The organism is Pseudomonas allii (assembly GCF_055380095.1).
The window spans coordinates 4218816-4446598 of the sequence record NZ_AP039450.1 but is presented as its reverse complement, the minus strand read 5'-3'; the positions used below and the strand labels follow the sequence as shown (position 1 = coordinate 4446598).

204 protein-coding genes, 5 tRNA genes and 6 pseudogenes (2 of these 215 cut by a window edge) are annotated in these 227783 nt (G+C 62.0%); 128 read left to right on the top strand and 87 right to left on the bottom strand.

Features of this window, described 5'->3' with window-relative positions; translation table 11 throughout:
• The 7 genes in view from ACZ445_RS20220 to ACZ445_RS20190 are tightly spaced (at most 57 nt apart) and all read left to right on the top strand, a layout consistent with a single transcriptional unit that may run on beyond the window.
• Positions 1–96 carry the 3' end of a sugar ABC transporter substrate-binding protein gene (locus ACZ445_RS20220; protein WP_058426260.1) on the top strand. It extends 861 nt beyond the left edge of the window, so only the last 96 of its 957 coding nucleotides appear in the window; its start codon lies beyond the left edge, outside the window; it ends in the stop codon at positions 94–96.
• 57 nt (positions 97–153) lie between these two features.
• Positions 154–1707 (top strand): sugar ABC transporter ATP-binding protein, encoded by a 1554-nt coding sequence (locus ACZ445_RS20215; RefSeq protein ID WP_058426259.1) that lies wholly within the window; start codon positions 154–156, stop codon positions 1705–1707.
• On the top strand, positions 1704–2681 hold the full coding sequence (locus ACZ445_RS20210; RefSeq protein WP_010209107.1) for an ABC transporter permease: 978 nt from the start codon (positions 1704–1706) through the stop codon (positions 2679–2681). Before ACZ445_RS20215 ends, ACZ445_RS20210 begins: the two co-directional genes overlap by 4 nt.
• Before the next feature lie 3 nt (positions 2682–2684).
• Positions 2685–3707, top strand: coding sequence for a LacI family DNA-binding transcriptional regulator (locus tag ACZ445_RS20205; protein WP_058426258.1), 1023 nt, complete (start codon positions 2685–2687; stop codon positions 3705–3707).
• Positions 3708–3730: 23 nt separating this feature from the next.
• Entirely contained in the window at positions 3731–4648 is a 918-nt protein-coding gene (gene rbsK, locus ACZ445_RS20200) for a ribokinase (protein ID WP_058426257.1), read from the top strand.
• Positions 4645–5049 carry a D-ribose pyranase gene (gene rbsD / locus ACZ445_RS20195; RefSeq protein WP_058426256.1) on the top strand — a complete coding sequence of 135 codons (405 nt, stop codon included), beginning with the start codon at positions 4645–4647 and terminating at the stop codon, positions 5047–5049. Before rbsK ends, rbsD begins: the two co-directional genes overlap by 4 nt.
• Positions 5050–5074: 25 nt before the next feature.
• Positions 5075–6103, top strand: a complete 1029-nt coding sequence (locus tag ACZ445_RS20190; protein ID WP_310864201.1) for a nucleoside hydrolase — start codon at positions 5075–5077, stop codon at positions 6101–6103.
• Positions 6104–6136: 33 nt separating this feature from the next.
• Here ACZ445_RS20190 and ACZ445_RS20185 read toward each other — a convergent pair whose 3' ends face one another.
• Positions 6137–6349: a hypothetical protein gene (locus ACZ445_RS20185; RefSeq protein ID WP_010209115.1), complete on the bottom strand. Its 213-nt coding sequence runs from the start codon at positions 6347–6349 to the stop codon at positions 6137–6139.
• A gap of 170 nt (positions 6350–6519) precedes the next feature.
• On the opposite strand from ACZ445_RS20185, the gene ACZ445_RS20180 reads away from it, so the two are divergent.
• Both ACZ445_RS20180 and ACZ445_RS20175 read left to right on the top strand, forming a co-directional pair.
• Positions 6520–6828 carry a hypothetical protein gene (locus ACZ445_RS20180; protein WP_058426279.1) on the top strand — a complete coding sequence of 103 codons (309 nt, stop codon included), beginning with the start codon at positions 6520–6522 and terminating at the stop codon, positions 6826–6828.
• Positions 6829–6972: 144 nt separating this feature from the next.
• A complete protein-coding gene (locus tag ACZ445_RS20175; RefSeq protein ID WP_310864202.1) occupies positions 6973–7293 on the top strand; it encodes an I78 family peptidase inhibitor in 321 nt (106 codons plus the stop codon).
• Between the two features lie 73 nt (positions 7294–7366).
• On the opposite strand, the gene ACZ445_RS20170 is transcribed toward ACZ445_RS20175, so the two are convergent.
• A complete protein-coding gene (locus tag ACZ445_RS20170; protein WP_003234260.1) occupies positions 7367–7579 on the bottom strand; it encodes a cold-shock protein in 213 nt (70 codons plus the stop codon).
• 289 nt (positions 7580–7868) lie between these two features.
• The gene (locus tag ACZ445_RS20165) at positions 7869–8183 is read right to left on the bottom strand and encodes a hypothetical protein (RefSeq protein ID WP_081049314.1); all 315 of its coding nucleotides are present in this window, start codon (positions 8181–8183) and stop codon (positions 7869–7871) included.
• Between the two features lie 367 nt (positions 8184–8550).
• Here ACZ445_RS20165 and thrS point away from each other — a divergent pair, with 367 nt between their 5' ends.
• The 36 genes from thrS to ACZ445_RS19985 all read left to right on the top strand — a co-directional run bounded on the left by thrS (position 8551) and on the right by ACZ445_RS19985 (position 46584).
• Positions 8551–10473, top strand: coding sequence for a threonine--tRNA ligase (gene thrS, locus ACZ445_RS20160; protein ID WP_058426253.1), 1923 nt, complete (start codon positions 8551–8553; stop codon positions 10471–10473).
• Positions 10473–11024 carry a translation initiation factor IF-3 gene (gene infC, locus ACZ445_RS20155; protein ID WP_169850653.1) on the top strand — a complete coding sequence of 184 codons (552 nt, stop codon included), beginning with the start codon at positions 10473–10475 and terminating at the stop codon, positions 11022–11024. The genes thrS and infC overlap by 1 nt, the downstream gene beginning before the upstream one ends.
• Positions 11025–11084: 60 nt before the next feature.
• On the top strand, positions 11085–11279 hold the full coding sequence (gene rpmI, locus ACZ445_RS20150; protein ID WP_002553160.1) for a 50S ribosomal protein L35: 195 nt from the start codon (positions 11085–11087) through the stop codon (positions 11277–11279).
• Positions 11280–11309: 30 nt separating this feature from the next.
• Entirely contained in the window at positions 11310–11666 is a 357-nt protein-coding gene (gene rplT, locus ACZ445_RS20145) for a 50S ribosomal protein L20 (RefSeq protein ID WP_002553161.1), read from the top strand.
• A 108-nt stretch (positions 11667–11774) separates the two neighbouring features.
• On the top strand, positions 11775–12791 hold the full coding sequence (pheS, locus tag ACZ445_RS20140) for a phenylalanine--tRNA ligase subunit alpha (RefSeq protein WP_003192486.1): 1017 nt from the start codon (positions 11775–11777) through the stop codon (positions 12789–12791).
• Positions 12792–12818: 27 nt separating this feature from the next.
• Positions 12819–15197: a phenylalanine--tRNA ligase subunit beta gene (gene pheT / locus ACZ445_RS20135; protein ID WP_058426252.1), complete on the top strand. Its 2379-nt coding sequence runs from the start codon at positions 12819–12821 to the stop codon at positions 15195–15197.
• A 3-nt stretch (positions 15198–15200) separates the two neighbouring features.
• Positions 15201–15503, top strand: coding sequence for an integration host factor subunit alpha (gene ihfA / locus ACZ445_RS20130; RefSeq protein WP_002553164.1), 303 nt, complete (start codon positions 15201–15203; stop codon positions 15501–15503).
• Positions 15484–15840 (top strand): MerR family transcriptional regulator, encoded by a 357-nt coding sequence (locus ACZ445_RS20125; protein WP_310864203.1) that lies wholly within the window; start codon positions 15484–15486, stop codon positions 15838–15840. The genes ihfA and ACZ445_RS20125 overlap by 20 nt, the downstream gene beginning before the upstream one ends.
• Before the next feature lie 90 nt (positions 15841–15930).
• Positions 15931–16007, top strand: a tRNA-Pro gene (locus ACZ445_RS20120).
• Between the two features lie 499 nt (positions 16008–16506).
• Complete coding sequence (locus ACZ445_RS20115) at positions 16507–17181, top strand: GntR family transcriptional regulator (RefSeq protein ID WP_179029780.1); 675 nt, start codon at positions 16507–16509, stop codon at positions 17179–17181.
• Between the two features lie 65 nt (positions 17182–17246).
• Positions 17247–18053, top strand: coding sequence for an ABC transporter substrate-binding protein (locus ACZ445_RS20110; RefSeq protein WP_179029779.1), 807 nt, complete (start codon positions 17247–17249; stop codon positions 18051–18053).
• Positions 18054–18065: 12 nt separating this feature from the next.
• Positions 18066–18842, top strand: a complete 777-nt coding sequence (locus ACZ445_RS20105) for an amino acid ABC transporter permease (protein WP_058426249.1) — start codon at positions 18066–18068, stop codon at positions 18840–18842.
• 2 nt (positions 18843–18844) lie between these two features.
• Positions 18845–19624 (top strand): amino acid ABC transporter ATP-binding protein, encoded by a 780-nt coding sequence (locus tag ACZ445_RS20100; protein WP_310864204.1) that lies wholly within the window; start codon positions 18845–18847, stop codon positions 19622–19624.
• Between the two features lie 30 nt (positions 19625–19654).
• Positions 19655–21265, top strand: a complete 1611-nt coding sequence (locus ACZ445_RS20095) for a gamma-glutamyltransferase family protein (RefSeq protein WP_179040597.1) — start codon at positions 19655–19657, stop codon at positions 21263–21265.
• An 85-nt stretch (positions 21266–21350) separates the two neighbouring features.
• Positions 21351–23741: a TonB-dependent receptor gene (locus tag ACZ445_RS20090; RefSeq protein ID WP_310864205.1), complete on the top strand. Its 2391-nt coding sequence runs from the start codon at positions 21351–21353 to the stop codon at positions 23739–23741.
• A 352-nt stretch (positions 23742–24093) separates the two neighbouring features.
• Complete coding sequence (locus ACZ445_RS20085; protein ID WP_375166150.1) at positions 24094–25008, top strand: Fe(3+) dicitrate ABC transporter substrate-binding protein FecB; 915 nt, start codon at positions 24094–24096, stop codon at positions 25006–25008.
• Positions 25009–25010: 2 nt separating this feature from the next.
• Positions 25011–26000, top strand: coding sequence for an iron-dicitrate ABC transporter permease FecC (fecC, locus tag ACZ445_RS20080; protein WP_464704069.1), 990 nt, complete (start codon positions 25011–25013; stop codon positions 25998–26000).
• Positions 25997–26965, top strand: coding sequence for an iron chelate uptake ABC transporter family permease subunit (locus tag ACZ445_RS20075; RefSeq protein WP_058426243.1), 969 nt, complete (start codon positions 25997–25999; stop codon positions 26963–26965). Before fecC ends, ACZ445_RS20075 begins: the two co-directional genes overlap by 4 nt.
• Before the next feature lie 4 nt (positions 26966–26969).
• Positions 26970–27761 carry a Fe(3+) dicitrate ABC transporter ATP-binding protein FecE gene (gene fecE, locus ACZ445_RS20070; protein WP_464707502.1) on the top strand — a complete coding sequence of 264 codons (792 nt, stop codon included), beginning with the start codon at positions 26970–26972 and terminating at the stop codon, positions 27759–27761.
• 839 nt (positions 27762–28600) lie between these two features.
• Positions 28601–30292, top strand: coding sequence for a type II secretion system ATPase GspE (gene gspE / locus ACZ445_RS20065; RefSeq protein ID WP_464707501.1), 1692 nt, complete (start codon positions 28601–28603; stop codon positions 30290–30292).
• A complete protein-coding gene (gene gspF, locus ACZ445_RS20060) occupies positions 30289–31485 on the top strand; it encodes a type II secretion system inner membrane protein GspF (RefSeq protein WP_464707499.1) in 1197 nt (398 codons plus the stop codon). The genes gspE and gspF overlap by 4 nt, the downstream gene beginning before the upstream one ends.
• A gap of 13 nt (positions 31486–31498) precedes the next feature.
• A complete protein-coding gene (locus tag ACZ445_RS20055) occupies positions 31499–31888 on the top strand; it encodes a type II secretion system protein GspG (RefSeq protein WP_010209194.1) in 390 nt (129 codons plus the stop codon).
• A gap of 7 nt (positions 31889–31895) precedes the next feature.
• Entirely contained in the window at positions 31896–32321 is a 426-nt protein-coding gene (locus ACZ445_RS20050; protein WP_058427616.1) for a GspH/FimT family pseudopilin, read from the top strand.
• Positions 32318–32650, top strand: coding sequence for a type II secretion system protein (locus ACZ445_RS20045; RefSeq protein WP_058427615.1), 333 nt, complete (start codon positions 32318–32320; stop codon positions 32648–32650). The genes ACZ445_RS20050 and ACZ445_RS20045 overlap by 4 nt, the downstream gene beginning before the upstream one ends.
• On the top strand, positions 32647–33216 hold the full coding sequence (locus tag ACZ445_RS20040; protein ID WP_058427614.1) for a prepilin-type N-terminal cleavage/methylation domain-containing protein: 570 nt from the start codon (positions 32647–32649) through the stop codon (positions 33214–33216). The genes ACZ445_RS20045 and ACZ445_RS20040 overlap by 4 nt, the downstream gene beginning before the upstream one ends.
• Positions 33213–33914, top strand: coding sequence for a Cdc6/Cdc18 family protein (locus tag ACZ445_RS20035; RefSeq protein ID WP_058427613.1), 702 nt, complete (start codon positions 33213–33215; stop codon positions 33912–33914). Before ACZ445_RS20040 ends, ACZ445_RS20035 begins: the two co-directional genes overlap by 4 nt.
• Complete coding sequence (locus ACZ445_RS20030) at positions 33911–34900, top strand: type II secretion system protein GspL (RefSeq protein WP_464707498.1); 990 nt, start codon at positions 33911–33913, stop codon at positions 34898–34900. The genes ACZ445_RS20035 and ACZ445_RS20030 overlap by 4 nt, the downstream gene beginning before the upstream one ends.
• A complete protein-coding gene (gene gspM / locus ACZ445_RS20025; protein WP_464707497.1) occupies positions 34875–35477 on the top strand; it encodes a type II secretion system protein GspM in 603 nt (200 codons plus the stop codon). Before ACZ445_RS20030 ends, gspM begins: the two co-directional genes overlap by 26 nt.
• On the top strand, positions 35474–35992 hold the full coding sequence (locus ACZ445_RS20020; RefSeq protein ID WP_464707496.1) for a hypothetical protein: 519 nt from the start codon (positions 35474–35476) through the stop codon (positions 35990–35992). The genes gspM and ACZ445_RS20020 overlap by 4 nt, the downstream gene beginning before the upstream one ends.
• Positions 35993–35997: 5 nt before the next feature.
• Complete coding sequence (gene gspD, locus ACZ445_RS20015; protein ID WP_464708633.1) at positions 35998–38109, top strand: type II secretion system secretin GspD; 2112 nt, start codon at positions 35998–36000, stop codon at positions 38107–38109.
• 1170 nt (positions 38110–39279) lie between these two features.
• Positions 39280–41673, top strand: a complete 2394-nt coding sequence (locus ACZ445_RS20010) for a TonB-dependent receptor plug domain-containing protein (protein ID WP_464707495.1) — start codon at positions 39280–39282, stop codon at positions 41671–41673.
• A gap of 16 nt (positions 41674–41689) precedes the next feature.
• A complete protein-coding gene (locus tag ACZ445_RS20005; RefSeq protein WP_310864021.1) occupies positions 41690–42655 on the top strand; it encodes an amino acid ABC transporter permease in 966 nt (321 codons plus the stop codon).
• A complete protein-coding gene (locus ACZ445_RS20000) occupies positions 42648–43421 on the top strand; it encodes an amino acid ABC transporter ATP-binding protein (RefSeq protein ID WP_058426128.1) in 774 nt (257 codons plus the stop codon). The genes ACZ445_RS20005 and ACZ445_RS20000 overlap by 8 nt, the downstream gene beginning before the upstream one ends.
• An 18-nt stretch (positions 43422–43439) precedes the next feature.
• Positions 43440–44363 carry an ABC transporter substrate-binding protein gene (locus ACZ445_RS19995; protein ID WP_179030427.1) on the top strand — a complete coding sequence of 308 codons (924 nt, stop codon included), beginning with the start codon at positions 43440–43442 and terminating at the stop codon, positions 44361–44363.
• A 12-nt stretch (positions 44364–44375) separates the two neighbouring features.
• Positions 44376–45947 carry a flavin monoamine oxidase family protein gene (locus ACZ445_RS19990; RefSeq protein WP_464707494.1) on the top strand — a complete coding sequence of 524 codons (1572 nt, stop codon included), beginning with the start codon at positions 44376–44378 and terminating at the stop codon, positions 45945–45947.
• A gap of 202 nt (positions 45948–46149) precedes the next feature.
• Positions 46150–46584: a RidA family protein gene (locus tag ACZ445_RS19985; protein ID WP_179029450.1), complete on the top strand. Its 435-nt coding sequence runs from the start codon at positions 46150–46152 to the stop codon at positions 46582–46584.
• A gap of 3 nt (positions 46585–46587) precedes the next feature.
• Here ACZ445_RS19985 and ACZ445_RS19980 read toward each other — a convergent pair whose 3' ends face one another.
• From ACZ445_RS19980 to ACZ445_RS19960, 5 genes are all read right to left on the bottom strand, one after another.
• Entirely contained in the window at positions 46588–46965 is a 378-nt protein-coding gene (locus ACZ445_RS19980; protein WP_081049311.1) for a c-type cytochrome, read from the bottom strand.
• 72 nt (positions 46966–47037) lie between these two features.
• Complete coding sequence (locus ACZ445_RS19975) at positions 47038–47862, bottom strand: 5'-nucleotidase, lipoprotein e(P4) family (protein ID WP_464707493.1); 825 nt, start codon at positions 47860–47862, stop codon at positions 47038–47040.
• Between the two features lie 46 nt (positions 47863–47908).
• Positions 47909–49105, bottom strand: coding sequence for a DUF1835 domain-containing protein (locus ACZ445_RS19970; RefSeq protein WP_464707492.1), 1197 nt, complete (start codon positions 49103–49105; stop codon positions 47909–47911).
• A 150-nt stretch (positions 49106–49255) separates the two neighbouring features.
• A complete protein-coding gene (locus tag ACZ445_RS19965) occupies positions 49256–49498 on the bottom strand; it encodes a hypothetical protein (RefSeq protein WP_058426121.1) in 243 nt (80 codons plus the stop codon).
• Between the two features lie 59 nt (positions 49499–49557).
• Positions 49558–50634, bottom strand: a complete 1077-nt coding sequence (locus ACZ445_RS19960) for an aldo/keto reductase (protein WP_058426120.1) — start codon at positions 50632–50634, stop codon at positions 49558–49560.
• A gap of 131 nt (positions 50635–50765) precedes the next feature.
• On the opposite strand from ACZ445_RS19960, the gene ACZ445_RS19955 reads away from it, so the two are divergent.
• The 8 genes from ACZ445_RS19955 to ACZ445_RS19920 all read left to right on the top strand — a co-directional run bounded on the left by ACZ445_RS19955 (position 50766) and on the right by ACZ445_RS19920 (position 58185).
• Positions 50766–51443 (top strand): ABC transporter ATP-binding protein, encoded by a 678-nt coding sequence (locus ACZ445_RS19955; RefSeq protein WP_058426119.1) that lies wholly within the window; start codon positions 50766–50768, stop codon positions 51441–51443.
• Positions 51440–52231: an ABC transporter permease gene (locus ACZ445_RS19950; protein WP_058426118.1), complete on the top strand. Its 792-nt coding sequence runs from the start codon at positions 51440–51442 to the stop codon at positions 52229–52231. The genes ACZ445_RS19955 and ACZ445_RS19950 overlap by 4 nt, the downstream gene beginning before the upstream one ends.
• Positions 52232–52343: 112 nt before the next feature.
• A complete protein-coding gene (locus tag ACZ445_RS19945; protein WP_058426117.1) occupies positions 52344–52964 on the top strand; it encodes a glutathione S-transferase family protein in 621 nt (206 codons plus the stop codon).
• A 203-nt stretch (positions 52965–53167) separates the two neighbouring features.
• Positions 53168–54088, top strand: coding sequence for a LysR family transcriptional regulator (locus ACZ445_RS19940; protein WP_058426116.1), 921 nt, complete (start codon positions 53168–53170; stop codon positions 54086–54088).
• Complete coding sequence (locus ACZ445_RS19935; RefSeq protein ID WP_464707490.1) at positions 54088–54972, top strand: LysR family transcriptional regulator; 885 nt, start codon at positions 54088–54090, stop codon at positions 54970–54972. Before ACZ445_RS19940 ends, ACZ445_RS19935 begins: the two co-directional genes overlap by 1 nt.
• 79 nt (positions 54973–55051) lie before the next feature.
• The gene (locus tag ACZ445_RS19930; RefSeq protein ID WP_058426114.1) at positions 55052–55984 is read left to right on the top strand and encodes a pyridoxamine 5'-phosphate oxidase family protein; all 933 of its coding nucleotides are present in this window, start codon (positions 55052–55054) and stop codon (positions 55982–55984) included.
• Positions 55985–56333: 349 nt separating this feature from the next.
• Entirely contained in the window at positions 56334–57674 is a 1341-nt protein-coding gene (locus tag ACZ445_RS19925; RefSeq protein ID WP_464707489.1) for a PQQ-dependent sugar dehydrogenase, read from the top strand.
• 88 nt (positions 57675–57762) lie between these two features.
• Entirely contained in the window at positions 57763–58185 is a 423-nt protein-coding gene (locus ACZ445_RS19920; protein WP_464707488.1) for a RidA family protein, read from the top strand.
• Here the strand turns inward: ACZ445_RS19920 and ACZ445_RS19915 are convergent.
• Complete coding sequence (locus tag ACZ445_RS19915) at positions 58160–59647, bottom strand: aldehyde dehydrogenase family protein (RefSeq protein WP_464707487.1); 1488 nt, start codon at positions 59645–59647, stop codon at positions 58160–58162. The two genes, ACZ445_RS19920 and ACZ445_RS19915, sit on opposite strands and share 26 nt — an antisense overlap.
• 236 nt (positions 59648–59883) lie before the next feature.
• Here ACZ445_RS19915 and ACZ445_RS19910 point away from each other — a divergent pair, with 236 nt between their 5' ends.
• Together ACZ445_RS19910 and ACZ445_RS19905 are read left to right on the top strand one after the other, a co-directional pair.
• Positions 59884–61053, top strand: a complete 1170-nt coding sequence (locus ACZ445_RS19910) for a p-hydroxyphenylacetate 3-hydroxylase oxygenase component (RefSeq protein ID WP_464707486.1) — start codon at positions 59884–59886, stop codon at positions 61051–61053.
• 57 nt (positions 61054–61110) lie between these two features.
• Positions 61111–61590: pseudogene (locus ACZ445_RS19905) on the top strand (flavin reductase family protein); the annotation flags it as partial.
• A gap of 32 nt (positions 61591–61622) precedes the next feature.
• Here the strand turns inward: ACZ445_RS19905 and ACZ445_RS19900 are convergent.
• Positions 61623–62945 carry an alginate export family protein gene (locus tag ACZ445_RS19900; protein ID WP_464707485.1) on the bottom strand — a complete coding sequence of 441 codons (1323 nt, stop codon included), beginning with the start codon at positions 62943–62945 and terminating at the stop codon, positions 61623–61625.
• 218 nt (positions 62946–63163) lie between these two features.
• Between ACZ445_RS19900 and ACZ445_RS19895 the strand changes: the two genes are divergently transcribed.
• The 3 genes from ACZ445_RS19895 to feaR all read left to right on the top strand — a co-directional run bounded on the left by ACZ445_RS19895 (position 63164) and on the right by feaR (position 66247).
• Positions 63164–64663, top strand: a complete 1500-nt coding sequence (locus tag ACZ445_RS19895) for an APC family permease (RefSeq protein ID WP_058426107.1) — start codon at positions 63164–63166, stop codon at positions 64661–64663.
• Positions 64626–65192, top strand: coding sequence for a DUF3156 family protein (locus ACZ445_RS19890; RefSeq protein WP_058426106.1), 567 nt, complete (start codon positions 64626–64628; stop codon positions 65190–65192). Before ACZ445_RS19895 ends, ACZ445_RS19890 begins: the two co-directional genes overlap by 38 nt.
• Positions 65193–65305: 113 nt before the next feature.
• The gene (gene feaR / locus ACZ445_RS19885) at positions 65306–66247 is read left to right on the top strand and encodes a transcriptional regulator FeaR (RefSeq protein WP_464707484.1); all 942 of its coding nucleotides are present in this window, start codon (positions 65306–65308) and stop codon (positions 66245–66247) included.
• Positions 66248–66382: 135 nt separating this feature from the next.
• Here the strand turns inward: feaR and ACZ445_RS19880 are convergent, their stop codons facing one another.
• The 3 genes from ACZ445_RS19880 to ACZ445_RS19870 are packed head-to-tail and all read right to left on the bottom strand — an operon-like array spanning position 66383 to position 68911.
• The gene (locus tag ACZ445_RS19880; RefSeq protein ID WP_464707483.1) at positions 66383–67204 is read right to left on the bottom strand and encodes a molybdenum cofactor biosynthesis F family protein; all 822 of its coding nucleotides are present in this window, start codon (positions 67202–67204) and stop codon (positions 66383–66385) included.
• Between the two features lie 12 nt (positions 67205–67216).
• On the bottom strand, positions 67217–67582 hold the full coding sequence (locus tag ACZ445_RS19875) for a cupin domain-containing protein (RefSeq protein WP_058426103.1): 366 nt from the start codon (positions 67580–67582) through the stop codon (positions 67217–67219).
• Between the two features lie 30 nt (positions 67583–67612).
• Positions 67613–68911 (bottom strand): NAD(P)/FAD-dependent oxidoreductase, encoded by a 1299-nt coding sequence (locus ACZ445_RS19870; RefSeq protein WP_464707482.1) that lies wholly within the window; start codon positions 68909–68911, stop codon positions 67613–67615.
• 206 nt (positions 68912–69117) lie between these two features.
• On the opposite strand from ACZ445_RS19870, the gene hpaR reads away from it, so the two are divergent.
• Positions 69118–69540, top strand: a complete 423-nt coding sequence (gene hpaR, locus ACZ445_RS19865; RefSeq protein WP_058426101.1) for a homoprotocatechuate degradation operon regulator HpaR — start codon at positions 69118–69120, stop codon at positions 69538–69540.
• 125 nt (positions 69541–69665) lie between these two features.
• On the opposite strand, the gene hpaI is transcribed toward hpaR, so the two are convergent.
• Genes hpaI through ACZ445_RS19825 form a run of 8 tightly spaced genes read right to left on the bottom strand, consistent with a single transcriptional unit; the run spans position 69666 to position 76859 of the window.
• Positions 69666–70466 carry a 4-hydroxy-2-oxoheptanedioate aldolase gene (hpaI, locus tag ACZ445_RS19860; RefSeq protein WP_058426100.1) on the bottom strand — a complete coding sequence of 267 codons (801 nt, stop codon included), beginning with the start codon at positions 70464–70466 and terminating at the stop codon, positions 69666–69668.
• 16 nt (positions 70467–70482) lie between these two features.
• Positions 70483–71286 carry a 2-oxo-hept-4-ene-1,7-dioate hydratase gene (hpaH, locus tag ACZ445_RS19855; protein WP_058426099.1) on the bottom strand — a complete coding sequence of 268 codons (804 nt, stop codon included), beginning with the start codon at positions 71284–71286 and terminating at the stop codon, positions 70483–70485.
• A gap of 11 nt (positions 71287–71297) precedes the next feature.
• The gene (locus tag ACZ445_RS19850; protein WP_179040889.1) at positions 71298–72602 is read right to left on the bottom strand and encodes an MFS transporter; all 1305 of its coding nucleotides are present in this window, start codon (positions 72600–72602) and stop codon (positions 71298–71300) included.
• Between the two features lie 45 nt (positions 72603–72647).
• Positions 72648–73040: a 5-carboxymethyl-2-hydroxymuconate Delta-isomerase gene (locus ACZ445_RS19845; RefSeq protein WP_179029706.1), complete on the bottom strand. Its 393-nt coding sequence runs from the start codon at positions 73038–73040 to the stop codon at positions 72648–72650.
• Between the two features lie 15 nt (positions 73041–73055).
• Positions 73056–73913 (bottom strand): 3,4-dihydroxyphenylacetate 2,3-dioxygenase, encoded by an 858-nt coding sequence (gene hpaD, locus ACZ445_RS19840; protein ID WP_179029705.1) that lies wholly within the window; start codon positions 73911–73913, stop codon positions 73056–73058.
• A 47-nt stretch (positions 73914–73960) separates the two neighbouring features.
• Positions 73961–75421 (bottom strand): 5-carboxymethyl-2-hydroxymuconate semialdehyde dehydrogenase, encoded by a 1461-nt coding sequence (gene hpaE, locus ACZ445_RS19835; protein WP_310864063.1) that lies wholly within the window; start codon positions 75419–75421, stop codon positions 73961–73963.
• Positions 75422–75426: 5 nt separating this feature from the next.
• On the bottom strand, positions 75427–76197 hold the full coding sequence (locus ACZ445_RS19830; protein WP_310864037.1) for a fumarylacetoacetate hydrolase family protein: 771 nt from the start codon (positions 76195–76197) through the stop codon (positions 75427–75429).
• The gene (locus ACZ445_RS19825) at positions 76194–76859 is read right to left on the bottom strand and encodes a fumarylacetoacetate hydrolase family protein (protein WP_058426094.1); all 666 of its coding nucleotides are present in this window, start codon (positions 76857–76859) and stop codon (positions 76194–76196) included. The genes ACZ445_RS19830 and ACZ445_RS19825 overlap by 4 nt, the downstream gene beginning before the upstream one ends.
• A 128-nt stretch (positions 76860–76987) precedes the next feature.
• On the opposite strand from ACZ445_RS19825, the gene hpaA reads away from it, so the two are divergent.
• A complete protein-coding gene (hpaA, locus tag ACZ445_RS19820; RefSeq protein ID WP_310864038.1) occupies positions 76988–77848 on the top strand; it encodes a 4-hydroxyphenylacetate catabolism regulatory protein HpaA in 861 nt (286 codons plus the stop codon).
• On the opposite strand, the gene ACZ445_RS19815 is transcribed toward hpaA, so the two are convergent.
• Together ACZ445_RS19815 and ACZ445_RS19810 are read right to left on the bottom strand one after the other, a co-directional pair.
• Positions 77775–79226 carry an efflux transporter outer membrane subunit gene (locus ACZ445_RS19815; protein ID WP_464707481.1) on the bottom strand — a complete coding sequence of 484 codons (1452 nt, stop codon included), beginning with the start codon at positions 79224–79226 and terminating at the stop codon, positions 77775–77777. The two genes, hpaA and ACZ445_RS19815, sit on opposite strands and share 74 nt — an antisense overlap.
• A complete protein-coding gene (locus ACZ445_RS19810; protein WP_058426091.1) occupies positions 79226–80017 on the bottom strand; it encodes a helix-turn-helix transcriptional regulator in 792 nt (263 codons plus the stop codon). Before ACZ445_RS19810 ends, ACZ445_RS19815 begins: the two co-directional genes overlap by 1 nt.
• A gap of 489 nt (positions 80018–80506) precedes the next feature.
• Here ACZ445_RS19810 and ACZ445_RS19805 point away from each other — a divergent pair, with 489 nt between their 5' ends.
• Positions 80507–86716 (top strand): amino acid adenylation domain-containing protein, encoded by a 6210-nt coding sequence (locus ACZ445_RS19805; RefSeq protein WP_464707480.1) that lies wholly within the window; start codon positions 80507–80509, stop codon positions 86714–86716.
• Positions 86717–87057: 341 nt separating this feature from the next.
• Here the strand turns inward: ACZ445_RS19805 and ACZ445_RS19800 are convergent, their stop codons facing one another.
• On the bottom strand, positions 87058–87366 hold the full coding sequence (locus ACZ445_RS19800; RefSeq protein ID WP_058426361.1) for a DUF6124 family protein: 309 nt from the start codon (positions 87364–87366) through the stop codon (positions 87058–87060).
• Positions 87367–87924: 558 nt separating this feature from the next.
• On the opposite strand from ACZ445_RS19800, the gene ACZ445_RS19795 reads away from it, so the two are divergent.
• The 6 genes from ACZ445_RS19795 (at position 87925) to ACZ445_RS19770 (ending at position 93854) form a co-directional block, all read left to right on the top strand.
• Positions 87925–88854: an ATP-binding cassette domain-containing protein gene (locus ACZ445_RS19795; RefSeq protein ID WP_058426362.1), complete on the top strand. Its 930-nt coding sequence runs from the start codon at positions 87925–87927 to the stop codon at positions 88852–88854.
• 697 nt (positions 88855–89551) lie between these two features.
• Entirely contained in the window at positions 89552–90409 is an 858-nt protein-coding gene (locus tag ACZ445_RS19790; protein ID WP_058426363.1) for an McbB family protein, read from the top strand.
• Positions 90406–91212: a SagB/ThcOx family dehydrogenase gene (locus ACZ445_RS19785; RefSeq protein ID WP_058426364.1), complete on the top strand. Its 807-nt coding sequence runs from the start codon at positions 90406–90408 to the stop codon at positions 91210–91212. The genes ACZ445_RS19790 and ACZ445_RS19785 overlap by 4 nt, the downstream gene beginning before the upstream one ends.
• Positions 91199–92392, top strand: coding sequence for a YcaO-like family protein (locus ACZ445_RS19780; RefSeq protein ID WP_063611834.1), 1194 nt, complete (start codon positions 91199–91201; stop codon positions 92390–92392). The genes ACZ445_RS19785 and ACZ445_RS19780 overlap by 14 nt, the downstream gene beginning before the upstream one ends.
• Positions 92393–92400: 8 nt before the next feature.
• The gene (locus ACZ445_RS19775; protein WP_058426366.1) at positions 92401–93144 is read left to right on the top strand and encodes a hypothetical protein; all 744 of its coding nucleotides are present in this window, start codon (positions 92401–92403) and stop codon (positions 93142–93144) included.
• On the top strand, positions 93144–93854 hold the full coding sequence (locus ACZ445_RS19770) for an AAA family ATPase (RefSeq protein ID WP_058426367.1): 711 nt from the start codon (positions 93144–93146) through the stop codon (positions 93852–93854). The genes ACZ445_RS19775 and ACZ445_RS19770 overlap by 1 nt, the downstream gene beginning before the upstream one ends.
• A 9-nt stretch (positions 93855–93863) precedes the next feature.
• Here the strand turns inward: ACZ445_RS19770 and ACZ445_RS19765 are convergent, their stop codons facing one another.
• The 3 genes from ACZ445_RS19765 to pmrG form a co-directional block, all read right to left on the bottom strand.
• Positions 93864–95384: an ArnT family glycosyltransferase gene (locus ACZ445_RS19765; RefSeq protein WP_464707479.1), complete on the bottom strand. Its 1521-nt coding sequence runs from the start codon at positions 95382–95384 to the stop codon at positions 93864–93866.
• Positions 95384–97039 (bottom strand): lipid IV(A) 4-amino-4-deoxy-L-arabinosyltransferase, encoded by a 1656-nt coding sequence (gene arnT, locus ACZ445_RS19760; RefSeq protein WP_310864044.1) that lies wholly within the window; start codon positions 97037–97039, stop codon positions 95384–95386. Before arnT ends, ACZ445_RS19765 begins: the two co-directional genes overlap by 1 nt.
• A gap of 174 nt (positions 97040–97213) precedes the next feature.
• Positions 97214–97891 carry a lipopolysaccharide core heptose(II)-phosphate phosphatase PmrG gene (pmrG, locus tag ACZ445_RS19755; RefSeq protein ID WP_058426391.1) on the bottom strand — a complete coding sequence of 226 codons (678 nt, stop codon included), beginning with the start codon at positions 97889–97891 and terminating at the stop codon, positions 97214–97216.
• 275 nt (positions 97892–98166) lie between these two features.
• On the opposite strand from pmrG, the gene ACZ445_RS19750 reads away from it, so the two are divergent.
• The 6 genes from ACZ445_RS19750 (at position 98167) to ACZ445_RS19725 (ending at position 105491) form a co-directional block, all read left to right on the top strand.
• Positions 98167–98835, top strand: a complete 669-nt coding sequence (locus tag ACZ445_RS19750) for an ABC transporter ATP-binding protein (protein ID WP_058426370.1) — start codon at positions 98167–98169, stop codon at positions 98833–98835.
• Position 98836: 1 nt separating this feature from the next.
• A complete protein-coding gene (locus ACZ445_RS19745) occupies positions 98837–101299 on the top strand; it encodes an ABC transporter permease (RefSeq protein ID WP_464707478.1) in 2463 nt (820 codons plus the stop codon).
• Positions 101289–102350, top strand: coding sequence for a lipocalin-like domain-containing protein (locus ACZ445_RS19740; RefSeq protein WP_464707477.1), 1062 nt, complete (start codon positions 101289–101291; stop codon positions 102348–102350). Before ACZ445_RS19745 ends, ACZ445_RS19740 begins: the two co-directional genes overlap by 11 nt.
• A 137-nt stretch (positions 102351–102487) precedes the next feature.
• Positions 102488–103483 carry a hypothetical protein gene (locus ACZ445_RS19735; RefSeq protein ID WP_464707476.1) on the top strand — a complete coding sequence of 332 codons (996 nt, stop codon included), beginning with the start codon at positions 102488–102490 and terminating at the stop codon, positions 103481–103483.
• Between the two features lie 2 nt (positions 103484–103485).
• On the top strand, positions 103486–103866 hold the full coding sequence (locus ACZ445_RS19730) for a hypothetical protein (RefSeq protein ID WP_464707475.1): 381 nt from the start codon (positions 103486–103488) through the stop codon (positions 103864–103866).
• A gap of 113 nt (positions 103867–103979) precedes the next feature.
• Entirely contained in the window at positions 103980–105491 is a 1512-nt protein-coding gene (locus ACZ445_RS19725; RefSeq protein ID WP_179029065.1) for a hypothetical protein, read from the top strand.
• A gap of 60 nt (positions 105492–105551) precedes the next feature.
• Here the strand turns inward: ACZ445_RS19725 and ACZ445_RS19720 are convergent, their stop codons facing one another.
• Positions 105552–106649 carry an SMP-30/gluconolactonase/LRE family protein gene (locus ACZ445_RS19720; RefSeq protein WP_179029064.1) on the bottom strand — a complete coding sequence of 366 codons (1098 nt, stop codon included), beginning with the start codon at positions 106647–106649 and terminating at the stop codon, positions 105552–105554.
• Entirely contained in the window at positions 106646–107323 is a 678-nt protein-coding gene (locus tag ACZ445_RS19715) for a sterol desaturase family protein (protein WP_058426376.1), read from the bottom strand. Before ACZ445_RS19715 ends, ACZ445_RS19720 begins: the two co-directional genes overlap by 4 nt.
• A gap of 295 nt (positions 107324–107618) precedes the next feature.
• Here ACZ445_RS19715 and ACZ445_RS19710 point away from each other — a divergent pair, with 295 nt between their 5' ends.
• The 6 genes from ACZ445_RS19710 to ACZ445_RS19685 all read left to right on the top strand — a co-directional run bounded on the left by ACZ445_RS19710 (position 107619) and on the right by ACZ445_RS19685 (position 114503).
• The gene (locus ACZ445_RS19710) at positions 107619–108542 is read left to right on the top strand and encodes a substrate-binding domain-containing protein (RefSeq protein ID WP_058426377.1); all 924 of its coding nucleotides are present in this window, start codon (positions 107619–107621) and stop codon (positions 108540–108542) included.
• Positions 108543–108605: 63 nt separating this feature from the next.
• Positions 108606–110114: a sugar ABC transporter ATP-binding protein gene (locus tag ACZ445_RS19705; RefSeq protein WP_464707473.1), complete on the top strand. Its 1509-nt coding sequence runs from the start codon at positions 108606–108608 to the stop codon at positions 110112–110114.
• Positions 110080–111072 (top strand): ABC transporter permease, encoded by a 993-nt coding sequence (locus ACZ445_RS19700; RefSeq protein ID WP_058426393.1) that lies wholly within the window; start codon positions 110080–110082, stop codon positions 111070–111072. Before ACZ445_RS19705 ends, ACZ445_RS19700 begins: the two co-directional genes overlap by 35 nt.
• 28 nt (positions 111073–111100) lie before the next feature.
• Positions 111101–112180 carry an alcohol dehydrogenase catalytic domain-containing protein gene (locus ACZ445_RS19695; RefSeq protein WP_058426379.1) on the top strand — a complete coding sequence of 360 codons (1080 nt, stop codon included), beginning with the start codon at positions 111101–111103 and terminating at the stop codon, positions 112178–112180.
• A gap of 2 nt (positions 112181–112182) precedes the next feature.
• A complete protein-coding gene (locus ACZ445_RS19690) occupies positions 112183–113715 on the top strand; it encodes an FGGY-family carbohydrate kinase (RefSeq protein WP_310864048.1) in 1533 nt (510 codons plus the stop codon).
• 62 nt (positions 113716–113777) lie between these two features.
• Complete coding sequence (locus tag ACZ445_RS19685) at positions 113778–114503, top strand: SDR family oxidoreductase (RefSeq protein WP_179029059.1); 726 nt, start codon at positions 113778–113780, stop codon at positions 114501–114503.
• Here the strand turns inward: ACZ445_RS19685 and ACZ445_RS19680 are convergent.
• The 14 genes from ACZ445_RS19680 to ACZ445_RS19615 form a co-directional block, all read right to left on the bottom strand.
• A complete protein-coding gene (locus ACZ445_RS19680; protein WP_071495890.1) occupies positions 114500–115504 on the bottom strand; it encodes a LacI family DNA-binding transcriptional regulator in 1005 nt (334 codons plus the stop codon). The two genes, ACZ445_RS19685 and ACZ445_RS19680, sit on opposite strands and share 4 nt — an antisense overlap.
• A gap of 58 nt (positions 115505–115562) precedes the next feature.
• Positions 115563–116426, bottom strand: coding sequence for a LysR family transcriptional regulator (locus ACZ445_RS19675; protein WP_464707472.1), 864 nt, complete (start codon positions 116424–116426; stop codon positions 115563–115565).
• A 507-nt stretch (positions 116427–116933) separates the two neighbouring features.
• Entirely contained in the window at positions 116934–118337 is a 1404-nt protein-coding gene (locus ACZ445_RS19670) for an amidase (RefSeq protein ID WP_464707471.1), read from the bottom strand.
• The gene (locus ACZ445_RS19665; protein ID WP_464707470.1) at positions 118334–119602 is read right to left on the bottom strand and encodes a Zn-dependent hydrolase; all 1269 of its coding nucleotides are present in this window, start codon (positions 119600–119602) and stop codon (positions 118334–118336) included. The genes ACZ445_RS19670 and ACZ445_RS19665 overlap by 4 nt, the downstream gene beginning before the upstream one ends.
• Before the next feature lie 13 nt (positions 119603–119615).
• Positions 119616–120311, bottom strand: coding sequence for an ABC transporter ATP-binding protein (locus ACZ445_RS19660; protein WP_058426386.1), 696 nt, complete (start codon positions 120309–120311; stop codon positions 119616–119618).
• Positions 120311–121060, bottom strand: a complete 750-nt coding sequence (locus tag ACZ445_RS19655) for an ABC transporter ATP-binding protein (protein WP_058426387.1) — start codon at positions 121058–121060, stop codon at positions 120311–120313. The genes ACZ445_RS19660 and ACZ445_RS19655 overlap by 1 nt, the downstream gene beginning before the upstream one ends.
• The gene (locus ACZ445_RS19650; RefSeq protein ID WP_464707469.1) at positions 121057–122067 is read right to left on the bottom strand and encodes a branched-chain amino acid ABC transporter permease; all 1011 of its coding nucleotides are present in this window, start codon (positions 122065–122067) and stop codon (positions 121057–121059) included. The genes ACZ445_RS19655 and ACZ445_RS19650 overlap by 4 nt, the downstream gene beginning before the upstream one ends.
• A 1-nt stretch (position 122068) precedes the next feature.
• Positions 122069–122929 carry a branched-chain amino acid ABC transporter permease gene (locus ACZ445_RS19645; RefSeq protein WP_015884776.1) on the bottom strand — a complete coding sequence of 287 codons (861 nt, stop codon included), beginning with the start codon at positions 122927–122929 and terminating at the stop codon, positions 122069–122071.
• Positions 122930–122986: 57 nt separating this feature from the next.
• Positions 122987–124189 (bottom strand): ABC transporter substrate-binding protein, encoded by a 1203-nt coding sequence (locus ACZ445_RS19640; RefSeq protein WP_058426389.1) that lies wholly within the window; start codon positions 124187–124189, stop codon positions 122987–122989.
• A gap of 225 nt (positions 124190–124414) precedes the next feature.
• Positions 124415–125182 carry a FadR/GntR family transcriptional regulator gene (locus tag ACZ445_RS19635; protein WP_179029930.1) on the bottom strand — a complete coding sequence of 256 codons (768 nt, stop codon included), beginning with the start codon at positions 125180–125182 and terminating at the stop codon, positions 124415–124417.
• A 107-nt stretch (positions 125183–125289) separates the two neighbouring features.
• Complete coding sequence (locus tag ACZ445_RS19630; RefSeq protein ID WP_058426726.1) at positions 125290–126039, bottom strand: alpha/beta fold hydrolase; 750 nt, start codon at positions 126037–126039, stop codon at positions 125290–125292.
• A 104-nt stretch (positions 126040–126143) separates the two neighbouring features.
• Positions 126144–127547, bottom strand: a complete 1404-nt coding sequence (locus ACZ445_RS19625; protein WP_058426727.1) for an efflux transporter outer membrane subunit — start codon at positions 127545–127547, stop codon at positions 126144–126146.
• On the bottom strand, positions 127540–129510 hold the full coding sequence (locus ACZ445_RS19620; protein WP_058426728.1) for a MacB family efflux pump subunit: 1971 nt from the start codon (positions 129508–129510) through the stop codon (positions 127540–127542). The genes ACZ445_RS19625 and ACZ445_RS19620 overlap by 8 nt, the downstream gene beginning before the upstream one ends.
• A gap of 1 nt (position 129511) precedes the next feature.
• Positions 129512–130681, bottom strand: a complete 1170-nt coding sequence (locus ACZ445_RS19615) for an efflux RND transporter periplasmic adaptor subunit (RefSeq protein WP_058426729.1) — start codon at positions 130679–130681, stop codon at positions 129512–129514.
• Positions 130682–130937: 256 nt separating this feature from the next.
• On the opposite strand from ACZ445_RS19615, the gene ACZ445_RS19610 reads away from it, so the two are divergent.
• The 4 genes from ACZ445_RS19610 (at position 130938) to ACZ445_RS19595 (ending at position 134995) form a co-directional block, all read left to right on the top strand.
• Positions 130938–131420 carry a sigma-70 family RNA polymerase sigma factor gene (locus tag ACZ445_RS19610; RefSeq protein WP_058426730.1) on the top strand — a complete coding sequence of 161 codons (483 nt, stop codon included), beginning with the start codon at positions 130938–130940 and terminating at the stop codon, positions 131418–131420.
• A gap of 120 nt (positions 131421–131540) precedes the next feature.
• Positions 131541–132878 (top strand): lysine N(6)-hydroxylase/L-ornithine N(5)-oxygenase family protein, encoded by a 1338-nt coding sequence (locus ACZ445_RS19605; protein ID WP_464704038.1) that lies wholly within the window; start codon positions 131541–131543, stop codon positions 132876–132878.
• Between the two features lie 66 nt (positions 132879–132944).
• Complete coding sequence (locus ACZ445_RS19600) at positions 132945–134165, top strand: putative DNA modification/repair radical SAM protein (RefSeq protein WP_058426732.1); 1221 nt, start codon at positions 132945–132947, stop codon at positions 134163–134165.
• Positions 134162–134995 carry a TIGR03915 family putative DNA repair protein gene (locus ACZ445_RS19595; protein WP_464704034.1) on the top strand — a complete coding sequence of 278 codons (834 nt, stop codon included), beginning with the start codon at positions 134162–134164 and terminating at the stop codon, positions 134993–134995. Before ACZ445_RS19600 ends, ACZ445_RS19595 begins: the two co-directional genes overlap by 4 nt.
• A gap of 168 nt (positions 134996–135163) precedes the next feature.
• On the opposite strand, the gene ACZ445_RS19590 is transcribed toward ACZ445_RS19595, so the two are convergent.
• The 7 genes from ACZ445_RS19590 to ctlX form a co-directional block, all read right to left on the bottom strand.
• The gene (locus ACZ445_RS19590) at positions 135164–135661 is read right to left on the bottom strand and encodes an Lrp/AsnC family transcriptional regulator (protein ID WP_016974875.1); all 498 of its coding nucleotides are present in this window, start codon (positions 135659–135661) and stop codon (positions 135164–135166) included.
• Between the two features lie 5 nt (positions 135662–135666).
• Entirely contained in the window at positions 135667–136497 is an 831-nt protein-coding gene (locus tag ACZ445_RS19585; protein ID WP_464707468.1) for an ABC transporter ATP-binding protein, read from the bottom strand.
• 3 nt (positions 136498–136500) lie between these two features.
• Positions 136501–137214, bottom strand: coding sequence for an ABC transporter permease (locus ACZ445_RS19580; protein WP_058426734.1), 714 nt, complete (start codon positions 137212–137214; stop codon positions 136501–136503).
• Positions 137211–137912, bottom strand: coding sequence for an ABC transporter permease (locus ACZ445_RS19575; RefSeq protein ID WP_058426735.1), 702 nt, complete (start codon positions 137910–137912; stop codon positions 137211–137213). Before ACZ445_RS19575 ends, ACZ445_RS19580 begins: the two co-directional genes overlap by 4 nt.
• Positions 137913–138079: 167 nt before the next feature.
• Positions 138080–138859, bottom strand: coding sequence for an ABC transporter substrate-binding protein (locus ACZ445_RS19570; protein ID WP_464707467.1), 780 nt, complete (start codon positions 138857–138859; stop codon positions 138080–138082).
• Positions 138860–139085: 226 nt separating this feature from the next.
• Positions 139086–140132, bottom strand: coding sequence for an ornithine cyclodeaminase (locus ACZ445_RS19565; protein ID WP_058426737.1), 1047 nt, complete (start codon positions 140130–140132; stop codon positions 139086–139088).
• An 11-nt stretch (positions 140133–140143) separates the two neighbouring features.
• The gene (gene ctlX / locus ACZ445_RS19560) at positions 140144–141070 is read right to left on the bottom strand and encodes a citrulline utilization hydrolase CtlX (protein ID WP_058426738.1); all 927 of its coding nucleotides are present in this window, start codon (positions 141068–141070) and stop codon (positions 140144–140146) included.
• Positions 141071–141355: 285 nt separating this feature from the next.
• Between ctlX and ACZ445_RS19555 the strand changes: the two genes are divergently transcribed.
• Positions 141356–142246, top strand: coding sequence for a GNAT family acetyltransferase (locus tag ACZ445_RS19555; protein WP_081049334.1), 891 nt, complete (start codon positions 141356–141358; stop codon positions 142244–142246).
• A 60-nt stretch (positions 142247–142306) separates the two neighbouring features.
• On the opposite strand, the gene ACZ445_RS19550 is transcribed toward ACZ445_RS19555, so the two are convergent.
• From ACZ445_RS19550 to ACZ445_RS19530, 5 genes are all read right to left on the bottom strand, one after another.
• A complete protein-coding gene (locus ACZ445_RS19550; RefSeq protein WP_464707466.1) occupies positions 142307–143326 on the bottom strand; it encodes a branched-chain amino acid aminotransferase in 1020 nt (339 codons plus the stop codon).
• 203 nt (positions 143327–143529) lie between these two features.
• On the bottom strand, positions 143530–144909 hold the full coding sequence (gene lpdA / locus ACZ445_RS19545; RefSeq protein WP_464704029.1) for a dihydrolipoyl dehydrogenase: 1380 nt from the start codon (positions 144907–144909) through the stop codon (positions 143530–143532).
• 3 nt (positions 144910–144912) lie between these two features.
• Entirely contained in the window at positions 144913–146172 is a 1260-nt protein-coding gene (locus tag ACZ445_RS19540) for a dihydrolipoamide acetyltransferase family protein (RefSeq protein ID WP_464707465.1), read from the bottom strand.
• On the bottom strand, positions 146173–147231 hold the full coding sequence (locus ACZ445_RS19535; RefSeq protein WP_058426742.1) for an alpha-ketoacid dehydrogenase subunit beta: 1059 nt from the start codon (positions 147229–147231) through the stop codon (positions 146173–146175).
• Position 147232: 1 nt separating this feature from the next.
• Positions 147233–148468: a thiamine pyrophosphate-dependent enzyme gene (locus ACZ445_RS19530; protein ID WP_464707464.1), complete on the bottom strand. Its 1236-nt coding sequence runs from the start codon at positions 148466–148468 to the stop codon at positions 147233–147235.
• Between the two features lie 195 nt (positions 148469–148663).
• Here ACZ445_RS19530 and bkdR point away from each other — a divergent pair, with 195 nt between their 5' ends.
• The 3 genes from bkdR to ACZ445_RS19515 all read left to right on the top strand — a co-directional run bounded on the left by bkdR (position 148664) and on the right by ACZ445_RS19515 (position 152205).
• Positions 148664–149146 carry a Bkd operon transcriptional regulator BkdR gene (gene bkdR / locus ACZ445_RS19525; protein WP_058426744.1) on the top strand — a complete coding sequence of 161 codons (483 nt, stop codon included), beginning with the start codon at positions 148664–148666 and terminating at the stop codon, positions 149144–149146.
• Between the two features lie 181 nt (positions 149147–149327).
• Positions 149328–150953 carry a methyl-accepting chemotaxis protein gene (locus tag ACZ445_RS19520; RefSeq protein WP_058426745.1) on the top strand — a complete coding sequence of 542 codons (1626 nt, stop codon included), beginning with the start codon at positions 149328–149330 and terminating at the stop codon, positions 150951–150953.
• Between the two features lie 34 nt (positions 150954–150987).
• Entirely contained in the window at positions 150988–152205 is a 1218-nt protein-coding gene (locus ACZ445_RS19515) for an HD-GYP domain-containing protein (RefSeq protein ID WP_464707463.1), read from the top strand.
• 7 nt (positions 152206–152212) lie between these two features.
• On the opposite strand, the gene ACZ445_RS19510 is transcribed toward ACZ445_RS19515, so the two are convergent.
• Positions 152213–153076: an MBL fold metallo-hydrolase gene (locus ACZ445_RS19510; protein ID WP_464707462.1), complete on the bottom strand. Its 864-nt coding sequence runs from the start codon at positions 153074–153076 to the stop codon at positions 152213–152215.
• A 94-nt stretch (positions 153077–153170) separates the two neighbouring features.
• Here ACZ445_RS19510 and ACZ445_RS19505 point away from each other — a divergent pair, with 94 nt between their 5' ends.
• The 10 genes and pseudogenes from ACZ445_RS19505 to ACZ445_RS19460 form a co-directional block, all read left to right on the top strand.
• Entirely contained in the window at positions 153171–153506 is a 336-nt protein-coding gene (locus ACZ445_RS19505; protein ID WP_058426748.1) for an ArsR/SmtB family transcription factor, read from the top strand.
• A gap of 50 nt (positions 153507–153556) precedes the next feature.
• Positions 153557–154801, top strand: coding sequence for an NAD(P)/FAD-dependent oxidoreductase (locus tag ACZ445_RS19500; protein WP_179030414.1), 1245 nt, complete (start codon positions 153557–153559; stop codon positions 154799–154801).
• On the top strand, positions 154802–155614 hold the full coding sequence (locus ACZ445_RS19495) for a sulfite exporter TauE/SafE family protein (RefSeq protein WP_058426750.1): 813 nt from the start codon (positions 154802–154804) through the stop codon (positions 155612–155614).
• Positions 155615–155876: 262 nt separating this feature from the next.
• A pseudogene (locus ACZ445_RS19490) lies at positions 155877–156104 on the top strand (porin); the annotation flags it as partial.
• Between the two features lie 246 nt (positions 156105–156350).
• Positions 156351–157496, top strand: coding sequence for a nitric oxide-sensing protein NosP (gene nosP, locus ACZ445_RS19485; protein WP_058426752.1), 1146 nt, complete (start codon positions 156351–156353; stop codon positions 157494–157496).
• Positions 157438–159381: a PAS domain-containing hybrid sensor histidine kinase/response regulator gene (locus ACZ445_RS19480; protein ID WP_464704024.1), complete on the top strand. Its 1944-nt coding sequence runs from the start codon at positions 157438–157440 to the stop codon at positions 159379–159381. Before nosP ends, ACZ445_RS19480 begins: the two co-directional genes overlap by 59 nt.
• Before the next feature lie 140 nt (positions 159382–159521).
• Positions 159522–159640, top strand: a pseudogene (locus tag ACZ445_RS19475) (hypothetical protein); the annotation flags it as partial.
• Positions 159641–159780: 140 nt separating this feature from the next.
• Positions 159781–159899 (top strand): annotated as a pseudogene (locus ACZ445_RS19470) (hypothetical protein); the annotation flags it as partial.
• 157 nt (positions 159900–160056) lie between these two features.
• Positions 160057–160157 (top strand): annotated as a pseudogene (locus ACZ445_RS19465) (hypothetical protein); the annotation flags it as partial.
• Positions 160158–160305: 148 nt separating this feature from the next.
• Positions 160306–160415: pseudogene (locus tag ACZ445_RS19460) on the top strand (hypothetical protein); the annotation flags it as partial.
• A 131-nt stretch (positions 160416–160546) separates the two neighbouring features.
• Here ACZ445_RS19460 and ACZ445_RS19455 read toward each other — a convergent pair.
• Entirely contained in the window at positions 160547–161212 is a 666-nt protein-coding gene (locus ACZ445_RS19455) for a response regulator transcription factor (protein ID WP_058427587.1), read from the bottom strand.
• A 27-nt stretch (positions 161213–161239) separates the two neighbouring features.
• Complete coding sequence (locus ACZ445_RS19450) at positions 161240–161779, bottom strand: PQQ-dependent catabolism-associated CXXCW motif protein (RefSeq protein ID WP_058427586.1); 540 nt, start codon at positions 161777–161779, stop codon at positions 161240–161242.
• Between the two features lie 153 nt (positions 161780–161932).
• Here ACZ445_RS19450 and ACZ445_RS19445 point away from each other — a divergent pair, with 153 nt between their 5' ends.
• A complete protein-coding gene (locus ACZ445_RS19445) occupies positions 161933–162559 on the top strand; it encodes a response regulator (protein ID WP_058427585.1) in 627 nt (208 codons plus the stop codon).
• On the opposite strand, the gene ACZ445_RS19440 is transcribed toward ACZ445_RS19445, so the two are convergent.
• Both ACZ445_RS19440 and exaA read right to left on the bottom strand, forming a co-directional pair.
• Positions 162556–163203, bottom strand: coding sequence for a pentapeptide repeat-containing protein (locus tag ACZ445_RS19440; RefSeq protein ID WP_464704021.1), 648 nt, complete (start codon positions 163201–163203; stop codon positions 162556–162558). The two genes, ACZ445_RS19445 and ACZ445_RS19440, sit on opposite strands and share 4 nt — an antisense overlap.
• A gap of 97 nt (positions 163204–163300) precedes the next feature.
• A complete protein-coding gene (exaA, locus tag ACZ445_RS19435) occupies positions 163301–165193 on the bottom strand; it encodes a quinoprotein ethanol dehydrogenase (RefSeq protein WP_179040576.1) in 1893 nt (630 codons plus the stop codon).
• A gap of 253 nt (positions 165194–165446) precedes the next feature.
• Between exaA and pedF the strand changes: the two genes are divergently transcribed.
• From pedF to ACZ445_RS19390, 9 genes are all read left to right on the top strand, one after another.
• Positions 165447–165908, top strand: coding sequence for a cytochrome c-550 PedF (gene pedF / locus ACZ445_RS19430; protein ID WP_071492075.1), 462 nt, complete (start codon positions 165447–165449; stop codon positions 165906–165908).
• A 3-nt stretch (positions 165909–165911) separates the two neighbouring features.
• A complete protein-coding gene (locus ACZ445_RS19425; protein ID WP_464707461.1) occupies positions 165912–166655 on the top strand; it encodes a quinoprotein dehydrogenase-associated SoxYZ-like carrier in 744 nt (247 codons plus the stop codon).
• 2 nt (positions 166656–166657) lie between these two features.
• A complete protein-coding gene (locus tag ACZ445_RS19420; protein ID WP_058427588.1) occupies positions 166658–167590 on the top strand; it encodes a quinoprotein relay system zinc metallohydrolase 1 in 933 nt (310 codons plus the stop codon).
• A gap of 14 nt (positions 167591–167604) precedes the next feature.
• Complete coding sequence (exaC, locus tag ACZ445_RS19415) at positions 167605–169125, top strand: acetaldehyde dehydrogenase ExaC (RefSeq protein WP_058427580.1); 1521 nt, start codon at positions 167605–167607, stop codon at positions 169123–169125.
• 239 nt (positions 169126–169364) lie between these two features.
• Complete coding sequence (gene pqqA, locus ACZ445_RS19410; protein ID WP_010209364.1) at positions 169365–169436, top strand: pyrroloquinoline quinone precursor peptide PqqA; 72 nt, start codon at positions 169365–169367, stop codon at positions 169434–169436.
• Between the two features lie 104 nt (positions 169437–169540).
• Positions 169541–170704 (top strand): alcohol dehydrogenase-like regulatory protein ErcA, encoded by a 1164-nt coding sequence (gene ercA, locus ACZ445_RS19405; protein ID WP_464693809.1) that lies wholly within the window; start codon positions 169541–169543, stop codon positions 170702–170704.
• Complete coding sequence (locus tag ACZ445_RS19400; RefSeq protein WP_464693808.1) at positions 170688–172058, top strand: ATP-binding response regulator; 1371 nt, start codon at positions 170688–170690, stop codon at positions 172056–172058. Before ercA ends, ACZ445_RS19400 begins: the two co-directional genes overlap by 17 nt.
• 839 nt (positions 172059–172897) lie before the next feature.
• Positions 172898–174544, top strand: a complete 1647-nt coding sequence (locus tag ACZ445_RS19395; RefSeq protein ID WP_310863678.1) for an MFS transporter — start codon at positions 172898–172900, stop codon at positions 174542–174544.
• Positions 174541–175692, top strand: coding sequence for an HlyD family secretion protein (locus tag ACZ445_RS19390; protein ID WP_464707460.1), 1152 nt, complete (start codon positions 174541–174543; stop codon positions 175690–175692). Before ACZ445_RS19395 ends, ACZ445_RS19390 begins: the two co-directional genes overlap by 4 nt.
• Before the next feature lie 55 nt (positions 175693–175747).
• Here ACZ445_RS19390 and ACZ445_RS19385 read toward each other — a convergent pair whose 3' ends face one another.
• From ACZ445_RS19385 to ACZ445_RS19340, 10 genes are all read right to left on the bottom strand, one after another.
• Entirely contained in the window at positions 175748–176656 is a 909-nt protein-coding gene (locus ACZ445_RS19385) for an aldose 1-epimerase (RefSeq protein WP_464707459.1), read from the bottom strand.
• Positions 176656–177936: a TRAP transporter large permease gene (locus tag ACZ445_RS19380; protein WP_058426831.1), complete on the bottom strand. Its 1281-nt coding sequence runs from the start codon at positions 177934–177936 to the stop codon at positions 176656–176658. Before ACZ445_RS19380 ends, ACZ445_RS19385 begins: the two co-directional genes overlap by 1 nt.
• A gap of 1 nt (position 177937) precedes the next feature.
• Positions 177938–178465, bottom strand: a complete 528-nt coding sequence (locus ACZ445_RS19375; RefSeq protein ID WP_058426830.1) for a TRAP transporter small permease — start codon at positions 178463–178465, stop codon at positions 177938–177940.
• A 64-nt stretch (positions 178466–178529) separates the two neighbouring features.
• Complete coding sequence (locus ACZ445_RS19370) at positions 178530–179492, bottom strand: TRAP transporter substrate-binding protein (RefSeq protein ID WP_058426829.1); 963 nt, start codon at positions 179490–179492, stop codon at positions 178530–178532.
• Between the two features lie 51 nt (positions 179493–179543).
• Entirely contained in the window at positions 179544–180419 is an 876-nt protein-coding gene (locus ACZ445_RS19365) for an SMP-30/gluconolactonase/LRE family protein (protein ID WP_058426828.1), read from the bottom strand.
• 3 nt (positions 180420–180422) lie between these two features.
• A complete protein-coding gene (locus ACZ445_RS19360) occupies positions 180423–181247 on the bottom strand; it encodes an NAD-dependent epimerase/dehydratase family protein (RefSeq protein WP_179028240.1) in 825 nt (274 codons plus the stop codon).
• Between the two features lie 206 nt (positions 181248–181453).
• Entirely contained in the window at positions 181454–182716 is a 1263-nt protein-coding gene (locus ACZ445_RS19355) for an OprD family porin (protein ID WP_058426826.1), read from the bottom strand.
• A 238-nt stretch (positions 182717–182954) separates the two neighbouring features.
• Entirely contained in the window at positions 182955–183812 is an 858-nt protein-coding gene (gene copD, locus ACZ445_RS19350; protein WP_464707458.1) for a copper homeostasis membrane protein CopD, read from the bottom strand.
• A 3-nt stretch (positions 183813–183815) separates the two neighbouring features.
• Positions 183816–184181: a copper homeostasis periplasmic binding protein CopC gene (copC, locus tag ACZ445_RS19345; RefSeq protein ID WP_058426824.1), complete on the bottom strand. Its 366-nt coding sequence runs from the start codon at positions 184179–184181 to the stop codon at positions 183816–183818.
• Positions 184182–184199: 18 nt separating this feature from the next.
• Positions 184200–184643, bottom strand: coding sequence for a GNAT family N-acetyltransferase (locus ACZ445_RS19340; RefSeq protein WP_058426823.1), 444 nt, complete (start codon positions 184641–184643; stop codon positions 184200–184202).
• 143 nt (positions 184644–184786) lie between these two features.
• On the opposite strand from ACZ445_RS19340, the gene ACZ445_RS19335 reads away from it, so the two are divergent.
• Positions 184787–185407 carry a TetR/AcrR family transcriptional regulator gene (locus ACZ445_RS19335; RefSeq protein WP_025854871.1) on the top strand — a complete coding sequence of 207 codons (621 nt, stop codon included), beginning with the start codon at positions 184787–184789 and terminating at the stop codon, positions 185405–185407.
• 111 nt (positions 185408–185518) lie between these two features.
• On the opposite strand, the gene preA is transcribed toward ACZ445_RS19335, so the two are convergent.
• The 3 genes from preA to hydA form a co-directional block, all read right to left on the bottom strand.
• Entirely contained in the window at positions 185519–186793 is a 1275-nt protein-coding gene (gene preA, locus ACZ445_RS19330) for an NAD-dependent dihydropyrimidine dehydrogenase subunit PreA (protein ID WP_179028243.1), read from the bottom strand.
• Positions 186793–188160, bottom strand: coding sequence for an NAD(P)-dependent oxidoreductase (locus ACZ445_RS19325; protein ID WP_464707457.1), 1368 nt, complete (start codon positions 188158–188160; stop codon positions 186793–186795). Before ACZ445_RS19325 ends, preA begins: the two co-directional genes overlap by 1 nt.
• A gap of 99 nt (positions 188161–188259) precedes the next feature.
• On the bottom strand, positions 188260–189699 hold the full coding sequence (gene hydA, locus ACZ445_RS19320) for a dihydropyrimidinase (protein ID WP_310863682.1): 1440 nt from the start codon (positions 189697–189699) through the stop codon (positions 188260–188262).
• A gap of 590 nt (positions 189700–190289) precedes the next feature.
• On the opposite strand from hydA, the gene ACZ445_RS19315 reads away from it, so the two are divergent.
• Together ACZ445_RS19315 and ACZ445_RS19310 are read left to right on the top strand one after the other, a co-directional pair.
• Positions 190290–191777, top strand: coding sequence for an NCS1 family nucleobase:cation symporter-1 (locus tag ACZ445_RS19315; protein WP_464707456.1), 1488 nt, complete (start codon positions 190290–190292; stop codon positions 191775–191777).
• Positions 191778–191955: 178 nt separating this feature from the next.
• Entirely contained in the window at positions 191956–193239 is a 1284-nt protein-coding gene (locus ACZ445_RS19310) for a Zn-dependent hydrolase (RefSeq protein WP_464707455.1), read from the top strand.
• 106 nt (positions 193240–193345) lie between these two features.
• Here the strand turns inward: ACZ445_RS19310 and ACZ445_RS19305 are convergent, their stop codons facing one another.
• The 4 genes from ACZ445_RS19305 to ACZ445_RS19290 all read right to left on the bottom strand — a co-directional run bounded on the left by ACZ445_RS19305 (position 193346) and on the right by ACZ445_RS19290 (position 199859).
• The gene (locus ACZ445_RS19305) at positions 193346–193804 is read right to left on the bottom strand and encodes an REP-associated tyrosine transposase (protein WP_464707454.1); all 459 of its coding nucleotides are present in this window, start codon (positions 193802–193804) and stop codon (positions 193346–193348) included.
• Positions 193805–194076: 272 nt separating this feature from the next.
• On the bottom strand, positions 194077–195495 hold the full coding sequence (locus ACZ445_RS19300; RefSeq protein WP_310863685.1) for an efflux transporter outer membrane subunit: 1419 nt from the start codon (positions 195493–195495) through the stop codon (positions 194077–194079).
• Complete coding sequence (locus ACZ445_RS19295; protein WP_058426816.1) at positions 195479–196648, bottom strand: efflux RND transporter periplasmic adaptor subunit; 1170 nt, start codon at positions 196646–196648, stop codon at positions 195479–195481. The genes ACZ445_RS19300 and ACZ445_RS19295 overlap by 17 nt, the downstream gene beginning before the upstream one ends.
• Complete coding sequence (locus ACZ445_RS19290) at positions 196638–199859, bottom strand: efflux RND transporter permease subunit (protein ID WP_464707453.1); 3222 nt, start codon at positions 199857–199859, stop codon at positions 196638–196640. Before ACZ445_RS19290 ends, ACZ445_RS19295 begins: the two co-directional genes overlap by 11 nt.
• 197 nt (positions 199860–200056) lie before the next feature.
• On the opposite strand from ACZ445_RS19290, the gene ACZ445_RS19285 reads away from it, so the two are divergent.
• Positions 200057–200467, top strand: coding sequence for a PA0061/PA0062 family lipoprotein (locus tag ACZ445_RS19285; protein WP_058426814.1), 411 nt, complete (start codon positions 200057–200059; stop codon positions 200465–200467).
• On the opposite strand, the gene ACZ445_RS19280 is transcribed toward ACZ445_RS19285, so the two are convergent.
• Positions 200464–200625, bottom strand: a complete 162-nt coding sequence (locus ACZ445_RS19280) for a hypothetical protein (RefSeq protein ID WP_464707452.1) — start codon at positions 200623–200625, stop codon at positions 200464–200466. The two genes, ACZ445_RS19285 and ACZ445_RS19280, sit on opposite strands and share 4 nt — an antisense overlap.
• A gap of 191 nt (positions 200626–200816) precedes the next feature.
• On the opposite strand from ACZ445_RS19280, the gene ACZ445_RS19275 reads away from it, so the two are divergent.
• A complete protein-coding gene (locus tag ACZ445_RS19275; protein WP_058426813.1) occupies positions 200817–201479 on the top strand; it encodes a C39 family peptidase in 663 nt (220 codons plus the stop codon).
• Positions 201480–201516: 37 nt separating this feature from the next.
• Here the strand turns inward: ACZ445_RS19275 and pbpG are convergent, their stop codons facing one another.
• Together pbpG and folD are read right to left on the bottom strand one after the other, a co-directional pair.
• Positions 201517–202440 (bottom strand): D-alanyl-D-alanine endopeptidase, encoded by a 924-nt coding sequence (gene pbpG, locus ACZ445_RS19270; protein WP_058426812.1) that lies wholly within the window; start codon positions 202438–202440, stop codon positions 201517–201519.
• Between the two features lie 207 nt (positions 202441–202647).
• Positions 202648–203502: a bifunctional methylenetetrahydrofolate dehydrogenase/methenyltetrahydrofolate cyclohydrolase FolD gene (folD, locus tag ACZ445_RS19265; RefSeq protein ID WP_058426811.1), complete on the bottom strand. Its 855-nt coding sequence runs from the start codon at positions 203500–203502 to the stop codon at positions 202648–202650.
• Positions 203503–203781: 279 nt separating this feature from the next.
• Here folD and ACZ445_RS19260 point away from each other — a divergent pair.
• The 10 genes from ACZ445_RS19260 to ACZ445_RS19215 all read left to right on the top strand — a co-directional run bounded on the left by ACZ445_RS19260 (position 203782) and on the right by ACZ445_RS19215 (position 213201).
• A tRNA-Arg gene (locus tag ACZ445_RS19260) sits at positions 203782–203858 on the top strand.
• A gap of 32 nt (positions 203859–203890) precedes the next feature.
• Positions 203891–203966, top strand: a tRNA-His gene (locus ACZ445_RS19255).
• Between the two features lie 56 nt (positions 203967–204022).
• A tRNA-Leu gene (locus ACZ445_RS19250) sits at positions 204023–204107 on the top strand.
• A 77-nt stretch (positions 204108–204184) separates the two neighbouring features.
• A tRNA-His gene (locus tag ACZ445_RS19245) sits at positions 204185–204260 on the top strand.
• Between the two features lie 400 nt (positions 204261–204660).
• Complete coding sequence (gene tig, locus ACZ445_RS19240) at positions 204661–205971, top strand: trigger factor (protein ID WP_058423916.1); 1311 nt, start codon at positions 204661–204663, stop codon at positions 205969–205971.
• A 91-nt stretch (positions 205972–206062) separates the two neighbouring features.
• The gene (clpP, locus tag ACZ445_RS19235) at positions 206063–206698 is read left to right on the top strand and encodes an ATP-dependent Clp endopeptidase proteolytic subunit ClpP (RefSeq protein ID WP_003238276.1); all 636 of its coding nucleotides are present in this window, start codon (positions 206063–206065) and stop codon (positions 206696–206698) included.
• A 112-nt stretch (positions 206699–206810) separates the two neighbouring features.
• Positions 206811–208103 carry an ATP-dependent Clp protease ATP-binding subunit ClpX gene (gene clpX, locus ACZ445_RS19230; RefSeq protein ID WP_179029822.1) on the top strand — a complete coding sequence of 431 codons (1293 nt, stop codon included), beginning with the start codon at positions 206811–206813 and terminating at the stop codon, positions 208101–208103.
• Between the two features lie 174 nt (positions 208104–208277).
• Entirely contained in the window at positions 208278–210674 is a 2397-nt protein-coding gene (gene lon, locus ACZ445_RS19225) for an endopeptidase La (RefSeq protein ID WP_058423914.1), read from the top strand.
• 133 nt (positions 210675–210807) lie between these two features.
• On the top strand, positions 210808–211095 hold the full coding sequence (locus ACZ445_RS19220) for an HU family DNA-binding protein (protein WP_221034285.1): 288 nt from the start codon (positions 210808–210810) through the stop codon (positions 211093–211095).
• A 231-nt stretch (positions 211096–211326) separates the two neighbouring features.
• The gene (locus ACZ445_RS19215) at positions 211327–213201 is read left to right on the top strand and encodes a SurA N-terminal domain-containing protein (protein WP_058423913.1); all 1875 of its coding nucleotides are present in this window, start codon (positions 211327–211329) and stop codon (positions 213199–213201) included.
• A 47-nt stretch (positions 213202–213248) separates the two neighbouring features.
• On the opposite strand, the gene ACZ445_RS19210 is transcribed toward ACZ445_RS19215, so the two are convergent.
• Positions 213249–213686, bottom strand: coding sequence for a helix-turn-helix domain-containing protein (locus tag ACZ445_RS19210; protein WP_058423912.1), 438 nt, complete (start codon positions 213684–213686; stop codon positions 213249–213251).
• Between the two features lie 88 nt (positions 213687–213774).
• On the opposite strand from ACZ445_RS19210, the gene ACZ445_RS19205 reads away from it, so the two are divergent.
• On the top strand, positions 213775–214263 hold the full coding sequence (locus ACZ445_RS19205) for a DUF2938 domain-containing protein (RefSeq protein WP_464707451.1): 489 nt from the start codon (positions 213775–213777) through the stop codon (positions 214261–214263).
• A 4-nt stretch (positions 214264–214267) separates the two neighbouring features.
• Here ACZ445_RS19205 and ACZ445_RS19200 read toward each other — a convergent pair whose 3' ends face one another.
• On the bottom strand, positions 214268–215440 hold the full coding sequence (locus tag ACZ445_RS19200; RefSeq protein ID WP_179029825.1) for an MFS transporter: 1173 nt from the start codon (positions 215438–215440) through the stop codon (positions 214268–214270).
• Positions 215441–215559: 119 nt separating this feature from the next.
• Here ACZ445_RS19200 and ACZ445_RS19195 point away from each other — a divergent pair, with 119 nt between their 5' ends.
• Entirely contained in the window at positions 215560–216459 is a 900-nt protein-coding gene (locus ACZ445_RS19195; RefSeq protein ID WP_464707450.1) for a LysR family transcriptional regulator, read from the top strand.
• Between the two features lie 89 nt (positions 216460–216548).
• Entirely contained in the window at positions 216549–217322 is a 774-nt protein-coding gene (locus tag ACZ445_RS19190; RefSeq protein ID WP_179029827.1) for a DUF2242 domain-containing protein, read from the top strand.
• 1 nt (position 217323) lies between these two features.
• Here the strand turns inward: ACZ445_RS19190 and aceE are convergent, their stop codons facing one another.
• Positions 217324–219984 carry a pyruvate dehydrogenase (acetyl-transferring), homodimeric type gene (gene aceE, locus ACZ445_RS19185; RefSeq protein ID WP_179029828.1) on the bottom strand — a complete coding sequence of 887 codons (2661 nt, stop codon included), beginning with the start codon at positions 219982–219984 and terminating at the stop codon, positions 217324–217326.
• Positions 219985–220130: 146 nt separating this feature from the next.
• Between aceE and ACZ445_RS19180 the strand changes: the two genes are divergently transcribed.
• The gene (locus ACZ445_RS19180) at positions 220131–220601 is read left to right on the top strand and encodes a MarR family winged helix-turn-helix transcriptional regulator (protein WP_179029829.1); all 471 of its coding nucleotides are present in this window, start codon (positions 220131–220133) and stop codon (positions 220599–220601) included.
• A 23-nt stretch (positions 220602–220624) separates the two neighbouring features.
• Here ACZ445_RS19180 and ACZ445_RS19175 read toward each other — a convergent pair whose 3' ends face one another.
• The 3 genes from ACZ445_RS19175 to ACZ445_RS19165 all read right to left on the bottom strand — a co-directional run bounded on the left by ACZ445_RS19175 (position 220625) and on the right by ACZ445_RS19165 (position 224124).
• Entirely contained in the window at positions 220625–221635 is a 1011-nt protein-coding gene (locus ACZ445_RS19175) for a transketolase-like TK C-terminal-containing protein (RefSeq protein WP_081049236.1), read from the bottom strand.
• 333 nt (positions 221636–221968) lie between these two features.
• On the bottom strand, positions 221969–222997 hold the full coding sequence (locus tag ACZ445_RS19170; protein WP_310863692.1) for an AraC family transcriptional regulator: 1029 nt from the start codon (positions 222995–222997) through the stop codon (positions 221969–221971).
• Complete coding sequence (locus ACZ445_RS19165; protein WP_464707449.1) at positions 222994–224124, bottom strand: carbon-nitrogen hydrolase family protein; 1131 nt, start codon at positions 224122–224124, stop codon at positions 222994–222996. The genes ACZ445_RS19170 and ACZ445_RS19165 overlap by 4 nt, the downstream gene beginning before the upstream one ends.
• Positions 224125–224336: 212 nt before the next feature.
• On the opposite strand from ACZ445_RS19165, the gene ACZ445_RS19160 reads away from it, so the two are divergent.
• Both ACZ445_RS19160 and ACZ445_RS19155 read left to right on the top strand, forming a co-directional pair.
• Positions 224337–226376 carry an oxidoreductase gene (locus ACZ445_RS19160; protein ID WP_464707448.1) on the top strand — a complete coding sequence of 680 codons (2040 nt, stop codon included), beginning with the start codon at positions 224337–224339 and terminating at the stop codon, positions 226374–226376.
• Between the two features lie 57 nt (positions 226377–226433).
• Positions 226434–227318 (top strand): 1-aminocyclopropane-1-carboxylate deaminase/D-cysteine desulfhydrase, encoded by an 885-nt coding sequence (locus tag ACZ445_RS19155; RefSeq protein WP_464707447.1) that lies wholly within the window; start codon positions 226434–226436, stop codon positions 227316–227318.
• Here the strand turns inward: ACZ445_RS19155 and ACZ445_RS19150 are convergent.
• Positions 227308–227783 carry the 3' portion of a cytochrome b gene (locus tag ACZ445_RS19150; protein ID WP_058423900.1) on the bottom strand. Its footprint extends 82 nt past the window's final position, so only the last 476 of its 558 coding nucleotides appear in the window; the start codon falls outside the window, past its right edge; it ends in the stop codon at positions 227308–227310. The two genes, ACZ445_RS19155 and ACZ445_RS19150, sit on opposite strands and share 11 nt — an antisense overlap.

The following is a 227783-nucleotide window of genomic DNA, read 5'->3' as shown; positions in this document are numbered from 1 at the left end:
GGTATCCAGAATGCGCTCAAGCTGGTCAAGGGTGAGAAAGTCGATGCCAAAGATGGCGTGATCGAAACCCCGGTCGAACTCGTCCTCAAGAAGTAATCCTGGCAGCACCCAACAGCGCCCGCTCGCCCTGAGCGGGCGCCTGGAGATTTTCCTATGTCATCTTCCGCCCCGAACGCTGTCCTCTCGGTCAGCGGTATCGGCAAGACCTATGCCCAACCGGTTCTGTCCGACATCACCCTGACGCTCAATCGCGGGGAAGTGCTGGCGCTGACCGGAGAGAACGGCGCAGGCAAAAGTACCTTGTCGAAGATCATCGGTGGGCTGGTCACGCCGACTACCGGGCACATGCAGTTCAACGGCCAGGATTTTCGCCCTGGCAGCCGCACCCAGGCTGAAGAGTTGGGCGTACGTATGGTCATGCAGGAGCTCAACCTGCTGCCGACACTGACTGTTGCCGAAAACCTGTTCCTGGATAACCTGCCCAGCCACTGTGGCTGGATCAGCCGCAAGCAACTGCGCAAGGCTGCAATCGAGGCCATGGCCCAGGTCGGGCTGGATGCCATTGATCCGGACACGCTGGTTGGCAGCCTGGGCATTGGCCATCAGCAAATGGTCGAAATCGCCCGCAACCTGATCGGCGATTGCCACGTACTGATCCTTGACGAACCCACGGCCATGCTTACGGCCCGTGAAGTCGAGATGCTGTTTGAACAAATCACCCGCCTGCAGGCTCGGGGCGTGGCGATCATTTACATTTCGCACCGGCTGGAAGAGCTGGCCCGTGTTGCCCAGCGCATTGCGGTTCTGCGCGACGGCAAACTGGTCTGTGTCGAGCCGATGGCCAATTACAACAGTGAGCAACTGGTCACCTTGATGGTCGGTCGTGAGCTGGGCGAGCACATCGACCTGGGCCCGCGCTCCATTGGTGGTCCGGCCTTGACGGTGAAAGGCCTGACTCGCTCGGACAAGGTCCGCGATGTGTCCTTTGAAGTGCGCGCCGGTGAGATCTACGGTATCTCCGGCCTGATAGGTGCCGGTCGTACTGAGTTGTTACGCCTGATCTTCGGTGCCGACCTGGCCGATAGCGGCACCGTGGCGCTTGGTTCGCCGGCCCAGGTGGTGAGCATCCGCTCTCCTGTGGATGCGGTGGGCCACGGCATTGCCCTGATCACCGAAGACCGCAAGGGTGAGGGCCTGCTGCTGACCCAGTCCATCAGCGCCAATATTGCCCTGGGCAACATGCCGGAAATCTCCGGCGGTGGCGTGGTCAACAGCCGTGACGAAACCGCCTTGGCCAAGCGTCAGATCGACGCCATGCGCATCCGCAGTTCCAGTCCGGCGCAGCTGGTTTCCGAACTGTCCGGCGGTAACCAGCAGAAGGTGGTGATTGGCCGCTGGCTGGAGCGCGACTGCTCGGTGATGTTGTTTGACGAACCGACCCGTGGCATCGACGTGGGTGCCAAATTCGATATTTACGCCTTGCTTGGCGAGTTGACCCGCCAGGGCAAAGCGCTGGTGGTGGTGTCCAGTGATCTGCGTGAACTCATGCTGATCTGCGACCGCATCGGCGTGTTGTCCGCCGGGCGCTTGATCGAGACCTTCGAGCGCGACAGCTGGACCCAGGACGAATTGCTCGCCGCCGCCTTTGCTGGCTATCAGAAACGTGATGCGCTGCTCAACGACGCAGTGCTTAGGGATACCCCATGAAAACCACAACTTCCCCTGGCAAGACCGGCGGCAACTTCTATGGCCTGGGCACCTACCTGGGTCTTGCGGGTGCCTTGCTGGCGATGATTGCGCTGTTCTCGGTGCTCAGCGATCACTTCCTGTCCTATGACACCTTCAGCACCCTGGCCAACCAGATTCCGGACCTGATGGTACTGGCGGTGGGCATGACCTTCATCCTGATCATCGGTGGGATCGACCTGTCGGTGGGCTCGGTGCTGGCACTGGCTGCATCGGCCGTCAGCGTAGCGATCCTCGGCTGGGGCTGGAGCGTGTTGCCGGCTGCCGTGCTGGGCATGGGCTGCGCGGCGTTGGCCGGTACCATCACCGGCTCGATCACCGTGGCCTGGCGCATACCATCGTTCATCGTGTCCCTCGGCGTGCTGGAAATGGCCCGAGGCGTCGCTTACCAGATGACCGGCTCGCGCACCGCTTACATCGGGGATTCGTTTGCCTGGCTGTCCAACCCGATTGCCTTTGGTATTTCTCCGTCGTTCATCATCGCCTTGCTGGTGATCATCGCCGCGCAGCTGGTGCTCACCCGCACTGTGTTTGGTCGCTACCTGATCGGTATCGGCACCAACGAAGAGGCTGTGCGCCTGGCGGGAATCAATCCAAAACCTTACAAGATCCTGGTGTTCAGCCTCATGGGCCTGCTGGCCGGCGTGGCGGCGCTGTTCCAGATTTCGCGCCTGGAAGCGGCGGACCCGAACGCCGGTTCCGGCCTGGAGCTGCAAGTGATTGCGGCAGTGGTGATCGGCGGCACCAGCCTGATGGGTGGGCGCGGCTCGGTGATCAGTACCTTTTTTGGAGTGTTGATTATTTCGGTACTGGCAGCTGGCCTGGCGCAGATCGGTGCTACGGAACCGACCAAGCGCATCATCACCGGTGCCGTAATCGTGATCGCCGTGGTCCTCGACACCTACCGCAGCCAGCGCGCCAGTCGGCGGGGCTGACCCATGGCAACGATCAAGGATGTGGCAGCGCTTGCGGGTATTTCCTATACCACTGTGTCCCATGTGGTGAACAAGACTCGCCCGGTCAGTGAGCCGGTGCGCATCAAGGTTGAAGCGGCGATCAAGCAGCTCGACTATGTGCCCAGTGCCGTCGCGCGCTCACTCAAGGCCAAGACCACGGCAACCATCGGTTTGCTGGTGCCCAACAGCCTCAATCCGTATTTTGCGGAATTGGCTCGCGGCATCGAGGATTACTGCGAGCGTAACGGCTACTGCGTGATCCTCTGCAACTCCGACGACAATGCTGAAAAGCAACGCAACTATTTGCGCGTGCTGTTGGAAAAGCGCGTCGACGGCTTGATCGTGACCTCGGTGGGCGGTGACGACAGTGGCCTTGCCGCCGGCTTGAGCGCGGTGCGCACGCCCATGGTGATTGTCGACCGGGCGCTGGATGGCATTGATGTGGACCTGGTGCGTATCGATCACGAGGAGGGCGCCTATCTGGCGACCCGGCACTTGCTCGAACTGGGCCATCGCGATATTGCTTGCATCGGCGGCCCTGCCCATACCCGTGTTGCGCAAATGCGTTTGGCGGGCTATCACCGTGCGCTGCGAGAGGCCGGTGTCGAGGTGGCCGCCAACCGCATCCAGGAAAGCGATTTCACCAGTACAGGCGGTTACGCCGCCGCTGTGCATTTGCTGGCGCAAAACCCGCCCAGTGCGATTTTTGCCAGCAACGACATGATTGGTTTCGGCGTGTTGCGTGCAGCGGCAGAGCGCAATATCCGCGTACCGGGTGAGCTGTCGGTGATCGGTTTCGATGATATTCAAATGAGCCGTTACGTCTACCCGGCGCTGACCACGGTCGGGCAGTCGATCGTGCAACTGGGCGAGACGGCGGCCGAACTTTTACTGCGAAGAATTGCAACACCTCAAATGCCGATTGATCAACGCATCGTGACGCCGAGCATCGTGTTGCGTGAGTCGACGGCACCTGTCTCCGGTACGTTCGCCCAATACCGCTGAACCGAATTGATGAGTACTGATGTATGCCAGCAAAAGTAGTGGTAATAGGCAGCTTGAACATGGACCTGGTCACCCGTGCCAGCCGGTTGCCCCGTGCCGGTGAAACCTTGATCGGTCAGGCATTCTCAACCGTGCCTGGTGGCAAGGGCGCGAACCAGGCGGTAGCCTCCGCACGCTTGGGGGCCGATGTGTCGATGATCGGCTGTGTCGGCAGCGATGCCTATGGCATCCAGTTGCGCGATGCGTTGGTGGTGGAAGGCATCGATTGCGAGGCCGTCAGCACCGTGGACGGTTCCAGTGGCGTGGCCTTGATCGTGGTCGATGACAGCAGCCAGAACGCGATTGTGATCGTGGCGGGCAGTAACGGCGAACTGACGCCAGCCTCATTGCAGGCGTTTGATGCGGTGCTGCAGGCGGCTGAGGTGATCGTCTGCCAGCTGGAAGTGCCGATGAATACGGTGGGTTATGCCCTCAAGCGCGGTCGTGAGCTGGGCAAGACGGTGATCCTCAACCCTGCACCGGCCAGCGCGCCGTTGCCGGCTGAGTGGTACGCCTCGATCGATTACCTGATCCCCAATGAAAGCGAAGCTGGCGCACTGAGTGGTGTGGCCGTCGACTCCATTGACAGTGCCAAGGCCGCGGCCACCCACCTGATCCAGGCGGGCGCCGGCAAAGTCATCATCACCCTGGGCTCCCAGGGCGCACTGTTTACCGACGGCCTGAATTTCGAGCACCTGCTTGCGCCCAAGGTCAAGGCGGTAGACACAACGGCAGCGGGTGATACGTTCGTCGGTGGCTTTGCGGCGGCGTTGGCCAACGGCAAGAGCGAGGCCGAGGCCATTCGTTTTGGCCAGGTCGCGGCGGCGTTGTCGGTCACCCGCGCCGGTGCGCAACCCTCTATTCCAACGCTGCACGACGTACAAGGTTTTGTACCCTCATGAAAAAGACACCTCTGCTCAATATTGCCCTGTCGCGTGTGATCGCCTCGCTGGGTCACGGTGACATCCTCGTGATCGGTGACGCTGGCCTGCCAGTGCCGCCGGGTGTCGAGTTGATCGACCTGGCGTTGACCCAGGGCATCCCGGATTTCATCAGCACCTTACGTATCGTGCTCAGCGAGATGCAGGTTGAACGCCATGTGCTGGCGGAAGAAATCCTTCTCAAGCAACCACCCTCCTTGGCAGAGCTGAATGCACTCACAGAGCAGGCGGCCCTTGGTGAGCGGCGCCTGGTCAGCCATGACGAATTCAAGCAGCTCACTCACAAGGCGCGCGCGGTAGTGCGCACCGGTGAATGCCAGCCCTACTGCAATATCGCGCTGGTGTCCGGCGTAACGTTCTAGTGTTCTCAACGACAAGGAGTGTTTTATGCAATATGGTCTTCCAACCCTGAAAAACCTGTTCCGGAGTGTCCTGCTTTTGTCCGCACTCACTGCTGCAAGCGCCCAGGCGGCGGAAAAAATCGACCTGATCATCGACACCGACCCTGGTGCCGACGATGTGGTGGCGTTGCTGTTCGCCATGGCCTCTCCGGATGAGCTGAACATTCGTGCGCTCACCACTGTCGCCGGCAACGTGCGCCTGGACAAGACCTCCCGCAACGCGCGCCTGGCCCGCGAGTGGGCAGGGCGCGAGGACATTCCGGTGTACGCCGGTGCGCCAGCGCCGCTGCTGCGCAAGCCGATCTACGCCGAGAATATCCACGGTAAAGAAGGCATTTCCGGTGTCGCCGTGCATGAGCCGAAAAAGGGCCTGGCTGACGGCAATGCGGTTGATTACCTGATCAAGACCCTCAGCACTGCCAAGCCGCACAGCATCACCATCGCGATGCTCGGCCCGCAGACCAACCTGGCGCTGGCGCTGACCCAGGCACCGGAAATCACCCAGGGCATCAAGGAAGTGGTGGTGATGGGCGGCGCGCACTTCAACGGCGGCAATATCACGCCGGTGGCGGAGTTCAACCTGTTCGCCGACCCGGTTGCGGCTGAAATTGTGCTCAAGAGCGGCGTCAAGCTGACTTACCTGCCGCTGGACGTGACCCACAAGGTATTGACCAGCGAAGCCCGCCTGAAAAAGATCGCCGACCTCAAGAACAACGCGAGCAAGGTGGTTGGCGATATTCTCAATGAATACGTCAAGGGCGACATGGAGCACTACGGCATTCCAGGCGGCCCGGTGCATGACGCCACCGTCGTGGCTTACCTGCTCAAGCCTTCGCTGTTCAACGGTCGTGAAGTCAATGTGGTGGTGGATAGCCGTGAAGGTCCAACCTTCGGCCAGACCATCGTCGACTGGTACGACGGCCTGAAACAACCGAAGAACGCGTTCTGGGTGGAGAACGGTGATGCCCAGGGCTTCTTCGATCTGCTGACCGAGCGCCTGGCGCGTCTGAAGTAATGGGTTGACCGGTCGGCGTTCGCCAGCCGGTTCTTATTCGCGCTCGGGGTCGTGTGCCCCCATGTGGTCGGCCGGGTATTTCTCGAATATCTGGCCGATGAACGCTTGCGCTGCCTGCGTACCCAGTTCCTTGACCAGCAGGTCGATGCCGATAATCGCCAATTCCTCTGGGCTGCCGGGGCTGTATGAGCTTTGTCCTTGGGGCCACTTGGCTTTGATATCGGCTTGGAGCGTTACGGTGGTCATGAAGGTCTCACGGGGCTGAAAGTACAGGGCAATGCGCTGGAACGCGGTTCTTACCGGGCCAGTTAACCATTTTGCATCGTGTTTGGCACTGATACTTAGGCATGAGGCGATTCGGCATGACGTTGCTGCTGTGCGACACTGTCCGCCTGTTTAATTGCCGGGGACACCACGTGCAGATCGATTTGAACAACCCCGAGAACCTGACGCTGGCGAATGTGCGTCAGCTTCTCGCCAGCGCCAGTGACGATGAACATGCCCAGTTGCGCGTGACCAAGGCCGGAATCGCCTATATCTCTTCAGGAAGGGTTGTAGGTGGCGTGGATATCGACGAGCTGCTGTTTCGCCTGGAGACATGGGCCAAGGGCTCCGGATACGTAGGTAATGTTGCCGCCAGTGATGAGGTCTGGGTGACGCAGATCTTCAATGCTCTGAAGGAAAACTGGCCGAAGCCGGCGTTCGACTACATCGACATCTACTGAGCATATTCATATCCGGTCACGATTGAGCGGGCGAATGCCTGTCCCGACTCAGGCAAACTTGCCCGGCGGCGGTTTACGTCTTGAAACCAATCCGCCCAATCGCTGTCGCACGATCTCTGTCCATTTTTTATCATAGGAGGCTTCATGCCTTGGAAGCTCGCATCATTCGGTACTTTGTTGGCGGCACTCGCATTGGCGGGTTGCAGCACCCCGGGTGCCTCTGAGCCAGCCAAAGACGCCGCCGTGGCCGATGCCGGTCATAGCCGCTGTGAGTCGAAAGCCGCCGAATTCACGATCGGCCAGAAAGCCTCGCCCCAGTTGCTGGAACAGGCGCGTACCCGTGCCGGTGCGCAGAACGCACGCATCCTCAAGCCTAACGATATGATCACCCTGGAATACCGCTCCGAACGCCTCAACCTGAACACCGATGACAACCTGGTGATCATGCGGGTCAATTGCGGCTAAGTCTCTCAAGGCTATTGCAGCGCCCATAAAAAACCCCGTCACATGGACGGGGTTTTTTTAGCTCAGCGGAGAATTACTCGCCGCGAACCTGTGCAGCTTGCATACCCTTTTGGCCTTTCTCAGCCACGAAGGAAACGGTTTGGCCTTCTTTCAGGCTTTTGAAACCGTCGCTTTCGATAGCTTTGAAGTGTACGAACAGGTCGTCACCGCCACCTTGAGGAGTGATGAAGCCGAAGCCTTTTTCATCGTTGAACCATTTAACGGTGCCGGTTTGGCGATTAGACATGGTGTATCTCCAAGAAACATATATTTTCAGTAGTGCTGTGCTGCTCAGGCCAACTGGGCACACCGGGCTATCATAGTCGAAATGTTCGGCTTGGGAGCCCCCCCAAGGCATTGTTTGCTAATCAATAGCGTTGCGTTTAGTACCTGTTCCGGCTGAAAGCCCCGATCTACGGGGCTTTCGCTCGAAATATCAACAGGTAAAAAAAGCCGTAAAAGCTGCGTATTTTGTGAGAAATGGCAGTTTTCAGGCTGTTTTGCCCGATAAAAAGCCGTCTGATCTGTGGCGGATCTTACTTTTTCTTCACGACTTTGCAGGACGAAATAGCCGCGACCGCTTTGTTTTTAAGCTCAGGCTTGGCGTTCGGGTTGGTCATGAGTTCCTTGATTTCGGCAGTGCTCAATTCGGCATTGATCTTGTCAGCGCCACATTCGCAGTGGTCTTTGGCGGTCTTGACGTCTACGTTCTGGCTGGCGGCTGCGCTGCAGTCGTTGACGAAGCTGTCACGGGCACCGGCTGGCCAATTCGACGGGGCGGCTGCCTGTGCACCGAGGGACAGGAGGGTCAGGGAAGCGGCGAGAGCGAGGGTAGAAGTAAAACGCATCATGAGGATGCTCCTTTGAGTCGAGGACGAACGGCGATTCTCAGTGGGTTTGAGGCATTGCGTACAGCTCAAGTTCACTTTTGCAGCTATAAAGCGCGGATTTTGTCGTTACACAAGATAGCAGCGCCGCGATGACCGTTCATCTGTGCTAGCATCTTGCGCTTGGCTATTTCCAGGCGTACCAATTGCCGCCTTGCCATGTTCTTTTTAGCTCACTCCAGTCACTCTGGTTCGATTATCGGTTGGCCGAAAGGCTCCTGCCGCTGTAAGGCAGGCGTTCATCATTGAACGGCCTGGTGTTGGATCTTGTACTGGCTCATCCCAACCCACGTGACCTTTGGTAGGGGTCACCACTAGGAGAGGAGGCGCCATGCCAACTATTACTCTTCCCGACGGCAGTCAACGTTCATTCGATCATTCAGTTTCCGTAGCCGAGGTCGCCGCATCCATTGGTGCAGGCCTGGCCAAGGCCACCGTGGCCGGCAAGGTCGACGGCAAGCTGGTCGATGCCAGCGACTTGATCACCGGCGATGCCAGCCTGCAAATCATCACGCCCAAGGATCAAGAGGGGCTGGAGATCATTCGCCACTCTTGCGCGCACTTGATTGGCCATGCGGTCAAGCAACTGTACCCAACCGCGAAGATGGTGATCGGCCCGGTCATCGACGAAGGCTTCTATTACGACATCGCCTACGAGCGTCCTTTCACTCCGGACGACCTGGCTGCGATCGAACAGCGCATGCATCAGCTGATCGAAAAAGACTACGACGTGATCAAGAAGGTCACGCCGCGCGCCGAAGTGATCGACGTGTTCACCGCCCGTGGCGAAGACTACAAGCTGCGCCTGGTGGAAGACATGCCGGACGAGCAGGCCATGGGCCTGTACTACCACGAAGAATACGTCGACATGTGCCGTGGCCCGCACGTGCCGAACACGCGCTTCCTTAAGTCGTTCAAACTGACCAAGCTGTCCGGCGCCTACTGGCGCGGTGATGCGAAGAATGAGCAGTTGCAGCGGATCTACGGCACCGCGTGGGCTGACAAGAAGCAGCTGGCGGCCTACATCCAGCGCATCGAAGAAGCCGAAAAGCGCGATCACCGCAAGATCGGCAAGCGCCTGAACCTGTTCCACCTCCAGGAAGAAGCGCCGGGCATGGTGTTCTGGCATCCGAACGGCTGGACCCTGTACCAAGTGCTCGAGCAGTACATGCGCAAGGTTCAGCGCGAGAACGGCTACCTGGAGATCAAGACGCCCCAGGTCGTTGACCGCAGCCTGTGGGAGAAATCCGGGCACTGGGCCAACTACGCCGACAACATGTTCACCACCCAGTCGGAAAACCGCGACTACGCCATCAAGCCGATGAACTGCCCGTGCCACGTGCAGGTGTTCAACCAGGGCCTGAAGAGCTACCGCGAGTTGCCGATGCGCCTGGCTGAGTTCGGTGCCTGCCACCGTAACGAGCCATCGGGTGCGTTGCACGGCATCATGCGCGTGCGTGGCTTCACTCAGGACGATGCCCACATCTTCTGCACCGAAGAGCAGATGCAGGCTGAATCCGCCGCGTTCATCAAGCTGACCATGGATGTATATCGCGATTTCGGCTTTACCGAAGTCGAGATGAAGCTGTCCACTCGTCCGGAAAAACGCGTTGGCTCCGACGAACTGTGGGACCGCGCCGAAGCTGCACTGGCCGCTGCGCTTGACAGTGCGGGGCTTGCGTACGACCTGCAACCGGGTGAAGGTGCGTTCTACGGTCCGAAGATCGAGTTCTCGCTGAAAGATTGCCTTGGCCGCGTCTGGCAGTGTGGTACCCTGCAGCTCGATTTTAACCTGCCGATCCGTCTGGGCGCCGAATATGTGTCCGAAGACAACAGCCGTAAACACCCGGTTATGCTGCACCGGGCGATCCTTGGCTCGTTCGAACGGTTCGTCGGGATCCTGATCGAGCACTACGAGGGTGCATTCCCTGCGTGGCTGGCTCCGACCCAGGCAGTGATCATGAACATCACTGATAAACAGGCAGATTTTGCCGCTGAAGTTGAAAAAACACTCAACGAAAGCGGATTTCGTGCCAAGTCCGACTTGAGAAATGAAAAGATCGGCTTTAAAATCCGCGAGCATACTTTGCTCAAGGTTCCCTATCTTTTGGTTATCGGAGATCGGGAAGTCGAGATGCAGACTGTCGCTGTGCGTACTCGTGAAGGTGCTGACCTGGGCTCGATGCCCGTCGCCCAGTTCGCTGAGTTCCTCGCGCAAGCGGTTTCCCGGCGTGGTCGCCCAGATTCGGAGTAATTATTATTAAGCGTGAAATGAGACAAGATAAACGAGCTGCACCGAAAGCCCCGATCAACGAGAATATCTCGGCACGCGAGGTTCGGTTAATTGGCGCTGACGGCGAGCAGATTGGCATCGTCTCGATTGATGAAGCGCTTCGTATCGCTGAAGAGTCCAAATTGGACCTGGTGGAAATCTCCGCCGACGCAGTCCCGCCTGTTTGCCGGGTGATGGACTACGGCAAGTCGATCTTCGAAAAGAAGAAGCAGATTGCTGCAGCGAAGAAGAACCAGAAGCAGATTCAAGTAAAAGAAATCAAGTTTCGTCCAGGGACGGAGGAAGGGGATTACCAGGTAAAACTGCGCAACCTGGTACGTTTCCTGAGTGATGGGGACAGGGCCAAGGTATCCTTGCGATTCCGCGGCCGTGAGATGGCCCACCAGGAGCTGGGGATGGAACTCCTCAAGCGGGTTGAAGCTGACCTGCTCGAGTACGGTTCGGTCGAACAGCATCCTAAGATGGAAGGACGCCAGCTGATCATGGTCATCGCCCCGAAAAAGAAGAAGTAATCAACAGGGCACGGCAGGCCTTCTGATTATGTTTATCAACTGAATGCGGAGTATCCGAACATGCCAAAGATGAAGACTAAAAGTGGTGCTGCTAAGCGGTTTCTGAAAACTGCTAACGGTATCAAGCACAAGCACGCTTTCAAGAGCCACATCCTGACCAAAATGTCGACCAAGCGTAAGCGTCAACTGCGCGGTAGCAGCTTGCTGCATCCGTCTGACGTGGCAAAAGTCGAGCGCATGCTGCGCCTTCGTTAATTTTTGGATCAAGAATAGAGGAAGTAACTCATGGCTCGTGTAAAGCGTGGCGTCATTGCCCGTAAGCGTCACAAAAAAATTCTGAAACTTGCTAAAGGCTACTACGGCGCGCGTTCACGCGTATTCCGTGTTGCCAAGCAAGCGGTAATCAAGGCAGGCCAATACGCCTACCGTGACCGTCGTCAGAAAAAACGTCAGTTCCGCGCTCTGTGGATCGCTCGTATCAACGCTGGTGCACGTGTTAACGGTCTGTCCTACAGCCGTTTCATCGCCGGCCTGAAAAAAGCGTCCATCGAGATCGACCGTAAGGTTCTGGCTGATCTGGCAGTGAACGAAAAAGCGGCGTTTGCTGCGATTGTCGAGAAAGCTAAAGCCACCTTGGCTTAAGTACCCCCGACAGTCACCCTGGGTTACTCTGTAGCCCAAGGTGTTAAACGTCATAAATAGGGGAAGAGCCTTCAAGCTCTTCCCCTATTTTGTATCTGGAGTCTGTACATGGAAAACCTGGACGCGCTCGTCGCTCAAGCCCTCGAGGCTGTGCAAAGCGCTGAAGATGTAAATGCCCTGGAGCAAATCCGGGTTCACTACCTTGGCAAAAAGGGTGAATTGACTCAGGTGATGAAGACCCTGGGAAATTTGCCGGCTGAAGAGCGTCCGCAAGTCGGTGCGCTGATCAACGTCGCCAAGGAGCGTGTCACAGAGGTGCTCAATGCGCGCAAGGCGTCGCTCGAGGAGGCCGATCTTGCGGCCAAGCTCGCCGCCGAGTCCATTGATGTAACCCTGCCTGGCCGTGGTCAGGCCTCGGGCGGTCTGCATCCGATCACCCGGACTCTGGAACGTATCGAACAGTTCTTCACCCACATCGGCTACGGCATTGCCGAAGGCCCTGAGGTCGAAGACGACTATCACAACTTCGAGGCGCTCAACATCCCAGGCCACCACCCGGCCCGGTCGATGCACGACACCTTCTATTTCAACGCGAACATGCTGTTGCGCACCCATACCTCGCCGGTACAGGTCCGCACCATGGAAGCGAACAAGCCGCCGATCCGCATCGTCTGCCCAGGCCGTGTGTACCGCAGCGACTCCGATATCACCCACTCGCCGATGTTCCATCAGGTCGAAGGCCTGCTGGTTGATCGCGACATCAACTTCGCCGACCTCAAGGGCACCATCGAAGAATTCCTGCGGGTGTTCTTTGAGAAGGAGCTGGCGGTACGTTTCCGTCCATCGTTCTTCCCGTTCACCGAGCCGTCCGCTGAAGTTGATATGGAATGCGTGATGTGCAGCGGTAAAGGCTGCCGCGTCTGCAAACAGACCGGCTGGCTGGAAGTGATGGGCTGCGGCATGGTTCACCCCAACGTACTGCGCATGTCCGGCATCGATCCGGAAGAATTCTCGGGCTTTGCCTTCGGCATGGGCGTTGAGCGTCTGGCCATGCTGCGTTACGGCGTGAACGACTTGCGTCTGTTCTTCGACAACGACTTGCGGTTCCTCGCGCAATTTCGCTAAGTCGTAACGAATCTTTAGGAGAGCAGGATGAAATTCAGTGAACAATGGCTGCGTGGCTGGGTAAGCCCGCAGGTAGATCGCGACGAGCTGGTCGCTCGTTTGTCGATGGCCGGTCTTGAGGTCGATAGCGTTACGCCGGCCGCCGGTGTTTTCAGTGGCGTAGTGGTGGGTGAGGTGCTGAGCACCGAACAGCACCCGGATGCCGACAAGTTGCGTGTGTGCCAGGTCAGCAATGGCGCGGAAACCTTCCAGGTCGTGTGCGGAGCGCCTAACGTGCGTCCGGGCCTGAAGATCCCGTTCGCCATGATCGGTGCCGAGCTGCCGGGCGACTTCAAGATCAAGAAAGCCAAGCTGCGTGGCGTTGAGTCCAACGGCATGCTCTGTTCCCAGGCCGAGCTGCAGGTGGGTGAGGGCAACGATGGCCTGATGGAACTGCCGGCCGACGCGCCCGTGGGCCAGGACATCCGTGTTTACCTGGAGCTGGAAGACGCCAGCATCGAGGTCGACCTGACCCCGAACCGTGGCGACTGCCTGTCCCTGGCCGGCCTGGCACGTGAAGTGGGCGCGTTGTACAACGCCCCGGTCACGCGTCCGGTCGTTGCTGCGGTACCCGCTGTGCACGACGAAGTACGCCCGATCGACGTGCTGGCACCCAACGCCTGCCCGCGTTACCTGGGCCGGGTAATCCGCAACGTCGACCTGTCCAAGCCAACCCCGCTATGGATGGTTGAGCGCCTGCGCCGTGCTGACGTGCGCAGCATCGACGCTGCCGTCGACATCACCAACTACGTGATGCTGGAGCTGGGTCAACCGCTGCACGCGTTCGACCTTGCCGAAATCAACGGCGGCATCCGCGTGCGCATGGCGGAAGAAGGCGAGAAACTGGTGCTGCTCGATGGTCAGGAAGTCAGCCTGCGTGCCGATACCCTGGTCATCGCCGACCACTCCCGCGCCCTGGCGATTGCCGGGGTGATGGGTGGCGAGCACAGCGGCGTATCCGCGACCACTCGCGACGTATTCCTCGAAAGCGCATTCTTCGACCAGATCGCTATTGCCGGCAAGGCCCGTTCCTATGGCCTGCACACCGACGCCTCGCACCGCTATGAGCGCGGCGTGGACTGGAACCTCGCCCGTGAAGCCATGGAGCGCGCCACTGGCCTGCTGCTGGAAATCACCGGCGGCGAAGCCGGCCCGATCACCGAAACTGTCAACGAGCAGTTCTTGCCGTCGGTTGCGCCGATCACCCTGCGCGCCAAAAGCGTTGAGCAGATGCTTGGCCTGGTTATTGAGTCCGCTGAAATCGAGCAACTGTTGTCCGCCCTCGGCCTGCGTATTTCCGCAGGCGGGGAAGGGCAGTGGACCGTTGAAGTACCAAGCCATCGCTTCGATATCAGCCTGGAAGTCGACCTGATCGAAGAACTGGCTCGCCTCTACGGCTACAACCGCCTGCCGGTTCGTTACCCGCAAGCACGTCTGGCGCCGCAACCGAAGGCCGAGGCGCGTGCGCATTTGCCTGAGCTGCGCCGACTGCTGGTTGCCCGTGGCTACCAGGAAGCCGTGACCTATAGCTTCATCGATCCCAAGCAGTTCGAACTGTTCAACCCGGGCGTCGAGCCGCTGCTGTTGGCGAACCCGATCTCCAACGACATGGCAGCCATGCGTTCGTCCCTATGGCCAGGCTTGGTGAAAGCACTTTCCCATAACCTGAACCGTCAGCAAGACCGCGTACGCATGTTCGAAAGTGGCCTGCGCTTTGTGGGGCAACTGGATGGTTTGAAGCAAGAGCCGATGCTCGCTGGTGTTGTTTGCGGTAGCCGCCTGCCGGAAGGCTGGGCTCAGGGCCGCGATGCCGTCGACTTCTTTGACGTCAAGGCTGACGTGGAAGCGGTGCTGGGCTTTGCCGGTGCACTGGACGCGTTCACCTTCGTACCAGGCAGCCACCCGGCATTGCACCCAGGCCAAACTGCACGCATTGAGCGCGAAGGGCGTTTGGTGGGCTTCGTCGGTGCCCTTCACCCTGAACTGTCGAAAACTCTCGGTCTTGATCGTCCGGTGTTTGTGTTCGAACTGCTCCTGGCTGAAGTGGCTTCGGGCAAAATGCCTAAATTCAGCGAGCTGTCGCGCTTCCCTGAAGTGCGTCGTGACCTGGCGCTGATTGCCGACCGTGACGTGGCCGCCACTGCCGTTCTGGATGTAATCCGTGAAAATGCAGGGGAATGGCTGACAGACCTCAGGCTATTTGACGTCTATCAGGGTAAAGGTATTGATCCGCATAGAAAAAGCCTTGCAGTTGGCTTGACCTGGCAGCATCCATCGCGCACTCTTAATGATGATGAGGTGAATACCACGACACAAAATATCCTCACCTCGCTCGAACAAAGGTTGAACGCCACGTTAAGGAAGTGACGTATGGGGGCTTTGACGAAAGCTGAGATGGCGGAACGTCTGTACGAAGAGTTGGGTCTGAACAAGCGCGAGGCCAAGGAATTGGTCGAGCTGTTTTTTGAAGAGATCAGACACGCTCTGGAAGACAACGAACAGGTCAAATTGTCCGGTTTCGGCAATTTTGACCTGCGGGACAAACGCCAGCGGCCTGGCCGCAATCCAAAAACGGGAGAAGAAATCCCGATCACGGCTCGCCGTGTGGTCACCTTTCGTCCAGGGCAGAAGTTGAAGGCCCGAGTTGAGGCTTATGCTGGAACCAAGTCATAACGACGAGCTACCCGTCATCCCAGGCAAACGCTACTTCACCATCGGTGAAGTCAGCGAGCTCTGTGCGGTAAAACCACACGTGCTGCGCTATTGGGAGCAGGAATTTCCTCAACTCAACCCCGTCAAACGCACCGGGAACCGTCGGTATTATCAGCGCCAGGATGTGCTGATGATCCGACAGATCCGTGCGTTGCTCTACGACCAGGGGTTCACCATCAGCGGCGCGCGTCAGCGTATGTCCGGTGATGAAGCCAAAGACGACACCACCCAATACAAACAAATGATCCGCCAGATGATCGCCGAACTCGAAGATGTGCTGCTGGTGCTGAAAAAGTAAATCCGGCTTTTAAAATACTTCCACATTTCAAAAGCTTGCGGTATATTCCGGTTCGCTTCGTCAAGAAGCAAACCCAGTAACACGCCTAGTCGGGGCGTAGCGCAGTCCGGTAGCGCACTAGCATGGGGTGCTAGGGGTCGAGTGTTCGAATCACTCCGTCCCGACCATTATTCCTGAGTAAAATCAGACACTTGAGCCGATCAGATAGATCGGCTTTTTTGTGCGCGCGCAAAACTACCCGATGCACTCGAAGGCATGCAGGAGAAAGTCCCGCCATTCTTGCGTTGCGATTGCCTGGGCCAGTTGCATGCCCGACATGAGCGGATGGCTGCATGTCGTGCGGTAGTAGAGGGACGCTTGTTCAAACTGAGCGGCCATTTTGATACTTCCATCGCGCTCAGACGGCGTCACCCTAGCCAAGTGGGGCGTTTGTCAAAAATAAGCAGGTCGCAGCCAGGCGCAACCTCCCGTTACTTCCGCCCACAGAGGGTGCACTTCCTGCGCCATTTGGTAGCAGCTGCCTACTTAGGACGTTCGCGTTTGAGCCGAAATTCCCCTTCTATTTCATCCTAATCAATCAGTTGGCTCATCCCCCTATACTTGGCACACATCCTGCTTTTTCGTATCCATGGATAATTGGATACAAAAATTCAAAAGGTGCTGCCGATGCAATTTGCCCCCGCTTACGTTGACCGCCAGCCCCTCACCGCCGAGGAGGAGGCCTACAACTTCCTGCTCGATGCCATTTGCGGCGGTCGTTACCGCAAAGGCGACCGTCTGATTGCCGAGGACATCGCCAGCGAGATCGGCATGAGCCGCATGCCGGTACGCGAAGCTTTTCGCCGCTTGGACGCCCAGGGGCTGGTGACGTTGCGGCCCAATCGCGGTGCCATCGTCAGCGGCCTGGATATCGATGAACTGCACGAAGTGTTCGAAATGCGCAGCGCCCTCGAAGGCCTGGCGGTGCGCGTCGCGGTGGGGCGCATCGGCGAGCGCCAGTTGGCCGCGCTGGAGCGCTTGCTTGATGCGATGGACGACTACCGCGATGACAGTGCCGCCTGGGTCAGCCGCCACCGCGCTTTCCACGAATACCTGTGCAGCCTCAGTGGCCGCCCACGCCTGATGAAGCAGATTTCGGCACTGTACTCGCTGGTCGAAGCGCCGATGCGCCTGTGGTTGCAACACGGCGAAAAACCCCTCAGTGCCCGCCAGGAACACGCGGTGATCCTCGACGCGATCCGTGCCGGTGACGCCGCCCGCGTCGAAGCCGTGGTGCGCGAACACATCGAAGGCACCGTACCGGCGCTGATCCAGTTCCTGCAAACCGAACAACAACAATAAGAAACACCTGCTGTGTGTTGACGTTGAGTCCTGCCCCGTTAATCAACGAACTGGAGTGTCTGGTCATGCATAAACACCGCGCCTTGCTGATGGCTGTCTCCCTCGGCCTCTGTACCCAATGGGCCATTGCTGCGCCCCAGGTGCCGGAGCGCCTGAAGAACGTCGACAAACTCACCTACTGCTCGGGGATGGATTCACCGCCCCTGGTGTCCTTCGATGAAGCGCAGAAACCCCGCGGCCTCACCATCGACCTGGGCCTGGAGATCGCCAAGCGCCTGGGCGACAAAAAGGTGCAGTGGCGGGTGATTCCGTTCTCTGGCCTGGTGCCGGCGCTGCTCGCCCAGCAGTGCGACATGATCGTCGACCAACTGTTCGACAAACCCGAACGGCGCCAGGTGATCGACATCGTCAACTACATGTATTCCAGCCAGTCGGTGGTGGTGCCCAAGGGCAACCCCAAGGGCATCAAGAGCCTGGATGACCTGTCCGGGCACAAGGTCGCGGTGCTCAACGGCTCTACCATCAAGACCCTGCTGGACGCGCAGAACGACAGCCTGGCCAAGGCCGGCAAACCGCCGATGAAACTGGTGGTGTACAACACCGACACCGACGCCTTCCAGGCCCTGCGCATCAGCCAGGTCGACGCCTACGGCACCACCGTGGAAACCGCCGGCTATTACGCCGCCATGGCCCCGGACCTGTTCCAGGAAGGCGTGCCAGCGTTCAGCCGCATCCTCACCGGTTTGGGCATGCGCAAGGACGACCCGCAACTCACCGCCGCCGTGCAGCAGGTGATCAGCGACATGCGCAGCGACGGCAGCTACGTCCAGTTGCTGAACAAGTGGCATGTCAGCAGCGACACACTCGACTGAGGCACACCGGCGATGAATTTCAATTGGGATGTGTTCTGGCAGTACCTGTTGCAGCCGAGCGGGGTGTACCTCACCGGGCTGTGGCTGACCTGCCTGATCGCGGTGTCGGCAATGCTGCTGGGCTGCGTGCTGGGGTTGGCGGCGGCGCTGCTGCGCTTGTCGAAGAACCCGCTGTTGCACTTGCCGGTACGCTTTTATGTGTGGCTGATGCGCGGTACGCCACTGCTGGTGCAGATCGTATTCCTGTACACCGCGCTGGCGGCGGGCGGGATTTTCCGTTTCGAGGACATCGCGCTGTTCGGCCTGGTTATCCCCGGCAATATCCAGGCGGCGATCATTGCCCTGGGCTTGAACGAAGGCGCGTACATGGCCGAGATCATCCGCGCCGGCATCGGCGCGGTGGACAAGGGCCAATACGAAGCCGGGCGTTCCCTGGGCATGGGCTTTGCCAAGCTGATGCGGCGCATCGTGCTGCCCCAGGCGTTCCGCGTGATCGTGCCGCCGCTGGGCAATGAGTTCAACGTGATGCTCAAGAACACCACCCTGGTCAGCGTGATCGGCGTGCAGGAGTTGCTGCTCAGCACGCAGATGGTCACCTCGGCGACGTTCCGCGTGTTCGAGTTGTACCTGGTGGTCGCGATTTACTTTTTGATGCTTACCACGCTGTGGGGCTTTTTCCAGCGCTGGCTGGAGGCGCGCTTCGGCCAGTCCGACCGGCCATCCGCGCCGCCACCGGCGTCCAGTCGCATGTTCGGGCGCAGCACCTTGAAACTGCTGAGGGGACGATAACCATGGCGCACCAGAGTGAAGAACTGATCATCGAGGCGCTGGACATCCACAAGTCGTTCGGCACCCTGCAGATCCTCAAGGGCATCTCCCTGCAAGTGCGGCGCGGCGAAGTGGTGGTGCTGATCGGCGCCTCCGGCTCGGGCAAGACCACCTTTATCCGCTGCATCAACCTGCTGGAAGACATCCAGAGTGGGCGCATCCGCGTCAACGGTCGTGCCATGGGCTATCGCGAGCGCAGCGATGGCAGCCTGGTACGCGATTCGGAGCGCAACATCGCGCGCCAACGCCGCGACATCGGCATGGTGTTCCAGCGTTTCAACCTGTTCCCCCACATGACAGCGCTGGAAAACATCATCGAAGCGCCGATCCAGGTGCTCGGTACACCGCGCGCCGAGGCCTTGGAGCAAGCCCGAGGATTGCTGGCGCGGGTCGGCCTGGCGGACAAGGCCAGCCATTACCCGTCGATGCTCTCCGGCGGCCAGCAGCAGCGGGTGGCGATTGCCCGCGCCTTGGCGATGAAACCCCAGGCCATGCTGTTCGACGAACCTACCAGTGCCCTCGACCCAGAAACCGTCGGCGAGGTGCTGCAAGTGATGAAGGAGCTGGCCGAGGAGGGCATGACCATGGTGGTGGTCACCCACGAAATGGGCTTTGCCCGTGAAGTCGCCGACCGTGTGGTGGTGCTCGACCAGGGTGAACTCATCGAGCAAGGGCCGCCGGAACAGATCTTCAGCCACCCCAGCCATCCGCGGACCCGAGCGTTTCTCAGCCGTGTGTTATGACCCGAAACCTTGTGTGGAAGAGCCTTTGCCATGTTGAAATTTTCTGCTCACGAGTACCCCTATCCCTCGCAACGCCAAAGCGTATTTGCCCGTCGCGGCATGGTTGCGGCGTCCCAGCCCCTGGCGGCCCAGGCCGGTATCCAGATCATGCAACAGGGCGGTAACGCTATTGATGCGGCGATTGCCACGGCGGCCGCGCTGACGGTGGTGGAGCCCACCGGCTGTGGCTTGGGCGGCGATGCGTTCGCGCTGGTCTGGTGCAAGGGCCGGTTGCATGGCCTGAATGGCAACGGCCACGCGCCGGCGGCCTTGAGTATCGAGGCGGTCAAGGCGGCGGGGCACGACCGCATGCCGCTGTATGGCTGGACGCCAGTCACCGTGCCCGGTTGCCCCTCGGCCTGGGCCGAGTTGTCCGAGCGTTTTGGCAAGTTGCCGTTTGCCGAGTTGCTGCAACCGGCCATCAGCCTGGCGCGTGACGGCTTCCCGCTGTCGCCAGTGATCGCTCAGCTATGGCAGGCCGCGCTGGATGAATTCAGCCCCCATCGTGACCCGGCCCTGGACGCCTGGTTCGACACGTTCCTCATCGAAGGCCGCGCACCACGGGCGGGTGAGATATTCCGCAACCCGGCCCAGGCACGTACCTTGGAAGAACTCGCCGCTACCCGTTGCGAAAGCCTGTATCGCGGTGCCCTGGCCGAACGCCTGGACGCTCACGCCAAGGCCAGTGGTGGCTACCTGCGCGCCAGCGACCTCCAGGATTATCGCGCCCAATGGGTGGACCCGATCCACGTCAACTACCGGGGGGTGGACGTCTGGGAAATCCCGCCCAGCGGCCAGGGCCTGGTGGCGCTGATGGCGTTGAAAATCCTTGAAGGCTTCAGCTTCGATCACCGCGACAGCCAGCAGACCTGGCACCGCCAGTTGGAGGCGATGAAACTCGCCTACAGCGACGGCCTGCACTACATCACCGACCCGTTGCACATGCGCGTGGCCGTCGCCGACCTGCTCAGCGATGCCTACAGCACCCGCCGCCGTGGGCAGATCGGCGAACAGGCGCAGCCGCCCAAGCCCGGCGACCCCCATGCCAGCGGCACGGTGTACCTGGCCACGGCGGATGCCGAGGGCAATATGGTCTCGTTCATCCAGAGCAACTACCACGGCTTCGGCTCCGGCGTGGTGCTGCCCGACAGCGGCATCGCCCTGCAGAACCGTGGGCAGGAATTCAGCCTCGACCCAAGTCACGCCAACTGCCTGGCACCGGGCAAGAAAACCTTCCACACCATCATCCCCGGCTTCCTTACCCAGGACGGACAGGCCCTCGGGCCATTTGGCGTGATGGGCGGCTACATGCAGCCCCAGGGCCATGTGCAGATGGTGATGAACCTGGTGGACTTCGGCCTCAACCCGCAAGCGGCCCTGGACGCGCCGCGCTGGCAATGGCTGGGCGACATGAAGGTCGGCATCGAACAGGGTGCTTCCCGGGACTTGGCCAATGCCCTGGCGCGGCGCGGGCATCAGGTGCAGATCGCCAGCGACCTCACCGACTACGGGCGTGGCCAGATCATCCTGCGGGATCCGGTCAGTGGTGTATTGTGCGGCGGAACGGAGCCAAGGACGGATTCAACGATCGCAGTGTGGTAAGCGAAAAAAATTGGCTGAAGCCTGTCCCTTTTTTTCATCTCGCCTGTCATTCCAGGCAAGTGAACAATATCGAGAGCTTCCGCCAATGCCCGCAGTCCGCCCCTTGCTCAAACTGAGCCTGATGCTGAGCCTCAGCGCCAGCCCGTTTTTCGCCGCCGTCAGCTACGCCGAAGACACCGCCGCCCGCCGCAGCTACCAAGTGCCGGCCGGCAGCCTGAGTGCGGCGCTGACGCGTTTTGCCGGGCTGTCGGGGGTCAACCTGTCGGTGGACCCAGCGCTGGTCAGTGGGCGCAGCAGCAGTGGCCTGTCCGGCGAATACGGCGTGGAGGAGGGCTTTGCCCGCCTGCTGCAAGGCTCTGGCCTGCAACTGCAAGCCATGGGCGAGCAGGCCTACATGCTGGTGCCGGTGCCGGAGGGCAGCAGCCTGGAGTTGGCGCCCACGTCGATCCTCGGCACCACCGGCCTGTACGACGGCGACACCTACGCCGGTGGCCAGGTGGCGCGCCGCACGGCGCAGGGCATGCTCGGCACGCGGGACTTCATGGAGACCCCGTTCAGCATCACCACCTACACCCAGGAAGCCGTGAAGAACCAGCAGGCGCGCACCCTCGGCGACCTGATCGCCGCCGACCCCTCGGTGCGCGCCACCAACCCGGCCGGTGGGCGCTACGAGCAATTCACCATTCGCGGGTTCAGCCTGTTCAACAGCGATGTGGCCTACAACGGCCTGTATGGCGTGCTGCCGACGTACACCATCGACATGGAAATGGCCGACCGCGTCGACATCCTCAAAGGCCCGAGCCAGTTGATCAACGGCATCTCGCCGCGCGGCAGCGTGGGCGGCGGGATCAACGTGGTGCCCAAGCGCGCCACCGACAAGGACATCAACTCGTTTACCGGCAACTGGGCGTCCGACAGCCAGGCCGGCGGCGCGGTCGACATTGGCCGACGCTTTGGCGAGGACAACCAGTACGGCATTCGCTTCAACGGCGTGAAGCAGTCCGGCGACACTGCCTGGGACCATCAGAGCGTCGACCGCGAAATGGCCGTGCTGGGCCTGGATTTTCGCGGCGAGCGCCTGCGCCTTTCCACCGATATCGGCCACACCGAGCGCGACACCGATGCCCCCCAGGAGCGTGTGCAGGTGGCGGCCGCTGCGCCGGTGCCGAGTGCCAACGATGTGCGCCGCAACTATGCGCAGTCGTGGAGCAAGGCGCGCACCAATGACACGTTCGGTACGGTCAACGCCGAGTACGACCTCAGTGACAACGTGATGCTCTACGGTGGCGTGGGCGCGCGCAAAAGCAACCACGACTTCCTGCGCCACGCGGTTTCGGTGACCAATGCGGCCGGCGATTTCAGCGTGCAGCCACGGGACTTCACCCGCGATGAAAACGTGCGCACCTACACCGCCGGCGTGCGCAACTGGTTCCACACCGGGCCGGTGAGCCATGAGGTCAACCTGGCCGCCAGCTACTTCGACATGGACTTCACCAACGGCGGTGCGCGTTATACAGCGCCGTCGAGCAATCTCTACAATCCGGTGCAGTCGCAGACGCCGTCACGGCCGACGCGCTTCGATCCCAAGGTCTACACCGAAAACAAATTCAGCGGCGTGGCCTTGTCCGACACCCTGGGCTTTTTCGACGACCGCCTGTTGCTCACCCTCGGTGCGCGCTGGCAGCGGGTCAAGGTGACTGACTGGAGCGACGGGATCAAAGGCGACACCGCCTATGACGAAGAAAAGGTGTCGCCGTCGGGCGGCATCCTGTTCAAGGCCACCGACAAGTTGTCGCTGTACGCCAACTATATGGAAGGCCTGAGCCAGGGCAAGATCGCGCCGTCGACGTCGAGAAACGAAGACGAGATCTTCCCGCCGTTCATCAGCCGCCAGGTGGAAGTGGGCGCCAAGTACGATGCCGGTGCCTTCGCGGTGACCGCCGCCGTGTTTCGCATCAAGCAGCCTGCCTATGAAACCAATGCGACCACGCGGCTGTTTGGGCCCAATGGCAAGCGTGAGAACTCCGGCGTGGAGTTGAGCGTGTTCGGCGAGCCGCTCAAGGGCTTCCGCCTGCTGGGTGGGGTGATGTACATCGACAGCAAGCTCAAAGACACCACCAATGGCACCTGGGACGGCAACCGTGCGCCGGCTACGCCCAAGTACAACGTCAACCTCGGCGCCGAATGGGACGTGCCGGGCCTGGAAGGCCTGACGTTGACCAGCCGTGGCATCTACTCCAGCTCGCAGTACCTGGACCAGTCCAATGTCAAGGAAATCGACGCCTGGAACCGTCTCGACGTCGGCGCGCGCTATGGCTTCAAGGTGGACGACAAGCACATCACCCTGCGGGCGAATGTGGAGAACGTCGCCGATAAACGCTACTGGAGCTCGGCCGGTGCATCGGATGACAGCGAGCCGGGGCTGACCCTGTCGACGCCGCGCACCTACCTGCTGTCGGCCACCGTCGACTTCTGACACCGGGCTTATTGTGGTGAGCGGGCTTCCTGTGGTGAGCGGGCTTGCCCCGCGTTGGGTGGCGAAGCCGCCCCAAAACCTGGCACCGCGTTCTACCTGGCACGATGTGGTGTTCTTGTTGGGGCTGCTGCGCAGCCCAGCGCGGGGCAAGCCCGCTCACCACAGAAGCCCGCTCACCACACAAACCAGTCACCACACTAGCCAGCCCCCCAGGAAGCCAGCATCCACAGCGCCGAGCAGGTTATAAATGAGAATGTTTTTTGATCACGCCGCGCCGATATGGAATAGTACCCGCCGTTTTCCCCGGCCTGTCTAGCCGGGGTGTGTTAACGCCGAGGTCCTTGTCATGCGAATGCTGCGTTCCATCCCCACCCTGGCCGCCTGTGTGCTGGCGTTCTCGTCCAGCCTGCTGAGCGCCGCCCCCATCGACCTCAACGACGGCCAGCACGCCGTGCATCTGCCCGATGCCCCCAAGCGCGTGGTGGTGCTGGAGTTCTCCTTTCTCGACAGCCTGGCCGCCGTTGACGTCACCCCGGTCGGCGCCGCCGATGATGGCGATGCCAACCGCGTGTTGCCCCGCGTACGCCAGGCCATCGGCCAGTGGCAGTCGGTGGGCCTGCGCTCGCAGCCGAGCATCGAGGAAATCGCCCGGCTCAAGCCCGACCTGATCGTGGCTGACCTCAATCGCCATCAGGCGCTGTACAGCGACCTGGCGAGCATCGCGCCGACCTTGCTGTTGCCGTCCCGTGGCGAGGATTACCAGGGCAGCCTCAAATCCGCCGAGCTGATCGGCAAGGCCCTCGGCAAGAGTGCGCAGATGGAGGCGCGCATCCAGAAGAACCGTGAAAACCTCAAGGCCATTGCGCAACAGATCCCGGCCGGCGCCAGCGTGTTGTTTGGTGTGGCGCGTGAGGACAGCTTCTCCGTGCATGGCCCGGACTCCTACGCCGGCAGCGTGCTTGCGGCCATCGGCCTGAAAGTCCCAGCGGTACGCGCCAATGCCGCGCCCACCGAGTTCGTCAGCCTGGAACAGTTGCTGGCCCTCGATCCGGGCTGGTTGCTGGTGGGTCATTACCGTCGCCCCAGCATCGTCGACAGCTGGAGCAAGCAGCCGTTGTGGCAAGTGCTCGGCGCCGTGCGCAATAAGCACGTGGCCGAAGTGGATGGCGACAGCTGGGCGCGCAACCGTGGTGTGCTGGCGTCGGAGCAGATCGCCGAGGACGCGTTGGCGATTCTTAAAGGCGGCAAAGCCGTATTGAGCCAATAACCGTGCAACGCCGTTTCGCCGCCATTGGCATTCTGCTGTTGGGTGCCGGGTTGTTCTGGCTGTCGCTGTACAGCTGGTCGCCATTCACCCTGACAGCGACGGATGCGTGGAATGGCCTGGTTCACCAGGGCCGCGTCGGCGGCAACATGGCCTATATCGTCGCCCAGTTGCGTGTGCCACGGGCCGTGTGTGCCGCGTTGGTCGGTGCCTGCCTGGGCCTCGCGGGGGCGCTGATGCAGGGCATTACGCGCAACCGTCTGGCCTCGCCGTCGCTGTTTGGCGTGACGGCGGGCGCCGCGCTGGGACTGGCCCTGTTTTCCACCGGCCTGGTCGCGCCGCCCTTTGCCGGCGGTGCGCTGTTGATGACCTGCCTGGGCGGCGCGCTGGCCTGGATCACCGTGTTCAGCCTCGGCGGTGCCTGGTCGCCGACCACGGCCCAGGGCCGTCTGGTTTTGGCTGGCGTGGCCGTGGCGGCGTTGTGCGCCGCGTTGACCCGGCTCACAGTGATCCTGGTCGAGGCCCAGGCGCAAAGCGTGCTCAACTGGCTGGCCGGTTCACTGGCCAATGTCGGCGCTGCGCAGGTGCAGTTGCTCTGGCCGTGCACCTTGATCGGCGGCCTGTGGGCACTCTGGTGTGCGCCGCGCCTTAACCTGATCAACCTTGGCGAAGACGCCGCACGCTCACTGGGCGTCGGCATCGCCAGCCTGCGTCTGCAGGTGTTTGTCGCCAGTTTGCTGCTGGTGGGCGCCAGCGTGTGTGCGGTGGGGCCCATCGGGTTTGTCGGGCTGATCGCGCCGAATATCCTTCGCCAGTTCCTGGGCAATGACTACCGCTGGCTGATCCCGCTGAGCGCCGCATTGGGCGCGGTGATCGTGCTGGGGGCCGACCTGCTCAGCCGCGCCGTGGCCTTCCCGGTGGAAACGCCGGCGGGGGTGGTTACCGCGCTGATCGGCGCACCGTTTTTCCTCTTTCTTGCCAGGCGCGCCCTATGATCCGCCCACGACTGCGCCTGTGGCTGCTGCTCGGCCTGTTGCTGCTGGCAACCGGGGTCAGCCTCAGCGCCGGCACCCTGTGGCTCACGCCGCACACCGTTCTGGAACGCCTGCTGGCCCACGACGCCCTCGACTTCGAAGTGTGGAACCACCGCCTGCCACGCAGCCTCATCGCGATCCTCGCCGGTGCGGCCTTCGGCCTGGCCGGGGCGATTGTGCAAGGCGTGATCCGCAACCCGCTGGCCTCGCCGGAGATCCTCGGCGTGACCCAAGGCGCCGGGTTGGCGCTGACCGTGGCGATCATTGGCTGGCCACACCTGCCGATTGCCTGGCTGCCGCTGGTGGCTTGCCTGGGCGGGGCCGGCGGCGCGTTGTTGCTGGCGTTGTACAACACCGGTGTGAGTTTTTCCGGGGTGCGCTTTGCGTTGTCCGGGGTGGCGATTGCGGTGACCTTGTCCAGTGTCACCGAGTTTCTGATCCTCTCTCACCCCTTGGATATCAACACCGCGCTGCTTGCGCTGACCGGCAGCCTGTGGAGTCGCAACTGGCACCATGTGGCGCTGGTTTTGCCGTTCCTCGTATTGATCCCCGTGGGCCTGTGCCTGGCCAAGCCGCTCAACCTGATCGCCTTGGGCGATGAGGCGGCCCACAGCCTGGGCACCGCGCTGAGCCGTACGCGTTGGTCGGCGATGGCCTGCGCGGTGTTGCTCACCAGCCTGGGCGTGGGAGTGATCGGTCCGATTGGCTTTATCGGCCTGGTCGCGTCGCACATGGCGCGCCGGCTGGTGGGCGGGCATCACCAGTACCTGCTGCCGGCGGCGATGCTGATCGGTGCGTTGCTGCTGGTGCTCGCCGATACGCTGGGGCGCACGCTGATCGCGCCCAGCGAAATCCCCGCCGGGGTGCTTACGGCGGTGATCGGCGCACCGTATTTTCTTTGGTTGCTGGCACGGTTCAAGGGTTGATGACATGAGTATTATCCAGGCGCGCGAGCTGGACATCGGCTACGGCGCCACGCGCATCGTGCAGGGTCTGTCCTTTGCACCGCCCGCCGGCAAGGTCACCGCGTTGATCGGCCCCAATGGCTGCGGCAAGTCCACCTTGCTCAAGGCCTTCGCGCGCATCCTCAAGCCTAGCCAGGGCGAGTTGACCCTGGATGGCCAGGCCTATGCCAGCCTGTCTGCCCGCCAGTTGGCACGGCACATCGCATTCTTGCCGCAAGTGTTGCCGGTGCCGGAAGGCGTCAGCGTGCGCCAGTTGGTTGCCTATGGCCGCAGCCCGCATAACTCGCTGTGGGGGCGCTTGAGCGGCAGTGATCAGACTCACGTAAGCCAGGCCATGCAGCGCCTGGAACTGGACGTGTTGGCTGATCGCGACCTGGCGGACTTGTCCGGCGGCCAGCGCCAGCGTGCCTGGCTGGCGATGGTGTTGGCGCAGAATGCGCCGGTGGTGTTGCTTGACGAACCTACCACTTATCTCGACATCAGCCATCAGGTCGAGTTGCTCGACCTGATGGGCGAACTGGCTGCCGAGGGCAAGACCGTGATCACTGTGCTGCATGACATCAACCAGGCTTGCCGGTATGCCGATCACTTGGCGGTGATGCACGGCGGCAAACTGGTCGTCGATGGCGCGCCGGGGGAGGTGGTCAGTGCAGAGCTGATGCGGCGGGTGTTTGAGGTGCAGGTGCGGGTGATGCAAGAGCCGGTCGCTGGGACGCCGATGTGTCTGGTTGAAAAAAGCACACGGGCCGTGGGTTGATTGGGTTGAATGTGTGTTGGGGCATCAGACTGAGTACATATCCATTGCTGCGGTAACGGCGGCTATAGGTTCCGCCCTTACGGCGGCTCACTTTTGAAAAGCGCAAAAGTAAGCAAAACGCTCTTGCCCCAACACTCGGCACCTCGCCTAGGCTCGGTGTGCCCGTAATTCGACAGTGATTTGGGGGGCCGCCGCCACGCGCCATCCATGGCGCGGGGCGGCTAAACCGGCATCCCTGCCGGTTTACCCCCCAAATCCCTGCCGAATTCCGGCCAGCGTGTTTAACGGGGCGCCTCAGATCAAGATCAAGAGCGACTCGCTTCGCATCGTGGGTACGGTTTTTGTTCTGTGTACCCCCCCTGCTTTGGTGAGCGGGCTGCTGTGGCTTGCGGGCTTGTTGTGGCTTGCGGGCCTGCTGTGGCGAGCGGGCTTGCCCCGCGTTGGGCTGCGAAGCAGCCCCCAAACCACTCACGCAGGCATGCCAACGCACTCCCACATTTCAACGCTCGATAATCCTGGTGAACGGCCACTCGAAAGTGCGAGTGTGCTCCGCATCGAAGGTGAAGTAAGCCCTGTGAGTTTATTAGGCTGCCGTTTAATTGCGTGAAAGCACATAAGTGGCTAATTGCAACTAGCGAAGTAGTGGCTATTAGCTGCTAAGGCTCTGTCACGGGGTTCTCGGTCATTGTGTCTATTTTATTCCCCCTCTTCAGGAACTAGCGCTATAACTTCCAGTCGATAACCCCGGCTTACTCTGGCTTGGGTTATGGCTAACTAATGGCATCTTCCAGTAGTTCCAAATAGCCATACTTTCTCGTAATACTAGATACCTGAACATTATGTCGTCAGCGCCTATCGATGCCTGCCAGATGCAGATCCCGCACACCGACCAGGTGTGTGCGTGGCTGATGCAGCATGCCGGGCTGAAAACGGTGGACCTGGAGCGCGCCCGGCGCTTGCCGTCGGATGACCTGCTAAGCCTGCTGACCCGCCTGGGCCTGGTTTCCGATATCGAATTGGCCCGCGCCTGGGCGGCGTTGCTCGGTGCGCCGCTGTTGCTGGCCGACGCTGCGCCGCCGTTGCTCGATCCTTTGCCCGCCCTGACTGAGCGCTTTATGCGTCACTATCAAGTCGTGCCCATGGGCTGGACCCAGGGTGGCCTGCGCGTGCTGGCTGCCAACCCGGCGCAATGCTATCCGTTCCAGGCCCTGGCCTATGCGTGCCAGGTGCCGGTGTGGCTGGCGATCGGCCCGCGCACTGAGGTCGACACGCTGATCGAGCGTTACTACGGCCAGGGCCGTTCGGCCATGGGCACGCTGATCGAAAACCTTGATGAGCAGGGCGGTGCCCTGGACGATATCGAACACCTCAAGGACCTGGCCTCCGAAGCGCCGGTGATCCGCCTGGTCAACCTGATCCTGCAACGCGCGGTGGAGCAACGCGCTTCGGACATCCACATCGAACCCTTCGAACACCAGCTCAAGGTGCGCTACCGCATCGACGGTGTGCTGCATGACGCCGAAGCGCCGCCGGCCAGTTCCTCGGCGGCGGTGATTTCGCGGGTGAAGATCATGGCGCGGCTGGACATCGCCGAGCGTCGGTTGCCGCAGGATGGGCGCATCATGCTGCGTATCCAGGGCAAGGAGTTGGACCTGCGGGTGTCCACGGTGCCCACCAGTTTCGGCGAGTCGGTGGTGCTGCGCCTGCTGGACCGGCAAACCGTGCAGTTCGACTTTCCCAGCCTGGGCTTCGACGGCCAGCGTCTGGCCGCCTTCCTCGACCTGCTGGCGCGGCCCCATGGCATCCTGCTGGTGACCGGGCCCACCGGCTCCGGCAAGACCACCACGCTCTACACCGCGATGTCGCGGCTCAACACCGCCGAGCGCAAGATCATCACCGTGGAAGACCCGGTGGAGTACCAGCTCGAAGGCATCAACCAGATCCAGGTCAAGCCCGCCATCGGCCTGGACTTCGCCGGGGCATTGCGCTCCATCGTGCGCCAGGACCCGGACGTGATCATGATCGGCGAGATCCGCGACCTGGAAACCTGCCGCATCGCCATCCAATCCTCCCTCACCGGGCACCTGGTGCTTTCCACCCTGCACACCAACAGCGCCGCCGCCAGCATCACGCGGCTGCTGGACATGGGCGTGGAAAGCTACCTGATCGCCTCGACCGTCAGCGGCATCCTCGCCCAGCGCCTGGTGCGGCGCCTGGACCCGGCCACGCGTGTCGCTTTCGAAGCGCCGCCCGAACTGATCGCCGAACACGGCCTGGACCGCCTTACCGAACAACGCCCGATCCTGCTCTATCGCGGGGACTATCACGGCCGCAGCGCCCTCACCGAACTGCTGGTGATGAACGACGAACTGCGCAGCCTGCTGATGCGCCACACCGATGCCTCGACCCTGGAGCAGGCCGCGCGCCGCGCCGGTTTGCGCACCTTGTATGAAGAAGGCTTGCGCCAGGCACTGGCGGGGATTACTTCGCTGGAAGAAGTGCTGCGCGTGACCCGTGGAGAGGACGCGTGAGCCTGTTCAGCTACCGTGCCCTGGACAGCCAGGGCGCGCCGCAGAACGGTACGCTGGAGGCCACCGATCAAACCGCTGCGGTGGCGGCCCTGCACAAGCGCGGCTGGCTGCTGTTGCACATCGAACCGGCCGGCGGTCCCGGCCTGCGCAGGGCACGCGGGCAGTTGAAGGGCCAGGCGTTGGTGAGTTTTACCCAGCAATTGGCGACGCTGCTGGGGGCGGGCCAGCCGCTTGAGCGCTCGTTGAGCCTGCTACTCAAGCAGCCCGGCCCACCCCAGGTACGTGCGCTGATCGAGCGCCTGCGCGACCGCGTCAAGGCCGGCAAGCCGTTGTCCGCCGCGCTGGAAGAAGAGGGTGCGGCGTTCTCGCCGTTGTACCTGAGCATGGTGCGGGCCGGTGAGGCCGGTGGCGCGCTGGAAGGGACGTTGCGCCAACTCAGTGATTACCTGGAACGCAGCCAATTGCTGCGTGGCGAAGTGATCAATGCACTGATCTATCCGGCGTTCCTGGTGGTGGGCGTGCTGGGTTCCCTGGCGTTGCTGCTGGCGTATGTGGTGCCGCAGTTCGTGCCGATCTTCCAGGACCTGGGCGTGCCGATTCCACTGATCACCGAGGTGATCCTGGCCCTCGGGACATTTCTCGGCGCCTATGGCCTGGCGCTGTTGGCCGGGTTGAGCGTGATCGTTTGGTTGGGGGCCGCACGCCTGCGCGCCCCGCTGTTTCGCGAGCGCTACGACCGGCGTCTGCTCGGTATTCGTGTGGTCGGCCCGTTGCTGCAACGGGTCGAAGCGGCACGCCTGGCACGCACCCTCGGCACGCTACTGAGCAACGGCGTGGCGTTGCTGCAAGCCTTGGTGATTGCGCGGCAAGTCTGTACCAACCACGCGTTGCAGGCCCAGGTCGGGCGTGCGGCGGAATCGGTAAAAGCCGGCGGCACCCTTGCCAGCGCATTCGGCAGCCAGCCGCTGCTGCCCGAGCTGGCCCTGCAAATGATTGAAGTCGGCGAACAGGCCGGCGAACTCGACGGCATGTTGCTCAAGGTCGCCGACATCTTCGACGTCGAAGCCAAGCGCGGTATCGACCGCCTGCTGGCCGCGCTGGTGCCGTCCCTGACCCTGGTCATGGCGGTGCTGGTGGCGGTGATCATGCTGGCGATCATGCTGCCGCTGATGAGCCTGACCAGCAATCTATAAAGGAGCTGACCCCATGAGAAAACCACGCCGCCAAGGCGGTTTCACCCTGTTGGAAATGCTCGCGGTGATCGTGCTGCTGGGCATTGTCGCCACCATCGTCGTGCGCCAGGTCGGCGGCAATGTGGACAAGGGCAAGTACGGCGCGGGCAAGGCCCAGTTGGCCAGCCTGAGCATGAAGATCGACAGCTACGCCCTCGACGTCGGCGCTCCGCCCACCAGCCTGCAACAGCTGGTGGACAGGCCCGGTGGCTATGCCAAACCGTCCGACCTCAAGGACCCGTTCGGGCACGCCTTCGGCTATCGCTTTCCTGGCGAACACGGCGCGTTCGACCTGATCTTCTATGGCCAGGACGGCCAGCCGGGCGGCGAAGGCTACAGCGCCGACCTGGGCAATTGGGAGTAGGGCCGCCATGTTCCAGCGCGGCTTCACCCTGCTGGAAATGCTGGTGGTGATCCTGCTGATCAGCCTGGCTGCCAGCGTGTTGGGGCTGGGTGTGCGCCAGGGCTTGCAGGTGGCGCAGGAACGCCGGGCGGTGGGGCAGATGGTGGAGGCGCTGCGCACCACGCGGGCAGGGGCAATTGTCAGCGGGCAGCCTGCGCGTACGGTGTTCGATCTGAGTGCCCGTACGTTCCAGGCGCCAGGTCGAGCATTGCAACGGTGGCCGTCGAAACTGCATGTCACGCTGCACACCGCCGAACAGGTCGGCCCTGGCGTCGAGTTCTACCCTGACGGCAGTTCCACCGGCGGCAATCTCCTCGTGGCCAATGGTGCCCGGCGTTGGCGCATCGATATCGGCTGGCTCACCGGCAGCGTGCAAGCCAAGGCGCTGCCATGAAGCGCCAGGCTGGCTTCACCCTGCTGGAAATGCTCGCCGCCCTCACGCTGATGGCGGTGTGCAGCACGGTGCTGCTGGTTGCGTTTGGCCAGAGTGCGCGCTCGTTGTCCCAGGTGGCCCACAGCGACCGGTTGACCCACGCGGCGCTGACGATTTTCGATCAGGAAGCGGCGGGGCGCTTGAGCAACGGCGTCAGCCAGGGCGAGCTCGACGGCATCCATTGGCAACTGACCAGCACCCGGCAGCAAGCGCGGATTGTGCGTCTCGACCTGGTCCTCAGCGAAGGCTCGCACCAGGCCCGCTTCAGCACCTTGAAGGCGCGCCTGTGAAGCGCCGCGAGCAGGGCTTCACCTTGCTGGAGATCCTTGTGGTGCTCAGCTTGCTCGGCGTGTTGCTGGTGCTGGTCGGCGGCGCTTTGCTGGGGGCCAATCGCGCCGTGTCCAAGGCCCAGGCGTACACGGTGAGCCTGGATGAAGTGCGCGCCGCCCAACAGTTTTTGCGCACGGCGATCAGCGAGGCATTGCCGCTGGCGGTGGGCGAGGGCGATGGTTTTTTCGTCGGCACGGCGCAGCGCCTTGAGTTTGTCTCGACCTTGCCCGGCGTGCTCGGTGGCGGGATCCATCGGTTCAGCCTGCAACGGGTCGAACAGGCGTTGCAGGTGGGGTTTTCTCAACGTGAACCCCAGATGCTGCTGAACAACATCAAGGCGTTGCAGTTCAGTTATCGCGGTGAGTCGCCGCTGGGCCAACCCACCGGCTGGGTGAGTGAATGGCCCTGGCCCAGGCGCTTGCCTTCGGCCGTGCGCATCGCTGCCAGCGTGACGGGGCCGGTGCCCTGGGTCACCCAGGTGATTGCCTTGCGCCTGAACCTGTCCAGCGGGAGCGTCGAAGAATGAGGCGTCAACGCGGTGCAGCATTGCTGCTGGTGCTGTGGGTATTGGCGTTGCTCAGCGTGTTGCTCGGCGGCCTGGTCGGCTGGGTACAGTTGGAGAGTCGCCAGGCCCTGTGGCTGCGCCAGCACACCCAGACCGTGTTGGCCGCCGAAGCCGGTATCGCGCAGGTCATGGCCGATCGGCACTGGGTTGCCGATGGTCGCGACATCCCTCTGACCTTTGATGACGCCCAATTGCACGTGAGCCTGCGCAGCGAGCGCGGCAAGCTTTACCTGATCAATGCCGAGATGCAGGACTTCACGCGCCTGGCCCTGGCCTGCGGCGCTACCCCGGCCCAGGCCATGCAACTGGCCACGGCCCTCGAAGCACGTCGCAACCAGGGCCTGGCGCCATTGCGGGTGCTGGAGGAAGTGCGCCAGTTGCCCGGCATGACGCAATCCCTCTACAGCCGCTTGCTGCCCGAGATCACCTTGTGGAGCGACCTGGACCGCCCCGATCCCGCCTTCGCCAGCCCGCTGATGCGCAAGGCACTGAACCTGCCGCGCCAGAACGCCGAAGGCGTGGACCCCGGCGAAGTGCTGGTGGTCGATAGCCGCGCCGAGCGGCCCGGCGGTTATCAGGCGCGGCTGCAAGTCACCGTTTTATTGAGCCCATCGGAGGACAGCGCACAACCCTACCGGGTGTTGCGTTGGCAAGAATGAATCGACTGGAACCCATCGCCCGACACTGGCGCGGCAGCCTGCTGCAACAGGGGTGGCACGCATGGATCGCGGAGTTGCGCGCCTGTGTACCCGCATGGCTGGCGTGGCAAGAGCCACCCGAGCAGATCCACCACTGGCCACTGAGCGCGCCGGTTGCAGCGGCCAATACGCGCCAGGTGCTGATGCTCGGCGCCGACGCTGTGCTGGTGCAAAGCGTGCAACTGCCCTTGGCGGCGGGGCGCAATCTCAGCGCCGTGGTCGGCTATGAACTGGACCGCTACACCCCCTTCGAGGCGGACCAACTCTACTTTGTGGCGCGTCAGGAGCGGCGCACGCCCACCCACCTTGAGGTGACAGTGGTGGCGATCCTGCGCGAGCGCCTGGACCTGATCCTCGCCGACTGCGCCACCCTCGGCCTGCATCCCCATCGTGTGGATGCGGCGGACCTCGGCATCGACCTGCTGCCCGCGCCACTGCGCCCGCAGCGGCCCACCGGCATGGGCTTGCAACGCAGCCTGCCGTGGCTGTGCGCGGCGTTGCTGATCGCGGCGATGCTGCTGTGGCTCAACGACCGCCAGCGCGTCCTCGACGTGATGCACGCCAGCGTCCAACAACAGAAAGCCGAGGTCGCCGAGGTGCACGCGCTACGCCAGCAACTGCTCAATACCCGCGGCGCCGCGCAGTACCTCACCCGGCGCAAGCTGGCGCAACCGCCGCTGGCGGCGCTGCTCAACGACCTGACCACCTGCCTGCCCGCCGACACCTGGCTGGATCAACTGGACGTGAAGGACGGCGAAATTTCCATCGCCGGCCAGAGCGCCAAGGCCAGTGCGCTGATCACTCGCATCAAGGGCTGCCGCAGCCTGGAAAACGCCCAGTTCGAAGGGGTGATCCAACCCGATGCGCGCACCGGCAAGGACCAGTTTGCCTTGCGCGCCCACCTACGCCAGGAGGCCGCCGATGCGCCGACCCCTCACACCCCGTGAACGTCGCGGCGCGGCCTTGCTGCTACTGGCCGTGGTGGTCGGCGCGGCTTACTGGCTGTTGGTCGACAGCTGGTTTGCCGGCCCCTTGCGTGACATGGGCGAACAGGCCGAACAACTGCGCGAGCAGCAGCAACGCTATGCCGGTGTGTTGCGCCAACGCGATGCGTTGCGCCAACAGCTTGAGCAAGCCCGCCAGGACCCCGCCAGCAGCACCAGCCTGCTGCCGGGGGACGACCCGGATGTGGTCGCCGCCGATCTGATGCAACGCCTCGCCGACCTGATCAACAGCCACGCCAGCCTCGGCGGCGGGTGCAGCCTGAGCCAACGCAAGCCCATCACCCCGGAGCAGGACGACGGCGAGCCGTATCGCCAGGTCAAGGTCAGCCTCACACTCGATTGCGCCATCGAACCCCTCGAAGCGCTGCTGCATGAGCTGGAGTACCAGCCGCCGTTCCTGTTTGTGGATGAGCTGCGCATCCGCCGCAGCCAGCAGGCGCCAGCCAATGGTGGTGCGGGCAAGCTGGTGGTGCACCTGCTGGTGCGCGGCTACCTGCAACCGTCACGGGTGACGCCATGATCGGTAGATTGCGCCCCGTGGAGTGGGGCTTGCTCGGCCTGTCGGGGTTGCTGGGCGTGTTGATGGCGGTGATCCTCAGCAGCCTGGGTGATGAACCGCAGTGGTTGCCTGAAGCGCCCATGCGCGCCCATCCCACTCCTCGAGTAAAAGGGCTGCCCAGTGTGCCGTTGGACAACCTGGCCGCCACGTGGCAAGCACCGCTGTTCAGCCCGGATCGCAGCCCGGATCGTGTGGTGGGCAAGGCACAGGTCAGCAGCCTGGCCCATCTCACCCTCAGCGGCATCATGATCACCGGCAACCTGCAGATGGCCATGCTCAAGCAGGTCGATGGCCCACTGCTGACCGTGCGCCTGGGCCAGACCCTGCCCAACGGCTGGCGCCTGGACCACCTCACCCCGCAATCCGCCCGTTTCAGCCTGGACGGCCGCACCCAGACCTTGAGCTTCTACGCCAAGCGCTTGCCGCCACCGTCCAAGCGACCCCCCCTTACTTTGCCCCGCGAGCCCCTCCCTTGATCGACATGCGCACCTCCACGTTATACCTGGCCACCGCCCTTGCCCTGGGCGGCTGTGGCAGCTTTCCCGACCGTCTCGAACCGGATGATGATCTTCTGCACGAGGCCATGCAGGGCACTGGCTCGCAACGCCCACCCAGCGAGGCGCCCCCAACGGAAGTTGCCCAGCCTTTGGTCAAATCCCCCGCGCAGCGCCAGTTGATCCGGGGCAACCAACAGTTCGTGCGTGCGCCGGCGGCCACGCCGGGTGCGAAGGCAGAGGGCGGCGACATCGTGTTCAACTTCGCCGACCAACCCATCGAAGCGGTGATCAACAGCGTGATGGGCGACCTGCTGCACGAAAACTACAGCATCGCCCAGGGCGTGAAGGGCAACGTCAGCTTTTCCACCTCCAAGCCGGTGGACAAGCAGCAGGCCTTGTCGATCCTCGAAACCCTGCTGTCCTGGACCGACAACGCGATGATCAAGCAGGGTGACCGCTACGTGATCCTGCCGGCCAGCCAGGCGGTGGCGGGCAAGCTGGTGCCGCAGATGAGCGTGGCGCAACCTTCCAGCGGCTTGTCGGCGCGCCTGTTTCCGCTGCGCTACATCTCCGCCACCGAGATGCAGAAACTGCTCAAGCCCTTCGCCCGCGAGAATGCGTTTCTGCTGGTCGACCCGGCGCGCAATGTGCTGAGCCTGGCCGGTACGCCGGATGAACTGGCCAACTACCAGGACACCATCGACACCTTCGATGTGGACTGGCTCAAGGGCATGTCGGTGGGCGTGTTCGGCTTGCAACGCGCCTCGGTGGCCGAGCTGATGCCTCAGCTGCAAAGTCTGTTCGGTCCTGACAGCGGTATGCCCCTGGCGGGCATGCTGCGCTTCCTGCCGATTGAACGGACCAACTCGGTGGTGGCGATTTCTTCCCAGCCCCAGTACCTCAGCGAAGTCGGCGACTGGATCCGCACCATCGACGAGGGCGGCGGCAACGAGCCACAGATGTACGTCTACGACGTGCGCAACATGAAGGCCGTCGACCTGGCCAAGTACCTGCGGCAGATCTACGGCACCGGCGCGATCAAGGACGACACGCCGGCCAAGGTCGCGCCTGGCTTGCGCACGACGACCCTGTCGTCACTCAATACCGGTGGCTTGCAGAACAACCCGCCCGCTGCCGAAGAGCCGGAGCCGGAAGAAAAGCTGATCGCACCCACCAACGCGCTTGAGGCCGGCACCCGTATCACCGCACAAAAGAGCAGCAACCAACTGTTGGTGCGCACCCGTCCCGCGCAGTGGAAAGAGATCGAAGCGGCGATCAAGCGCCTCGACAATCCACCCCTGCAAGTGCAGATCGAGACACGGATTCTTGAGGTCAAGCTCACCGGTGAACTGGACCTGGGGGTGCAGTGGTACTTGGGGCGCCTGGCGGGCAATTCTGGCAGCACCACGGTGGCCAATGCCTCCGGCAGCCAGGGCGCGCTGGGCGGTGGTGGGGCGGGGCTGGGGGCGGCGGATTCGTTGTTCTATTCGTTTGTCAGCTCGAACCTGCAGGTGGCGTTGCACGCGCTGGAAACCAATGGGCGCACCCAGGTGCTGTCGGCGCCGTCGCTGGTGGTGATGAACAACCAGCCGGCGCAGATTCAGGTGGGGGACAACATTCCCATCAGCCAGACCACCGTCAATACCGGGGATGCGGATACCACCTTGAGCAGTGTCGAGTATGTGCAGACCGGGGTGATCCTGGATGTGGTGCCGCGGATCAATCCGGGGGGGTTGGTGTACATGGATATCCAGCAGCAGGTCAGTGATGCCGAGAGCCAGAGTGGTACCAGCGATACGCCGGTGAATCCGCGTATCTCGACGCGTTCGGTGTCGACCCAGGTGGCGGTGCAGAGTGGGCAGACGGTGTTGCTGGGGGGGTTGATCAAGCAGGACAACGGGGAGAGTGTCAGTGCCGTACCGTATCTGGGAAAGATCCCGGGTTTGCGCTGGTTGTTTGGGAGTACCAGTAAGTCGAAAGATCGGACGGAGTTGATTGTGTTGATTACGCCCAGGGTGATTACCAGTAGTGGGCAGGCGCGGCAGGTGACGGATGATTATCGGCAGCAGATGCAGTTGTTGCGGCCGGGTAGGTAGGTAGGTAGGTAGGTAGGTAGGTAGGTAGGTAGGTAGGTGTACATATCCGTTTCTTCGGTAACGGCTACTTATGGTTCCGCTCTTACAGCGGGTCACTTTTTGAAGAGCGCAAAAAGTAACCAAAAACGCTTCGCCCCAACACTCGGCACCTCGCCTAGGCTCGGTGTGCCCTCACTCCGGCTTGAATCCGTGGGCCGCCGTCATGGGCCATCCTTGGCCCAGGACGGCTAACCCGGCGTCCTGCCGGGTTACCCACGGATTCAAGCCTGCGTTCGGCCAGCGTGTTTGACGGGGCGCCCCAGATCAAAAGCAAGAGCGCGGCGGCCTTAGAGCCGACCGGATTGTATGGCCGGTACTCGGTCAAAGTGTGGGAGGGGGCTTGCCCCCGATGGCAGTGGGTCAGTCACTGATGAGTTGGCTGACACACCGCCATCGGGGGCAAGCCCCCTCCCACAGTTTGATCTTCATGTATCAGTTGAAGGGTGGTTTGCTCTGGCTCTGGCTCTGGCTCTGGCTCTGGCTCTGGCTCTGGCTTTTGATCTGCTTTTGATTTTGATGTTAGGCGCCCCGTCAAACACGCTGGCCGGAATTCGGCAGGGGTTTGGGGGGTAAACCGGCAGGGATGCCGGTTTAGCCGCCCCGCGCCATGGATGGCGCGTGGCGGCGGCCCCCCAAATCACTGTCGGATTACGGGCACACCGAGCCTAGGCGAGGTGCCGAGTGTTGGGGCAAGAGCCTTTTGGTTACTTTTGGGCTCTTTTCAAAAGTGACCCGCCGTAAGGGCGGAACCAATAGCCGCCGTTACCCAAATAACGGATATACCCCCAATCCCCAAATGCAAAAAAACATTACTTATATGAATAACAAAATTCATAAATAATTAAATACAAGAATATTAGCTTATACCCAAATAGCATTATATTTTCAAAACCCATTCCGTTATGTTTGAACTCAACAGCCTACCCCTGACCTCGGATGGTACCAATCTAGACCCGGATTCTGCGCTGCCACCCCGCAGCAGAACCGTTGGAAGGGAGTTCAACGTATGTTGCCAATTCAAACCTCGCCGCACACCTAGCCCCCAATCGCCCTGACACCCAGAAAAAAACCGAGCACCGCGCCCACCCGCGTGACCGCCCGACTCCGCGATTTGGAAACGCAGGAACCCCTATGAAGCGAGTTCTACCACCCACCGCCGCATTCACCCTGGCCATCCTGGCCAACACCGCACACGCCCAGGACGACAGCACCCTGTCCACCGTAGTCGTCACCGGCAACCGCGGCGCCGAGCAGCGTACCGTCACCAGCAGCCCGGTGCCGATCGATGTGGTCAGCGCCAAGCAATTGCAGAACACCGGCAAGCCCGGCCTCATGGAGGCCCTGAGCGCAGTGATCCCCTCGCTGACCCTGCCGGAAAAAACCGGCTGGGACGCCAGCGGCATTGCCCGAGCCCCCAACCTGCGTGGCCTGAGTGCCGCCGAGGTGCTGGTGCTAGTCAACGGCAAGCGCCGTCACACCGCCGCCACCCTGAACATCAACGGGATCAATATCGGTGCCGCCCCGGCCGACCTCGACCTGATCCCCATCAGCGCCATCGACCATGTGGAAGTCCTGCGCGACGGCGCCGCTGCCCAGTACGGCTCGGATGCCATTGCGGGTGTGATCAATGTGATCCTCAAGGCCGACACCAGCGGCACCTCGGTGACCAACGTCGGCCAGGGCTATGACGGCAAGAAACAGACGGTGCAGCAAAGCCTCAACAAGGGTTTTGAAATCGGCAACGGTGGCATCGTGCAACTCGCCCTCGATGCGCGCAGCCAGAACGACGACAACAAGGCCAGCGCCAACGGCTACACCTATGCCCAGGCCTACGAGCAGGCCGGGCGCTCGACGTACGGCGGCTACGGCACGCCCAAGACCAACCTGCTGACCCTGGGTTACAACGCCGAGTTGCCGATCGACGACAGCCTCAGCCTGTATTCCTTCACCACCTATTCACGGCGCAAGGCCGAGCAGGGCCAGAACTTCCGCCTGCCGACCATCACCAACACCATCACCACCGGGCCCAACGGTTATCCCAGCGGTTACACGCCCACCTGGTTCATCGACGAGGATGATTTCCAGGCGGCGTTCGGTGGCAAAGGTACGGTGGGCGAGTGGGACTGGGACTTGTCCACCACTTACGGACGCAACGAGGCGGAGCAGGGCACCACCCATAACCAGAACCCGTCGTTGGGTGAGGCCACGCCGAATCACTTTACTTCCGGCACCTGGATCGCCACCGAGCTGACCACCAACCTCGACTTCAAGCGCGGCTTCGATATAGGCCTGCAAAAAACCTTGGACTTGAGCGTCGGCTTCGAGCATCGGCGCGACACCTATGAGGTGCAGGCCGGTGACTATGCATCCTATGCCAACGGCGGCTACTGCGTGGCGCCGGGCAACTGCGCGTCGTCGGGGGCGCAGGTCACCAACGGCATTTCGCCGGACGAAGAAAGCAGCGCCTCGCGCAACAGCCTGGCCAGTTACGTCGATGTAGGTTTCAACCCGGTGCCGGACTGGTACGTCGGCACGGCGTTTCGCTACGAGCACTACAACCAGGGCGTCGGTGCCACCCGCAGCGGCAAGCTGACCACCCGCTATGATTTCACCCCGCAGTTCGCCGTACGCGCCACCGTGAGCAACGGCTTTCGTGCGCCGTCCCTGGCCAACAGCCTGTTCAGTGCGCGCTCCACCACCTATGGCGTGGTCAACGGCGTGTACCAGTCGATCAACTACGGCGTATTGCCCGTGGGGTCCGCCGCCGCCCAAGCCCTCGGTGCCCAGGCGTTGAAGCCGGAGCGTTCGACCAACTTCAGCCTGGGTTTCACCCTCACACCTACCGACCGCCTGAGCTTCACCGCCGACGCTTACGTGATCAACCTGCGTGACCGCATCACCCTGACCGGCACCTTGCTCGGCCCCGAGATCACCCAGGTATTGCAGAACAACGGCATCAACTCCACCTCTGGCGGGCAGTACTTCATCAACGGCGCCGACACCCGTACCAAAGGCCTGGACCTGGTCAGCAACTACAGCCAGGACCTCGGCCAGTACGGCTCGGTGAAATGGACCGCAGCGTTCAACTGGAACCAGACCAGAATCCTCAACTACAAGGAATCCACCAACATCCTCGGCACCTCCTACGAGTTGATGAACCGCGAGGCGCGCAACCTGATCACCGGCGTGCAGCCCAGCACCAAGCTGATCCTCGGCGGTGACTGGAGCATCGAGCGCTTCAACCTCAACCTGGCTCTGACCCGTTACGGCTCTTACAAGGAGGTGAATTCATCGGCCAATCGCGACCTGGACCGCATCTACAGCGCCAAGTGGATCACCGATCTGGACCTTGGCTACAACCTCACCAAAGCCCTGAACATCGCCGTCGGCGCCAAGAACCTGTTCGACATCTACCCCAAGAAACAAGGGGTGCCGAGCAGCACCATGGTCAGCAGCTACGGCGTCTATTCGCCCTACGGTTTTACCGGCGGGTACTACTACACCCGCCTGACCTATGCCTTCTGAGGCCGAGGAGTACGCCATGCCCATTGTCGCCAAACCCTATGACCTGATTGATGCGCCCAGCCCGGTGCGCCAGGCCCGTGTCTCCACGCCGATCAAGGCCCTGCAAGTGGTGCCCGCGCGGCATCCCTGGCGCTGGGCCGGGTCGATCTTTGCGGCGCTGGTGCTGCTGGCCATCGTGCATTCCCTGGCCAGCAACCCGCGTTGGGAGTGGGGCGTATTCGGCCAGTGGTTCTTTTCGCCGTCGGTGCTGCGCGGTCTCGGCCAGACGCTGTTGCTGACGCTGCTGAGCACGCTGTTCAGCATCATCCTCGGCACCGCGCTGGCATTGGCGCGGCTGTCGGGTTCGCCGCTGCTGGCGGCGTTGGCCTGGGGCTATATCTGGTTTTTCCGTTCGATGCCGGCGTTGCTGGTGCTGATCATCCTGTACAACTTTGCCTACCTCTACGATCACATTGTGCTCGGCGTGCCGTTCACCTCTCTGGTGTTTGCCGAGTGGTCGACGGTGGATGTGCTCAGCCAGTTCACCGTGGCCGTGCTGGGCTTGAGCCTGATGCAGGCGGCGTATGCGGCGGAGATCATCCGTGGCGGGCTGATCGGTGTGGATGCCGGCCAGCACGAAGCCGCTGCAGCCCTGGGCTTGCCGGCCTCGCGTCGTATCTTCCGGATCATCCTGCCCCAGGCGCTGCGCTCGATCCTGCCGTCGGGCTTCAACGAAATCATTGGCCTGGTCAAGGGCACGTCCATCGTCTACGTGTTGGCCCTGCCAGAGCTGTTCTACACCGTGCAGGTCATCTACAACCGCACCCAGGCGGTGATCCCGCTGCTGATCGTGGCGACGGTGTGGTACTTGATCATCACCACCGTGCTGACCAGCGCGCAGTACTACGTCGAGCGCCACTTTGCGCGCGGCACCGCACGGGTGCTGCCGCCCACGCCGCTGCAACGCATTCGCGGCTGGATCAAGGAGAAGACCCATGGCTGAAGCACGCGCCGGGCGCATCCAGATCCAGGGCGTGGGCAAGCGCTTTGGCAACCAGCAGGTGCTCAAGGACATCGACCTGACCATCGACCCCGGCAAGGTCACGGTGATCCTCGGGCCGTCTGGCTCGGGCAAGTCGACTTTGCTGCGCACCATCAACCACCTGGAAAAGATCGACAGCGGGCATATCACCATCGACGGTGAATATGTCGGCTACCGCCGCAAGGGCGATCTGCTCTACGAACTCAAAGAGCGGGAGATTCTCAAGCGCCGTATCGACGTCGGTTTCGTGTTCCAGAACTTCAATCTGTTTCCGCACCTCACCGCCTGGGAAAACGTCGCCGAAGCGCCCCTGGCCCACCAGCGCTGGAGCAAGGCCGAGGCCCAGTCCAGGGCGGCCGAACTGCTGGCCAAGGTCGGCCTGGCGGACAAGGTCGATGCCTACCCGCGCCAGCTCTCTGGCGGCCAGCAACAGCGCGTGGCCATCGCCCGTGCCCTGGCGCTGGACCCCAAAGTGCTGCTGTTCGATGAACCCACCTCGGCCCTCGACCCGGAGCTGGTGGGCGAAGTGCTCGACGTGATCAAGGGCCTGACCCAACTGGGCGTGACCCTGGTGATCGTCACCCACGAGATCGGCTTTGCCCGCGAGGTGGCCGACCACGTGGTGTTCCTCTGCGACGGCCAGTTGATTGAAGAAGGCCCGCCCGAACAGATTTTCCGCCAACCGCGACATCCCCGCACTGTGGCCTTTCTCGGCAAGGTGCTGTAGTTCAAGGAGTGACTGCCCATGTTTATCTCTACTGCCCGCGTGGCCTTGCTGGCGCTCGCCGTCAGCACCGCGCAACACGCATTCGCCGTGCAACAGGTCGATCTCAGCCCCGACCGCGTGCGCATCCATGTGCCACGTAACGAGGCGGCCATTGCGCAGATTCCGCCGGGCTTCAAGTTCGCCCAGCCGGGCAAGTTCACCGTGGCCGTGTCCGGTGTGGCCGGGCCGCCCCTGGCGCTGCTGGCCAGCGACGACAAGACCACCATCGGCAGCGAAGCCGATACCGCGCAGCTGGTTGCCGATAGCTTGGGCCTGCAACTCAATGTGGTGCAGACCAGTTGGGAGGACTGGCCCCTGGGGGTCAGTTCGGGCAAGTACGACGCGGTGATCAGCAACGTCACCGTGACCGAGGCGCGCAAGAAGCGCTTTGACTTCGCCACCTACCGCCAGGATGTGCTCGGCTTCTACGTGAAGAGCACCAGCAAGATCAGCGAGATCAAGCAGGCGGCGGACATCGCCGGGCTGAAGATCATCGTCGGTTCCGGCACCAACCAGGAAAAAGTCCTGCTGGCCTGGAATGAGGCCAACGAGAAGGAAGGGCGCAAGCCCGCGCTGTTGCAGTACTTCGACGACCAGGCCGCCGCACAGTTGGCCGTGCAGTCCGGGCGCAGCGATGCGCTGTTCGGGCCTAACTCGGTGTACGCCTATTCGGCGGCAATCACCGGCGGCATCAAGCTCGTCGGCACAGTGAATGGTGGCTGGCCGTTGAAGGCGGATATCGCGGTGACCACGCGCAAGGACAACGGCCTGGTCAAGCCGATCCACACCGCCCTGGAAGGCGCGATTGCTGGCGGCCAATACGAACAGGTGCTGCAACGCTGGGGCCTGGATATCGAGCGGGTCGACACGTCGCTGATCAACCCACCGGGCCTGCCGGATTAAGGAGCATCGAGCATGGGACTGACACGACGTGAAGCGCTGTCGAGCATCGCTGCGGTCGGGGGCGAGCAGGCGGTCAAGGAGGCGCTGGCGGCATTGGGCCTGGGGCCGTCGTCACACCGCCGTCCGCAACCGTTGAAACTCAAGGAAGGCCTGGGGCAGGGCACGCGTGTGCTGGTGTTGGGGGCGGGGATCGCGGGGCTGGTCACCGCCCTGGAACTGACCCGCGCCGGCTTCGAGGTGCAAGTGCTGGAGGCCCGTGAGCGGGTGGGTGGCCGCACCTGGACGATCCGCAACGGCGACCGCGTGGACTACAAGGACGGTCGCACGCAAACCGCCGCGTTCGACCCGGGGCATTACTTCAATGCCGGGCCGGCACGGATTCCCAGCCAGCACCGCACGATTCTCGACTATTGCAGCGAGCTGGGCGTACCGCTGGAAGTGCTGGTCAACAGCAGTCATGGCGCCCAGGTGCGGCCTGATGTGGGCAAGCCTGCATTCACGGTTGGCCAGGCCATCAACGATGCGCGCGGGCACTTGTCCGGCTTGCTCGCCAAGGCCGTGCAGCGCGATGCCCTCGATGATCTGTTGAGCGGTGAAGAGCGTACGCGCTTGCTGGCGTTCCTGCGGGTGTATGGCGACCTGTCCCAGGCGCTGGCTTTCGAGGGCACGATCCGTTCGGGGCACCTGGAATCGCCAGCGCACCCCGGCGCCTTGCCCGCCAGCCGCCGCCCGTTGGCGCTGGACCAACTGCTGCACCCGGAACTGTGGGGCGCGTTGCTGCACACCGAATTCCCGGAGTTCTCTGCCACCATGTTCCAACCGGTGGGCGGCATGGACCGCATCACCGACGCCTTCTACCAGCGCGTCAGCGGCCATGTACAACTGGGCGCCCAGGTGCGCCGTATCCGCCAGTTGGAAGACGGCGTGGCGGTGACCTATCACGACCAGCGCAGCGGCCGCGAGCAGGTCGTGCGCGCCGACTACCTGATCTCGACGCTGCCGCTGCCGTTGGTGGCCAGGCTCGACACCGACTTCAGCGACCCGATCAAGGCCGCCCTGCTCAGCACCCGCAGCGACCAGGCGACCAAAGTGGCGTGGCAGTCGCCGCGCTTCTGGGAGACCGACTACCGCACCTACGGCGGCCTGTCGTGGATCGAACACCCGGCGCGCCTGCTGTGGTACCCGAGCAATGACCTCAACACTCGCGAAGGCCTGCTGGTGGCGGGCTATGTGACCGGGGAGGGGGCCGATGTGTTTGGCGCGCAGCCTTTCGACAAACAGTACGCGATCTCCAAGGAGGCCGTGGAACTGCTGCACCCAGGCTATGCAAAACACCTGCGCAACCCGCTGGCAGTGTCCTGGGAGCAGATCCCCTACAGCGAAGGCCCGTGGTTGCAACGTGAACACTTCCCGGCCGACGCCAGCGCCTTGCTCGAAGCCGGCCACGGCCGCGTGTACTTCGCTGGCGACGGGCTGGTGCAGAGCGGCGTGGGTATCTGGCAGGAATCGGCGGCCAACTCGGCGCGCCATGTGGTCGGGCAACTGGCCGAGCGGGTGATTCAACAGCGACATATCGCGGCTTAGACCAAAGTGGCGAGCGGGCTTGCCCCGCGTTGGGCTGCGAAGCGGCCCCATCAAGGCTACGAGGTCGTTATGCCTAGAACGCGGTGTCTGGTCTGGGGCTGCTGCGCAGCCCAACGCAGGGCAAGCCCGCTCGCCACAACAGAGGGTGTTGGCGGTTTTGAACGTGGTTTAGTGACCCAAGCATCATTAAAGGAGATTCATCATGAGCGACAGCATTCAACGTACCAGCGTCGGCGACTTCCCGATTTCCCAGACCGTCACGGTGCCGGCATCCGCCAGCCTGATCTTCATCAGCGGCACCTTGCCCGACCTGCACGATGCCAGCGCCCCGGCGGGCACACCGGCGGCCTATGGCAATACCGAAGTGCAGACGGTGTCGGTGTTCAACAAACTGCGCAAGATCCTGCGCCAGCAGGACCTGGACCTGGGCGATATCGTGCAGCTACGGGTGTTCCTGGTGGGCGCCGAAGAAACGGGCGGCAAGCTGGATTTCGCTGGCTTGCAGGCAGGGTATACGCAGTTCTTCGGTACACCTGAGCAACCGAACAAGCCGGCACGTACGGCGCTGCAAGTGGTGGCGTTGCCATTGCCCGGTGCGTTGGTTGAAGTGGAGGCGATCGCTGCAAGAACGCTGTGAGACTCAACGAGTCTTTGCAATCACATCGTTCATGTATTGATTCAAATCGCGGAAGTCGCTAACCCTCCACGCGAACGGCGCTAGCTTCACGCCGTTCTCTCGCAACGTCCTTGGGATCAAGTCGCCATTGGGGCGAAGGATGATTGAAGAGACGATAACGCCTGGGTAGTCATTCAGGCGTTTTTTGAACGCAGCGGTGGTCAGGTCAGGTGTGGGCGGGTTGCTCTTGTTGGCCAGGGGGCCTGTGCCTTTGATATCGACGCCATGGCACATCGCACACCGCTGGGTGAAGAGGGTTTTCCCGTTGGTGTTATCCGCCGAAGAGAATGACGGTTGGAGGAGCGATAAAGCGCCGAGCGATGCGATAACTACTCGTTTCATTTCCATATGACCTTGTTGTGTCAATCAGATGTGGGCCGATGGCGTCAAGGACGGTGGGCCAGCCAAGGCGGATTACTCCTGCAACTGCAACGCCTGCTGCTTGAGCTTGCGCTTTTGCTCGAACGGCAGCTTCTCATCATCCCCATACGGCGCGCTGTACCAGTTGCCATAGGTCGGGTTAGGCAACAAGAACCAGCGTTGCCCCAACCAGTTCACATAGGGCTCCACCGCCTTGCGCTGATCCGCGAGGGTGTTGTGGTCGGCCTGCACGAAATCCCCCAGGGAATCACCCGCCATCAACAACACCCGTGCATGGGCAGCGACCCATTGGCGGCGGCAGTTCTTGCCGTAGCCGGCGCTCTCGCAGTGACCGGTGGGAGTGCTGGCGGCCAGGACCTGTTCGTCGCTTTCAACCGGGAACCCGCGCAGGCGCAGGTTCTTCACCGTGGCCTCGACCTGGCTGTGTTCACGGTTGGTCAGGTAATACACCTTGATGCCTTTTTGCCGGGCCGCTTGCAGGAACGCCACGGCACCGGGCAAGGCCTGGGCCTTGGCCTGGTCGACCCAGGTGTTCCAGCGGTCGTAGGAATAGACTTGGTTGTTGACCACATCGCGGGCGTTGAGCGGCACGTTGTCCAGCAGGGTTTCATCGATATCGACCACCACCGCCGGCGGCAACCCGTTCAGGTTGCGTGGGGGAAAGGGCAGGGCATCCCAGGTGGGATCGGCCAACGCCACGTCAAGTTGACGGGTGGCATTGGCGAAAAGCTGGCGGTAAATCAGCTCATGCTCGATGGAGGTCTGGGTCCAGAGCACGGCATCAAGTTGGTCGTTGGCCGGCGGCGTTTGTTGGCAGCCCGCCAGCAGGAGCAGGCTGGCGAAGATCAGGTTGCGCATGGGCAGTCTCGCAAGTGAAGGTTGAATGGGCAGCACGTTAGCGTAATCACGGGCACCAGACAGGCATGATGTGCTCATCGATCGCCCAGTGGGGCTGGCGAGGTCGCAGGCATACCCCACCCACCCATCGCACATGGCTGGCGTGATCCAGCCAGTTGGCGTGACCCTTCAGCACGGCTTGCCCCAGTGCCGTCAACGCCAGCACCTGGCGCGGCCATTCCAGGTGCGTCTCGGTGGCCGTGAGTAAAGGCTTGTCGCCATCGATCAGCGGTCGCAACAGCGCCTGAAACATCATGTCCCCCAGGAACGGCAGCGGTTCACGCTTGGCCATCAGTTCGGCAAACACCCGACCAAATGGCGTTGGCCCGTTCTCGGCGAGGTACGTCAGGGCCAGGCGCTCGGTCAGCGACAGGCCGTCGTGCAGGCCGGGTAATTCCTGTAATTGACGCAACAACGCCGGGGCAAGCAACGGCAAGGCGGTGTGGCTGTCGTGGGCTATTTGCGCCCACCTGACTGGCGAGCTGTCGCAGTACGCCGACCAGGCCTGTTTGGCCAGTTGCACGGCGTCCTCATCGAGCAAGCGCCGTTGCGGCCATAGCCACGCCAATACATCCGGCGCCAGTTGGCCGATGCCGATAAAACGCTGCACGCCGGGAATGCGGTCCACCTCGATGAGCTCCAGTTTGCGCGGCACCTGTTCAAGACCGGCAAGTGCGCGGATCAGGAACAGTTGGTCATAGGCATCCGCTTCGCACCACAGCACACTGTGGTCGGCGCTGGCCAATGCTTCGAGGTGGTCGTATTCGGCGTCGACGCGACGAGCTGCATCGGCTGCATCGATGGCAAAGGCCTGGCTGATAAAGGCGCTGCGCATGGCGCGGAAGGCTTGGCGGGGCAGATCGCGGACCGGACCCATGCACAGCGGGTCGGCGAGCATCCGGAATTGCCCTTTGAATCCGGCCAGTTGGAGGCTGTGGGCAATGTCATTGCCGCAGCGCCAGTGGGTGGTGCGGGCTTCATCGCTGGCGGCAAAATCGGGGTGGCGGGCGGCGAAGTCGATGGCATCGACATGGGCCTTGAGCTTTGGCCAACTGCTGAAACCCAGCTGCTTGGCGATTTCCCATTGGGCCTGGGACAAGGTAGCGTTCGGGTCTTGGGCTTTGAGGCGCGGCAGCAGTTCCTTGGCGCGCTTGCGCTGTTGCTCAAGGTTGAGACGGCCATCGGTGTTGAGTGGTTGGGACATACGATCTCCTTGCACAAACCTTTTCCGCTTCAAGGTGGGGAGTCGTAGAAAAAGAGGAGGTTGCAGTGTCCTGGGCGCAGCCCTTTCCGCGGAAGGTGGCGTAGAGAGCGCCAGGCAGGGAATATAGGCAGTGCAGCGTTCGTTTGCAAATCAGTGTTGCGCGTCTGGCGTGTGATCAACCCAATGGGTCTTGATCCCCTTCGCCCACGCCACCGTGTAGAAACAGCTCAGTAATACAATCCCCCACTGTTCGGCATTGATGGATGACCAGAACCAGAACGGCTGGCCCGCCATGCCGAACAGGCAGGCGTAGCGGCGCACTTTCAAGCGTTTGCTTTGGCTGAACCAGATGGCAACGACGCCGAGCGCGGCGATCATGATTTGGGCAATCATGGGGGGCTCCTTGAAGGGGAAAAGGCAGCCTTTAGCGAAAGCGAAAGGCTGCCACGGCATTACTTGTCCTTGCGCGCATCCATGGTCTTCTGATGCTCAGCCAAAAACGGCTGCTCTGCCGGATCAAAGCGGTCGATCCCGGCGGTAAAGCGATGCCAGTAGGGGTACAACGGCTGGCGGCGTGTCACGGCTTCGATGCGTGAAGCTTGTTCCTGGGTCAGTTTCAACTCAGTCGCAGCGAGGTTGTCGCGCAGGTGTTCTTCGGTGCGGGCGCCGACGATCAGCGAAGTGATCCCCGGTCGATCCTTGAGCCATGCCAGGCACGTGCGGGCCACCGAGACACCGTGTTCATCACCGACCGCCGCAAGGGTTTCGATGATATCGAGCGCCCGCTCCTGATCATGCACATAGGGTTCCGGCCAACCGCTGCCCTGGCGGGTGTTGGCGGGCGGCTTGCGGCCACGACGGGTCGATCCGGTCAACAGGCCTTCGCCCATCGGGCCCCACACCAGTGTGCCTACCGACTGGTCCAGCGCCAATGGCAGCAGTTCGTACTCGGCTTCGCGGGATTCCGGGGTGTAGTAGATCTGCTGGGTGATGGGCTTGAGCATGCCGTGCAGTTCGGCCTTGCCCAGGGTTTTCATCATCTGCCAGGCGGTGAAGTTGCTGGTGCCGAAGTAGCGGATTTTTCCCGAACCCACCAACAGCCGTAGCGCTTCGAGGGTTTCCTCGATGGGGGTCATGCCGTCCCAGTTGTGCAGTTGATAGAGGTCGATATGGTCGGTGCCCAAGCGTTTCAAGCTGGCTTCGCACGCGCGAATCAGATGGTAGCGCGAAGAGCCGGAGTTGTTGGGGTTGTTGTCCACCGGGCTGCGGCCCTTGGTAGCCAGCAGGATATCGTTGCGCTTGTCTCCCAAGGCTTGGCCGACGACTTCTTCGGCCAGGCCGTGGGAGTAGAGGTCGGCGGTGTCGACCATGTTCACACCCGCGTCGAACGCGATATCGAACATGCGTTTGGCCTGGGGCACATCCACCGATCCGCATTGCTCAAACCCGCCGCGACCGCCAAAGGGGACGGTGCCCAGGATGATTTCGGATACCAGCAGGCCGGAATGGCCCAGTTGTCGGTATTGCATGTCGCCTCCTCGGTAACGTTGAACCTAGAGTTCTGAGCCACACCGGATGCGATAGTTTGAATTTTTTGAATGAAATCCCGGCGAGTGTGCCTCACCATTGCGTCATTCAGATTGAGAGGAACACTGTGCCCATGAGCGCACTGATCGAAACCCGCGCCCTCACGCGCCTGGACGAGCGCCGCCAAGTGCCCTTGCTCCAGCCCACTGATTTCAGCCTGCAGGCCGGCGACCGGGTGTCGATCACCGGCTCATCCGGCTCCGGCAAAAGCGTGTTCCTGCGCGCATTGGCGCTGCTGGATGCGCCCACGTCCGGGCAGATCCTGTGGAATGGCCAGCCGATCGGCAACGCCGAGATTCCCCACTACCGCTGCCATATCAGCTACCTCTCCCAACGCCCGGCGCTGCTCGACGGCACGGTGGAAGACAACCTGCGTTTCCCCTTCAGCCTCAAGACCTCGCGCAAGCGCAGCTTCGACCTGGCGACAGTGACCACACTGCTGGGCCACGCCGGCAAGTCGCCGGACTTTCTGGCCAAGCGCGCCGCCGACCTGTCGGGCGGTGAGTCCCAGGTGGTTTCGCTGATCCGCACCCTGCAACTCAACCCCGAAGTGCTGCTGCTCGATGAACCCACCGCCGCCCTCGATCCCACCTCGTCCCGCGAAGTGGAAGCGCTGATCGATGCCTGGTTTGCCGGTGATCGTTCCCGTGCCTGTATCTGGGTGTCCCACGACCTGGACCAGGCCCGGCGCATGAGTGACATCCACTTGCAGATGAGCGCGGGTGTGTTGAGCGGAGTGGCCCAGCCATGAATTACCAGAACCTCACCGCGCTGGACATGGGCATTGCCGCCTCGCTGATCCTGATCAATGGCGCGCTGTCGCTGCTGTTGCGCCTGGGCCTTGGGCGCCAATTGCTGTGGGCGGCGGTGCGCACGGTGGTGCAACTGCTGGCGATCGGTTACCTGTTGGGCTGGGTCTTCGAGTTCGCCTATTGGTACGTGGTGCTGCCGCTGATGTGCGCCATGACCCTGATCGCCGGTCTTTCGGCAGCCGGGCGGGGGCGGCGGACGTACCGGGGCCAGCGGGTCGACAGCATCCTGTCGGTGTGGGGCAGTTCGTGGCTGGTCACCGCCGTGGGCCTGTTTGCGGTGATCCGCATCCACCCCTGGTACGAGCCGCAGTACGCGATCCCGATCCTCGGCATGATCCTCGGCAACACCTTGACCGGCGTCTCGCTGGGCATCGAGCGCATGACCCAGGAACTGACCTCGGGGCGCAACACAATCGAAATGATCCTGGCCCTCGGCGGCTCACGCTGGGAGGCCGCGCAGGAAGCCATCCGCCAGGCGGTGCGCGCCGGCATGATCCCGACGCTGAACCAAATGACGGTGGTCGGCATCGTCAGCCTGCCCGGCATGATGACCGGGCAGGTACTGGCGGGGGAGAGCCCGGTGGACGCGGTGCGGTATCAGATCGTGATCATGTTCCTGATTGCCGCATCGTCGGCGTTGGGTACGGTGGGCGCAGTGTTGCTGACCTATCGGCGATTGTTTTCGGTGAGTCATCGGTTCCTGAGGGACAGGCTCGAGGAGCGCTGAGCGGTATTGTTTCATCGGATGAAATGCTCGATTGTAAATCCTGGTGATTCCAACGGTCGGGGCAGCGGTGGAGTATGCGGGGCGTCGAGACCCCCTTCTTTTGGAGCCTTTCATGATCAAACTCTATGGTTTCCCGTTGTCCGGTCACTCCCACCGCGTGGAACTGATGCTGTCCCTGCTGGGCCTGCCGGTGGAATACAACTTGGTGGACCTCAAGCAAGGTGCCCACAAGTCCGCCGACTATTTGGCCATGATCAACAGCTTCGGCCAGGTGCCGGCGATTGATGACAATGGCGTGGTGCTGGCCGACTCCAATGCGATTCTGGTTTACCTGGCGAACACCTACGGCAAAGGCCAGTGGCTGCCGGGTGACCCTGTGGGGCAGGCCCGAGTGCAGCGCTGGCTCTCGGCGGCCGCCGGTCAACTGCACGTCGGGCCCGCGTCGGCGCGGTTGGCCACGGTGTTTGGCGCGGACATCGATACCTCCGTCGCCATTGCCCGTTCCCACGCCTTGCTGAAACTGATGGAGACTCAACTGAGCCAAAACCGCTTCCTGGCCGGCGAGCAACCGACCATCGCCGATGTCGCTTTCTACACCTACACCGCCCACGCGCCGGAAGGCAATGTGTCGCTGGCCGATTACCCTCAGGTGCGCGCCTGGCTCGCCAGCATCGAAGCGCTGCCGGGATTTGTCGGCATGCCGTGTACAGTCGTGGGCTTGCAATCCCACTAACGCGAACCCTTGTTGTAGTGAGCGAGCTTGCCTCGCGTTGGGGCGCGAAGCGGCCCTGAAACGTGCCACCGCGTATTTTCTGAAACAACGCAGCGGCCTTATTGGGGCTGCTTCGCAGCCCAACGCGAGGCAAGCTCGCTCGCCACAACAAGCTCGCTAGCCACAGGGGAATAGCACTATGCAGTTGCTTGAGAGGAGTGCCGATGGACCGATTTCATGAAATGCAGGTGTTCCTGGCCGTGGCCGAGGAGGAAGGTTTTGCCGCCGCCGCCCGCCGCCTGAATACCTCGCCGCCCAGCGTGACGCGGGCTATTGCCGCCATGGAGGAACGCATCGGCACCCAACTGCTGGCGCGCACCACCCGTAGCGTGCACCTGACCGAAGCCGGCCAGCGTTACCTGGAAGATTGCCGGCGCATTCTGGCGGAGCTCGATGAAGCCGAAGAAGCGGCGGCGGGCAGTTACTCCATCCCCTGCGGCCACCTGACGGTCACCGCGCCGGTGCTGTTCGGCGAGTTGTATGTGGCGCCGGTGCTGGGGGAATACCTGGACCGTTTTCCACTGGTGAACATCAATGCTTTGCTGGTCGACCGCGTGGTCAACCTGGTCGATGAAGGCGTCGATGTAGCGGTACGTATAGGCCATCTGCACGAGCCGGGGCAGCAGGCGATCAAGGTCGGCGAAGTGCGCCGGGTGGTGTGCGCGTCGCCGGCCTATCTTGACCTGCACGGGCGACCGGAGCATCCGTCGCAGTTGCGTGAGGCCAAGATCGTCACGTCATCGTCGAGCCAACTGGTGAGTGGCTGGGAGTTTGTCGACGCCGGCCAACCCTTGACCGTGCCCATCGAGCCGCGCCTGGTCGTTACGGCGAACAATGCCGCGATCAACCTGGCACGCCTGGGCTGGGGCATGACGCGGGTGCTGTCCTATCAGGTCGCCACGGCGGTGGCGGCGGGCGAGTTGGAGATCGTCCTTCAAGCGTATGAGGCTGAGCCGTTACCGATCCAGGTGGTGTTCCAGAAGAGCGGCCGTGTACCGGCCAAGATCAATACCTTTGTCGACTTCCTCAGCCATCGCCTGGGCCAGGATGCTGCCCTGAACCCGGCGATGAAACGGCGCAGTTGATGGAGCGCTATCGCGACATGCAACTGTTCGCCGCGCTGGCCGGGCACTCGAGCCTGGCCGGCGCGGCGCGCAGTGTGCAGGTGTCCGGACCAACCCTGGTCCGTGCGGTTGCCCGCCTGGAAGCGCGGCTACGCGTGCGGTTGCTTGAGCGCAGCACGCGCGGCGTGAACCTGACCGACGCAGGCAGCGCGTACCTGGCCGATTGCGTGCGCCTGCTCGCCGCCGTGGACGCCGCCGAAGCCTCGGCCAAAGGCTTGCATGTGCAGGCCCAGGGCAACCTGCGGGTGTTTCTGCCCTTTCTGTTCAGCCGTTATGTGATGGCGCCGGTGTTGGCCGACTACCTGGACCGTTATCCCGAGGTGAGCCTCGCGGCGCATTACCACGACTATTATCCAAACCTGCACGAAGAAGGGCTGGACGTGGCGATCCTCGTCGGTGAACTGCCCGACTCGTCGTTGATCGCCCGGTCGGTGGGGCAGGTGCGGCATGTCCTTTGCGCCAGCCCCGACTATCTCGCTGTTCACGGCGAGCCCCAACGCCCGGACCACCTCAAGCAGCATCGGCTGATTGCCAGTGCCGATCAGGTGCATTGGGATTTCCAGGGTTATCCACTCAAGGCCCGTGCCCGCCTGGGCTGCGCCACGGTGCAGGGCGCGATCAATGCGGCGGTGCATGGGGCGGGGGTGATTCGCTGCCTGAGTTACCCGGTCCACGAGCATCTGCAGAGTGGGCAATTGCGCCGCCTGTTGCCGGGTTTTGAACAGCCGCCATTGCCCGTGTACGTGGTGTACCGCCAAGGCCACAACGCACCGATGCGCGTGCGCAGCTTTGTCGACCACTGCGTGGCGGCGCTGCGAGACCACCCGGCATTTCAGTTGGCGTAACAGTGGATTGCCTGGCGTGGTGATTCCCTTGGTGGCGAGCAGGGCGCAGCATCGGGCTATCCAACATGAGGTGTTTGCCATGAACCTGATCGAACAATCCCCCTGGCATGCCGGTGAACGGCACATGCAACAAGCAGTGGGCGTCGCCGAGCGCATGGCCGTGGTCGGACCGAAGGTGATCCGCGATCATTTGCCCGAGCAGCATCGGGATTTCTACCCCTTGTTGCCGTACCTGATGCTGGGTGTGGTAGACGAGCAGGGCATTCCCTGGGCGACGATGGTGGAAGGTGCGCCAGGCTTCGCCCACTCGCCGAACCCACAGACTTTGCAGGTGGACAGCCTGCCGTCGGCAACCGACCCGGCCCGCAACGCCTTGCGTGAAGGTGCATCCATCGGCCTGCTGGGCATCGACCTCAACACCCGCCGCCGCAACCGCATGAACGGGCGTATCGGTACGCTCGACCACGAGGGCTTCTCGGTCGACGTGGTGCACACGTTCGGCAATTGCCCCAAGTACATCCAACTGCGGCCGGTTGTATCCGTCGCGCGTAAGCCCGGCAGCGTGGCCGAACGTTCCAGCAGCCTGGATGATGCGGCCCAAGCGCTGATCCGCAACGCCGATACCTTCTTCGTCGCCAGCTATGTCGAGGTGGATGGCCAGCGCTCGGTGGACGTTTCCCACCGTGGCGGCAACACGGGTTTTGTGCGGGTCGAAGGCAACGTGCTGACCATCCCCGACTTTGCCGGCAACCTGTTCTTCAACACCCTGGGCAATCTGCAGGTGAACCCGGTGGCGGGGTTGTTGTTCATCGATTTTGAATCGGGGGATGTGCTGCAGGTGGCCGGGCGCACTTCACTGATCCTCGACGGCCCTGAAGTGGCGCTGTTCGAGGGCGCCCAGCGCTTGTGGACGGTCACCGTGGAACATGTCGTGCGGCGCCCGGCGGCGTTGGCGTTGCGGTGGCAGTTCGCGGAGTTTTCGCCGTTCAGTCTGGCGATGGGGAGTTGGTAGGCGTCGACGCCCAAATGTGGGAGCTGGCTTGCCTGCGATAGCGGAGTGTCAGGTGGCGTTGCTGTGACTGATACACCGCTATCGCGGGCAAGCCCGGCTCCCACAGGGGATTGCGTTGCCTGATGGAATTACGTGTTTGATCAGGCCACCGGGCTTTCCCGGTTCAGCGCCTCATCGACCAACAACTGCGCAACCTCGACCATCTGCACCATCGCCGGCTCAGTCCGATAAAAAGGGCCTTCTATGCCATTCGTGCCCCCCCGGTTAACATTCAATTGCGCCACGTCCGGTGGCTACCCGCGCGTTATAGGGCAATACTCCCTCAGGTTTCTGCCCCGAGGTTTCCACCATGAATGTACCGAGCCGCCTTGCGCTCCAGATTGCCGCCGCCGCTGTTCTCAGTGCATGTGGCGAAGCGTCCAAAATACCGTTCCAAGCCGGAGTCGGGCCTGCGCCGCAACTGCCCGAGCCCAGCACTTCTTTGATCCCTACGCTCAAGGTCTCCAAGGCCGTCGGCTGGTCTGACGGTGTACAACCCACCGCCCCCCAAGGCTTCACCGTCACGGCCCTGGCCGATAACCTCGATCACCCGCGCTGGGTCTACACCCTGCCCAACGGTGATGTGCTGGTCGCTGAAAGTAATCACCCGCCCATGCCCGAAGGCGCCACCGACGGCGGCACGGGTGTGATCGCCTGGGCACGGCGCACGGCGATGGGGGTGGTAATGGGGCGTGTCGGCGCGGATACACCGAGCGCCAATCGCATCACCTTGCTGCGCGATGCCGATCACGATGGGCATGCCGAAGTGCGGAGCGAGTTCTTGAGCGGCCTGATGTCGCCGTTCGGCATGGCGCTGGTGGGCAACGACTTGTATATCGCCAATGCCGACGCGGTGGTCAAGGTGCCTTACACCCCAGGCCAGACCCATATCGACGCCACTCCGGTCAAGGTCACCGACCTGCCCGCCGGCATCAACCATCATTGGACCAAAAACCTGCTGGCCAACCCCGAAGGCACCCGGCTGTATGTGACGGTGGGGTCCAACAGCAACGTCGGCGAAAACGGCCTCGACGCTGAAGAAGGGCGTGCCGCGATCTGGGAACTGGACGTGGCCAGCGGCGAGAAACGCCTGTTCGCCAGCGGTTTGCGCAACCCCAACGGCCTGGCGTGGAAACCGGGTTCTAGCCAGCTGTGGACGGTGGTCAACGAACGCGACGAAATCGGCAGCGACCTGGTGCCCGACTACCTCACTTCGGTGCAGGACGGCGCGTTCTACGGCTGGCCGTGGAGCTACTACGGCAGCCACGTCGATGTGCGCGTCCAACCGCCACGCCCGGACAAGGTGGCCCAGGCCATCGCGCCGGACTACGCCCTGGGTACTCACGTCGCACCGCTGGGCCTGACCTTTTCCGATGCGCGCGGCATGCCGGCTGCCTTTGCCGATGGGGTGTTTGTCGGTGAACACGGCTCTTGGAACCGCAACCCGCAAGCGGGCTACAAGGTGGTATTTATCCCGTTCAAGGAGGGCAAGCCGTCGGGTGCACCGGTCGACTTTCTCACCGGTTTTCTCAATGCCGAAGGCGAAGCGCAAGGCCGGCCGGTGGGTGTGACCCTGGACGAGCAGGGCGCGTTGCTGGTGGCGGATGATGTGGGGAACAAAGTGTGGCGGGTGACACAGCGCAAGCCCTGACCCCCGATATGTTGCGGGATGTTGAACTGCCAGATTGAACGATGCCATTGGGTTAGCCTTGTTTTCCTACCGACAACAAGGAAGCGTCATGCAACGAAAGGTCATCAATCCCACGACGGTATTCAACTCCCTGCAATACGGCTTCAGCCAGGCCCTTGAGGTGCCACAGGGTCGGCGCATCATGCTGTCCGGCCAGGTGGGGGTGGATGCGGACGAGCGCACGGTCGGCCCAGGCATTGCCGAGCAGACCGCCGCTGCGCTCGACAATATCGACAAGGTGCTGGCCGAGGTCGGCGGTGATCTGTCCCATGTGATCATGCTGCGGCTGTATATCGCCGAGTCCGCCCGCGACCAGCAGGAACCGATCGCGCAGGCGCTACGGCAGCGCTTCCCGGACAACCCGCCGCCGTCTTCGTGGATTATGGTCAGCGGGTTGTCGTTGCCGGATTGGTTGATCGAGATCGAGGCGGAGGCGGTTGTTCCGTTCAGTACCGAATCATCACCGACTTGAGCTCGGTGTAATCCTCGATGAATGCACTGCCAAACTCCCGACCAACCCCCGAAGAGCGATTGCCCCCAAACGGCACCGCCGGGTCGAGCAGTGTGTGCATGTTCACCCACAGCGTGCCGGCCCTGATCGCCGGCACCATGCACAGGGCCTTGCCCAAGTCATTGGTCCACAGGCTGGCGCTGAGGCCGTAGGGGCCGTTGTTCATCAGCGCGAGCAGCTCGTCTTCACTGTCGTAGGGCAGGAAGGTGGCGATGGGGCCGAAGGTTTCTTCGTTGAGCAGGGTGTCGTTGATGCTGTTGGCGAGGATCACCGTGGGTTCGACATAGCAGCCGGGGCGGTCGATGAATTTGCCGCCGTGGATGATCCGGTTGTTTTCGGCGCGGGCCTGGCTGAAATAGCCGAGCAGTTTGAGTTGATGCTGATGGTGGGTGACCGGGCCGAATTCGGTGCGTTCGTCCAGCGGCGAGCCGATGGTGAGGCGGCTGAGGCGCTGGCTGAGTGTGTCCAGCACGGCGTCGAGCTGTGAGCGATGCACGAAGAACCGTTCGGCCGCTGCGCAGATTTGTCCGGCGTGCAAAAAGCCGGCCTCGATGATGCCGTCCACCGCCTTGTCCACGTCCACGTCACGCAGGAACCCGGCGGCGTTCTTGCCGCCCAGTTCCAGGGTCGCACGAGTGAGGCCGGCGCCCATGGCGCTGCGGCCCACGGCGATGCCGGTGGGCACCGAACCGGTGAAGGACACCTTGTGCGTACCGGGGTGCTCCACCAGGCCTTTGCCGACGTGGCCGCCGCCCGTCAACACGTTGAGCACACCCGCCGGCAACCCGGCTTCGATGGCCAGTTCGGCGATGCGCAGGATCGTCAGCGGCGTGAATTCGCTGGGCTTGATGATGATGCTGCAGCCGGTCACCAGTGCCGAGGCGAGTTTCCAGATAGCGATCATGGTCGAGAAATTCCACGGCACGATGCCCACCACCACGCCCACCGGTTCGCGCAGCGTGAACGCGGTGTAGCGTTCGCCATTGAACGAGGGCAGCGACGGGGTGAGCGTCTGGCCGCTGATCTTGGTCGCCCAGCCTGCGTAGTAGCGCAGGAAATGCGCGGCCTGGTCGACCTCGAACGCGCGGGCAATCTGGATGATCTTGCCGGACTGGCAGGTCTCGATCTGCGCCAGTTCTTCGCGGTGGCGTTCGAGCAGGTCGGCGAGCTTGTGCAGCACATTGCCGCGCGTTGCCGGCGCAGCCTGTGACCACAGCTCAAAGCCCCGGTTGGCGGAGTCCACCGCTGCATCGACATCCGCCAGGTCGGCATCCGCCACGTGGGCGATCACTTCACCGGTGGCCGGATTGGTCACCGCCAGGGTCTGGCTGGAATGGCTGCGGACGTTGACGCCGTCGATGAACAGCCCATGGGGTCGACGTAAAAACGCTTCGACGTGAGGCAGCAGCGGGATATCACTCATGGCAGGTTCCTGGCAGTTCACAAAAGAAAGCCCGAGGGTAACCAAGCCGCCCGCGCCTGGCTTGACTGTGCCTGCCAAGCGTCATGCCTGTGGCTGCCGCGCCTGTGAAAAGTACAACCTTGCCTGTGGAACGTGCATTTTCCACGCGCCCGACCCGTTCGATACTGACCCTGCATCCAGCGCTGCCCCTCGACTCGGAGCGGCTGCCGGACTTCCAATAATAAGCAGGGCCGTCCATGAAAAAGCCAAACCCGCTCCTCGAAGACCTCAAGCCCCTCCTGCCCCAGATTGCGGCAAATGCCACGCGTGCCGAACAGCAACGCCAGGTGCCGGATGAGAACATCGCCTTGCTCAAAAGCATCGGCCTGCACCGTGCCTTTCAACCCAAGGCCTTTGGTGGCCTGGAACTGTCGCTGCCCGAGTTCGCCGACTGCATCGCCTTGCTCGCCGGCAGCTGTGCCAGCACCGCCTGGGCCATGAGCCTGCTGTGCACCCACAGCCACCAACTGGCGCTGTTTTCGGCCCGGTTGCAGCAGGAAATCTGGGGCGAAAACCCGCATGCCACCGCCAGCAGCAGTATTGCGCCGTTCGGGCGCGTGGTGGAGGGCGACGGCGGGGTGCACTTCAGCGGTGAAATGGGCTGGAGCAGCGGCTGTGATCACGCCGAGTGGGCGATTGTCGGCTGCCGTCGACAGAACGCCGAAGGCACCCAGGACTATTGCTTTGCCGTGCTGCCGCGCAGCGACTACCAGATCCGCGATGACTGGTTCGCCGCCGGCATGAAAGGCAGCGGCACCAAGACCCTGGTCATCGACAATGCCTGGGTGCCCGAGCACCGGATCCAGAAGGCCAGGGACATGATGGAGGGCAAGTCCGCAGGTTTTGGCCTCTACCCCGACAGCCAGATTTTTTACGCGCCGTACCGGCCGTATTTCGCCAGTGGTTTTTCCACTGTCAGCCTTGGCGTGGCCGAGCGCATGCTGGAGGTATTCCGCGAAAAAACCAGAACCCGCGTGCGCGCCTACACCGGTGCCGCCGTGGGCGCGGCGCCCCCCGCGCTGATGCGCCTGGCCGAGTCCACCCACCAAGTGGCCGCTGCCCGCGCATTCCTCGAAAAAACCTGGCAGGACCACGCCGAACACAGCGCCGCCCAGCGTTACCCGAGCCGCGAAACCCTGGCCTTTTGGCGCACCAACCAGGCCTACGCCACCAAGATGTGCATCGAGGCGGTGGACCGCCTGTTCGCCGCCGCCGGTGGCAATGCCTGGTTCGAACACAACGAAATGCAGCGCCTGTTCCGCGATTCGCACATGACCGGCGCCCATGCCTACACCGACTACGACGTCTGCGCGCAGATCCTCGGCCGTGAGCTGATGGGCCTGGAGCCGGACCCGAGCATGGTGTGACCCGTTCTTCCACTACAACAATCAGGGCGTCCGTTCGAGGGCGCCCGGGAGTCTTGCATGCCTGACACCAGCCTTTTCGACCCACGGGCCTTTCGCCGCGCCCTGGGCAACTTCGCCACCGGCGTGACCGTGGTCACCGCCGCCACCGCGTCCGGGCGCAAGGTGGGCGTGACCGCCAACAGTTTCAACTCGGTATCCCTCGATCCGCCACTGGTGCTGTGGAGCATCGACAAGCGCTCCAACAGTCATGAGGTGTTCGAAGAAGCCAGCCACTTTGCGGTGAACGTACTGGCCGCCGACCAGGTGCACTTGTCCAACAACTTCGCGCGCCCGCGTGAAGACCGCTTCGCCCTGGTCGAGTACGAGCCGGGGGAGGGCGGTTCACCGGTGTTCGCCGATTGTTCGGCACGCTTCCATTGCGAGAAATACCAGCAGGTGGACGGTGGCGACCACTGGATCATGATCGGCAAGGTGGTGGCCTTCGACGATTTCGGGCGTGCGCCGCTGTTGTATCACCAGGGCGCTTATGCCGAGGTCCAGGCGCTGTGTCCCTGCGCGCCCGAGACGGTTCAGAATGGTACGGCGACCACCAACTGACTGTAGACATTGGTGCCGTTGCCACCGACCTGGTTGCCGCCGGTTTGGGCATCCTTGTTGGGTTTGTAGAGGCCCAGCAGCGGGGTGATGATCAGGTGCTCGTTCACCGCCCACTCGGCGTACAGGTCCAGCTCGCGACCGTCCAGGTTCACCTGGCCACGGGTGCTGACGGTGGTGTAGTCGAAGAACAGCGCACCCAGGGTGAGGTTCTCCCGCGGCTTGACCTTGAGCGCCACGTGTTGCACGGAGGTGTTGGTGTTATACGGGCCGGAGTAGTTGCCCGCCACTTCGCCCTGCACCCAGGTGCCGTAGCCACGGTTGAAACCGGCGAACATCGCGTCCCAGTTCTTTGAATAGCGTGCGTAGCGGTAGGTCAGGTCCGGCGACCAGGGCAGGTCGGCGAAGGTGTAGCCGGCTTCGGCGTAGCCGGCGTTTTCCTGGCTGTCGCGGCGGTTCTGGCGGGCCAGTTCAAAGGCGAAGTGCGCGTTATCGATACCGGCATTGCCGGCGCCGCGCAGGCTGTAGAGGTTCATGCCTTTGCGCTGGCGCTGCACGTCGCTGGCGAAGCGCTCGTCCACATCGATCCCATGAATATAGGTGAGCCCCAGGGTGCCCGGCGCGGCGCTGTACTCCAGGGTGCCGGCGGCCATTTCGGTCATGGCCTGGGCGGGGTTGTCGGACTTGATCCACATCAGGCTGCCATGTACGCCGTCCTTGCCGCCGAGGCGGATCACCGCGGTCTTGTCGAAGGCATGGCGCGCGGCGATGTAGTAGGCGCCACCACGATTGAACTCGCCGTCACCCACGCCCTTGCCGAGGTTGGGGCCATCGTCGTTGATCAGGAAACCGTCGCCCAGCATGATGATCTGCCGACCGAACGACAGGTCCACGCCGTCCTTGCCCAACGCCGGGAACAGCTCGCCCGAGCGCCAGCCGGCAAAGGCTTCGTCGAACTTGGTGGTGCGCTCCTTGCCCGTGGTCACCCCGGAGGCATCGCCATCGCCCCAGGTGCCGGAACTCACCAGGTTGGCCGTGCCATACACGCCGCCAAAGCGGCCCAGGCTCTGGTCGACGCTCAGGCCGTACTTGATGAAGGCCTCGCGCCAGGTGGAACCGCCGTTGCGCCCGTCGTAGTTCTTCTTGCTGTTGAACATCCCGTACACGGCAAGGAAGTTGCCGGTGACGTGGGTGTCGGCATCGGCGTAAAGCTCGACCGCCTGGGCTTGGCCCATCAGCAGCGCAATCCCGAGGCCCACCGCCTGGCGCAGGCCGCGATTTTTCAGTGTGTGCTCCATTGTTATTGTCCCCAGCTTGGTTAAGAGTGAGGGCGCATTAGGGCGAGTGGCGGGGGCCTGAGTCTTTTCTCTGCGTGCCAGGGAATTGACCCTGGCCGCCATACCGCCCGCTGTGGCAGGGAGCAACAAAACCGGCGGCAGACAGGGGCAAGACGATCAATTCGAGTGGGGCGCAGAGTACTGACACATTAAAAAAACCGTCTTCGAGGACCCCCACCATGTCGATCAACGACCGACTCACCGCGCACCTCAACCGGGGCACGGTAGGTTTCCCCACCGCCTTGGCCAGCACCATTGGCCTGATCATGGCCAGCCCGGTGATCCTCACCGCCACCATGGGCTTTGGTATCGGCGGCAGTGCGTTCGCCCTGGCGATGCTGATCGCCGTGGTGATGATGCTGGCCCAGGCCACCACCTTTGCCGAAGCGGCCTCGATCCTGCCCACCACCGGCTCGGTGTACGACTACATCAATTGCGGCATGGGGCGCTTTTTCGCGATCACCGGCACCTTGTCGGCGTACCTGATCGTGCATGTGTTTGCCGGCACCGCCGAAACCATCCTGTCCGGGGTCATGGCCCTGGTGAACTTCGAACACTTGAACACTCTGGCGGAATCGGCCGGTGGTTCGTGGTTGCTCGGCGTGGGTTTCGTGATCGTCTTCGGGGTGTTGAACGCGTTTGGGGTCAGTGCTTTTGGCCGAGCGGAAATCATCCTCACCTTCGGCATGTGGACCACCCTGATGGTGTTCGGTGTACTCGGCCTGATCGCCGCGCCCGCCGTGCAGTTGGACGGCTGGTTCGGTGAGTCGCTGGTGGGCACCGACCTCATCACCGTGCTGTCGCTGGTGGGCATGGCGATGTTCATGTTTGTCGGTTGCGAGTTCGTCACGCCCCTGGCGCCGGACCTGCGCCAATCGGCCAAGGTGATGCCACGCGCAATGATGCTGGGGCTGATGGGCGTGGCCACCTGCATGTTCATCTATGGCGCGGCGATGAAACGCCAGGTGGAAAACGTGGTGCTCGATGCCGCCTCGGGCGTGCACCTGCTGGACACGCCCATGGCCATCCCCAGGTTCGCCGAGCAGGTGATGGGGCAGATCGGCCCGCTGTGGCTAGGCATCGGTTTTCTGTTTGCCGGCGCGGCCACCATCAATACCTTGATGGCCGGCGTGCCACGGATTCTCTATGGCATGGCGGTGGACGGCGCGTTGCCCAAGGTTTTCACCTACCTGCACCCACGCTTCAAGACGCCGCTGCTGTGCATCCTGGTGGCGATGTTGATTCCCTGCCTGCACGCGCTGTACCTGGGCGGCAACACCGACAACATCATGCACCTGGTGCTGGCGGCGGTGTGTGCGTGGAGCTTTGCCTACCTGCTGGTGACGATCTCGGTGGTGAGCCTGCGTATCCGTCGGCCTGACCTGCCACGGGCCTATCGTTCGCCGTGGTTCCCACTGCCGCAGATCGTGTCGAGCATCGGCATCCTGCTGGGCATGGGGTTCATCACGCCACCGGGCATGACCCCGGCGGACATCTACGTGCCGTTTGGTGTGATGTTGGCCGGTACGGCGGCGTATGCGCTGTTCTGGACCCTGGTGGTGCAGAAGGTCAACCCCTTCAAGCCGGCCTCCGTGGAGGAAGTATTGGCAAAGGAGTTCAGTAACCAACCGGAGCAGGCTGATGACCGTTATGGCGACTTTGCGGCAAAGACTGTTTGAGCTGTGGCGTGCCGATCGTGTGCCGTCGGGGTATCGACCGGGGGTGACCCTGGCGCACCTGCGGCGCAACCTTGGGCTGGCAACGCTTGAAGTGGACGGCGTGGCGTTCGAGATTGTCGAGCGCACCGAGTCGCAGTTGTTGATGCATCTGGTGCTGACCGAGTTTGTCCTGCGCGTACCGGCTGCGACGGGCGGCGCGGCGAGTTTCGCGGTGCACCACGGCGGCGCGATCCGGCGCCATGGAATTCGTGTGCAGCGCCGTGCCGGCAACCAGGCGTTGGGGCGTGAGTTGCAGGCACGCTTGTTGGCCGACGAGGCGTTGTTCCAGGCGCTGATGCCGCTGGATTTCAAGCGTCTGCGCATCGAGCTGCACGACCAGCAATGGTGCGTGCGCCTGGAGCATATGGGCGGCAGTGAAGTGGTCAATCGCCTGCCGGCGTTTCGGCGTTATATCGCCCTGAGCCCTATGCAACGCAGCCATTTGCTGGCGGCGCTGGTCGGGTTGAATCGGGTGTTGTCGAACCTCTGATTGGCATCATTAGTGCTTCTGCAAAGGGCAAACAGGTTGTTGTTGCGTGCATATAGATAACATGTTAACTATTGCATCAGAACAACAAAAAGAAGCCATTGCGGAGACACCCCATGAGCATCCCACAGCATGCACACGACGGGCTGGACACTTGGAACCGCGAGCTACGCGCCGCGTGCGGTTATTTCGAGACGGAACTGGCGTTCAACCGCTCGCTGTTCATCGGCGAGATCCGAGACTTGCCACGCGGCGTGGCCATCCTGCGCACCAATGCCGGGCTGATCAAACGCCCGGCGCACCACGCCGACCATGACAACGACCAGGACTGTTTCCTGGTCAGCCAGCGCAGCGGCTATTCGCAGATCGCGCAGAACGGCCAGACCCTGCACCTGGCGCCTGGCGAGATGTTGTTGATGGACTCGGTGGGCTCCATCGAAATCACCCCCTTCGGCTTGATCGAACACGCCTCGTTGTCACTCTCGCGCCCGCAGGTGTGCAAGCACCTGGGCGGCGACGCACGGGCTTTCGCCAAGATCTCCTCGACCAAAGCCTGCGGACGCATGCTGCATGTGCTGATGGATCAATTGTGCAAGGACGACACGGCAGACGGCGCGGGTGAAGCAGAAGCGCTGCAAACGGCCTTCGTGTCGCTGCTGGGGTCGGCCCTTGAGCAGGGCGACGAATGCCGCGAGGGCCCGGCAGCGCTGCAGGGCAGCAACCTGCGCAGCTATGTGCAGAAGGTCATCGATGAATCCCTGAGCCAGCCGGGGCTCAGCCCGATCGGTCTGGCCAACCGGCTGAATATCTCGGTGCGCCACCTGTACCGTCTGTTCGAAGAACAGGACGACAGCGTGTGCCGCTACATCCAGCGTGCGCGGCTCAAGCGCAGCGCGGATGACCTGACCAACCCGTGCCTGCGCAGCGAGTCGATCACCTCGATTGCCTATAAGTGGGGCTTTACCGACTCGGCGCACTTCAGCCGGTCGTTCAAGAAGCAGTTCGAGGTGTCGCCGAAGGATTTCCGTTCGAGCCGGATGCAGGCGGTGGGGGCATAACCGGAGTCTCTAAAACCAAGGAGGCCAAATGTGGGAGGGGGCTTGCCCCCGATAGCGGTAGTTCAGCCAAGCCTGTGGTGACTGACACACTGCTATCGGGGGCAAGCCCCCTCCCACATCTAGACCGTGTGCGGCTCAGTCATCGGGATACTCCGTGCGGTTGAGCACCTGGCAATACGAGCTGATGGGGAAGTTCGACAGCGCATCGAAGGATGCACCGGCGTAGCCGAAAATCTTGCCGTCGCTGCGGTGCTGTTGCAGGTCGATCAGCACCAGGCCAAGGGTCGGCACGATCTTCTCCTGCCACACGAACAGGTACAGCTGTTCGGCGATCTTGTAGTAGTGACAGCGGTCGGTGTCGCACAGGCCTTGCTCGACCCCTTTCAAGCATTGCCAGGCGTAGAAGCGCTCGTTGAGGTAGATGTGCTCGTAGACCTCGCTGGGGCTGTAGCGGTATTGGTTGCGCAGGCCCACCAGTTCGGCGGTGGGCGCATGCGGGCAGTGGCCGGCCTGCCACGGGCGGTCGAGGCTGCCTTGGAGGAAGTCGACCTCCACCGAGGTCAGCGGCTTGCCGGCCAGGGCGCGGTGGTAGAGGCCTTCGTGGGTCTCGGCCTGGTCCGGCAGGCGCCCGATCACGGCAGTGAACGAGGCGTTCGGTGTGTCCAGCACCAGGCTGATCGACCAGCTATGCCCGGCCTCTTGCTTGATGAAATCCACCAGGTACAGGCCCGGGCGAATCGAGGTAGCACGGTACGGCGCGCTGCCACTGGAGTGGCCATCGGCGGCGTGCCAGGCCAGGCGATCCTGTTCGAAACGGTGTTCGATCTGCCAGCCATTGGCGAAGTGCAGGGTGAACGCCTGGCCCGCCAGCTCGGCCAGGTTGGGCAGGATGAAGGCGTCCGGGGCAAAACCGTCGGCCAGCGCGCCTACGGTGATCCAGTCGGGAGAACTCGTCATGGCGGCGCCTCCCTACACGACGGCGAAGTAATGTTTGACGAAGCTTTCGCTGAGCACTTCCCACAGCACGGGCGTGCCCTTGGTCACGAACCAGCTGTCACCGGCCTTGTAGCGCGTGGACTGGCCGGTGGATTCGTCGGTGAGCAGCACTTCGCCGGTGACCACCGTGGCCTGCTCGGCGAACGGGTAGACCATGCGGAACTTGCCCTGGGTGGTACCGAAATAAGCGCTGCTGACCGGGTCGGTGGGCGCGCCGAACGTCATCTTGCCGAAGGCGCGCACGTCGCCTTCGAGGATCTCGGAGCCGAGGTCGGCCACGGTGCCCCAAGGGTCGAGTTCCGAGAGTTGGACGTTGTGCTTGAGGGGGGTGAGGGGCATGGCAGTTCTCCAGTTGAGTAAAAAATGCGGTTAGCGGCGCCCGTTCCAATAGCCGGAAAGCTGGTGCCAGGATTTGCCCGCCGTCAGCAGCAAGGGGCGGATCGCGTCCTTGCCGATAATCGTCGGGCGATGAATCGAGCTGACCAGGTCGTAGCGCGCCGAGCCTTCGCTCATGCCTTCAGCCAGGACCTTGCAGATGATGTGGCTCGGGGTCACGCCAAAGCCGGAATAGCCTTGCACGAAAAACGCGTTGCTGCGCCCCGGCAAGGTGCCGATCTGCGGGAACAGGTTGGGGCTGCACGCCATCGGGCCGCCCCAGGCCAGGTCGATTTTCACGTCCTTGAGGTAGGGGAAGATCTTCAGCATGAGGTGACGGTTCCAGGCCTTGAGGTCGCCGGGAATATGCTCCACCAACGGCGTTGCGGCGCCGAACAGCAGGCGGTTTTCGTTGGTGACGCGGTAGTAGTCGATCACCGGGCGAATATCGCTGTAGGCCCCGCGAATCGGGCTGATGCGCTGGATCAGTTCTTCGGACAACGGCTCGGTCATCATCTGGAACGCGTAGGTGTTGATGGTCGAGCGATGCAGCTCCGGCTCCAGCTTGTTGAGGAAACTGTCGCAGGCCCACAGCAGCTTGCTGGCGCGCACCGAGCCACGGCCGGTGCGCACGGTGATGCGTTCGCCGTAGCTGACTTCCAGCGCCGGGCTGTTCTCGAAAATCCGCACCCCATGGCCGGCCAGCGCGGTAGCTTCGCCCAGCAGCAGGTTGAGCGAATGCACATGCCCGCCGCCCATGTGCAGCAGGGCGCTGCTGTAGGCCTTGGAACCGATGATCTGCTGCACATCCGCGCCGCCGAGAAAGCGGATTTCGTGCTGGCTGTTGATCGACTTGAAGTCCTTTTCCCAGGCGCGCAGGGTTTTTTCCTGGCGGGCGTTGAAGCCCATGTAGCCGTAGCCGTGGCAGAAGTCCGCGTCGATGTTGTACTTGGCGATGCGGTTCTTGATGATGTCCGCGCCCAGGTCGCTGATCTCGAACACCTGGCGCAGGCCGTCTTCGCCCACGTCCTTCTTGATCTTCTCCAGGTCATGGCCGATGCCCGCCATGATCTGCCCGCCGTTGCGACCGGTGCCGCCGAACCCCAGGTAGCGCGCTTCAAGCACCACGATATTGGTGATGCCTTTTTCCGCCAGTTCCAGGGCCGTGTTGATGCCGGAAAAACCGCCGCCGATCACTACCACATCGGTGTCGATGTCCTGTTCCAGGGTAGGGAAGCTCAGGTTGTATTTCTTGGTGGCGGTGTAATACGTGGGGGTTTCGATGTTGATCATGGCGCGGCCTGAAAAGTGAAGGAAGGCTCTAAAGCGGATGCCTCCATTAGGGGCCCTGGCGGGATGGAAGTCTTGACCCTGCGTGCCCATGCATTTGATTCAGCGCGCCATGGGCGGTGCGCTCAACAAGTTATAGCGCGCTCGCCGGCAGGGAATGTTAGAGTTTCGTTAAATTATTAACTAAATACTCCGTGACCCTGATCCCTATGTCCAAACCTCGACAATCCCTGACGCTGGCCTTGCTGCAAGCCCGCGAAGCCGCCATGAGTTTTTTCCGCCCGTCCCTGAATGAACACGGCCTGACCGAACAGCAATGGCGGATCATCCGCATCCTCGAACAGTACGGTGAACTGGAGATTTACCAGTTGGCAGAACTGGCCTGCATCCTCAAGCCGAGCATGACCGGCGTGCTGGTGCGCATGGAAACCGCCGGCATGGTGCACCGGCGCAAGGCCGAGCAGGACCAGCGCCGGGTACTGGTGACGTTGGCTGACAAGGGCAAGGCTAGCTTCGAGTCGATGAGCCAGTGCATGGAGGCCAACTACCAGCGGTTGCAGGATCAGTTTGGCGAAGAGAAGTTCGAGGCGCTGCTGGGCTTGTTGGATGATTTGAAGAACATCAAGCGCTGAGGTAATAGCTGAGTCACCACCGAGCAAAATGTGGGAGGGGGCTTGCCCCCGATGGCGGTGTATCAGTCACCAGATGTTTGGCTGAACCACTGCTATCGGGGGCAAGCCCCCTCCCACATGAGACCTCAGTAGACGCCACCACCGTGGCCGGCCGTGGGCGTGTCTTTGAATTTCCCGGCCAGCGCCTGCAACCCGCGCATCAACACAGTGGTATCCACACCCACCGCCACAAAGGTCGCGCCCAGCTCGATATAGCGCCGCGCCAGGCCTTCATCGGCACTGAGAATCCCCGCCGCCTTGCCCGACTGCACGATGCGCTTGATCGCATCCTCAATCGCCGCCTGCACATCCGGGTGTCCCGGATTCCCCCGATGCCCCAGCGACGCACTCAAATCCGCCGGGCCGATAAACACACCGTCCACACCCTCGACGGCGACGATCTCGTCCAGGTTCGCCAGGCCTTCGCGGTTTTCAATCTGCACCAGCAAACACATCTGTGCATCCGCCTGGTCGAGGTAACCGGCAATGCTGTTCCAGCGCGACGCCCGCGCCAGGGCACTGCCGACACCGCGAATGCCCTGGGGCGGGTACCGCATGGCACGCACCAGGTCACGAGCCTGGGCGGCGCTTTCCACCATGGGCACCAGCAGCGTCTGGGCGCCGATATCCAGCAGTTGCTTGATCAATGCGCTGTCGCCGATTACCGGGCGGATCAGCGCCTGGCTGGGGTAGGGCGCGATGGCCTGCAACTGGCCGAGCATGCCTTGCAGGTGATTGGGCGCGTGTTCGCCGTCGATCAGCAGCCAGTCGAAACCGGCATTGGCGGCCAGCTCTGCGCAATAGGCGTCGGCCAGGCCGAGCCACAGGCCGATCTGCACCTCGCCGCTGTGCAGGCGTTGTTTGAAGCGGTTGATGGGCAGATCCATGGCAATCCTCCAGGGTTTAGACGAAGCGGCAGGCAATCGAGCCGAGCAGGTCGTAGTCGACATGGAACGTGTCGCCAGGACGGGCCGCGACTGGGCGGGTGAAGGAGCCGCCGAGGATCACTTGCCCCGGCAGCAGGGTCACGTCATACGGCGCCAGTTTGTTCGCCAGCCAGGCCACGCCCTTGGCCGGGTGGTTGAGCACGGCGGCCGACACGCCGGACTCTTCGATCACGCCATTGCGGTACAGCACCGCTGGCACCTTGCGCAGGTCGATCTCGGTCGGCCGCACGGCACGGCCGCCCAGCACCACGCCGGCATTGGCGGCGTTGTCGGAGATGGTGTCGAACACCTTGCGCGTCGCGTTGGTCTGCGGGTCGACCTGCTGGATGCGCGCGTCGATGATTTCCAGCGCCGGGATCACCCACTCGGTGGCGTCGAGCACATCGAACACCGTGCAGTTGGGGCCCTTGAGCGGCTTGCCGAGGATAAACGCCAGCTCCACTTCCACCCGCGGCACGATGAAGCGTTCGAAGGGAATGTCGCTGCCTTCGTCGAAAAACATGTCATCGAGCAGGGCGCCGTAGTCGGGCTCGGTGATGTTCGACGAGACCTGCATGGCCCGTGAGGTGAGGCCGATCTTGTGGCCCTTCAAAGTGCGCCCATCCTTGATCTTTTGCGCGACCCAGGCGCGCTGGATGGCGTAGGCGTCGTCGAGGGTGATGCCGGGGTAATCGAGGGAAAACTGGCGCACCTGTTCGCGGCTGCGTTCGGCGCGGTCCAGGTGCGCAGCGGCCTGGAGGATTTGCTGGGGGGTGAGCATGGCAACGGTCCTTAATGTGGGTTGACGATGGCGGCGTGGGTGCGCAGCACCAGCAGGCCGCCGAGGGCGATGAACAAGGCGAGTACGTACAGCGCCAGGCTGGCGCTCTGGGTGGCGTCGCGCATCCAGCCGATCAGGTACGGCGCGAGGAACGCGGCGACGCTGCCGAACGAGCTGATCATGGCGATGCCGGCGGCCTGGGTGGTGGTGGATAGATACGCCGGCGGCAGTTGCCAGAACATCGGCAGGGCGGCACTGGCGCCCATGCCGGCCAGCACCAGCCCGCCCATCACCAGCAGCGGATTGCCCGGCGCCAGGCCCGCCACGGCAATCCCGACCGCCGCCATCAGCAGCGGCACGCACAGGTGCCAGCGGCGTTCGCGATGGCGGTCGGAGGAACGCCCGCAGCCGATCATGAAGAAACACCCGGCCAGATACGGCACGGCACTGAGCAGGCCGACCTGGCTGTCGCGGCCGATGCCGGCGCCGTGGATCAGGGTGGGCATCCAGAACGCCAGGGTGTTCACCGCCAGCATCACCGCGAAATACACCGCCACCAGCAGCCATACCTGCGGGTCACGCAGGATGCCGCCGAACGAGGTGATGGTCTTGCGCTGTTCCTCGCTGCGCAGTTGGTCGCGCAACTGCTGTTTTTGCTCGGCGGTCAGCCAGTGCACCGCGTCGAAGCCGTCCGGCAACCACTTGAGCACCACCAGCCCCAGCAGCACCACGGGCAGGCCTTCGATCAGGAACATCCACTGCCAGCCACGCATCCCGCCGACATCATGAAAGTGTTCCAGGATCGCCCCGGACAACGGCCCACCCAACACCCCGGCCATGGGCACGGCGATGGCAAATAACGCGGTGACCTGGCCGCGACGGCGTGCCGGGTACCAGCGGTTGAGAAACACCAGGATCCCCGGGAAAAACCCGGCCTCGGCCACCCCCAGCAAAAAGCGCAGCACGTAGAAACCACGGGCGCTCTCCACCCACAGCATGCCGGTGGACAACAGGCCCCACACCACCATCAGGCTGGCGATCCAGCGCCTGGGGCCGACGCGGTCCAGGGCCATGTTGCTCGGCACGCCGAACAGCGCATAGGCGATGAAAAACAGCCCGGCACCGAAGCCGTAGACCGTGTCGCTGAACTGCAGGTCGCTGCTCATCTGCATCTTGGCGAAGCCGATGTTGATGCGGTCCAGGTGGGCGAACAGGTAACACACCAGCAACAGCGGCATCAGGCGCCACGTCACTGAACGATGGGTACGGTCGTGCTCGGCCAGCACGCGGCTGGCAGTGGAGTGGGCTGTGCTCATGATGTTGTACTTTTTGTCTGAGAGGCCGTGAGGAGAGCAGCGGGTTTACTCCGCCGGGTTGTTCAGGAACGCATGCACATTGTTCTGCTTGAAATTGAGTTGCGGGTGCAGCTCGACCATCTCGAATGACAGCGCCAGCAAACGTTGCGCCTGCAACTGGGCAAAGTGCGCGGTGATCACCGCGAACACCGCTTCGGCCACCGCCTGGCGCGTGGCCAGGTCGCGGCCATGGCCGACCTTGAGGGTCATGTGCACAAAGGCGTAGTCGTGCTTGCCATCGGCCATGCGCCAGGTGTCCAGGCGTACGCCACGGCTGCGAATACCACCGAGGGGGAACACGCCACTGTCGCCCAGCACGCGGTGGATCTTTTCAAACAGGCCGGGCAGGTCGGCCTGTGGTTCGAGGTTGTCGGTGTACTCGGCGATAAAGTGCGGCATGGGTATCTCCCGGTTCTACAGGGGGAAAATCGCGTTGATCTGGCCGGTGCCCGAACTGCCGAACGGCGGCGTGATGATTTCTGCTGGCTTGGCGTAATCCGGCCCGCCGAGCAGCCCCAGGAGCATCGCGGTGTCGTGCATCTTGCCTTCGCCGAAGCAGTGCTCGGCGTAGTCCGGCAGCATCGCGCAGAACTCCTTGAAGCGGCCTTGCTTCCACATCTCCACCACGTGCAGGTCCACTTGCTTGTCGAATTCGCGGGTCCAGGTGTGGATATTCGCCTCGGCCTGGCGGTCGTCCGAAAAGCGGTGCGACAGCGAGCCCGAGGCCAGCACCAGCACCTTGCGGTCACTCTTTTCGATAGCCCGGCGAACGGCGGCACCGAATGCGAAGCTGTCCTCCAGGCGGTGCCAGGCGCACCAGGCGGCGATGGAAATGACCTTGAATGTCTCAGCCTCCGGCACGTCCATGTGCATGTAGCGCATGGGCACCAGGGTGCCGTATTCCAGCTCCAGGCTCGGGATGTTGTGGGCCATGCTGCGCACGCCGGCCAGGTTGGCCTCGGCGGCGATCAACGCGCCCAGCTCGGGGCAACCGGGGTAGGCGTACTGCATGTTCTTGATGAAGTGCGGCAGTTCGTTACTGGTGTAGGTGCCCTGGAACCGCTCGCCGCAATTGACGTGGTAACCGCTGTTGACCAGCCAGTGCACGTCGAACACCACTGCGGTGTCGGCGCCCAGTTCGCGGGCGCGGCGGCCGATCTCCTTGTGCCCGGCAATCGCCGCTTCGCGACAGCCGTGATGCTTGCCGGGCAGTTCCGACAGGTACATCGACGGTACGTGGCAGATCTTCGCTGCCAGGACCACTTCGCCCATGATGATTCTCCAGATTCATTATTGTTGTTGGAGCGCATGACCCGGTGTTACACACCCCAACGCGGGATGTGGTGGCTGCCCATGGAAATGCACACGTTCTTGATCTCGGCAAACACTTCGAAGCTGTACTGGCCGCCTTCACGCCCGGTGCCGGAACCTTTCACCCCGCCAAACGGCTGGCGCAGGTCGCGCACGTTCTGGCTGTTGATAAATACCATGCCGGCTTCGATCCCGCGCGCCAGGCGATGGGCCTTGCCGATGTCCTGGGTCCAGATGTAGGAGGCCAGGCCGTACTCGGTGTCGTTGGCCAGTTGCAGGGCCTCGGATTCGTCCTTGAAGGGGATCAGGCACACCACCGGGCCGAAGATTTCTTCCTGGGCGATGCGCATCTTGTTGTTCACATCGGCAAACACGGTCGGCTGGATGAACTGGCCTTTGCTCAGGTGCGCCGGCAGGTTGGCCGGGCGTTCCAGGCCACCGGCGAGCAGGGTGGCGCCTTCCTCGATGCCGATCTTGATGTAGCCAGTGACCTTGTCGTAATGCGCCTGGGTGATCATCGAGCCGACCTGGGTCTTCGGATCCTGCGGGTCACCGACGATCAAGCGCTTGGCGCGGGCGGCGAACTCGGCGACAAACTGCGGGTACACGCTTTCCTGGATAAAGATACGGCTACCGGCGGTGCAACGTTCGCCATTCAGGGAAAAGATGGTAAACAGCGCCGCATCGAGGGCGCGCTCAAGCTCGGCATCCTCGAAGATCAGCACCGGCGACTTGCCGCCCAGTTCCATGGAGTACTTTTTCAGGCCGGCGGTCTGCATGATCTTCTTGCCGGTGGCGGTGCCGCCGGTGAACGAAATGGCGCGCACATCCGGGTGCCGCACCAGCGCGTCACCGGCCGTGGCGCCATAGCCCTGGATTACGTTGAGCACGCCGTTGGGAATTCCGGCTTCCACCGCCAGGCGCCCGAGTTCATTGGCGGTCAGCGGCGACAGCTCGGACATCTTCAACACCGCCGTATTGCCCAACGCCAGGCACGGCGCGGTCTTCCAGGTGGCGGTCATGAACGGCACGTTCCACGGCGATACCAGCCCGCACACGCCCACCGGCTGGTACAGGGTGTAGTTGAGCATCTGGTCGTCCACCGGGTAGCTGTGGCCATCCATGCGCGTGCAGACTTCGGCGAAGAAGTCGAAGTTGTGCGAGGCGCGGGGGATCAACACATTCTTGGTCTGGTGGATCGGCAGGCCGGTGTCGAGGGTTTCCAGTTCGGCCAGGTGCGGCACGTTCTGTTCGATCAGTTCGCCGAGCTTGCGCATCAGGCGTGCGCGTTCCCTGGCCGGGGTGTTGGCCCACTTCGGGAACGCGTCTTTGGCGGCCGCTACGGCCTGGGCCACTTCCTCGGCACCGCCGCTGGCGACTTCGCCAATGGCCTCGCCGGTGGCCGGGTTGTAGTTGATAAAAGTGTCTTTGCTTTCGACCTCTCGGCCGTTGATCCAGTGTTTGATCATGCTGCTCACGCCTCTTTCCGGGCGGAGAAGAAGTCCGCCTCGCTGACAATTCGGTTGGCCAGACGGCCCACGCCTTCGACTTCCACCACCACTTCATCGCCGGGCACCACATCGGCCAGGCCCTCGGGCGTGCCGGTGGCGATCATGTCGCCGGGTTGCAGGGTCATGAAGCTGGACAGGTATTCGACGAGGTAGGGAATGTCGAAAATCATGTCGCGGGTGCTGCCTTCCTGGCGCAGTTCACCGTTGATCCAGGTGCGCAGGGTCAGGTTGCCGGGGTCGGGCACGTCGGCTACATCGACGATCCACGGGCCGACCGGGGTGGTGGCGTCGCGGTTTTTCACGCGCAGGTTGGGGCGGTAGTAGTTTTCCAGGTAATCGCGGATCGCGTAGTCGTTGCACACCGTGTAGCCGGCCAGGTAGTCCAGGGCGTCGGCGCGCTTGACGTTGCGCGCGGCCTTGCCGATCACGGCCACCAACTCGCACTCGTAATGCATGTAGGCGACGTTGTCCGGGCGCCAGGTGACCTGGCGGTGGCCGGTGTAGGTGCCGACGGACTTGATGAAGGCCAGGGGTTCGGTGGGCGGGGTGAAGGCCAGTTCGGCCGCGTGGTCGGCGTAGTTCAAGCCCAGGGCGAACATGTTGCCGGTGGCCGGTGGCAGCCACTCGACCTGATCTTCCGCGAGCAGGCGACCGTCGTTCAGGCGCACGGCATTGTCGGCTTCGACCGTTACGGCGTGGATTTTATCTTCATAGCGGATGCGGGCGCGTTTCATGCTGGGGTCTCCGCCTGGATATGGCTGGTCAGGCGGCCCACGCCACTGATCTCGACTTCAACGGTGTCGCCCGGCACCACATCCACACGGCCTTCGGGCGTGCCGGTGATCAGCACGTCGCCGGGGTACAGGGTCATGAACTCGCTGATCTCTGCGATCAGTTGCGGGATGTCCCGCACCCAGTTCGCGGTGGAGTTTTCCTGGCGCAGTTCGCCGTTGACCCACAGCTTGAGGCTCAGTTGGTTGGGGTTGCCCACCTGGTCCCGTGGCACGAACGCCGGCCCCAGCACACAGAACCCGTCGCGACATTTGGCTTTGACGGCGGGGCGGTAGTAGCTGTGTTCCGGCAGGCTGAACTCGTTGATCACCGCATAACCGGCCACATGGGCCATGGCATTGTCCAGGCTGACACGGCTGGCGCGCTGGCCGATCACCACGCCTAGAGCGGGGCCGGGTTGCAGGCGTTCACCCTGGGGGTGCAGCACCACGCCAGCGTGCTCGTTGCGCGTATTCGGGGTCTTGATAAACAGCACCGGTTTGCTCGGCGGCTTCTGGTAGGGCGCCTGCTGGAAGGCGGCGAGATGCTGGTCCAGCAGGCCCTGGTAGTTCAGCGCAACGCCGAACAGGGTGCCGCTGGCAACATCATGCAGGGTACGGCTCATGCGTTTCTCCTGGCGGTGGCGACTGCTGCATAGGCAGTTCGTTAATGTGTTAACGTTATAATTAATATGTTAACTACCGTCAAGCGTGGCAAAATCCTCTGGCGTCATAACAACAAGAAGAGGGCACCGTGAAGCCGATCCCCAACATCAATATCGGACAGGTCTACGACCAGCGTTACAGCGATGCCGAGGTGCATTACGACAAGCTTGGCAACCTGGCGGGATTTTTCGGGCGCAACATGCCCGTGCATCGGCATGACCGGTTTTTCCAGGTGCATTACGTGAAAAGCGGCGCGGTGCGGGTGTACCTGGATGACCGCCAGTTCGTGGAGTCCGGGCCGATGTTCTTCCTCACGCCGCCCACGGTGCCTCACGCCTTTGTCACCGAGGCGGATGCCGATGGGCATGTGCTGACGGTGCGCCAGCAGTGGGTATGGGGGTTGATCGACGCTGATCCCAGCCTGGCCTCCGGCGCAGCCTGCGTGGCGCTGACTGCAGGTGACCACGGCCTGGATCAACTATTCGAAGAACTCAACGATGAGATCAACGCCGCGCGGGCAGGGCGCGCCGCTGCATTGGAGAGCCTCACGCGCCTGATCATGATTCGCCTGCTGCGCCTGTGCGCCCACTCACTGCCGGCGCGCCCGACCCGGCACGAAGACCTGCGCATCTTCCATCGCTTCAATGAACTGATCGAGGCCCACTATCTGGAGCACTGGCCGCTGGCGCGCTATGCCGAGGGGATTGGCGTGACCGAGGCGCGCCTCAATGAGGTGTGCCGGCGCCTGGCCGACCTGCCGTCCAAGCGCCTGATCCTGGAGCGTGTGATGCAGGAAGCCAAGCGTCTGTTGCTGTTCACCGGCAGTTCGGCCAACGAAATCTGCTACCAGCTGGGCTTCAAGGACCCGGCGTATTTCAGCCGGTTTTTCCTTCGGTATGCCCAGGTGACGCCGGGGGAGTATCGGCTGCGGCAGTCGGGCTTGCGCTGACCTCCCACGCGCCGCCCAGCGCCGTGTACAACTTCACTTCCGCCACCAGTTGCGCCAGGCGGTCGACGATCAGCGCCTGTTGCGAACTAAACAACGCACGCTGCGCGTCCAGGAAGGTGAGGTTACTGTCGACGCCGCTGCGATAGCGATGCTCGGCCAGGTTGTAATACTGCTGGTTGGCCGCGACGAAATCCCGTTGCGCCTGCAACTGGTCGGTATAGGTCTGCCGCGCCGCCAGGCCATCGGCGACTTCCTGGAAGGCGGTCTGGATCGATTTTTCGTACTGCGCCACGCTGATGTCTTTTTGCAATTTGGCGTAGTCAAGGCTGGCGCGCAGGCTGCCGGCGTTGAAGATCGGCAGGTTGATCTGCGGCTGGAACGTCCAGCTGCCCGAGCCGCCCTTGAACAGCCCCGACAGTTCGGTGCTGGCGTTGCCGGCGTTGGCGGTCAGGCTCACCGACGGGAAAAACGCTGCGCGGGCCGCGCCGATATTGGCGTTGGCGGCGCGCAACTGGTATTCGGCCTGGAGGATATCCGGGCGGCGTTGCAGCAAGTCCGAGGGCAGGCCGGCCGGTACGCGCGCCACCAGGTCAGCGGCAAGTGGACGCGACGGCAATTGTTCGTCCACCGGGCCGCCCACCAGCAGGGCGAGGTTGTTGAGGTCCTGGGCGACCTGGCGCTCATAGCGGGCCACGCTGGCGCGGGTGCTTTCGACGCTGGTGGTGGCTTGCACCACGTCCAGCGCCGAGGCTTTGCCGGCGGTTTTGCTGCGGCCGGTGAGGCGCAGGCTGTGCTCGTTGGCCACCAGGGTTTGCCGGGCCAGGGCCAGCAATTCCTGGTCGGCGCGCCAGGTCAGGTAGGCATTGGCGACGTTGGCGACCAGGCTCAGCTGTGCAGTGCGCCGCGCCTCTTCGGTGCCCAGGTAGGTGAGCATGGCCTGTTCGCTGAGGCTGCGGATGCGGCCGAACAAATCCAGCTCGTAGGCGCTGATACCCAGGGTCGCGGAGTAGCTGGAGGTGATGGCGGCCTTACCGGTGCCGGTCACGTCGCCCGGCACACGCCGGCGCTGGCCGGCGCCGGTAGCGGACACCGCCGGGAACAGGTCGGCACGCTGGATACGGTACTGCGCCTGGAACGCTTCGACGTTCAGCGCGGCCACGCGCAGGTCGCGGTTATTGACCAGTGCATCGCCAATCAACCCTTGCAGCGCCGGGTCGTGGAACAGCTGCTGCCAGTCCGACGTGCCGGACTGCGCCAGCGCATACACGCCGGCCTGGGGATACTGCGCAGGCACGGGCGCCGCAGGCCGTTGGTAGTCCGGGATCAGCGAGCAGCCGCCGAGCATCCAGGCCATCGCGAAGGTGCTCAATTTATGCATCAGGCGCCCACCATCCACTTGGCCAGACCGTGCCGGCCACTCACGCCCAACTTGGCGGCGGCGCGTTTGAGATAGGTCTCGATGGAGCTGTTCTTCACGCTGAGTTTCTCCGCGATCTGCGGCACGGTGCCGCCGGTCAGCAAGCCGAGGCACACCTCCTGCTCGCGCGCCGACAACGTGATGTCGCCCAGGGACAGGCGCTTGTAGAACTCACGTTGCAATTGCGACTGCTCCAGCAACGTGTGGGCCGGTTCGACCTCGGTGTGCGGTGCCTGGCGCAGGCTCTGGGCGTGGCACTCGATCAGCGGCAGCAGCGTGTCCGACAGGCACTTGAGAAACGACAACTCGGCCAGGGAAAACCCGCGCTGGGTCGGCGGGCGATAAAACGAAATCACACAGCGCCGGTTGCCCTGGCGCGACACCAGGTTGCACTGGTGCGAGGTGCCACGCGGGTCTGCGCTGTTGGCCTTGGCTTTCAACTGGATCAGCAGCGGGTCCTGCATGCCGAGCATCTCGCGCAACAGCGGGTGGTCGTCCATGGAGTTCAGCGCCAGGGGCGGCAGGTCCTGCGTCTGGCCGGCGCTGCCCAGCAACGTGATATCGAGCACGCGGTCGCGCAGCTCGTCGAGGGTCCATTCGCTCAGATCCACCAGGTGGATCGGCACCCACTTGTCCACCAGGTGCAGCATGTGGGCGGCAAATCCCGGGTGGCCACTGCTGGCAATCAACTCGCCCATTTCGGCGTAGAAATGCGGGCTTTGGGTGTTGGCAATACTGCTGGTCAAACTCATAGCCTTCTCATCCTTGATATCGAAAACCGTGTACAGACGCTCTGGGCCTCTGCGGGGGCGATCCGTTGCTCACACACCAGAGTCGGTATCCGAAAGTGTATTTAGCCAGTGGATTTTTCCTACGTATGTAGCGGAAACGAGGGACACAACCTGCCATAGAAACCGCGTCATTAATTCGACGTTTCTGAGAGGTAATTCCGACTACGAGTCACCAAGCGGATTTTTTAGGGTTAATTAACTATATGATAAATAAGAAAAAAATTTAATTTTTGAAATGTTCAATTCAAGCCGGCATCGGCCAAATATAGCCAATGTCCTACAACTCTTTAATCGTTTCAGCAGTGAACCATCAGGCAAGCCTGGTCTATCCATTTGAATGTCCGGGTTTAGGGTGACAGACAGCCTCTGGTCTCCATGCTCCAATCCGGCCCATTCGTCGTAATGGGCACCCCTGCGCGGCCAGTGCCTGACCTCCATGAGAAGGATCTTATGAAGCATTCACCCAGCTTCCCCCTCACCGCCGCCCAGCAGGACATCTGGCTCGATCAACTGCGCGCAGGCGACTCGCCGCTGTACAACATCGGTGGCTATGTGGACTTTGCCGGCGCCATCGACCCCGGCCTGATGCAACGCGCTGTCGAACTCCTGGTCGCCAGGCATGACGCATTGCGCACGCAACTGCACAGCGACGCCGACGGCCTGCCTCGGCAGACCTTCGCTGCCACGTTGGCTGTGGACCTGGCGCTGCATGACCTTTGCGCGTCCTCCGACCCGCAGGCCGCGAGCCACGCCCTGATGCAGGCGCAAATGGCCCGGCCTTATGCGATGCAGGGCGCGCCGCTGTTCCGCTTTTTCCTGGTCAAGCTCGACGACAACCACTATCGCCTCGGCACCCAGGCCCACCACCTGATCCTCGACGGCTGGGGCTTCGGCCAGATGCTGCAATCCCTCGCGCAGCTGTACACCGCCCTGGCGCAAGGCCGGCAAGCGGAGTCGCCGGCGCCGTCCTACATCGACTTTATCGACGCAGACCAGCACTACCACGCGTCAGCCCGTTATGCCCGCGACCGCGCCTATTGGCTGGACAAGTACCGCCTGATTCCGGAGCCGCTGCTGACCCCGCGACACACGGCCAAGGCCACGAGCAATACCCTGGCGCAGGCGTTTCCGGTGGCACTGCTCAACCGCATGGAACAGGTGGCCAACCGTTACCAGGCGTCGGCGTTTCATGTAATGCTGGCGGCGCTGTATGTGTATTTCACCCGTACCGCTCAACGCGAGGAATGGGTGGTGGGGGTGCCGATTCTCAACCGTTCCAATGCACGGTTCCGCTCCACCGTCGGGTTGTTCACCCAGGTCAGCGCCGTGCGCTTGCAATTTGATGAGCAGTCGCCGTTCAGCGCGGTGGTGCGTGGGGTGCGCGACCAGCTCAAGCAGGACTTCCGCCACCAGCGTTTCCCCCTCAGCGAGATGAACCGTGAGTTGGGCCTGCGTCGCAGCGACCGCGGCCAGCTGTTCGACCTGTCGGTGTCCTTCGAACAGGACGACCATGAACTGCGCTACGGCACGACAGTGGCCCGTGCGGTCAAGGTGTCCAACCATCACGAGCCGCTGCCCCTGGCCCTCCACCTGCGCAGCAACCGTTACCAGGACATCGCTTGCCTGCATTGCGTCTACAACGAGGCGTACTTCCAGCACGATGAAGTGGCGGCCCTGGCGCAACGCTTGACCTGGCTGCTGGAGCAGGGGCTGGAAGACACCGCGCTGACGATCAGCGATTTTTCCCTGGTGACACCCGCCGAGCAGGCGCGGTTGCAGCAATGGAACGCCACCGACCAGCCTGTCACCCAGCCACACACCCTGCACGCGCGCATCGAAGCCCAGGCCGCGCGCGCGCCGGACGCCATCGCGGCGGTGCATCTGGGGCGGCACCTGAGCTACGCCCAACTCAACCAGCAGGCCAACGCGCTGGCTCATCAACTGCTGGAGCGCGGCGTGCAGCCTGACGACCGGGTGGTGATCCTGGCGCGGCGTGGTCTGGATACGCTGGTGGGCTTGCTGGCGATCCTCAAGTCCGGCGCCTGCTACGTACCGGTGGACCCGGCCCATCCCGCCGAACGCCTGAATTACTTGCTGCAGGACAGCGACCCGGTGGTGGTGCTGACCCAGCACGATTTGCTGCATCGTTTGCCTCCCTCGACGGTGCCGGTGATTCAGCTCGACCGCCCGACCTTCCACCTGGGCACCAACCCCCGCGTCGCGGTCAGCCCCTCTCACCTGGCCTACGTGATCTACACCTCCGGCTCCACCGGTTTGCCCAAGGGCGTGATGGTCGAGCACCACAGCGTCTCGAACCTGGTGGACTGGCACTGCCGGGCCTTCGACCTGCATGCCGGCAGCCACACCGCCAGCGTCGCCGGTTTCGGTTTTGATGCGATGGCCTGGGAGGTCTGGCCGGCGTTGTGTGTGGGCGCCACGCTGCACCTGCCGCCGGCCCATGACGGCGCCGAAGACATCGATGCGCTGCTCCGTTGGTGGCAGGCACAGCCGCTGGACGTGTGTTTCCTGCCGACACCCGTGGCTGAGTACGCCTTCAGCCAAGGCCTGCAACACCCGACCCTGCGCACCCTGCTGATTGGCGGCGACCGCCTGCGCTCTTTCACCCAGGCGCAGTCCTTCGCCGTGATCAACAACTACGGCCCCACCGAAGCCACGGTGGTCGCCACCTCCGGCGCCATGGCCGTTGGCCGGTCATTGCATATCGGCGCGCCTGTCGCCAATGCCACGGTGTACGTGCTGGACGCGCAGCAACGGCCGCTGCCCATCGGCGTGGCAGGGGAGTTGTACGTGGGCGGCAAGGGCATCGCGCGCGGGTATCTCAAGCGTCCCGACCTCAGTGCCGAGCGTTTCCTCGACGATCCCTTCACCCAGGGGCGCATGTACCGCACCGGCGACCTGGTGCGCTGGCTGCCGGACGGCAACCTTGAATACCTGGGGCGCAACGACGACCAGGTGAAAATCCGTGGTGTGCGCATTGAACTGGGCGAAATCGAATCGGCCCTGGCCACGCACCCGCATATTCAGGACGCCGTGGTGCAGGCCCGCGAAGGGCAGTTGCTGGCCTGGTTCATTCCGCGTGAAGCGGTGCCGATCGAAGCCCTGCGCGCCCACCTGCAAGCGTCGCTGCCCGACTACATGCTGCCGGCTGCCTACATGCAGTTGGACGCATTGCCGCTGACCGCCAACGGCAAGCTGGACCGCAAGGCGTTGCCCGCACCGACCCAAGACGCATTCGTCACCCGCCTGTACGAAGCACCGCACGCCGGCGCGGAAAGCGTACTCGCACAGATCTGGGCCGAGCTGTTGCAGGTGCAGCAGATCGGGCGCCACGACCACTTCTTCGAGCTGGGCGGGCATTCGTTGCTGGCTGTGCAATTGGTGCAACGCATGCGCCAGGTCGGCTTGCGCGCCGATGTGCAGGTGCTGTTCGGCCAGCCGACCCTGGCGGCCCTGGCGGCGGCGAGTGAACTCAGCGACGTGGAGGCGCCAGAACGGGATGAACTCGACCCGGCCAGCCTGGAGCCTATCGTCGCGCGCATCCCCGGCGGCGCGGCCAATGTGCAGGACATCTACCCACTGGCGCCGTTGCAGGAAGGCTTGCTCTATCACCACATCACCGATGAACGCGATCCGTATCAGCAACACGCGCTGTTCAGCTTTGCGCAGCGCGAACAGTTGGACGCATTTGCCCAGGCCCTGCAACAGGTGATCAACCGCCATGACATCCTGCGTACCAGCCTGGTGTGGGAGGCCTTGGAGCAACCGATGCAGGTGGTGTGGCGCCAGGCGCAATTGCGCGTCGAACCGCTGGGCGAAGCGTGCCCGCCGCTGGATTTGCGCCAGGCGCCGCTGATGGCCCTGGACTATGCCGAAGAGCCGCAGCACTCGCGTTGGGTTGCGCGGCTGCGGTTCCATCACCTGGTCAATGACGCCACCTCCACCACGATCCTGATGCAGGAAATCCGCGCCCACTTGCTCGGCCAGCAGGCGCAGTTGCCGGCGTCGGTGCCGTATCGCAATGTGGTGGTGCAAGCCCGCTCGCCGGCACGACAGGCGGGGCACGAGGCGTTCTTTCGCGAGCAGTTGGGCGATGTCGACGAGCCGACCCTGGCCTTCGGTCTCCAGGAGCGCCAGGCGGATCGGGCGCACACCGAAGAAGCCGAACGAGGCTTGAGTGACAGCCTCAATCAACGTTTGCGTGCCCAGGCGCGTGGCGTGGGCGTGAGCACTGCCAGCCTGTTCCACCTGGCCTGGGCCCAGGTGCTCAGCCGTGTCGCGGGCCGCGATGACGTGGTCTTCGGCACCGTGCTGCTCGGCCGTTTGCAGGCGGGCGAGGGCGCCGACCGCGCCTTGGGCATGTTCATCAACACCTTGCCGCTGCGGGTGCGCCTGGCCGGGCGAACCGTGGCCGATGCGCTCACGTACACCCACGTCCGACTCAGCGCCTTGCTTGCCCATGAACAAGCCTCCCTTGCGCTGGCCCAGCGTTGCAGCGGCGCGTTGCCGTTGTTCAACAGCCTGCTCAACTACCGGCACACCGACGCCGAGCGTGACCTGACCCTGGTGCCGGGCATTGCCTTGCTCAGCAGTGAGGACATTCTCAGCTACCCGCTGATGCTGACCGTGGACGACACCGCCGGCGGCTTGCGTATCAAGGCCAAGGCGCCACACAAGGTCGGCGCCGAACGCCTGCTGGACTACCTCGAAACCACCCTGGTCAACCTGGCGGACACGCTGGGCCAGGCGCCGCACACACCGTTGCGCGACGTCCAGGTACTGACCGCCGGTGAGTTGAAAACCCTGTTGGTGGACTTCAACGCAACCGACACCGATTACCCCGACACCCTCACGGTGCAGGCGCTATTCGAAGCCCATGCGCGGCATATCCCCCATGCCATCGCCGTGCAGGCCGGCGAGTTGCAACTGACCTACCGCGAACTCAACGAACGCGCCAACCAACTGGCCTTCCACCTGCGTGAGCGCGGTGTGCAACCGGACACCCGCGTCGCGCTGTGCGTCGAACGCGGGCTGGACCTGGTGGTGGGCCTGCTGGCCATCCTCAAGGCCGGTGGCGCCTATGTGCCGCTGGATCCGGGCTACCCGCGCGAGCGCCTGGCCTACATGCTCCACGACAGTCAACCGGTGGCGCTGCTGGTACACGCCGCCACCCGTGACGTGCCGGGTGACGTGTCGATCCCGGTGATCGACTTCGACCACTGCGCGTGGAGCCAGGCACCTATCGGCAACCCGTTGGTACCGGGGTTGAGCGTGGCCAACCTGGCCTACGTGATGTACACCTCCGGCTCCACCGGCACACCCAAGGGCGTGATGATCGAACACCGTGGCCTCGGCAACCTGATGCACTGGGGCTCGCAGCTGTGCCCCAATGCCGAAGGCGGCGCGCTGTTGCAGCGGGCGCCGTTCAGCTTCGACGGTTCGGTGTGGGAGCTGTTCTGGCCGCTCACCAACGGCATGCGCCTGGTGTTGGCACGGCCCGATGGTCATCGCGAGCCGGCCTACCTGGCGCAGGTGATACGCGAGCAGCAGATCAGCGTGATCAAGTTCGTGCCAGCGATGTTGCAGCAGTTCCTTGAGCTGGAAGAATCGGCGTTGTGTACCAGCCTTACCGATGTACTGTGCGGTGGCGGCGAACTCACTGAAGCCCTGGCCCGTGGCGTGCAGGCGCGCTTGCCCAAGGTGCGCCTGCATAACGTCTACGGCCCCACCGAAGCCACGGTGGACAGCAGCGCCTGGACCCTGGAACCCGGCGCGCCGGTGCCGGCATTGCAGTTGCCGATCGGGCGGGCGATCAGCAACACGCGCCTGTATGTGCTGGATGAACACGATGCGCCGGTGCCGATGGGCGTGAGCGGTCAGTTGCATATCGGTGGGGGCGGTGTGGCCCGGGGTTACCTGGGGCTGGAACAGATGACGGCCGAGCGTTTTATCGACAGCCCGTTCGTGGCTGGTGACCGGTTGTACCGCACTGGTGACTTGGTGCGTTACCTGCCTGACGGCAATCTGGAGTTCCTCGGGCGTAACGACTTCCAGGTCAAACTTCGCGGTGTGCGCCTGGAGCTGGGGGAGATAGAGTCACGGCTACTGATGCATCCGGCGTTGCGTGAAGTGGCGGTGTTGATTCGCGATGAACGCTTGGTGGCATACTTCACCGCGCGTGCCGAGGCGCCGAGCCCGGATGCCTTGCGCGCCCATGTGCTGGAGCAATTGCCGGAATACATGGTGCCGGCGGCGTTTGTGCAGCTTGACGAATTACCGCTCAACCCAGCGGGCAAACTCGACCGCAAGGCCTTGCCGGAGCCGGGGTTGGGGGCGGTGGTGAGCCGAGCCTATTCCGCGCCGGTCGGAGCAGTGGAGAGCGTGATGGCCGGGATCTGGGCTGAGGTGCTGAAGTTGGAGCGGGTGGGGCGGCACGATCATTTCTTTGAGCTGGGGGGGCATTCGTTGTTGGCGGTGAACCTGGTGGCGCGGATGCGCAAGGCGGGGGTGGAGGTGGATGCGCGGGCGTTGTTCAGTCATCCGACGGTGGCGCAATTGGCGGGGTGTGTGTTGACGCAGGGGCAGCGGGTGGAGGTGCCTCAGGCGGCTATTCCGCAGTTGGGGCGGCGGCGGCGGATTTGACGGGGGCGGGTTGGTGTACATATCCGTTATTAGGGTAACGACGGCTTATGGTTCCGCCCTTACGGCGGCTCACTTTTGAACAGCGCAAAAGTAAGCAAAACGCTCTTGCCCCAACACTCGGCACCTCGCTTAGGCTCGGTGTGCCCGTAATCCGACAGTGATTTGGGGCGCCGCCGCCACGCGCCATCCATGGCGCGGGGCAGCTAAACCGGCATCCCTGCCGGTTTACCCCCCAAATCCCTGCCGAATTCCGGCCAGCGTGTTTGACGGGGCGCCTAAGATCAAAATCAAGTGCGGCTCGCTTCGCATCGTGGGTACGCTCCTACATTTTCTGATCGTGTTCAGGCAGTCGCAGGCGCAGGTTTCAGGCACTCGATGGAGCGATCTACGGTCGCCCTGGCGATCTCCAGCAAATGCCAGACCGCCAGGATTCTTGCCCGTTCGGGGTTGCTTAGCGTCTCGCCACAATCAAGCGCGGTGGCGGATGCGCTGTCGAGCAAACTGGCGGTGTAGAGCAGGGCGTCTTCGAAGCTCAGGTCTTCGTGGAGGGCGTGGAAACCCTGTGACGGCAGGTAATGGTCAATGGCGCGGTTGAAGGCGGCGCGGTCTTTGGTGAGGTCTTGGGGTGGGTCGGGTAGGGCTTTGTTCATGGTGTAACTCCTATTGAGCAAGGGAGCTACCGCCAACGCTGCTAAACGAGGGTGGCAGCTGTACGCGGGTTAGCAGACCGGTCAATAGGAAAACCAGCGCACCCGAAGGTGCCCCGCGCACAGCCACCATAGATGCAGATGTGAACCGTGTGCCTATTGACGTCAGGCTGCTAAACCCGATCACTGAAACCCAGTGACGGACCGCAGACTAGCCACCGATTCCAGCAGGCACAAGGCGGCGGAGATTGTCTAGGAAACGTCCTGCAATTAAAAGCGACACGCCTTGCTGGCCCTTTACAAAGCATGACCAAATGCCACTAGCCCTCCCGCTCAACGATGCCGTTGCTGTCCCTGTGGTCTACAGGGTTGCTTTGCTGAACGCATTCCTCAAACTGCTAATAATTGCCTTATAACTCAAAAAAATTTGGCTATGCGATTCAGCTATTGGATTGTTCTTGAGGTAATGCATTTAATCCGGGACCTAACTCATTGTTGTTCGGAATAAATCAGCGTGTTCGCACGTTGTAATGAGTCATCGTTCCGCCTTAGAGATTAGCCATGAGCAACCCCGTTGCCCCCGAGCCCCTGATACGCCTGCTGGGCCTGTGCAAGACCTTTGGTGCCCAACGGGCGCTGGATCAGGTCAGCCTGGATATGTACCCAGGCGAGGGCGTGGCGTTGCTCGGCGCTACGGGGGCGGGCAAATCAACGTTAGTCAAAATCCTCAGCGGTAGCCTGGTGGCGGATGCCGGTGAGCTGTGGGTGGATGGGCAGCGCCAACGCTTTACCTCGCCATTGTCGGCGCGGCGGGTTGGCATCGTGGCCGTGCACCAGCACCCCGACGACGCCATCGCCCCCGGCCTCAGTGTGGCCGAGAACCTGTTGCTGGATGAACTCGGTCAACCCGACGCGGATTTTCTGCTCAACCGCAAAAACCTGCTGCAACGCGCCGAAGCCATCGCCGCCGGGCTGGGCCTGGAGCTGCCGCTGCCACACCCGGTGGAACGCCTTGGCCAGGCCGACCGCCAACTGCTGGTACTGGCCCGCGCCTTTGCCCTGCAACCCAGGTTGCTGATCCTCGACGAACCCACCGCTGCCCTGTCGGAAACCGACGCCGAACGCCTGCTCGGCCTGATCGACAGCCAGCGCGCCCGGGGCGTGGCGATCCTCTGCATTTCCCAGCGCTTGTCCGACCTGCAACGGGTGACCAACCGCGCCATCGTCCTGCAAGCGGGCCGCCTGGCCAGCGATCTCAACACCCGGCACTTGCCGAGTGCGGCGTACACCTTGTTTGGCGATGTGGCTGAACAACCTGCGGTAACTCCCGACAAAGCCTTGCCGGTGCCGTTTCTGGAACGGTTCACCCGGGCCGGTTTCATCCGCAACCGGGCGGAGGGGCGGGCGGTGCAGGAGCAGGTGGCGGGTTTGCGAATGGACACGGGCGAGGCCGGTGTGAAGCGTAAAAGCAGGATCAATCCGGATACTTGATTGCGGGTGTATGGCGCAGTGAGTGATGCCTACTGCGGACGGATCGCATTGACTCGCGCGGGTGACAAACCCTAAGAACTAACCTGTGCCGTTTGTCGGTTTTTTTCTTCGCGTCTGTAGGACTAAGTTCTGTTTTGCAAAAGATACCTGCGTGAGTATTAGTTGCTTCTATTGGTTCGATAATCTCTAAGTTGTTAGATTTACATGGATTGATTTTTTGAGGCGCGATGGGTGATGGTTCTGTTGCTTTTGGCAATTGTTGATCTTCCGAAGTTTGTGAGTGAAATTTCCTAAAATTAGTAGTTATATTTCCTACATGAAGTTTTTATTGTTATTGCGATATTCTCCAGTTGGACTAGATTTGGTTTTGTTGCTTGATGGTGAGCAACCTGAGTCAATATATGTATAAGGCTGAAACTGGAGGCCCGAAATGAACAGCGAAGAGTTTGGAGAAATTGTTTTTAGTTTCGAAAGTGAAGAAGGGTTCAACCCGTACGCAGGTAATGCCGGAGCGTCAGGAAGTCAAGGTGGGTGCGGTGGTAGCGGAGGGTGTGGTGGGGGCGGCGGGTGTAATGGGGGAAGCGGGGGCTGCCATAACTCGATAATGGAGCCTGCATCAACGGATGAGTAAATTCGGTATTCACTCACCTAATGAGGTTTTCTGGTTTGTCAGAAAACCTCTACAGGGGATCGTACAATGAATATAATCATACCCAATTATGAAATATTAAACTTCGAAACGGAGAGTCTGCTGATTTCCGATGTTGGGATTTCGAAAATTCATTCTCAGTCGTTACTGAAAGCTCTTCGAAAAATAAAGCTGTCGAAGTTAATGACGAAAGTAGAGCTGGAAGAGGTGTTGGCGGAAAATGGGTTGAGTCAAAGTGGTGCTTTTGAATTTTTAGAAAGAGTAGTTCCACTGCGGCTAGCCGAGGAAATATTTTTTGAAAAAACGATAGTTGTTCATGAGTGGGCAGGTCAGGTTGATATTGAACGCCTATTCAGATGTGAGCTTTCCACGTGTTTGGAGTTTAAGTCGTTTTCAAGTGAGCTGGTCGAGTCAGTCCGGAATCTTAGGTGTTTTATTGTGCTGTTGTGCTATACGTATGATTATGATCGCGTTAAAAGTTTATATTTTGATCTTGCGCGCGCGTCCCCTAAAAGCGCCATTAGTGTTTGTTGGCAAATGGGTAGCATTTTTTGCGTTGGTCAGCCTCATATCGCAGAGATAGGGAACCCGTGTCATTTTTGTAGCGTCGACAGGCTTCTTCATAACCAGTCAGTGACGGCTGCAAAGAATAACTGGGCGAGTGTTTTGGCGTTTTGTAAGAATGAACATATAGGTGTGCCCGCTAAGACGCTCAGTCTTTATCAGGAAATGATCGTCGTTGGTGCGGTTATCAAAAAGGTTAAGTTTTTCACCGAGTATAATGATATGCATAAATATCAGGATGATGTTCTGCATGGTTCATGTATTCAACTGATAGATGGTCAGGTATCAGAAGAGTCTAACTCGCATTGGTATATGTGTGATTGTTTGAGGGCGGGTAAATGAAAAATATACCGCATGATTATTATCTTAGGTTTATAGAGTCGTCAGTTTACGATGAAGTGCTTGAATTTCATAATAAGGGTAATTTTACATTTCATCGCGCTACTAAAGGCCGTACAGTTCTCCATCGGTTGGATGAGAAAAGTCTGGAGCAACTAACGGGTAATGAATTGGCGCTTTATCCCGATATGGACCTGTCGCTGGCGATCAATATATCCCAGGACGATAGAGAGGGAGCATTATACAGGAATGAGTCGTGTGAGGAATTTGCATCTCTCTTGTTAGAGTTTTCAGATGTAGAGAAATTGATGTTCCCATTACTGTCACGGGATTTGGACTCTTGTAAAAGAGGATATCCGAGCGGTGGTGCACTGTACCCGGCTGAGGTTTTTCTCTGTTCGATGATTGAGGATGATCCTACTTGGCCCTGTCCTGGAAAAGTACTCCATTTGCTTCCGAAGTCCCGAAAATTTGAGGTGATGCAAATTCAAGTTGCCGTAGAGGAACTCAAAGCGGCACTGCTGTTCTCTTCTAATAAAATTGGAACGCCCAGTCTGGCAATAGTTTACGCGGTCTATATGCCTAAAAATCTCTTCAAGTATCGGTATCGTGCGTATCGAATGGCATTGATGGAGGTTGGCTCAATTTACATGCTTGTCGAACTGCAAGCAAAGCTCTTGGGGCTGTCATGTCGGCTATGGTCGGCTTATACGGACCTTATGCTGTGCAAGGTTTTGGGAATTAACCCTGCTCTGTTTTTTCCGATGTGTGTTCATTTTGTAGGTAAGCAGCATGAAGCTTATTAATGGTATGCATAATCCGGATTTGCCCGGGATACTCCTTTTTCAGCCTGCGGGCATACTCGGCCTGCCAAGCTCCGTAGAAATATCGGATTTCCTTTCTGTTAATGGATCTGGTGTCGGAGGAGGCTCGAATTCGATAAAAACTGCTACAGGTGAGTATTTCGAGCGCCGGCATTTCTATAGGGAAGTTTTGGCAAAAGAACGTGGTTGCCTTAGTGACTCTCTATCAGGAAGCGAGTCTCTGGGTTTTGCGGAAGCATTCATTCAGACTGCGAATAAGAAAACCACTCTAGCAGAGGTTAGCGCGCACCGATTTGCTTTAAGTCAAGTGGCCAGAGCCTCTGACTTCTCTACGTGTTTTATTCCTACTGTCTGTATTTCGCTCTCGTCCCATAGCGTCGGTGATGATAACGTGTTCTACCCTTTGCGGGATACCTGTGGGTGCAGTTTTCACTGGTGCCCAAATACTGCCTTTCTAGGGGCCATAAAAGAATACCTTGAACGTCAGTTTCTTATCAGGTTCTGGTTAACGAAAATGTGTCGTTCACTGATCCCGGCTACAGAAGTGAAGAAATTATTGGCGAGTCGGGAAGTCAGGCACTTATATGGTCTTCTATCTATGTCCGGGGATATTACTTTTTTAGATATATCGGATGCCAGATTTCCAGGGTGTTGCATATTGGTTGTGTATGGACAGGAAAGAAATGATCGTCACGTGAATTATTGTGCTGGTATGGCCTATTCTTCGAATATGACGCTCGCTTTAGAAAAGTCCTTGCTAGAGCTCTGGCAAACTTTTCGTTTTATGAATGTGTTCAAGGCAACCAACTCTGACGAGGAAAAGCTTGAGGACTCATATATACGTTACTTTTTAAGTTGCAATGCTTATGAGACCTATCTGAAAACCGTCAATGTGCTCGAGTGTGGAGGTGTGGGATCTCTACAAGATTTTACATTGCCTGGATTTTTGCTTGTGCTGAAGCAGTTAGATATCGCTGGCTATTTTTACTCCAGATTAGAAGAAATTAATGGGGTGGCAGGCGTCTTTGTTAAGTTTGTCTCTCCTGATTTGTTTCTTCATATGAATAATTCGCAGAATTTCAATTTGATAAATAAGTACTCCAAGGAGTTTGAGTCGTCGATACTCAGCACTAGGCTAAGTGTGATGGTCCCGTTTCCGTGAGGTCAATCATGGACTTTTATTGTGTGTCGAGGCCGGCTGTGCTAGCGGCGTTATTCATAAAAGAGCAACTCAGAGAGCCGGTTGCATTATTGTGGACAGTCGTGTCTCCCGTGGTGACCTATTACTTGATTACCTATGCGCGTGCGCCGCTGAGTGGTGAGGCTGTGGATTATCTTTCGGGGACTTCATGGTTTTACGCATTTGTGTGCTCCAATGTGGCGTTGTTTGGTCTGGCCTTTTACATCGTCGGGCGAAGGGAAAGTGGCTTCCTTCGATCTTTTGTTTACACGGGCCGTACGAAGGTTGTGTTTTTACTTGGGCAGTTTTTGGCTTACTCAGTTGTTTCAATAGTGTACTGCTCCGTATTTTATATGCTCACGCGAATGCATTCAGGGGGGCTTGATAGTGCGGAGTACCTCATGATTGTAGGGCGATTTTATGTTTGCTTTCTGCTTTTCTCTATTCCCGCGTTATTGCTGACGCTGGTCCCGTTAGGTTTTCAAAATGCGAGTACGCTCTTTTCTATTCTGTCCCTTTTGATGTTGGCTGTTGGGATCGTCAGCATGGATTCAGTCAGTCCGTTATTAACGGTTGTCAATTTTTTCAACCCCCTGTGGTGGGCGAATAAAATAATGGTGGGCGGCGTGGTGGAGTGCGCGTTGGTTGTCTGGGTGGTTACCCTTTCCCTTCTGTTTTTGTTTTTAGTGCTATGTCGTTTTTTGTTGATTAATCCTATTTGGAGTCGATATTGATGGCGAGGCTTCTCGTAGACTCTCTCGGTGTCAGGTATGGAACGCATATCGTGTTTCATCAGGCTTCGCTGACAGTTGAGGCCGGTTGCATATCAGGCCTTCTCGGCCCCAACGGCTCCGGTAAAACGACGTTTTTTGACGTGCTGTGCGGCCTGAAGAAAGTAGAGGGTGGTGAAATAAGCAGCTCCTTCTCCAAGCTGCTGTACCTGTCGCAGGTCATCAGTACGCCGCCTGTATTTCGCATGTTCGACATCTTCAAAATGGCCATGCTGTTTTGCTCCGACACCCGGGTCACCCAACAACATGCACTCGATAAAATCGAAAAATGGAGCCCCGGCATCGCCGAACGGTACTGCGAGATCTGGAACAAAAAATCTGCGCTCTGCAGCTATGGAGAGAAACGCTGGTTTTTTACGTTGTCGTTGCTCTGTGCCAACGCGGACTTGGTGATACTGGATGAGCCCACCGCGGGTGTGGATCCGGAATTTCGTTATCACATTTGGCGCTGTCTGGAGGGGGCTGCGGCAGAGGGTGTCGCGGTCTTGGTTTCATCACATAACGTCGATGAGGTCGTCGCGCATTGCGATGATTTTTATATGCTGAGCCAAAGGCGGTTCAACCGGTTCACTGACGCGCAAGGCTTCATGGACGCGTACGACGCCCAAAGCTTGGATGAGGCATTTATCCATGCCGCCAGCCTGAAAGGATAAGACCGCCGTCTATTTGGACCAGGGAACGAACGCCACGCTGCCCCCCTCACGTTTTTGAAACAAACGCTCGCCATTGTCCGGCTGGGTGGTGATGACCTGGTGATCCGAACCCAGGTAGGCCAACGGTGTCGGGTCGTCCTTGGAATACTGCGCGACGATGATCGTGCGCTGCGCGTCGAAGGCCTTGCCGCTGGTTTTCTGCAACCAGGCCATGAACGCTGCGCTGTCGCCCTGGCGCGGGAAGTCCTGGGTCTCGGCTACGTAGTAGAACGGCTTGCCACCGTTTTGCAGGTACATCGGCACCTTGTTGTCCACTTCGACCAGCACCAGTTGCCATTGCTCCCACGGCGCGCTTTTGACCGCTTCGCTGCGCACATCCTCGGCCAAGCGGGTGACGCCGCCATTGCCGTTGCTCCATGGGTAGGCCACGCCAATGACCAGCAGCATCAACACGGCGGCGCAGGCGAACCCTTTGGACCAGCGCGGCCGGCTGGCGGGCCTGGCCTGCAGGCGTTCGCTGAGCCACCAGGCGCCGAGCAACTGGGCGAAGGGCACCAGCGGCAACACGTAGTAGCTGCGCCGGCTGCCACTGGCGGTGAAGAACACAAACAACAGGCCCAGGCCCCACACCAGCCATCGCACGTTGGGCGGGGTCTGGCGCCAGTGCCGCAGCGCCAGCCACAGGCCGAGCAGCCAGCACGGAACCCACGGCAGGGTGTAGGCGGGCAGGTAGATCAGGTAGGTGTAGATCGGCCCCATGTGATCAAAGGGGTCGAAGAATCGCACCACGTTTTCGCGAAACACCAGCGCCAGGCCGCTTTGGCCATAGGAGGGCGCACCGTAGATATGCGACAGCACGAACGGCACGGCATACACCGCGGCGGCGATCAGCAGGGCGAACACCAGGCGCAGGTTGAGATGGCGCTTGTAGCGCTGCTCGCCGAGCAGGTGCGGCAGCAGGACCAGGCCTGGCAGCACAAAACCGATCAAGCCCTTGAACAGTGAGGTCACGGCCAGCAACAGGAAGAACACGGTGTAGCGACCCAGCCGGGTGTCGTCCGGCCCGCGCCAGTACCACCAGACGGCCGCCAGCACGCCACACACCGTCAGCACATCCGCCGTGGCCACCCGCGCCCAGAACAGAAAGTAGAAGGTGGTGGCGAGCATCCAGCCGGCGATCAGCCCGGTGCCCTTGCGCATCAGTTGCTCACCGAGCAGGTAGATCAGCCACACACTCAGCCACGCACCGATTACCGAGGGCAAGCGCAGCGACCACGGACCGAGGCCGCCCATCAGGTGGGCCGTGGCGGTGATCAGCCAGTAGGAGGGCAGGGGCTTGTCGTAATAGGGGGTCCCTTTGAGGTACGGGTCGAAGTAGTCACCGCTCTGCAGCATCTGCAAGGCGATGTTTGCCCAGCGGGTCTCCGGGCCCCACAGGTCGCGTGCGCCGAGGCCGGTGAGCAGCAGCAGCGCGGTGACGCCCAGCAACAGCAGCAGGGCGCCGCGTTCGGTCTTCCAGAAGGGTGTCATCAGGGCAGGCTCGGGTAGATGATCAATTCGAGATAACCCTTGTAGTAACGTTTGCCGCCTGGCGGCAGTTGCCCGGCTTCGCGCATTTCACTGGTGCTGTTGACCCGCAGCAGCACGCCCACCGAGCCGTGCTGGCGCGCTTCCTTGAGCCAGGCCTGGACCCCGTCCAGTTCCACTTTGCGCTGCACCGAGCCCGCGTACTGCAAGCCGTAGCGCAGCTCGCCCTCGGTGTCATACAGCGCGACTTCCGGTCGTTTCAGGCGCCAGGCCAGGGCGCTGGCACCGCCCAGTTCGTTGCTGAGCAGGGCGTGGGTCTGTTGCAGTTCTTCCAGGTGTTCAAGCACAAACTGGTCGGGCATTTCGTTGTCGGCGATCCAGGACGGCATGCTCGCCGGCAACAGGATCACCAGCAGGCCGATGCCCAGTGCAGGCATCGCCCACAGCGTCAATGGGCGAATCACTTGCAGCAGGTTGGCGAGAATCCACACCAGCAGCACGATGAAGGCCAGGGACAAGCTGAACATCTCGGCGTGGCTGTTGCTGTACAGCGGCCGGGCGATTTGCAGGTAGATCAGGCCGATCATGGCGGCCATGCCGATCACAAAGTTGAACAGGCCATTGAGGCAGATCGTGCGGGCTTTGCCCTGCTTGACCAGGTCGATCAGCGTATGGCCCATCAGCAATGCCAGGGGCAGCAGGCACGGCATGATGTAGGTCGGCAGCTTGCCTCGGCTCAAGCTGAACAGGCCCAGGGGCAGCAGCAGCCACAACGCCAGGAAGGTGATCGCCGGCTGGCGTTTTTCCTGCCAGGTCTTGCGCAGAGTCGTCGGCAGCAGCCCGGCCCACGGCAGGCTGGACACGGCGATGATCGGCAGGAAGAACCACCACGGCCGCACATGCTGCGCGTTGTCGGCGCTGAAGCGGCGAATGTGTTCATTCCAGAAAAAGAAGCGCCAGAAGTCCGGTTCCTGAAGGTGGATGGCCAGCGCCCATGGCAGGCAGACCAGTACTGCGACCACCATCGCCAACGGGCCATAGCGCAGCAATTCACCCAGGCGACGCTGCCAGAGCATGTACGGCACGGCAATCAGCACCGGCAGCGCCAAGGCTAAAAAGCCCTTGGTCATGAACCCCATGGCGCAGGCCAGGCCCACGACAACCCAAGCCCAGAGGCGGCCGCGCAGCGTGGCACTATCGAGGGCAAACCACAGGGCCACCAGGCTCAGGTTGACCCAGAAGGTGAATTGCGGATCGAGGTTGGAATACCCCGCCTGCCCGGCCACCAGGCCGAAGCTCAGGTAGAGCAGGGCACAGGCGAAACTTTTGCGCGGGTCATTCCACAGGCGACGGGCGATCAAGTAGGCCAGCAGCACGCTCAAGCCGGTGGTCAGCGCCGAGGCGATGCGCACGCCGAACAGGTTCTGGCCGAACACCGCCTGGCCCAGGGCAATCAACCAGTAGCCGCCGGCGGGTTTTTCAAAATAGCGGATGCCCATGAAATGCGGGGACACCCAGTTGCCGGTCTGAAGCATCTCCTGGCTGATCTGGGCGTAGCGGGTTTCGTCCGGGATCCACAAACCATGCAGGCCCAGGGGCAGCAGGTAAAACGCAACGAAGGCCAGCAGTAATACCGGCAGGGGTTTTAGTCGGGTCATGCAAACGTCGCTCCCTGACGCTCTGAGATGTGGGTTTCAAGTGATGAAGTAATAGTGGAAAAAATCACAGCGTTCACACAATTGCAGAAAATATTCATGACGTCCTTAGTTAAAAGGCGCAACTAAACATGCCAGAACAGGGCTGTCTTTTTGCTGAACAGGGCGGGGAGTAAGTTAGTGGGTCTGTTTTAGCGCGGCAGGCCAATCCGGATTGTTGACGATGCCCAGGATCTTCAACTTGCCGTTGGGCAATGCCTGCACGAACAACGCGCTGCCGTATTCGGGAAACGCGGCATGGGGAAAGCCCTGGGTTTTTTCGAAGTCGGCGATGCAACCACTGTGGGTAACGAACACCAGATTGCGTCCGGGTGTCTTTTGACTGAGCAGTTCCTCGCCCATGGCCGTGCCGCAGATGGCTTGTTGACCCGAGGTCAGCTCGTTTTTGTTGAACATGAAACGTAGGGTCTGCGCCGTGCGGATAGCGGGGCTGGCGAGTACATCACTGGTCTCCATGCCCATGGATTTGAAGGCGTTGCCGAGCTTTTCGGCCTGTTGGCTGCCGTGCACCGTGAGGCCTTCCATCGGGCCCAGGCACGGGTTGGCGGAGCGATCGCAACGCTCCTCATGGCGCACCAGTACGATCAGGTCGCCGTCGCGCCACAGCGGCATCACTTGCGAGGTCAGCAGGCGGTTGCCGATGCCCAGGTCCCGTGGCGACGCCGGCCAGAACAGGCTGCACACCAGCAGCAGGCCAACCACCGTAAGTCCCAGCCAGAGTCGTTGCAAACGCTTGAAAAAGTCCCGGGGCGAGCGCGGTTTGGTCAGGGTAAGGTCAACCACTTCATTCACCATGGGCATTGTTGGCAGTCTTGTATTAGTTAGGCGCAACGTTTTAGCGAATGTCCTTAGTGGGACCAGAGACTGTCACACGACGGCTGTCTTTTCGCTGAACACCTTGCATGTAAAAAGTTGTGAAAAAGGGCAACTAACAAGTTGCCGGCAAGTGAGGCTTGGTGGGTAATTTAAAGAGGCACGGGTGGGCAGCCGGTGAAATCCATGTGAAAAATTTGCGTGACCTTGGGCGGCAGCCGTTATTCTCGATGGCCGCCCATCAAACGAGTGTTGTCATGTTGCAGGTGCAAGGTGTGATCAAAAGCTATGCCACCCCCCAGGGGCCGTTGGCGGTGCTGGCCGGTGTCGATCTGCACCTGGGCCAGCGCAGCAGCCTGGCGCTGATGGGCGAGTCGGGCAGCGGCAAGAGCACCTTGCTGCACCTGGTGGCCGGGCTCGACCGGGTGGATGGCGGCAGCATCCAGGTGGGCGAGCAGCGCCTGGATCAACTGAGCGAAGCGCAACTGGCCCATTGGCGGCGTACCGAAATCGGCCTGGTGTTTCAGCAGTTCAACCTGATCGGCAGCTTGCGGGTCGAGGACAACCTGGCGTTCCAGGCGCGGCTGGCGGGACGCTTTGACCCCCAGTGGCAGGCGCAGCTGGTCGAGCGCCTGGGCCTGGGGGATTTGCTCAAGCGCTACCCGGAACAGCTCTCTGGCGGCCAGCAGCAACGGGTGGCGGTGGGGCGCGCATTGGCATCACGCCCGGGCCTGTTGTTGGCCGACGAGCCCACCGGCAACCTGGACGAGGCGACCAGCGACGAAGTGCTGCAACTGTTGCTGGACCTCTTGCGCGACAGCCCCACCAGCCTGTTGATGGTCACCCACAGCCCGCGCATCGCTGCACGGCTGGACCGTCAGGTGGTGTTGCAGCGTGGGCGCGTTCTCGCCGCAGGCGCCGCCTGAGATGGCGGTATTTCAGTGGACCTTGCGCGCATTGCTCAGCCACTGGCGACGGCATCCGGTGCAGTTTTTCAGCGTGCTCACCGGCCTCTGGCTGGCGACCGCACTGTTGATCGGCGTGCAAGCCCTCAACAGCCAGGCGCGTGACAGCTATGCCCGCGCCAGCCAATTGATCGGCGGCGAACCCCAGGCCAGCCTCGGTGCGCCGGACGGGGCGAGTTTCCCCCAGGCGGTCTTTGCTCAATTGCGCCGCGCCGGGTGGCCGGTGTCGCCGGTGGTGCAGGGGCGGGTACAGCTCAAGGGGCGGGAGGATGTACGCCTGCAGTTGATGGGCATCGATCCGTTGTCGTTGCCCGGCAGCGGCGCCGTGGCGGGGCAGCGCTTGAGCCAGGCGCAGATGCTCGCGTTTTTTGAACCGCCGGGGCGTACCTGGATTGCGCCGCAGACCTTGCAGGCCTTGGGACTGCGCGAAGGCCAGCAACCGACCACCGTGGGCGGTCACCCCCTGCCGCCGCTGCAAGCCCAAGCAGACATGGCGCCCGGCCTGTTGCTCACCGACATCGGTTTTGCCCAGCCTGTGCTCGATATGCCCGGGCGCCTGTCGCGCCTGCTGGTGGACAAGGCATTCGCCGCCAGCCAACCCACGCCGCCCGCCGGGTTGCAGCTCAAGCAAGGTGAGGACAACAACCTCGCACGCCTTACCGAGAGCTTTCACCTGAACCTCGACGCGCTGGGCTTCCTGTCCTTTGTGGTGGGGCTGTTCATCGTGCATGCCGCCATCGGCCTGGCCCTGGAGCAACGGCGCGGGTTGCTGCGTACGCTGCGCGCCTGTGGGGTCAGCGTGCGCATGCTGATTGTGAGCCTGAGTGTGGAACTGGGCGTGCTCTCATTGCTCGGTGGTGTGCTGGGCGTCGCCAGTGGCTACCTGCTGGCCAGTCTGTTATTGCCGGATGTGGCCGCCAGCCTGCGTGGTTTGTATGGCGCCGAAGTCCCGGGGCAGTTGAGCCTCAGCCCCTGGTGGTGGGGCGCAGGGCTGGGCTTGAGCCTGATCGGTGCGCTGCTCGCCGGTGCCGGTAGCCTGTGGCGGGCGGCGCGCCTGCCCTTGCTGGCGCTGGCCAATGCCCAGGCCTGGCATGAAGCTCACGGGCGCTGGTTGCGTCGTCAAGCGTGGGTGGCTGCCGTCGCATTGCTGATCGCTGCGCTGGCGCTGTGGTTGGGCAACAGCCTGGCTGTCGGGTTTGTGCTGATGGCGGCATTGCTGCTTGGCGCTGCCCTGGGGTTGCCGGTGCTGCTCAATGGTCTGCTCAAGGCGGTGTTGGGGCGCAGCCGTTCAGTGCTCGGCCAATGGTTTCTCGCCGACTGCCGCCAGCAGTTGCCGGCCTTGAGCCTGGCCCTGATGGCGTTGCTCCTGGCCCTGGCCGCGAACATCGGCGCGGGCTCCATGACCTCGGGTTTTCGGCATACCTTCAACAACTGGCTGGAGCAACGCCTGACCGCCGAGCTGTATCTCAACCCACAAACCCCTGCCCAGGCCGAACAACTCGGCACCTGGCTGGCGCAACAACCGTTGGTGCAGACCGTGCTGCCCACCTGGCAGGTCGCCGTGCAAGTGCAGGGCTGGCCGGTGGACCTGTTTGGTGTGGTCGATGATCCCACCTACCGCCAGCATTGGCCGCTGCTGGAGGCCACGAGCGAACCCTGGGACCAGTTGCAGAAGGGCGACACCTTGATGCTCAGCGAGCAACTGGCGCGCCGGCTCGGGGTGAAGCTGGGCGATGCCGTGAACATCCCCACGCCTCAAGGTGTGTGGTCGCCGAAGGTGGTGGGGATCTACGCCGACTACGGCAACCCCAAGGGCCATGTGCTGGTCAATTCACAACATCTGCTGGCGCACTGGCCGACGCTGTCCCCGGCGCGTTTCAACCTGCGGGTGTCACCGTCGGACGTGGCGCCGCTGGTACGTGAGGTGCAGCGCGCCTTTGCCCTTGATGACAGCCGTATCGTCGATCAGCAGCAACTCAAGGGCTGGTCGAGCCAGGTGTTCGAGCGCACCTTCGCCGCCACCGCTGCCCTGAACAGCCTGACCTTGGGTGTGGCCGGCGTGGCGTTGTTCATCAGCCTGTTGACCCAGAGCCAGAGTCGCCTGGGCCAGCTTGCACCGCTGTGGGCATTGGGGGTCACGCGTCGGCAATTGATGCTGCTCAACCTCGGCCAGACCTGGCTGCTGGCGGTGCTCACGTTGATCCTGGCGGTACCGCTCGGCCTACTGTTGGCCTGGTGCCTGGATGCAGTGATCAACGTGCAGGCGTTTGGCTGGCGCCTGCCGCTGCAGGTGTTTCCGTGGCAGCTGGCGCAATTGCTCGGGCTGGCGATGCTGGCGACCTTGCTGGCGTCGGCCTGGCCGTTGTGGCAGTTGTACCGCAGCCGTCCTGCGGATTTGTTGAGGACGTTTGCCAATGAAGATTAAGCCCCTGTTGGTGGCGTGTCTGTTACTGGCCGCTTGCGACAAAGTGCCCGCGCCGCAAGAGAGCTTTGCCGGCCTGGGCAGCGACGCGGCGGATTTTTCCCAGGTGGTGCCCGGCAAGGTGTTCAGCTTCCCCGAGGACCACGGCCCCCATGCGGGCTTTCGTATCGAATGGTGGTACGTCACCGCCAACCTCAAGGACGCGCAAGGCAATGCCTTCGGCGTGCAATGGACGCTGTTTCGCAACGCGCTCAAGGCCGGGCCGGTGCAAGCGGGCTGGCACGACTCCACCGTGTGGCTCGGCCACGCCGCCGTCACGTCCGCCACCCGCCATTACGCCGCCGAACGTTACGCGCGCGGCGGCGTCGGCCAGGCCGGAGCCCAGGCGGTGCCGTTCAATGCCTGGATCGACGACTGGAATTTCGCCACCCGCCCGGGTGCAATGGGCGCCTTGTCGGACATGCAACTCAAGGCCAGCGGTGCGCAATTCGCCTACGACTTGCACCTGACATCCAGCCGTCCATTGGTGCTGCAGGGCGACAGCGGTTACAGCCGCAAATCCGACCAGGGCCAGGCGTCTTACTACTACAGCCAGCCGTTTTTCAGTGCCAGTGGCAGCGTCAGCATTGATGGCAGGGTGTATCAAGTCAGCGGCCCGGCCTGGCTCGACCGCGAATGGAGCAGCCAGCCATTGACCACCAGCCAGACCGGCTGGGACTGGTTCTCCCTGCACCTGGACCGGGGCGAGCAATTGATGCTGTTCCGTGTACGGCAAACCGACGGTACGTCCTACCTGACCGGCACCTGGATTGATCGCGAGGGCCATACACAAACCCTGCACAACGCGGATATCCAACTGACGCCGCTGGAAACGACTGCCATAGAAGGGCGCAAGATCCCCACCCGCTGGTCGCTGAAGATCCCCGGCAAGCAGCTGGATATTACCACCCAAGCGGTCAACCCGAATGCCTGGATGAACCTGAGTATCCCGTACTGGGAAGGCCCGGTGCAGTTCGAGGGAGGGGTGGGTTACCTGGAAATGACTGGGTATTAGGGTTGTTTCCGTAGGCTGTATTTCTATGCTGCGTAGGCAGCTTCCCAAATGTAAATCGCCCCCCCTGGACGTGTGTCCGGGGCGCAGGTGCTTGCTTATATTTCGACGCCATCTTCACTGCTCACGGGATGTGAGGCATGGCGCAAAGCTTTATCAACGAGCGGGCGACGGACTATCAGAGCTTGAAAAACCGACTGATGGGCGGTGCCCCGAGTCGCCAGCGTTCCGATCATTTTGATGTGTTGAACCGGCACCTGCGCCCCGGCCTGGTGGCGCCGGGGCAACTGGTGATTATTCCCGACAGCCATAGCGTGAATTGCTCGGTCGAAGAGGCCTGGTTGATGCGGCATGCCGAGGAGGTACGCCGCCATCTGGAGGGAAGTGCTGCGGCCGGCACGACGGTGATCGACAACTATGACTTGCTGCAGAGTTTCATGGCGAAGGGCTCGATTGGCATCGGCAGCGCGACCTCGGCCTGGGCGCGGCACCTGGATGACGTGGCGCAGACGCTGGAGGAGATCGAGCGGTTGCATCAGCGGTTGAAGGGCGGTGCGTTGGACAGGGCTGCGTTTATTCAACAGCGCCAGGGGTTGTTCCGGCGGTTGGAGGTGCAACTGCACGGTGCGGCAAGGTTGGGTACGGGGTTACAGGGTAATGATTCGTTGAAAAAGGTGTTGGGCCTATCGACCAGGAGCTATCTGCATAAAGGTGATATCGCCGGGTATGCGAAGCGGATGCGGGAGATTGCGCAGATGTCGAAGTGGTTGGGTAAAGGGACTTATGTGGGGTTGGCGCTGGATGTGGGAGTGGCAGGGTTGGAGATCAAGGAGGCGTGTGTGGAGGGGCGGGAAGCGCAGTGTAGACGCGCGAAGTATGTGGAGACGGGGAGGTTGGCGGGGGCGGTGACGGGGGCCGCGGTCGGGGGAAAGTATGGTGCCAAACTTGCGATTCGTGGTTGTCGCATGTTTTTGGGTATTGCGATGAAGGGGCGCGGTGAGCTTGCATGCGCAATCATTGGTGGCGCTGCGGGTGGGCAGACCGTAGGTAATGCTTTTAGTCATGAAAGTGCTTTATTGGGTGGAAAGATCCAAGAAGCCAATGGCGACGTGATCTTTGTACCGGAGGGAGCTTAACGGTGTCGTTTTTTCTTGCCTTCACCCTTGTGCATTTTGCAGGAGTGTTTGTCGTTTTGGGGCTGGGTTTTTTTGTCGAATATTCAAAGCTCGACGAGGTGGAGAGTTACTTCAGCCAAAACGAAATGGTCTGCGGCAATAAGCGATTTTGGAGCCGAAACCGTTGGATCGACAGGCAATATCGCATGATGCTGATTGCTGAAATACTTTCAGATTCAAAGCGCCATCTGAAAGCTGGGTTGGTGACTGAGGCCGAACTGGCTTCCATTCCCTTATCGCTTAAGCGCTGGGTGGTTTGGCCCTATTACCTTGGGTTCATGTGGTTGATTGCAACAGCTGTCTGGAGCTTCTGGCGCTGGTGGTGCGACATCCCCATCCCATAGAGCCTGAAATTTTTTCAAAAAATACTGTACATCCATCCAGTCATATCCTACATTCCATCCCAGGTGACCGGACGTCACCTGAGCTTCACTTTTTAACTATGGATGGATAAAAAATGAAATCGAAAAAAGCCTTTATGCTGGGCGCGGCCATGGCGGCCTCCTGCTTCGTTTCGGCCTTCGCCCTGGCCGAGCAATACCCTCACCTGGCTGCACAAGCCGTTCAAACTGACATCAAACAAAGCCTCAAAGCCGCCGGTATAGTGCCGGCCACCAAGGCACCTGCGACGCTCAAGCAGCAACTCAAAACGGGCGCTCAACTGAAAAAACCGGCGTTCGCCGCCAAGGCCCAGGCCGATTCGGTGGTGGAAGATCATGCCGCGCCGGCGCCGGTGACCCAGGTCAAGAAAGCCGATGCCCAGGCAGCGGCCGCCGTGCAGGCGGCACTGGTCCAAGGCTGCGAAACCACGCTGGATGTGAACCTGTTGTACACCATCAATGGCGTGCAGACCGGTGACCTGCTGTGCTACCACTTCAACCTGCCACAGAAGGCGCGCATCAACGCGTTGCTGGTGGGCCAGACCGCAGGCACCGACATGTCTTTGACCCTGTTCCAGGACGATGGCCAAGGTAATCCACTGCCGCTGGGTACCTCCAATAACCCAGGCACGGGCGATGAAAGCCTGAGCGGTGTGGTACCTGCCGGTGACTACTACTGGTTCATGGAAGCCGACGCCGCGGTGCAGGGTTCCAGCTTCCAGTTCGGTGTGGCGGTGGATGCCAATATCGATGCTTATGAGCCCAATGACACGCCCGACACGGCGTTTCAACTGCCGGATACCCTGAACTACATCAAAGGCAACGCCGACAGCCTCAACGATGTCGACTACTTTGATTTCACGGCGGTTCGTGGCCAGAGCGTGGGTATCGCGCTGACGGCCGATGCTGCCAGTGGCAGCACGCGTAACAAGTGGATCCTTGAACGTTTCGATGGCAGCCAGTGGGTCACCGTGGGCGCGAATGTCGTGTCGACATCGATCCCGAACCCGGGTGTCGGCGGGGTGGTCAAGGTGCGTGTTCGTCCGAACCAACACCCGAATGAGCCTTGGAGCGCGACGGGCAAATACAACCTGTCCTTCGGTTCCAACCCTCGGGTGAACAACCCTGATGTGAAAGGCGAAGGCAACGTGTTGCGCATTCCTTCCTCCGCGTCCAACGTGGGGTATGGCTACATGACCACCCAAGCCTATCGCGACCTGACCTGGACCATGGGGCTGTCGGACAGCACCGGCGCACCGTTGGTGGGGCTGCACCCGATCGTCTACCTCGACCAGCACATCAACCCGGACACCGGCGCTATTGTCTACAAAGGCTACTCGGCGGCCACCAACAGCGCCGGTCTGGCGGGGGGCACGATCAACGTAGGCACCTGCTTCGGTGACTTCCAGACCACCTTTGTCGACTACGCCCAAGGCTACAAAAATACCTGGCGTACCGACTTCAACTACGGCGTATGGCGTATGGAAGTGCTCGAATATCCGGGTATTGGCGTCGGCGGTGACAATGTCCAGTTCGTCAGCTTTGGCCACCTGTGCAAGCAGACCCTGCTCAGCAGCACCAAGAGCTAAGCGTGTTTAACCGGTAACCACCAGGGCATACGGGCCGAGCGCCTGTATGCCCTTTTTGCGTCAGGGCGCCAACGCCAGTGCCAACGGCAGTCGCGCCATGCTCGTGCTCTTCAGCGAGCCCAGGTACAACCACTCGCCGTATTCCCGAGCGGTGGTAATGGGCGAGTAATTCCCCGCGCTGCCATCCTGCAAATTGGCAATCACTTTGCCTTGCGTATCCAACCCCAGCACAAAGGCTTTGCGCTCGATCGGCTTGGGCACCACCATCAACGCCCGCACCATCACTTTGCGCAGCATGGGGTAGCCGGCGAAGCTGTCCAGCAGCGGGTTGCGCGGTGAATACAGTGCTACCCAGAAACGGTCCTGGCCGTTGAAACTGAGGTTGTCCGGCAGGCCGGGCAGGTTGTCGATAAACAGGTCGTGGCTGCCGGCACGTTCGCCCTTGAGCCAATACCGGCTGATGCGATAGGCGCCGGTCTCATTGACCAGTACATAATGTTCATCCGGGCCCAGCGCCACGCCATTGGCGAATTGCAGCTGGTCGAGCAGCACCTCGGTGGTGCCAGTGCTGAAGTCGTAGCGCAGCAACCGGCCATCGCCGCCATGTTCGATCACCGCTTCGCCATCTTGCCCATAACCCCAGCGGCTCGATGCATCGCTGAAGTAGGCGTAACGCCCGTTGGCGTCCACGGTGACGTCATTGGTGAAACCGAAGGGGACGTTATTGGCACCCGTGCTCAGGGTGGTGAGTTGGTGGTTTGCATCCAGGGCGAGCAAGCCCTTGATGCCATCGGCAATGATCAAGCGCCCATCCGGGTGCAGCGCCATACCCAGGGGCCGCCCGCCGGTATTGGCCAGTACCTCCAGGCTGCGGCTGTCAGGCGCGGTGCGGATGATGCGCCCGTCATGCAAGCCGCTGATCAGATAACCCTGGGCATCCAGCAGCAATGCCTCTGGCCCGGCGATGTCCTGCGCGCCGATCTTCTGCACGCCCTTGAGGCGCTGGTTTTCGGCGTAGGGGCCGTCCTTCAGCGACGGTGGCTTGGGTGGTGTCCAGTTCACCGGTTGCACTTTGGTGGGCATCAACAGCAAGAAAGCGATCACCAGCAGAAACAGCACAAACAACAGATGACGCAGTTTTTTGGGACGGGTACTCATGACGATTCCTGGTTGTCGTGTGGGCCCGGCTCCCAGTACAGGGTGCCGAACAAGTAATCCATCAGCGGGAGGACGATATTGAAATTGCGCCCCTGCATCAGCTCACGGCGGTGATGCAGGGCATGCAACTGGTGCATCTGGCGCAGCCACGGCAGGCGTGCCACCGGGTGGTCGGCGGGCAGGTGTTCGCAGGCGTGAAACAATTCGTAAAGCAAATATCCGAGGATCATGCACCCGGCGAACAATCCGGCGACGTTGGGGTTCAGTTGCTTGAGCAGCCACCAGGCGGGCAGGGTGATCGCCAGGCTGTGCAGCACGATCAGCCAGGCCGGGAACAGGATGACGCGCCAGTCCCGAGGGCTGTCGTAGGTCATGTGGCCGGGGGTGAAAAAACTGTGGTGATCGCCAGTGTGGCGCGCATAAAACAGGCGGGCCAGGGCGTGTTTGTGGTGGCCGAGGTGGCGGTGAACCAGGTAGATACACAGGTTGAAGAACACCAGTGTTAAGGGCACGGTCAGCCATTGCAGCGCGGTGATCTGGTGCGTCGATGACCAGGCCAGGCTGATGCAGGCGATGCCGTAGCCGAACACGAAACTGGCGTGGAGCCAGGGGTTGTAGTGGGGCGCGACTTGGGCGCGGTAGCGGGCGCGAAAGGTCTCGGTGGGATGGGCCATGGCAGGCAACTCGGTATTTTTTTGTTGGAGGCTGAGCTTAGTTGGTACTCAAGATTGTGCGAGGTTTTGTGGTGCACACATGAACACGTGTGGGAGGGGGCTTGCCCCCGATGGTGGCGGGTCATTCACTTACATCCCCAACTGACACTCAGCCATCGGGGGCAAGCCCCCTCCCACATTCCGACCGCAGCCGACCAGTGGCCCCTTGCGTCACCCGAATTTCCTTGTTAGCTTCTCGCAAAATGTTAACGATAACATTTGCTCTAACAATAAAAACAAAACAGAGAATCACGCCATGAAAATGCTCCCGAAAACCCTGTGTTTATTGGCTGTAAGCATCACCCTCGGCACCGTTGCCCCCGCGTTTGCCGACGCCGCCAAGCCGATCCGCATCGGCGCGTCCTTCCAGGAAATCAACAACCCCTATTTCGTCACCATGAAAAACGCCCTGGAAGAAGCTGGGGCGACCATCGGTGCGAAACTGATCATCACCGACGCTCGCCACGACGTGTCCAAGCAGGTCAGCGACGTCGAAGACATGCTGCAAAAAGGCATCGACATCCTACTGATCAACCCCACCGACTCGGTCGGCGTGCAATCGGCCGTCAAGTCCGCCCACGCCGCCGGCGTGGTGGTGGTTGCGGTCGATGCCCAGGCGGACGGCCCGCTGGATTCCTTTGTCGGTTCGAAAAACTTCGACGCCGGCTTCCAGGCCTGTGAATACCTGGCCAAGAGCATTGGCGACAAAGGCAACATCGCCATCCTCGACGGCATTGCCGTGGTGCCGATCCTGGAGCGTGTGCGCGGTTGCAAAGAAGCCGTGGCCAAGCACCCGGACATCAAGATTGTCAGCATCCAGAACGGCAAGCAGGAACGTGACCAGGCGCTGACCGTCACCGAAAACATGCTGCAGGCGCAACCGACGCTCAAGGGCATTTTCAGCGTGAACGACAACGGCTCCCTCGGCGCGCTCTCGGCCATCGAAGCCAGTGGCCTGGACGTGAAACTGGTCAGCGTCGACGGCGCGCCGGAAGCGATCAAGGCGATCCAGAAACCCGGCAGCAAATTCATCGCCACCTCGGCGCAATACCCCCGCGACCAGATCCGCCTTGCCTTGGGCATCGCCCTGGCCAAGAAGTGGGGCTCGCAAGTACCGGCCAGCATCCCGGTGGACATCACCTTGATCGACCAGGCCAAGGCCAAGGATTTCAGCTGGTAAATCACCCAGGCCCCACGCCATCCGTGGGGCTTGCGGTCTCCTTCTGAATACGAGGTCGGCGGTATGAGCAGTCTTCTGAAGCTGGAAAACATCTGTAAGCGGTACCCGGGCGTACAGGCCCTCAAGTCCATCAACCTGCAGGTCGAGCGCGGCGAGATCCATGCCTTGCTCGGCGAAAACGGCGCGGGCAAATCGACCCTGATGAAGATCCTCGGTGGCGTCGAGCATCAGGACGAAGGCCAGATCCTGATCGATGGCCAGGCCCGGCAGTTCGCCACCTACCGCGATGCAATCGCCGCCGGCATCGGCATCGTGTTCCAGGAATTCAGCCTGATTCCGTACCTTACGGCCGTGGAAAACATCTTCCTCGGCCATGAGCTCAGCAACCGCTTCGGCCTGCTGCGCAAGCGCGAAATGGTCGAGGCCAGCGAGGCGTTGTTCAAGCGCCTCGGCGTGACCATCAACCTGCAATGTGCGGTCAAGCACCTGAGCGTGGCCGAGCAGCAGTTTGTCGAAATCGCCAAGGCCCTGGCCCTGGATGCGCGCCTGTTGGTGCTGGATGAACCCACCGCGACGCTGACGCCCAGCGAGGCCGAGTTGCTGTTCGAGATCATGCGCGAGCTCAAGCGCCAGGGCGTGGCGGTGATTTTTATCTCCCATCACCTGGAGGAGATTTTCCAGGTGTGCGACCGCATCAGCGTGTTGCGCGACGGCGGCAATGTCGGCGTCACCGAGGTGGCCGACAGCGATATCGACCGCCTGGTCGAGATGATGGTCGGGCGCCGCCTGGCATGCAGTTTTCCTCCCAAACCGAACACCGAGCGCGGCCCGCTGCTGCTGGAGGTCAAGGACATTCAACTGGTGCGCAACGGCCCCCACAACAATTTCCAACTGCACAAGGGCGAGATCCTCGGCTTCGCCGGGCTGGTCGGCTCCGGTCGCACCGAACTGGCCCTGGGCATGATGGGCGCGCTGCCATCGGTGAGCAAAGACGTGTGGCTGCGCGGTGAGAAAATCACCCTCGATGACCCGGCCCAGGCGCTCGCCCACGGCATCGGCCTGCTGCCGGAAAGCCGCAAGAGCGAAGGGCTGATCACCGATTTCAGCATTCGTGAAAACATCTCGCTGAACAACCTGCCCAAATACCAGAACGCTTCGGGCCTGATCGACAAGGCCAGGGAAAGCGCCAGCGTCGAAGACCTGATGCGCCAGCTGTCGATCAAGGCGCCCAGCGGCGAAAGCCGGGTGTTCAACCTCAGCGGCGGCAACCAGCAGAAGGTGGTGATCGCCCGCTGGATCAACCACCACTGCGACGTGCTGGTGTTCGACGAACCCACCCGTGGCATCGACGTGGGGGCCAAGGCGCAGATCTACGCGCTGATGCGCAGCCTCACCGAACAGGGCTACGCAATCATCATGATTTCCTCCGAGTTGCCGGAAGTCATCGGCATGTGCGACCGCGTCGCCGTGTTTCACAAGGGCGCCATCGTCAAGGTCCTCGAAGCGTCCGCCGTCAATCCTCAAGAGGTCATGCGCCATGCAACAGGGGGCTCAAGTGAATACGTCCATTAACACCGTCGACAGCAGTCGGCTGCGCCTGAACCTGGCGCGGCTGCTGCGCTCGCCGGCGTTCTACCCGTTCGTGGGGCTGGTGGTGGTGACCCTGGTGATGATCCTCGCCAGCGACACCTTCCTCACCGCCAGCAACCTGTCGAACATCGCCCGCCAGGTGTCGATCAACGCGATCATCGCGGTGGGCATGACCTGCGTGATCCTCACCGGCGGCATCGATCTGTCGGTGGGGCCGGTGATGGCGTTGTCCGGCACGCTCACCGCCGGCCTGATGGTCGCGGGCCTGCCTCCGGGCCTGGCGATTGGCGCGGGGATGTTGATCGGCGTGGCCTTCGGCATCGGCAATGGCCTGTTCGTCGCCTACCTGCACATGCCGCCGATCATCGTGACCCTGGCGACCATGGGCATCGCCCGGGGCCTGGGCCTGATGTACACCGACGGCTACCCGATTTCCGGGCTGCCGGAGTGGTTCGGCTTCTTCGGTCGCCAGAGCCTGTTCGGCATCGAAGTGCCGATCCTGATCATGCTGATCACCTACGCCGCCGCCTATGTGCTGCTGCAACACACGCGCATCGGCCGCTACATCTACGCCATCGGCGGCAATGAAGAAGCGGTGCGCCTCTCCGGCGTGCGTGCTGCGCGCTTCAAGCTGCTGGTGTATGGCATCAGCGGCCTGACCGCAGCGATTGCCGGGCTGGTGCTCACTTCACGCCTGATGAGCGGCCAGCCGAATGCCGGCGTGTCGTTCGAGCTGGATGCGATTGCCGCCGTGGTACTCGGCGGCGCGTCGATTGCCGGCGGGCGCGGGGTGATCGTCGGCACCTTGCTCGGCGCCATGCTGCTTGGCGTGCTGAACAACGGCCTGAACATGCTTGGCGTTTCACCCTACGTCCAGAGCGTGATCAAGGGCGGGATCATTTTGCTGGCGATTTTCATCAGCCGTCAGCGCCACAAATAAACTCCTAACAAACACAGGACTCCACACCATGGACAAGCACACCGACATGCAAGCCGTCGTCTGCCACGGCCCCAAGGACTATCGCCTGGAACGCATCGGCAAACCCCAGGCCCGCGTCAACGAACTGGTGATCCGCATCGCCGCCTGTGGCATCTGCGCCAGTGACTGCAAGTGCCACTCGGGCGCCGCGATGTTCTGGGGCGGCGACAACCCCTGGGTCAAGGCGCCGGTGGTACCGGGGCACGAATTTTTTGGCTATGTGGTGGAAGTGGGCGAGGGCGCCGCCGAGCACTTTGAGGTCGCGGTCGGCGACAAAGTGATCGCCGAGCAGATCGTGCCCTGTGGCAAGTGCCGCTTCTGCAAATCCGGCAAGTACTGGATGTGCGAAGTGCACAACATCTTCGGCTTCCAGCGTGAAGTGGCCGAAGGCGGCATGGCGCAGTACATGCGCATTCCCAAGACCGCCATCGTGCACAAGATTCCCGAGTCGGTGTCGCTGGAAGACTCGGCGCTGGTGGAGCCGATGGCGTGCTCGATCCACACCGTCAACCGTGGCGATATCCAGCTTGACGACGTGGTGGTGATCGCCGGTGCCGGCACCCTTGGCCTGTGCATGGTCCAGGTCGCCGCGTTGAAGACCCCGAAGAAACTGGTGGTGATCGACATGGTCGACGAGCGCCTGGAACTGGCGAAGCAATTCGGCGCCGACGTGGTGATCAACCCGGCCCGCGACAACGCCCGCGAGATCATCAACGGCCTCACCGACAACTACGGTTGCGATGTCTACATCGAAACCACCGGCGTGCCTGCTGGCGTCACCCAGGGCCTGGACCTGATCCGCAAGCTCGGGCGTTTTGTCGAGTTCAGCGTGTTCGGTGCCGAGACCAGCGTCGACTGGTCGATCATCGGCGACCGCAAGGAGCTGGACGTCCGCGGCGCGCACCTCGGCCCGTATTGCTACCCGATTGCCATCGACCTGTTCGAGCGTGGCCTGGTCACCTCCCAAGGCATCGTCACCCATGACTTCCCGCTGGACGATTGGGCCGAAGCCTTCGAGCTGGCCAACTCGACCAAGTCGATCAAGGTGCTGTTGAAGCCGGTGGTCTGAACATGAACTACGTGATGGGGGTCGACATCGGAACCCAGAGCACCAAGGCGCTGCTGGTGGATGCTCAAGGCACGATCATTGCCCAGCACAGCCAGGGGTATCGCGTGGATACCCCGAAAGTGCGCTGGGCCGAACAATGGCCGCAGGTCTGGCTGGACGCCGTCGAGGCCTGTGTGGCGCAGTGCATGGCCAAGGCCGGCGTGGCGAAAGACCAGGTCAAGGCGCTATGCATCAGCAGCCTGTACGGCGGCTCGGGGATTGCGGTGGATGCGCAGCTCACACCGCTGCACCCGTGCCTGATCTGGATGGACCGCCGCGCCGGCGAGCAGGTGGCCTGGGTGCGCGAACATGTCGACCTGGAGCGCCTGTTCGAGGTGACCGGCAACTCGGTGGACAGCTACTACGGCTTCACCAAGATGCTCTGGCTCAAGCAGCACCAGCCCGAGGTGTGGGCGAAAACCCGCTACCTGCTGCCACCGAACAGCTACCTCAACTGGTGCTTCACCGGTGAGGTGGCGGTGGACCACAGCAGTGCCGGCAACATCGGTGGCGTCTACGACGTGAAGGCGCGTGGCTGGTCGGCCGAGATGCTCGATGCGCTGGGTATCCCGCAGGCCATGATGCCGCAGCGCTTGGTGCATTCCGGGGAGGTGGTCGGTGGTTTGCTTGACGCCTGGGCAACACGCCTGGGCCTGCAGGCCGGCACGCCGATCCTGGCCGGCGGCGTCGATGCGGCCATGGCTACGCTGGCGGCGGGGGTGACACAACCGGGCAATCATGTGGCGATGATCGGCACCAGCATGTGCTGGGGTTACCTCAATCAGCAGGTGGATGCGCGCCATGGCCTGGTCAGCATGCCCCACGTCTACAACGGTCACCGTGACCTGTACATCTTTGGCGGGGCGATCACTGCCGGTGCCTCGGTGAGCTGGTTTCGCGAGCAGTTCTGCCAGGCCGAGGAACAACAGGCCAAGGCCAGCGGCCAGGACAGCCTGGTGCTGCTGGAACAGCGGGCGATGCACATCCCGGCGGGCAGTGAGGGCCTGTTGTTCTTGCCCTATCTGATGGGCGAACGCAGTCCGGTGTGGGACGACCGCGCCAGTGGCAGTTTTGTCGGCTTGAACCTGTATCACAGCAGAATCCACCTGTACCGTGCAGTGCTGGAAGGGGTGAGTTTTGCCTTGCGCCATAACATCGAAGCAGGCACGCGCGCTGCTCACTCCCTGGACCCGCGCTTGATCGTGGTGGGCGGGGCGAGCCATTCGGACCTGTGGATGCAGATCATCGCCGACGTTACGCGGTACCCGGTGTACACCATCGTGCAGGAGGTTGAGGCGGCGTTGGGCGCGGCGTTGCTGGCGGCGCACACAGTGGGGTTGGTGAGTGATGCGGCGATGGACAAGGGCTGGGTGCAACTGGAGCTGCGCGCTGAGCCCAAGGCGCAAAACGTCGAGGCGTATGACCGCGAATTCGGCGAGTACCTGAAGCTGTATCCGGCCCTGAAACCGATCATGCACAGCTTGCAAACCCACTGACCTGTGGGAGGGAGCAAGCCCCCTCCCACAAGGGATCTCCATTGTTCTTGAGAATGTCATCCATGAACGCAGCTTTCGACTTCACCCACCACCGCATCCTCGTCACCGGCGCCAGCAGTGGCATCGGCCGTGAAATCGCCCTGCAACTGATCGCCAGCGGTGCCGATGTGTTTGCCCTCGGCCGTGACGCGCAGGCCCTGGCCCAACTCGGTTGCCACAGCCTCTGCCTGGACATCGCCGACAGCGCCGCCCTCGACAACGCCCTGCAAGACCTGCCGCCGCTGCACGGCCTGGTCAACTGCGCGGGTATCTCGCGCCTGGAACCTGCCGCTGCCATCAGCGCCGAGGCGTTCGACCAGGTGATGAACGTCAACGCCCGCGCCGCCGCGCAGGTCGCCAGCCGCGTGGCGGCGAAAATGATCGAAGCGCAGATCGCCGGCAGCATCGTCAACGTCTCCAGCCAGGCGTCATTGGTGGCGCTGGACGATCACCTCGGCTACTGCGCCTCCAAGGCGGCGCTGGATGCGATCACCCGTGTGCAATGTGCCGAGTGGGGCCGCTTCGGCATACGTGTCAACAGCGTCAACCCCACGGTGACGCTCACGCCGATGGCGACCATGGCCTGGTCCGAACCGGCCAAGCGCGACCCGGCGCTGGCGGCGATTCCCTTGGGGCGCTTTGCCGAAACGGTGGAAGTGGCATTACCGGTGCTGTTCCTGCTGAGTCGCGCCGCCAGCATGATCAGCGGCATCAGCCTGCCCATCGACGGCGGCTATACCAGCCGCTAGCCGTTTTCCAACTGGCCAGCGATGACCACCTTGTCCCGGGGCTTGCTCGGGTCTTCGAGGCGGTCGAGCAGCAGGCGTACTGCGCTGCTGCCGGCCAGGGAGGCATCGTGGGCCACGCAGGCGATGGGCACGCCGAAGATATCGGCGAAGGGCAGGCGGTCGATGCCGCAGATGGTCAGGCTGTCGTGGGGGATATTGTGCATGCGCAACGCGCGCAGCGCGCCGAGGGTGATCAACTGGTTGAACCCCATGATCGCGTCCGGCGCCGAGTGTTCGGCCAGGTAGTCGAGGGTGTGCAGGTAGGAGGGCATCAACGTGTAGTCGCCGGCCTGCACTTCGACCTGCACCTGCGGGTGTTCGGCCAGCACTTCGCGCAGGCCCTTGAGGCGTTCCACGGTGATGCGTGAGTGTTCGGGGCCGGTGAGTACCAGCAGGCGCCTGAGGTCGGGCGTCTGGCGCAGCAGGTAGTGCGCGGCCTGGATGCCGCTGTGGTAGTTGTCGAGCACCACACGGCTGAACGGGCTGTCGTGGATCGTGCGGTCGAGCAGCACCACCGGGGTCTTGCCGTTGGCCAGGCGTTCGAGGTAGTCGGGCTGGTAGCCCGGCTCATCCGAGACCGGCGACAGGATGATCCCCGCCACGCGGTAGCCCAGCAGGGTGTCCACGGCCTTGCTTTCCAGTTCTTCCAGCTCATCGGTGTCCACCAGCATGATGGTGTAGCCGTGCTGCTTGGCCTCGCGGGAAATCGCCTTGATCATTTCGCTGTAGAACGGGTTGTCCACCGAGGCGGTGATCACGCCGATGATCAGGCTTTCACTGCGCTTCAGGCCGCGGGCGAAGGCGTTGGGCACGTAGTCCAATTCCCGCGCCACTTCGAGGATGCGTGCCAGGGTGGCGGGCTTGACCAGGTCAGGTTTGCTCAGCGCCCGGGACACCGTGATGGTGGTCATGCCGACCTGTTTGGCGATGTCGCTGATGGTGACGGACTTTTTCTTGTTCATCGGTAAGGCTGCAAAAGGAAACACCCGCAGGCTAGCATGCGCGACGGATATTGTTGCCTCAAATCAGCGGGTCCCAGCGTTGCGACCAGTCACTTTCGGCCTTGACCACCTCGCGCAGCAACGCCAGCGCCTGTTGTAACACCGCCGAATCCCGCGCCCGTGAATACACCAGGTACGTGGGGAAGCTGAACTCCGGCGCCTTGGGCACGCGTTGCATCACGCCGCTGTCCAGGTAGCTCTGCACCACGCGGGTGCGGAAATAGCCGGCGCCGCCATTTTCCAGGATGTACTGCAACGCCAGCGGCCCCAGGTTGAAACTCAGCGCGGCGCGGGCCTTGTCGGGCAGGGCGGCGTCGTGTTGTTGACGAAAACCGGGTCCCCAATCGATGTACACATAGGGCGCCGGGTTGCTCACCAATTGCACCAGGATCAGTTTTTCTTCCAGTACCTGCTCCACCTGCAAGCCCGGCCAGTATTGCGGCTGGAACACCAGCGCGGCGTCGAGTACGCCGAGTTCCAATTGGCGCAGCAGGTAGTCGCCTTCGCGGATTTCGGTGCGCAGGGCATGGCCGGGGATGTTCTGGCGCAGGGCCTGGGCCCAGTCGAGCATCAACGGGTTGCACAGGCTTACCTCGCCGCCGATGTGCAGCACGTTGCGATAGCCATCGGGCAACGGCAGGTCGCGTTTGGCGGCTTCCCAGGTCTGCAGCAACTGGTTGGCGTACACCACGAAGGCCTCGCCGTCGGCGGTCAGCCGGGCGCCGGCGCGGTTGCGCACGAACAGCGTGCTGCCTAGCTGGCTTTCGAGGCTTTTGACTCGTGCGGTGATGGCGGTCTGGGTGACGTGCAGTTTCTCGGCCGCTGCGGCGAGGCTGCCGCAGCGGGTGATTTCGAGGAAGGTGCGTGCCAGTTCGATGTCCATGAAGGCCCCTGGGAGTTAATGGGGGACAGTGTAATGGAATGTGGTTGAAACTGTGGGAGCTGGCTTGCTTGCGATGGCGGCCTGGCAGGCGACTGAGTACATATCCGTTGCTGCGGTAACGGCTGCTATGGGTTCCGCCCTTACGGCGGCTCACTTTGCAAAAGCGGCAAAGTAAGCAAAACGCTCTTGCCCCAACACTCGGCACCTCGCCTAGGCTCGGTGTGCCCGTAATCCGACAGGTATTTGGGGGGCCGCCGCCACGCGCCATCCATGGCGCGGGGCGGCTAAACCGGCATCCCTGCCGGTTTACCCCCCAAATACCTGTCGAATTCCGGCCAGCGTGTTTGACGGGGCGCCTAAGGTCAAAAGCAAGATCAAAAGCGACTCGCTTCGCATCGTGGATACGTGGTCTTGTAGGAGCTTGCCGGCGATTGCGGTGTGTCGGTGACGGGTGAGGGGCTGACACGGCGCCATCGCCGGCAAGCCGGCTCCTACAGGGAGTGCCTTTCAGGTTGGGGTTTGTGGGGCTTGGAGGTGCTGGGTCGGGAAGGCCTTCGCGTAGGCGTGGCACACCCGCAACACCTGCTCATCGGCAAACCGCGCGCCCACCACATGCAACCCCACCGGCAAGCCATTCGCCGCCAGCCCGCACGGCACCGACGCCGCCGGTTGCTGGGTCAGGTTGAAGGGGTAGGTGAAGGGGGTCCACTCTGTCCATGCCTGCAGGCCCGAGCCGGGCGGTACGTCGTGCCCGGCTTCGAATGCGGTGATCGGCATCATCGGCGACACCAGTACATCGTAATGCTCATGGAACGCGGCCATGCGCGATACCAATGCGGCGCGGGCTTCAAGGGCGGCGTTGAAGTCGTCCAGGCTCAACTGTGCGCCCCGTTGTGCAATCCTTAGAAGTCCGGGGTCCAGCAGCTGCTTTTGTGCCTCGCTCATGGCGCCGGTCAGGCGCGCAGCGCCGGCCGCCCATAAGGTGCTGAACACCTCCAGCGGGTCGCTGAACCCTGGGTCGATCTGCTCGACATGGGCGCCCAGTTGTTCCAGGCCTCGAACCGCGTCGGCGACCACCTTGGCCACCTGCGGGTCGACATCGACGTAACCGAAGGTCGGGCTGTAGGCCACGCGCAAGCCTTTCAAATCCGTCGCGCCCGATAACCACGGTGTGGTGCGCGGTGCGCCGATCAAGCCATCCCGTGCGTCCGGCTGGGCGATGGTCTGCAGCATCAGCACACTGTCTTCCACCGTGCGGGTCATCGGCCCCAGGTGCGACAGGATGGTCATGGAACTGGCTGGCCATTGCGGCACATAGCCGAAGGTCGGCTTGATGCCGAAGGTGCCGGTAAACGCGCAAGGAATCCGGATCGAACCGCCGGCGTCGCTGCCCTGGTGCAACACGCCGAGGTTCAGCGCTGCCGCTGCGCCTGCGCCGCCCGACGAGCCGCCCGCCGTGGTGCGGGTGTCCCAGGGGTTGCGGGTGATGCCGTACAGCGGGTTGTCGGTGACGCCTTTCCAGCCGAATTCCGGGGTGGTGGTCTTGCCCAGCAGCACCGCGCCGGCCTTGCGCATAAAGGCTGAGAAGGGCGCGTCGACGTCCCACGGCCCTTCGAGGGATGAGGTGCGCGAGCCCTTGCGGGTCGGCATGCCGATCGTCAGTGTCAAGTCCTTGATCGACGCCGGCACACCGTCCAACGGCCCGCAGGGTTGGCCGTCGAGCCAACGTTGTTCCGAGGCGCGCGCGGCATTCAGTGCGCCTTCCGGGTCGACGTGGCAATAGGCATTGACCACCGGGTTGTAGCGTTCGATGCGCAGCAAGGCGTCTTCGGTGACCTCCACCGGCGACAAGGTCTTGTCGCGAAAATGCTGTATCAGTTGCACCGCTGTCAGTTGGCCGATCTCACTCATGCCGTTTCCCCCTGTGCCGCATGGAGCATGGCGCGCAGCAACACCGCGCAGCCCGCCGCCAGGTCGTCCGGCGCGGCGTTTTCGATTTCGTTATGGCTGATGCCGCCTTCGCACGGCACAAAGATCATCCCGGCCGGGCCCAGTTCGGCGACGAAAATTGCGTCGTGCCCGGCACCGCTGACGATGTCCATATGGCTCAAGCCCAGGGCCTCGGCACCGTCACGCACCGCGTTGACGCAGGTCGCGTGGAAGTCCAGCGGCGGGAAGTCGGCGGTGGGCGTCAGTTCAAAGGTGAGGCCGTGTCGCTGGGCGGTGGCTTCGATCACGCCGCGCACTTCATCGACCATGGCTTGCAGCGTGTCCGCGTGCAGGTGGCGCAGGTCGATGGTCATGTGCACCTGGCCGGGAATCACGTTGCGCGAGCCGGGGTGCAGGCTCATGCAACCCACCGTGCCGCAGGCGTGGGGCTGCTGTTGATGGGCGATGCGGTTGACCGCGCTGACCACCTCGGCGGCGCCGACCAGGGCGTCCTTGCGCAGGTGCATCGGCGTCGGGCCGGCGTGGGCTTCGACGCCGGTGAAGGTCAGGTCGAACCACTTCTGCCCCAGGCACCCCATGACCACGCCAATCGTGGTGGCCTGGTCTTCGAGCACCGGGCCCTGTTCGATATGCGCCTCGAAATACGCGCCCACCGGGTGGCCGAGCACGGCGCGGGAGCCGGCGTAACCGATGCGCTGCAATTCGGCGCCCACCGACAGGCCCTGGTCATCGACTTTGTCGAGGGTGTCCTGCAAGTCGAACTTCCCGGCAAACACCCCGGAACCCATCATGCACGGCGGAAAACGCGAGCCTTCTTCATTGGTCCACACCACCACTTCAATCGGCGCTTCGGTTTCAATGTTCAAATCATTCAGGGTGCGGATCACTTCCAGCCCGGCCATCACCCCGTAGCACCCGTCGAACTTGCCGCCGGTGGGTTGGGTGTCGATATGGCTGCCGGTCATCACCGGGGGCAGGGCGGGGTTGCGCCCGGCACGGCGCGCAAAGATGTTGCCGATGGCATCGACAGTGACGCTGCACCCGGCCGCCTCGCACCATTGCACAAACAGGTCTCGGGCCTGGCGGTCGAGGTCGGTGAGGGCCAGGCGGCACACGCCGCCTTTGACTGTGGCGCCGAGCTGGGCCAGGTCCATCAGCGATTGCCACAGACGGTCGCGGTTGATCAATAGGGCGTTGCTCTGGAGCGGTTGCGTAAAACTGTTCATCTGCAATCTCCGGTCAGGCACTCAGGGCCAAATAACGGTTTTTGATCGTCGGATCGGCGCGGAAGGCTTCGGCGCTGCCTTCGTAGACCACGCGGCCTTGTTCGAGCACGTAATGGCGGTCGGCGAGTTTGTCGCAGACCATCAGGTTCTGTTCCACCAGCAGCACGGGCAGGCCGTCGTCCTTGACCTTGCGCAGGATCTTCACCAGCTCGTCGACGATCACCGGCGCCAGGCCCTCGGTGGGTTCATCGAGGATCAGCAGCTTGGGGTCGTTGAGCAGGGCGCGGGCGATGGCGAGCATCTGTTGCTCGCCACCGGACAGCGCGTGGCCGGCGTTTTTGCGCCGCTCCTTGAGGCGCGGGAACATCGCGTAGACGTCTTCCAGCTGCCAGCGGCTGGTCTTGCGGGCGGCGATGCGCAGGTTTTCCTCGACGGTGAGCAAGCGGAAAATCCCACGGTTCTCCGGCACCAATGCCAAACCCTGGCGGGCGATTTCGAAGATCTTCTGCCCGACCAGCGCCTGGCCGTTGAAGTGGATCTGGCCCTGGCGCGGGCAGATGATGCCGAGGATGCTGCGCAGGGTGGTGGTCTTGCCGGCGCCATTACGCCCCAGCAGCGTCACCAGTTCGCCGGGGTTGACGCTCAGCGACACGCCTTCCAGCACGTGGCTCTTGTCGTAGTAGGAGTGAATATTCTCGACGATCAGCATCAGGCAGCCTCCCCCAGGTATGCGGTGCGCACGCGTTCATCGGCGCGCACGAATTCCGGCGTGCCTTCCACCAGGATCTGGCCGTGGCTCATCACCGTGATGCGTTGGCTGATGGACATGACAATGCTCATGTTGTGTTCGATCAGCAGCACCGTGTGGTCGCGGCCAAGGTCGCTGATCAGTTGGGTCATGATCGGGATGTCATCGATGCCCATGCCCGAGGTGGGTTCGTCGAGCATCAACAGTTTGGGCTTGGAACAGATCGACATGCCCACCTCCAGTACCCGTTGCTGGCCGTGGGACAACTCGCCGGCCAGGGTGTCGGCGCGGGCGCTGAGTTGCAGGCGTTCCAGCACCTGGTCTGCCATCTCCAAGTGTTCGCGTTTGCTGTCTACGCGGCGCCAGAAATTCAATGCGCGAGCACCGTCACGGCCCTGGGCGGCCAGGCGCAGGTTCTCGCGCACGCTGAGGTTCTGGAACAGGCTGGTCAGCTGGAACGAGCGCGCCATGCCCAGGCCGACGCGGCCGTGGGCGGGCTTGCGCATCAGGTTGTTGCCGTCGAAATGGATCGCCCCGGCGGTGGCCTGGCGCTCACCGGTGAGGCAGTGGAACAGGCTGGTCTTGCCGGCGCCGTTGGGGCCGATGATGGTGTGGATGGTGCCGGCCTCGACCTTGAGGTTGACGCCGTTCACCGCATGGAACGCGCCGTAGGCCAGTTCCAGGTCTTGGGTTTCCAGCAGGATGCTCATAGCCCTTCCTCCTTGGCGATAACCACGTTCTTGCGGCTGCCGCGCACCTTCTCGAACAGCGACGCCAGGCCGCCCCACAAACCACCGCGCATGAAGATCACCACCAGGATCAGGATCACCCCCAGCAGCATCAGCCAGCGCGGCCACAGGTCGGAGAGGAAATCCCCGAGCAGCACGATGGAACCGGCGCCCAGCAACGAGCCAAACAGCGAGCCGGTGCCGCCGACGATGGTCATGATCAGGATGTTCTCGGACATCGCCAGGTCGATGTTCGACAGCGGCACAAAGTGCAGCAACATGGCGTACAGCGCCCCGGCAATCCCGGTGACGGCGCCGGACAGTACGAACACCAGGATCTTGAAGTGCCGCGTGTCGTAGCCGATGGCTGAGGCACGGGTTTCGTTTTCGCGGATCGCCATCAACGTGCTGCCGAACGGCGAGGCGATCACCCGGCGCGCACCGATGAAGATCAGCAGGAACAGCACCGCGACAAAACCGTAGAAGGCGCGGGCGTCGGCGAGCGACAGCAGTACAGTGTCACCCAGGCGGATTTCCGGGCGCGGCACGCTGAGCAGGCCGTTGTCGCCGCCGGTCCAGTCGCTGAGGGTGTAGGCGACAAAATACGCCATCTGGCTGAACGCCAGGGTCAGCATCACGAAGTAGATACCGGTACGGCGGATCGCCAGGGCGCCCACCAGCAAGGCCAGGAACCCACCCGCAATGGCGGCGCCGAGTAACGTGGTGAACAGGCCCATTTGCAAGTGGATCATCAGCAACGCCGCGCAATAAGCTCCGGCGCCGAAGAAAATGCCTTGGCCAAACGACAGCAGCCCGGTGTAGCCCAGCAATAGGTTGCAGGCCAGGGCGGCCATGGCAAAGATCAGGATCTCGGTGGCCAGGGTCGCCGAGGGCAGGATCAGCGGTAGACCGATCAGTACCGCCAACACCCACAGCAACATGGCGCGCGATTGCGTCTTGGCAAACGGCAGGGGATTTTTCTCGCTCATGTCAGGCTCTCCCGAACAGGCCGTAGGGACGGACCAGAATCACCACGGCCATGGCGCCGTAGATCATCAGGCTCGCACCCTGGGGCCAGAGTGTCGTCATCAGGCTTTGCACCACGCCCACCAGCAAACCGCCGACCAGCGCACCGCTGAACGAGCCCATGCCGCCGATCACCACCACCACGAAGGCCACGCCGAGAATCTCCGGGCCGACAAAGGGCTGCGCGCCGCGCAAGGGTGCAAACAGCACACCGGCGACGCCGGCCAGGGCCACGCCGAGGGCGAAGGTCATGGAGAACAGGCGGAAAATATTGGTGCCCAGCAGCGACACGGTTTCGGTGCTTTCACTGCCGGCGCGCACCAGGGCGCCGAAGCGCGTGCGTTCCAGCAGCAGCCACAGGCCCAGGCCGACCAGCCCGGAAAACACAATGAGGAACAGGCGGTAGTAGGGGTAGACGAAGTCGCCCACCACCAGCACGCCGCGCAGCAGTTCCGGCACCGCGACGCTCTTGCCCACCGGGCCCCAGATCATCACGCTGGCTTCCTGGATGATCAGCGCGATGCCCAGGGTCACCAGGATCTGGAACATGTGCGGCAAGTGGTAGATCCGCTGGATCAACAGGCGCTCGATCACCCAGGCCAACGCCGCCACCACCAGTGGCGCGATCAGCAGCGCCAGCCAGAAGTTGCCGGTGAGGCTCACGGCGGTGTAGCAGATGTAGGCACCCAGCAGAAAGAACGCGCCGTGGGCGAAGTTGACGAAGTTGAGCAGGCCGAAAATGATCGTCAGCCCGACCGCAATGAGGAAGTAGATCATCCCCAGCCCAAGGCCGTTGAGGATCTGGAACAGGTAAAGATTAAGCATGCAGGAACCCTCGGCAGGACGCCGCTTGCGCGGCCCTGCGCTACAAAATTCAGCGGATCAGCCGAGCGTGCAGCCCGTGGCGTCCACCGGCGGGAACGATTGGCCGGCGCTGAGCACCTTGGCCAGGTCGTCCTTGTCGGCCATCTCGCTGCTGGCCTTGCCGACCAGCAGGTAGTAGTCCTTGATCACCTGGTGGTCGCCGGCGCGGATCGATTCCTTGCCGGTGGGCCCTTCGAAACTCAGGCCCTGCATGGCCTTGGCCACGGTCGGCCCGTCGAAGCTGCCGGTGGCGATGATGGTTTCGAGGATGACCTTGGTGCTGATGTAATCGGCGGCCAGCGGGTAGGTGGGGTTGATGCCGTATTTGGCCTGGGTGAGCTTGACCAGTTCACGGTTGAGCGGGGTGTCGACCTGGTGCCAGTACTGCGCGCCAAGGTACACGCCCTCAAGTACATCGCTGCCCAGTTCCTGGAATTGGTCGAGGCCGGCGGACCACACCAGCAGCACTTTCATGCGCTCCTTGATGCCGAAGTTCACCGCCTGGCGCAGGGTGTTGGACGACTGGCTGCCGAAGTTGAGCAGCACCAGCACGTCGGGCCTGGTCGAGATGGCGTTGGTCAGGTAGCCGGAAAATTCCTGCTCCTGCAGCGAGTGGTAGCTGTTGCCGACGTGTTCCAGGCCGTGTTCCTTGAGCACGTTTTTGGCGCCTTCAAGCAGGGCTTCGCCGAACACGTATTGCGGAGTGATGGTGTACCAGCGCTTGGCGTCGGGCAGCAGCTTGATCAGCGGCACCATGGTTTCGCGGATTGCGCCGTAGGTGGGCACCGACCAGCGGAACGTCGCCTTGTTGCAGTCCTTACCGGTGACTTCATCGGCGCCCACCGGGGTCATGAACACGCCGCCGACCTTGTCGACTTCCTTGGCCACTGCCAGTGCCGACGACGACAACGTGCACCCCTGGAAGAACCGCGCACCATCCTGCTGGATGGCTTCCTGGACCTTGCGCACCGCCTTGCCGGCGTTGCCTTCGGTGTCGATGACTTTGTAGTTCAACGGGCGACCGAGCACCTCGGGGTGCTGTTCCACCGCCAGGCGCGAACCCATGTCGGCAAACTTGCCATAGCTGGCAAACGCGCCAGACATGGACTTGAGGCCGTAAAAGGTAAAGGGCTCGGCGGCAAATGCCGAACGCACGCTCAGCGGGAGGCTGAGGGCGGCGGCTGCGGTGAGACTGGCTTTCAACAACGTACGACGCTGCATGGGGTGACTCCCTGGTTTAGTTATTGGCAGGAGTGGCAATGGCGATACGGTGGAGCAAGGGCCTGTGGGCAGGCCTGTTATTGGATGAAACGATGTCTGGTTGAAATGCAGCCCAAATGTGGGAGGTGGCTTGCCTCCGATAGCGGTGTGTCAGTCGACATTAATGTTGAATGTGCTGGCGTCATCGGGGGCAAGCCCCCTCCCACATGGGGTCTGTGGTGTTATTTAAGAGTGATCGAACTCCAGCAAAAAGTGCGGGCTGACCTGGCCTTCGAGGGCGGTCATATGGTGTTCGGCGTCGCACATGTGTTCATGCATCAAGCTGCGCACCGTGCGCTCATCTCCGGCACGAAAGGCGATCAGCAACTGCTTGTGATAGTCCAGGTTGGCCGCGTCGAACTGCTTGCGCTTGGGCTTGTAGGCTTTTTTCAGCACTACCAGGTCGCGCAGCAGGTCGTTGAGGAACTGCGCCATGAAACTCAGCAGCGGGTTGGGGCAGGCCTTGGCCAGCAGGTTATGGAACTCCAGCTCCGCCAGGCGTTGCTCACGCTGGCCGGCTTCGCTGTCTTCCGGGGCGCTGCAAAAATCCACGTTGTCTTGCAGGGCCTGGTAGTCGTCTTCGCTGAGGCGCCCGAGCACCGACACCGCCAGTTCCACCTCGATGACTTTGCGCAGTTGGTACACCTGCTCGCCGTCCAGGTGCTGGAAGTGCAGGTAGTTGCGCAGGGCGCGGCTGGCCGGCTCGGTGCCGGCCTGGTTCAGGTAGGCACCGCCGCTGGGGCCGGTGCGCGTGCTCACCAGGCCTTCGACTTCCAGGGCCTTGAGCGCTTCGCGGGCCGAGCCCTTGGAGCACTGGAAGCTTTCCATCAGCTCACGCTCGGTGGGCAAGCGGTCGCCGGGCTTCAAGGCGTCGGTGACGATGGAGCGCTTAACCGACTCGACAATCACATCGGACAGCTTCTGGCGTTTGCGTCGTAGCGGGCGGCTTAGCATGGGTTCGATTTATCGTATTAATGCGGATAAATAGCACTTAATAACGATCAACCCCCAGCGTCAACGCCGGGTGTCGTTTTTGAGGCCAGCAGGTCGCAAACGGGGGGTTACTGCCCGTCGGCGGAATCCAGGCAGCGCGTGGAGCGTGGAGGTTGCTTGCCGTAGACCAGAAAGTCGCCCACCCAGCGGTTGATGCAGCGGCTGGCGTCCTGTGTAGACGAGTCTTTCAGGCGCAGTTGTTCAACGAAGGGCGCCGCCATTTCGCTCGCGTGCGCGTTGACCAGCACCATGCGCGTGACCCGCTCGGGGAATAGCGTGGCGTAGTGGTTGCCCAGGCGTGCGCTGTCGGCATTGCCCAGGTAACGCAATTGAGCTTCACCGAGTTGGGTACGTACGAACTCCAGGTCCTGGGCGGCCAATTCGATTCCATTGTCGGTACTGAGGTCGCGGGTGCTGAGCTCGATGACGTCATAACGGTCCACCAGCCTGCGATAGGCCGGGTGGGAGTGGGCGTTCCAGAGGCTGGCCAGGTGGATGACAAAGGTGCCGACCTGATGCTTTTTGGCGGCGTCGCCGGCCTGGGCAATGATCACGCCTTCACGGCTCAGCGGGTCGCGGGCACCGACGCGGGTCACGTACAGGCGCAGCCTGCCCTGGCGTGGCGCTGCGTAATTGCGCGGTACGCTCACGGTGCCGCATTGGGTCCGTTCCAGTACAGCGGGGTCCAGGCGTTCAACGGTGGGCAGGGGACAGTCCAGCAACCAGTCGATGGCAGTGGGGGGGATCAACGGCTGGGCTGCAGCAAGGTTTGCCAGCAGCCAGAGACAGGCGCACGTCAGGTGTTTTGCAGCAGTCATCGAGAGGTCCCGGGCAACCGTGTGATAGCGGTTTTTTTACCAAGGACCTTGGGTCGAAGAATGTAGGCTGAAAGAACGTTTTGTGTATGAAACTGGAGTTTTGTTTATCGGATCTCTGTCTGCCAGCCACCGCCCAGTGCTTTGTACAGGGCGATACTGGCCTGTAGGCGTGACAAGCGCAGTTGCACGTTCTGGTCCTGGGCCGCGTACAGCGTGCGCTGGGTTTCCAGCACGGTGAGCAGGTCCTCGGCGCCGGCCTGGTAGCGGCTTTCGGCGATCTGGAACGCCGTCTGCGCCTGTTGCAGTTCTTCATGCTGCCATTCGCGTTGCTGGTCGAGGCGGGTGATGCTGCTGAGGGCTTTTTCCACGTCGGCAAAGCCGTTGATGATCGCGCCGCGATAGGTTTGCAGCAGTTCATCCTGACGGGCGCGGGCCTTGTCGCGTTCAGCGCTTAAACGGCCGTTGTTGAAGATCGGGCCGACCAGGCCGGCGGTCAGTGTGTAGTAGGGGCTGCGCAGGATATCCAGGGCCTTGTAGGCATCCGAGCCGAGGGTTGCACCCAGGGTGATGGCGGGCAGCATGGCGGCGCGGGCCACGGTGACGTCGGCCTGCGCCGCCGCCAGTTGTGCTTCGGCCTTGGCGAGGTCGGGGCGGCGGCTGAGCAATTGGCTGGGCATGCCCGCACCGATGGTCGGCCAGGTCAGTGCCTGGAAGGTTTCGGAGCCCAGGTCCAGGCCTTGTACCGGCCGGCCGAGCAGGGCGGCCAGGGTGATCCGCGATTCTTCGCTCAGTTGCTGGATCAGCGGCAACTGGCGTTGCTGGCTGGCCACCAGGCTTTTTTGCTGGGCCAGTTCCAGGGCGGTGGCGGAGCCGGCGTCATAGCGGGTCTGCACCAGGTCGAGCACGTTGCGCGCGTTGGCCAGGTTCAGCTCGGCGATCTGCTCGCGCTGCCGCGCGGCCAGGGTTTGCGCGTAGCGGTCGGCGACGCTGCTGAGCAGGGTCAGTTCCACCGTGGCCTGGTCGAACGCGCTGGCGCGCAGACTCTGCAAGGCGCTGTCGCGGGCGGCGGCGCGGCCACCCCAGAAATCCACTTCGTAGCTGGCGGTGAGGTTGGCGCTGTAGTTATCGACGGTGTCATCGTTGCGTGTTGCGTCCAGGTCCGGGCCACCTGGGCCGCGCAGCAATTTCTGGCGGCTGGTGGCGAGGTTGAATTTCACCTCCGGCAGCAGCGGCGCGCCGGCGATGACTGCGCTGGCCTGGGCCTGGCGCACGCGGGCCGTGGCGGCGGCCACGTCGAAACTGTCCCGGCGGGCCTGGTCGACCAGGCGGTTCAACTGCGGGCTGCCGAACTGTGTCCACCATTGCTGCTGGGTGGCCTGGGCCGCGTCGCGCTCGGCGTATTGCCAGGCGGCCGGCGGTGCGATGCCGCTGTCGACGGCAGGCGGGTTGCCGGTGCAGGCGCTGAGCAATACGCAGAGGCCGGGCAGGTAAAGGGATCGTTTATTCACTGGTCAACGCCTTAACCGGATCGAGCCGGGCAGCTTTACGGGCCGGCATGAAGCCGAATACGACGCCGGTGACGAGGGCACAACCGAATGCGCCGAACACCGCCACCAGGGAAAACTGCACCGCCACCTTGGCCAGCACCAGCACGCCGCCCACCAGCAACGCCAGGGCGATGCCGCACAGGCCGCCAACCACCGAAAGCATCACCGCTTCGGTGAGGAACTGGCGCAGAATGTCGCGCTGGCGTGCGCCGGTGGCCATGCGGATACCGATTTCACGGGTACGTTCGCGCACCGTCATCAACATGATGTTCATCACGCCGATGCCGCCCACCAACAGGGAAATCGCGGCAATCGAACCGAGCATCAGCGACAGTGTGTTCTGCGTGCGCGCCTCGGCCTGGATCATCGCGGCGTTGTTGGTCAACTCATAGTCGCGCTTGCCGTTGTGCAGCTTTTGCATCAACTGGTCGATGGCCACTTCGGCCTCGCGGACCTTGCGCGCATCCGCCGCCGCGATCACCACATACTCGGGGTTGTAGCTGCCGAACAGACGCACGCTGGCGGCGGTGTAAGGGATGGCAACCCGGTCGTCACTGTCCTTGTTGCCGGAGCTGGCGCCTTTTTCCGCCAGCACGCCAATCACCTGGAACGGCACATTTTCAATCAGGATGTACTGGCCGATGGGGTCGACCTCACCCTTGAACAGCTTCTCGCGCACGCGATGACCAATCACCGCCACGGTGGCGGCCGCACGTTCGTCGGCGGCAGTGAAGTAATTGCCCTCGACCACCGGCCAATTGAAAATCTCCGGGAAGTTGGTGTCATTGCCGCCCACGTAAGCCATGTAGTCGACGTTGCCAAAACGCACCCCGGCTTCGTTGCCGTTGACCGGCATGATGCGCTGCACCTGCGGCAGGGACGCCAGTGCATGCACGTCATCGAGGGTCACGATGCCCAGCGGCGTGCGCGGATTCGGTGACGAACCGCTGAGGTAGATGATGTTGGAGCCGAACGCGCCCATCTGGGCCATGACCTGGCGCTTGCTGCCTTCGCCCACCGCCAGCATCACCACCACCGACGCCACGCCGATGATGATGCCCAGCAGGGTCAGCGCGGTGCGGAAGCGGTTGATCCACATCACGCGCCAGGCGGCCTGTACCGCGTCCAGCAGTTCGGCTTTCCAGGCGCCGTTGTGCTCGGCGCCGTCGGCCAGGCGCTGACGCAGGTCCACGGCTTGCAGGGCGCCGCTGGTGGCCACGGGCGGCGCGTCGCTGTCGTTGGCCGAGTCACTGATGATCAGGCCATCGCGAATCTCGATGATGCGGTTGGCCCGCGCCGCCACTTCGCGGTCGTGGGTGATCAGGATCACCACGTGGCCCTGGCTGGCGAGTTCGTCGAGCAGGGTCATGACCTCGGCGCCGCTATGGCTGTCGAGGGCGCCGGTGGGTTCGTCGGCGAGGATGATATGGCCGCCGTTCATCAACGCACGGGCGATGGACACCCGTTGCTGCTGGCCGCCGGAAAGCTGGTGCGGACGGTTGCCGGTGCGCTCGGCCAGGCCCAGGCGGGTGAGCAGGGCGTTGGCGCGGGCATGGCGCTCGGCGGCGCTGATGCCGGCGTAGATCGCCGGCATCTCGACGTTTTCCTGGGCCGAACCCGAGGGGATCAGGTGGTAGCCCTGGAACACAAAACCAAAGGCTTCGCGGCGCAGCCAGGCGAGTTCGTCGCTGTCCAGGTGCGCGACGTTTTCCCCGGCGAACAGGTAGTCGCCGGTGCTGGGGCGGTCGAGGCAACCGAGGATGTTCATCAACGTGGACTTGCCGGAGCCGGAAGCGCCGACGATGGCGACGAACTCCCCGGCATGGATGGCCAGGTCGATGCCGCGCAACACGTCGACCTGCGGGCTGTCGCCGCCGCCGTAGGACTTTCGGATGTCCTTGAGTTCGATCAGGGGCGTGTTCACCTCAACCCCCGTTGCCGTCGGCCGGGCCGACCAGCAGGTGATCACCTTCGTTCAGGCCGTCGAGCACCTGCACGCGCAGGCGGTCGCTGATGCCGACCTGCACCTGGCGCTGTTCGATGCGGCCATTCTTGGCCACCACCCGGGCGATCTGCTGGTTGGCGTTGGCCGTGCCCTGCAGCGCAGCGACCGGCGCGGTCAGCGTGTCCTTGGCCTGGCTGGCGACGAAAAATACCTGGGTGGTCATTTCTGCCATCAACGCGTTGTCGCTGTTGTCCACATCCAGCAACACGGTATACAGCACTACGCGGCCGCTGCCGCTTTTATTCGAACTGTTGGGGCTGCCGCTGCCTTGAGTCTGATTCAGAGGCTTGGGCGGGATCGGCAGGATCTGCCGCACGGTGCTGGTCCAGCGCCGGTTGCCGCCGCTCAGGGTGGTGAAATAGGCGGTCATGCCCGGTTTGACGTGGCCGATATCGGCTTCCGAGACTTCCGCCCACACGGTCATCGGCGACAATTTGGCGATCCGCAGGATCAACGGCGTCTGCTGCTGCGCGTTGAGGGTCTGGCCGACCCGTGCGTCCACCGCGACCACGGTGCCAGTCATCGGCGCATAAATCCGCGTGTAGCCGAGCTCTGCTTCATCACTGCGCAGGCTGGCCTGGGCTTGCAGGATCTGCGCCTGGAACATGTCGACCCGCGCCTGGGTGGCGCTCAGTTCCGCCTTGGCGGTTTGCACGTCTTCCTCGCGGGTGGCGTTGCCGGCGACCAGGCGCTGCTGGCGCTGGTACTTCTGGCGCGCCAGTTCGTGCTGGGCCTTTTGCTCCTGCAACTGGGCCTTGAGGTTTTCGATGGCGTAGCGGCTGGCGTCGAGCTTGGCCTTCTGCGTGGACGGGTCGATCTCCACCAGCAACTGGCCTTCCTGCACCTGGTCGCCGGCCTCGACGTGGATCTTGCGGATCTGCCCCGATGCCTGGGCGCCCACGTCCACATAACGGCGCGGTTGCAGGGTGCCCAGGGCGGTCACGCTGTTTTCGATATTGCCGCGGGTGACGGTGACGGTGGTGAGGGTGTCACGCCCCGGCGGCAGCACCTGCCAGGCCGCGACGGCGATGATGGGGATCAGGCACGCGATAACGAGCAAGGCGCGTCGGGCAGGTCGAGGGCGTTTCATGCGTGGGTTTCCAGCCAGGAAAGTTCGGACCGCAGTTGCGGGGAGCTGACAAGTAAACGAGAGAATTGCGCGGGGATTTAGGCGGTTACATAAGCAGTTACAGCTCCTTTGAAGAAAAAAGTCGTCCGTTGACGCAAGTCTGCTTTAAAAGTAGATGAGAATTACTATAAATTGCACGCACTCAAACTGCCATTACCGAAACGCTGTCTTTTTTGCACCCAGGGACCTAATGCCGCTACCCCCGCGGCCGGGAGTCATGTTGGAAAACTACTATCGCGAGCTGGTGTGTTTCCTCAACGCCAAGCTGGGCAACCGTCAGGTCGCCGAGGATGTGGTGCATGACGCGTATGTCCGGGTGCTGGAGCGTTCCAGCGACACCCCCATCGAACAACCCCGTGCCTTTTTGTACCGCACCGCGCTCAACCTGGTGATTGACGGCCACCGGCGCAACGCCTTGCGCCAGGTCGAACCGCTGGACGTACTCGATGCCGAAGAGCGCTTCGCCAGCTGTTCACCTCACGCCACCCACGACCACGGCCAGCGCCTGGAACTGCTTGAGCGCGCCCTGGCCGAGCTGCCGCCGGCCTGCCGCGACAGCTTCCTGCTGCGCAAGCTCGACGGCCTGACCCACCTGCAGATTGCCGAACGCCTGTGCATTTCCCGCGCCCTGGTGGAAAAACACATCGTCAACGCCATGAAGCATTGCCGGGTGCGGATGCGTGAGTGGGAAGCACACTGATCAATGATCGGTTAAATTTTATTTCACTGTCCTCGTTTCCTATCAACACACGGCCTGTTGTTCAGGCCTTGAAAGGTATTCCCGCCCCACCGCCAAGGGGCTTATCCAGAGGACACTGGAATGACACAGGCAATTGCTTCGCCCGCGGTTCACGACCTGATCGGTATCGGTTTCGGCCCTTCGAACCTGGCGCTGGCCATCGCCCTGCAGGAGCGCGAAAAGGCCCAGGGCAAACTGGACGTGCTGTTCCTGGACAAACAGGCCGACTACCGCTGGCACGGCAATACCCTGGTCACCCAGAGCGAGCTGCAGATCTCGTTCCTCAAGGACCTGGTGACCTTGCGCAATCCCACCAGCCCGTACTCCTTCGTCAACTACCTGAAGGCCCACGACCGTCTGGTGGAGTTCATCAACCTGGGCACCTTCTATCCGTGCCGCATGGAATACAACGACTACCTGCGCTGGGTCGCCGGGCAGTTCCAGGCCCAGGCGCGCTACGGCGAGGAAGTGCTGGCCATCGAGCCGATCCTGCATCAGCAGCAGGTCGAAGCGCTGCGCGTGATCTCCCGCGATGCCCTGGGCGAGCAGCATGTACGCACCACCCGTTCGGTGGTGGTCAGCGCCGGTGGCACGCCACGTATTCCCGAGGCGTTCAAGGCGCTTAAAGGCGACAGCCGGGTGTTCCACCATTCCCAATACCTGGAGCGCATGGCCACCCAGCCGTGTGTCGATGGCAAGGCCATGCGCATCGCCATCATCGGCGGCGGCCAGAGTGCGGCCGAAGCCTTTATCGACCTGAACGACAGCTTCCCGTCGGTGCAGGTCGACATGATCCTGCGCGGCTCGGCGCTCAAGCCCGCCGATGACAGCCCGTTCGTCAACGAAGTGTTCTCGCCGGCCTTCACCGACCTGGTGTTCCAGCAGGAGGGCGCCGAGCGTGAGCGCCTGGTTGCCGAGTACCAGAACACCAACTATTCAGTGGTGGACCTGGATCTGATCGAGCGCATCTACGGCATCTTCTACCGCCAGAAAGTCTCCGGCATCGCCCGCCAGGCCTTCCGCACCATGACCGTGGTCGAGAAGGCCACCCCGGGCCCGATGGGTATCGAACTGGTGCTGCGCAACAACGCCAACGGCGAAACCAGCGTCAACCATTACGACGCGGTGATCCTGGCCACCGGCTACGAACGCCAGACGCACCGCGCCTTGCTGGCGCCGCTGGAAGATTACCTGGGCGAGTTCGAAGTGGCGCGCGACTACCGCATCGTCACCGACGAGCGCTGCAACGCCGGCATCTACATCCAGGGTTTCAGCCAGGCCAGCCACGGCTTGAGCGACACCCTGCTGTCGGTGCTGCCGATTCGCGCGGATGAGATTGCAGCGTCGTTGTATGCCCTGGACCGTGGGCGTGGCAAGGGGCGCTCGGTGCAGGACCTGTTGCTCGCCACGGCAAGCTGACCGGCTGCACTTGTGACCCGGAGGGTTGGCTGATACTGTACAAAAAACCAGTATCGGTAACCCTCCATGCAGTTGATCGAAAAACTCAGCATTCTCGCCGACGCCGCCAAGTACGATGCATCGTGCGCCAGCAGTGGCGCGCCCAAGCGCAGCTCCGAGGGCAAGGCGGGGCTGGGTTCCACCGATGGCATGGGCATCTGCCACAGCTATACGCCAGACGGGCGTTGCGTGTCGTTGCTCAAGGTGTTGCTCACCAACTTCTGTCTCTACGACTGCCAGTACTGCGTCAACCGCCGCTCCAGCGACGTGCCCCGTGCGCGTTTCAGCCCGGAGGAGGTGGTGACCCTGACCCTGGATTTCTACCGGCGCAATTGCGTCAGCGGGCTGTTTCTCAGCTCCGGCATCATCCGTTCGTCCGACTACACCATGGAGCAGTTGGTGCGCGTGGCCAAGCTGCTGCGCGAAGAGCACGACTTTCGCGGCTATATCCACCTCAAGACCATTCCCGACGCGGACCCGGCGCTGATCGCCGAGGCCGGGCGCTATGCCGACCGCCTGAGCGTGAACATCGAACTGCCCACCGAGGCCAGCCTGCAGACCCTGGCGCCGGAAAAAAAGATCGTCTCGATCAAGCAGGCCATGCAGACCATCTACACCGGCGAGCAGACCGTGCGCAACGAGCCGCGTGCACCGCGTTTTGCCCCGGCCGGGCAGAGCACGCAACTGATCGTCGGCGCCGACGACACCGATGACAGCACCATCCTCCACGGTGCCGAGGCGTTGTACGGCAACTTCAAGCTGCGTCGCGTGTATTACTCGGCGTTCAGCCCCATTCCCAACAGCCCGAAAAGCGTGCCGCTGGCCGCGCCGCCGTTGATGCGCGAGCACCGCTTGTACCAGGCGGATTTCCTGTTGCGCAGCTATGGGTTCAATGCCAATGAACTGTTCAAAGGCCCTGGCCACCTGGCCCTGGACATCGACCCCAAGCTGGCCTGGGCCCTGGACAACCGCGACGTGTTCCCCCTGGACCTGAACCGCGCCGAACCGACCTTGATCGCACGCATTCCAGGCATTGGCCTGCGCACCACCCAGCGCCTGGTGGACCTGCGCCGCGAGCGCAAGATCCGCTTCGAAGACCTGGCGCGCATGCGCTGCGTGCTGGCCAAGGCCAAGCCGTTTTTCATCACCAGCGACTACCACCCGCAACAGGCCGACAGCACCAGCGTATTGCTGCGCGAACAACTGCGTGATCGCCCGCAACCGCAGCAGATGGGGTTGTGGGGGTGATCAGCCTGGAATGCGACAACCTGTTCGCCACCTGGCGCGGCCAGGCGCGCTGGCTGCTCAGCCATCAGGTCGACCCCAGCCAGGTGAGCTGGGGCGAGGCGGAGGTGGCAGACCTGTTTGCCACCGATGAGCCGATCCCGGAGGGCCTGGGGCCGTTCCAGGCGCGGATCCCCAAAGCGTTGCTGGAACTGCTGGAGTCGGCTGCTTGCTACCACGGCGACCAGCGTTGGAGCCTGTTGTACGAAGTGTTATGGCGCGTCAGCCATGGCGACCGCACCGCGATGCTGGCCGGGGACAAGCTGGGCAGCGAGTTGCAGCGGCGGATCAAGCAGGTCAGCCGCGAAGCGCACCACCTGCATGCGTTTGTGCGGTTTATTGCGCTGCCCGCCGGGGCCGGGCCGGAACTGCCGGAATACGTGGCCTGGCACGAGCCGGCCCATGACATCCTGAAATCAGCCAGCCAGCACTTTATCGGGCGCATGGGCCGCCATCGCTGGATGATCGCCACGCCGCTGGATGGGGTCTACTACGACGGCGAGCAGTTGATCCACCAGCGTAAGTGCCCTGAGGCGTGGCGGCAGTTGGCGCAAAATGTCGAGGACCCCCACAGTGCGATGTGGCTGACCTATTACAGCCACATCTTCAACCCGGCGCGGTTGAACCCCAAGGTCATGGAAGGGCACTTGCCCAGCCGGTTCTGGAAGAACCTGCCGGAGGGCAAGTTGATACCGGGGTTGATCAGCGAGGCGCGGACCGGCAAGCAGAAGGATGGGCAGGCCAGGCTGATCGGCACCAAGCCTGGCAAGAAAATCTCAAGCCGAAGCGCTTGAAAATCTGGGAGCGGGCTTGTGTGGGAGGGGCGGTGCGACGATTCGACTTGCCCCCGATAGCAGTGTGCCAGTCTATGCATTTTTAACTGACACGCCCTCATCGGGGGCAAGTCGAATCGTCGCACCGCCCCTCCCACATTAGATTTGCGGTGTTTTGGAGCGATAAGTTCAGGCCAACTCGGTGGCGGTGTTCTTGACCACCGCCAACTCCGGATGCGCCACCAATTTATCGATGTGCAACTCGTCATTGTTCAACCAGGTCTCTGTCAGCACCCGATAGTGCTCCATGTCCCGGCAGCGCATGCGCAGGCTGTAGTCGAACGGCCCGCTGATCAGCTGGCATTCGAACACCTGCGGGCAGGCCTTCACGCAGGCTTCGAAGGCCTTTTGCGCCGAGCGCCCGCTCTGGTTGGACAAGGCCACCAGTACCAGCAATGACAAGCCTGGCGAGACCATCTGCACATCGATGATCGCCCCATACCCACGGATCACCCCGCGCCGCTCCAGCTTGCGCACCCGTTCCAGGCAGGGCCGGGGCGTGAGATGCACCAGCGACGAGAGCTTTTCGTAGGTGATGCGCCCCTGATGGCGCAGCACTTCGATGATGGCCTCATCGATGCGGTCCAGCGCAGGTGAGGAATGGGGTCCGTTGGCCTTGGTATCCATGGGTTTCACTTCAAACGGTTGGAAAGAAATTGCTGCAGGCGCTCACTGCTGGGGTGGTCGAGGATCCTGGCATCGCCTTGTTCCTCAACCTTGCCCTGGTGCAAGAACAGCACTTGGCTGGACACCTGGCGGGCAAAGCCCATTTCGTGGGTGACCATCAGCATGGTACGACCTTCCTCGGCCAACGTCTGTATGACTTTGAGGACTTCTCCTACAAGTTCTGGGTCGAGCGCGGAAGTCGGCTCATCGAACAGGATGATCTCCGGTTCCATCGCCAAGGCGCGGGCGATGGCCACGCGCTGCTGCTGGCCGCCGGACAGGAACGCCGGGTACTGATCCGCTACGCGGCCCGGCAGGCCGACCTTGTCCAGGTACAGGCGTGCGCGCTTTTCCGCCTCGGCGGCGCTCACGTTCAGCACCCGGCGCGGGGCCATGGTGATGTTTTCCAGCACGGTCATGTGGCTCCACAGGTTGAAGTGCTGGAACACCATGGCCAGGCGTGTGCGCAGGTTCTGCAACTGGGCCTGGTGCGGCGCGCGGGTGCCGGCGCGGCCTGGCTGCATTTCGATGCTGATGCCGTCCAGGGTGATCACCCCGGCGTCTGGCTGTTCGAGGAAATTGATGCAGCGCAGCATCGTGCTTTTGCCGGAGCCGCTGGCGCCGATCAGGCTGATCACGTCGCCATTGCGCGCGTTCAGCGATACGCCCTTGAGCACTTCGTGTTCGCCGTAGCGTTTGTGGATGCCCTCGACTTGCAGCTTGATGGCGGCGGTGGCGGGTGTGGCAACGGGTTCGTCAATGGGATAAGCGGCCAGGGCCTGCGCGGACTGGTTCATGGGTTAGCCTCGGGTAGGAACAAGAAAACGCATCCAGCGACGTTCGGCCAGTCGGAACAGGCCCACCAGTGCAAAGGACAGCAGCATGTAGAGCAGCGCGGCGATGCCGAAGGCCTGGAACGTCAGGAACGTCTCGGCATTGGCGTCGCGGGCCACCTTGAGGATGTCGGCGACGGTAGCGGTAAACGCCAGGGAGGTGGCATGCAGCATCAGGATCATTTCATTGCTGTAGGCCGGCAATGCGCGGCGCAGGGCCGCCGGCACCACCACAAACAGGTTCAGCCGCCAGCCGTGCAAGCCATAGGCGCGGGCCGCTTCGATTTCACCGTGGGGAATGTTGCGGATCGCCCCGGCGAAGATTTCCACGGTGTAGGCGCAGGTGTTGAGCACGAAGGCCAGCAAGGTGCAGTTCAGCGCGTTGCGGAAAAACTGGTTGAGCAGGGCGTTGTCCTGCACCACTTCCAGGCTGTACAGCCCGGTGTAGCAAATCAGCAACTGGATATACAGCGGCGTGCCCCGGAACAGGTAGGTGTAGACCTCCACCGGCCAGCGCAGCCAGAAGTACTCGGAAACCCGCGCCAACGCCAGCGGAATCGACAGCACGAAGCCGAACACCACCGAGACGATGAACAGCCACAAGGTCATGGCCACGCCGGACAGCCCCGCGCCATCGCTGAACAGGTAGGCCAGGCCGTATTGCTGGAACAGTTCGATCATCGCGCCATCCCCTTGATGCCGAGGTTGTAGCGCCGTTCGAGGCGCTTGAAGATGCGGTTGGAGAGGGTGGTGATCACCAAGTACACCAGGCCCGCGAGGATCAGGAAGTACAACGGCTCGTTGGTGGTCTTGCCGGCGTTCTGCGCGGCCTTGACCAGGTCCGACAGGCCGATGATCGACACCAGCGCCGTGGACTTGAGCAGCACCAGCCAGTTATTGCCCAGGCCCGGCAGGGCAAAACGCATCAACTGCGGGAACAGCACCAGGTAAAAGCGCTGCCAGCGATTCAAGCCATAGGCGGTCGCCGCTTCCAGTTGGCCGACCGGCACGCTGAGGATCGCGCCCCGGAAGTTCTCGGTGAAATACGCACCGTAGATGAAGCCCAGGGTGACGACGCCTGCGGTAAACGGATCGATTTCAAAGTAGTTCCAGCCGAACAGTTCGCTCAGGTCGTTGAGCCACAGTTGCAGGCTGTAGAAAATCAGCAGGATCAGCACCAGGTCCGGCACGCTGCGGATCAGCGTGGTGTAGAGCGTGGCCGGCACCCGCAGCCATTTGGCGCTGGAGAGCTTGGCGCCGGCGGCGATCAGGCCGAGGGCGAGGCTCAGGGCCAGCGCGAGGAACGACAGCTTGAGCGTCATCCACGCACCCTGGGCGAGCATCGGGCCGTAGCCTTGCAAGTTGAGGAACTCATTCATGGAAATGATCTCGATGGAGCACAGAGATTGACTGTGGACGCTGCCTTTTGTGGGAGGGGGCTTGCCCCCGATAGAGGTGTATCAGTGCCAAATCAGTTGACTGACCCACTGCAATCGGGGGCAAGCCCCCTCCCACACAAGCAAGTTTTCACAGGGAGGTGAGGGCGTTACTCGTGGTAGATGTCCTGATCACCAAAGTATTTCTTCTGGATCTGTGCGTAGGTGCCATCCGCCTGCACCGCAGCGATGCCCTTGTTGATCAGCGCACGCAGTTCCTGGTCGTTCTTGCGCAGGCCCATGGCGATGTCCAGGGGCAGGGTGGGGTCCTTGAACGCCGGGCCGGTCTTGAAGTCGGCGCCTTCGGGCTTGGACAGGAAGTTGAGCTGGGCTTCGAGCTTGTCGGTCAGGGTCGCGTCGAGGCGGCCGTTCTGCAGGTCGGCGTAGTTCTGGTCCTGGGACTGGTACGCCTTGATCTGCGCGCCGAGCCTGGTCAGGTGCGCACGGGCATAGGCCTCCTGCAACGAACCTTGCAGTACGCCGACTTGCTTGCCCTTGAGGGATTCCGGGGTGTCGCCGAAGTCGGCGCTCTTGCGGGTGATCACCGAGGTCGGGCTGAGGAACAGCCGGTCACTGAAGTCGATGATTTTTTCACGGGCCGGTGTGACGGCCATGGACGACATGATCGCGTCGAACTTGCGCGCGCGCAGGGCCGGGATCATGCCGTCGAATTCATTGTGGACCCAGGTGCATTTCACTTCGAGCTTGGCGCAGATCGCGTTGCCCAACTCGATATCGAAACCTTGCAGGCTGCCATCGGCGGCCACGGATTCGAAGGGGGGATACTCGGGGAACACGCCGAAGCGGATTTCTTTCCAGTCCTGGGCGTGGGCGGCGCTGGCGCACAGAGGCAGCAGCAACGCAGCGAAGAGTGATCGCAGTGGAGTCATGGTGTGGTCCCTATATTTTGTAATTGATGTCAGGGCAGTGAATAACTGGGAGCAGAGAATGCTTCATGATGGTGCGTTTTTTGTGTCGTTTACCCCGTGCATAAAGCGCAAATTGCGCTGTTAAAACCGGCAATGCAGCGGAATCGGCTGTGACACCCGCTGAATCGGCTTTTCATCCCTGAAAAACGGGCCCGCCCTCGACGCAAAGCGGCAGGCCAGAGCGGTCTCAGGCGCGCTTTTTCTGCTGTACGCGGGGCTGTTGGGCCAGGCGTGCGAACAGGTTTTTCGGGTCGGCCAGGTCTGGCACCAGTTCCAATTCGCTGCCCACCTCCAGCGCCTTGGCTACGTCGAGTACGTAGCGCAGGGCCGAGTAGTCTTCGATGGCAAAACCCACCGAGTCGAACAGCGTGACCTGGCGCGCATTCTCGCGGCCTGGCTGCTGGCCGTTGATCACTTGCCACAGTTCGGTCACCGGCGAGTCTTCCGGCATGTGCTGGATTTCACCCTCGATACGGCTTTGTGGTTCGTACTCGACGATCACGCGGGCGCGCTCGACGATACGTCGGTCCAGCTCGGTCTTGCCCGGGCAGTCGCCACCCACGGCATTGAGGTGCATGCCGGGTTCGATCATGTCGTCGGTGAGGATGGTGGCGTAGGCCTTGTCGGCAGTGACGGTGGTGACGATGTCGGCGCCTTTGACCGCTTCGGCCACACTACCGGCCAGGATCACCTTGATCGCCGGGAAGGCCTTGAGGTTGGCGGCCAGTTTGGCAGTGGCCTTGGCGTCGATATCGAACAGGCGGATTTCGTTGATGCCAAGCATGGCGTGGAAGGCCAGGGCCTGGAATTCGCTCTGCGAACCGTTGCCGATCAGCGCCATGCTGCGGCTGTTCTCGCGGGCCAGATAGCGGGCGACCAGCGCCGAGGTGGCGGCGGTGCGGATTGCGGTGGTCAGAGTCATTTCCGCCAAAAGCACTGGCAGACCGGTGTCGACATCGCCCAGCGCGCCGAAGGCCATTACGGTGAGCATGCCGGCCAGGGTGTTTTTCGGGTGGCCGTTGACGTACTTGAACGCATACAGCGACGCATCGGACACCGGCATCAGCTCGATCACGCCGTCCGGCGAGTGGTTGGCCAGGCGCGCGCATTTCTCGAAATCCTGCCAGCGCAGGTAGTCGGCGCGGATGTACTCGGCCATTTCGGTGATGCAGGTGGACAGGCCTTTTTGCGAGACCAGGTAGCAGAGGTCGTTGACGTCGATATAGCGGGTCATGGCAAGACTCCTTATTGAAGTGAGGGACGGGCGGGCAGATGTACTTCCGCCAGCATGCAGCGGGCACTGCCGCCGCCGATGCGTTCGATGTTGTCGATGTTCACCACCACCGGCCGGGTGTGGCGCTCGATATGTTGGCGCTGCGCTGGCTGCAGAGCGCCCCAGGCGCTGGCCGACATCACCAGCAGCGGCTGGCCGTCGCGGTCGTGGACTTCGAGCATGTTGCCGGCGAAGGCTTCCAACTGGTCGAAATCGAGGGCGACGATGTCCTTGCCAGTGTCGCGCAGGGAGCGTTCCAGGGCCTGGCGCTCATCGGCCTGCGGCAGGGCTTGCAGGCACACCACCGCGAGGTCGCGGCCGACGCTCATCATCACGTTGCTGTGGTAGATCGGCGCGTGGTGGCGGTCGACCGCGTGGAACACGCAGAGCTGGTAGTCGAGGCGGTCGGCGAACTGACGCAGGGCTTGGTGGTGGGTGCGCCCGGAGTGGCAGGCGTAGCTGATCCGGTGCTGGCGGTCGAGCACCATGCTGCCGGTGCCTTCGAGGAAGATGTTCTGTTGTTCGAGGTGGCTGAGGTCGATGGTGCTGTTGATCGCAAAACGTTGCTCCAGCACTTGCAGCACGCCTTTGTCGCGTTCCAGTCGTCGGTTCTGGCCTTCCATCGGGTACAGCACCAGGCTGCCGTCGGCGTGGCTGCTCCACCAGTTGTTGGGGAAGATCGAGTCGGGGGTGTGGGGCGCCGGGGTGTCCTGTACCACCAGCACCTCCACGCCATGACTGCGCAGGGTGGCGACATAGCCGTCGAACTCTTCCAGCGCTTTCTGCTGTGCGTGGAGCGGGTCGAGGGGCGGGCGTTGGAAACGGTTGTTGATCGCGGTGTCCGGGTTGAAGGCAAAGCGCGCCGGGCGAATCATCAAGACGGTGTTGGTGGTTTGCATGGGGGCACGACATCCATGGGGTGAGCAGTGCGGCTATTTTGTGGGTTGTGCGGGATGAATCCCGGCTGAAACCGAGGGGTAGGTCAGCAGGGAAAGCTGAAAAGTTGGGTAGGGCAGCCGAATCGGCTGCCGGAGTGAAATGCACGCAACCTGTGGGAGGGGGCTTGCCCGCGACAGCGGTGGGTCAGCCAGAAAATCTATATCTGAAAGCATGCTATCGGGGGCAAGCCCCCTCCCACATGGGGAGGGTGGTGTTTGTTGCAGCTGTGTCAGCCAGGAGGAATTATGTCTACCGTCGTTCGTTTAGCCCAAGCCACCGATGCCGAAGGGATCAGCCAGGTCATCCTCGCGGCCCTGCACAGCAGCAATGCGCGGGATTATCCGGCGGATGTGATTGCGCGGGTTGCCGCTAACTTCACGCCGGAGGCGGTGCTGGAACTGCTCAAGCGCCGCGTGGTGCTGGTAGCGATTCAAGATCAGGTGATCGTCGCCACCGCAGCGCTGGATGCCAATGTGGTGCGCTCGGTGTTCGTCAATCCTGTGCTGCAAGGGCAGGGGATTGGCCGGTTGTTGATGAGCGAGATCGAACGGCGCGCCCGTGAAGCTGGGGTGACGGTGTTGAACGTGCCGTCCTCACTGACGGCCGAGCCGTTCTATACCAAGCTGGGTTTTCACACAGTGCGCGATGTCTATCACGGCAACGAGCGGACGCTGGTGATGGAAAAGACGCTGCTGTCGCGGCACCCCATCGGGCCGTATCGTGACCGCCAGCACCGGGCGCAGGTGGTGGCGTTGTGGCAGGCGGCATTTGGGTATGACACGGCGCACAACCTGCCGACTCTTGCGATAGACAAGAAGCTGGCGGTCGATGACGGGCTGTTCTTTGTCGCGACGGACAAAAAAACCGTGATCGGGACGATTCTGGCCGGGTATGACGGGCACCGTGGCTGGCTGTATTCAGTGGCGGTGCACGCGGACTACCGGCGCCATGGCCTGGGTTCGTCGCTGGTGCGGCATGCGGAACAGGCATTGACGGCGCTGGGCTGCGTGAAGATCAACCTGCAGATCACCAGTGGTAATGAGGCGGTGGTGGGGTTCTACGAGGCATTGGGATATGGAGTGGAGCCGAGGATCAGCATGGGCAAGAAGCTTGCCGAAAACATACCCAAAACTTGAAACACTGGAGACCAAATGTGGGAGCAAGCCCCCTCCCACATTAGTTTTGTGCAGTGGCAGTTATACCTTGACGATCCAGCCTTCCGGCGCTTCAACGTCACCGGTCTGCACACCGGTCAGCTCTTTGTAGAGCTGCTGGGTGATCGGGCCGACTTCGGTTTCGCTGTGGAACACATGCAGCTTGCCGTTGTACTGGATACCGCCGATCGGCGAGATCACCGCCGCCGTGCCGCAGGCGCCGGCTTCCTTGAACTGGTCGAGCTGGTCGATGAACACTTCGCCCTCGATCACGTCCAGGCCCAGGCGGGTCTTGGCCAGTTCGATCAGCGATAGGCGGGTGATGCCTGGCAGCACCGAAGGCGACTTCGGTGTGATGAACTTATTGTCGTGGGTGATCCCGAAGAAGTTGGCCGAACCGACTTCTTCGATCTTCGAGTGGGTCATCGGGTCCAGGTAGATCGCGTCGGCGAAACCGGATTTCTTCGCTTCCGAACCCGGCATCAGGCTGGCGGCGTAGTTGCCACCGACCTTGGCGGCACCGGTGCCCTGTGGGGCGGCGCGGTCGAAGGTGGAGATCTGGAAGTTGTGGGGCACCAGGCCGCCCTTGAAGTAGGCGCCGACCGGGATGCAGAACACCGAGAAGATGAACTCTGGCGCAGTGCGCACACCGATGTTGTCACCGGTGCCGATCACGAACGGGCGCAGGTACAGCGCGCCGCCACTGCCGTACGGCGGAATGAAGCGCTCGTTGGCCGCGACCACTTGCTTGCAGGCATCGATGAAGTCTTCGGTCGAGACGTGCGGCATCAGCAGGCGTGCGCAGCTGCGTTGCATGCGGGCGGCGTTCTGGTCCGGGCGGAACAGGTTGATCGAACCGTCCTTGCAACGGTAGGCCTTGAGGCCTTCGAAACACTGCTGGCCATAGTGCAGGGCGGTGGAGCCCTCGCTGATGTGCAGCACGTTGTCGTCGGTCAGGGTGCCTTCTTGCCATTCGCCGTTTTTCCAGAACTGGAGAAACCGCTTGTCGGTCTTGATGTAGTCAAAACCCAGCTTGTCCCAATTGATGCTTTCGTTACCCATGACACCCTCTATCGTTGGTCAAGTCGGTTTTTTTCTGGATGGGCGCAACAATACTGCATTCTTGGCTTGTGTGGGAGCCACTGGGTGGACGCCTTCAGCCTCTGGTTTGACCGATCCACCGCTATCGGGGGCAAGCCCCCTCCCACAATTTGAATGCATTCCCCTGTGGGAGGGGGCTTGCCCCCGATGGCCTCACCGCGTTTTTACAGATGCAGTGCGTGCCCCAAAGCCCGCAGCGCGGCTTCCTGTACGGCTTCGCCGAGTGTCGGATGTGCGTGGATGGTGCCCGCCACGTCTTCCAGGCGCGAGCCCATTTCCAGGCTCAGGCCAAAGGCGGTGGAGAGTTCCGAGACGCCAACCCCCACGGCCTGCCAGCCGACGATCAGGTGGTTGTCACGGCGTGCCACCACGCGCACGAAGCCGGTTTTCGACTCCAGGGTCATCGCCCGACCATTGGCCGCGAACGGGAAGCTCGACACGATGCAGTCAAGGCCAGCGGCCTTGGCTTCGTCGGGCGTCTTGCCGACCACCACCAGTTCCGGGTCGGTAAAGCACACCGCCGGGATGGCCGCCGGGTTGAATTCGCGGTGCTTGCCGCTGATCAGTTCGGCGACCATCTCGCCCTGGGCCATGGCCCGGTGCGCCAGCATCGGCTCGCCGCTCAGATCGCCGATAGCCCATACGTTGCGCATGCTGGTCTGGCAGCGGTTGTCGATCTTGATCGCCGCGCCGTTCATGTCCAGGTTCAGCGCTTCGAGGTTCCAGCCCTGGGTGTTGGGTTTGCGACCCACTGCCACCAATACCTGGTCGGTTTCCAGTGACAGGGTGTCGCCATTCGGGTCGCGCACCTGCAGCTTATTGTCCGCAAAGCCGCTGACGCTGTGCTTGAGGTACAGCTTCACCCCCAGTTGCTTGAGGGATTCGTTCACCGGTTGGGTCAGCTCGGCATCGTAGGCTGGCAAGATGCGATCCTGGGCTTCGACCACACTGACCTCGGCCCCCAGCTTGCGATAGGCAATCCCCAGTTCCAGGCCGATATAACCGCCACCCACCACGATCAGGCGCTTGGGCACCCGCGTGGGCGCCAGCGCTTCGGTGGACGAGATGATTGGCCCGCCAATCGGCAGCATCGGCAGGTTGACGCTTTTCGAGCCGGTGGCCAGCAGCAGGTGTTCGCACTGGATGCGCTGGTCGCCGACGTCGACGGTCTTGCCGTCCACCACCTTGGCCCAGCCGTGGATCACTTGCACCTTGTGTTTTTTCAGCAGCGCCGCGACGCCGGTGGTCAGGCGGTCGACGATGCCGTCTTTCCATTCCACGCTTTTGCGGATGTCCAGGGTCGGCACATCCACTTCGATGCCCAGCTGTGAGCCCTGGCTGTGGTGCACGGTTTGCTGGAATTGCTCGGCCACATGGATCAAGGCCTTGGACGGAATGCAGCCGATATTCAGGCAAGTACCGCCCAGCGCCTGGCCTTCCACCAGGATGGTCGGGATGCCCAGTTGGCCGGCACGGATCGCCGCCACATAACCGCCAGGGCCGCCGCCGATGATCAGCAGCGTGGTATTCAATGTCTGCGTCATGCCTTACTCCAGGAACAGGCTGGCGGGTTGTTCGAGCAGGCCGCGAATGGCCTGGATGAATTGTGCCGCGTCCATGCCGTCGACCACGCGGTGATCGAAGGAGCTGGAGAGGTTCATCATCTTGCGCACCACGATCTGGCCCTTGATCACCATCGGCCGCTCGACAATGCGATTGACGCCGACGATCGCCACTTCCGGCAGGTTCAGTACTGGCGTGCTGACGATGCCGCCCAGGGCGCCCAGGCTGGTCAAGGTAATCGTCGAACCGGACAGCTCATCGCGGCTGGCCTTGCCATTGCGCGCAGCCGTGGCCAGGCGTGCGATTTCCTCGGCATTGCCCCACAGGCTGCGGGCCTCGGCGTGACGCACCACCGGCACCATCAGGCCGGCATCGCTCTGGGTGGCGACGCCCACATGCACCGCGCCGAGGCGGGTGATGACCTGGGCTTCGTCGTCGTAACGCGCATTGATCTGCGGGAAGTCGCGCAACGCCACGACCATGGCGCGCACGATGAACGGCAGCAGGGTGAGCTTGCCGCGTGTGGCGCCGTGTTTCTCATTGAGGTGCACGCGCAACTCGTCGAGGGCGGTAACATCGATTTCTTCAACATAGCTGAAATGCGCGGCGCGCCGGGTGGCGTCCTGCATGCGCTGGGCGATCTTGCGGCGCATGCCGATCACCGGGATCTGTTCCTCGGTGTTGCGTTCGGCGTAAGGGTTGGCCGTTGCCGAAGACTTTGCCGCGCCTTGTTGCAGGTAGGCGTCGAGATCTTCGTGCAGAATCCGCCCGGCGGGGCCCGTGCCCTGCACCAGGCGCAGTTGAATCCCGGCGTCCAGGGCGTGTTTGCGTACGGCGGGGGAGGCCAACGGGCGCTCGTCGGCGGCACGTGCCACGGGGGCCTGGGCCGCGACAACCGGTGCAGGCTTGCTTTCAACCACAACCGGTGCAGGCTTGGCTTCCACCACCGGTACGGCCTTCGGCGCCTCTTTGACGACCGGCGCATCCTTGGCGTTGCCCGCGCCTTCCACTTCAATGCTGATCAGAATACTGCCCACCGCCATGACCTCACCCGGCTCGCCGCCAAGCGAAATCACCTTGCCGTGCACCGGCGAGGGAATGTCCACCATCGCCTTGTCGGTCATCACATCCGCCAGCACCTGGTCTTCGACGACCATGTCGCCGACCTTCACATGCCACACCGACAGTTCAACTTCCGCGATGCCTTCGCCAATGTCCGGCATCTTGATAACGTGCGTGCCCATTCAGACCTCCATGACCCGTTGCAACGCCGCGCCCACGCGGGACGGCCCTGGGAAATACGCCCACTCCTGCGCGTGCGGGTAAGGGGTGTCCCAGCCGGTAACGCGTTCGATCGGCGCTTCCAGGTGGTGGAAGCAATGCTCTTGCACCAGCGACACCAACTCGGCGCCAAAGCCGCAGGTGCGGGTGGCTTCGTGCACCACCACGCAACGGCCGGTCTTCTTCACCGATTTGACGATGGTGTCCAGGTCCAGCGGCCACAGGCTGCGCAGGTCGATGACTTCGGCGTCGATGCCGGTTTCTTCGGCGGCGACTTGCGACACATAGACGGTGGTGCCGTAGGTCAGCACGGTCACGGCCGAGCCCGGACGCACGATGGCGGCCACATCCAGCGGCACGGTGTAGTAACCGTCCGGCACTTGCGCTTGCGGGTGTTTCGACCACGGCGTTACCGGGCGGTCGTGGTGACCGTCGAACGGGCCGTTGTACAGACGCTTGGGTTCCAGGAAGATCACCGGGTCATCGTTTTCGATGGAGGCGATCAGCAGGCCCTTGGCGTCATACGGGTTGGACGGCATCACCGTGCGCAAGCCGCAGACCTGGGTGAACACCGCTTCGATACTCTGGCTGTGGGTCTGGCCACCGTAGATACCGCCGCCGCACGGCATGCGCATGGTCAGCGGTGCGGTGAACTGGCCGGCCGAGCGATAACGCAGGCGCGCCGCTTCGGAGATGATCTGGTCGGTGGCGGGGTAGACGTAGTCAGCGAACTGGATCTCCGCGACCGGGCGCAAGCCATAAGCACCCATGCCCACGGCCACGCCGATAATGCCGCTTTCCGAGATCGGCGCGTCAAACACCCGCGAGCTGCCGTACTTGGTCTGCAAGCCTTCGGTGCAACGGAACACGCCGCCGAAGTAACCGACGTCCTGGCCGAACACCACCACGTTGTCGTCTCGTTCGAGCATCACATCCATGGCCGAGCGCAGGGCCTGGATCATGGTCATGGTGGTGGTGGTCATGGCGGTTTCCACTTCAATGCTGTTGTTGTGATCGTTCATGTCAGACCCCCAACTCTTGACGCTGGCGCTTCAAGTGCTCCGGCATCTCTTTATAGACGTCCTCGAACATGGTCGCGGCGCTTGGAATCTGGCCGCCGGCCAGGGTGCCGTACTGTTCGGCCTGTTTTTGCGCGGCAATCACTTCGGCTTCAAGTTCGGCACTGACCGCCGCATGCTCCTCTTCGGACCACTGGCCAATCCTGATCAGGTGCTGCTTGAGGCGGGTGATCGGATCGCCCAGGGGGAAGTGGCTCCAGTCGTCGGCGGGGCGGTATTTGGAAGGATCATCCGAGGTGGAATGCGGGCCGGCGCGGTAGGTGACCCACTCGATCAGCGTGGGCCCCAGGTTGCGGCGCGCACGCTCGGCAGCCCAGGCGGAAGCAGCGTACACCGCGATGAAGTCATTGCCGTCCACACGCAGGGAGGCGATGCCGCAACCGACGCCGCGTCCGGCGAAGGTCGTTGCTTCACCACCGGCAATCGCCTGGAAGGTGGAAATGGCCCACTGATTGTTGACTACGTTGAGGATCACCGGCGCACGGTACACGTGGGCGAAGGTGAGGGCGGTGTGGAAGTCGGATTCGGCGGTAGCGCCGTCACCGATCCAGGCGGAGGCGATCTTGGTATCGCCCTTGATCGCCGAGGCCATGCCCCAGCCCACGCCCTGGACGAATTGGGTGGCGAGGTTGCCAGAAATGGTGAAGAAGCCGGCGTCTTTCACCGAATACATGATCGGCAACTGGCGGCCCTTGAGCGGGTCGCGCTCGTTGGACAGCAACTGGCAGATCAGGTCCACCAGTGGCACTTCACGGGCCATCAGGATGCTTTGCTGGCGGTAGGTGGGGAAGCACATGTCGTCGATGTTCAAGGCCAGGGCCTGGGCGCTGCCGATGGCTTCTTCGCCAAGGCTCTGCATGTAGAACGACATTTTTTTCTGACGCTGGGCAACCACCATGCGGTTGTCGAAGATCCGCGTCTTGAGCATGGCGCGCATGCCTTTGCGCATGATCTCCACCGGGACGCCTTCAGCCCACGGACCGAGGGCCTGGCCCTGGTCGTCGAGCACGCGGATCAGGCCCTTGGCCAGGTCGGCGGTGTCGGCGGGTTCTACGTCGATGGCGGGTTTGCGCACAGTGCCTGCGTCGGTCAGGCGCAGGTACGTGAAGTCGGTCTTGCAGCCTGGGCGGCCTGAGGGTTCAGGGACGTGCAGGCGCAGTGGTTCGTACTGCTGGGTCATGGCTTTCTACGCTCTATCTTGTGAATTTCTTGTAGTGGGCGCGCTAGCTGACAGTCAGTCCCTGGGTAAGGGAAATCTTGTCCTACAACAATCATAGGCGTGGCGTAGAAGAATATTTATCTCTGTTTCGTTGCGCCCGCGGTCATTTGCGGATAAAAAACCTGCATAAACATAATAAACAGGTGATTTTGTCTCATGCGCAAACTGGACCGTACCGATATCGGCATTCTCAACGCCCTGCAGGAGAATGCACGGATCACCAACGCCGACCTGGCCCGCTCGGTCAACCTGTCGCCCACGCCGTGTTTCAACCGGGTCAAGGCGATGGAAGAACTGGGCCTGATTCGCGACCAGGTGACGCTGCTGGACGCCGACCTGCTGGGGCTGCACGTCAATGTGTTCATCCACGTGAGCCTGGAAAAGCAGAATGAATTGGCGTTGCAGCAGTTCGAAGGGGCGATTGCGGACCGCCCGGAAGTGATGGAGTGCTACCTGATGGCCGGCGACCCGGATTACCTCATCCGTGTATTGGTGCCGACGATTCAGTCGCTGGAGCGTTTCATGATGGATTTTTTGACCAAGGTGCCAGGTGTCGCCAATATCCGCTCCAGTTTTGCACTTAAACAAGTTCGATATAAAACAGCCCTGCCGTTACCACGGGATGGACTAATGGTATGAATATCGGAGAGTCGCAACAGCCGTTAATTATGATGGTTAGCTAAGCAATGATCTGCGTCATGTTTATTTGCCACTATTCATAAAAAAATGCGTAAGTAGTCACGTTTTTTTCACACTCGGTTAAACAAAGTTGTACCCGTAAGGCCGTGTTCGACACGGCCAAGGGGAAGGGTGAGCCGAGATGTCCATGAGAGCCTTGAAGTTGAACTTTCGTACCACATTGTGCTTCGGTGTGGTGTGTTTCCTGCTGTTAATACAAGGCGCAATGACGCTGATAAAAGTCGATAAGGTTTATTCATCGACGGTCGAAATACAAAACAACTGGCTGCCCAGCATTCGCCTGGCCGGCCAGATCGATTCCACGTTTTACAAACTTCGCCTGGACCTGCGGCGTTACGCCATGGAATACGCGGACAAGGACCCTGCCTCCCTGGAAAAACTCAAGGCGGTTCGCGCCGAAGTGCTGCAAGTTGCCGAGCATTATGGAACGCTGGTAACGAGCCCCGAGGAGCGTACCAAGTACGACCAGGCACTGAGCGAGATAAAAAACTACAGCCAGAAGATGGATGAATTCCTCGCGCAAGCCTCCAGCTTTTCCGCGGAACAAATGGCGGTGTATTTGCGCGACGTCAACGGCCCCATTGCTCGCCAAGTGCAGGCCTCCATCAGCGATTTGATTGCGATCAATGAACAGGGCTCGAAGACCGCGGTGCAAGCCGCCGCCAGTGAGCATGATGCGGCGCGGTTGTTCACATGGGTGTTGATGGTCAGTTCGGTGTTGATTGCCGTGGTGGTGGCCCGCTTGCTGACCCGCAGCATCATCAATCCGGTGCGGGAGTTGCTGGTGTCGACCGGCAAGATTGCCGACGGCGATTTGCGTGTGGCCATTACCATCAGCGGCAATGACGAACTGACCGAGCTGCAAAAATCGACCGCTACCATGCAGATGAACCTGAAAAGCACGTTGCAGCATATCTCGGAGGCGTCCGGGCAGTTGGCGTCGGCAGCCGAGGAGATGAGTGCGATCACCCGTGAGTCCACTGCCGGCATTGAGCGCCAAAGCCTGGAGACGGATCAGGCCGCCACGGCGGTCAACCAGATGACGGCCGCGGTCGAGGAGGTGGCGAGGAATGCGGTGTCTGCGTCCCAGTCGACGCAGGACTCCCAGCGTTCGGCAAGCGTGGGGATGGAGCGGGTAACGCAAACCATCGCCTCGATTGAAAAGTTGAGCTCCACGGTGCAGCAAACCGGGGTGGAAGTTGAAGGGCTGGCCAAACAGGCCCAGGACATCGCCCGGGTGGTCGAGGTGATTCGCTCCATCGCCGAGCAGACCAATCTGCTTGCGTTGAACGCAGCGATTGAAGCGGCGAGGGCGGGAGAACAGGGCCGAGGCTTTGCGGTGGTCGCCGACGAAGTGCGGGCGCTGGCCCACAGGACGCAAACATCGACCCAGGAAATCGAGCAGATGATTGCGAAAATCCAGAGCTGTTCGAGCGAAGCGGTGGCCTCCATGGTCCTCAATCGCAATGAAGCGGTGGACTCGTTGAAGGTGGCCCACGAAGCCGGCGTGGCGATCACCCAGATCACCCAAGCCATTACCGACATCAATGAGCGTAACCTGATGATTGCAACCGCGTCGGAAGAACAGGCGCAGGTGGCGCGTTCCGTCGACCAGAACCTGATCAGCATCCGCGACCTGTCCATCCAGAGTTCGTCGGCCGCCGGTCAGACATCGGTGGCCAGCCAGGAACTGTCCAGGCTCGCCGTGGACTTGAAACAGATCGTGGCGAAGTTTGCAGTGAGTTGATCGCCAAGCAGGTCATGCCTTGGGGCGATGATACATGCTGAAGTGCATTGCTTGTTCCCAGGTGATCCTGGGGATGTACCTGCACAAACTGGACGGCCCATGGATCGGCCATGGGTTCTGGAAGAGCAGCTTTTTGTTGGACCGTGAAGAGGACCGGCAGCGTTTGTTGACGTCGCAGGTCCAGCGGGTCTGGATCGATACCGCAAAAGGCTGCGACGAACCACAACCGGCCCCAGCGGCACCGGTCACCGTCAAACAACCTGCCACACCGCGTCCTGTGGTGCCTGCCCCCACAGAGATGAAAGCGGAGGTGGCGCGTGCAGTGAAGGTGTGTGCGGTTGCCAAGCGTGCCGTGGTCAGTATGTTCAGTGACCTGCGCATGGGGCGCGCGGTGGAGGTTCGTCAAGTGGCCAGCCTGGTGGAGGACATCTCCCGCTCCATGCTGCGCCATCCCCATGCCTTGCTCAGCCTGGTGCGCCTGAAAAAAGCCAATGAATACAGCTATATGCATTCCATCGCGGTCAGTGGCTTGATGATCGCGCTGGCGCGGCAATTGAACCTGTCTCCGGACCTGGTCCAGGAAGCCGGGTTGGCCGGGCTGTTTCATGATGTTGGGAAAATGGCCATTCCCGAGCAGATCTTGAGCAAGCCGGCCGGGCTGACCGAGGCGGAGTTCTGCACCGTACGCCAGCACCCGGTGGAAGGCGCGCAGATGTTGCGGCTATGCCCGCAGATCAGCGCCCTGGTGCTGGATGTGTGCCTGCATCACCATGAAAAAGTCGACGGCAGCGGCTATCCCCTTGGCCTGGCGCAGGACCAGATCAGCCTGTTCGCGCAAATGGGCGCGGTGTGCGATGTCTATGATGCGATCACCTCGGAGCGCCCCTACAAACAAGGGTGGGGGCCCACTGAGGCGATCCAGAAAATGGCCGAATGGAAAGGACACTTCGATGCCCGGGTGTTCCAGGCGTTTGTCCGTTGCGTGGGTATTTACCCGATCGGCGCCTTGGTGCGCCTGGAAAGCGGGCGCATTGGTGTGGTTGTCGAACAAAGCCCCACGTCGCTGCTGACGCCCAAGGTCAAGGTGTTCTTTTCGGCACGTTCACGCTTGCCGATTTCCCAGTCGGTGGTGAACCTGGCTGAGCAACCGGACAAGATCATCGGCCGTGAAAGCGCCGATGAGTGGGGCTTCAAGCATGTCGACGAATTGTGGTCGGGGCTTGCACCCTCCAAGTCGTCGTACTTCGAGTGAGCGCGATTCAGAGTTGGTTGAGCGGAATCTTCAGGTACACCACACCGTTATCTTCGGCGGGGGGCAGGTTGCCCGCCCGCACATTCACCTGGATCGCCGGCAGCAACAGCGTCGGCATGCCCAGCCCGGCGTCGCGTTGGGTGCGCATCTCGACAAACGCTGCTTCATCCACGCCGTCATGCACATGGATATTGCCTGCGCGCTGCTCGGCCACGGTGGTCCGGCATTTGGCCTCGCGGCCTTCTGGCGGGTAGTCATGGCACACGTACAACTCGGTTTCCAATGGAAAGGCCAGCAACTTGCGCATCGATGCATACAGCTGCCGCGCATCCCCGCCCGGGAAATCACAGCGGGCGGTACCGACATCCGGCATGAACAGCGTGTCACCCACCAGAATCAATCGGCCGTCGATCAGATAGGCCATGTCCGCCGGCGTATGCCCTGGCACATGCAGTGCCTGGGCCTTGAGGTTGCCGATATGAAACACCTCATCCGGCGCAAACAGATGATCGAACTGCGAGCCATCCACACGGAATTCCGGCTCCAGGTTGAACAGGTGCTTGAACACGCTCTGGACTTTGCTGATGGACTGGCCAATCGCGATCTTGCCGCCCAAGGTGCGGCGCAGGTAGGGCGCGGCGGATAGGTGGTCGGCATGAGCGTGGGTTTCCAGCAGCCACTGCACCTGCAAAGCGTGCTCGCGCACAAAGGCGATGACGTTATCGGCTTGAGCGGTATCGGTACGCCCCGAGGCCGGGTCGTAGTTGAGTACTGAGTCGACAATGGCGCACGGGCCGCCGTCGGTTTCATAGACGACGTAGGTGTAGGTCGACGATGCCTCGTCCAGAAAGGCTTGAATCAACGCTGGCATGGCGGACGTCCCCGATGAAGAAAAAAGTGGTTACAATCAGTTTACGTTTTCACATAATGTTTTGAGCTTAAGTGACACAAAGGACCCGAGGCAAATGGAATCTACTCTGAGTGAAGGCGAAGTCGCCCAACTGCGCGCATCGGCGTCCAAGGCCTGTTCCTTGCTCAAGGCCCTGGCCAATGAGGACCGTTTGTTGATCCTGTGCCAGTTGACCCAGGGCGAGCGTAATGTCGGCGAGCTGGAAGCCCTGACCGGTGTACGCCAACCCACGCTGTCACAACAGTTGGGCATCCTGCGCGATGAAGGGTTGGTGGCCACCCGTCGGGAAGGCAAATACATTTTCTACGGGCTGGCCAGCCATGAAGTGATTCAAGTGATGAGGACCCTGTCCGGGCTGTACTGTGGCGCGGTCATAAAAAGCTGGGCGTGACGCCATCCGGCAGCGACCCTTGTGTGCATGTATTACAAAGGCGATAGACCATGACCGACCAACACTGGGGCCCTACCATCAGTGGCGATATCGTAGTCATCGGCGGCGGCTCGGCGGGCATCGGCCTGCTGGCCAGCCTGCTCAAGCGCGACCCCCATCTGAATATCACCCTGATCGAACCGAGCGACCACCACTGCTACCAGCCCGCCTGGACCCTGGTGGGCGGCGGTGCCTACGACGTGAAAAAGACCCGCCGCCCACTGGCTGACGTGTTGCCCAATGGCGTCACCTGGGTACAGGCCGCCGTCAGCGAACTGCTGCCGGACGAGCAGACCCTGGTGCTCGACAGCGGCCAGCGCGTCACCTGGAACAACCTGATCGTCTGCCCCGGCTTGCGCCTGGCCTGGGAGAAGGTCGAAGGGCTGCAAGACACCCTCGGCCAGCATGGCGTCACATCCAATTACAGCTATGAGCATGCGGCCTACACCTGGCAACTGGTGCAGCAACTCAAGGGCGGCAAGGCGATCTTCACCCAGCCGGCGATGCCGATCAAATGCGCGGGTGCGCCGCAAAAAGCCATGTACCTGTCCTGCGATCACTGGCTCAAACAGGGCACGCTGAAACACATCGACGTCGAATTCAACCTGGCTGGCGCCGCGCTGTTCGGGGTGGCGACCTTTGTGCCGCCGCTGATGAAGTACGTGGAAAAGTACAACGCCCGCCTGGCGTTCAATGCCAACCTGGTGAAAGTCGACGGCCCGGCACGCAAGGCCTGGTTCGAAGTGAAGGACGCTGAGGGCAACGTCCGTGTTGAAGAGAAACCCTTCGATTTGCTGCACGTGGTCCCACCGCAAGTGTCCCCGGATTTCATCCGCCAAAGCCCGCTGGCCGATGCAGCCGGCTGGTGCGAAGTGAACCCCCACAGCCTGCAGCACCTGCGCTACCCGCACATCTTTGGACTGGGCGACGTGTGCGGCACCACCAACGCCAAGACCGCCGCAGCGGTGCGCAAGCAAATCGTGGTGGTTGCCGAAAACCTGCTGGCCCTGCGCAGACAGGCGCCGTTGCCGCTCAAATATGACGGTTACGGCTCCTGCCCGCTGACGGTGGAGAAGGGCAAGGTGGTGCTGGCCGAGTTTGGCTATGGCGGCAAGTTGCTGCCGACCTTTCCCCTGGACCCGACCCGGGCGCGTCGTTCGATGTGGTTCCTCAAGGCGACTCTGCTGCCGTGGTTCTACTGGAACGGCATGCTCAAGGGCCGCGAATGGCTGACCCGCCTGAGCAAGGTGGACTGAATGCTGCTCGCCAGTGTGTTGGGATTGTTGATGGGCCTGGTCATGGGGCTGACCGGCGCCGGTGGCGGCATCCTCGGGGTGCCTGCGCTGGTGCTGGGCCTGGGCTTGAGCATGACCCAGGCCGCGCCGGTGTCGTTGCTCGCCGTGGGCGCGGCGGCGGCGGTAGGGGCGGTCGATGGTTTGCGCCATGGCCTGGTGCGTTATCGCGCCGCGTTGCTGATCGCCTTGCTCGGCGCGCTGTTTTCGCCGGTGGGGGTGTATCTCGCCCACCAAATGCCGGAAGCCCTGCTGATGGGGCTGTTCAGCGCGTTGATGGTGCTGGTGGCCTGGCGCATGTTGCAGCGTGAAAAACGCGAGGCGGGGCCGAGTGATCACGGGACCGCCTCCTGGGGCCAGAAGAACTGCATGCTCGACCAGCAGACCGGGCGCCTGGCCTGGACCGCCAAATGCAGCGCGACCCTGGCCGCCCTCGGCGCGGTGACCGGTGCGGTGTCCGGCCTGCTGGGCGTGGGCGGCGGCTTCCTGATCGTACCGGCGTTCAAGCAGCTCACCGACGTGCAGATGCGCGGCATCGTCGCCACCTCCCTGATGGTGATCAGCCTGCTGTCGTTGATCGGCGTGGCCGGTGCGTTGCATGCCGGTGTGCGCATCGAGCCGGTGGGTTGGGTGTTTATCGCCGCGAGTATCGTCGGCATGCTCGCCGGTCGGCGTCTGTGTTCGGTGATCCCCGCGCGTGCCTTGCAGGTCGGTTTTGCCGGCCTGTGTGTCGTGGTGGCCGTGGGCATGTTGGTCAAGGCCGGTCTTACATCCTAAGTGCCGGGCCTGGACTAAACCGAACTTGCCGGGCAAGCATCCGCAAATCAGGGCCAAGGCAGCGTATGCCATGGCCCACCGCCTTTTGATAATCGCCTCCGACATCAAGTCCCGTTGCGGAGCGCACCCTGCATAACAATAAGAACGTCCCCCTGCGTCTGTTACCTGCCTTTATCCTCAGCCCATTCGCCGACGCCGAAATCATGCTGTACGACAAGGACGAAACCACCTTCTCCACCGATGGCTACATCAACGCCTTTCCACCGTGGCCTCCGTCACCTCCAAGGGCCTGGGCTACGGCGTGCAGGCGAAGATGGGCGGTTTGTCGCTCCAGGCCAAGGGCATCAACCCGTTTTTCACAAACAATGCCGGGGAGGCCACGTTGCGCAACGTCGACAGCAATGGCTACCTGGTACAAGGCTCGTACAAGGTCGGCAAGAACCGCCTGGCCCTGCCCTACGGCAAGACCAAGGACGACGGCAATGGCGTGGTAGTCATCTGAAATGCAATCAAAATGTGGGAGGGGGCTTGCCCCCGATAGCGGTGGATCAATCACTCATGCATCGACTGACACCCTGCAATCGGGGGCAAGCCCCCTCCCACATTGGATCCCCATTGGCTTTTGAGAGAGTGGTCTTGAAAGCCTCATCCCATCGCATTCCCCACCCAGTACCCAAGTAGCATAGGTCCACGCCCAGTCCCTTCGTACACTGATGCTTCAGAGGGGGAGGCAACGATGCACAACAGTGAAGGCGTAGTCAGTGCCATGTCCCAGGCCACTGATGCTGGGCAGGCCGCCGAGGAATTGGCCCAGCAACTGCTGCACCCGTACCTGGGGTTTGTGCTGTTTTTCTGTTCCGCGTCCTACGACCTCCAGGCCCTGGGCCAGGCCCTGCAACAGTGCTTCGGCAAGGTGCGGGTGGTCGGCTGCACCAGCGCCGGCGAGATCACGCCCCAAGGCTACGGTCGCAACTGCATCACGGCGGTGGGCTTCAACCATGCGCACTTTTCCATCGCCACCGAGCTGATCGATCAGGTCGAGCACTTCAGCCTGATCGGTGCCCAGGACATGGTCGAGCGTCTGGTCGGCGGCTGTCGCGCCAACACCCTGGCGCCGATCAAAGGCAACACGTTTGCGCTGACCCTGCTTGACGGGCTGTCCAGCCGCGAAGAAATGGTCCTTGCCGCCCTCAGTGCAGCCCTTGGGGATATCCCGCACTTCGGCGGTTCGGCCGGTGACGACAACTTCCTCACTCACACCCACGTGTACTTCAACGGCGTGTTCCACAGCGGCGCGGCGGTGGTGGTGCTGGTCAACACCTGGCTGGATTTCGAGGTGTTCACCACCCACCACATCCTGCCGCGCACGGAAAAGCTCGTGGTGACCGGCGCCGACAGCCCGTCACGCCGCGTGTTCGAGCTCAACGCCGAGCCTGCCGCCGAAGAGTATGCGCGGCATATCGGCGTGGCGGTAGCCGACCTCGACCACCGCACGTTCGCCGCGCACCCGCTGGCGGTGCGTATCCACGACCAGTACTACGTGCGCGCTATCCAGCAGGTGCATGAGGACCTCAGCCTGAGTTTCTACTGCGCGGTGGAAAACGGCATCGTGCTGACGGTCATGACGCCCGGCCCGCTGCTGCCGAACCTGCAGGCTCTGTTCGACGGCCTGCAAGCGCGCCTCGGCGACCTGTTGCTGACCATCGGCTGCGATTGCTTTTTGCGCCGCCTGGAGCTTGAAGACAACGGCACCCTCGAACAGCTCGGTGGTTACTTGCGGGACCAGCGGGTGATGGGTTTCAACACCTACGGAGAACAGTTCAATGGCATGCACATCAACCAGACGTTCACCGGGGTCGCCATTGCCCGAGGCCGGCGCTGACCTGCCCGCTCAACTGGCCCGGCTGCAACAGGACAACCACAAGCTGGCGCGGATCAATGCGGCGCTGATCGAGCGCATCGAGTCCGGCATGCCCCAGGGCAACAACCCCTACACCACCTTCCAGCATTCGGTGGTGCTCGCCGAGCAGGTGCGCGAGCGCACCGACGCGCTGAACCAGGCGATGGCCGAACTCAAGGCCAGCAACCACTTGTTGATCAACGCCCGGCTGCGCGCCGAAACCCTGCGTGGCGAACAGGCGGCGGCGCAGAAAGCCCAGGAGAGCGAGCGCTGGATCCGCCTGATCACCGACAACGTGCCGGCGCTGATCGGCTACCTGAATGCCGACCTGGTCTATGAGTTCACCAACAAGGTCTATGAAGAATGGTACTGCTGGCCGCGCGGCATGATGCTTGGGCAGAGCCTGCGCGAAGTGCACAGCGAGCAGCATTGCCAGCGCCTGGATGCCTACGTCGCCCGTGCCTTGGCGGGGGAGAGCGTGACCTTCGAGTTCGCCGAAACCAACATCAACCACCAGGAACGCTACATGCTGCGTTCCTATGTACCGAACATGCTCGCCAGTGGCGAGGTGGTGGGGATCTTCGTGTTGATCCGCGATATCACCGAACGCCGCCGCACGGCCGAAGCCTTGCACCAGGCCTACCAGCATCTGGAACAGCGCGTGGCCCAGCGCACCTCGGAGCTTACGTCGCTCAATGACCAACTGCTCAAGGAAATCGACGAGCGCCGTCGCATGGAAACCCGTCTGCGCGAAGCCAAGCTCGAGGCCGAGCAAGCCAACCTGTCGAAAACCAAGTTTCTCGCCGCCGTCAGCCATGACCTGTTGCAACCGTTGAATGCGGCGCGGCTGTTCACCAGTGCCTTGCTGGAGCGCCCCAGCGAAGCCCTGGTGCGCAATGTGAGCAACTCACTGGAGGACGTGGAAAACCTGCTGGGGACCCTGGTGGATATTTCCAAGCTGGATGCTGGCGTGATCAAGGCCGATATCGCGCCGTTCGCCTTGAGTGAATTGCTCGACAACCTCGCCGCCGAGTACACCCAGCTGGCCCGCGCCGAAGGCTTGGCGCTGCACTTTGTCGGCTGCTCCGCGTTGGTGCGCAGCGACATCCAGTTGCTGGCGCGGATCCTGCGCAACCTGCTCAGCAATGCCATTCGCTACACCTACCAAGGGCGGGTGGTGCTGGGGTGCCGGCGTCAGCAGCAGCGCCTGTTGATCCAGGTGTGGGACAGCGGCATGGGGATTGCGCAAGAGCGCTTGGAGGAGATTTTCCAGGAGTTTAAGCGCGGCGACGTGCAGCGGCCGGACCAGGACCGCGGCCTGGGGCTGGGCCTGGCCATTGTGGAAAAGATCGCCGGGATACTCGGCCATCGCATCTGCGTCAGATCCTGGCCGGGCAAAGGCTCGATGTTCTCGGTGGAGGTACCGTTAAGCGCCACAGCACCCAAGTCGCTGCCGGCGCCTTCCATGAGCGAGCCGTTGCTCGAACGCCTGCAAGGTGCGCGGGTGTGGGTGCTGGACAACGACGCGGCGATCTGCGCAGGCATGCGTACCTTGCTCGAAGGCTGGGGCTGCCGGGTGATCACGGCTCTGTCGGAACAGGACCTGGCGCGGCAGGTGGACAACTACCATGCCGAGGCGGACCTGTTGATTGCCGATTACCACCTGGACGACGACCAGAACGGCGTGGACGCCGTGGCCCGCATCAATGGACGACGCGGTCGCGCAATACCGGCGCTGATGATCACCGCCAACTACAGCAATGAATTGAAGCAGCAGATCCGTGAGTTGGGGCATACGTTGATGCACAAGCCCGTCAGGCCCATGAAGCTGAAAACCGCCATGAGCCACCTGCTCAGCCGCCCCTGACAAAATGCAGATCAAAATGTGGGAGGGGGCTTGCCCCCGATAGCGGTGGATCAGTCAATGCATGTGCCGACTGACACTCTGCCATCGGGGGCAAGCCCCCTCCCACAGTTGATTTGTGGTGTGTCAAAGGGGGCAGCGGCGCAAGTACGAGCCGAGAAATGAAGCTGCAGATACGTGAGCTAGGCATACGTTGATGCACAAGCCGGTGCGGCCGATGAAGCTCAAGACCGCCATGAGTCACCTGCTCAGCCGACCCTGACAAAATGCAGATCAAAATGTGGGAGGGGGCTTGCCCCCGATAGCGGTGGATCAGGCAATGCATGTGCTGACTGACACTTTGCCATCGGGGGCAAGCCCCCTCCCACAGTTGACTGGTGGTGTGTCAAAGGAGGCAGCGACGCAGGTACGGGCCGAGAACTGAAGCTGCAGATACGTGAGCTAGGCATACGTTGATGCACAAGCCGGTGCGGCCGATGAAGCTCAAGACCGCCATGAGTCACCTGCTCAGCCGACCCTGACAAAATGCAGATCAAATGTGGGAGGGGGCTTGCCCCCGATAGCGGTGGATCAGTCAATGCATGTGCTGACTGACACTCTGCCATCGGGGGCAAGCCCCCTCCCACAGTTGACTGGTGGTGTGTCAAAGGAGGCAGCGACGCAGGTACGGGCCGAGAACTGAAGCTGCAGATACGTGAGCTAGGCATACGTTGATGCACAAGCCGGTGCGGCCGATGAAGCTCAAGACCGCCATGAGTCACCTGCTCAGCCGACCCTGACAAAATGCAGATCAAATGTGGGAGGGGGCTTGCCCCCGATAGCGGTGGATCAGTCAATGCATGTGCTGACTGACACTCTGCCATCGGGGGCAAGCCCCCTCCCACAGTTGATTTGTGGTGTGTCAAAGGGGTCAGCGGCGAAAGTACGAGCCGAGAATTGAAGCTGCAGATACGTGAGCTAGGCATATGTTGATGCACAAGCCGGTGCGGCCGATGAAGCTGAAAACCGCCATGGGTCACCTGCTCAGCCGACCCTGACAAAATGCAGATCAAAATGTGGGAGGGGGCTTGCCCCCGATAGCGGTGGATCAGTCAATGCATGTGCTGACTGACACTTTGCCATCGGGGGCAAGCCTCCTCCCACAGTTGATTTGTGGTGTGTCAGACCGTCAGCGGCGCAAGTACGAGCCGAAGTCGATATCCCCGGCACTGAGTATCGCCTGCACCCGGTTATGCACATTCAACTTGCGCAAAATCGCCGACACATGCGCCTTCACCGTGGTCTCGGCAATCTCCAGCGTATAGGCAATCTGCTTGTTCGACTCGCCCTTGGTCATCCGCTCCAACACCAGCAGCTGCTTGCGTGTCAGCGCCTGCAACAGCTCGGGGGCAAAGCCTGGGCTGTCGTTCATGCGCCGCTGCCCGGTGTTTTTCTGGGTACGGATGATGTCCGGCGGCAGGTACACATTGCCGTTGAGAATCTGCTGGATCGCCTCGGTCATTTGCAGGCGCGGTGATGACTTGGTGATAAAGCCCACGGCGCCGTAGGTGATGGCTTGCAGCACGATCTGTTTGTCCTGCTCGGCCGAGACGATCACCACCGGAATGGTCGGCGACTCGTTGCGCAGGTTGATCAGGCCGTTGAGGCCGTGCATGCCGGGCATGTTCAGGTCTAGCAGGATCAGGTCGAGGTCGTCATGTTCCTGGGTCAGCGCAAGGGCGCTGTCCAGGTCGGCGGTTTCCATCACGTCGCTGCCGGGGAAACCGTCGCTGATGACGTTGTGGATCGCCTCGCGAAACAGCGGGTGATCGTCGGCAATCAGAATTTTGTACATGGCCGTTCACCTTCTTGTTGTGGTTTTTTATTCAAAGGGTTCGGGGGTCGCAGCCGTCACTGGCAGGTTTGCCGCTTCCCATGCGTCCAAGCCATCGCGGTACCAATACACCGAGGTATAGCCCAGGTTGGCGGCCCGTTTTACCGCGTTCCAACTCAGCCAGCAATCGGCGCGGCAGTAGAACACCAGCGGGCGGGCCAAGTTGCCGCCGGTGTATTTGTACAGGTGGCGCACGAAGTAGCCTTGCCACTCGGGCGTGAGGTCGCCGTCGCCGGTATTGGCCAGCCAGTGGCTGCCGGGCAGGTTGGCGTGGGGCTGGTCTTCGATGAAGCGGCCCTGTAGCCACGGGCGGCGGTACACGTCGATCAGTACCGGTGCGGGCGTCTGGGTCAATAGCGTTTGCAGGGCAGGGGTGTCGACAATGACTGCACCGGGCAGGTGTTCGGGCGTGGGGCTGCGGTACAGGCTGGTGCGGTAGCCATCGGCGGAAAACAGTGGCGTGTCGGCCTGTACGTACGTGATGAACAGGCACAACAGTGCCGCAAGGGGCAGTCGAGCGGGCAGCATGGCGGGTCCGGTCCTTATCGTTATGCACCCATTACACGCCAGTCCCGCTGCCTTGGGAATGCGACGATAGACAGCAAAACCAGTACCAAAGTAGTAGGTCGTGTTGGCCCCCGGGGTTCTAGCATGGCCAGAGGCACTGCCATTGGAGGCACTATGAATATCCTGCTGGTCGATGATCACGCCGTGGTCCGCCTGGGTTACGCCGGCCTGTTGCGCAACCGGTTGCCGGGTGTGGTGGTGCGCGAAGCGGCGAGTGGCGAGGATGCCTTGGCGCGGGTGCACGAAGCGTTGCCTAACCTGGTGATCATCGGCCTTGGCCTACCGGGCATCAGCGGCCTGGAAACCACCCGCCGCCTGCGCCAGCGCCTGCCGCAGTTGCGCGTGCTGTTTTTCAGCCAGCATGCCGAGTTGCCTTTGGTGCGCCAGGCCCTGGAGGCCGGTGCTTCCGGCTACCTGACCAAAAGCGCGTTGCCGTCGGTGATGCTGGATGCGGTGGAGCGCATTCTTGACGGCCACACCTATATTGAACAGGACCTGGCCACCCAGCTGGCTTTCCACCCCACCGACCGGCGCCTGCAAAGCATGACCCAGCGTGAACTGGAGATTTTCCTGATGCTCGCCAAGGGCACCCCGGCGCGTGCGATTGCCGCCCAGCTGAGTATCAGCAGCAAGACCGTGTCCAATCATCTGACCCTGCTCAAGAGCAAATTGCAGGTCAGTTCCCATGCCGAGTTGGTGCATTTGGGTATCGACATGGGGGTGGTGCGGGTGGCGGGTTAACGATCCCAGGTGGTCGGGCAGTCCTTGCAACCTTCCATGTTCGCATCCTGGAAATTCGCATAGTGCTGGCGGCTGCCGGTGAGGGTGGCTTTTTCCAGGTTGCTTTCGCCGAACTTGGCTTCTTGCAGGTTGGCGTCGCTGAGGTCGGCGCCTTGCAGGTCGGCTTTGCTCAGCCAGGTCATTTCCAGGTCGGCCGCCCGCAGGTTGGCCTGGTGCAGCTTGGCCCCCGACAGCCGGGCAAATTGCAGGTAGGCGGCGCTGAGGTTAGCGTTTTCAAACTGAGCACCCTGGGCAAACAGCCCCCAGCCTTGCACGGCCATCAGCGTGGCGCCGGTGAAGTCGGCCAGGCGCAGGTTGGCTTGTTGCAGGCTGGCGCGGGTCAGGTTGGCACCTTGCAGTTGGGCTTTTTCCAGGTTGGCCAGGTCCAGGTTGGCGTGGCGCAGATCGGCATCACGCAGGTCGGCGCCGGCCAGGTTCATTTTGCTCAAGTCCTGATTGCTCAGGTTGGCGCCCTTGAGGTTGGCGCCGGGGCATTGGCTGTGTGCGGCGATGGTACAGCCGTTGATGACCAGGGGGGCGTCGTCGCCGTCATCGGCGTGGGCCAGGGGGAGGGATAGCAGGACTAATAAGGGCAGATATTTCATCGCGAGACCTCTGGGGATCCTATGGTGAGCGGGCTTGTTGTGGTGAGCGGACAAGCCCGCTCACCACATAGGGTGACCCCGGCATACTCAGTGGGGGTTATTTCTGAGCGGTTTTCTGATCCCAACTCGGGATCTTGAACACCCAGAACGACCCACCCTGTGCCACCGGCTTGGTCAGCTCCGCCATGTCGCCGCCCCACAACGGCACCGCGCCGCCGTAGCCGACTGTCACGCCGATGTACTGCTCGCCATCCTGTTCCCAGGTGATCGGCGGCGAGACGATGCCGCTGCCGGTCTGGAATTTCCACAGCTCCTTGCCGGTCTTCGCGTCGAAGGCTTTGAAGAAGCCGTCGCCGGTGCCGGTGAACACCAGGTTGCCCTTGGTCGCCAGCACGCCGGCCCACAATGGCAGGTGTTCCTTGTGTTCCCACACCACCTTGCCGGTGGTCGGGTTCATCGCCCGCAAGGTGCCGACGTGGTCGTCATACATGCGCTTGATGCGGAACCCCATGCCCAGGTACGCCGAGCCTTTCTTGTAGTTGACCTCTTCAGTCCAGTACTCCTCTTTCCACTGGTTGCCCGGGATGTAGAACAGGCCGGTGTCCTGGCTGTAGGCCATGGGGTTCCAGTTCTTGCCACCGAGGAACGGCGGCGAGACTTCCACCGGCTTGCCCTTGGTTTCACCCGGCAATGGCTTGGCCGGACGCTGGCCTTCGTTTTCCACGGGGCGGCCGGTCTTCAGGTCGATGTGGCTGGCCCAGGTGATGTTGTCGACGAACGGGAAGGCGTTCTGCAGCTTGCCGTTGGTGCGGTCGACCACATAGAAGAAGCCGTTGCGGTCGGCGTGGCCGGTGGCCTTGATGACCTTGCCGTCCTTGTTCTTGTAGTCGAACAGCACCAGCTCGTTGTTGCCGGAGAAGTCCCAGGCATCGTTCGGCGTGTGCTGGTAGAACCACTTCACCTCGCCGGTGCTTGGGTCGACGCCGACCTGGCCGGAGGTGTAGAGGCTGTCGAAGTCGTGGGGGTTGCCGTCCTTGGAGGTGCGCGCCCAGGTGTTCCACGGGCCAGGGTTGCCGGCGCCGACGATGATGGTATTGGTCTCGGCATCGAAGCTCGCACTCTGCCAGGGCGCGCCGCCGCCGTGGCTCCAGGCCTCGACCTTGCCGGTTTCGGTGGTCGGGTCATCCGGCCAGGACGGAGCCTTGACGTCGCCGGTCGGGGTGCTGTCCTTGCCGTTCAGGCGGCCCATGTGGCCTTCCACGAACGGGCGCATCCACACCTCTTCGCCGGTGTCCGGGTCGCGCGCATACAGCTGGCCGACCACGCCGAATTCATCGCCGGAGCTGCCGTGGATCAGCAGCACCTTGCCGCTGACCTTGTCTTTGATCAGCACCGGGGCGCCGGTCATGGTGTAGCCAGCGGCGTGGTCGCCGAACTTCTTGTTCCACACCACTTTGCCGGTGTTCTTGTCGAGGGCGATCAGGCGTGCATCGAGGGTGCCGAAGTAGATCTTGTCGCCGAAGATCGCCGCGCCCCGGTTGACCACGTCGCAGCACGGGCGAATGTTGTCGGGCAGGCGGTGGTTGTAGGTCCACAGGCGTTTGCCGGTCTTCGCATCGAGGGCGAACACCCGGGAATAGGAGCCGGTGACGTAGACCACGCCGTCGCTGACGATGGCCTGGGATTCCTGGCCACGCTGCTTCTCGTCGCCGAACGAATAAGACCAGGCCGGTGTGAGCTTGAACACGTTCTTGTCGTTGACCTGGGCCAGCGGGCTCCAGCGCTGGGCGTTGGTGCCCATGCCGTATTGCAGCACGTCCTTGGTGGTCAGGTGGTCGTTGGCGATGTCTTCCCAGGTGACGTTGCGGGTCTGTTTGGCAGGCTCGGCGGCGGCGAAGCTGGCCGCACTCAAGGACAGGCTGCCGACCAGCAGGAAGGCCTGCACGGCAAGGCTCAGCGGCGAGAGGGCGGGTAGCGATCTTATTGTCATGGTTGCAGTTCCCAGTGGAGGTTATGGCCTGCACAGGGTGCGACGTGAACGCCGTGGCGAATACGGAAAAAGTCCCGGTGTTGCCGGGACAATTTCCCGAACCGCCTCTGATTTAGCAGTGCCCCACAAGGCCTGCTACCAACGGATGAGAACCCGCCCACCAAAGCAGCATACGGGTCCTGCCGGGTGCTTCCTAAGATGGTTGCCATAGCCTCTGCCAAGAGGTTTTGCGTGCACTCCCGAGGGAAAAATAATGACAACAAAACGCAACGCCTTGATTACCGCCTGCCTGCTCGCCAGTGCAATCAGTAGTGGATCCGCCTGGGCCCACGGCAACGTGACGCCCACCGCCGTGGAAACCAAAGGCCTTACCCCGATCAAGGACGCCGGCGTGCCGCTGGACGCCGATGGCTGGGCCGCCACCAACCCTTATCGCACCACGCCCGAACATGACAAGGCGGTGGAGGTCGGTGCGTCGGCCTACAACCAGAACTGTGCGGCGTGCCATGGCCTGGAAGCCAAGTCCGGTGGCATCGCCCCCGACCTGCGCATGCTCGATGCCGGCGACGCCGGCGATGAATGGTTCGTGGAGCGCGTGCGCCACGGCGCCGTGCGCGATGGCCGGGTATACATGCCGAAAATGGCCGACTACCTCAGTCAGGAAGCCCTGTGGGCGGTGCGCACTTACCTCGACAGCGTGCACGTCGAGGAGTAAGCCATGGGCCTGCGCGGGTGGTGGCTGTGCTGTGTGCCGATGCTGGCCTGGGGCGCGCCCGTGGACCCGGTGCCCTCGGTGATGTGGGCCTACTATCACCAGCGCTTTCTCGACAATGCACCGTTCGTATTCGACGAGCGCGTGAAGCTCTTGGCGCCGCCGTTCGCCGAGGATGCGCGCCAGGTGCCGTTGGAGATCGACGCCCGCGCCTTCAAGGGGGACGTGGTGAAGATCCTTGCCTGGGCCGAGCTGAACCCGCTGCCGCAGATCGTCGATTTCCAGCCGCAGGGGCCGGTGCTGCCGTGGCTGTCGCTGCGGATTCGTATCGAACAGGCCACGCCGTTGCGTGCAGCGGTGCTTACCAGGGATGGCATGTGGCATGTCGGCTCGACCTTGATCGATGCTGCCGGCGGTGGCTGCACGGCGCCCAGCGTGGTGCGTACGCAACCGGATTGGGAAGAGCACCTGGGCGAAGTACTTGGCGGCCGTTACCCACGCGCCGAGTTTAGCCGCGTGAAACTGCAAGTCGCCCATCCCATGGACAACGGCATGGTCAGCGGCATCCCCGAATTCTTCATCAACCAGGCCGAATTGCACGGCGCAGATAACCAGCTGCTGGCACGCCTGGAACTGTTCCCGGCGGTCAGCGAAAACCCCAGCCTGGCTTTCGACATCGAAGGCGGCGGGCCCACGCGCCTGACCCTGCGCGACACCAGCGGCAGCCAGTTCGAGGCGACCATCCCATGAACTTGCGCTGGATTCTGCTGTGGCTGCTGCTGTTCAGCCTGCCGGTGCTGGCGGACCTGGATTACGCCCTCACGCCCCGCTTGATCGCCGACAACACCTGGCTGCTGGAAGGCAGCACCGACAATTTCGCCAAGGACAATGGCGGCAATATCGTCAATGTCGGGTTCATCGTCACCGAGCCCGGCGTGGTGGTGATCGACACCGGGCCGTCCAGGCGCTACGGCGAAGCCCTGCGCCAGGCCATCGCCCGTGTCACCGACAAACCGGTGATCCAGGTGCTGCTGACGCACCACCATCCCGACCATGCGCTGGGCAACCAAGCCTTCAAGGATGTACCGATTGGTGCCCTGGCCGGTACCCAGGATTTGCTGCATGAGCAGGGCGACAGCATGGCCGAGAACCTGTACCGCATGGTCGGCGACTGGATGCGCGGCACCGAAGTGGTACTGCCCAGCGAAACGCTGCAGCCCGGTGTGAAAACCTTCGGCAGCCACGACCTGCAACTGCTGCAACTGCGCGGGCACACCGGCGCCGACCTGGCGATCCTCGACCGCAAGACCGGCGTGCTGTTTGCCGGCGACCTGGTGTTCTACCAACGTGCGCTCACCACGCCGCATTCACCGGGGTTGTCGATCTGGCTAGCGGACATCGCCACCCTGCAAGGCTTGCCCTGGACCCTGATCGTGCCCGGCCACGGCCCCATTGCGACCGACGCCAAGCCCTTCGAACAGATGCGTGACTACCTCACCTGGCTTGATCAACTGCTGCGCGACGCCGCGACACAGGGCAGCGACATGCCCGAGCTGATCCGCAGCCCGATCCCCGAGCGATTCGCGGGCATCAACCTGAGCCGCTATGAACTGACCCGCAGCGTGACCCACCTGTACCCGCACTACGAACGCACCCAGATGCAGCCCATCAACACCCAACAATAAGCAGAGGCCTCACCATGATCTACGCCCAACCTGGCACCCCCGGCGCCATCGTCAGCTTCAAGCCGCGCTACGGCAATTACATCGGCGGTGAGTTTGTCGCGCCGATCAACGGTGAGTACTTCACCAATACCTCGCCGGTCACTGGTGAAGTCATCGCCGAGTTCCCGCGTTCCAGCGCCGCCGATGTCGATAAGGCCCTTGACGCCGCCCACGCCGCCGCCGATGCCTGGGGCAAGACCTCGGCCCAGGACCGCGCCCTGGTGCTGCTGAAAATCGCCGACCGTATCGAGCAGCACCTGGAAGTGCTGGCCGTGGCCGAGACCTGGGACAACGGCAAGGCCGTGCGCGAAACCCTCAACGCCGACGTGCCCCTGGCCGCCGACCATTTCCGCTACTTCGCCGGGTGCATCCGCGCCCAGGAAGGCGGCGCCGCCGAGATCAACGAGCATACGGCGGCGTATCACTTCCATGAGCCGCTGGGCGTGGTTGGGCAGATCATCCCGTGGAACTTCCCGTTGCTGATGGCGGCGTGGAAACTCGCGCCGGCACTCGCCGCTGGTAACTGCATCGTGCTCAAGCCGGCCGAGCAGACGCCGTTGTCGATCATGGTGTTCGCCGAGCTGATCGGCGACCTGCTGCCGCCCGGCGTGCTGAACATCGTGCAGGGCTTTGGCCGCGAAGCCGGGGAGGCCCTGGCCACCAGCAAGCGCATCGCCAAGATCGCCTTTACCGGCTCCACCCCGGTAGGCGCGCACATCATGCACGCGGCGGCCGAGAACATCATTCCGTCCACCGTGGAGCTGGGCGGCAAGTCGCCGAACATCTTCTTCGAAGACATCATGCAGGCCGAACCGCAATTCATCGAGAAAGCCGCCGAAGGCCTGGTGCTGGCGTTCTTCAACCAGGGCGAAGTGTGCACCTGCCCGTCGCGGGCGCTGGTGCAGGAATCAATCTACGAGCCGTTCATGGCCGAAGTGATGAAGAAGATCGTCAAGATCAAGCGCGGCAACCCGCTGGACACCGAGACCATGGTCGGCGCCCAGGCCTCGGAGCAGCAATACGACAAGATCCTGTCCTACCTCAAGATCGCCCAGGAAGAGGGCGCGGTGCTGCTCACCGGCGGCGCGGCCGAGCGCCTGGAAGGCGACTTGTCCAGCGGCTATTACATCCAGCCCACCCTGCTCAAGGGCCACAACAAGATGCGCGTGTTCCAGGAGGAAATCTTCGGGCCGGTGGTGGGCGTGACCACCTTCAAGGACGAAGCCGAAGCGCTGGCGATTGCCAATGACAGCGAGTTCGGCCTGGGCGCCGGCCTGTGGACCCGCGACATCAACCGCGCCTACCGCATGGGCCGGGCGATCAAGGCGGGTCGCGTGTGGACCAACTGTTATCACCTGTACCCGGCGCATGCGGCGTTCGGTGGGTACAAGAAGTCGGGCGTCGGGCGTGAGAACCACAAGATGATGCTGGACCACTACCAGCAGACCAAGAACCTGCTGGTGAGCTACGACATCAACCCGCTGGGTTTCTTCTAGACCTGACTTGAAATGCTGTTCAATGTGGGAGGGGGCTTGCCCCCGATAGCGGTATGCCAGTGACCTGCATGTTGACTGACACACTGCCATCGGGGGCAAGCCCCCTCCCACATTTTGATCGGCGTACATTCGCTACCAATGCAGGCGCCGCATCGTTCGAAAGTAGCATTCGCGACCCCATCCCCCCATGCATTAATGACCCCACCGGAATTTTCCGGCCCAACCAGAGGACTGCCCCCATGTGGACCAAACCTGCGTTTACCGACCTGCGTATCGGCTTCGAAGTCACTATGTACTTCGCCAGCCGCTGATCGCGGGTGCTGTCGGAAGGATGCCTCTTTGGTCTGATTGCATTCGCAGCCGGATCGGTTAGTGTGGAGCGCATTCTTCCAAAATAATAAAAACAGGCTTTCCAATGAGCCCAAATCTGAGCCTCCTGCGTAAATTCGTCTCGCCTGAAATCATCTTTGGAGCCGGTTGCCGGCACAACGTCGGTAACTACGCCAAGACCTTCGGCGCGCGCAAGGTGCTGGTGGTCAGCGACCCCGGCGTGATCGCCGCCGGTTGGGTGGCCGATGTGGAAGCCAGCCTGCAAGCCCTCGGCATCGACTACTGCCTGTACAGCGCCGTCTCGCCCAATCCGCGTGTCGAAGAAGTGATGACCGGCGCCGAGGTGTACCGTGAACATCACTGTGATGTGATCGTCGCCATCGGCGGTGGCAGCCCCATGGACTGCGGCAAGGCCATCGGCATTGTGGTCGCCCACGGGCGCAGCATTCTTGAGTTCGAAGGCGTCGACACCCTTCGCGTGCCCAGCCCGCCGCTGATCCTGATCCCCACCACCGCCGGCACCTCGGCGGATGTCTCGCAGTTCGTGATCATTTCCAACCAGCAGGAACGCATGAAGTTTTCCATCGTCAGCAAGGCGGTGGTGCCGGATGTGTCGCTGATCGACCCGGAAACCACGGCCAGCATGGACCCGTTCCTGTCCGCGTGCACCGGCATCGACGCATTGGTGCATGCCATCGAGGCGTTCGTTTCCACCGGCCACGGCCCACTCACCGACCCCCATGCGCTGGAGGCAATGCGCCTGATCAACGGCAACCTGGTGCAGATGATCGCCAACCCCACGGACATTGCCCTGCGCGAGAAGATCATGCTCGGCAGCATGCAGGCCGGGCTTGCGTTCTCCAACGCGATCCTCGGCGCGGTGCACGCCATGTCCCATAGCCTCGGCGGCTTCCTCGACCTGCCCCATGGCCTGTGCAACGCGGTACTCGTGGAGCATGTGGTGGCATTCAACTACAACTCGGCGCCGGAGCGTTTCAAGGTGATTGCCGAGACGTTCGGCATCGACTGCCGGGGCCTCAACCACCGGCAGATCTGCGGGCGGTTGGTGGAGCACCTGATTGCGCTGAAGCATGCCATCGGCTTCCGCGAAACCCTGGGCCTGCATGGCGTGCGCGTGGCGGATATTCCGTTCCTGTCCCAGCATGCGATGGGCGATCCGTGCATCCTCACCAACCCGAGGGAGTCGAGCCAGCGTGACGTCGAGGTCGTCTATGGCGAAGCTCTCTGACGACCAGCAACGCGCACTCGCCGGGTTATTGGGGCTGGGCGACCAGTCGGCGCGCAAGAGCCATTACCCGGAACTCACTGCACGGCTGGATGAACTGGAGGCCGAGCGCAAGCGCTACATCCGCCTCAACGACGAGCTGGAGCAACGCGTCGCCGCGCGCACCGATGAACTGCTGGAAGCCAACCACAACCTGCAACAGCAGATCGCCCAGCGCCAGCAGATCGAACAGGACCTGCGCGACGCCCGCGACGCCGCCCAGGCCGCCAACCGCAGCAAGGACAAATACCTCGCGGCCGCCAGCCACGACCTGCTGCAACCGTTGAACGCCGCACGCTTGTTGATCGCCACCTTGCGCGAGCGTCAGTTGCCCAGCGTCGAGCAGGTGCTGGTGGAACGCACGCATCAGGCACTGGAGGGCGCCGAGGACTTGCTTACCGACTTGCTGGATATCTCGCGGCTCGACCAGGCGGCGGTCAAGCCAGATGTGGCGCTGTACCGCCTCGACGAACTGTTCGCGCCGCTGGTCTCGGAGTTCCAGTCGGTGGCCCAGGCGGCGGGGTTGAACCTGCGGGTGCACACGGGCTGCTATGCGATCAGCACCGACTTGCGCTTGCTGACGCGGATTTTGCGTAACTTCCTCAGCAATGCCTGCCGCTATACCGACGAAGGCTGCATCCTGTTGGGCGCACGTAAGCGCGGCGATTGCCTGCGCCTGGAAGTCTGGGACACCGGGCGCGGGATTGCGGAGGACCGGCTGGAGGCGATCTTCCTCGAGTTCAACCAGCTCGATGTGGGGCGTGCGTCGGATCGCAAGGGCGTGGGGCTGGGGCTGGCGATTGTCGAGCGGATCGCCGAGATCCTCGGCTACCCGGTGGCGGTGCGGTCCTGGCCGGGGCGCGGGTCGATGTTCTGCATCGAAGTGCCCCTGAGTGCCGAGATGCCCCTGGCGATCAGTCAACTACCGGTGCAACCGACCACGGGCAACCCGTTGCCGGGGCGGCGGTTGTTGGTGATCGACAATGAGGTGAGCATCCTGGAAAGCATGAGTGCATTGCTTGGGCAGTGGGGGTGCGAAGTGGTCACGGCCACTGACCTGGCGGGGGCATTGGTGGCGTTGCAGGGCAGGGCGCCGGAGTTGATTCTGGCGGACTATCACTTGGACCATGGGGTGGTGGGGTGTACGGTGGTCAAGCACCTGCGCGAACATTTCGCCTGCAAGATCCCGGCGGTCATTGTTACCGCCGATCGCACTGACCAGTGCCGCCGTGCGCTGCGTCGCCTGGAAGCGCCGTTACTGAATAAACCGGTCAAGCCCGGCAAGTTGCGGGCGGTGTTGAGTCAGTTGTTGGGGTAGGTAGGTAGGTAGGTAGGTAGGTAGGTAGGTTGAGTACATATCCGTTTCTTCGGTAACGGCGGCTATTGGTTCCGCTCTTACAGCGGGTCACTTTTTGAAGAGCGCAAAAAGTAACCAAAAACGCTTCGCCCCAACACTCGGTGCCTCGCCTAGGCTCGGCATGCCCTCACTCCGGCTTCAATCCGTGGGCCGCCGCCACGCGCCATCCATGGCGCGGGGCGGCTAACCCGGCGTCCTGCCGGGTTACCCACGGATTCAAGCCTGCGTTCGGCCAGCGTGTTTGACGGGGCGCCCCAGATCAAAAGCAGGAGCGCGGCGGCCTTAGAGCCGACCGGATTGAATGGCCGGTACTCGGTCAAAGTGTGGGAGGGGGCTTGCCCCCGATGGCAGTGTGTCAGTCACTGATGAGTTGGCTGACACACCGCCATCGGGGGCAAGCCCCCTCCCACAGTTTGATCTTCATGTATCAGTTGACGGGTGGTTTGCTCTGGCCTGGCCTGGCCTGGCCTGGCCTGGTCTGGCCTGGCTCTGGCTCTAGCTCTGGCTTTTGATCTGCTTTTGATTTTGATCTTAGGCGGCCCCCCAAATCACTGTCGGATTACGGGCACACCGAGCCTAGGCGAGGTGCCGAGTGTTGGGGCAAGAGCGTTTTGCTTACTTTTACGCTTTTCAAAAGTGAGCCGCCGTAAGGGCGGAACCAATAGCCGCCGTTACCGCAGCAACGGATATACACCCAATCCAGCCCCAGCCAAACATGGCAAGATGAACTCCACTCAGGTTTACTACTCCCTGAGTAATGGTTTTACCGACCTCCCACGTCGGGTCATCAAGGTCACCGAATGAATAAATACACTCCCCATACCTGGGAGCCCCACGAGCGGCCGAGCCTGCCGGGCTCACCGTCGACGCCGTTGCACCCGACGCACAAGCGTTGGCTCTTCGCGATGGTCGGCGTGCTGGTGGCGATCACCGGCGGTCTGGGCAACGCGCTCGTCATCGCCAACCTGCAATACCTGCAAGGCGCCCTGGGTGCGACCACCGCCGAAATGGCCTGGCTGCCCGCCGCCTATGTGATGACCAACGTGTGCATGAACCTGCTGCTGGTGAAGTTCCGCCAGCAGTTCGGGCTGCGTGCATTTACCGAGGTGTTCCTGGTGCTGTACGCCCTGGTGACTTTCGGCCACTTGTTCGTCAACGACCTCAGCTCGGCCATTGCGGTGCGGGCAGCCCACGGCATGGTGGGGGCGGCGCTGAGTTCGCTGGGTTTGTACTACATGATCCAGGCCTTCCCGGCCAAGTGGCGCTTGAAGTCCCTGGTGCTGGGGTTGGGCACGGCGCAGTTGGCCTTGCCATTGGCGCGACTGTTCTCCGAAGACCTGCTGCAAATCGCCGAATGGCGTGGGCTGTATCTGTTCGAGCTGGGCCTGGCGCTGATCTGCCTGGGCTGCGTGTTCCTGCTCAAGTTGCCGCCCGGCGACCGCTTCAAGACCTTTGAAAAACTCGACTTCGTCACCTTCGCCATCCTTGCCACCGGTGTCGCGTTGCTCTGCGCCGTGCTCTCCCTGGGGCGCATCGACTGGTGGCTGGAAGCGCCGTGGATCGGCATCGCGTCGGCCTGTTCGCTGGTGCTGATCATGGCCGGCCTGGCCATCGAGCATAACCGCGCCAACCCGATGCTGATGACCCGCTGGCTGGGTAGCGGCGTGATGATCCGCCTGGCGCTGGCAGTGATCCTGATCCGCATGGTGCTGTCCGAGCAGTCCACCGGCGCCGTGGGGTTCATGCAGATGTTGAACATGAGCTACCAGCAGATGCACACGCTGTACGTGGTGATGCTGGCCGGGGCGATTGCCGGATTGGCGGTCAGTGCGTTGACCATCAACCCGGCGCACTTGCTGATGCCGCTGGTGATTTCCCTGGCACTGATGGCCACCGGGTCGGTGATGGACAGTTTTTCCAGCAACCTGACCCGGCCGCAGAACCTGTATATCAGCCAGTTCCTGCTAGGCTTCGGCGGTACGTTCTTCCTGGGCCCGACCATGGTATTGGGCACGAAGAACGTGCTGACCAACCCGCGCAACCTGGTGAGTTTCTCGGTGATGTTCGGTATCTGCCAGAACCTCGGCGGCCTGATTGGCGCGGCGTTGCTGGGCACGTTCCAGATCGTGCGCGAGAAATACCACTCCAGCATGATCGTCGAGCACCTGACCCTGCTCGACCCGCGTGTGGCCGCGCGGGTGCAAAGCGGCGGTTCGGCCTATGGCGGCAATGTCGCCGACCCCGAGTTGCGCAACCTCATGGGCATTCGCAGCCTGGCTACGGCGGCGACCCGTGAGGCGAACGTGATGGCCTACAACGATGTCTTCATGCTGATCGCGATCATCGCGATACTGACCATGATCTGGATCTTTATCCGCAGCCTGTGGCTGATGAGCACGACCAAAACAGCAGCCCCTCCCGTTCAACCCAGCGGCGCTTCTTCATGACCGAACCGACTTCCACCACCACGACCACCAACGCCATCGCCTCCACTCCGGAAGGCACCACGCCGCCCGGCGCCTCGGTCACCGAGCCACGCTCCCTGCGGGTGCGCATCGTCTCATCGCTGGGGTTTGCCGCGATTGCCATTGTCGGGGTGCTGATCGTGTTGTATGCCTGGCAATTGCCGCCGTTCAGCAGCGCCGTGGAAACCACCGAGAACGCCCTGGTGCGTGGGCAGGTGACGATTATCGGGCCGCAACTGAGCGGCTATGTGTTCGAAGTGCCGGTGCAGGACTTCCAACACGTCAAGGCCGGCGACCTGCTGGTGCGCCTCGACGACCGTATCTACAAGCAGCGACTGGACCAGGCGCTGGCGCAACTGGCGGTGCAGAAGGCCTCGTTGGCAAATGTGGTGCAGCAGCGCAACAGCGCTGAAGCGACGATCAAGTTGCGCCAGGCGGCCTTGGTGGACAGCCAGGCACAAGCACGTAAAAGCACGGCCGATTTACGCCGCAATGAAGAATTGATCAGCGACGGCTCGGTGTCCAAACGCGAGCTGGACGTGACCCGCGCCGCCAATGCGCAGACCATCGCCGCCGTGGCCCAGGCCCAGGCCAGCCTGGAAATCGCGCGGCAGGACCTGCAGACGGTGATCGTCAACCGTGGCTCCCTGGAAGCCGCCGTGGCGAGTGCCGAGGCAGCCGTGGAGCTGGCGCGCATCGACCTGTCCAACACCCGCATCACCGCGCCGCGTGATGGTCAGTTGGGGCAGATTGGCGTGCGCCTGGGGGCCTACGTCAACTCCGGTGCGCAGCTGATGGCGCTGGTGCCGCCGCAGCTGTGGGTGATCGCCAACATGAAGGAAACCCAGATGGACAACGTGCAGGTCGGCCAGCCGGTGACCTTCACGGTGGACGCGCTGAACCACCGCAAATTCCACGGTACGGTGCAGCATATTTCCCCGGCCACCGGGTCGGAGTTCAGCCTGTTGCAGGCGGACAATGCCACCGGCAACTTCGTGAAGATCGCCCAGCGCGTGCCGGTGCGGATCACGGTGGACCCGGACCAGATCGAGAGCGAGCGGTTGCGGCCGGGGTTGTCGGTAGTCGTCAGTATCGACACGGCTGGGCGCCTGAAAAACTCTCCACCCTGACACAACGCAAATCAAAATTGTGGGAGGGGGCTTGCCCCCGATAGCGGTTTATCAGTCAAACATCTGTTGCCTGACACTCAGCCATCGGGGGCAAGCCCCCTCCCACATGTTGGATGTATTTCAGCTTGAAATTGAGTTCTACCGACTGATTGTGTTCCAGCAGTTTCAGGCCCGGCCGCCCCGCCAGGTGATGGGCATTCACCGGATGACTCACCGGTTCGATGCAAAAGAACCCCAGCCCCGGCGGGCAGTACAGCAGGAAGTAGTCGGCGCCGGTGGCCTGGCATTCCAAGGCATAGCCCAGCTCCGGTTGCTCGATCCGGCAATGTCCGTCCCACTGGCAAAAGCCATTGTCCACCAGGCCTTCCGGCAAGGTCTTCAATGTCTGGAAATCCCAGTCAGCTGGCACCGGTGCCAGCCCTGTGGGCAGTTTTGACGCGTCACTCATCCACACCTGCGAGGCCTTGGCCTGCAACCGCGTTTGCGGTGTGCGTGGCAGGTAGGGATGCAATCCCACGCCATGCCACGCGGGTTTGTCCGCCAGATGGGTCACCCGTAACGTGATGCTCAGTTCACCGTCACGCAAGCAAAACCGCTGTTCGGCGCGATAGGCGAACGGTGTGTCGCACACCAGTTCCAGCACCACTTCATCCGCCGACTGGCTGACTACCTGCCACGCCTGTTGCCAGGCCGACCCATGAATGGGCAGTGGGTCGGTCAGGCTGTTCGGCGTGAGGGCCAGCCAGCCGTCGGGGTTATCGAAACCCCCTTCGGCGATCCGGTTGGACCAGGGCGCCAGGGGATAGCAGCCGAGCTTGCCCGGCAGGCTCGTGTCCAGGGCCTGTTGGTCGCTGTGGCGCAACAATGGCTGGCCGCTGGCCCGTACGCGCCAATTGACGATGCTCCCACCCACGGCCGGGGCCAGGGTGAGGTGGGTCAGGTTGTCTTCCAGTTCAATCAGCATCACAGCACCACGCTTGGCAGCCACAACGACAGCGCCGGAATGTAGGTCACCGCCATCAGGATCAGGAACAGCACGGCATAGAACGGCAGCAGCGCCTTCACGGTTTTTTCGATGCTCACCTTGCCCACCGCGGCGCCCACGAACAGCACCGCACCCACCGGTGGGGTGATCAGGCCGATGCCGAGGTTGACCAGCATGATCATGCCGAAGTGCACCGGATCGACACCCAGCCCGAGCACCACCGGCAGCAGGATCGGCGTGAGGATCAGGATCAGCGGCGCCATGTCCATCACCGTGCCGAGCAACAGCAGCATGACGTTGATGCACATCAGGATCACATAGCGGTTGTCCGACAGGGTCAGGAACGCCGTGGTGATCTTCGCCGGGATCTGCATCAGGGTCATGATGTAGCCGAAGCTGGCGGCGAAGGCGATCAGGATCATCACGATGGAAATGGTGCGCACCGTGCGGTGCATCAGCTTGGGCAGCTCGCGCCATTTGTAGTCGCGGTAGATGAACATGGTCACGAAGAACGCCCACAGCACGGCAATCGCGGCCGATTCGGTGGCGGTGAAGATGCCCGAGAGGATGCCGCCGAGGATGATCACCATGGCCATCAGGCCCCACAGGGCATCGGCGGCGATCTTCAGCGCCTGCTTCAGGGGGATGACTTCGCCCTTGGGGTAGTTGCGCTTTTTCGCGAAGATCAGGCACAGCACCATCAGGCAAGCGCTCATCAACAGGCCCGGCACCACGCCGGCCATGAACAGCGAGGCAATGGACACCGTGCCGCCGGCGGCCAGGGAGTAGAGCACTGAGTTATGGCTGGGCGGCGTCAGCAACGCCTGCACTGAACCGCTGACGGTCACGGCAGTGGCAAATTCCCGTGGATACCCACGGCGCTCCATTTCCGGAATCAGCACCGAGCCGACCGAGGCGGTATCGGCCACGGAGGAGCCGGAGATGGCGCCGAAAAACGTCGAGGCCATGATATTGACGAGGGACAGGCCGCCGCGCACAAAACCCACGAGCACCCCGGCAAACGCCACCAGACGACGTGACATGCCGCCCTCGGCCATGATCGCCCCGGCCAGTACAAAGAACGGAATCGCCATCAGCGAAAACTTGTTCACGCCCCCGGCCACCTGGATCATCAGGGCCTGGAACGGGATGTCGATCCACCACGCGCCGATCAGTGCCGACATCCCCAGGGCGTAGGCCACTGGCATGCCCAGCAGGATCAAGGCGATAAAACTGCCCAACAGAATCAATGCATCCATGTCAGGCAGCCCCTTCGTTTTCTTCCACCAGGTCGAACCGCACCACGCGCCGCTGGCTCTGGTCGCCGAGCAGGAGTTTTTCCAGCACGAACACCAGGGTCAGCAGCCCGCCGATGGGAATCGGCATATAGGTGATGCCCACGCGCAGTGTGGGGATGGCGCTCATGAACTGGTTCCAGGTGGACAGGCACAACTTGGTGCCCCACACGGCCATGAACAGGCAGATGGTCGCCATCAGCAATTGCGCGACGATGCCGGCGATGTGGCGTTGGCGTGGCGGCAGGCGGTCAGTTACCACCGCCACCGACATATGCGCGCCGGCGCGGTAGCTGGCGGCGGCGCCGATGAACGTGAAGATCAGCATCAGCAGGATGGCGGTGGGTTCCGGCCAACTGGCGCCGGTGCCGAGGACGTAGCGGGCGAAGATGCCCCAGGGGATGATCAGCGCAACCCCCAGTACCGAGAGGCCGGCGACCCAGATGCAGGTCATGTACAGGCGGTCGTTGATGCGCAGCAGTAAATTCTTCATGGCGTTCACCGTAACCGGGCGCGTCGATACCGACCGCGCCGGGCCTTGCTAGAGAAGGAGGGCGTTACTGGACGGCGTCGATACGCTTGATGATGTCGGCGTAAGCCGCGCCGTATTTGGCGCGAACCGGCGCGGTGGCGTCATAGAAGGGCTTTTTGTCGACGGTGATGAACTCCACGCCGGCGGCCTTGAGCTTGGTTTCGCTGCTGGCGGACTTGGCGTCCCACAGCACGCGTTCGTCCGCCTGGGCGGCCTTGGCGGCTTTCTTCACCATGTCCTGCTGGGCGGGGGTGAGCTTGTTCCAGGTGATTTTCGACATCACGATGGGCTCGGGCAGGATCAGGTGTTCGGTGAGGGTGTAGTACTTGGCGTTCTGGAAATGGTTGTGTTCGAGCAGGGTCGGCGGGTTGTTTTCCGCACCGTCGATCACCCCGGTCTGCAGGGCGCTGAAGATCTCGCCGGTGTCCATGGCAATGCCGTTGGCCCCCATTTCATTGAAGGCTTCGATGAACAACGGGTTGCCTTGCACGCGGATCTTCATGCCCTTGAGGTCTTCGAGCTTGCGCACCGGTTTCTTGGTGTAGAGGTTGCGCGTGCCGCCGTCCATCCAGGCCAGGGCCACCAGGCCGAATTCCGAATCGGTGATCTTGGCAAGGATCTCATCGCCGATCTCGCCGTCGATGACCTTGCGCATGTGCGCCTGGTCACGGAACACGAACGGCAGGTTGAACACATTCACGTCCGGCACCACCGGGCCGACGATACCGAGGCTGACACGGGTCATCTGGACCGCGCCGACCTGGGCCTGTTCGACCACTTCTTTCTCGGAGCCCAGCACACCGCCGGGGAAGTACTTGAAGGTCAGTTCGCCGTTGCTTTCCTTGGTCAGGGCCTTGCCCATGTTTTCTTCGGCAACGACGGTGGGGTAGCCGGCGGGGTGGATGTCGGCGAACTTGATTTCCAGGGCGTGGGCGGCGCTGGCGAGGGAGAAGCATGCAGCGGCGAGCAAGGTGCGTTTGAAGTCCATGGGGGTTCATTCCTGTCTTGTTATTGTTGTATTCAAGGCACAGCGATGCAGCTAGAGGGTGAACGTGGGCTCCGGCAATCCGACAACGCCGGGGTTGAGGGCGAACACGCCGCCGGACAGCGACTGGGGACTCTGGTCGTCACGGATCGAGGTGACGAACAGGGTGTCCAGGCGGCTGCCGCCGAAGGCGCACATGGTGGGTTTTTTCACCGGTACGGTGAGGGAACGGTCGAGGCGGCCGTCGGGGGTGAAACGGTGGATCAGGCCGGCGTCGTTGGCGCAGATCCAGTAGCAGCCGTCGGCGTCTACCGCCGCGCCGTCGGGGCGACCGAGGTAATTGTGCATGTCCACGAAGACGCGACGGTTGGAGGGCGTGCCGGTGTCGATGTCGTAGTCGAAGGCCCAGATCTGTTGCACCAAGGGGTGTGAGTCCGAGGCGTACATCGTGCGACCATCGGGGCTGAACGCCAGGCCGTTGAGGGTGATGAAGCCGTCCAGTTGTGCATGGGGCGCGGCGCCGGATGCGTAGCGATAGAGGATGCCCTCGGGCGCATTCAAGCCCATGTTCAGCACCATGCTGCCGGCCCAGAAGCGGCCCTGGCGATCACAGCGGCCGTCGTTCAGGCGCATGTCGGCGCGGGGATGTTCGACACTGGCCAACGGCGTGGAGTCGAGGCTGCCGTCATTGTACGCAGTGAGCTGGAAAAAGCCGCTTTCCATGCCGGCAACCCAATTGCCCGCATCGGTGCGGGCGATACACGCGAGCATCTGCGGGGCTTTCCAGGCGGCCAGATGGCCGGTCGCGGCGTTCCAGCGTTGCAGGCCGCCATTGGGAATATCTACCCAGTACAGCGCGTTCTCCTCGGGCACCCACACCGGGCATTCGCCCACGGCGTTGCGGGCGTCGACAATCAATTCGGCGTTCATGGGTCAATCGCCGAAGGGGCCGGCCGCGCAGAATGCGCCGCCCTGGTAGACCTTGGCCGGGTCATCGGCAGCCACGGGCGGCTGGGTTTCGACCTGGGCGCGGAACACTTCGGAGCTGTCCTTGGGCGCAAAGCCCAGGTGGGCGGCGTAGCGGTTGTCCCACCAGGTGTCGAGGTTATCCGACATGCCATACACCACGGTGTGGCCGACGTTGGGCGTGTACAAGGCGCGTTCGAGCAGTTGGGTCAGGTCATCGAAACTCAGCCAGGTGTGCATCATGCGGCGGTTCTGCGGCTCCGGGAAGGACGAGCCGATGCGGATGCTCACGGTCTCGATGCCATAGCGGTCGAAGTAGAAACTGGCCATGTCTTCGCCGTAGGACTTGGACAAGCCGTAGTAGCTGTCCGGGCGGCGTGGCGAGTGGGCGTCGAGCTGTTCGCCCTGCTTGTAGAAGCCGATCACGTGGTTGGAACTGGCGAAGATCACACGCTTCACGCCGTGGCGGCGGGCGGCTTCGTAGATATGGAAAATCCCGCAGATATTGGCGCCGAGCACTTCTTCGAACGAACGCTCAACCGATACGCCGCCGAAATGCAGGATGGCGTCGACGCCTTCCACCAGGTGGTGCACGGCTTGCTTGTCGGAGAGGTCGCAGGTCTGCACTTCTTCGGACGCGTCGGCAGCCGGCGCCATGTTGGCAATATCCGACAGGCGCAGCACGTGGGCGTAGGGCCGCAGGCGTTCGCGCAGAACTTTGCCGAGGCCGCCGGCGGCACCGGTGAGCAGCAAGCGGTTGAATGGAACGGGCGGGGTGGTGAGGGTGGTCATGTAGGTTCCATTGTTGTTGTAGGTTGTCGTATGACTTTGCGGAAGTATCGTTATTGATTCCCAGGCTTGTCAACGCCCTTCAGGCTGGCATTGCTCAAATGTGGGAGGGGGCTTGCCCCCGATGGCAGTGTGTCAGGCAGCAGATATGCCTCTGGTCCGCCGCCACGGGGGGGCAAGTGCGAATCGTCGCACTGCTTCTGTCACCTTTAGAGCAGTGAAATCGGGTAGCTAATGAACAGCCGGTTCTCGTCGAACTCGTTATTGCTGAAATCCCGACGCATGGTCGAGTTGCGCCAGCGCACGTTCAAGTCCTTCAGTGCACCGCTCTGTACGGTGTAGGCCAGCTCCGATTCGCGTCCCCATTCCTTGCCATCGGTGATCGCCCCGGTGTGCACGTTGCTGCCGCTGATGTAGCGGTTCATCAGGGTCAGCCCCGGAATGCCGAGCACCACGAAGTTGAAGTCATGGCGCACCTGCCAGGATTTCTCCTTGGCGTTGTCGTAGCTGGCGTTGTAGCTGTCGTTGGCCAGGGTGCCGCCACTGGTGCCGTTGACCCGCATCCACACGCTGTCGCCGGTGAGTTTCTGCAGGCCCACATAGAAGGTGTTGCCGTTGTACTTGGCCGAGAGGAGGGCGAAGGCGGTCTTGTTGTCGAGGTCGCCAGCCAGCGCGCTGCCGTCTTCCTTGCCGGTGAAAAAGCCAAGGTTGGCGCCCAGGGTCCAGTCGCCCACGGGTTGGCTGTGGGTCAGGTTGAAATACTGTTGCTGATAGATGTCGGTGAGTTCGGCGTACCACACACCGACCTGGGTGCGCTTGTCGTTGAAGCTGTATTCGCCGCCACCGAAATTGAAACGGTCGGAGGTGAACGCGGCTTTGCCGTTCATGAACATGTCTTCCATGCTCGCGTCGTTGCGCGGGCTGTTGCCGCGAAATTGCCCGCCGTAGAGGGTCAGGCCGGCGATCTCATTGGACGTGACCTGGCCGCCACGGAAGGTCTGGGGCAGGGAGCGGCCATCGTCGGAGCGCAGGATCGGCAGCACCGGCATCCATTCGCCGACTTTCAGCTCGGTCTTCGACAGCTTGGTTTTCAGCGCCACACCCAGGCGCCCGAAGTTATCGGCCGGGCGGCCATCGCTGTGGATCGGCAGCAACTGCGTACCGCCAGTGCCTTTACCGCCGTCGAGCTTTTGGGAATACAGGCCCAGCACATCAATGCCGAAGCCCACCGTGCCTGTGGTGTAGCCGGACTTGGCATCGAGGATGAAGTTCTGCGTCCACTCTTCGGCCTTGCCCTGAGGGTTGCTCGGGTTGGTGAAGTTGCGGTTGAAGTAGGCGTTGCGCAGGTTGAGCGTGGCTTTGGCATCGTCGACGAAGCCTTCGGCATGGGCGTTGAGGGGAAGGGTGAAGGCCAGGCTGCCGAGACCGATAAAACCCAGGCGGACGCAGGAATTGCGGGCGAGTGAACTCACAGTGAAGCTCCCTTTCTTTTGTTGTTTTTATTATTTGTCATACGTTGTCGTACAACATTTGGTGCGATATTTGCGAGGTTTTCAGGCGTTGTCAAGCATAAGTTATACGATGACCTGCTCGGTGTGGACGGTCAATGTGGGAGGGGGCTTGCCCCCGATGATGGTGAATCAGCAGCCTATTTACCTGCTGACACACCGCAATCGGGGGCAAGCCCCCTCCCACCTTTGACGGTGTGTTTCAGTCAATCATGAGCATCGGCGGCAAGGTGCCCAGGAGGGAAACGGCAGCGACGGCGGCAATCCCCAGCACCCACTCCAGCTTCACACTGGCCTTTAGGCTGCCCAGGCGCTCTTCACAACGCTCGATCCGCAGTCGGTTCAGCAGCGCCAGGGCCAACATACCCAGCACCAGCAACACCTTGATCAACAGGATCAGGGCGAACCCGTTGAACAACGGTGTAGGCCACAGCTGCCCGGTGAGTACACGCACGTTGATCAAGCCAGTCACCAGCAAACCGGCAACCAGGCCGTAACCCACACCGCTGAAGCGTCGCAGGATCGGCTCCAGCGCAATATGCCGGGATTGGCGCAGGATCAACACCAACAGCAGCAACCCGCCGAGCCAGGCACCGACACACACCAGGTGCACCACCTGATTGAGGATCAGCAATCTGCCGCTGAGCCCGTCCAGCATGGCGCCATGGCCGACCGGTGCCAGTGTGGCCAGCAGCAGCGCGATCACTGGCAGGCGCACCATCGGCCAGGGTTTGACCAGCACCATCACCAGCAGCAGGTTCAGCAACAGGTGCCACACCCACACCTGGCCGAAGAAGGTCTTGCCCAGCACCAACTGCACCGTGGCCGGCTGCAGCGCTGCGTCCCAACTGCCGGCCATGCTCGCGGTGATCAGTAACAGCCAGGCCAGGCCGGAGCCCAGGCCCAGCCAGGCCAGGCCACGGGCGATCCGCTCAAGTTGCCGGTCCAGCGCCGGTTGCGGTGCAGCGCCGAGCAGCCAGGGCCTGAATACACTGGCCCCGAACATCAACAACACGACGCTGAAATGCACGAAGCGGCACAGCACCAGCAGGGTCGCCATGGGTTACTGGCCGACCTTGAAGCTGTATTCGCCATTGCTCTTGTGGGTGTCGACCGAGACCGCGTTCCACACCACTTTGTAGGTGCCGGCGGCCAACGGGGCGGCCGGGGTGACCACCAGCACTTTCTTGTCGGCGTCCGGTGTTTCCAGGCCCTTGATCGCGATTTCGGTGCCGTCCTTGCTCAGCGACACCTTGGTGAAGGTGGCTTCGACGCCTTCGCTGAAGGTCAGGCGCAGGTCCTTGGGCGCAGCGACGCTGCTGTCGGCCGCTGGCTCCGCAGCCTTGAGGTGGGCGTGGGCAAACGCCGCCGAGGCACCGAGCAATGAGGCGAGCAGGGCGAGGGTGGTGAGGCTTTTCTTGATCAACATTGTTCAATACCTTCGGGGTCAGGGAGTCGGTAGAGCCATGTGCAGCAAGGGAAAGGGCTTGCCTTCGCCATCCAGCGGCGAGCGCGCGACCTGGATAAAACCATAGTGCAGGTAGAACCCCACGGCTTGTGGGTTTTGTTCGTTTACGTCGACGGTGAGGGTCTCGTGACGGGCACGGGCGTGGTCCAGCAACTGGCGACCGATGCCCTGGCCACGACGCTCGGGGTCGATAAACAGCATCTCCACATTGTTCCCGCCGGTACCGATAAAACCGGCGATGCCTTGTTGATCTTCATACACCCACACTTCCAGGGCAGGCATCGGCAGGTAGGTGTCGCGTACCAGGGGCAGCAAACGTTGAATGTCATCCTCGGGGAGGAAGTCATGGGTGGCGCGCACCGAGCGTTCCCACAGTGCTCCCAGCACGGGGTCGTCGGTGGCCACACGAGGTCGAATAGTCATTGCAATGATCCTTCATGGGGACCGCGATCCTAACCAATCCGATTTCCGTGGGAAAGGTTAGCGTCAGAAGTTTCACCATGGCCTGTCGCCGCGATCTAGAGCCGATGGTAGTCTTTAAGCCAAGTTGTTGTCAGGGAGCCCTTATGGGCAATCACAAGATCGGAATTCGCCGGGTCAACGTCGAAAAAATCCTGCTGGCTGCGGAGAAAATCTTCGCCGAAAAAGGCTATGGCAGCACCGCCATGGCCGACATTGCTGAAGAAGTGCAACTGCCGCGCTCCAACCTGCATTACTACTTCACTACCAAGAGCGAGCTGTACAGCGCGGTGCTGTTCGACCTGCTGGAAGTGTGGAAGCAGGACGCCCTGAGCTTCGAGACCTTCGATGACCCCCGGGTGGTGCTCAGCAGCTACATCCGCGCCAAGATGCAGCGCTCGCGCACGCGGCCGTATGGTTCGAAAGTCTGGGCCAACGAAATCATCCACGGCGCGCCGACCCTCGGTGAGGCGCTGGATGAAAGCCTGTACGACTGGGCCAAGATGAAGGAAGCGAAGATTCGCCAATGGGTGGAGGACAAGCGCATCCTGCCGGTGGAGCCGTCGAGCCTGCTATACATGATCTGGGCCTCGACCCAGCACTATGCGGACTTTGATCACCAGGTGAAAATCTTGAATGATCACCAGCCGTTGTCGGATATGCAGTTCGAGAAGGCGATCCAGACGGTGACCAGTGTGATTTTGCGGGGGATTGGGTTGGAGCCTTGATCTTTGTTGGGGCTGAGGGCCTCATCGGGGGCAAGCCCCCTCCCACATTTTTGAATATGTTCATAAATCAACGTGTGGGAGGGGGCTTGCCCCCGATGGCGGTCTAAAGGCCTACACAGCCTCCCGGTAGGGATTCCTCGGATCCTGCGTCCAATTCAAAAACGGCTTGCCCGTGTCCATCGGCACCATCTCGATGCAATCGGCCACAGGGCAGGTGATCTGACACAGATTGCAGCCCACGCACTCATCATCAATCACCTCATATTTATGCGTGCCATCGGCCTGTTTCAGGCTGGCAATGGCCTGGTGCGACGTATCCTCACAGGCAATATGGCAACGCCCGCAGCCAATGCAGGCAGCCTGATCGATCTTGGCAATCACCTGGTAGTTGATATCCAGGTACTTCCAATCGGTCGTATTACCCACCGCCCGTCCGGAAAATTCCTGCAAGCTTTTGTAGCCTTGGCTGTCCATCCAGCGCGATAGCCCGTCCTTCATCTCTTCCACAATCCGAAACCCATGCAGCATCGCCGCCGTGCACACCTGCACCGCGCCGCAGCCCAGGGCGACGAACTCCGCCGCATCGCGCCAGTTGCCGATGCCGCCTATGCCGCAGATCGGCAGGCCCTGGGTCTGTGGGTCGCGGGCGATTTCGGCGACCATGTTCAGCGCAATCGGCTTTACCGCCGAACCGCAGTAACCGCCGTGGGTGCTCTGGGTGCCGACTACCGGCAGGGCAACCATGCGCTCCAGGTCCACGCTGGTGATGGAGTTGATGGTGTTGATCAGCGACACCGCATCCGCACCGCCACGGTACGCCGCTCGCGCCGCCACGCGGATGTCGGTGATGTTCGGCGTGAGCTTGACGATCACCGGCAGCGAGCAGTAGGTCTTGCACCAGCGCGTCACCTGTTCCACATACTCCGGTACCTGGCCCACCGCCGCGCCCATGCCGCGTTCGGGCATGCCGTGGGGGCAGCCGAAGTTCAGCTCGATACCGTCGCAGCCGGTGGCTTCAACCAGCGGCAGGATGTTTTTCCAGGATTCCTCGACGCACGGCACCATCAGCGACACGATCAGCGCACGGTCGGGCCAGTCCTTTTTCACCTGGGTGATTTCCCGCAGGTTGATCTCCAGGGAGCGGTCGGTGATCAACTCGATGTTGTTGATGCCCAGCACTTCCCGGTTGGCGCCGTAGTGCGCCGAGTAGCGGGATGACACGTTGACCGCCGCCGGGTCCTCGCCGAGGGTTTTCCACACCACGCCACCCCAGCCGGCTTCAAAGGCACGGACCACGTTGTAGGCCTTGTCGGTGGGCGGCGCGGAGGCCAGCCAGAACGGGTTGGGGGCCTTGATACCGGCGAACACAATCGAGAGATCGGCCATTACGCAGCCTCCACAGTCAGCATGAGTTGGGCGTGCATGGCTTCAGCGGCCAGCTTGCCGTGTTGCACGGCCTGCACGGTGAGGTCCTGGCCGAGGCTGACGCAATCGCCACCGGCGTACACCCCGGGAACACTGGTACGCAGCTGCTCGTCGACGAAAATGCGTTCGCCGACGCGGTGCAGTTGCTCGGCCAGCGGGTCGTGCAGCGCCTCGTTGTCGAAACCCTGGCCGATGGCCTTGAAGATTGCATCGGCGGCCAGTTCGAAGGTTTCACCGGTAGGGTGCAGGCGGCCGTTTTCCATGCGCGTGCGCAGGAAGCGCATGCCGCGTACATGACCCAGGTCATCCAGCAGCACGGCTTCGGGCTGGGCCCAGGTCAGCAGGCGTACCTGATTGGCCTTGGCGATGTCCTGTTCGTGGTGGGTGGCGCCCATGTCCGCCAGGCCGCGGCGGTATACGAGGTTCACATCGCGGGCGCCGAGGCGGGCCATTTGCACGGCCATGTCGATGGCGGTATTGCCCGCGCCGAGCACGATGCAGCGGTCGGCCAGCGGCAGTTGGGTGAGATCGTCGGCTTGGCGCAGTTCGCGGATATAGTCGGTGGCGGCGAGCAGGCCGGGCGCGTCTTCATTCGGCAAACCGAGTTGTTTGCTGGCGGCAAGGCCGAGGCCGAGGAACACCGCATCGAATTGCTGGTGCAGTTCGCTCAACGTGAGGTTGTCCCCCAGGCGTTGGCCGTGGCGGATCTCGATGCCGCCGATCTGCAAGAGGAAATCCAGCTCCTTCTGGGCAAAGTCGTCCACCAGTTTGTACTTGGCGATCCCGTATTCATTCAGGCCACCGGCTTTTTCCCGGGCTTCGAAGATCACCACGTCATGGCCGTGCAACGCACTGCGATGGGCGCAGGCCAGTCCGGCAGGCCCGGCACCGACCACGGCAATGCGTTTGCCGGTGGGCGCGGCGCGCTGGAAGGGGTGTTCGCTGAAGTGGGCGTTGTCGATGGCGTAGCGTTGCAACAGGCCGATCAGCACCGGGGCGCATTCTTCGGCGTTGTTGCGCACACAGGCTTGCTGGCACAGGATTTCAGTGGGGCACACCCGCGCGCAACTGCCGCCCAGGATGTTGGCCGAGAGAATCTTCTGCGCCGCGCCTTGCACGTTTTCGGTGTGGATATTGCGGATGAACGACGGGATATCGATTTCGCTGGGGCACGCGTTCACGCAGGGCGCGTCGTAGCAATACAGGCAGCGCGAGGCTTCCAGTTGGGCCTGGCGGGCGTTGAGGGGGGGGGCCAGGTCGGTGAAATGGCTGGCGAGGGTCGGTCCATCCTCAACGGGATGGGGGAGGTGGGTCAGGGTCTGGATCACGGTGTTGGCCTCACGGTTATTGAGGTGCTGCCTCTGATGGGCAGTGGTTTTGTTGTTGCTTGCACTGGCCTCATCGGGGGCTTGCCCCCGATAGCGGTTTCAGCGCTTTACAGCAGTGGGCCTGGAATGCTCAGCCCGCTTGCTCAACTGCTCGAACACCGGCGGATACGCCGGCCGCTCCACATAACGGCCGGCCCCGCGCTCGGCGCGCAGGTCGCCATCGGCCCAGACCAGCTTGCCCTGGCTGATGGTGTGGCTGGGCACGCCGCGTACGGTTTTGCCTTCGAAGATGTTGAAGTCGACCTGCTGATGGTGGGTCTTGGCCGAAATGGTCCGCGTGCCCTCTGGGTCCCACAGCACCAGGTCAGCATCCGCACCCACGCGGATCGCGCCTTTGCGCGGGTAGAGGTTGAAGATCTTCGCGGTGTTGGTGGAGGTCAGCGCCACGAACTCCTGCATCGACAGGCGCCCGGTGTTGACGCCTTCGTCCCACAACAGTGCCATGCGGTCTTCGATACCGGCGGTGCCGTTGGGGATCTTGCTGAAGTCGTCACGCCCGGCGGCTTTTTGCTCGGCGCAGAAGCAGCAGTGGTCGGTGGCGGTGGTGTGCAGGTTGCCCGATTGCAGGCCGTGCCACAGCGCGTCCTGATGCCCGCGTGGGCGGAACGGCGGGCTCATCACGTAGCCGGCGGCGGTCTGCCAGTCGGGGTGTTGGTAGACGCTATCGTCCAGCAACAGGTGACCGGCGAGGACTTCACCGTAGACCGGCTGGCCTTTGGCACGGGCGTAGGTGATCTCGTCCAGCGCCTCTTTGGTGGAGACGTGCACCAGGTACAACGGGGTGCCGAGGGTCTCGGCAATGCGGATCGCCCGGCTGGCCGCTTCGCCTTCCACCTGCGACGGACGCGACAGCGGGTGCGCTTCCGGCCCGGTGATGCCCTGGGCCATCAGCTTGCGTTGCAGGTGGTACACCAGCTCGCCGTTTTCCGCATGCACGGTGGGCACCGCGCCCAGTTCCAGGCAGCGCTCGAAGCTGGCGACCAGGGTGTCGTCCGCCGCCATGATCGCGTTCTTGTAGGCCATGAAGTGCTTGAAGCTGTTGATGCCGTGGTGGCTGACCAGCTCGGCCATTTCCTCGCGCACCTGCTCGCTCCACCAGGTGATCGCCACATGGAAGCCATAGTCGGACGCGGATTTTTCCGCCCAGCCGCGCCACTGGTGAAACGCCTCCAGCAAGGATTGCTGCGGGTTGGGAATCACAAAGTCGATGATCGACGTAGTGCCCCCCGCCAGGCCTGCCGCCGTGCCGCTGAAAAAGTCTTCACTGGCCACGGTACCCATGAAGGGCAGTTGCATATGGGTGTGGGGATCGATGCCGCCGGGCATCAAGTATTGGCCGCTGCCATCGAGTAGTTCAGTGCCAGCGGGTATATCCAGATTCGTACCAATTGCCCGGATTAGACCGCCTGCGCACAACACATCGGCGCGGTAACTTTCATCATGGGTAATAACGGTGGCGCCACGGATCAACAGCGACATGTCGAGTTCCTCACAGGCTTGACCGGCTTGTGCCAGTTCTAAGTGTTGTAGTACTGCTTGCCGATGGTCGGTTAATTCCTGTCATCGGTGACAGGAATAGAAGCTAGCCCGAGTTTTTAGATTGGGCAAGAAGATTTTTTATAAGCTTATACTGGTTTTAAATTGTTGATTTATAAGTATAAAAATCAATAATCACCAAAATGTAGCGGCCTCTCACCATTTTGACGCACTTGACAGGTTCTTAAATTGAGCAACATTTCTTATTGCAAATCAGACGCTTGAGACATGCCTCTTGACGGGCAGGGGAAATAAAAATAATTGTGTTGCACCAGATTGAGTCCTGATGGTTCGGGCAACTTCCGCATTATTTAGCCTGAGTAAGGCGGCAAGTACCGAAGGTTCAATCGGAAAGCTGATAAACATCAGCACGTTATATAAGCGGTGCGGGTGCGGTAACGGTTGTCGGCACGGTTATTGAGTGCAGAGGCGGCTGGCCGGGCCCGTGATGTCATGTTGTTTACGAGGTACTCCGGCCGCCTGCACGCACCTGCAGGCGCGCAACAATAATTCGAAAAAACCGTGGAGCGGCCATGCAACAGAACAGATCGCAAGTCATTGAACGCAACGGCCTGTACGAACTCGACGCCGGCACCGACGTCCTCGACAGCCCTCGCTACAACCACGACATGGCACCGACCAAGGTGCACGAACGCACCTGGAACAAGTGGCACATCACCGCGCTGTGGGTCGGCATGTCGATCTGCGTGCCCACGTATACGCTGGGCGGGGTGCTCACCGCGTATTTCGGGTTGTCGGTGGGCGAGGCGCTGATGGCGATCCTGCTCGCGAACATCGTGGTGCTGATTCCGCTGACACTCAACGCCTTTCCGGGCACCAAGTACGGCATACCGTTTCCGGTGTTGCTGCGCTCGTCATTCGGCATCCTTGGTTCGAACGTACCGTGTCTGATTCGAGCACTGGTGGCGTGCGGCTGGTTCGGGATCCAGACGATGTTTGGCGGGCTGGCGATCCACCTGTTCCTGGGCTCGATCTTCGAGGGGTGGAAGTCCCTCGGTGGTACCGGCGAGGTGATCGGCTTCATGATTTTCTGGTGCCTGAATTTGTGGGTGGTACTGCGGGGCGCCGAATCGATCAAGCGCCTTGAGACCCTGTCGGCACCGCTGCTGGTGGCGGTGGGCATCGGCCTGCTGGTGTGGGCGATGCCCAACGTGTCGATCAGCGAGCTGATGGCGATCCCGCCCAAGCGTCCCGAGGGTGCGAGCCTGACCGGTTACTTCATGGCCGGACTCACCGCAATGGTAGGGTTCTGGGCCACCTTGTCGCTGAACATTCCTGACTTCAGCCGCTACGCCAAAAGCCAGAAGGACCAGATCCTCGGGCAGATTTTCGGCCTGCCGCTGACCATGTTCCTGTTCGCCGCCCTCGGCGTGATCATGACCGCCGCTTCGGTGAAACTGGTGGGCGTCAGCGTGTCCGACCCGGTGACACTGATCGGGCATATCCAGAGCCCGGTGTGGGTGGCCGTGGCCATGGCGCTGATCATCGTCGCCACCTTGTCCACCAACACGGCGGCGAACATCGTCTCGCCCACCAACGACTTCCAGAACATCGCGCCCAAGCTGATCAACCGCACCACGGCAGTGATCCTCACCGGCCTGGTCGGGCTGGCGTTGATGGCCCATGAACTGCTGAAGAAGCTTGGGCTGATCGTTTCCGATGTGAGCCTGGAGACCGTCTACTCCAATTGGTTGCTCGGCTATTCCAGCCTGCTGGGGCCGATCGCCGGGATCATGGTGGTGGACTATTTCATCACGCGCAAACAGCAGCTCGACCTGGCCGGTCTCTATCGTGATGACGTGTATCCCGCATGGAACTGGAGCGGTTTCATCGCCTTCGGCGTGCCGGTGGTGCTGACCTTGCTGTCGTTGGGCAGCGATGCGTTCAGCTGGTTCTACAGCTATGGCTGGTTTACCGGTTCGGCGCTGGGTGGCCTGTTGTACTACGGGCTCAATGCCAAGCGCGTGGCCAGCCCGGTCGCGGTGAAAACACCGCTGTAAATAATTTGAAATGCAATCCACATGTGGGAGCGGGCTTGCTCGCGAATGCGGTCTTTCAGGCGACATTTGCAGCGACTGACACGGCCTCTTCGCGAGCAAGCCCGCTCCCACATGTATGACCGCATTCCATTGATGGAATCGGCTCAATCCATAAGAAATGTAGCCTGAGGAGATCCCCATGAACGCTGCCCTGGACGTTCTGCAATCCACCGATCAGCACATCAACCGCGACCGCCTGTGGCAATCGCTGATGGACCTGGCCAGGCTCGGCGCCACGCCCAAGGGTGGCGTGTGTCGCCTGGCCCTTACCGACCTCGACCGCAAGGCCCGCGACCTGTTCGTGCAGTGGTGCGAAGACGCCGGTTGCACCGTGACCATCGACGGCATCGGCAACATCTTCGCCCGCCGCCCCGGACGCAACCCCAACCTGCCGCCGGTGATGACCGGCAGCCATATCGACACCCAGCCCACCGGCGGCAAGTTCGATGGCTGCTTTGGTGTGCTGGCGGGAGTGGAAGTGCTGCGTACGCTCAATGACCTCAAGTTGGAGACCGAGGCTCCGTTGGAAGTGGTGGTGTGGACCAACGAAGAAGGCTCGCGTTTTCCGCCCTGCATGATGGGCTCGGGGGTGTTTGCCGAGAAATTCACCCTGGCCGATACCTTGGCCAAGGTCGACGTGGATGGCGTCAGTGTGGGTGATGCGCTGAATGCCATTGGCTATGCGGGCTCGCGGCCGGTCAGCGGGCACAAGGTGGGAGCGTATTTCGAGGCGCATATCGAACAAGGGCCGATCCTTGAGGACGAGAAGAAGACGATTGGCGTGGTGCTCGGCGCCTTGGGGCAGAAGTGGTTCGACCTGAAACTGCGCGGCGTCGAGGCGCATGCGGGGCCGACGCCGATGCACCTGCGCAAGGATGCCCTGGTGGGCGCGGCAGCGGTGGTGGCGGCGGTCAATGCGGCGGCGTTGGGGCATCAACCTCACGCCTGTGGAACTGTCGGGTGCTTGCAGGCGTATCCCGGTTCACGCAACGTGATTCCAGGTGAAGTACGCATGACCCTGGACTTCCGTCACCTGGAGCCGGCGCGCCTGGACTCGATGATTGCCGAGGTGCGCAAGGTCATTGAAGACACCTGTGCCAAACATGGCCTCAGTTTTGAGATGGAGCCCACCGCTGACTTCCCGCAGCTGTATTTCGACAAAGGCTGCGTAGACGCGGTGCGCAATGCGGCGAATGGCCTTGGCTTGTCGAACATGGATATTGTCAGTGGGGCAGGGCATGACGCAATTTTCGTCGCCGAACTGGGCCCGGCGGGGATGATCTTCGTGCCGTGTGAAGGTGGTATCAGCCATAACGAAATCGAGAATGCCGCACCGGATGACCTGGCTGCTGGGTGTGCGGTTCTATTACGCGCAATGGTGGCAGCTTCCGACGCAATCGCCAGCGGCAAGTTAGCCGCCTAAAATACGGTAGAAAAAAATGTGGGAGGGGGCTTGCCCCCGATAGCGGTGGGTCAGTCACCCTGTTATCGGGGGCAAGCCCCCTCCCACATTTGAACAGTGTGTGATGTTAGATCCAGATGGCATCCCACAATGGGTAGTCGCCGATCTTTTTCACCAGGCCTGCTCTCAATGGATTGGCCACTACATACCTCGCCATCTTCACTAGATCATCCTCCTTGCGCAGTGCGCGGTCATGAAAGCTTTCCTGCCAGAGTCTTCCCTTGCGTCCGCTTAGGCCGTTGACGGACCGCGTGCTCTTGGATTTTACCTGCCGCATCAGGTCCGCCAACGAGCCTTTTTTCAACTCAATAAGCCAATGAAAGTGGTCGGGCATGATCACCCACGCCAGCGAGTTTGCGAGCCCTCGGTACTGAGCCAGGCGAAACTGCCAGACCACCCGTCGACCGAGGTGGAAGTCGCTGAATATCGGTAGGCGTTCGTGGGTGTTGGTGGTGATCAGGTAGATGCGGTTGGGTTCGCTGAAGCGTCCGATGCGCAGCCGATGTGAAGCGGGTAAATCTGCCATTCCCTGGCCCTCTCAAGGTGTGTTCAGAGAGGCTAGATTGGAGGGCAGGAGGGTGAGGGGCGGCCTTTTGGCAGGATGTGTCTGGAAGAGCGCTATCGGGGGCAAGTCGAGTCGTCGCACCGCCCCTCCCACATTGGTTCTGCGGTGTTCATACTTTGTGTGTCCGACACACGATAAGTGTGGGAGGGGGCTTGCCCCCGATAGCAGTGTTTCAGTCGCTACATGAGTGACTGATCTAGTTCAATTGATAGTTATGTGACTAACCCACCTTATCAAGCACCCGGCTGCCAGCCACCACCCAGCGCAGTCACCAACCCCACACTCGCCTGCAACTGTCGCGTCTGCACCGCCTGCAACGTGCGCTGCGCCTGTAACGCTGCCGTCTGCGCCGTCACCACATCCAGATAACTCACGGCCCCCGCCTCGTAGCTGTTCATCGCCAGCGCCTGGGTGTGCTGCGCCGCATCCGCTGCTGCCTGCTCATCCAGGGCTTCCTGCTGCAGATCTCGCAATTGCCCCAGGTTATCTTCCACCTCGCGCACGGCCTTCAGCACCTGGCTGCGGTAGTGCGCCGATGCCTCTTCGAATTCGGCTTTGGCCTGGCGCTCGTTGGCGCTCAGGCGGCCGCCGTCAAAGATCGGCAGATTCACCAGCGGCCCCAGCGCCCAATAGCGATTGCCGGCGGACAGCAGGTTGCCGACGCCTTGCGTCTGCCCGCCAATCAACCCGGTCAGGCTGAAATCCGGGTACCACGCAGCCTTCGCTACACCTATGTTCGCATTGGCCGCAAACACCCGCCGTTCCGCCGCTGCAATGTCTGGCCGACGTTGCAGGAGATGGCTTGGCAGCTGCGATGGGATGCCCGGCAGTGCAATCAATTGCGGACTCGGCGGCAGGGAAAAATCGCTGGCCGCCACGCCCACCAGTTCACCGATGGCATGCTCGATCAGGTTGCGTTGCCCGCGGACTTCATCCAACTGCGCCTTGGCTTCGGCGAGTTGATTCTGTGCACGCGTCAGGTCCAGCTCCGAAGCAATCTGGCCCTCGTACCGGCTGCGGGTCAGTTGCAGCGCCTGGCTGAAATCATCCAGCGAACTGTTGAGGATCCGCGCCTGTGCATCCAGCCCATTGAGCTGCACATACAGGCTCGCCAGATGATGCTGCAAGCTCAGGCGCGCCACCGCCAAGTCATCCCCGGACGCTTGCGCCTGGGCATCGCCGGCCGCCACCTGGTTGCGGATTTTGCCCCACAGGTCCAAGTCGTAACTCAACGAAAACCCCGCTGTATTGCTGTTGTACACCGACGGCTGCGTGGTGCCTCGCAGCGGCCGTGAGTCCGATTGCCGCTGGCGCAACGGCTGCGCGCTGGCGGTGATCTGCGGGAACAGGCCGGCATGCAGCTGGCTGGCATACGCCTGGGACGCGTCAAAGTGCGCCAGTGCCGCCGCCAGGTCCGGGTTGGCCTTGAGCAGTTGTTGTTGCAGGTCGTTCAGGCGCGGATCGTGGTAGAGCTTCCACCACTCGGGTGCCAATTGGTCGGACGGTTGCGCGCTGTGCCAGGGACCGTCGCTGGTCTGTTCGCGGTAGTGCGCAGGCAGGTCAATCGGCGGCACTTTGTAGGTGGGCGCCATCGAGCAACCCTGTAGAGCCAGCAGCATCAGTGCAACGAAGGGCTTAAGCCTTGGGCGCATGCGTACCTCCAGCGGCGGCTGCCAGTTGTACCGGGTCGCCTTCGCGCAGGGCGTCGGGCGGGTTGTCGACCACGCGGTCGGCGGGTTTCAGGCCCTGGTCGATGACCAGGCGTTCACCGAGATCGAGGCCGATATGGATGTCCTGCAAGTGCACCTTATTCTGCGCACCCAGCACCGCCACTTGCGTGCCCTGGGCGCGGAAGATCAACGCGCTGGCCGGGATGCTCACGCCATGGGTGTCCACCGGGATCGGCAGGGTGGCTTCGGCGTAGTCACCGGGTAGCAACTCGCCGTTGGGGTTGTCGGCTACGAACTGCGCGAGCAGGGTGCCGGAACGCCGGTCGATGGCGGTGGAGTCGCCGATCAGGCGCGCCTTGAAGTGCTCGCCGGGATGCTCGGGCACGGTCAATTCGGCTTCCAGGCCGGGGTGGATGACCGCCGCGTAGTTCTGCGGCACCGGCACATACAGGCGCAATTGGTGGGTGTCGGCGATGTTGAACAGCTCCGGGTCGCTGTCGGTGTCGGCCTTGATCAACTGGCCGATATCGGTATTGCGTGCGGTGATGGTGCCGGCGAACGGCGCGCGGATCGTCTTGTAGCTTTCCAGTGCGGTCAGCCTGGCGTAGTCGGCAGCGGCGGCCTCGGCGTTGGCTTTGGCGGCAGCGGCATTCGAGGTTTTTTCATCGGCTTCCTGGCGCGACACCGAGTGGCTCGCCAGCAGGTTCTGCCAGCGCGTGGCGGTGGTGGCGGCCAGGCGTGCGTTGGCCTGCTCCTGCACCAGGCGTGCGTGGGTCTGCGCCAGTTGTTGGTCGAGGTCGGGGCTGTCGATCTCGGCAAGGATTTGCCCGGCTTCGACCCGCGTCCCGATGTCGGCTTTCCAGTCCTTGAGGTAGCCGCTGACCCGCGCATGGATCGGTGCCTTGCTCCAGGCTTCCAGGTGCGCGGGCAGGCGCAGGGTATCGCCGGCCGCATTCTGCTGCGGTTGGAACACCATCACCTGCGGGATGGCGGCGGTCTCGGTCCAGGCCGTGACCGACTGTTCGTGCAAGGTACGGGCGTGCAGGCCGTTGGCGACCAACAGGGCGGCCAGGGTCAGGCCGCCGACACCCATGAGCATCAGACGCTTGCGCGAGGGTTTGTGATCAGACGACATGAGACGTTTCTCCAGCTGTAGCACGATTAGGGTGACGACCGTGGACCAGGCTGAAGACCACGGGTACAAACAACAGGGTGGCGGTGGTGGCGAGGATCAGGCCACCGATCACCGCACGGCCGAGCGGGGCGTTCTGCTCTTCGGACATCGCCAGGGGCAACATGCCGATGATCATCGCCAGGGCGGTCATGCACACCGGACGAAAACGCGTGTAGCCGGCTTCCAGGGCGGCCTTGAGTGCGTCGCCATGTTCGGCCAGGCGTTCGCGGCAGAAGCTCACCACCAGGATCGAGTTGGCCGTGGCGACGCCCATGCACAGGATGGCGCCGGTCAGTGCCGGCACCGACAAGGACGTGCCACTGAGGAACAGCATCCACACGATCCCCGCCAGCGCCGCCGGCAAGGCGGTGATGATCACGAACGGGTCTACCCACGATTGGAAGTTGACCACGATCAGCAGGTAGATCAGCACCACCGCACCGAGCAGGCCAAAACTCAAGCCGCTGAACGCTTCATGCAGTGCATCGATCTGCCCATGCAGGCTGATCACCGCGCCTTTGGGGCGCATGGAGGCGGTGTCATCCAGCACTTTCTGAACGTCACGGGCCACGCCGCCGAGGTCGCGGCCTTGCACGTTGGCATACAGGTCCAGGGTCGGCTCGATGTTGTAGTGGGTCACCACCGCCGGGCTCTGCACGCGGGAGATGGTGGCTACACCGCCGAGGATCTGCGACTGGCCGTTAGCACCGGTCACCGGCAGGGCTTCCAGCGAGGGCAGGCTGTCGAGGCGGTATTGCGGGGTGGCCGCGACGATGGAATAGGACACACCGTTGGCCGGGTTGAGCCAGAAGGTCGGCGCCACCTGGGAACTGCCGGCGAGGGACGCCACCATGCTGTTGGTCACGTCGCGCTCGGTGATACCCAGGCCATTGGCGCGCAGGCGGTCGACGTTCACCTGCAGCGACGGGTAGCCGGTGGATTGCTGGATACGCAGGTCGGCGATGCCCGGTACGTTTCGCAGGCGTCGCTCAAGCTCCACTGCATAGGCGCGGTTTTCTTCATCACTGCGCCCGGAGATCTTCACGTCCAGCGGAGCCGGAGCGCCAAAGTTGAGAATCTGGCTGCTGATGTCCGCCGGCAGGAACGCAAAGTGGCTGCCGGGGAAACTTTGCGGCAGGGCTTCACGCAGTTTTTTCACGTAATCGGCGGTGGGCGCATGGTCCTTTTTCAGGGTGACCTGTATATCGCCATCCTGCGGACCGATGGTGCCGCTGCTGCTGTAGGCCATGTCGATGCCGCTGAGCGGAATGCCGATGTTGTCGACGATGGTGTCCAACTCTTCGGCGGGGATCACTTCGCGGATCCGCGCTTCGATGCGGTCGAAGGCCGCGGCGCTTTCTTCGATACGCGTGCCCAGTGGCAAGCGTACGTGCAGGGCCAGGGCGCCTGCGTCGGTGGCCGGGAAAAAATCCTGGCCCAGGCTCGGCAGCAGCAGGAACGACGCCAGCACACAGGCCAGGAAGCCGACGATAAAACGCTTGCGATTGCCCAGCGCCAAGGTCAGCAAGCCGTGGTAGGTGTCGCGGATATTCGAGAAGTGACGCTCGAAGCCCTGCTGGAAATTCAGCACCGATTGCAACACGCGATTGCGCGGTTTCGGGTGCTGTTCACCCTCGTGGTGGTTGATGAATTCATCTTCCGGGTGATGCCCAGCGCCTGGCTCCGGCGTGTGCGGCTTGAGCAGGAACATCGCCAGGGTCGGCACCAGCGTCCGCGAGAGGATGAACGAACTGGCCATGGCAAAGATCACCGCCAGGGCCATCGGCCGGAACAGGTAACCGGCGATGCCTTGCAGCAGGAACATCGGCACGAACACGATGCAGATGCACAGCAGCGAGACGAACGCTGGGCCGACAATTTGCGCGGCACCGTCGAGGATCGCGGTCTTCACCGCCTTGCCTTGCCCCAGATGCCAGTTGATGTTTTCGATGGTTACCGTGGCGTCGTCCACCAGGATGCCCACGGCCAGCGCCAGCCCACCCAACGTCATCACGTTGAGGGTTTGCCCGCTGGCCGCCAGTAACGCGATGGCCGAGAGCACGGCCAAGGGAATTGACGCGGCGATGATCAGCGTCGAGCGCCAGCTGCCGAGGAACAGCAGGATCATCGCACTGGTCAGCAGCGCGGCAATGATGCCTTCCTGGGCCACGCTGCCCACCGATTGCTTGACGAACACCGATGCGTCGCCGAGCAGCGAGGTCTTCAGCGATGGCGGCAGGGTTTCGTTGATGCGCGGCAACATCTGGCGGATGCCGTCGATGATCGACAGGGTGGAAATGCTGCCGTTTTTCAGCGCCGGCATCAGCACGGCGCGGTGGCCGTCGACGCGCACAATATTGGTCTGCGGTGGCGAGCCGTCACGCACGTGCGCCACCTGGCCAATCGTGATCAGCGCACCGTCGACGGTCTTGATCGGCAGGTCGTTGAGTTCATCGATGGCCTTGGGGCTGTTGTTGAGCAGGATCGTGTATTCGTCGGGGCCGAGTTTGGCGGTGCCCACCGGGATGATCTGGTTTTGCAGTGCCAGGGCGTTACCCACGTCCTGCGCCGACAGGCCTTTGGCAGCCAACGCCTGCGGGTCGAGGTCGAGGGTGATCTGGCGTTGCTTGCCACCCATCGGTGTCGGCATGGCCAGGCCGGGCAGGGAACTGAGCGGCAAGCGAATGTTGTTCTGCACCAGGTCGCGGATCTTGGCTTCCGAGAGGCTGGGGCTGGAGAACGCCATTTGCAGGATCGGCACCGTGGAGGCGCTGTAGTTGAGGATCAGCGGCGGCGTGATGCCCGGTGGCATTTGCTTGAGTACGGTTTGTGAAACCGCCGTCACCTGGGCATTGGCGGTGCGGATATCCACGCCGGGCTGGAAGAAGATCTTGACGATGCCCATGCCGGGCAGCGATTGCGATTCGATATGTTCGATGTCGTTGACGGTGGTGCTCAGGGAGCGTTCGTAGGTGTAGATCACCCGACCGGCCATGGCGTCCGGCGACAGGCCGTTGTACTGCCAGACCACGGCGACCACGGGGATGCCGATATCCGGGAAAACATCAGTGGGGGTACGCAGGGCCGCCATCGGCCCGATGATGCAGATGAAGATGGCCAACACGATAAAGGTGTATGGCTTTTGCAGTGCGGTCTTTACCAGCCCGAGCATGCGTGAACCTCCGAAAGGAGCAGGATTGCAAACCCCGGCAGTCTCACGCGACCCACCTAACACGCACCTTTCAGCCAGGTGAAGGAACATTTAGGTAAGGGCTGAAGATCGTTTCATATGTATTCATTTGTTCTACAAAGGGCTGCTCCTCAAGCTTGCAACCCATTGGACGCCTTGTCCTGTTTTGGAGCCCTGCCATGTCACTCAAACCTTTATTGTTGATTCCTGCCCTCGGTGCTGTGCTGTTGTTGTCGGCATGCGCCGGCCCGATCCCCAAGGCTGACCCGAGCGAAGCGTGGATTGGTCTGAAAGAAGAAGCGCCGAATGACCTGATGGCCGAGCGGGTAGATGGCAAGCGCGTGGATGACGGACGCTTTTTTGAAGTGCCGCCGGGGGATCATCGCCTGGATGTGACGCTGTTCGAGGAAGAACCCGGCGACGACAATCAGCAGGACTGCCAGGGGCGTGTCGAGTACAAGCACTTCAAGGCGGGTGAGCATTACACCCTGGTGGAATCCAGCCTGGGCACCACCGTGCGCGCCTCCTTGATGGATGGCCACGGCAAGGAAGTCGCGGCGACGCAGGACTTCAATTGCATGCCAGGCTAGGCGTGATGCACTGCGGCCTTGTGAGGCTTGGCGGGTGCAGCGGGTTTGGCGTGGGGGTGATGGTGCCGGCGGGTAATGCGCAACACCCCCCACAACATGGCGCCGGCTACCGCCAGCCAACCGCAGATCAACAGGAAAATCGTCGTTGCAAGGCTCATTCGGGCCTCCTTTCGCCCCGCAGGGGGCACACACAGTCTTCTCAATGGACAGTCTAGCTACCTGGCGGTTGCCTGCTATTGACCAATGGTCGAGTCCAACCAAACTTCTTTGCTATATCCACGGCCCCTGCATAAACGCGATTGGGCTATGATCAGGGCCCTTACTGGCAGTCGATCAAGAGAGTAGAAAATTGCGGTTACGGTCGAACCTGAAAACATCCTTGTTGCTTGCTTGTGCCGTGGGCCTCGCGGCCTGCTCCTCCACGCCATCGAGGCTGGCGGGCCTGCCGGAGCGTGTCGAGCTCAATGGCGTGCCGACCTTTCGTAGCGAGGCTTATCAGAGCGGTCCTACGTCTTTAGCCAGCATGCTGTCGCAACAAGGCATTGTCATGACACCGGGGTTGCTGGATAAGCCGTTGCATTTACCCGGCGGTGAAGCGGACCTTGAGCGCAATATGCAGGTACTGGCGCGTGAGTACGGACTGATGGTGTACCCGCTGGATGCGAAGCTGACGGCGGTGCTGGCGCAGGTCGCGGCGGGTTATCCGGTGATGGCGCGGATTGGCGGCGGGCTGTGGTCCGACGCGCACTACGTGGTAGTGGTGGGGTTCAATCAGCAGAAAAGCACGGTGCTGCTGCGCTCAGGCATGGACCGGCGCCTGTTGATGAGCTTCAGCGACTTCAAGTCAAAATGGAAAAGTGCCGGAAACTGGGCAATCCTCACCCAGCGCCCGAGCCAGTTGCCAGCCAATGTCGACGCGCAGCGCTGGCGGGATGCGGCTAACGCAACTGCCCAGGCCGGGCAGGAGCGGGCGGCGGCGCAGGCACTGAAGGTGTTGGCGGAGCGCAAATAAAAAACGGCGCTATCAAGCGCCGTTTTTATTTGGCCGGTTATCGACGCGCTTCTGCAGCGTTCGGCCGATTTTTCAGGTTCTTGTCGGCCTTGTAGCGCAACGCCACATCCGGCACCGACCCGCTCTTGCCGGTTTCAACCCAATTGCGGATGCGGCTGGCATCGGCAAAGTGGGTGAATTTGCCGAAAGCGTCCAGGATCACCAATGACACCGGACGGTTGCCCATGCTGGTCACCAGCACCAGGCAGTGGCCGGCCTGGTTGGTGAAGCCGGTCTTGGTCAGCTTGATGTCCCAGTTGGCGCGGTTGATCAGGTGGTCGGTGTTAGAGAAGCCCAGGGTGTAGTTGGGCTTGCGGAACGACACAGTCTTTTCCTTGGTGGTGCTCAATTGGCTCAGCAAGGGGTAGTGACGCGCGGCGGCGAGCAGTTTGCTCAGGTCACGGGCGGTGGACACGTTGTGGATCGACAGGCCGGTGGGTTCAACGTAGTGAGTGCTGGTCATGCCCAGCGCCTTGGCCTTGGCGTTCATCGCGGCAATAAACGCCGGGTAACCGCCTGGATAGTGGTGCGCCAGGCTGGCGGCGGCGCGGTTCTCCGAGGACATCAGGGCGATCAGCAGCATTTCTTTACGTGGCATCTCGCTGCCGATTTTCACCCGGGAAAACACGCCTTTCATTTCCGGCGTGTCCTTGATGTTGATGTCGATGTACTCATCCATGTTCTGCTTGGCTTCCAGCACCACCAGGCCGGTCATCAACTTGCTCACCGAGGCGATTGGCACCACCACGTCGGGGTTGCTGGAATAGATGACCTTGTTGGTTTGCAGGTCTACAAGCATGGCGCTGCCGGAGGCGATTTGCAGTTTGGAGGTGTCACGCGGGGCCTGGGTGGTTTCGGCGGCGTGAACGAAGGTGCCTGTAAACGCAAAAAATAGGCTGACAATAGAGAGACGAATTTTCACGCGGATGAACTCGCTAAAAAGTAAGGAAATACCGTTCGGGAACGGGTTTTGGATAAATGCCGTTACATTTTAGGAGTATGGATCAGAAACTGTCGAATGTTCTTCTAGAACCGGACGAAAGTGCTTAAAAACTAAGAAAAAACAGGATTTATTGCGGGCAATAAAAAGCCCTGCGATAAGGCAGGGCTTTTTCAGTACGCCCGGTTATTAGGCGTGCAGGGTCTCTGCGGCGTACAGCGTGTTTTCCAGCAGGCAGGCACGCGTCATCGGGCCGACACCGCCAGGTACCGGGGTGATCCAGCCGGCACGGGGCAGGGCGGTGTCGTACACCACATCGCCGACCAGCTTGCCGTCTTCCTGGCGGTTGATGCCCACGTCGATCACGATGGCGCCTTCCTTGATCCACTCACCCTTGACCAGGCCCGGCTTGCCGGCGGCAACCACCACCAGGTCGGCGCGGCCGACGTGGCCGGCGAGGTCCTTGGTGAAGCGGTGGGTAACGGTCACGGTGCAGCCGGCCAGCAGCAGTTCCATGGCCATCGGGCGGCCGACGATGTTGGATGCGCCGACAACCACGGCGTCGAGGCCGTAGAGGTCTACACCGGTGCTTTCCAGCAGGGTCATGATGCCTTTCGGCGTGCACGGGCGCAGCAGCGGGATACGTTGGGCCAGGCGGCCGACGTTATAAGGGTGGAAGCCGTCGACGTCTTTGTCCGGGCGAATGCGCTCCAGCAACTTGGAGGCGTCCAGGTGCTCGGGCAGAGGCAGTTGGAGCAGGATGCCATCGATCTTCGGATCGTCGTTGAGACCGTCGATCAGGTCGGTAAGGGCCTGCTGGGTGGTCTCGGAAGGCAGGTCGTAGGCCTTGGAAATAAAGCCGACCTCTTCACAGTCTTTACGCTTGTGCGAGACATAAACCTGAGAGGCAGGATCGCTGCCGACCAGGATCACCGCGAGGCCAGGCGTGCGCAGGCCTTGCTGGCTGCGCTCGGTGACTCGTTTGGCGATCTGCTGGCGCAGGCTGGCGGCGATTGATTTGCCGTCGATAAGTTGTGCAGTCATTACGCGTGATTAACCATCGAGAGGGGGAAGAAAAGTGCGCGCATTCTCGCATGCCAAGGCGTGAGGGCAAAGGCGCTTGGTCTGCAAATTGCCCTAACCCCTTAAATAAAATGAATTTTTTTCAAAAAAGATTTGACGGGTTTCGAGGGCGTCTATACTATTCGTCGCACTTGTCGGGCACAGCCTAGCACTGGTTAAGAAGGTCGAGCAGAATAGCGTGTTGTTCTGCAAGGCTGGAAGCACTTAGTTTGTAATCCTCCAAGAGTACAGATTAATAAGGCGCCCGTAGCTCAGCTGGATAGAGCATCCGCCTTCTAAGCGGATGGTCGCAGGTTCGAGTCCTGCCGGGTGCGCCATTAGGCAGCTTTGGCACAAGTAGCGTCAGATGGTGGGCGTAGCTCAGTTGGTAGAGCACGGGATTGTGACTCCCGTTGTCGAGGGTTCGATCCCCTTCGTCCACCCCATATTTTAAAAGGCGCCAGATTAATCGTCTGGCGCCTTTGCTTTAAGAGCTTCAAGCGCGGATGTGGTGGAATTGGTAGACACACTGGATTTAGGTTCCAGCGCCGCGAGGCGTAAGAGTTCGAGTCTCTTCATCCGCACCAAATAAAGCTTGGCCTTGTTGAAGAACGGGGTAGGGCTCGACAAAGAAGTGGTTTGGTTTCTTTGTTAACGCAATATGGTGGGCGTAGCTCAGTTGGTAGAGCACGGGATTGTGACTCCCGTTGTCGAGGGTTCGATCCCCTTCGTCCACCCCATATTCGAAAGGCGCCAGATTTAACAGTCTGGCGCCTTTTTTGGTTTTAGCGGTTCGAATATTCCGCGGTCGCAGTCACTGGGTCGCAATGGCAGGGCGTTTCGTTGTATTTATGTATCTCGATGATGCCGCGCTGCCTGCCAGCCCCGTTTGAAGGGTTGGCCGTCAGGGAGATGGATGACGACCTCTTCTATATATAGAAGGGGCGGCGCAGAGCCCTGGCGTGATGGGCTGTATTTGTCACCGGGGCGGGGTGCGTCATTGCCTTCGTACCGATAAATTACCGGCTGTTTTCGGGTGTATTTGCAGTAGGGTGACTTCTTGAGTTTGACCCACTAGAATGCATGCCCTTGATTGGGGTCGGAAATGGCCGGCTAACGTCTGTGCAACGAGGAATATCCATGCAAGTTTCTGTTGAAAATACTACTGCTATCGAGCGTCGCCTGAGCATCACCGTGCCGGCTGAGCGCATCGAGACTGCGGTCAACAAGCGTCTGCAGCAGACTGCCCAGAAGGCCAAGATCGCTGGTTTCCGTCCAGGCAAAGTGCCAATGAGCGAAATCAAGCGCCGTTTTGGTGCCGATGCGCGCCAGGAAGCTGTGGGCGACGTGATCCAGGCTTCTTTCTACGAAGCGGTCGTTGAACACAAGCTGAACCCAGCGGGTTCGCCGTCGATCGAGCCTAAGTCCCTGGAAGCAGGCAAGGACCTGGAATACGTTGCGGTATTCGAAGTGTTCCCTGAGTTTGAAGTGGCCGGTTTCGACGGTATCGCCATCGAGCGCCTGAGCGCCGAAGTGGCTGACTCGGACCTGGACAACATGCTGGAAATCCTGCGCAAGCAGAACACCCGTTTCGAAGTGGCCGACCGTGCTGCCCAGAACGAAGACCAGCTGAACATCGATTTCGTTGGCAAGGTTGACGGCGAAGTGTTCGCTGGCGGCTCCGCCAAGGGCACTCAGCTGGTGCTGGGTTCCAACCGCATGATCCCGGGTTTCGAAGACGGCCTGGTTGGCGCCAAAGCCGGCGAAGAACGCGTTCTGAACCTGACCTTCCCTGCTGACTACCAGAACCTGGACCTGGCTGGCAAAGCCGCCGAGTTCACCGTGACCGTCAACAGCGTTTCCGAGCCTAAGCTGCCAGAGCTGAACGAAGAGTTCTTCGCGCAATTCGGCATCAAGGAAACCGGTATCGAAGGCTTCCGTACCGAAGTTCGCAAGAACATGGAGCGCGAGCTGCGTCAGGCCATCAAGTCCAAGGTCAAGAACCAGGTCATGGACGGTCTGCTGGCCGCCAACCCGATCGAAGTGCCTAAGGCCCTGCTGTCCAACGAAGTGGATCGCCTGCGCGTACAAGCCGTTCAGCAGTTTGGTGGCAACATCAAGCCTGACCAACTGCCGGCCGAGCTGTTCGAAGAGCAAGCCAAGCGCCGCGTCGTGCTGGGTCTGATCGTGGCTGAAGTGGTCAAGCAGTTCGACCTCAAGCCAGACGAAGACCGCGTTCGCGAAATGATCCAGGAAATGGCTTCGGCCTATCAGGAGCCTGAGCAGGTCGTGGCTTGGTACTACAAGAACGATCAGCAACTGAACGAAGTGCGTTCGGTTGTGCTGGAAGAACAAGTTGTGGATACTGTTCTGCAGAAGGCTAAGGTGACCGATAAAGCGGTCTCTTACGAAGAAGCAGTCAAACCGGCGGAAGCAGCACAAGCCGACTGATTGTCCAACTCGTTGGAAATTCAACCATAAGCCAGCCTCGCGCTGGCTTATGCGTTTTCAAGACATGACTAATTGGGAGTAACTGCAGAGCATGTTCCGTAATTCCTATATTCAGCAGAACTCTGATATCCAGGCCGCTGGCGGCCTGGTCCCGATGGTTGTCGAGCAGTCCGCTCGTGGCGAACGCGCCTACGACATCTACTCGCGCCTGCTCAAGGAGCGAGTGATCTTTCTGGTGGGTCCCGTAGAGGACTACATGGCCAACCTGATCTGTGCGCAGCTGCTGTTCCTTGAAGCGGAAAACCCGGACAAGGACATCCATCTCTACATCAACTCCCCAGGCGGTTCGGTAACAGCAGGCATGTCGATCTACGACACCATGCAGTTCATCAAGCCGAACGTGTCGACCACCTGCATCGGCCAGGCCTGCAGCATGGGCGCCTTCCTGCTGACTGCCGGCGCCGAGGGCAAGCGTTTCTGCCTGCCTAACTCGCGTGTGATGATTCACCAGCCACTGGGCGGTTTCCAGGGCCAGGCGTCGGATATCGAGATTCACGCCAAGGAAATCCTGTTTATCCGCGAGCGTCTCAACACGCTGATGGCTAAGCACAGCGGGCACACGCTGGAAGAAATCGAGCGTGATACCAACCGCGACAACTTCATGAGTGCAGAGGCCGCACGTGCGTACGGGCTGATCGACGCAGTGATCGAAAAGCGCCCCGCTTAATATAAGCCGCTCAAAATAGGGCTGGTCGGCATGTCCGACCACTGGCGGGCTTGAAAAAGCCCGCATAAGCCTTCATCTTGTGTTGCAAGCCTATCGGATTTGGATCGAACGAATGACTGACACCCGCAACGGCGAGGACAACGGCAAGCTGCTCTATTGCTCCTTCTGTGGCAAAAGCCAGCATGAAGTACGCAAATTGATTGCCGGCCCCTCGGTGTTTATCTGCGACGAATGCGTCGACCTGTGCAATGACATCATCCGTGAGGAGGTGCAGGAAGCCCAGGCCGAGAGCAGCGCGCATAAATTGCCTTCGCCTAAAGAAATCAGCGGCATCCTTGACCAGTATGTGATTGGTCAGGAGCGTGCAAAGAAGGTTCTGGCCGTAGCGGTGTACAACCACTACAAGCGCTTGAACCAGCGTGACAAGAAAGGCGACGAAGTTGAACTCGGCAAGAGCAACATCTTGCTGATCGGCCCTACAGGCTCGGGTAAAACCCTGCTTGCAGAAACCCTCGCTCGTTTGCTGAACGTTCCTTTCACCATCGCCGACGCGACCACCCTCACCGAGGCTGGCTACGTGGGTGAAGATGTCGAGAACATCATTCAGAAACTGCTTCAGAAGTGCGACTACGACGTAGAGAAGGCCCAGATGGGTATCGTCTACATCGACGAAATCGACAAGATCTCGCGCAAGTCGGACAACCCGTCGATCACCCGGGACGTTTCCGGTGAAGGCGTGCAGCAGGCGCTGTTGAAACTGATCGAAGGCACGGTCGCTTCCGTACCGCCACAAGGCGGTCGCAAGCACCCGCAGCAGGAATTCCTTCAGGTTGATACACGCAACATCCTGTTCATCTGTGGCGGTGCGTTCTCCGGCTTGGAAAAAGTGATCCAGCAGCGTTCCACCCGTGGTGGCATTGGTTTCAGTGCAGAAGTGCGCAGCAAGGAAGAAGGCAAGAAGGTGGGCGAGTCCCTGCGTGAAGTCGAGCCTGACGATCTGGTCAAGTTCGGTCTGATCCCGGAATTCGTTGGCCGTCTGCCGGTCCTGGCCACGTTGGACGAGCTGGATGAGGCTGCTCTGATTCAGATCCTCACCGAGCCGAAGAACGCCCTGACCAAGCAATACGCCAAGTTGTTCGAGATGGAAGGTGTAGACCTCGAGTTCCGTACCGACGCACTCAAATCAGTGGCCAAGCGGGCACTGGAGCGCAAGACCGGTGCACGTGGCCTGCGTTCGATTCTTGAAGGCGTGTTGCTCGACACCATGTACGAAATCCCCTCGCAGTCCGAGGTGAGTAAAGTGGTGATCGACGAAAGCGTTATCGAAGGCAAGTCCAAGCCACTGTACATCTATGAAAACAGTGAGCCGGCTGGCAAGGCTGCCAAAGCTGCGCCCGACGCGTAAGCGTTCCGCAGTGTCGGTATAAACAAGGGGCCTCCAGGGGCCCCTTTGTTTTTACGGCGTTTTTTACGCCAGAGCGTTTACTGCGTTTAACTGCTGGCAATAAGCTTGTTTTTTTTGCATGCAGCCCCCATCTTGGTTTCAAGCTAATTTTTGAACTGTCATAGAGGCGAAATCATGAAGACAACCATCGAATTGCCTCTCCTGCCGTTGCGTGATGTCGTCGTCTATCCGCACATGGTTATCCCGCTGTTCGTGGGGCGCGAGAAGTCTATCGAAGCCCTCGAGGCCGCGATGACGGGCGACAAGCAGATCCTGCTGTTGGCCCAGAGAAATCCTGCCGATGATGATCCAGGCGAAGATGCTCTGTATCGCGTCGGTACCATTGCGACCGTGCTGCAACTGCTCAAACTGCCTGATGGCACCGTCAAGGTGCTGGTGGAAGGTGAGCAGCGCGGCGCGGTCGAGCGCTTCATGGAGGTGGATGGCCACCTGCGTGCCGAAGTGGCGCTGATCGACGAAGTCGAGGCCCCTGAGCGCGAGTCCGAAGTGTTTGTACGCAGCCTGCTCTCGCAGTTCGAGCAGTATGTGCAGTTGGGCAAGAAAGTCCCGGCTGAAGTCCTGTCCTCACTCAATAGCATCGATGAGCCAAGCCGCCTGGTGGACACCATGGCCGCGCACATGGCGCTGAAGATCGAGCAGAAGCAGGACATCCTCGAAATCATCGACCTGCCGGCACGTGTCGAGCATGTACTGGCACTGCTGGATGCCGAGATCGACCTGTTGCAGGTTGAGAAGCGCATACGTGGTCGCGTGAAGAAGCAAATGGAGCGCAGTCAGCGCGAGTACTACTTGAATGAGCAGATGAAGGCCATTCAGAAGGAGCTCGGCGACAGCGAAGAAGGCCACAACGAAATCGAAGAGCTGAAAAAGCGCATCGATGCCGCCGGCCTGCCGAAAGACGCCCTGATCAAGGCCACAGCGGAGCTGAACAAGCTCAAGCAGATGTCGCCGATGTCGGCCGAAGCCACCGTGGTGCGGTCCTACATCGACTGGCTGGTGCAGGTGCCGTGGAAGGCCCAGACCAAGGTCCGCCTGGACCTGGCTCGCGCCGAAGATATTCTTGACGCCGATCACTATGGCCTGGAAGAGGTCAAGGAGCGCATTCTCGAATACCTCGCCGTGCAAAAACGCGTGAAGAAGATTCGCGGCCCGGTGTTGTGCCTGGTCGGTCCCCCGGGTGTGGGTAAAACCTCCCTCGCCGAGTCGATTGCCAACGCTACCAACCGTAAATTCGTGCGCATGGCCCTCGGGGGTGTGCGGGATGAAGCGGAAATCCGTGGTCATCGCCGCACTTACATCGGTTCGATGCCCGGAAGATTGATTCAAAAGATGACAAAGGTGGGTGTGCGCAACCCGCTGTTCCTGCTCGATGAAATCGACAAAATGGGCAGCGACATGCGTGGCGATCCGGCATCCGCCTTGCTGGAAGTGCTCGACCCCGAGCAGAACCACAATTTCAACGACCATTACCTGGAAGTCGACTACGACCTGTCCGATGTGATGTTCCTGTGCACCTCCAACTCCATGAATATCCCGCCCGCGTTGCTGGACCGGATGGAGGTGATTCGTCTGCCGGGTTACACCGAAGACGAAAAGATCAACATTGCCGTCAAGTACCTCGCGCCCAAGCAGACGTCCGCCAATGGCCTGAAGAAAGGCGAGATCGAATTCGACGTCGAGGCGATCCGTGACATCGTACGCTACTACACCCGCGAGGCCGGTGTACGGGGCCTGGAGCGCCAGATTGCGAAGATCTGCCGCAAGGCGGTGAAGGAACATGCACTGGAAAAACGCTTCTCGGTGAAGGTCACGGCCGATTCACTGGAACACTTCCTGGGCGTGCGCAAATTCCGCTACGGTTTGGCCGAGCAGCAGGATCAGGTCGGCCAGGTGACTGGCCTGGCGTGGACGCAGGTGGGCGGCGAGTTGCTGACCATCGAAGCTGCCGTGATCCCAGGCAAAGGCCAACTGATCAAGACCGGTTCCCTCGGTGACGTGATGGTCGAGTCGATCACTGCCGCGCAGACCGTGGTGCGCAGCCGCGCCAGAAGCCTGGGGATCCCTCTGGACTTCCACGAGAAGCACGACACGCACATCCATATGCCGGAAGGGGCGACCCCCAAAGACGGCCCTAGCGCCGGCGTAGGCATGTGCACGGCCCTGGTCTCGGCACTGACCGGCATTCCGGTACGCGCCGATGTCGCCATGACCGGTGAAATCACCCTGCGTGGCCAGGTATTGGCTATCGGTGGTCTGAAAGAGAAATTGCTTGCTGCACACCGGGGTGGTATCAAGACCGTGATCATTCCTGAAGAGAATGTTCGCGACTTGAAGGAAATTCCGGACAATATCAAGCAGGATCTTCAGATTAAACCGGTTAAATGGATTGACGAGGTCCTGCAAATTGCGCTGCAATACGCGCCGGAGCCCTTGCCGGATGTGGCTCCGGAGATAGTTGCAAAGGACGAAAAACGCGAGTCTGATTCCAAGGAAAGAATTAGCACGCATTAATGTGTTAAAGCCTGGGGGCTTCCTTGACAGCTTTTTAGAGCCCTTGTTATAAAGCGGCTCTTAAGTGTCTGTAGGCCATTCAGCACTGGTTTTTGCTTTCACCAAAAAACTTAGAATCATACTCAACAGATATATAAGGGGACTTAGAGTGAACAAGTCGGAACTGATTGATGCTATCGCTGCATCCGCTGATATCCCGAAAGCTGCTGCTGGCCGTGCGCTGGATGCAGTAATCGAATCCGTCACTGGCGCTCTGAAGGCCGGCGACTCCGTGGTACTGGTAGGCTTCGGTACGTTCTCTGTGACTGACCGCCCAGCTCGCACTGGCCGTAACCCACAGACTGGCAAAGCACTGCAAATCGCTGCTGCCAAGAAACCAGGTTTCAAAGCCGGTAAAGCCCTGAAAGAAGCCGTTAACTAAGCTTCGATCAAGCCTTTACCTACCCGGGTCGGACGCAGGTTCGACCTGGCAGCGGAGCGGCCAGCAGACCCATGTATGCATCGGGTCGCCAAGCCGGGGGGAGAACGAAAACCCCCGTCCGCTCCGCCAGTTGCGAGAAGGCGCATCCTTGGATGCGCCTTTCTTATATCCGTACTCTACCCACGCTCCACGGTTGCCTATTCTTGAAGTTCAACCGTTTCTGGGGGACGCATGCTGCAAAATATCAGGGACAATTCACAAGGCTGGATTGCCAAGACCATTATCGGGATCATCGTCGCGTTGATGGCGTTCACCGGTATCGAGGCCATTTTCCAGGCTTCGGGTAACAACAAGCAGGACGTGGCCAAGGTCAACGGTGAAGAAATCACCCAGACCGAACTGAGCCAGGCCGTCGACATGCAGCGCCGCCAGCTGATGCAACAGCTGGGCAAGGATTTCGATGCTTCGCTGCTGGACGAAAAACTGCTGCGCGAAGCGGCCCTGAAGGGTCTGATCGATCGCAAACTGCTGCTGCAGGGCGCCGCCGATTCCAAGTTTGGCTTCTCTGAAGCTGCGCTGGACCAGGTGATCCTGCAGACGCCGGAATTCCAGGTCGATGGCAAGTTCAGCCCTGAACGCTTTGACCAGGTGATCCGTCAGCTGGGCTACACCCGTATGCAATTTCGTCAGATGCTGACCCAGGAAATGCTGATCGGTCAGGTTCGCGCAGGCATCGCTGGCAGCGGCTTCGTGACCGACGCCGAAGTCCTGGCATTCGCCCGCCTGGAAAAGCAGACCCGCGATTTCGCCACCGTCAACATCAAGGCCAACCCTGCGGCGGTGAAGCTCACCGACGACGAGGTCAAGGCTTACTACGACCAGCACGCCAAAGAGTTCATGACCCCTGATCAAGTGGTCATCGACTATCTGGAACTGAAGAAGTCTTCCTTCTTCGACCAGGTTACGGTGAAGGATGATGAGCTGCAGGCCGCCTATCAGAAAGAAATCGCCAACCTCGCTGAACAGCGTCGTGCCGCGCACATTCTGATTGAAGTCAACGACAAGACGACCGACGCGCAAGCCAAGGCCAAGATCGAAGAAATCCAGGCACGCCTGGCCAAGGGCGAGAAGTTCGAAGCCCTGGCCAAGGAGTTCTCCCAGGATCCAGGTTCGGCCAACAACGGCGGTGACCTGGGCTTTGCCGGCCCTGGCGTCTACGATCCGGACTTCGAAACCGCCTTGTACGCGTTGAACAAGGACCAGGTATCGGCACCGGTGCGCAGCAGCTTCGGTTGGCACCTGATCAAGCTGTTGGGCGTTGAAGCACCGCAAGTGCCAACCTTTGCCAGCCTGAAAGACAAGCTGACCAAAGAGCTCAAGACCCAGCAAGTCGAGCAGCGTTATGTCGAAGCGACCAAGCAATTGGAAGATGCGGCATTTGAAGCCTCCGACCTGGCCCAGCCGGCGTCCGACCTGAAGCTGACCGTACACACCTCCGCGCCGTTTGGCCGTGAAGGTGGCGAAGGTGTTGCGGCCAACCGTGCCGTGGTCACCGCTGCGTTCAGCCCGGAAGTGCTGGATGAGGGTGCCAACAGCAGCGCCATCGAGCTGGATCCGGAAACCATCATCGTGCTGCGTGCCAAAGAGCACCTGAAGCCTTCGCAACTGCCGCTGGAAAGCGTCGCAGCGGCGATTCGCACGCAGATGGCCAAGGAGCGCGCCAGCGCGGCTGCCAAGACTCACGCTGACGAGCTGATCGCCAGCTTGCGTGATGGCAAGACCCCGCTGAACCAGCCGGTCGACGGCCAGGCCTGGAAGGTCACTGAAGCGGCTACCCGTAGCCAGGAAGCGATCGACCCTGCCGTGCTGCAAGCCCTGTTCCGCATGCCCAAGCCTGCGGCCAAGGACAAACCGACCTTCACCACCGTGACCCTGGCGGATGGTAGCCTGGTGATCGTGCGCTTGAACGGCGTCAACGAAGCGGCTGCGCCAACGGACGAAGAAAAGGCGCAATACCGCCGCTTCCTCGCCTCCCGTGTCGGCCAGCAGGACTTCGCGGCTTACCGCAAGCAGTTGGAAACCAAGGCTGACATCAAGAAGTACTGATGTCGGTTGAATAAAAAGCCCCCGGCCTGAAAAGACCGGGGGCTTTTTCATGGGCGCTGGAGTGGGATGACCGGTGACGCACGTTTCGTCCTGCCCCTTTTCAGGGAGCCTGCCGCGACCTTGAGCAAGCGCTGGAAATTCGGACATTGCCCATGGTCAGGTGCGGGGCAGTCTGCGGCATGCCGCAAACCCTGGCTCATCGCTTTCAGGCGCTTGATGGTCGCGTCGATGCTGTCTGCCTTATCCAGCAACAACTGCCTGTCCACCTGCAACGCGCCCTCGAAGGGCAGCATGCTGCGGATTTCATCCAGGGACAGGCCGCCGGCCTGCCCGAGGGCGATCAGCGCCAACTGATCAAGCACGGCGGGCCTGAAGTGGCGCCGTTCCCCTGGGGCACTGGTCGCGGTGATCAACCCTACCTTCTCGTAAAACCGAACGGTAGAGGAGGGCAGTCCCGTACGCCGGGCCACTTCCGAGATATCCATGATGCCTCCCTTGACTTGAAGTTGACTTCAACTTCTATCCTGCCTGTGAACGAAGGTCTCATCAATCAGAGGGCAGGTCATGTTGTCGATGGAAGCAGGAGTAAGGCTGGTATTGATCGGGGTTGGGGCGACCGCCGTGATGGATGTGTGGTCAATGATCCTCAAAGGCTTGGGCATTACAACGCTCGATTACTCGATGGTGGGCCGCTGGGCCGGCCACCTGCGTCACGGCACGTTTGCCCATGCCAGTATCGGCAAGGCCTCGCCGGTACGCGGCGAATCGGCGCTGGGCTGGGCGATTCACTATGCCGTGGGTATCGCCTTTGCGGCGCTGTTGGTGAGTATCTACGGCGTGCAATGGGTGCATGATCCCCAATGGTTGCCTGCGTTGATGGTGGGCACGCTGACGGTGGTGATCCCTTACTTTGTGATGCAGCCCGCGATGGGCGCGGGGGGGGCGGCGTCTCGCACACCAACACCTTGGAGAAATCGCCTGCGCAGTGTGCTGTCCCATGGCGTGTTTGGTGCCGGTCTGTATCTTTCGGCCGTGGTGCTCAGCCAGGTACGGTCTTATTGATTCTTCAGCTGCGGGCGCCTCTCGACGCCCCGGCCAGTGCCCACAGCGTCAGCACCACAACCGCCCAGGGAAACGCCCCGACGCCCCAGCCTTGGAGCAATACGCCGCCTGCCAAACCGCCGCCAGCGATGCCCAGGTTCCACACGGTCACCAGCATCGATTGCGCGGCGTCCGCCGACTCACCTGCCGATTTGGCCAGTGCGGTTTGCAGCAACGCAGGCAACCCGCCGAACGCCAGGCCCCACAGCGCGACCGCGAGGTAGATAACCGTCGGCAGGTTCATCCAGAAGGCCAGCGCCAAGGCGATCAGGCCAAACAGTGCACAGCTGATCAGTAGGAGCGTGCGCAGCCACCGATCAATCAATACACCCGCCAGCCAGATGCTCAGCAACGCGGCAAGGCCGAACACCAGCAGGACCTGGTCAATATCGGCGGCAATCCCCGCCGGCACCAGCAGCGGGGCGATGTAGGTGTACAGAATGTTGTGGGCGAGCACGTAGGTAAAAGTCACCCACAGCACCGGACGAATACCCGGCAAGCTGAACACTTGAAGCAGCCCCAAGCGTTTCCCCGCCGGTTCGCCGGCGAAATCCGGCAGTTGCAGGCGTGCCCAGATCAGGAGCACCAGCGTCAGCCCGGTCATGATTGCAAAACTCAGGCGCCAGCCAACCGCAGCCCCCAGAAAGGTGCCGGCTGGCACACCCAGTGACAGGGCCAGCGGTGCGCCCAGCATCGCGACTGAGATGGCCCGGCCTTGCAGGTGGGGGGCGACCATTCGGCTGGCGTAGCCTGCCAACAGCGCCCACAGCAGTCCGGCGAATACACCGGCAAAGAAGCGCGCCACCAGGGTCAGCCCATAGTGGCTGGAGAGCGCGGTCACGCTGTTGACCAGGGCAAAGCCGCCAATTGCGACCAGCAGCAAGGGACGGCGCCGCCAGCCTCGGGTCAACAGGGTCAGCGGGATGGCCGACAGCAGTGATCCAAGGGCGTACAGCGTGACCAATTGGCCGACCAGCGCGGGCGACACGCCGAGGCCATCGCCCATCTGTGGCAGGAGCCCGGCGGGCATGGCTTCGGTCAGGATGGTGATGAAACCGGCGCTGGCCAGGGCCAGCAATCCCCCCAATGGCAGTGTTTCTTTTCGGGCGGTCACGGCGGAATCGGTGAGGGAGGTCATCGCGCTCTATCCATGCAAATGGGCAAGTCGACAGAGTAGGGGGCTGTGGTCTACGGAAAAACAGGCTAAGGTTCCGAACTTATCGGACGTAGGAGTCCGCAATTTCCAGGGACTCGCTCATGGACAGTCTGGGTAGCCTTTCTGTATTCGTACAGGTGGCAGAAACGCGTAGTTTCACCGTCGCCGGGCGCGTGCTGGGCGTTTCATCGTCGGCCGTTGGCAAAAGCATCGCACGGATGGAAGAGCGCCTCGGCGTGCGGCTGTTTCATCGCAGCACGCGCAGCATCACCTTGACCAGTGAAGGCGCGCTGTTCCTGGAACGTTCGCGGCGGATCCTGGCCGAGGTCGAGGCGGCCGAGCGGGAGCTGACGGACGCCAGCGCCATGCCCCGTGGCACGTTGCGCATCAGCGTGCCGCAGGTGCGCGGCTTGTTGATGCCGGTGCTCAGCGATTTCATGCGTGCCTACCCGGAGATCGCGCTGGATGTGGATTTTTCCGACCGCATGGTGGACGTGATCGAGGAAGGTTTCGATGCAGTGATTCGCACCGGCAAGCCTGAAGACTCGCGCTTGATGGCTCGCCACCTGGGGCATTACCAGTTGGTGCTGGTGGGCACGCCAGCCTATTTTCGCCAGAATGGCACCCCACGACAGCCGCAGGACTTGAACGGCCATGCTTGCCTGCGCCACAAGTTCTGCGCCACCGGTAAGCTCGAACCCTGGCCGCTACGCCTGGTGCCCGGCGCCTCGGAGCCGGTCCTGCGCACCCCGTTGGTCAGTACCACCATCGAGTCCCTCAAGCATGTGGTGCTCGAAGGGTTGGGGATTGCTTGTCTGCCGGACTATATGGTCAATCAGGCCGTGCAGGAGGGACGCCTGCAAAGGGTGCTGGATGACTGCCTGGAACACCGGGGCAGTTTCTGGATGTTATGGCCATCAAGTCGCCATGCCTCGGTCAAATTGCGCGTGTTTATTGATCATATGTGTGCAGGGCTTTTTCCTACGACCGGTACGCGGTAGGACTGTGACGTTTTACCGACAGGAATGCGCGCGCCAAGGCCTCGTTCTGTTGCACAATACCGCCCGCACCGTTTTCCTCAGGATTTTCAATGTCGACATCATTTCACTTGCGTAGCCTCGGGCTGGCGCTGGTGCTGGCGGGCGCCGCGGGCTGCTCGTCACCCAAGACCGCCATTTATGAACATGAGAATTTCGACGACTCCGGTACGTTTTCCCGCGATTACCCGGTCACCGATGTGGCGGCGTGCGAAGCGGCGCGTCGTGCCTTGCTGAGCCAGGGCTACATCATCACCAGCAGCGATCCGAAACTGGTGGTGGGCAACAAGAGCTTCCAGCAGACCGGTGAGACCCACCTGCAGATCAGCTTCAACGTGGTGTGCGCCGATGATGGTAAAGGCGCCAATCATTCGACCATGTTCGCCAACGCCTTGCAGGACCGTTATGCGCTGAAGAAGGTCAACAACTCCGCGAGCCTGGGCGTGGGCGTGCTGGGGTCGGTGTCGATGCCGATCGGCTCTACCGATGACTCGATGGTGAAGGTAGCGAGCGAGACCGTTTCGGCGCCGAAATTCTACGAGCGCTACTTTGCGCTGGTGGACGTGTTCCTGCCTCAGGAGGTGAAGAAGGCCGCGCATATCCCCGAGCAGCCGAAAGCCGAGCTGGGTGTGCCGGAACCTAAAACCGCACCGGCGGCCGAGAAAGTCGAGCCGCCGAAGGAAGAGCCAGCGGTGTCCCAGCCCGTCACGCCGCCTGCCGAGGCTGCGCCGATTGCGCCGCAAGCGGAACCTGCACCGGCCACCAGCAACCCGGACTTGCCGGCACCGACAGAAGCGATTCCGCCCCTGCCGACGCCTGCGCAGTAATTCAGACCGCTACGGGGTCGGCCTTGTCGACGTTGATCCCGTAGCGGCTGATGGCTTCGCTGACTTTTTCACGACCGATCACACCGTCATCCGCCAACGCCTTCAGGGCCGCCAGCGCGATGAAATACCGGTCCACTTCGAAGAACGTGCGCAGGGTTTCACGGGTATCCGATTGCCCGAAGCCGTCGGTGCCCAGGGCCACAAAGCGTCGGCCATGGACGAAGGGGCGGATCTGATCGACGAACAGCTTCATGTAGTCCGTCGCCACCACCACCGGCCCCGCCTGCCCGGCCAGGCAGCGCTCCACATAACTCACCCGAGGCTCGCTTTGCGGGTGCAGCAGGTTCCAGCGTTCGGCTGCATGCCCGTCACGGCGCAGTTCGGTGAGGCTGGTGGCGCTCCACACAGTGCTTTGCACGCCGAAGTCCTGCTCAAGCAGCTCGGCCGCCGCGATCACTTCGCGCAGGATTGAGCCACTGCCCATCAGTTGCACCTGGGCCTGCTCGCTGGTCTTGAGCGGGTACATGCCCTTCAGAATCCCGTCTTCCACCCCTGCGGGCATCGCCGGGTGCGGGTAATTTTCGTTGAGCAGGGTGATGTAGTAGTAGATGTCTTCCTGTTCCACGTACATCCGCCGCATGCCTTCGCGAATGATCACCGCCAGCTCGTAGGCAAAGGTCGGGTCGTAGGACATGCAGCACGGAATCACCGACGACAGGATATGGCTGTGCCCATCGTCATGTTGCAAACCTTCGCCCATCAGCGTGGTGCGGCCGGCGGTGGCCCCCAGCAGGAAGCCGCGTGCCCGTGCATCGCCGGCGGCCCAGGCCAGGTCGCCGACCCGCTGGAAGCCGAACATCGAATAGAAGATATAGAACGGCAACGTCATCAAGCCGTGGTTGCTGTAGGACGTACTGGCCGCGATCCACGAGGAAATGGCGCCGGATTCATTCAGGCCTTCCTGCAGGATCTGTCCGTCCTTGCTCTCCTTGTAGTAGCTCAGTTGCCCTGCGTCCTGCGGGGTGTAGAGCTGGCCTACGGCGGAGTGGATGCCAATCTGACGGAACAGGCTTTCCATGCCAAAGGTGCGCGACTCATCCGGCACGATAGGCACGATCAGTTTGCCCAGGTGCGGGTCCTTGAGCAGGGTGCCGAGGATGCGCACAAAGGCCATGGTGGTGGAGATCGCCCGTTCGCCGGTGTCCTTGAGCTGGGTAGCAAAGGCGGCGAGTTCGGGAATCTGCAAGGGGGCGACCGCACTGTGGCGTGCCGGCACATAGCCGCCCAGCGCCTGGCGGCACGCCGCGAAGTAACGGGCTTCTTCGCTGTCAACAGCGGGCTTGAGGTAGGGGATGTCAGCGAGTTGTTCGTCGGCGACTTCCAGGCCAAAGCGATCGCGGAAGGCCCTTACCGCGTCAGCGCCCATCTTCTTCAATTGATGGTTGATGTTCTGGCCTTCGCCGGCTTCACCCATGCCGAAGCCTTTGACGGTTTTCGCCAGGATCACCGTAGGCTGGCCGCTATGCCGCACAGCGGCGGCGTAGGCGTTGTAGACCTTGTCCGGGTCATGCCCGCCCCGTGAGAGTTTCCAGATATCGTCGTCGGACATGTCCGCAACCAATGCCAGCAACTCCGGGTATTTGCCGAAGAAATGTTCACGCACATAAGCGCCGTTCTGCGACTTGTAGTTCTGATAGTCGCCGTCCACGCATTCCATCATGCGTTGGCGCAGCAGGCCGCTGTGGTCTTTGTCCAGCAGGGCATCCCAACCGCCGCCCCAGATCACTTTGATCACGTTCCAGCCGGCGGCGCGGTACAGGCTTTCGAATTCCTGGATCACCTTGGCATTGCCGCGCACCGGGCCGTCCAGGCGTTGCAGGTTGCAGTTGACCACGAAGATCAGGTTGTCGAGTTTCTCGCGCCCGGCCAGGGAGATGGCGGCCAGGGATTCCGGCTGGTCCATTTCGCCATCACCGAGGAAAGCCCAGACCTTGCGCCCCTGGTGTTGCTTGAGGCCACGCAATTCCAGGTAACGCATGAAGCGCGCCTGGTAAGCGGCGGTGATCGGGCCGAGGCCCATGGACACGGTGGGGAATTGCCAGAAGTCCGGCATCAGCCGTGGATGCGGGTAGGACGAAATACCGTCGCCATTGGCCTCACGGCGGAAGTTGTCGAGTTGCGCTTCGCTGATGCGGCCTTCCAGGTAGGCGCGGCCATAAATGCCCGGGGAGGAGTGGCCCTGGATGTACACCAGGTCGCCATCAAAGCGCTCGGTACGGCCACGGAAGAAGTGGTCGAAGCCTACGTCGTACAGCACGGCGGCTGACGCATAGGTTGCGATATGCCCACCGACCCCTGAATGCTTGCCTGCACGCAACACCATTGCCATGGCATTCCAGCGGATAAATGCATTGGTACGGCGTTCGATGGCCAGGTTGCCGGGGTAGGGCAACTGACGGTCCACCGAAATTGTATTGACGTACGGCGTGGTCACCCGCCCGTAGAAGTCGCCATGCCGCGCCACGTCGAAATCCAGCAACTGATCGATCAGGTAGTGCGCGCGCGGGCGGCCTTCGGTGGACAACACCGACTCGATGGACTCCAGCCACTCGCGGGTTTCCTGTGGGTCGTCGTCGCGTCTGACTGCGTTGTTCGGGGTCATGTGAGGCTCCAGGGTAGGCAGGTTTGAAGTGGCAGGCTCCTTGTGGGAGTGCCGGCAAATATAATTGCAATTGCAACTACATGGCCGAATCTAGCGCGGGATGAGCTACTATTGCAACCTTCTTGAAATTCCCCGGATGGTGTTGCATGTCGTCGAAAGAGCCAGATGTATGGTTCCGTTTTGTCAGGGCCCACAGGACCGTCATCCGTGAAATCGAGCGTCGCCTGGCTGAGGCGGACCTGCCGCCGTACGCCTGGTACGACGCGCTATGGGGCCTGGAAAGCGGCCCCGACGGCACCCGCCGCATGCACGAATTGGCCGACGTACTGGCCATCGAGCGCTACAACCTCACGCGGCTGGTCGACCGTCTGGAAAAGGACGGTCTCGTCATACGTTCCCGCTCCGACGGCGACGGCCGCGCGGCGTTTGCCTCAATCACCGAGGCCGGTCGGGTGCTGCGTAAAAAGATGTGGAAGATCTACGAAAGCACGGTGGATGAGTTGTTTCTGTCGCAGATGGAGCCCGAGCAGCGCCAGGGCTTTGCCGACGCGTTGGAGCGCACCGCCGGGCTGGCGATGGACGCGGGCGTCCAAACCCGCAGCCGTCGTAAAATCTGAAGCGCCACGGCGCTGCCTTGCCGTCAATCACATTCCACTGCATAGCGCTTCATCGCGTCCTGCACTTGTCGTGTGCCGATCCGCCCTTCATCCGCCAAGGCCCCGAGCGCCGATACCACGATCCAATATCGACTCGGCGCCGCCGCCTGTACCGACCCCGCGCCCAGCGCCACAAAGCGTGCATCCACGTGCGCCCCTAATTGATCGACAATCGCCTGCGGATAGCCGGTCACCGCAATCACCGGCGCAGCACTCCCCGCCAGGCAATCACGCAAATGGCAACCGCGCTTGGGCAGCCTGGGGTGCAGGCGATTCCAGCGTTCAGCCGTGGCGGCCTCGCGGGCCAGTCGTGTGTAGCTGGGGCAGCTCCATAGCTGCGCGCTGATGTTCCAGTCCTGTTTGAGCAAGCGCCTGGCGTGCACCACCTCGTCAAGCGCGCGGCCTGCGCCGAGCAACCGCACGTCGAAGGGGCTGTTGCACTGGAGTGGGTACATGCCCTTGAGCGCGGCCTCTCGGTCCTGCTCGCTCAGGGGCGCTGCGCTGTCCTGATCATGCAGCGCGAGGTAATAGAAACCGGGCTTGCCATCGACATACAGGCTTTGCAACGCCGCCAGCACAATTGCGCGGGCTTCTTCCCCTGAGGCCGGGTCATACGGGGTACAGCGCGGATGAGTGGCGAGCCACAACGGCAAGGACGGCTGTGCACCTTTGGGCCAGCGGGAGGGTTGGTTTTCACTGTCGTTGCACAGGATGCCGCGCTGGCGGGTAACGTTCGATAGCGCGCTCAACTGTGCCGCCGAGTGCGCGCTGTGCAGGTACAGCAAGGGTTTTTCCACGGCGTTGCGGGCGAACCAGGCGGGCCAGTTACCCACGCGTCGGGAGTGCGACTGGCCGTGGATCACCCAGGCCTGGCGGCTGGATTCGAGGGTGCTGGCCATGCTGATCACGGTGTGCAACGGTGACCGGCTGGCGGGGGTGGCAGTGCTCAAGGCGTCGATACAGAGCTGCGCGGCGTGTGCGGTAGCGGCGGTCATGGAGAGGGTCACCTGGCGACGAATGCCCATACCCTAATGCAAATCTGTATTTGATTGCAATTGCAATGATTGCAATGGTTTCTCGGCCGTCAGGTGCTAAATCCCTGCAACGCTGCTACGTTTAATCCTTGAGTGCAGGAACGTCATGACGTCGACATTTTTTCGTCATCACGGCACTTTAGGCTGGTGATGCAGGTCATTTATCTGCAACCCCTGTTAACGCAAGAAGGAGTCCGCCATGGACGATTACCAGGAAGAACTGCTCGAGTACCATGCGATTGAGTTGGACCCGCTGGAACCGGCAGACGACGCTACAGAGCTGTAAGACCGACTTCAGGCGGAATGCCGCTGACTGCGGCGAAATTCCCCTGGGGTCTGGTTGTTCCACCGCCTGAAGGCCCGTTGAAATGCCTGGGCCGAGGCAAAACCGAGCAAGTAGGCGATCTCGCCGAACGCCAGTTCCGTGTCGCGGATGTAGGTCATGGCCAGGTCGCGACGGGTATCGTTGAGAATCGCGCGAAACTGAGTGCCTTCATCGGCCAGTTTGCGGCGCAGCGTCCAGGTCGGCAGCTTCAAGCGTGCCGCCACTTCTTCCAGGTCGGGTTCCCGGCCGCCATTGAGCATCGGCCCGAGCAAACGGGTAATGCGCTCGCGCAGGCTGCGGGTGCGGGTCAGTTGCTCCAACTCTCGTTCACACAGCTGCACCAACAGGTTCCAGGTACTCGGGCAGTGCTGCGGGTTGCGCAGGGCCAGGGTGTGCTGGTCGAGGCGCAGTTGATTGGCGTCGGCGCCGAAGTGAACGTCTCCCAGCGTGTCGTAGCGTTCGCTGTACTCCGGCGCCTCGAACTCAATGTCGATACGCTGCGCCTGCACCGGTTGCCGGGCCAGGCTCGACAACTGATGCAGCCAGCCGGCGATGATCGAGTCCACCACAAAGCGGTTGTAGGCGTTGTAGGGGCTGATGGAGTAGAACCGCAGCCAGGCGCCCTCGGCATCCTCGACGAAGCTCGACTGCCCGCGATAGTTGGAGCCATACAGCGCCTCGAAGCGTGTCAGCGCGCGCGCCGCCTCCCGCACAGTGGGCGCCTGGGCCGCGGTGACACCGGCCAGCCCCGCCTGGCTCAAGCGGCTGAGCTGGCCCATGCGCAGGCCCAGGCCTGGGTCGCCGGTGAGCTGGATGGCAGCGTGGCCCAGGCGCATGTAGCGCGGGATCGACAAGCGTGCACCGGCTTCGGCGAGGCGCGCCGGGTCGAGTCCGTATTGCAGCAGCAGCGGCTGCGGGTCCAGGCCGTGGCTGTGGATGGCATCGGCCAGGCTGTGCACGAAGCCCACCGACAGGTCCCCCAGCCGTACCGGTTTCACAACCAGATATTCAACAAGCGCGCGCCACGGGCCTCGCCATCGGCGCTGATTTGCCCGTTGCTGCTGAGAAAGCTGTGCCCGGCGGTGCCCAGGTCCCAGAACTGCCCGCGCAGGAACACGCTCATGCCGGCGCTGGCCTGGCTGATCGGCTGCTGGCTGATCAGCGTAAGACGGCGCCAGGCTTCGCCCTCACTGAGTTCTTCGGGCTTGAGGCTGATTTCGGTCGGGGTGGACACGCTTTTGAAGCCGCGCCAAGGGCGGTCCCAGGTGTCGCGCCCCAGCACAAAGGCCGGCACCGCGATCAATTGCGCGCCTTGTTCGTTGAGCTTGCGGTAGTTGTCCGGGTACCAGCTGTCGCTGCCGACCAGCACCCCCAGGCGCCCGGCCGGGGTGTCGACCACGCTGACGATGTTTTCATCGCCAGGCTTGATGAAGCCGCGCTCATCGTAGATCGGGTAGAGCTGGCGCTGCGGATCGCCGATCGGCAAGCCATTGGCGGCAAACACCACGCTGGCGTTATACAAGGCCCCATGGCCGACCTGCAGTTGCCCTTGGCTGACGCTGGGGTTGGGCAGGGTGATCGAGCCCGCCACCAGCGTGACACCGAATTCCTTGGCCAAACCGCCAAACAACAGCTGATAGTCCCGCGCCATGCCCGAGGCTTTCATGCGCAGGTAGGCGTCGTCGGTGCGGTTGTCGCCGGTGGCGCTGATCCAGGCGCGGGCGAACAGCAGCGGGTTGCTGACCGACAGCCAGTTCATCGCATCCTTTACATGGAGCGCCTGGTACACCTCGTTCTTTTCGCCGGTGAGCATCAGCCAGGTGCCGATATGTTCGGGCAGCACCACGATGGTCTTGTCGTTGATCAACCCCAGGTCCCGGGCCTTTTGCAGGTAGGCCGCGAGCTTCAGGTGCAGGCGTTCCAGGCTCTGGTAGTCGGCGGGGAACAGCTCCGGCTGGATGCCCACCAGGTTGCCACGGTCGGCAGGCAGGCCTTCGTTGACGGCCAGGGTGATCCGCAGGTCCGACAGGTAATGCGCCACGGGGCGCTCCTGGGTCCAGACCAGATAGGCGGCGATGGCGGCAACCAGCGCCAGGGAGACGGTAAAAGCAAGAAGTTTACGCATGGGGGAACAGACAACAGACCGTGTGCAGGGTTCGCCGATTAGGGTAGGGCCCATGGGCGGGCTTGCCAAGGGGCGCTGTGCATTTGGATCAATAACTTGTCAGTTTCAGTGATTGAGCCGTCATCCACCGCCTCTTAGTCTGTGGGACATAAACCGATGGCGGGCCGCACGAGCCCGTCACACCCCGTGATGATCCGTTGTGGAGCTTGACCATGACCGCTGCTGCCTACCCGCATCTGCTGGCCCCGTTGGACCTGGGTTTTACCACCTTGCGCAACCGTACCCTGATGGGTTCGATGCACACCGGCCTGGAAGAGAAACCCGGCGGTTTCGAACGCATGGCTGCCTATTTTGCCGAGCGCGCCCGAGGCGGTGTAGGCCTGATGGTCACCGGCGGCATCGGCCCGAATGACGAGGGCGGTGTGTATGCCGGCGCGGCCAAGCTGACCACCGACGCAGAAGCGCAAAAACACAAGATCGTGACCCAGGCGGTGCACGCGGCGGGTGGCAAGATCTGCATGCAGATTCTCCACGCCGGCCGATATGCCTACAGCCCCAAACAGGTCGCGCCGAGTGCGATCCAGGCGCCGATCAACCCGTTCAAGCCCAAGGAACTGGACGAAGAGGGCATCGAAAAGCAGATCCAGGATTTCGTCACCTGTTCGCTGCTGGCCCAGGTTGCCGAGTACGACGGCGTGGAAATCATGGGCTCCGAAGGTTACTTCATTAACCAGTTCCTCGCCGCCCACACCAACCACCGCACCGACCGCTGGGGTGGCAGCTACGAAAACCGCATGCGCCTGGCGGTGGAAATCGTACGCCGCGTGCGTGAAGCCGTCGGCCCGAATTTCATCATCATCTTCCGCTTGTCGATGCTCGACCTGGTGGAAGGCGGCAGCACCTGGGAAGAAATCGTGCAGTTGGCCAAGGCCATCGAAGGCGCCGGTGCAACCATTATTAACACCGGTATCGGCTGGCACGAAGCGCGTATCCCGACCATCGCTACCAAGGTGCCGCGTGGCGCGTTCAGCAAAGTCACCGCCAAGCTGCGCGGTGCGGTGCAGATTCCGCTGATCACCACCAACCGCATCAACACCCCGGAAATCGCCGAGCAGATTCTTGCCGAGGGCGATGCCGACATGGTGTCCATGGCGCGCCCGTTCCTGGCCGACCCGGAGTTCGTCAACAAGGCCGCCGCCGGCCGCGCCGATGAAATCAACACCTGCATCGGCTGCAACCAGGCCTGCCTGGACCACACCTTTGGCGGCAAGCTGACCACCTGCCTGGTCAACCCACGGGCGTGCTACGAAACCGAGCTCAACTACCTGCCGGTCAAGCAGATCAAGAAGATTGCCGTGGTCGGTGCCGGTCCTGCCGGCCTGGCCGCCGCAACGGTGGCCGCCGAGCGTGGCCACCAGGTGACGTTGTTCGACTCCGCCAGCGAGATCGGTGGCCAGTTCAACATCGCCAAACGGGTGCCGGGCAAAGAAGAGTTCTTCGAAACCCTGCGCTACTTCAAACGCAAATTGCAGACCACCCATGTGGAGCTGTGCCTCAACACCCGCGTGGACGTGGCGCAACTGGCGGCGGGCGGTTATGACGAGATCATCCTGGCCACCGGTATCGCGCCGCGTACCCCGGCGATCCCGGGCATCGACAACGCCAAGGTGCTGAACTACCTGGATGTGATCCTGGAGCGCAAACCGGTCGGCAAGCGCGTGGCGGTGATTGGCGCGGGCGGTATCGGTTTTGACGTGTCGGAGTTCCTTGTGCACCAGGGCGTATCCACCAGCCTGGACCGCGAAGCGTTCTGGAAGGAATGGGGCATCGACACCCAACTGCAAGCCCGTGGCGGCGTGGCCGGGATCAAGCCGCAACCCCATGCCCCGGCGCGTGAAGTGTTCCTGCTGCAACGCAAGACTTCCAAGGTCGGCGACGGCCTGGGCAAGACCACTGGCTGGATCCACCGTACCGGTTTGAAGAACAAGCAAGTGCAGATGCTCAACAGCGTCGAGTACCTGAAGATCGACGATGCGGGCCTGCACATCCGCATTGGCGCTGAAGGCGAACCCCAGGTGCTGGCGGTGGACAACATCGTCATTTGCGCCGGCCAGGACCCGTTGCGCGAATTGCAGGACGGCCTGGTCGCCGCCGGCCAGAACGTGCACCTGATCGGCGGCGCCGATGTGGCGGCCGAGCTGGACGCCAAGCGCGCCATCAACCAGGGCTCGCGCCTCGCGGCCGAGCTGTAAGACCCGGGGCGGGGCGGTGGTAGACTACCGCCCCGTTTTTCATGCAGATCCCGCCCGATGGGTCCCTTCGATTGGCTTCCCCACGCACCGCTTGAACCGCTGCACCTGGATTGGCTCAGAGGTGTCGAGCTGGCCGTGCTGCGCCTGGACCGCATCGACCCGCTGATCAGCGGTAACAAGTGGTTCAAGCTCACCGGGCACCTGGCCCAGGCGCAAGCCGCTCGCGGCCTCATCAGCCTGGGCGGGGCTTACTCCAACCATCTGCATGCATTGGCCGCCGCCGGCAAGCGCTTCGGTTTCCCCACCGTCGGCCTGCTGCGCGGGCACCCGCAAGAAACGCCCACCGTCCTTGATCTGAAAGCCTTCGGCATGCAACTGCATTGGCTGGGCTATGGCGGTTATCGCGCGCGTCACGAACCCGGTTTCTGGTTGCCGTGGCGTGAGCAGTATCCGCACCTGCACCGCGTGCCCGAAGGCGGCGGTGGTCGGGCGGGCGCCCTGGGTTGCGCGGTGCTGGTCGAGCAGGTGCGTGTGCAGTTGCACAGCGTGGGCTGGGCCGATTACGACGCCTGGTGGTTGGCCGCAGGCACCGGCACCACCCTGGCCGGCCTGGCACTGGCAGAGGCGGGCGCGCACCCGGTGTACGGCGCCATGGCGGTGCCGGATGACCACGGTGTGGCGCAGAACGTCGAGGTCATCGTGCAGGGCGGCTATGAACTGCTGGACGCCAGCCGAGGTGGCTTCGCCAAAGTCGACGCCGAGTTGCTCGACTTCATCGACACCACCCAACAGGCCTGCGGCGTGCCCCTGGAACCGCTCTACACCGGCAAGGCGTTACTGGCCTTGAAGACCCGGATCGAAGCCGGGCGCTTCGCCCCCGGCACGCGCCTGGTCTTCGTCCACACCGGTGGGCTGCAAGGCCAGCGAGGCTTCAAGGGTTAGCGCGTTTGCCCGGCATCATCCGCAACGCCGTGTTGTCCCGCAGGATGTAATGGTGGGCGATCCCGGCCAGTGCATGCAGCCCGATCAACCAGTAACCGATCTTGCCGAACAGCACATGCCAGCCTTCAATCTGCTTGGCCAGCGCCTTGTTTTCCGCGATCAGCGGCGGCAATTCCATGCCATAGAACATCACCGAATGCCCCTCGGCACTCACAATCAGCCAGCCGGCGATCGGCATGCCGATCATCAACGCGTACAGCGCAACGTGCATCAGCGTCGCCAACAGGCTCTGCCATGGCGGCGGCGCCGGTACGATCCTCGGCGCCACCCCCAGGCTGCGTGCGAACAGGCGCAGCCACACCAGCACAAACACGGTGAGGCCGAACATGAAGTGCATCTCGACGATCAACGTTCGTGCACCGCTGCCTTTGGGAAACTGGCCGCGTAACTCAATGCAGGCGTAGA

Excerpts from the sequence above, each read along its gene's own strand:
- lpdA (WP_464704029.1), bottom strand. The coding sequence starts at position 144,909 with ATGACGCAGACATTGAATACCACGCTGCTGATCATCGGCGGCGGCCCT.
- preA (WP_179028243.1), bottom strand. The coding sequence starts at position 186,793 with ATGGCCGATCTCTCGATTGTGTTCGCCGGTATCAAGGCCCCCAACCCG.
- ACZ445_RS19910 (WP_464707486.1), top strand. The coding sequence starts at position 59,884 with ATGAAAAAGCCAAACCCGCTCCTCGAAGACCTCAAGCCCCTCCTGCCC.
- ACZ445_RS19875 (WP_058426103.1), bottom strand. The coding sequence starts at position 67,582 with ATGCCCCTCACCCCCCTCAAGCACAACGTCCAACTCTCGGAACTCGAC.
- pedF (WP_071492075.1), top strand. The coding sequence starts at position 165,447 with ATGACAACAAAACGCAACGCCTTGATTACCGCCTGCCTGCTCGCCAGT.
- ACZ445_RS19845 (WP_179029706.1), bottom strand. The coding sequence starts at position 73,040 with ATGCCGCACTTTATCGCCGAGTACACCGACAACCTCGAACCACAGGCC.
- arnT (WP_310864044.1), bottom strand. The coding sequence starts at position 97,039 with ATGACCCGACTAAAACCCCTGCCGGTATTACTGCTGGCCTTCGTTGCG.
- ACZ445_RS19700 (WP_058426393.1), top strand. The coding sequence starts at position 110,080 with ATGCAACAGGGGGCTCAAGTGAATACGTCCATTAACACCGTCGACAGC.
- ACZ445_RS19675 (WP_464707472.1), bottom strand. The coding sequence starts at position 116,426 with ATGGACATCGAACTGGCACGCACCTTCCTCGAAATCACCCGCTGCGGC.
- ACZ445_RS20210 (WP_010209107.1), top strand. The coding sequence starts at position 1,704 with ATGAAAACCACAACTTCCCCTGGCAAGACCGGCGGCAACTTCTATGGC.
- ACZ445_RS20045 (WP_058427615.1), top strand. The coding sequence starts at position 32,318 with ATGAAGCGCCAGGCTGGCTTCACCCTGCTGGAAATGCTCGCCGCCCTC.
- ACZ445_RS20105 (WP_058426249.1), top strand. The coding sequence starts at position 18,066 with ATGAATTTCAATTGGGATGTGTTCTGGCAGTACCTGTTGCAGCCGAGC.
- ACZ445_RS20175 (WP_310864202.1), top strand. The coding sequence starts at position 6,973 with ATGCCTTGGAAGCTCGCATCATTCGGTACTTTGTTGGCGGCACTCGCA.
- ACZ445_RS19535 (WP_058426742.1), bottom strand. The coding sequence starts at position 147,231 with ATGAACGATCACAACAACAGCATTGAAGTGGAAACCGCCATGACCACC.
- ACZ445_RS19655 (WP_058426387.1), bottom strand. The coding sequence starts at position 121,060 with ATGAGCATCCTGCTGGAAACCCAAGACCTGGAACTGGCCTACGGCGCG.
- ACZ445_RS20005 (WP_310864021.1), top strand. The coding sequence starts at position 41,690 with ATGCCCATTGTCGCCAAACCCTATGACCTGATTGATGCGCCCAGCCCG.
- ACZ445_RS19300 (WP_310863685.1), bottom strand. The coding sequence starts at position 195,495 with ATGCGCCCAAGGCTTAAGCCCTTCGTTGCACTGATGCTGCTGGCTCTA.
- gspM (WP_464707497.1), top strand. The coding sequence starts at position 34,875 with ATGCGCCGACCCCTCACACCCCGTGAACGTCGCGGCGCGGCCTTGCTG.
- ACZ445_RS20190 (WP_310864201.1), top strand. The coding sequence starts at position 5,075 with ATGCAATATGGTCTTCCAACCCTGAAAAACCTGTTCCGGAGTGTCCTG.
- ACZ445_RS19980 (WP_081049311.1), bottom strand. The coding sequence starts at position 46,965 with ATGAAACGAGTAGTTATCGCATCGCTCGGCGCTTTATCGCTCCTCCAA.
- ACZ445_RS19550 (WP_464707466.1), bottom strand. The coding sequence starts at position 143,326 with ATGGGTAACGAAAGCATCAATTGGGACAAGCTGGGTTTTGACTACATC.
- ACZ445_RS19870 (WP_464707482.1), bottom strand. The coding sequence starts at position 68,911 with ATGATCAACATCGAAACCCCCACGTATTACACCGCCACCAAGAAATAC.
- rbsK (WP_058426257.1), top strand. The coding sequence starts at position 3,731 with ATGCCAGCAAAAGTAGTGGTAATAGGCAGCTTGAACATGGACCTGGTC.
- ACZ445_RS19785 (WP_058426364.1), top strand. The coding sequence starts at position 90,406 with ATGAAAAATATACCGCATGATTATTATCTTAGGTTTATAGAGTCGTCA.
- ACZ445_RS19720 (WP_179029064.1), bottom strand. The coding sequence starts at position 106,649 with ATGAGTACCCGTCCCAAAAAACTGCGTCATCTGTTGTTTGTGCTGTTT.
- ACZ445_RS19915 (WP_464707487.1), bottom strand. The coding sequence starts at position 59,647 with ATGAGTGATATCCCGCTGCTGCCTCACGTCGAAGCGTTTTTACGTCGA.
- ACZ445_RS19955 (WP_058426119.1), top strand. The coding sequence starts at position 50,766 with ATGAGCGCACTGATCGAAACCCGCGCCCTCACGCGCCTGGACGAGCGC.
- ACZ445_RS19975 (WP_464707493.1), bottom strand. The coding sequence starts at position 47,862 with ATGCGCAACCTGATCTTCGCCAGCCTGCTCCTGCTGGCGGGCTGCCAA.
- ACZ445_RS19165 (WP_464707449.1), bottom strand. The coding sequence starts at position 224,124 with ATGCGTAAACTTCTTGCTTTTACCGTCTCCCTGGCGCTGGTTGCCGCC.
- hpaD (WP_179029705.1), bottom strand. The coding sequence starts at position 73,913 with ATGGGCGAAGTGGTCCTGGCAGCGAAGATCTGCCACGTACCGTCGATG.
- ACZ445_RS19210 (WP_058423912.1), bottom strand. The coding sequence starts at position 213,686 with ATGGATATCTCGGAAGTGGCCCGGCGTACGGGACTGCCCTCCTCTACC.
- hydA (WP_310863682.1), bottom strand. The coding sequence starts at position 189,699 with ATGTCGCTGTTGATCCGTGGCGCCACCGTTATTACCCATGATGAAAGT.
- ACZ445_RS19790 (WP_058426363.1), top strand. The coding sequence starts at position 89,552 with ATGAATATAATCATACCCAATTATGAAATATTAAACTTCGAAACGGAG.
- hpaI (WP_058426100.1), bottom strand. The coding sequence starts at position 70,466 with ATGGATCTGCCCATCAACCGCTTCAAACAACGCCTGCACAGCGGCGAG.
- ACZ445_RS19750 (WP_058426370.1), top strand. The coding sequence starts at position 98,167 with ATGTTGCAGGTGCAAGGTGTGATCAAAAGCTATGCCACCCCCCAGGGG.
- exaA (WP_179040576.1), bottom strand. The coding sequence starts at position 165,193 with ATGACAATAAGATCGCTACCCGCCCTCTCGCCGCTGAGCCTTGCCGTG.
- ACZ445_RS19195 (WP_464707450.1), top strand. The coding sequence starts at position 215,560 with ATGGACAGTCTGGGTAGCCTTTCTGTATTCGTACAGGTGGCAGAAACG.
- ACZ445_RS19725 (WP_179029065.1), top strand. The coding sequence starts at position 103,980 with ATGAAATCGAAAAAAGCCTTTATGCTGGGCGCGGCCATGGCGGCCTCC.
- ACZ445_RS19800 (WP_058426361.1), bottom strand. The coding sequence starts at position 87,366 with ATGAACAAAGCCCTACCCGACCCACCCCAAGACCTCACCAAAGACCGC.
- ACZ445_RS19770 (WP_058426367.1), top strand. The coding sequence starts at position 93,144 with ATGGCGAGGCTTCTCGTAGACTCTCTCGGTGTCAGGTATGGAACGCAT.
- copC (WP_058426824.1), bottom strand. The coding sequence starts at position 184,181 with ATGTTGATCAAGAAAAGCCTCACCACCCTCGCCCTGCTCGCCTCATTG.
- ACZ445_RS19515 (WP_464707463.1), top strand. The coding sequence starts at position 150,988 with ATGCTGAAGTGCATTGCTTGTTCCCAGGTGATCCTGGGGATGTACCTG.
- ACZ445_RS19850 (WP_179040889.1), bottom strand. The coding sequence starts at position 72,602 with ATGAGCACAGCCCACTCCACTGCCAGCCGCGTGCTGGCCGAGCACGAC.
- ACZ445_RS19500 (WP_179030414.1), top strand. The coding sequence starts at position 153,557 with ATGACCGACCAACACTGGGGCCCTACCATCAGTGGCGATATCGTAGTC.
- ACZ445_RS19630 (WP_058426726.1), bottom strand. The coding sequence starts at position 126,039 with ATGACTGCTGCAAAACACCTGACGTGCGCCTGTCTCTGGCTGCTGGCA.
- ACZ445_RS19635 (WP_179029930.1), bottom strand. The coding sequence starts at position 125,182 with ATGCTAAGCCGCCCGCTACGACGCAAACGCCAGAAGCTGTCCGATGTG.
- ACZ445_RS19580 (WP_058426734.1), bottom strand. The coding sequence starts at position 137,214 with ATGATCGAACTGTTCCAGCAATACGGCCTGGCCTACCTGTTCAGCGAT.
- ACZ445_RS19160 (WP_464707448.1), top strand. The coding sequence starts at position 224,337 with ATGACCGCTGCTGCCTACCCGCATCTGCTGGCCCCGTTGGACCTGGGT.
- ACZ445_RS19645 (WP_015884776.1), bottom strand. The coding sequence starts at position 122,929 with ATGCTTAATCTTTACCTGTTCCAGATCCTCAACGGCCTTGGGCTGGGG.
- ACZ445_RS19815 (WP_464707481.1), bottom strand. The coding sequence starts at position 79,226 with ATGCATAAATTGAGCACCTTCGCGATGGCCTGGATGCTCGGCGGCTGC.
- ACZ445_RS19950 (WP_058426118.1), top strand. The coding sequence starts at position 51,440 with ATGAATTACCAGAACCTCACCGCGCTGGACATGGGCATTGCCGCCTCG.
- ACZ445_RS19190 (WP_179029827.1), top strand. The coding sequence starts at position 216,549 with ATGTCGACATCATTTCACTTGCGTAGCCTCGGGCTGGCGCTGGTGCTG.
- ACZ445_RS19575 (WP_058426735.1), bottom strand. The coding sequence starts at position 137,912 with ATGAATGAGTTCCTCAACTTGCAAGGCTACGGCCCGATGCTCGCCCAG.
- ACZ445_RS19315 (WP_464707456.1), top strand. The coding sequence starts at position 190,290 with ATGCAACAGAACAGATCGCAAGTCATTGAACGCAACGGCCTGTACGAA.
- ACZ445_RS19890 (WP_058426106.1), top strand. The coding sequence starts at position 64,626 with ATGACCGTTATGGCGACTTTGCGGCAAAGACTGTTTGAGCTGTGGCGT.
- ACZ445_RS19970 (WP_464707492.1), bottom strand. The coding sequence starts at position 49,105 with ATGTCCCAACCACTCAACACCGATGGCCGTCTCAACCTTGAGCAACAG.
- ACZ445_RS19895 (WP_058426107.1), top strand. The coding sequence starts at position 63,164 with ATGTCGATCAACGACCGACTCACCGCGCACCTCAACCGGGGCACGGTA.
- ACZ445_RS19305 (WP_464707454.1), bottom strand. The coding sequence starts at position 193,804 with ATGGCAGATTTACCCGCTTCACATCGGCTGCGCATCGGACGCTTCAGC.
- ACZ445_RS19455 (WP_058427587.1), bottom strand. The coding sequence starts at position 161,212 with ATGTACAAAATTCTGATTGCCGACGATCACCCGCTGTTTCGCGAGGCG.
- ACZ445_RS19280 (WP_464707452.1), bottom strand. The coding sequence starts at position 200,625 with ATGAGCCTTGCAACGACGATTTTCCTGTTGATCTGCGGTTGGCTGGCG.
- ercA (WP_464693809.1), top strand. The coding sequence starts at position 169,541 with ATGAGCCCAAATCTGAGCCTCCTGCGTAAATTCGTCTCGCCTGAAATC.
- ACZ445_RS19605 (WP_464704038.1), top strand. The coding sequence starts at position 131,541 with ATGACACAGGCAATTGCTTCGCCCGCGGTTCACGACCTGATCGGTATC.
- tig (WP_058423916.1), top strand. The coding sequence starts at position 204,661 with ATGCAAGTTTCTGTTGAAAATACTACTGCTATCGAGCGTCGCCTGAGC.
- ACZ445_RS19365 (WP_058426828.1), bottom strand. The coding sequence starts at position 180,419 with ATGAACGCCGAATTGATTGTCGACGCCCGCAACGCCGTGGGCGAATGC.
- ACZ445_RS19745 (WP_464707478.1), top strand. The coding sequence starts at position 98,837 with ATGGCGGTATTTCAGTGGACCTTGCGCGCATTGCTCAGCCACTGGCGA.
- ACZ445_RS19715 (WP_058426376.1), bottom strand. The coding sequence starts at position 107,323 with ATGGCCCATCCCACCGAGACCTTTCGCGCCCGCTACCGCGCCCAAGTC.
- gspE (WP_464707501.1), top strand. The coding sequence starts at position 28,601 with ATGTCGTCAGCGCCTATCGATGCCTGCCAGATGCAGATCCCGCACACC.
- ACZ445_RS19340 (WP_058426823.1), bottom strand. The coding sequence starts at position 184,643 with ATGACTATTCGACCTCGTGTGGCCACCGACGACCCCGTGCTGGGAGCA.
- ACZ445_RS19175 (WP_081049236.1), bottom strand. The coding sequence starts at position 221,635 with ATGACCGCCGCTACCGCACACGCCGCGCAGCTCTGTATCGACGCCTTG.
- ACZ445_RS19565 (WP_058426737.1), bottom strand. The coding sequence starts at position 140,132 with ATGACCCGCTATATCGACGTCAACGACCTCTGCTACCTGGTCTCGCAA.
- aceE (WP_179029828.1), bottom strand. The coding sequence starts at position 219,984 with ATGACCCCGAACAACGCAGTCAGACGCGACGACGACCCACAGGAAACC.
- ACZ445_RS20030 (WP_464707498.1), top strand. The coding sequence starts at position 33,911 with ATGAATCGACTGGAACCCATCGCCCGACACTGGCGCGGCAGCCTGCTG.
- ACZ445_RS19360 (WP_179028240.1), bottom strand. The coding sequence starts at position 181,247 with ATGACCACCCTCACCACCCCGCCCGTTCCATTCAACCGCTTGCTGCTC.
- ACZ445_RS19615 (WP_058426729.1), bottom strand. The coding sequence starts at position 130,681 with ATGAAACGCCCTCGACCTGCCCGACGCGCCTTGCTCGTTATCGCGTGC.
- ACZ445_RS19310 (WP_464707455.1), top strand. The coding sequence starts at position 191,956 with ATGAACGCTGCCCTGGACGTTCTGCAATCCACCGATCAGCACATCAAC.
- ACZ445_RS19155 (WP_464707447.1), top strand. The coding sequence starts at position 226,434 with ATGGGTCCCTTCGATTGGCTTCCCCACGCACCGCTTGAACCGCTGCAC.
- ACZ445_RS19215 (WP_058423913.1), top strand. The coding sequence starts at position 211,327 with ATGCTGCAAAATATCAGGGACAATTCACAAGGCTGGATTGCCAAGACC.
- thrS (WP_058426253.1), top strand. The coding sequence starts at position 8,551 with ATGCCAACTATTACTCTTCCCGACGGCAGTCAACGTTCATTCGATCAT.
- ACZ445_RS19920 (WP_464707488.1), top strand. The coding sequence starts at position 57,763 with ATGCAACGAAAGGTCATCAATCCCACGACGGTATTCAACTCCCTGCAA.
- ACZ445_RS19400 (WP_464693808.1), top strand. The coding sequence starts at position 170,688 with ATGGCGAAGCTCTCTGACGACCAGCAACGCGCACTCGCCGGGTTATTG.
- hpaH (WP_058426099.1), bottom strand. The coding sequence starts at position 71,286 with ATGCTCACCCCCCAGCAAATCCTCCAGGCCGCTGCGCACCTGGACCGC.
- ACZ445_RS19680 (WP_071495890.1), bottom strand. The coding sequence starts at position 115,504 with ATGAACAAGAAAAAGTCCGTCACCATCAGCGACATCGCCAAACAGGTC.
- ACZ445_RS19585 (WP_464707468.1), bottom strand. The coding sequence starts at position 136,497 with ATGAACCAGTCCGCGCAGGCCCTGGCCGCTTATCCCATTGACGAACCC.
- ACZ445_RS19375 (WP_058426830.1), bottom strand. The coding sequence starts at position 178,465 with ATGAAGAATTTACTGCTGCGCATCAACGACCGCCTGTACATGACCTGC.
- ACZ445_RS19670 (WP_464707471.1), bottom strand. The coding sequence starts at position 118,337 with ATGAGTGAGATCGGCCAACTGACAGCGGTGCAACTGATACAGCATTTT.
- ctlX (WP_058426738.1), bottom strand. The coding sequence starts at position 141,070 with ATGCAAACCACCAACACCGTCTTGATGATTCGCCCGGCGCGCTTTGCC.
- ACZ445_RS19570 (WP_464707467.1), bottom strand. The coding sequence starts at position 138,859 with ATGACTCCACTGCGATCACTCTTCGCTGCGTTGCTGCTGCCTCTGTGC.
- ACZ445_RS20115 (WP_179029780.1), top strand. The coding sequence starts at position 16,507 with ATGCAATTTGCCCCCGCTTACGTTGACCGCCAGCCCCTCACCGCCGAG.
- ACZ445_RS19440 (WP_464704021.1), bottom strand. The coding sequence starts at position 163,203 with ATGAAATATCTGCCCTTATTAGTCCTGCTATCCCTCCCCCTGGCCCAC.
- ACZ445_RS19555 (WP_081049334.1), top strand. The coding sequence starts at position 141,356 with ATGTCTACCGTCGTTCGTTTAGCCCAAGCCACCGATGCCGAAGGGATC.
- lon (WP_058423914.1), top strand. The coding sequence starts at position 208,278 with ATGAAGACAACCATCGAATTGCCTCTCCTGCCGTTGCGTGATGTCGTC.
- ACZ445_RS19780 (WP_063611834.1), top strand. The coding sequence starts at position 91,199 with ATGAAGCTTATTAATGGTATGCATAATCCGGATTTGCCCGGGATACTC.
- ACZ445_RS19380 (WP_058426831.1), bottom strand. The coding sequence starts at position 177,936 with ATGGATGCATTGATTCTGTTGGGCAGTTTTATCGCCTTGATCCTGCTG.
- ACZ445_RS19600 (WP_058426732.1), top strand. The coding sequence starts at position 132,945 with ATGCAGTTGATCGAAAAACTCAGCATTCTCGCCGACGCCGCCAAGTAC.
- exaC (WP_058427580.1), top strand. The coding sequence starts at position 167,605 with ATGATCTACGCCCAACCTGGCACCCCCGGCGCCATCGTCAGCTTCAAG.
- rpmI (WP_002553160.1), top strand. The coding sequence starts at position 11,085 with ATGCCAAAGATGAAGACTAAAAGTGGTGCTGCTAAGCGGTTTCTGAAA.
- ACZ445_RS19530 (WP_464707464.1), bottom strand. The coding sequence starts at position 148,468 with ATGACCCAGCAGTACGAACCACTGCGCCTGCACGTCCCTGAACCCTCA.
- folD (WP_058426811.1), bottom strand. The coding sequence starts at position 203,502 with ATGACTGCACAACTTATCGACGGCAAATCAATCGCCGCCAGCCTGCGC.
- ACZ445_RS20010 (WP_464707495.1), top strand. The coding sequence starts at position 39,280 with ATGAAGCGAGTTCTACCACCCACCGCCGCATTCACCCTGGCCATCCTG.
- ACZ445_RS19660 (WP_058426386.1), bottom strand. The coding sequence starts at position 120,311 with ATGCTGATCGTCGAGAATATTCACTCCTACTACGACAAGAGCCACGTG.
- ACZ445_RS19495 (WP_058426750.1), top strand. The coding sequence starts at position 154,802 with ATGCTGCTCGCCAGTGTGTTGGGATTGTTGATGGGCCTGGTCATGGGG.
- bkdR (WP_058426744.1), top strand. The coding sequence starts at position 148,664 with ATGCGCAAACTGGACCGTACCGATATCGGCATTCTCAACGCCCTGCAG.
- ACZ445_RS19690 (WP_310864048.1), top strand. The coding sequence starts at position 112,183 with ATGAACTACGTGATGGGGGTCGACATCGGAACCCAGAGCACCAAGGCG.
- nosP (WP_058426752.1), top strand. The coding sequence starts at position 156,351 with ATGCACAACAGTGAAGGCGTAGTCAGTGCCATGTCCCAGGCCACTGAT.
- ACZ445_RS20110 (WP_179029779.1), top strand. The coding sequence starts at position 17,247 with ATGCATAAACACCGCGCCTTGCTGATGGCTGTCTCCCTCGGCCTCTGT.
- ACZ445_RS20055 (WP_010209194.1), top strand. The coding sequence starts at position 31,499 with ATGAGAAAACCACGCCGCCAAGGCGGTTTCACCCTGTTGGAAATGCTC.
- ACZ445_RS19520 (WP_058426745.1), top strand. The coding sequence starts at position 149,328 with ATGTCCATGAGAGCCTTGAAGTTGAACTTTCGTACCACATTGTGCTTC.
- rbsD (WP_058426256.1), top strand. The coding sequence starts at position 4,645 with ATGAAAAAGACACCTCTGCTCAATATTGCCCTGTCGCGTGTGATCGCC.
- ACZ445_RS19775 (WP_058426366.1), top strand. The coding sequence starts at position 92,401 with ATGGACTTTTATTGTGTGTCGAGGCCGGCTGTGCTAGCGGCGTTATTC.
- clpP (WP_003238276.1), top strand. The coding sequence starts at position 206,063 with ATGTTCCGTAATTCCTATATTCAGCAGAACTCTGATATCCAGGCCGCT.
- pmrG (WP_058426391.1), bottom strand. The coding sequence starts at position 97,891 with ATGGTGAATGAAGTGGTTGACCTTACCCTGACCAAACCGCGCTCGCCC.
- hpaE (WP_310864063.1), bottom strand. The coding sequence starts at position 75,421 with ATGATCAAACACTGGATCAACGGCCGAGAGGTCGAAAGCAAAGACACT.
- ACZ445_RS20125 (WP_310864203.1), top strand. The coding sequence starts at position 15,484 with ATGCTGGAACCAAGTCATAACGACGAGCTACCCGTCATCCCAGGCAAA.
- pheS (WP_003192486.1), top strand. The coding sequence starts at position 11,775 with ATGGAAAACCTGGACGCGCTCGTCGCTCAAGCCCTCGAGGCTGTGCAA.
- ACZ445_RS19505 (WP_058426748.1), top strand. The coding sequence starts at position 153,171 with ATGGAATCTACTCTGAGTGAAGGCGAAGTCGCCCAACTGCGCGCATCG.
- ACZ445_RS19805 (WP_464707480.1), top strand. The coding sequence starts at position 80,507 with ATGAAGCATTCACCCAGCTTCCCCCTCACCGCCGCCCAGCAGGACATC.
- ACZ445_RS19900 (WP_464707485.1), bottom strand. The coding sequence starts at position 62,945 with ATGGAGCACACACTGAAAAATCGCGGCCTGCGCCAGGCGGTGGGCCTC.
- ACZ445_RS19985 (WP_179029450.1), top strand. The coding sequence starts at position 46,150 with ATGAGCGACAGCATTCAACGTACCAGCGTCGGCGACTTCCCGATTTCC.
- ACZ445_RS20050 (WP_058427616.1), top strand. The coding sequence starts at position 31,896 with ATGTTCCAGCGCGGCTTCACCCTGCTGGAAATGCTGGTGGTGATCCTG.
- ACZ445_RS19685 (WP_179029059.1), top strand. The coding sequence starts at position 113,778 with ATGAACGCAGCTTTCGACTTCACCCACCACCGCATCCTCGTCACCGGC.
- ACZ445_RS19990 (WP_464707494.1), top strand. The coding sequence starts at position 44,376 with ATGGGACTGACACGACGTGAAGCGCTGTCGAGCATCGCTGCGGTCGGG.
- ACZ445_RS19925 (WP_464707489.1), top strand. The coding sequence starts at position 56,334 with ATGAATGTACCGAGCCGCCTTGCGCTCCAGATTGCCGCCGCCGCTGTT.
- ACZ445_RS19510 (WP_464707462.1), bottom strand. The coding sequence starts at position 153,076 with ATGCCAGCGTTGATTCAAGCCTTTCTGGACGAGGCATCGTCGACCTAC.
- ACZ445_RS19880 (WP_464707483.1), bottom strand. The coding sequence starts at position 67,204 with ATGACGAGTTCTCCCGACTGGATCACCGTAGGCGCGCTGGCCGACGGT.
- ACZ445_RS19665 (WP_464707470.1), bottom strand. The coding sequence starts at position 119,602 with ATGAACAGTTTTACGCAACCGCTCCAGAGCAACGCCCTATTGATCAAC.
- ACZ445_RS19640 (WP_058426389.1), bottom strand. The coding sequence starts at position 124,189 with ATGCAGCGTCGTACGTTGTTGAAAGCCAGTCTCACCGCAGCCGCCGCC.
- ACZ445_RS20205 (WP_058426258.1), top strand. The coding sequence starts at position 2,685 with ATGGCAACGATCAAGGATGTGGCAGCGCTTGCGGGTATTTCCTATACC.
- ACZ445_RS19450 (WP_058427586.1), bottom strand. The coding sequence starts at position 161,779 with ATGCTGCCCGCTCGACTGCCCCTTGCGGCACTGTTGTGCCTGTTCATC.
- ACZ445_RS19335 (WP_025854871.1), top strand. The coding sequence starts at position 184,787 with ATGGGCAATCACAAGATCGGAATTCGCCGGGTCAACGTCGAAAAAATC.
- ACZ445_RS19480 (WP_464704024.1), top strand. The coding sequence starts at position 157,438 with ATGGCATGCACATCAACCAGACGTTCACCGGGGTCGCCATTGCCCGAG.
- ACZ445_RS19705 (WP_464707473.1), top strand. The coding sequence starts at position 108,606 with ATGAGCAGTCTTCTGAAGCTGGAAAACATCTGTAAGCGGTACCCGGGC.
- ACZ445_RS19290 (WP_464707453.1), bottom strand. The coding sequence starts at position 199,859 with ATGCTCGGGCTGGTAAAGACCGCACTGCAAAAGCCATACACCTTTATC.
- ACZ445_RS19205 (WP_464707451.1), top strand. The coding sequence starts at position 213,775 with ATGGAAGCAGGAGTAAGGCTGGTATTGATCGGGGTTGGGGCGACCGCC.
- ACZ445_RS19285 (WP_058426814.1), top strand. The coding sequence starts at position 200,057 with ATGTCACTCAAACCTTTATTGTTGATTCCTGCCCTCGGTGCTGTGCTG.
- clpX (WP_179029822.1), top strand. The coding sequence starts at position 206,811 with ATGACTGACACCCGCAACGGCGAGGACAACGGCAAGCTGCTCTATTGC.
- ACZ445_RS20100 (WP_310864204.1), top strand. The coding sequence starts at position 18,845 with ATGGCGCACCAGAGTGAAGAACTGATCATCGAGGCGCTGGACATCCAC.
- hpaR (WP_058426101.1), top strand. The coding sequence starts at position 69,118 with ATGTCCAAACCTCGACAATCCCTGACGCTGGCCTTGCTGCAAGCCCGC.
- ACZ445_RS19590 (WP_016974875.1), bottom strand. The coding sequence starts at position 135,661 with ATGGATACCAAGGCCAACGGACCCCATTCCTCACCTGCGCTGGACCGC.
- ACZ445_RS20020 (WP_464707496.1), top strand. The coding sequence starts at position 35,474 with ATGATCGGTAGATTGCGCCCCGTGGAGTGGGGCTTGCTCGGCCTGTCG.
- ACZ445_RS20090 (WP_310864205.1), top strand. The coding sequence starts at position 21,351 with ATGCCCGCAGTCCGCCCCTTGCTCAAACTGAGCCTGATGCTGAGCCTC.
- ACZ445_RS19695 (WP_058426379.1), top strand. The coding sequence starts at position 111,101 with ATGGACAAGCACACCGACATGCAAGCCGTCGTCTGCCACGGCCCCAAG.
- ACZ445_RS19795 (WP_058426362.1), top strand. The coding sequence starts at position 87,925 with ATGAGCAACCCCGTTGCCCCCGAGCCCCTGATACGCCTGCTGGGCCTG.
- pheT (WP_058426252.1), top strand. The coding sequence starts at position 12,819 with ATGAAATTCAGTGAACAATGGCTGCGTGGCTGGGTAAGCCCGCAGGTA.
- ACZ445_RS20165 (WP_081049314.1), bottom strand. The coding sequence starts at position 8,183 with ATGATGCGTTTTACTTCTACCCTCGCTCTCGCCGCTTCCCTGACCCTC.
- ACZ445_RS19650 (WP_464707469.1), bottom strand. The coding sequence starts at position 122,067 with ATGAGCGAGAAAAATCCCCTGCCGTTTGCCAAGACGCAATCGCGCGCC.
- ACZ445_RS19445 (WP_058427585.1), top strand. The coding sequence starts at position 161,933 with ATGAATATCCTGCTGGTCGATGATCACGCCGTGGTCCGCCTGGGTTAC.
- ACZ445_RS19830 (WP_310864037.1), bottom strand. The coding sequence starts at position 76,197 with ATGAAACGCGCCCGCATCCGCTATGAAGATAAAATCCACGCCGTAACG.
- ihfA (WP_002553164.1), top strand. The coding sequence starts at position 15,201 with ATGGGGGCTTTGACGAAAGCTGAGATGGCGGAACGTCTGTACGAAGAG.
- ACZ445_RS19390 (WP_464707460.1), top strand. The coding sequence starts at position 174,541 with ATGACCGAACCGACTTCCACCACCACGACCACCAACGCCATCGCCTCC.
- ACZ445_RS19740 (WP_464707477.1), top strand. The coding sequence starts at position 101,289 with ATGAAGATTAAGCCCCTGTTGGTGGCGTGTCTGTTACTGGCCGCTTGC.
- ACZ445_RS19935 (WP_464707490.1), top strand. The coding sequence starts at position 54,088 with ATGGAGCGCTATCGCGACATGCAACTGTTCGCCGCGCTGGCCGGGCAC.
- ACZ445_RS19610 (WP_058426730.1), top strand. The coding sequence starts at position 130,938 with ATGTTGGAAAACTACTATCGCGAGCTGGTGTGTTTCCTCAACGCCAAG.
- ACZ445_RS20095 (WP_179040597.1), top strand. The coding sequence starts at position 19,655 with ATGTTGAAATTTTCTGCTCACGAGTACCCCTATCCCTCGCAACGCCAA.
- ACZ445_RS19735 (WP_464707476.1), top strand. The coding sequence starts at position 102,488 with ATGGCGCAAAGCTTTATCAACGAGCGGGCGACGGACTATCAGAGCTTG.
- ACZ445_RS20000 (WP_058426128.1), top strand. The coding sequence starts at position 42,648 with ATGGCTGAAGCACGCGCCGGGCGCATCCAGATCCAGGGCGTGGGCAAG.
- ACZ445_RS19540 (WP_464707465.1), bottom strand. The coding sequence starts at position 146,172 with ATGGGCACGCACGTTATCAAGATGCCGGACATTGGCGAAGGCATCGCG.
- ACZ445_RS19370 (WP_058426829.1), bottom strand. The coding sequence starts at position 179,492 with ATGGACTTCAAACGCACCTTGCTCGCCGCTGCATGCTTCTCCCTCGCC.
- ACZ445_RS20035 (WP_058427613.1), top strand. The coding sequence starts at position 33,213 with ATGAGGCGTCAACGCGGTGCAGCATTGCTGCTGGTGCTGTGGGTATTG.
- gspD (WP_464708633.1), top strand. The coding sequence starts at position 35,998 with ATGCGCACCTCCACGTTATACCTGGCCACCGCCCTTGCCCTGGGCGGC.
- ACZ445_RS19180 (WP_179029829.1), top strand. The coding sequence starts at position 220,131 with ATGTCGTCGAAAGAGCCAGATGTATGGTTCCGTTTTGTCAGGGCCCAC.
- ACZ445_RS19965 (WP_058426121.1), bottom strand. The coding sequence starts at position 49,498 with ATGATTGCCCAAATCATGATCGCCGCGCTCGGCGTCGTTGCCATCTGG.
- rplT (WP_002553161.1), top strand. The coding sequence starts at position 11,310 with ATGGCTCGTGTAAAGCGTGGCGTCATTGCCCGTAAGCGTCACAAAAAA.
- ACZ445_RS19395 (WP_310863678.1), top strand. The coding sequence starts at position 172,898 with ATGAATAAATACACTCCCCATACCTGGGAGCCCCACGAGCGGCCGAGC.
- ACZ445_RS19940 (WP_058426116.1), top strand. The coding sequence starts at position 53,168 with ATGGACCGATTTCATGAAATGCAGGTGTTCCTGGCCGTGGCCGAGGAG.
- ACZ445_RS20170 (WP_003234260.1), bottom strand. The coding sequence starts at position 7,579 with ATGTCTAATCGCCAAACCGGCACCGTTAAATGGTTCAACGATGAAAAA.
- ACZ445_RS19425 (WP_464707461.1), top strand. The coding sequence starts at position 165,912 with ATGGGCCTGCGCGGGTGGTGGCTGTGCTGTGTGCCGATGCTGGCCTGG.
- ACZ445_RS19960 (WP_058426120.1), bottom strand. The coding sequence starts at position 50,634 with ATGCAATACCGACAACTGGGCCATTCCGGCCTGCTGGTATCCGAAATC.
- ACZ445_RS19295 (WP_058426816.1), bottom strand. The coding sequence starts at position 196,648 with ATGTCGTCTGATCACAAACCCTCGCGCAAGCGTCTGATGCTCATGGGT.
- ACZ445_RS20075 (WP_058426243.1), top strand. The coding sequence starts at position 25,997 with ATGATCCGCCCACGACTGCGCCTGTGGCTGCTGCTCGGCCTGTTGCTG.
- ACZ445_RS19825 (WP_058426094.1), bottom strand. The coding sequence starts at position 76,859 with ATGAGCCGTACCCTGCATGATGTTGCCAGCGGCACCCTGTTCGGCGTT.
- ACZ445_RS19710 (WP_058426377.1), top strand. The coding sequence starts at position 107,619 with ATGAAAATGCTCCCGAAAACCCTGTGTTTATTGGCTGTAAGCATCACC.
- ACZ445_RS19930 (WP_058426114.1), top strand. The coding sequence starts at position 55,052 with ATGAACCTGATCGAACAATCCCCCTGGCATGCCGGTGAACGGCACATG.
- ACZ445_RS19945 (WP_058426117.1), top strand. The coding sequence starts at position 52,344 with ATGATCAAACTCTATGGTTTCCCGTTGTCCGGTCACTCCCACCGCGTG.
- ACZ445_RS19385 (WP_464707459.1), bottom strand. The coding sequence starts at position 176,656 with ATGCTGATTGAACTGGAAGACAACCTGACCCACCTCACCCTGGCCCCG.
- ACZ445_RS19200 (WP_179029825.1), bottom strand. The coding sequence starts at position 215,440 with ATGACCTCCCTCACCGATTCCGCCGTGACCGCCCGAAAAGAAACACTG.
- ACZ445_RS20215 (WP_058426259.1), top strand. The coding sequence starts at position 154 with ATGTCATCTTCCGCCCCGAACGCTGTCCTCTCGGTCAGCGGTATCGGC.
- ACZ445_RS19765 (WP_464707479.1), bottom strand. The coding sequence starts at position 95,384 with ATGACACCCTTCTGGAAGACCGAACGCGGCGCCCTGCTGCTGTTGCTG.
- feaR (WP_464707484.1), top strand. The coding sequence starts at position 65,306 with ATGAGCATCCCACAGCATGCACACGACGGGCTGGACACTTGGAACCGC.
- copD (WP_464707458.1), bottom strand. The coding sequence starts at position 183,812 with ATGGCGACCCTGCTGGTGCTGTGCCGCTTCGTGCATTTCAGCGTCGTG.
- ACZ445_RS19995 (WP_179030427.1), top strand. The coding sequence starts at position 43,440 with ATGTTTATCTCTACTGCCCGCGTGGCCTTGCTGGCGCTCGCCGTCAGC.
- ACZ445_RS19810 (WP_058426091.1), bottom strand. The coding sequence starts at position 80,017 with ATGAGTTTGACCAGCAGTATTGCCAACACCCAAAGCCCGCATTTCTAC.
- ACZ445_RS20185 (WP_010209115.1), bottom strand. The coding sequence starts at position 6,349 with ATGACCACCGTAACGCTCCAAGCCGATATCAAAGCCAAGTGGCCCCAA.
- fecE (WP_464707502.1), top strand. The coding sequence starts at position 26,970 with ATGAGTATTATCCAGGCGCGCGAGCTGGACATCGGCTACGGCGCCACG.
- ACZ445_RS20085 (WP_375166150.1), top strand. The coding sequence starts at position 24,094 with ATGCTGCGTTCCATCCCCACCCTGGCCGCCTGTGTGCTGGCGTTCTCG.